We start from the raw sequence: 230686 nt of genomic DNA, 5'->3' as shown, positions 1-230686 counted from the left end.
ATATTTTTACCGGTGCGGGTCGAGACGTCTCACTACAAGATATTCCTGCCAGTTTACTATCGGGTGTTACCGTTTATAAAACCCGTTCAGCGGCGCACGTTGAACGTGGTATTGCAGGTTCAATTGACATAAAAACTCATCGCCCATTCGACTTCGATGACGGAAAGTTTGTTTTAGCGGCTCGAGGTATTTATTCAGATCAACCGGATGAAATAGATCCAAATATCAGTGCACTGGTCAGTGATCGCTGGGAGATTGATGGTGCAGGCGAGTTCGGGGCACTGCTTAATGTGTCTTACGCAGAAACCCACTACCGCGATGACACTATTACTGCAGGCGCAGCATTTCCATTTTTTACCGATCAACCCGCAACAGGTTATTCACCTTACTCGCGTATTCCCAATAGAGATTCACAAGATAATCTGATTTGGCAGGGTGGCCGAGAAAGCGGATTGCCAACAGCACCGGGGTCAACGCTCGATGTTAATGGTGTACCGACAGAGTATTTACTAGCCCGTGATGCCATATTTGGTACTTCTTTTACAGGTCTAAGAAAACGTCCGGCAGCTTCTGTTTCATTACAATGGGCACTTGATGAGACACTAGAGATTACAGCGGAAGGTTTTTATACCGGGTATGAAAATAACTCTCAAAATGCTTTATGGTTTTCAAACACTTTTGAAAACGGTAATGGCACTATTGATGCGCCAACCATTTTCGATGGCACTAACGTCGTAAAAGAAAAGCAAGCAATTGGCACGGGAGGTTTTCAAAGTGGTGACTCTAACGCAGAAAAAACTGATAGCTACTTGTATGCGTTAGGTGCCGAGTGGCTCCCCAACGATTACTTGACTATTAACTCTGAAATTGTGTACCAAGAAAGTGAATATGAAAGTGATTTCTTCGCTATGCGTTTTGACCGTGTAGCGCCGGGCCTGGATGTTGATTTCAATGATAATGATGGCATGCCTGGCATCTCATTTTGGGATGACCCGAATACTGCTGTAAACGAAGCCGATATGGCGGCGGTTGAGAACTGGAACGCGGGCACTCTCTATGATAACGGCGACGGTAACCGGGGTGACTCTTTAGCCTTTACCTTTGATGCCGAGTATTTAGTTGGTAATGCCTACATTAATAAAGTGACGTTTGGTGGGCGTTATGAAGACCGTACAGCTGAAGCCTTTACTCGTACTCAAGAAAGTGGAATTGCAAATACATCGGTAGCAAGTTTAATTGAACAACTGGAAGCCGGTGGTGCATCGGGCGATGGTTCGGGCGTAGTGTACCAAGTTGATGACTACCTCGATGGGCGTGCCGATGTATTCGACAGCTTTATTACTTCGGATGGCGGCTACTTACTTGAGAATGCCAGTGTAATACGCGATATTTATGGGCTCGAAGCCGAAGATGTCTATAAAACCTTTGATATTCAAGAAGAATCTTATGCGTTATACGCTACGACAAATTTCTTCTTAACAGAGAATATCAGTGGTGAAGTTGGCGTCCGTTACGTTAAATATAAACAAGATATGGCGTTTACAGCTGAAACGGGCACAAATACTAATGTGTTTGAGTCAAGTTCAGCTAAAGCTGAGGCGAGCAAAATACTGCCTAGTTTAATGTTAAACTGGAATATTACTGACGATGTTGTTGGTCGTGTTGCTTATACCGAAACTCTACGTATGCCTGCCTTTGCTGACTTAAACGCACTGCAGTACTGGACTGACCCGCTCACCGAAGGTGCTACTTATGGTGAGGGTACCGGCGGTAATCCGGATCTTGAACCGACCGAATCGAAAAACTACGATTTATCATTAGAGTGGTATTTTGCAGATTCCAGTTCAATTTATGGTGCTTACTTTAAGCGGGAAATAGAAGGGCTTGTAGTTCCTGGCCGTAAAACCGTTGTTCGTGAAGGTAATGATGGTGTAACCCGTCCTTATGTTTTAAGTGCACCTGTAAATGCGTCTAATGGCGAGTTGTCTGGCTTTGAATTAGGGGCTGTTTATTTCCCTGAAAACTTACCCTCTATGCTCGACGGGTTAGGCGTACAGGCCAGCTTCACTTTGCTTGATTCGTCACAAGATACCCCGGATTATGATGAAGAAGGTAATATCTCTAATTATATTGACTCGAACATGGCTGGTGTTTCAGATGAATCATACAGCATTGTCGGTATTTACGAGCGTGACTCGTTCGACATGCGTTTATCCTATGTATGGCGTTCAGAGTTCTACACGGGCAATGAAGCAGCTATATTCGCTAACCCATTACAATTTTGGAATCGTCCAGAACAAAGTTTAGATTTCCAATTTAGCTACGACGTTACCGATGATTTTGTAGTTACATTTGATGCAACTAATATTCTTGATGACGTTTACCAGAGCTATTACGGCGAAGGAAACGATAATCTGTTCAACTTTAGTAACGCTATTTACTCACGCACATTTGCATTGGGCGTGCGTTACTCGTTCTAATTTAGATTACGGAATAAGCCAACTAGAAAAAAGCTACCAATAATTGGTAGCTTTTTTTGCTCTGCTGCTCAAGCTTTTGAGTTGCTTGTTAGCGGGGGTGTATAACCCTGGCTGATAAGCGTCGCTAACGGCGGGAATAACGGCTGCGGAAGCTCATTCCAGTCAAACCAGTCCCAACCTTCACACTTATCCGGTTCCAGAGTTTTAGCTTCTCCGTTCAAAGGCTCCACCAGCGCAAAAATGGTTACATAGTGCTTATTATCTGCCTGAAACACATTGTTGGTGAAAGGCCCGTTCCGAACACTCGACAGTTCAAGCCCAGTTTCTTCCAGAACTTCACGTCGTGCACAGTCTTCAATCGACTCGCCAAATTCGAGATGACCGCCTGGCGCAGACCAGGTACCAGCGCCGTGAGCGCCTTTCCTTTTACCCAGAAGTACACGACCATTTCGAATGATAAGAACACCCACTCCAACCTGCGGTGAAGACATAAATAAAACCTCCTTGTAGTTAATACGTTAGCTCGCCTTTATTCTTTCCAGAATAAATCAGCGGCGTCTTTCTCTCTTGCCATCGCCTGCATGTCCGGCATAACTTGCTTCCCCACAAATACGAATACATCCTCGTATACTGCGTTAACGACGTTCCAGCTTAATTCCGATTCACCGGCCAAAGCATATGGATGAAAGCAAACCACTCTATCAGTAATTTTATTCGCAACTATTTCCAACCCCGCAAAATTACCGTTATCTTCACGGCGAGCAAAAACATAAACCTTTCCCGTGCCGGCTCCTCCTCCCCCAACACCTTCGGTAATAAATTCGTATTGAGAGTTTCTGTCCAACAGGATCCAGGGAGCAAAGTTATGCAGGTTTTGGCTCAAAAACCATCGCAAAGAGTTAGGTAGTTTTTCATCCATTTTGAAGTCTGTCATTACAATCCCTTGTGCGTTTAATGAGATAGTTGAAGTTGTTTATATTATCGATACTTCAGGCACTTTGGGGAAGGTTTGCTTTATCTTTACAACTTATCAGAAAGGCTAGTTGATGGGAAAAAATATAGAGAATAGCCTGCCGGAAACTATTCCGACAGGCTTTTTAAAACATTATTTATCAGGGAGTTCAAACCGATATTCATGCCGCGCCAGCGGTTTTTCAACGTCTACCTGGTAGGTTTCTACCAGTACCTGTCCGTCATCAAAAATACTGAACACACGAAACATCGGTGTGTGACGAGTTTCGTCCGGTATTTTTGTACGTTCCAGTGCAGGCATATGTAAATAATGAACACCATCAATCTGCTTAGAATGATTAACCCGTTCCATATCCATATGCAAATCGCCCGATATCACTGCTGCTAAATTCGGTTGCGCAACAATGCCTTTAAACCCTTCGTGCGTCACACCTTTATCTGCATTTTCAGGGTACACACCCGTTTGTGCACCGTGAACAACAAGCAGTACAGGTTTCGGAGCCAAACGCTCTATTTGCTCCTTCATCCAGGCAATGCCCTCGTCGCCAAAATCCCGACCGAAATCCGGAGAAGCGAACACCAAAGCAACAGAGTCGCGCTCCAGAACATAGCTTGGTTTCTCTATGGAAATTTTACCGTCATTCCACAAGTTCGCATATTTCAGGTAGCGCTCTACAGTAGAGCCATGCTCCTCGTTGCCCATAATAGGATAGAACGGCAGGCTCAGGCGCTGCAGTACCGGTGTCACGTTTTCGTATTGAATCACCGTGCCTTTATGCGCAATGTCACCTACCCCGACAACAAAATCCATAGTGCCGTCTTCCGCCAATTTGTTTACATCATCAACGGCCGCTGACACACCCGGGAATTCTGCTTTGGGTTTAGGCTCAGCATCACCCAGTACAGCAAACTTCAATACCAGACTGTCGTCAGAACGAGAAGCCTCAGCACCATTAGCAAAAACGCTGGTTAAGGTCATGCATACTAGCAAGGAAATAACAGATAAGACTCGGGTTACGGACATATAGCAACGCTCTGTGTTGGTGTTTAATCACGAGGCCGGATGCTATCGAATGAATGTGTCAATGGCATGACGATTTAATGACAGAGAGTACACTGATACCGCAGTCGAATCGCTAAAATCAGCTTTTACTAACTAACGAATTTAGACATCGCGCAGCTCTGCGGTTGATCACTGCCTTCAAGACCTGCTTTAACTCCTGCTTTATTTCGTTCTGGCAAGTTTTGGCTCGCTTTCAATTTACCGGTCAGGGTTTCAATTTCTATCTCTATACCAACAATAGCCTTAACTAAGCGGTCGGTGAAGTCCTCAGGGGCATCATTTACCTGCCAGGGCTCTTTCATTCCTGACTCGTGCTGATCTGTTAGTTTCATTAAATGCTGCTTTAGCCAAGTTGCATCTTCAACGATTCTCGCTTTACCTGCCGCATGCACAGCCAGATAATTCCAAGTTGGTACAACTCGCCCTGATTCTGCTTTAGAGGGATACCACGAAGGAGAAACGTAACCGTCCGGTCCCTGAAAAACGGCTAACACGCGACCACCATTTTTAAGGCGCTGCCATACCGAGTTATTACGTGCCACGTGACACTGAAGCGTTCCTAGAGATTCGCCTTCTTCGCGACTTAAATGAAAAGGAAGGTGGTTTGCCTCAATGCCATCTTCATCGGCAACAATTAATATGCCAAAACCGTAATCGCGAATATATTGGTGCAACTTTGCGTTGTCATCTTCCTCGAAATGCTTTGGTACGTACATTCTTAGGGTTCCAAATTAGTTTAAGCAATAACTTCTAAACCTTTTTTTTCAGCAATAGAAAGCATTTTAAGCGCCGCTCCGCGTGGCTTACTGTCGCCCTGCTCCCACTTCTTAACCAGTTTATCGCTGACATTCAAATATTGTGCGAATACGGGCTGTGATAACTTATATTTCAGTCTAAGAGCTCTAACCTGTTCAGCGGAAAACTCATGGACAGTGGTCAAGCACAACGCATCAAACTTGCGCATCGTTGTCTTATCTATCACACCCGAGTTTTTCAAACCCTTAGCCGTTTTATGAACAGACTTTAAAATATCACTCATAAATCACCTACCTCGATAAGCTCATCCTCTTTGACAAGCTTACCTAACCGCTTTTTATCAAAGCTGATAAACATTCTAGCTAGCTCTTTTAAAGCAACCTTCTCTTTAGAACTGATATTAGTCTTTTTATTTTTCGCAAACACATAAAGGAAAAAGTACTTTTTACCTATAACAGCACCAACAATTGTTCTATACCCGCCGCGTTTTCCTTTATTGCTATAGGCAATACGCTTTTTATAAACATTACCGCCTAAGTCTGCATCAATAAGGCCTTTACTCATTTCCTTGCAAGCATTAATCAGATCTTCGTCAGACATTGCTTCTTTTTTCATTAAAAAAGCAAATTCCTTTGTCTTATAAATCAAAGTATACTCCGTTAGGGTATATTTTAAAAGCATGCAAACACTCTAAACTAAACATAGCGATCTAGACAGCATGGAACGCGGACTTTTATGTCTGTGAAGAGAGTTTTTTTGTGTACGTATTGGCAAGGGTCAGCTCTGCAGCGTTAGTCAGGTTCTTAGCTGGACGGAAGGTAATCATAATAACTTCCCATGTTTAAGTTACCTTGTATAACCATTCTTCCGTCAAATATTTTGTTTCTACCAGAGCTCTTGCCGCGGATAATTCTTGCGGTAAATAGTCGTCGACCTGGGTTTGATAAGCCTGGGTAAACTGATTCATAAAAGCATCAATAATGGCGGTTCTGGTTAAACCTGTCTGGCTACGCATAGGGTCAACTCGTTTATTGGCACTGGTAATGCCTTTATCCGAGAGTTTCTCACGGCCAGTACGTAATACCTGTAGCATTTTATTGGCGTCGATATCATAAGCGAGAGTCGCATGATGCACGACAACACCATTGGCAAAGCGTTTTTGTGCTGCTCCGCCTATTTTGCCTTGCGCAGAAGCTATATCATTTAGCGGTTTATAGTAGGCTTTGATACCAACCTCAGCTAACGCAGCCAAAACCCAGGCATCTAAAAACTCATAAGACTTTTCAATGCTCATACCATCGACTAATGAGGTGGGTACCGTTAATGAATAAGTAATGCAATTACCGGGTTCCATGAACATAGCGCCACCACCTGTCGCCCGGCGCACAACTTGCACATTGGCCTCTTTCGCAGCGGCCATATCCACTTCATTTTTTACTGACTGAAAAGAACCAATCACCACCACAGAATCGTCCCAGTCCCAAAAACGTAATGTTGGGCCTCGTAAACCTTTGGCAACTGAATCGGCTATCACTTCGTCTAACGCGGCATGTTCTGCTGCGGGCAGTGTTACTGGTGGAATAAGAGTGAACTGATGATCTAACCAACTGCTAGCCTTACCTAAAGCACGTCGTACAGCGGTAGCAACAGCTTCGGCGGAAAAACCGAACATCATTACGTCTTCATCAAGTGCTTCATCAATTGCGGCAGCCAGCGTTTTATGGCTTGATGTCTCGGGTAGTCCGGTTAAAGCCTCATTGATTAAGTTTAGCGCAGAGTCAGGTTCTAAGAAAAAGTCGCCTGAAATACTGACCTCACTCAGGCAGCCCTCTTCTAAATTAACATCAGCAACGACTAGCTTACCGCCTGGTACTTTATATTCTCCGTGCATGACTTCTCCCAATTAATTCATTTCAGAATATTAACCCACCCAAGCTCCAGCAGCACATAGCCACCTTTTAGGCGAGTTTATTTATGCTGGCCTGATTTTCTATAATGCACACGATACAAGATCGCGAGCGCCAGACAAATAACGGCTGGTACTAACAACGCCTGGAACTGTAATAACATGAACAGATAGGCGCCGGATGTTCCTCCGGTAACAAAGCCGGCAATGATTAATCCAAACAATACCGCTTTTCTTTTATCGAAAGCTTTGCCGCGCATAACCGACCCAAACATAATGCCTAAGTCAGTAAAAATACCGGTGAGGTGCGTAGTCCGTACAATGGCACCGCTGTACGTCGTTGCCAGGGCATTCTGCATACCGCAGGCTAATGATGCGGTGAAATGACCGTAAAATGATCCTTCAGACAGTAAGTAAAACGAAGCAAATATCAGCAGTGATTCAGCTGCGAGAGCAATGTCGTAACGACGGCTTAACTTTAGCTGTGTGCCGTGCAATAGATATCCAGACAGACCGGCACCGACAAAAAACGAGAACAACACACCGGCCAAATGCAGCACCTCATCGAAAGAGCCCGACAGCATACTGGTACCAAACAAAGTGGCAGTACCTGAAACATGAGAAACCGCCTGGTGCTCAAAACCAAGCAAGCCAATAGCGTTTATGCAGCCAGCTATAAACGCCAGCACAAACGCGCCATACTCAATCCATTTAGGTAATTTAGATATCAATGCTGATTACTCAAGAATCCATCCCCTCTCCAAACATCACCACCCTGTTTCTGCCTTCGCGCTTACCTTCATACAACATGTTATCCGCGCGTGTTATGAGGACGTCGAGGTCATCCTCTTCACCATGTGCTGCCGCAATACCTATGGTCACGCTCAGGCACAGCTCACTTAATTCAGCGGTTAATGGCAGTGCTTCAACGTTCTCTTTCAGACGCTCGGCTATGGTTTGCGCTTCGCTGGGGCTGGTATGCGGCAGGCCTACGACGAACTCTTCACCACCAAAGCGCCCTATAACATCAGTGGGTCGCAGCGACTGTTCGCAAACCTCGGCTATTTTGGTCAAAATTAAATCTCCGCGAGTATGGCCCCAGGTATCATTAATGCGCTTAAAATGGTCTACGTCGATCATAAAGAGGCAAAACGGCGTTTTTTCCAACTGAGCTCGTTGCAATAACGCTTCGGCCCGCTTCATAAAATGGCTTCGGCTATCCAGCCCCGTCAAAGCGTCCCGCTCAGCCACCATGCGCAATTGCGCTTCCAATGATTTTCGATGCTTTATTTCCTTGAGCAGATCACGGTTTTGCTCACGCTCATCCTGAAGTAGCGCAAATTGCTTGCGCTGCAGAAACTCTATACGTAATAAAGCACAGTAGCCCACAATATTGGCCATAATCAGCAAAAGACTAACGCGAAGCACATTCTCTGAAGGAATTCCGGCATAAACTGCCGCTGCAGACAAAAATCCGACGGTTAAATAGAGGCTCGCTAACGCTGCCACTGTGAGCAGGTTTGGAATGAGAAGATAGAAAGCCATTATCGCAACCACCACTGCGGTTATCTGGGTGGAAATACTTTCCGGGCGCAACGGAACAATGAGAATAATGCCCGTTGCCAGAATCCATAGCGGCAAACTATGCAGCCAGGCGTTACGGGAATAACCACCCCAGCGCCCGATAGCGAAAGCCAGCACAAGACAAGAGCTCACCACGGCTATACGCATAGTAAGCAACCAATAAAACTCGCGGGTTAACCCCAGCAGGTTGTAATCGGTAATGCCAAACATGGCAACAACCACCGACACCAGAGGCAATGCAAGACGGGACTCGAAACGTACCCGCGCTTTAATGGAGTCGCGATACCGGGACTCTTTGCTGGAATCGAAAAACTGCCCCGTCAGCCAATGTATGTCGTATTGTTTTTGTTGTTGTGACAACGTCTTTCCCTGCCTAAACGGTAATTTTTGTACATCAGGTAGCTTCTAATTCTGACCTTTTATGCACCGTTTTGCAGTACTTTTTTACGCTCTCCTACACCTCAAACCCAAAAAACAACTTCATGTACTGAAAGAACCCAGGATTGGCGTAATCCAGCAAAGGTTCTCGACTCACTTTTCTGCCGTGCAGATACAAACAAGGAATGCGTGAGCGGTAGGAATTTAGGTGTGAATGGTTTTGAATCGTAGGTTAGGTTATTTACCCGCTCGCCGTATTACATACTAATTTTTTAACGCCTGAATTGATTTTTTTGTGTCACTAAGGTTCTCAGCCAACGCGTCGAGTAGCTTCTGAGACTCCGCCGACTTTTCGCCCAGTTTGGTACTATTTACCACAGATGCCAGCTCTTCATCTTCCTGCTGGCACTTATCCAAAATAGCGGTTTTAGAATCCGCAGAGAAAAATTGAGTGAGCTCCCCTTCAATTATTTGCATCAGCTCTTTATCAGGGTCGGGTTTAGCCGGCAGCTCGCCGAAGTCCTTAACGATATTTTCAAACGGCTCAATAAAGGAGGCTCTTTTACTGGCAATACTATCAAGCTCGTTAGCAAGGCTATCATCCTCGACCACCTTCGCTATTTCACGGTAGTAATCCTTTGTCTCAATGACGAGCTTCAGAATTTCCATGCTATCGGCCTGATTATCTGTGCGTAATATCGACATATTATTCCTTGTTTTTATTTGGCACTGGCATATCGCCAACAATAACTTCAATAGCTTTTGGGATCACTTCAAACTCAGCCGGTGTCTCTGTTTTAAACTCACCGTCGGCCTGAATCCGCTTAGGCCTGGAAGTTTTAACGCTAATTTTTCGGGCCTTTTTACAGACAACCCGCTCTGCCTTTTGCAAATTGCCGTTACGAAAATTGACTCCCAGTAATAACAACCGGCACCACCGTATTGGTTTCAAACAAAATAAGTTCAGTTGTCCATCCAGCAATGTGGAGTCATCATCGACAATATTCCCTCCACCATAAAAGCGCCCATTACCCACCGCCAGATGAATAGCTCTTACTGAGCCTTCCCAGTCATCGGCTTTTATAGCGACTTTAAAACTTTTATTACGCTTTACCACGCTGGTAAAGGCACCCAGATAAGCAAATACTCCGAAATACTTCTTCATTTCTGATGTCAGCTCGCGGGTCACCTCTACGCCTAAGCCAACATGAGCAACATTCACAAAGTAATTACCGTTCACCTTTGCCAGGTTTATGCGTTCCCGCTCGTCGTCAATAATAGCCTGTGCGGCCGGGACAACGTCCTGTGGCAGCCCCAGCGACCGCGCGAAATCATTCGCCGTACCCATAGGTAAAATGGCTAAGGTTTGGTTACTTTTATAGATTGACTCTAACGCGGAGCTGATAGTTCCATCGCCACCGGCAACAATAACTACACCATCTTGCTCACGGTAATTTTCGATGCAGGAAGCCATGTGAGATGCGCTTTCAGTGACGCAAACCTCTACCTCAATGCCGGAGTTTCTGAGCAAATCGATAGCTTCTGTTAGCACCTCAGAGTGACCATTCCGACTCTTCGGATTCACCACTAACAATGCATGTTGCAATGACTTACCTCTTCCTATTAAGCGCTGCTTCCAATATAAGCGGTTTGTTCAAAGGCTGCAAAGTGCTGACAGAATATTTTAAATCGACTCATATGAGCCGTTTTCAGTTTCTTGTACAAGGATCATGAAATCAATGTACAGCGAGACCACTTCATCTTGCTCATTGACTCCCCAAAATGCGGGGTAAGCGCCATCGCCAAAACCGCTGGTGCAAATAACGCAGTCATCTTGCCCTGTCATTGATAACAGCTCTGTTTTCCCCTCCAGAATCCATTCGTTAAAGAGTTTTTCTTTTCTCAAATGGCTTAATTCCAAAAGGTTCGCAACATCGAATATAGCCAAGTTCCCAGCGTCGACACCATAAACGCCATTACCGCTCGGTGTATTCGCTGCATACCATTTTACCGACTGCTCGCTTTCACTTAGCTTTACCCGAATACCGGCAACCCGGTTATAGGCTGTAACTGTTTCAACGATATAGTCGCCGGGCTTTACCTTACGCTGTAGCGACTCAAACCGATAAATATCATAGCCAAAATCTAAGATACCAAGGACGCCTGAACTAATTCGGAGCTTGCCAACTTCTTCCAGCTTTGCTTCTCCCTCACCTAAATACGGGATCTCAACATGTCGGTTTTGCTGAAAAAGAACCTGTTCATTAAGGTTTAAATTCTCTTGTTTATTCATAAACGGAGCAGCGGAGCTCGACATAGCAAGAATATCAGCATGTTGTTCAGGGGCAATAACCGGGCTTTTGGGAGGATGAAAAAGAGTATGTATCCGCGTTATTTTCCAGTCTTTTTCTGCATCTAACTTGAGCTCGTAGGCATGATAATTTGAAGGCCTACCCTCATCCTGGCGCAGCTCGGTAAGCAGTTGAGCCAAGTCGCCTTGAATATCACATTCAATGATTTTTTCGTTATTCGGGTCGTAGTCAGCGGGCCCAAACGAATTGTCAGACCCTGAACCACTGCCGGCAACAAAGTGAGCTTTATCGACAGCGGACATAAGATCACGCCAGTAGCCAAAATCAAACCCCTGACCGTTATTCTTTTCAGTCTCGCTTTTTGCCTCGGCTTGCAACCATTGTTCATACCAATGGGAAATAAACGACTTAACCCTCTCTTCAGGTGAATTCATTGGCTCGTCGTAACTACTTTGCTTGCCGACAACATTATTTGAATTTTGCATGTTTGATTTTGAACTCCAATTTCATCTGGCATCTTGTCTTAACGCTTTCTTAACTTTTACTTTCAACTACGCTATGTGAATATACATACTTATATTTTGCTTCGAAAGGATTTTGGAATGCCAAAAAAGCTTTTTAGTCTTATTTTCATAAGTGCGGTTTTAATTGGTTGCAACGACTCCGATTCAGAAACCGAAGTTAAAGAGACTCAAGTTCAGAGCAATGAAAGCGCTACTGAACAGCCTAGTAATGAACCTGAAACCCGCACCATTAAAGTATCCGGCAAGGTTATATTTGAAAAAGGAGTCGGCAACGTGGAAGTCTGCGCCGATTTAAAGAGAACCGGCAGTTGCAGCTCTAAAGACCCTGTTACCACAACCAATCCCGACGGTAGTTACGAGCTAAGCTGGGAGTCCGAAGCTCCTCACCTAGATTACAACTTAATCGCATCCTGGCCTAGAAAAGACCCTTTACCTAAAATTACAGAAACAATGGCTCCGTATTGGGAAACCGTAGCCGTTGGAGCCCGCGACATCTACGACGGTGTTATCAACCCGCTGACCACAGCGGAACTTTCAGTAGAGCACGCGATGAGCATGCGAGATTACACCGATCAGGAACAGCAGGAAGGCCTCGACGAATTACGTGAAATTTATGCCGACATCTATGATTTGCCAGCTGACGAAGTTTATACCAAAGTAGCTGAATCAGGCCGGTACGCCGACACAATGGCGATACAAAACAGGCTTAGCAGTCACACTATCGGCATAGTCACAGACCCTTTAGCGCCAGCTCATGTAGCGCGTAAGCTTAAAGACGAGATGCTGGATAAAGTCGACGCAGAAAACACCTCTGTTCAGCGGTACTTTATACGGAATTCCAAATACATCAAAAAGCGAGTCCGCGAAACACTGATTGAACTCGGCTACCTGACTAAAAGTTAACGAAATGACGCTGCGCGGCTTTGGAGTGCATTCAAAGCCGCAACGAAGAACCACTGCACCACTTATTTGTAATGCCCATTAACCTACAGCGATGCCTCGGGCATTTCACCATGCCAACACTCAAGCGCAACAATCACCTGCTCATCACCATCACTGATATACAGCTGACCATCGCTTATCATTACGCCCCAGTGTGTTGAGCGATGTAATTTTTCAGCAATTTCCGCTAGCTCATTTGTAAACGTCACATAAACCACGCCTAGCCACCACGTTGCAGATAGCCTAATTTATCGCCACGTTCTAATCAACGAGGTGATTTATGAGTCGAGCATACCGCTCTAAAGCGCAGTGGCAGGCGCTAATTAATGAGTTTGAGAAAAGCGGTCTAAGCCGCAAGGCGTTTTGTGAAGCTCGGGGTATTAATCCGGACTACTTTAGTCAGCGCCGCCGTCAGTTGCAGCAAGAAACCGAGAGTACCGGTTTTGCAAGGGTGGCGACTGAGTCGTCGCCGGCATCCGCGGCGGCCATGCAGGTTCGCGTCGGCGATGCGCAGTTAGTATTACCGATGTCGGTATCGCCCCGCTGGGTGGCCGAGCTGGTCAAAGCCCTCAGCGTATGAAGATGTTCGTCGAGCCGCCGGCGATTTATTTGTATAAGCAGCCGGTCGACTTTCGCAAGAGCATCAATGGCCTCAGCGCCATTGTCGAAGCCGAGATGGACCGCTCGCCGTTCAGCGGCGCTGTTTTTGTGTTCTGCAACCGTCAGCGCGATAAAGTCCGGGCGCTTTACTGGGACAAAACCGGTTTTTGTCTTTGGTATAAACGCCTGGAAAAGAATAAGTTTAAATGGCCGCGCAAGGTAAAAAGCGATGTCCTTAATTTAAGCGCACAGCAATGGCAGTGGCTGCTCGAGGGCCTGGATATCACGCTGATGAAAGGCCATCAGCCATTGCATTTTAGTGCCACAACCTGATCGAAAACGGCTTATAAGGATCCTGCATAAAAACCGTTTTGCGATCACGAATTGGTCTAAGTAAATCCGCTAAAACAGAGGCTTCACCAGCGCTTTTGGGGTATAATAACCCCCATGAAAACGAGCGATATTAAACAACTCCCGGATGATGTTGAGAGCCTGCAAAAAATGGTTCTCGAGTTGCAATCGGAACGCGAAAAACTCCAGACAGAAATGGCTCTGGAAGAGCAACGTTGGCAACAGAAAATCCGTTATATGATGGAGCAATGGCAACTGTCGTTGCAAAAACGCTTCGGTGCCAGCAGCGAAGGACTGCCCGGTCAGGGCGAGTTGTTTAATGAGCTGGAAGACGCTCTTGAAGCGACGACTGACGAAGTCGCCGAAGACCAAAGCCAGACCATTACTTACACTCGTCAGAAACCTCGCCGTCCGCGCATTGATGAATCATTGCCGCGCGAAGAGGTGCTGCACGATATCGCAGACGAAGACAAAGTCTGCGACTGCTGTAGTCATGACTTGCACCGCAAGGGCGAGGAAACCAGCGAAGAGCTGGAGTTTATTCCGGCAAGCATTAAAGTGCTGCGTCATGTACGTCCGAAATACAGCTGCCGCGCGTGCGAAAAGCACGGCACCCAAACCGCTGTCAAAATCGCACCGGTTAAACCGAGCATACTGCCCAAGAGCATCGCAACGCCGAGCTTGCTGGCACAAATCATCAGCGCCAAGTTCCAGTTCGGGTTGCCGCTGTATCGTCAGGAAGCGATGTTTAAACAATACGGTATTGAGCTGAGCCGTCAGACCATGAGTCGCTGGATGTTGACCATCAGCGAGAAACTGCGGCCGCTTTATCAGTGCATGCGCGACATCCTGCTAAAACAGCCGGCCCTATGGGCTGACGAGACAACCTTGAACGTGCTCGATGTGGATAAATCCAAATGCTACATGTGGGTTTACGGCTGTGGCACCGATAAACCGAGGCCGGATAAATCACCGAACATCGTGTTGTATGATTATCAGGACGGGCGCGGTGGCGCCCACCCCGCTGCGTTTTTAGCTGACTATTGCGGTCCACTGCAGGTGGACGGCTATCAGGGCTATGAGCAAACCGGCGCCCAGCTGGCCGGTTGCTGGGCGCATGCCCGTCGTAAGTTCATTGAGGCCAAAACCGTACAAGGTAAAGGCAAAAGCGGTAAAGCCGACCAGGCGCTGAGCTTTATCCAGAAACTGTACGGCGTTGAGCAGAAAATCAAAGACGACTGCCCGGCGCAAAAACAGGAAAAACGTACCGACTTAGCACAGCCTGTGATGGACAAGCTAAAAATCTGGTTGGATAAGTCGGCACTGCAGGTCAACCCGCAGTCACTGCTTGGCAAAGCCATCCATTACACGCTCAAACAATGGGATAAACTGCAGGTTTATCTGCATGACGGCCACGTTAATATCGATAACAACCGTGCCGAGCGCGCAATAAAACCGTTCGTTATCGGTCGCAAAGCTTGGCTGTTCTCAAACTCACGCGGCGGCGCGCAGGCCAGCGCCATCCTGTACAGTATGGTCGAAACCGCCAAAGCCAACGGCCTGATGCCGGTCGACTATCTCATGATGTTGTTCGAGCAACTGCCGCTACTCAACGACGGTGATGACCTCGACCAACTACTGCCCTGGCACATCAACGCCGACAAAAACGGTCAATAAAACTGATCCGCCGCAGACTGTTCGGATATACCGAATTCGGTGATCGGATTAAACCGAAATGCGTGTTCGGGTGGCACCGAAATCATCTCAGCGACAATTATCTTGGCCGGTTGTGTGGTTTATGCGACGCTTACGCTCATTTTGCGGTAAAACAAACACATTCACGTTGTTTAAATGGGCAAACTTCGGTAGCACTTTTTCTCGCCACAAACGCGCATTGCCATACACAACTACGGACATCTTCGGTGCACGTCGACTGGCTTTAATAACCCGCGCAGCATCCGGTAGGCCAACATCAATCCAATGCTGAATTTCACCGGTGAGATCTATTTCCCAAAGTGCCGCTTCATCGGTATCGGATAACCCCCGGCCAAAGGCTAAATGCGGATGATAGAACATCGCATAAGCCAGTACTCGTGAGGCTAAACGCAGCTCTGTCTCAGATGGATGGCGTGCAACAGTAAATTTCACACTCTCGTAAACACCGCGATCAGTATCTGATATATCCAGTGAAATTTTATAAGGAGTTGCTTGTAATGCCATTTTTGGTACCTAAGTGTTTTCGTGTTCATATTAACCATTTAAGCCATTGGTTATAAGAGTATGAGTGCACATAAACTGCTTATACTGAATACGATACCAACGGTCATGCCAAAAATAAGATACCAGTAAGGTACAACCAACGCTTTTGTACCATTCTTCACTTCAGGTGACTTTGACACAAGATAAGAGCCGTACGCCCAGCCAAAAATATTATGCACGACGTAAAGAGAAGGAATTAATATCTGGAAGTGTGATAACTCTAGCGTAAAAAAGGTAATGATAGAAACAATAACCCATAAAAATTCAATAGTGGTTGTGAACGACTGTATTTTGTTCGTCCAGCAAACGCCTTTGGCTTTATATAAAACAACACCATCAACAATTACCGCTATTCCTACAAAGACGCTTACTAAGAAGTACAGCTCTATCATTTTTTAAACTCTCCTAACGCCCGCCATACAAGGCAATTGCCAGTTACATAACGGTTTACCCGCAATGGGACAATGTTTCGAGCCAAGCTTGATCTTCATTAAAATTTTCAACCAACCCATTACCTTTGCTGTCAGTAAATGCCCCCATGCCATGACTTATCATATACTGAGGGTGGTAGCTTGGTTTACCTATACTTTTGACTACCCGACAGAACTCCGAAAATTCTTTATCTTTACCTATCAGATTTTCGTTAATCTCTTGTTCAACTGAATTTGCATTCTTGCCCATATCTGCAAACGTATTTTGAACTAAAACCATAATACCTTGGTGAGCACTACTGTCACTGACTCGCTTTATGTCGTAGGAACCATAAATTCTCGCAAGCAGAAATAATCTGGCCGCATCTTTTACATTATTTTGGTTAGCACAAGCTGCCGATGATTTAAATAAATCAGCTGGGGTATAAATATTTTTTGCCTCAATGTATTTGATGCAGCCAACATCATGCTTTGACTCTAAATTACCAACTGCTTCAAAATTAGTGACTTTTTCATCAGCCTGTAACAGCCCGCTGAAAATAAGGAAACACATTACTATTGTTTTTTTCATGATTTATTACCTCTAAAGTCAGAACGCCCGCTGCATAAGTTAATTTAGAACGAAAGATAAAGCTGCCTTGAAAAAAGATGTCGATGTGACTGAGGTTATTAACGGCTTGTTTATTCAAAACAAAAATGAACAGAGTTTTCGCCTGCTTCAAGTAGGCGCCAGCTCTCAAATTTTATTCCGACGCCATGCTCAACTTCCCACTTAGCCCAAAACCCCATGCCGAAAGTCCCTACATCCTTCCAGGAAGGAATAAATAAGCTCTGATACAACATAACTGGGGCTAAGTCTTCAGCAGAATTGACGAGAGGAGCATGCTCATCGGGATCTTCACCCCACTCTTGAAAAGCTCTCCGATAGATGTCGACATTTGTCTGGTAGTCAGTAAAGATTCGTTCCACGGCCTGCTGATGAATGGTATCAAGTTGCTCAAGATAACCCAGCAGCGTCTTCTGCTGACTCTCCGTGACTGCCCTCTTCTGGCCCACAAAGCAGACTTCTATAGATTCTTTTTGTTGCAAGAAGGGCACATGCAGCTCACCAACAAGAAGGTCGTCTTCCTTCCGAAGTCCTTCAAGCCACTCAGCAAGGTTTTCTAACTGCACAGCCAATCCTCTTTCTGTTCAGATCGCAGCCTTGGAATAGTAGCGAAGCCGCAACGGAAAAGCCATCGCCGAGCCTGGCTTTGCTAACTCTTTACAAGCGACTTAGCTCTAAACTCAATTTCGTTGACAATTGCTAACAGTCACTTTTTCGCCTTCCGACTCTCTTGCACATCGTCCTAGCTTTGGCATGCTTAATTAGTAGTGATAACGACAAGAAATAATTGTAATTGCACTGTCGTCGGCTGCGTATACCAGTCTATTCGTATCATCGATTCGCCGCGACCAGAAACCCGCCAGGTTTTCTTTTAACGGCTCAGGTTTACCAATACCTTCGAACGGCGATCTTTTAACATCGGCAACTAATCTGTTGATACGTTTAAGTGTCTTTTTATCTTGAGTCTGCCAATATAAATAGTCTTTCCAGGCCTCATCAGTCCATGACAGCAACCTCTTACTCATCTAATAACTCTCTCTTTTTGGCTTTCCCTTCTTTGTATTGAGCAATAGATTTATTCAAATGCTCAGCATTTGCCGGCGAACGGAGCAAATGAACCGTTTCCATTAGGCTATTGTAGTAATCTAAAGACATAACCACGGCATCTTCCGAGTCACGACGGGTAATAACCGTTGTATCAGCATCGTTGATTACGCTGTCCAACACTGCTTTTAAGCCATTTCGGGCTTCAGTAAAAGAGACTATTCTCATATACACCTCAACATGTTCAATTTATTGAACAAGTATAAAACAGGTATTGGTACATGTACAGAATATTGTTCAACTGTAGCTAACACTTGCTACAAGAGTTCGATACTCGATATTAGGAGCGACCCTTACAAGACTTCATAGCTACACTATTTTTTGGGGAGTCTCTAAGCACCGCCTCTATAAAGACTTCGAAACCGCAAAGTTTCACATCCCATCTCTATTATTTGTTATGATTTTTTACTCTATAAAAATAGTCATTAAACAAGGATGTCATATGCAATTTTTGTCACGCAAAATCGTTCTAGCTCTTGTCGGAATTATAATCGTTTCAATTAGCATAGCGGCTCTTTTGCCAGAGAAAACAAAATTTCTCCGTTTTGAGACTGATATCGGTAAAGAAGAACAATACCGTTTAGATATGCGTACGCGGATACTAGAGATAAACAACCGGGCCTGGCAAATAGCAGACACAGCATCCCTGCATAGTATATTAGATTACCGTGTAGACAAGATGAACCCTGATATTAATGTCCGCGCCGTTCCCCAGGCACTAACATTTTCGTTTAATGAGAGCGTTCAGTTCAGCAACTCAAATCCTAAACGCAATTTGGAAAAGCCGGTTAGAGAACTGATTTCGTCCGGCTTCGACCAGACGATGAACCGGAAAACTGGAAAAACAACAGTAAGTGCAAAACAAGAAAGCAGAAACCTCCAGGAAGCGAGCAAGCAACGAGTAGAGCAATTGCAGCAAGTTATCCTGTCTCCGGTTGTGAACTGGGCTCTGCCGATGGTTGAAGGGAAATCGGTTACTCTAAATAGCTTTCAAGGGATCCCCTCGTTAGTTCTCAAGGTTGATAGCATTGATGAGAATAGCATTACTGTTGATATTACCAGAGAGACCAAAGCCCCAGCAGATGCCGTGCCAATGATGGGGCACAACCCCAACCTGAAGGTAAGATGGTCGGAAGTTAACGGCCGTATGCGCATTAGCCGCGATGACGGCTGGATTGAAAACTTAGTACTTATTACAACTCAGAAAACCGTCACAGATACCCCCGCCAAAGAAATTGATACGACACTCGTATTAAGGCGAAAAAGCGAACTGGTAATTGGTTCCACGGATGATTTTCTGGCTCCTTTTGAAATGGCAACTTTCCTCGCTGAGAATAACGGTTCATATGAGCTGTCTATGAGCTCTACTGGCGAGTCGCCTGATTTTGATTTTGTTAGTGACCCTGTTGCTCATACCGAAACGGCATTCGCCATTAACCCAAAGGATAACAGCTTAGAGCTTAAGCTTGAATTTGTTGGACCCGAAGGCAAGGTTATGGGGGGGCTAACTTCCATTAACTCCCTGACTCTAATGGACAATGAAGGAAATAAGCTCAATATTCCTATGATGCTTAGATCAATAGAGCCCAATTACTCCGGGGCTAGCGAGATGAACATTTACTTAGTTCCGCTTGGCTGGGAGAAGACTGACCTGAGCAAAATATCCAGCATAACGGCAGTTATGGACTACATGCCTGCGGTAGAGCCTATTCCTGTAACTCTTCCTCTAGCCAAAGACGTCACTAGTATTCAACAAGGAAATGCGCGGGCGAGCGCAACCCCAACAGATGACGGCTGGATTATTGCAACAAGAGCCAGTGATCGCTCTTACTATATTCTTGACCAATACGCCGACTACCCCGGATTATCAGGACGCTGGAGCGACAAAGCTTTTCATGACTTAAAACCGTCAGTAGAGCTACAACTTAGCCGAGTAGACGCTCCCGAGGCCTGGTACCAGCAGTTTGTTATTAAAGGTAATAGCGACAAGTTTCCTTTAACATACTACCTGGAACCACCAGAGGCGGAAGTCAGACAAGTAAAGCTTCATTTTGCGAAAAAGCCGTTTTAATCTAAGACCGTTTCGCCTTACCTCAACGGACGCCTCCGACCTCGGCTTGATGTATTTGAAGAAGCGGGGGTTGGCACAATTACTCAAAGACTCTCTGCTCGCCTACATTATTTTCTCACCAGACCAGGAGTTTAAAGCAGAGAAGGATAGAAAGTGCCTCACTTCCAACCTTGAACCCATTTCTCTTCGCTTTTAAGTTCAAGCCAATCGATTGAATATTCATTTCTCGAAAGCACTGATTCAATTTTGCATGAAATTACTGATCCGTCTTCATCATACTCAACTTCTGATACCAAAAAATGCTTCTCGCGATTAAGCGGCTCTACTGCAGTCCACTTACTATTACGCAGTTTGGCTGGGTTAATTTCATTCATATTGACTCCGTAATAAACTGAATTTACTTATTTTTACCCATCCTTCTTATTCTAATGAATGAGTAACATAGCCGCAAAAACAAGAAATCATATTTAGGCTCTATTCACCACCATTTCCTTCGGAGTAATAACCCAGTAAAATCCCCATCTATAATTCAACGCAGGCACAACTATTCAGCGTATGAAAACCAATTTAATTACCCTTGGCGGTTATGAAAAGTTGCAACAGGAACTTGAACACCTTTGGCGGGTGGAGCGGCGCGAAACGGTGGAGAAGGTCTCCTGGGCGGCGAGCCTGGGTGACCGGTCAGAGAACGCCGACTACAAATACAACAAGCAAAAGCTACGCAAAATTGATGGCCGCATTCGCTACTTAACCAAGCGTCTGGAGCAGGTGAAGGTGGTGTATTATTCGCCACAACAGGACGGTAAGGTGTTTTTTGGTGCCTGGGTGGAAATTGAGGACGAGGACAAAAATGTTCGCGCCTTTCAAATTGTCGGGCCAGATGAAATTTATGATCGCAAAAACGCGGTGTCTATTGATTCGCCTATGGCGCGTGCATTGCTGAAAAAGCAGGTGGACGACGAGGCGGAAGTTAACACGCCTCAGGGCAGTAAAGTCTGGTTTATTAATAAGATAAGTTACCAACAGCCCGCGTAGCCAATTCGTGATAGTATTCGTCCCCATTATTTGTCGTAAAGTTTCAAAACTAAGAGATGTACTATGAGCCAGATACCGCAATTACTTGCTAATGAACTGAAGGTTGATGAACGCCAGATTTCGTCTGTTATCCAGTTGCTGGATGAAGGCTCAACGGTGCCCTTTATTGCGCGCTACCGTAAGGAAGTGACTGGCGGCTTAGATGACACGCAATTGCGTCAGCTGCATCAGCGCCTGAACTACCTGCGCGAGCTGGATGACCGCCGCCAGGTGATACTCAAGTCCATTGACGAGCAAGGCAAACTGACCGACGAACTGACTCAGAGCATTAAAACAGCTGACTCGAAAACCGAGCTGGAAGATTTATACCTGCCTTACAAACCGAAGCGCCGCACCAAAGGCCAAATTGCCATTGAAGCTGGGCTTGAACCGCTGGCGGACTTGCTGTGGAAAGAACCAACTCAGAACCCGGAGCAGGCCGCGGCAGAATACATTGACGCCGACAAAGGCTTTGCCGATACGAAAGCGGTTTTAGACGGTGCCCGCGCTATTTTAATGGAGCGCTTTGCCGAGCAGGCGGAGTTACTAAAACGTTTGCGCTCGCACTTATGGCAGAACGCGCACCTAACCAGCACAGTTGCGGCGGGTAAAGAGAAAGAAGGCGCTAAGTTCCGCGACTACTTTGAGTTTTCTGAGCTGTTTAAAACCATCCCCTCGCACCGCACGCTGGCTTTGTTGCGTGGCCGTAACGAAGGCTTTTTACAGCTTTCTATGGACGCGGATCCTGGCAGTGAAGACACAACCTCGGGCTCGCACTGCGAAGTCATTATTGCCGACTTCCTGAACTTTGAGCATAAAGACCGCGCTGCCGACGACTGGCTGCGTCAGGTTATTCAATGGACCTGGCGAGTGAAGTTGTCGCTGCATATGGAAACTGAACTTATGGCTCGCGTACGTGAACGCGCTGAGGAAGCAGCCATTCAGGTATTTGCCAGCAACTTGAAAGACTTACTGATGGCGGCGCCTGCGGGTGCTAAAACCACTATGGGCTTAGACCCGGGTGTTCGCACCGGCGTTAAGGTTGCGGTGGTGGACGAAACCGGTAAAGCGGTTGCCACTAACACCGTATTCCCGTTCCAGCCGCAGAACCAAATGGACAAAGCAATGCGTACGCTGGCTACTTTGTGCAAGCAGTACAAAGTGGAACTTATCAGTATTGGTAACGGCACCCACTCGCGCGAAACCGACAAAATGGTCGGCGACATGCTGAAACAGCACAGCGACATTAAAGCCACTAAGGTTATAGTGAACGAAGCCGGTGCTTCGGTTTACTCGGCGTCTGAACTGGCTGCGCAGGAATTCCCGAATATGGACGTGTCGCTACGTGGCGCAGTCTCTATTGCCCGCCGCTTGCAGGATCCGTTGGCCGAGCTGGTGAAGATTGAACCTAAGTCTATTGGTGTGGGCCAGTACCAGCACGACGTGAGCCAGTCACAACTGGCGCAGAGTCTGGATGCAGTGGTTGAAGACTGCGTAAACGCAGTGGGTGTGGATGCCAATATGGCTTCTGCCGCGTTGCTGCAGCGCGTATCCGGCTTATCGAAAACTTTGGCGAAGAATCTGGTTGAGCACCGCGATGCTCATGGTGCGTTCCGTAACCGTAAGCAATTGCTGGATGTTGCGCGCATGGGACCAAAAGCCTTTGAACAGGCGGCAGGCTTCTTACGCATTAGTAACGGCGAGCAGCCACTGGACGCCTCCTCGGTGCACCCCGAGGCTTATACCGTGGTTGAACGCATTGCTAAAGAGAACTCACTACCGGTACAGGAACTTATTGGTAATCAGCAATTGATTAAAACCTTGAACGCTAAAGACTACACCGATGAGCGCTTTGGTCTGCCAACGGTTACCGACATTTTGTCCGAACTGGAAAAACCCGGCCGCGACCCGCGTCCTGAATTCAAAATGGCCGAGTTTAAAGAAGGCGTTGAGAAAGTCAGTGATCTGAAGCCCGGCATGTTGCTGGAAGGTGTGGTAACTAACGTGGCGAACTTTGGTGCCTTTATTGATGTTGGCGTGCATCAGGACGGTCTGGTGCACATTTCAGCACTGGCGAACAAGTTCGTCAGCGATCCGCGCGAAGTGGTTAAAGCCGGCGACATTGTGAAGGTAAAAGTGCTGGAAGTGGACATTGAGCGTAAACGTATTGGCTTAACCATGCGCCTGAGCGATGAAGCCCCAGCCAATACCGCAGGCAGCGACAAGCCTAAAGCGAAAACCGGAAGCGGACCTAAGAAAAAACCTTCAGGCAATGGTGGTCGTGCGCCACAGCCACAAAACTCAGCAATGGGCAGTGCATTAGCAGACGCCTTTGCAAAAGCGAAGAAAGATTAAACAGGAATAGTTAAGCGGTAGCGCTGAAAGAGTCCACGGAAGGACGAACGCGCTTATCGTAAAATGAAGAAATCATTTCGCCACGTTCGGACGATGAAAGCGTTTTTCTACCTTCTTCGGCAGGTGTTACAGCACTTGATGACGCAGATTGACTATCGCCATCACCTTTGTTTTCACCTTCCAGACTTTTATTAAACGGCGCGTTAATACTGATATCAGGGTTTTGCTTCTCGCCTTCCTCACCGCTTTCGCTTGCCTCAACTTGCATTTGGGCTAATTCCGCCCGAGCCTGCGTGGCTTTATTAGCCGCTTCGGCAGCAATTGAACGGTCGGCAGCAGAAGGTTGTGCCGGCGCTAATGCCGCGCGACGTACCAACTGCATTTTTTGAATGGTCGCTTGCGGATCACCATTAACCGGGCTGACATCTATTTGAACTTCGCCGCCCACAGCATAAGACTTACCGTCAGGCCCGCGTTCGTATTCATAGGAAGGCGAGCCAGCATGCTGGCCGCCAACTGCCGCGTGGGCTTGTTCGTGTACACGAACTTCCTGATCACGGCTTTTTAGCTCATCGACTTTTTCAACTTCTTCTTCACTGAGCTTCTGCTGATTCTTTTCAGCATTGTCAGTAACTTCTTTGCTGGCTTTGTCGGTGGCTTTTTTGCTGTCGGGCTTACCATCCGCTTTCGCGTCGGGTTTTCTGTCAGCCTGGGTATCGGCTTTATTACTGGATTGATCAGATTTGGCAGGTTCGTTCACCAGCGGTCGCTGCAAATTATCCCTGTTCATCGACTCCGCAGGTGGTGCCGACGTTACAGGAATAGGCGGTAACGCTGGTGAGATATTCATGTTAGAACATTAAGCGCTGGTATCAATCATTGTGCCCAACATCTCGTCGGCAGTTTCTACCGTACGGGTGTTTGACTCAAAGTTGGTCTGCCCTTGGTTTAATGAAACCAAAGAATCAGTTGTGTTGGCAGCCGTAACGCTTTGGCTGGTTTCTGACGCAGTTTCAGTTGCAGCCTGCGCACCATTTGCGACGGCATTACTTTGCTGCTGAACATCATTACGACCCGATGTTGAAGCAGACGCAATTTCCTGACTCGCTTGTGATACCTGCTGGTTTGCACGTTGCATACCCTGCAAGCCTGAGTTCATTGCTGCACCAATTTCCATCGTTTCCTCCCACACACTAGGGCGTGTTACTACGAATGTATTTGTCAGTATCGTTTATATTTTAAACATTTTCAAGTACTGACAAATGCCATTCGTCGCAATTTCAACCAATAATTACGCGTGCTGCTGAATTTGGTTTAACAGTGCTTTCCAGGAGCGTTTTTGCATTTCCAGCGAAGCCTTCATTTCATCAACCTGACGCTTCAACGCATCAATATCGTGATGCACATGTTCTTTCAAGGCTTTAGCTTTAGTATCCAGAAGCTTTTTACGAGCCTGATAGTAAGCTTTCAAATGCTGACCCATTTGGTCATAGTGTTCCTGAGCTCTGTCAAACAATGACTCCGGCGCCGAGAGTGCTTTTTGCTGAGCCCGTTTTAACTGCATTTGCAGTTTCGCCCGCTCGACCTGATACGGCGAGCTGCGCTTTAAGTTTTTCGCCAGCCCCAGCCATTTACTGGCTACGATCAGCCATTTGGTTGGGTCAAACTGCCACCAGCGAATACCGTTACGGTAATCCGCAGCAAAAATGTGGTGGTAATTATGATAGCCCTCACCAAATGTCAGAAACGCCAGCACGCCATTGTCACGCGCAGTGTTTTTGTCGGTATAAGGCTGTTTACCCCAAATGTGCGCCAGCGAATTAATAAAGAACGTGGTGTGATGGTTTAGCACCAGACGCAACACGCCAATAACCAATAAGCCAGCCCACACGTCGCCCAGCATGAAACCGGCGGCAATTGGCCAGCCAAAGTTCACAAACAGGGTTAGCGGCAAGTAATACTTGTGCTGCCACATAACAATGGGGTCTTTCTGCAGGTCTTTAACGTTATCGTAGTCAGTATAACGGCTCGCCTGATATTCACGGATCATCCAGCCAATATGCGAATACCAGAAGCCTCGCTTAGCTGAATACGGGTCTTTGTCGTTGTCATCAACGTGCTTGTGGTGCTCACGGTGGTCAGAAGACCAGTGAAGCGCACTGTTCTGCAGCGCAACCGCACCGCCAATGGCAAAAATAAAACGAATTACCGGGTTTGCATCGTATGTACGATGCGCCCACAGGCGATGATAGCCCGCAGTAATAGATAAGCCGGCGAAACACGCCGTGCCCAACATAACCCACCAAAACGCGGCACCAATGCCAACGCTGTATGCGTATAAAGGTACACCAACAATGGCGACAATAAAGGTAATAGAGAACACCAGGGTGTTTAACCAGATAATGGGGGGCTTTTCAGAAATCTTTTGCATGCATATAACCTAAAACATTCAAATAAAGGCAGGCGTCTAATAGCGTACACCTGTACGCTGAATGTACGTGTTTCGTGTTCAAATTACAAGCGGTAAAAGTGTAAAAAGCTGTGTTATCATTCTTAATATACACGCAAAGATGACTATACGACTATGGCCGGAATTCGCGCAAAGCAGAAAGAGAAAACCCGACAGGCGTTAATTAACGCGGCAATGAACCAATTAAGCGCCGAAAACGGTTTCTCCAGTTTGAGCCTGCGTGAGGTTGCCCGTGAAGCCGGTATTGCTCCTACTTCTTTTTATCGACATTTTCGCGACATGGATGAGTTAGGGCTTACTTTGGTGGACGAATGCGGTCTGGCTTTACGCCAACTATTACGCCAGGCGCGTCAGCGCATTGAATCCGGCGGCTCAATTATTCGGGTATCTATAGAAACTTTTATGCAGTTTGTCGCAGACAACACCGCTACCTTCAGGTTGTTGTTGCAGGAGCGTTCAGGCCGCTCACGCAGTTTTCGTTTGGCGGTAGTGCGCGAAATAGATCACTTCAAGGCCGAACTGGAAGACTATTTAGTTAACGAACAGTCGTTTAGCCGCGAGTTGGCCGAGTTACAGTCGGACACTATTGCCAAAATTGTATTCAGCGCCGGTGCCGACTGCTTTGACGTAGACGAAGAAGAGCGCGAAATTATTACCGAAAAAACGATTCTGCAAGTTCGCTTAGTTGCCCGGGGCGCCGAAGCGACTCGCCGATTACTAAAACGAGAGTCATAAAAAACAATCTTAATCAGAACAAGAAACTGGAGAACATTATGCTTTTACGTGCTGTAGGCGGTATGGCATTAGCAGTCTTGGCGGCCGATATTGATGCCCGCGAAATGACGCTAATGGAAACCGTAACCACCAAAGCCATTCGTTCGGCTCAATTGTCGCCGGATGGTCAGTTCACTGCGGTTATCCGCTCAACACCCCGCACTCCGTACGAAGATGACGACGGCTCCAGCTACAGTGAGTTAGTGCTTATTAACGCTGAAGGCGAAGAAACGTCTTACCTGAGTAAAGACAAAAAGTTCGGCCGGGTCAGCTTTGGTCCGCAAAGCGAATACCTGTACTTTACTGCCAAAGAAGAAGGCGATGAGTATCAGGAGCTTTACCGCATGCCTGTGCACGGCGGCGGTATTCAGTCGGTGTTTGAATTTGACGGCAATATTGGCAGCTACGCGTTGAGTGATGACAGCGAGCAACTGGTCTTTTTGTCTTCAGGCGCGAAAGACAGCGATGAAGAAAAACTTGAAAAGAAAGGCTTTAAAGCCGAAGTCTACGAAGAAGACTTAACCTATACTCAGGTTTACCATGTTTCATTGGGTCAGGAAGACGCTGAGGCCAAAGCGGTTACCGCCGACGACCAGCACGCGCTTTCGGTTAGCTTCCACCCGAATAACGAACAGCTACTGGTTCGTACCGCACCAACTTCGCTTATCGATGACAATTACATGAGCAGCCAATATCAGCTTATTAGTCTGGACGGCGAAGTAGTCACTTCTTTTGAAAGTGAAGGCAAGCTTGGTCGTGCAGAATTTTCACCGGACGGTCGTTATTTGGCCATGATCCGCGCTGCTGACTACAACGATCCTTCTGCTGGTTCTTTATTTGTTTACGACACTCGCGAGCAAGAGCACCGCAACGTGTTGCCTGACTACAAAGGCGCAGTCAAAGACTTTAGCTGGCGTACCGATGAAGAAATTATCTGGTTAGGTCATCGTGGCACCGAAACCGAAGTTCAGGCATTAACGCTTAAGTTTCTAGAAAGCCGCAGCCTGTTAGAGTTGGGTGAAGCCATTTTCACCAGCCTGGACGGCGAAGCCGGCAAATCTGAATTTGTTTTAACCGGTCACCGTCCTAGCCACCCGAGCGAAGCATTCAAATACAGCAATGGTCGTCTGGAGCGTTTAACCGACTCTAACCCCTGGCTGGCCGAGATCGATATGCCTCGTCAGGAAACCATGACTTATAAAGCACGCGACGGGCTTAAGCTGGAAGGTATTGTGGTTTACCCAACCAACTACGAAGAAGGCAAGACCTACCCGACCATGATGGTGATTCACGGTGGTCCTGAGTCGCATTACAGCAACGGCTGGTTAGATCGCTATGCGTCGCCGGTTAAACATGCTGCAGCCAAAGGTTATGCCCTGTTCTTCCCGAATTACCGTGGCAGTACCGGTCGTGGTGTTGAGTTCTCTAAGCTGGGTCAGAACGACTACGCCGGTAAAGAGTTCGATGACATTGTTGATGCGAAAAAACATCTGGTAGAAATTGGTTTAGCCGACGAGTCTCGTGTGGGTATCACTGGCGGTTCTTACGGCGGTTACGCTTCAGCCTGGGGCGCAACGGCACAGACCGAGCACTTTGCAGCCAGCGTTATGTTTGTGGGTATCAGCGACAACTTATCTAAGTTTGGTACCACCGACATTGCCAAAGAAATGCACGCTGTGCATGCCCGTAGCTATCCGTGGGACAAGTGGGAATGGTACTTAGAGCGCAGCCCAATTTATCACGCAGAAAAGGCGCGTACGCCAATTCTTATTATGCATGGTAAAGAAGACACTCGTGTACACCCTTCACAGTCTATGGAATTGTACCGTTATCTGAAAACTCACGGTAATGTACCGGTTCGCTTAGTGTTGTACCCCGGCGAAGGCCACGGCAACCGCAAAGTAGCAGCGCAGCTAGATTACAGCATGCGTTTTATGCGTTGGATGGATACCTTCCTGGTAGAAAAAGCTGAGGAAAAACCCTCGTTTGAATTACCACACGCTGAACAGCTTAAATAAAGCCAGTTCCTAATAAAAAGCCGGGATACTTCATTTTGAAGCTCCCGGCTTTTTTTATCCTAAACGTCCTTATTTACCAGAAACGGCTCGCCATATTTCCTTCCAGCCCGGTTCTTTTCCGTAGTACTGAATACCCATAGCGAATAATCTGCCCGCCACATTGCGCATCCAGTATACAAAAGCCGCCAGTAATACCAGGCTCAGCAACCATTCCCATACCGCGACATCAGTTTGCAACAAACGCGCCGGCATCATGGCAAAGGAGCTAATCGGCAGAATGCTCATTACGGTAGCTAAGGTCGAGTCAGGTTCACTTACCACACTAAAGCTCAGAAATATTGGCAACATGGGTACAAGCATCACCGTACTGCGGGACGAGTGGTTAGGGTCATCGATGGTTGCGGAAAAACCCGCTAGTAAGGCGTTAATTAAGACCGTGCCCAATAAAACAAAGATAAGACTCAACAGACCTGTGCCAATGCCCCAGTCCAGACCTGAACCGCTCTTATCGGACAGTGCCGCAACGACCAGGCTTACGCCCAAAATCATTAAACCGATAAAGAGCATTGATTTAAGGCTGTGCAAGGTAATACCAATAATTTTGCCATCCATCCACTGAGTCGGTGTCACAATGGTCAACAACTGCTCGGTTACACGCTGTTGCTTCTCGGCGGTTATGGACATCATCATCAAACCGAAACCAGTAAAAACCCCAACCATTATTATCACCAGTAGCATACTGGCTGAACCGTCGTTAGCATCGTCAATGGAAGCTTCTTCGCTTTCTTCAATAGAAAACGCAATTTCCGGCTTTTCATCAATAACCGCTTTTTCTTCCGGTGCCAGTGGTAACTGCTGAATGCGCAGATCCTGCAGTTGATCCTGTAATTCGCTGCGCAATTCCTGTTGCCAGGTCTGAGACTTCTTAACCCAGACTTTTGCGGTTAACTCCGGTGTTATGACAATTAATGCATCTAAGTCTTCCGGTAGCTGCGCTTTCCATCCTTCCACTTCCATAGTGCCAGCACTGCGAAGGCTTAAGTCTTTTGGTGCTTCAAACTCCCAAGACTGTGGTTTGCCTTGTTCATAGAAAATAGCTCCGTGATATTCATCCGACAAAAGCTGGGCTATTGCGCCCCAGCCAGTGCTCACGGCAAAAATGCCGACCAAAATGACAATAGACAAAAGTTCCTGCTTCCACTTAAAGAAGCGCTTAAACTCCCACCACGAAATGGCTTTTAACTGCTTAAAATAACCCGGACTCGTCTGTTTCATGACCGCGCCTCCTCGCTGCTTCTCTCATCACTCGCTTGCCGACGAATCGTATCCAGATATAAATCATGTAACCCGGGCTGAATCGGCGCAAAGGCTTTAATCGATACCTGCTGTGCCAATTGTGGCCACAACTCGTCTATACCGGCATCGGTGCGAAAAGTTATCTCCACTTGTTCTTCACTCACCTTGCGCATGAACTCTATTTGCTCAACGCCCTGCCAGCTATCCAAAGCCAACTGAGCTTTGGTCGTAACCCGATAAACAGGCTTAGGCAGCAAGGTATTGCGAATTTCCTGCAAGCTGCCCTGAGCTACCGCCCGTCCTTTATTCATGAGCAACATGGTGTCGGCTAAGCGTTCAACCAGCTCCATTTGGTGTGCACTTAGTACCACAGTCTTGCCCCGTTCACGCAGTTCGTTCAATACCGTCAGCACGTGCTCCTGGTTTACCGGGTCCAATCCCGAAAAGGGTTCATCCAGAATAACCAGTTGAGGGTCGTGCAGCAGCGTGGCAATAAGTTGTACTTTTTGCTGGTTTCCCTTAGACATCTGACGCAAGGGCTCATCTTTGCGATCAGTCAGTTCGAACCGCTCCAGCCAATTATCAATATCGCTGCGTATATCGCTCAGCTTCAACCCGCGCAAACTGGCAATATAATTCAGGTTATCCAGTATGGTTCGGTCCTGATACAAACCGCGGTCTTCAGGCAGATAAGCGAAGTCGTGATAGGTCAGCTCTATACTCTCGCCGTTATTCTCAACGAGGATCTCACCTTCGTCGGGTTGGGTCAGGCCGACCAGCATACGAACCAGGGACGACTTACCGGCGCCGTTAGGACCGAGTAACGCCTGAATCTTGCCGGGCTGAATATCGAGGGAGATAGCGTCTACCGCCGTTACGGTGCGGTAACGCTTAGTGACATTATTAACTGAAAGGCGCATGTTATTTTTCTGTTATTTGCTTAAGAAGCGCCTATCTTAGAAAGACAAAGGGCCCGTAACAAGTGTTACGAGCCCTTTAATTTGTTTCAAACTATGAATTTACAGCTGAGGGCCTGCGGCAACCAGCGCTTTACCGTTATCGGTATCAGTAAATTTCTCAAAGTTTGCGACAAAACGTTCGGCTAAGTCTTTGGCGCGAACGTCCCACTCACCGTCATCTTCGTATGTTTTACGTGGGTCCAGAATGCTACTGTCTTCAACGCCGGCCAGCTCAGTTGGCATAGCCAGGTTAAAGTGAGGCAACTGCACAAATTCAGCATCTTCAATTGAACCATCTAAAATGGCGTCAATAATAGCGCGAGTCGCTTTAATAGAAATGCGCTTGCCGGTACCGTTCCAGCCAGTGTTAACCAGGTAGGCTTCTGCGCCAGCCGCTTCCATACGCTTCACTAATACTTCCGCGTACTGCGTTGGGTGAAGGCTTAAGAACGCCGCGCCAAAACAGCTGGAGAAAGTAGGTGTAGGTTCGGTTACACCACGCTCAGTACCGGCTAATTTAGCAGTAAAACCGGACAAGAAATGATACTGCGCTTGCTCTTTAGTCAGCTTAGAAACCGGAGGCAATACGCCAAAGGCATCGGCTGTCAGGAAAATAACTTTCTTCGCGTGACCCGCTTTAGACACCGGCTTAACAATGTTGTCAATGTGGTAAATAGGGTAAGACACGCGAGTGTTCTCGGTTTTCGAGTTGTCATCAAAGTCGACAACACCGTTGTCATCAACAGCAACGTTTTCTAATAAAGCGTCACGACGAATCGCGTTGTAAATGTCCGGTTCCGCTTCTTTCGACAAGTTGATGGTTTTTGCGTAGCAGCCACCTTCAAAGTTGAATACGCCGTCGTCATCCCAACCGTGTTCATCGTCACCAATGAGTGCGCGTTTCGGGTCAGTCGACAGGGTGGTTTTACCCGTGCCTGACAAGCCGAAGAAAACAGCCACGTCGCCTTCTTGACCAACGTTGGCAGAGCAATGCATAGAAGCAATGCCTTTTAGCGGCAGGAAGTAGTTCATCATTGAGAACATACCTTTTTTCATTTCGCCGCCGTACCAGGTGCCGCCAATTAACTGAATTTTTTCAGTTAAGTTAAACGCCACAAAGTTTTCTGAATTCAGTTCCTGTTCCTGCCACTTCGGATTAATGCACTTAGCACCGTTCATGACAACGAAGTCTGGCTCAAAGTTTTCCAGCTCTTCTTCGCTTGGGCGAATGAACATGTTTTTCACGAAGTGCGCCTGCCATGCCACTTCGGTAATGAAGCGAACTGCAAGACGAGTGTCTTCGTTAGCACCGCAATAGGTATCAACCACAAACAAACGTTTGTGCGACAACTGCTCAGTGACCAAACCTTTCAGTTCATTCCAGGTTTCGGTCGATAGTGGTTTGTTGTCGTTTTTGCCTTGGTCAGCCCACCAGACGGTATCGCGAGTTGTGTCATCGCGGACAATGTATTTGTCTTTAGGGGAACGTCCGGTGAAAATTCCGGTATCGACAGCAACCGCACCCAGGTCCGTTACCGTTCCTTTTTCATAACCTTGCAGGTCGTCGCGAGTTTCCTCTTCGAATAGCAGGTCGTAGGACGGATTATGGACAATTTCTTCGACATCTGTGATGCCGTAGCGGCTCAGATCCAGATTAGGCATGACGTAAGGCTCCTGAGATTACGGTCGTTCGTTAACGTTAACAGCAGCAACACAGCGTAAAAAATCCTGTTTTACAGTTTGGTTACTGGCTAATTTTCAGGGCGCGAATATTAACCTGATTGTGTAAAAAAAGATAGAGCAAAATTTTGCCAGTTCGTTAGAATGCCCGCCTGACTTTTGTATGCAGCAGTGGGTTTCTGATCATTTATGCGTGACTCCTTTCACAGCCGAATTGGCTTTATATTAGCAGCCGCGGGCTCTGCCGTTGGCCTGGGAAATATTTGGGGCTTCCCTACTCAGGTTGCGAACCACGGCGGCGGCGCCTTCCTGCTGGTGTATCTTTGCGTAATCTTTATACTTGCCATACCCGCTTTATACAGCGAAATGCTGATAGGCCATAGTGCGCAGGCGAACCCGGTTCGCTCCTTAACGCAGCTGTCCGAAGGACGCGCCCGCCCTATTGGCCGCTTAATGGGTTACCTTAATGTGCTGGGCTCCTGCTTAATGCTCAGCTTTTATCATGTGGTGGCCGGCTGGATGCTAGTTCACGCTTTAGGCTTTCTGGCTCGTGGCTTTGGTATTGAAGTTGCTGCCGAATTTTTGCTGAACAGCTCACTAACCCGCGACTTAATTTTCACCGCTGTATTTTTACTCGCCACCGCTTACGTAGTGTTTCAGGGCGTGGAAAAGGGTATAGAGCGCTGGTCAAAGCGTCTGATGCCTACCTTAGTCGTTTTACTGGTAGCGCTTATTGCCTACATGCTGACCTTACCCGGCGCCGACGAAGGCCTGAAAAAATACCTTGTCCCCGACTTCAGCCTCATGACTGACACCAGCATTTTAGTGGCGGCTATGGGCCAGGCGTTCTTCTCGCTCTCTATTGGTTTGGGCGGCATGATGATATACGGCTCCTATCTGAAGCCCGGTGCTAACTTAGGCCGTTTAAGCTTGTCCGTAGCGGCACTGGACACCTTTATTGCGTTTTTAGCCGGGTTGCTCATTATTCCTGCTCTGTACGCGGGTATCCATCTGGGCGTTAATGTCGGCGAAGGCTCTAAACTCATTGGCGAAGGCCAGCTCATTTTTGCGGTACTGCCAGAGCTATTTAATAGCATGGGCGTTGCCGGACCTTTTGTGGCTTTTGCATTTTTTATGTTGCTGAGTATTGCCGCTCTAACCTCGACCATTGCTCAGGCCGAAGTACCGGTGTCTTACTGCATAGAAGAGCGCAAACTGAAACGGCCAGTAGCAACCGCCCTGTCACTAAGCGTTATTGCGGTGTTTTCGCTGCTACTAATACTGTTCTTTGAACCGCTGTTTGGCTGGGTTGTTACTGCGGTAACACAGTTCCAGCTGCCGCTGTCAGGGTTATTCTACTTGCTGGTGGTAGGCTGGTTATGGCACCGCAGCAATCACTTAAAAGCTATTGCTGCGGGTAGTGTCGGCTTAACCTTGTTACGCTGGCATATCCGTTATTTATGTCCGGTACTGATGAGCATCGTGTTTTATCACGTAGCCTTTGGTTAAGCTGGGTTAACTTTTACCCGGACGCTTACCGGAAAACTTCTGTTCCAGTGCTGACGCCACTCGCGCGTCAGTAAAACCGGATACGTCGCCGCCATGCAGCGCCACCTCTTTTACCAAAGAAGAAGAAATAAACGAGTTTTCCTCGGCCGGCGTCAAAAACACGCTTTCCAGATTCGGCGCCAAACGTCGGTTCATATTGGCTAGCTGAAATTCGTATTCAAAATCAGACACCGCGCGTAACCCGCGAATAAGCACTGTTGCTTCGTACTCTTTGGCAAAGTTCACTAACAGCCCGGAAAAGCCAACGACAGTGACATTATCGAGGTTTTCAGTCACTTGCTGCGCCAGCAAAACCCGCTCTTCCAGACTAAACAGCGGCTTTTTACTGGGGCTTTCTGCAATACCCACAACAATTTCACTGAACAAGTTGGCGGCTCGTTCAATTAAGTCGGCATGGCCATTTGTAATAGGATCAAAGGTTCCCGGATAAATTGCTCGGCGGTGCATAGAGTCTCCTAAACCGTTATTTGTGCAAGCACTTTATTTGCACGCTTTTCATTTGGCCTAAAGAGTACACGCAAGTGCACACTAAACAAAAGCCCGATATTCAAATTAAGGATGCGAGTTGCGACTAACATCAGTAAACTAGAGGGTAACTTACGTTTTCAAATAGTGGAGTAAAAAATGAGCTCAGCCTTTTATCAGCAACTGGCCGACCAACTGGCCGAAACCAAAGCCGAAGGCTTGTACAAGAAAGAACGTATTATCAGTTCGGACCAAAGCTCTGAAATTACGGTGAATAACCGCAAGGTACTCAACTTCTGCGCTAACAACTATTTGGGTCTGGCAAACCACCCGGACTTAATAAAAGCCGCCAAGCAAGGTCTGGACGAACACGGATTTGGTACGGCTTCAGTGCGTTTTATTTGTGGTACTCAGGACATTCACAAAACACTGGAACAAAAACTGAGTGAGTTTCTAGGTACGGAAGACACTATTCTGTATTCCTCGTGTTTTGACGCCAACGGTGGTTTGTTCGAAACCCTAATGGGCCCGGAAGACGCCATTATTAGTGACGAGCTCAACCACGCCAGCATTATTGACGGTATTCGCTTGAGTAAAGCGAAACGCTTCCGCTACAAAAACAACAATCTGGAAGACTTAGAAGCACAGCTGAAGCAAGCTGACGCAGACGGTGCGCGCCATAAATTAATTGCTACCGACGGTGTTTTCTCAATGGACGGCGTTATTGCCAACTTAAAAGGTATTTGCGACCTGGCCGACAAATACGACGCACTGGTCATGATGGATGACTGTCACGCAACTGGTTTTCTGGGCGAAAACGGTAAAGGCACACATGAATACTGCGACGTTATTGGCCGTGTTGATATTATCACCGGTACCTTAGGTAAAGCGCTGGGTGGTGCTTCTGGTGGTTACACTTCAGGTAAGAAAGAAGTTATTGACTGGTTACGCCAGCGTTCACGCCCTTACCTGTTCTCTAACTCAGTAGCACCTGCCATTGTGCAGGCATCTATTCGTGTACTGGATATGCTGGCCGAAGGCGGCAAGTTGCGCAGTCAACTGTGGGAAAACGCCAGCTACTTCCGTGAGCAAATGACGAACGCAGGCTTCACCTTAAGTGGCGCAGACCACGCCATTATTCCGGTCATGGTCGGCGACGCCAAACTGGCCTCTGAAATGTCAGACCGCCTGTTAGAGGAAGATATTTATGTGATCGGCTTTTCGTTCCCTGTCGTTCCTAAAGGCAAAGCTCGTATCCGCACGCAGATGTCTGCGGCACACACACGTGAACAACTGGATCGCACCATTGAAGCCTTTACCCGTATTGGTAAAGAGCTGGGTGTGATTTAAGGAGTAAAGAATGAAAGCTTTATCAAAACTGCACGCAAAACCCGGCATTTGGATGACGGACGTTGAAAGGCCGGAATGCGGTTACAACGATTTGCTGATTAAAATTAAGAAAACCGCCATTTGCGGTACCGATGTTCACATTTATAAATGGGACGACTGGTCGCAGAAAACCATTCCGGTGCCTATGGTGGTCGGCCACGAGTACGTGGGTGAAGTTGCCGCTATGGGCGACGGTGTTCGTGGCTTTGAAATTGGCGACCGCGTTTCCGGAGAAGGTCACATTACCTGTGGTCACTGTCGTAACTGTCGCGCCGGCCGTCGTCACTTATGCCGCAATACCTATGGTGTGGGTGTGAATCGTCCGGGTGCTTTTGCAGAATACCTGGCACTGCCAGCTGAAAACGCTTTTAAACTTCCAGATGACGTTACTGATGAAATGGCAGCTGTATTTGACCCATTTGGTAATGCGGTTCACACCGCCCTGGCTTTTGACCTGGTGGGTGAAGACGTGCTGATTACCGGTGCGGGTCCTATTGGTATTATGGCAGCAGCCGTTGCCCGTCACGTTGGCGCACGCCACGTGGTTATTACCGACGTCAACGAATACCGCCTGGACTTAGCTCGTAAAATGGGCGTTACCCGCGCAGTGGACGTTAGCAAAGAGAAGCTGTCCGACGTAATGACTGAACTCGGCATGAAAGAAGGTTTTGATGTGGGTCTGGAAATGTCAGGTGTGCCATCAGCTTTCTCACAAATGCTGGAAACCATGAACCATGGCGGCAAAATTGCCATGCTGGGCATTCCACCAGAAAACATCGCTATAGACTGGAACCAGGTTATTTTTAAAGGTCTGGTTATTAAAGGCATTTATGGCCGCGAGATGTTTGAAACCTGGTACAAAATGGCCAGTTTGCTGCAGTCAGGGCTGGATATTTCACCTATTTTAACGCACGAAATGCCTATTGATGATTTTGAGAAAGGCTTTGAAACCATGATTTCAGGCCACTCCGGCAAAGTCATACTGAATTGGGATTAATGCGTAAATGAGCAATTATCAGCTAATGGAATTACCCATCGCCGTCGAGCATTGGCAAAATGGCGATGCGGTTTTTGTTGATATCCGTGATCCGCAGTCCTTTGCTGCGGGACACATTCCGGGCTCTCAACACCTGGATAACAGCAACCTGCCGCAGTTCCTGAGTTCGGTTGATAAAAACCAAAAAGTGATTGTGGTTTGCTACCATGGCATTAGCAGTCAGGGTGCTGCTGATTACATAGCAGGCAACGGCTTCACTGATGTACACAGCATGGATGGCGGTTACACGGCCTGGTCCATGTCTTTTCCTGAACACACTTTTCATAAAGAGAACGAAAGGGAGTAAACCATGCGACGATTGCTCAGCAGCCGCGACTCAGACTGGATGCACAAGCTGTATCAGTATTTACGTCAGCAAGGCATGCCAGTCAGCGTTACTGAACGCGGTGAGCAATTGGAATTATGGTTACATCAGAGCAGTTATGAAGCTGCCGCTAAAACACTGATTCAACAGTTTAAAGATAACCCAGAGCTAGCCGCTGCGCCCGTTCAAGCAAAGCGAACTTCGGAACGAGGTTCATCATCACTGTCTTTTAGTTTGCTGCAGCAAAGCGGTTGGCTGACCCGAATTGTCGCGGTTCTGGCGTTGCTGGTGTTTGGGATGGTGCAAATGTACCCCGAAACCGTACTGGAGACACTGAGGATCAGCCAATATTTTTCGGCGCTTCCCTACGATCAGCCCTGGCGCTTTATTACGCCCGTACTGATGCACTTTACGCTGCTTCATCTGGTATTTAATATTTTCTGGTGGTGGTATCTGGGCGGTCGTATTGAACGTTCTCTGGGTATATCCTGGTTACTGGCTCTGCTGTTATTCTGCGGTATTACTGCAAACGTTATTCAGTACCTTTTCAATGGCCCTAACTTTGGTGGGCTGTCCGGTGTGGTCTATGGCTTGCTTGGTTTCTGCTGGATATACAGCTTCAATCGCCCAACGCCGCTGTATCTGCCACCGGGGCTGATTATCTTCATGCTGCTGTGGTTAGTAATTGGCTACACCGACATGCTATGGATAAATGTTGCTAACGAGGCTCATCTGGCCGGGCTGCTTTCCGGCTGTTTCGCAGGTTTTGTAGTGCGTTGGTTAAACCCTAAAATGCGGCCGCTTCACTGATAAATGTACTTGGTAAAAAGAACATCGCGGATAACTGGATTACCGGTTTCCTGCTGCATCAGTTCTTTTGCTCTTTCTATACATTTTAAACGAAGTTGATCGCGTCCCGTCATGGTTCGCACCTGACGTTCGGTCGCGGTACTTAAAATTGACACAAAGGCATTACGCAATAAAGGCGCGTGGTGTTCTACCACACTAACGTAACTGGGGTCCGGCACCATCACTTCAATAGCAACCCGAATGAAACCCAACCGGTAATCGTTTCCCTCTTTCAGGTAATTGGTGGTGATATCAGGCTCAAAGCCGTAGTACGAAACGTCGTCTGCCGACGCCACCGTTACACTGCTGAACCAAAGAAAAATACTGGCAAATACTGTTATCAGAAGTTTCATAGCCCTACCCGGCCCGATTGCTGTTCAATTAAGTTCTATCTGCTATCATAGCGACAGAGCTTAATAACGCCAACACAAATGACAACAGAGTTTTATGCTACCCCGGTTTTTCCAGTTAGCAAAGCACTGCAATGGATGCCGCCCGAACAACTTGAATTAACCTCCACACAAGCCGACTGGCTGCTTTACGAAGGTTCGCTTACAGAACGTCTGAAGCAGGTAGGCCAGCAGTTCTCCGTTAAGTTACTGGGCCAGCAATTGCTTGCCCCTAACACTGAAGAAAAGCAAAGGTTAAAAGGTAAAGACCAAGTCGTTATTCGGGAAGTTCTACTATACTGTAATGAAAAGCCTTGGGTTTTTGCGCGCAGTCTATTTTCACTCAGCGCCGAAAACTCTAATACACTGAATTTACAGGAACTGGGGAACCAGTCTCTGGGTGAGTCTTTATTTGCCCGTAGCGACTTACACTGCGGGCACATAGAAGTGGCAGAGGTTGTGTTGACACACCCGGTTGCTCAGCTTAATCGGCAATGGTTTGAGCAAAACCAGAGACTGCTCGGCAGACGCCGAATATTTTCAACGGGCGGTGAGCAACTGTTAGTCAGTGAAATATTTCTGCAGCCGTCGCCACTTTACTCTTCGCCGAATAACAGGAGTTAGTATGCAAAAGTTAGTCGCTTTTTGGCAGTTAATGCGTGCGGACAGACCCATTGGTACCTATTTACTTGCCTGGCCGACCATCTGGGCACTCATGATAGCCGGAGCTGGCGAGCCGCCCCTGCGTATCGTCGTCATATTTTTGCTCGGTACTTTTGTCATGCGCTCTGCCGGTTGTGTTATTAACGACTTTGCCGACCGTAATTATGACGGTCACGTACGCCGCACGCGCCAGCGTCCTATTCCGGCGGGAAGAATATCGGCAACTGAAGCGATGATAGGTTTCATCGCCCTGTTAGCCATTGCCTTCGGGTTGGTTATGCAACTGAACACTGAAACGGTCATGCTCAGCTTTTTCGCCGCCGGCGTAGCGGCACTTTACCCGTTTTGTAAACGCTGGACGCATTTGCCACAAATAGTGCTGGGCATCGCCTTTAGCTTCGGCATTCTCATGGCCTTTACCGCACTGGAATCTGACCAATGGTTTATTGCTGGCTTACTATTTCTTGCCAATATTCTCTGGACGGTCGCCTACGATACCGAATATGCCATGGCAGACCGCGAAGACGACTTAAAAATAGGCCTGCAGAGCACGGCAATTTTGTTTGGTCGCTTCGACCGTCTGGCTATTGGCTTGATGCAACTCGCGACTCTGGCCTTATTGGGCTGGGTATTGCACTTAATTACCGTTGAACTTTGGGTGTGGCTAGCATTAGCGGCTATTTTTCTGTTGTTTGCTTACCAGCACTGGCTAATACGACACAGAGAGCCCGGAAAGTGCTTCCAGGCTTTTCTGCATAACCATTATATTGGCATGGTATTCGCTATTGGCTTAGCCGTGCATTACTGGTTCTGATTACTCTCAGTCGGCTTTTGCTCTTCTTTGGGTGCTTCTTTTTGTTCATGTTCGGCCTGCTCTTTCAACTGCTGAACGAACTGCTCAACCGACTGACGAATGGTTTGTAGCACAGGACCGTCAATGAGCTCATCGACCTGATCGCTGAGCTCGCCCACCGGCTCGGCAGCAATTTGCTGGCCGTCGTCATTAATTTCTACCAGACCTTGCTGTTTTAAACTGGCAATGAGCGTCGACATGACTTTCTTATCGTAAAATTCCGGCGCATCGATGCCGTGAATGGAACTTAAACGTTCGGCCAGGGTAATAGACTGCTTTTCGAGATCCGCGCGCATGATGGGCTGCGCCTGTTGCAGCAACTCAAGTACAATACAATAACGCTGCAAGGTTTCACTGGCACTGTTGGCCAATAACCGCAACCGATACCACTGCGCACTTTCCCGTTGCGCAATGGTGCAAATGCCATCTTCCAATGTAATTAACTGCTGGCGTGCCAACTCTTCGGCAAGAGCCTCTGTCCAGAGCGGTAGGTCTTCAACATTATGACTCAAATAAAGTTCAGCTTTTAACGACGGATAAATTGCCTGTGTCCGCGCCGCAATTTCAGCCACGCTCACTTTTTTCTTCGCCATGATAATTGACGCAACAATGCCGGGAACCACCATCAAGTGAAGAATATTATTCCGATAGTAAGTCATGGCTATGGCTGTCATGTGCTCCAGCGAGACGACTTCACCCATAGTATCGCTATTGACCGTAAATTTGTCAGTACGCAAAGCTTGCTGCCAAAGCTCTTCCGGTGTCTCGTCCGGCACGCTCATCATATTGCTGTAAGGTACTTCGCGCAGCACACCCAAATAAACGTCCAGCTGAGCAAGCAGTTCTTCTTTCATCAACGCATGGTGCTCTGAACTTAGCAAAGCTAATGCGGTAAGGTTAACGCTGTTAGCCGCCGCTGAATCGTTAATGCCCTGCATAACTTGCTCGGCTAAGCCACTCACCACCGGGTTCAACCAGCCTGGACGTTCCGGTTCCTGTGCCCCACGGGTGACCGACTCATGCCAGTTCGGCGCCACTTTGTCCAAATGGTGTTTTAAATTAATAGGCTGACCGAAAGTCACAAAACCCTGACCAAAGTTGCGCAGCTTGGCAACGGTTTTCAGAATTTGAAAAACCGACTCTTTTTCTTTGTCCTTACCTTTAAGCTCTTTCAGGTAAGTCGCTACTTCCATAATATGCTCGTAACCAAGGTAAACAGGTACCAGTGACACTGGCCGTTGCTGGTCACGCAACATGCCCTGCACGGTCATTGCCAGCATACCGGTTTTAGGCGGCAATAAGCGGCCGGTTCTGGAGCGGCCGCCTTCACTGAAGTATTCCACCGGGTAGCCTTTTTGGAACAACCAGCACAAATATTCACGAAAAACCGCTGAATACAGTTTATTGCCACGAAAACTGCGGCGAATAAAGAACGCACCACCACGGCGGAAAATACCGCCAACCGGGAAAAAGTTAAGATTCACGCCAGCCGCGATATGCGGCGGTACAAGGCCTTCTTTATAAATAACGTAGCTGAGCAGCAAGTAGTCCATATGGCTGCGGTGACAAGGCACATAGATAACTTCGTGCCCTTGTTGCGCCAGTCGTCTAATCGTATCCCCGCCTTTTACATGGATGCCGTTGTAAATCCGGTTCCACATCCAGGTCATAAAACGATCTAACACCCGGATAAGTGTTGAATTATAGTTGGCGGCTATTTCATCGATATAAGATAAAGCGCGCTTGCGGGCGGCTTCTTCACTAATCTTTTTGCCTCTGACTTCATCCGATACAGCCTTTTTTAACGCCGGCGTATTAATGAGTGCTGACATCAGCTCTTTGCGCTGACTCAGTTTAGGGCCGGCAACGGCATGGCGCATACGTACGAAATGAACACGCGCTACCCGCGCTAATTTGTGCGCAATACGCATATCAGTGCCGTGGTCACGCGCCATAGTGCCCAGACTCACCGAACGAGAGAAACGCAGCAACACTTGTCGACCAGAAAAAATTACCAGCCAGAATTTACGCCAATGGCCCGGGTTATCTAAGTCACCGGTCATGGTGTTACCGGCATGCGCCTCTTCTCCTGCCTGGCGGCCCCAGAATACGCCCGCAGGTATCAGTTGCACATCCAGCTCCGGCTGGTCTTTATGCAGGGTTAATAACTGGTGAAATTCGGATACCGTTTGATCAGATACCTCGTTCGCCAGCTCTTCCAGGTACATGATTCGGTTATAGGTTTTACCATTAACCTCAAGAGGGTCGACAGGGTCTGGCAAACCGCGCTTCTGCGCCGCCCGCTGCAAAATGGATAGATCCGCTTTAGAGGTTGAACGCATTACATAGACAATTGGCTTGCCAACAGTTGCTGAATGCTCTTCTTCAGTACCATCCCAAATTTCCTGAAAGCGCGTTAACCAGCGTAACGGGTATTTAAAAATTGGGAAAAAGCGGCTTATTCCTTTCATATAGAGACCTCTGTTTTAAACAGAAATACAGGATACCAACTTCGTGTAAAAATGTCGTTCAAGAAATTACTTGCGAAATCAATTTACCTGTATATACTCACAGTATCACTGTACAAATAAACAGGTACATTATGCGCCCGTTAACACCAAGACAATCTGAAATTCTTGAGCTTATTAAGGATAATCTGCACGCAACCGGTATGCCGCCGACTCGTGCCGAAATTGCTCATAAGCTGGGTTTTCGCTCTGCCAACTCCGCAGAGGAGCACCTGAAAGCGCTGGCCCGTAAAGGCGTTATTGAAATACTACCCGGCATGTCTCGCGGCATTCGCCTTGTCGGCGATGACTACGATATCGCCGATGGTCTGCCGTTAATAGGCCAGGTTGCAGCGGGCGAACCTTTATTGGCTGAACAACATGTTGAAGGTCATTACAAAATTGACGAATCACTGTTTCATCCTGCCGCCAGTTTCTTACTAAAAGTAAACGGTATGAGCATGAGAGACATTGGAATTTTAGACGGTGACTTACTGGCTGTACATAAAACCGAACAAGCACGTAACGGACAAATAGTCGTTGCACGAGTTGAAGACGAAGTCACTGTAAAGCGTTTTGAACAGCGCGGAAAAACTATTTTGCTTCACCCCGAAAATAACGATTTCTCGACCATTACTGTCAATCTTGCAGAGCAAGTTTTTGCCATTGAAGGGCTTGCGGTGGGTGTGATCAGAAACGGAGCGACCTTATGAAAACTCAATATCAGCAAAAATTACATCATCCGGGTCTGTGGACTGCTGAAACGTCAGTATCACCCTTCCCTATGGATGCGAAAAGCAGTCAGGATTCATTCGACGTCGATAGTCTGTCTCCAGTTGTGCAGCGCGCGTTACAACAAAAACCCAGCCAGTGGGTAACAGTTATTGGCGGCGACAAAAACGTCATTCAACAGCTTATCGCTTGTGGCGTTGCTGAATCTCAAATTCGCTGGTTACGGAGTCACTCGGTTGAGCGCTGTGAATGGGCGCTGGAGCAAGCTCTACTCGCTGGTACCAGCAGTATGGTTATCGGTTATCTTGATTCTGTTTCCAGTCGCACCTGGCAGCGTGCGAAAATGGCCAGTAAATTAAGCGAAACACAGTATTTTCTGTTTGATAAAAACACACTGACATCCCACCTGCACTAACCCCACCTTTGTTAGTGTGTTTTCTTCCCCAAGGCTGCTTTTGCAGCCTTTTTTTAACAGATCCGCTTATTTTTTGTTCGTTCGTGTGATTTGATCTGGATCTTTCGTTGTAAATTCGTTAATAAATGCAGTACCCGAATATAAAAATAATATAACAACGATAACTACAACAAAGAGTCAGTAGAGAAAGCGATTTCTGGGGAGAAGCTGTACCTTTTTCTGCTTACCTCTTTGTTCTTCTAATTCAGGCTAGCAAAACTTGCTTTGCTGTCTCATTGAAGAATAAGAGGAGAAGCCACGTGAAAATGAAGCCTTTGTGGGCACTATTGGCGCTAACGAGTCTACCGGCTGCTGCTCAGTCGCGTCTCAATATGACCCAAGGTGTCACTGAAGTGAGTAACCGGGTTTACGATCTCCACATGACGATTTTCTACATCTGCTGTGTGATTGGCGTGATTGTATTTGGTCTCATGTTTATTTCGATGATCCGACACCGGAAGTCGAAGAACCCAACCCCCTCCAATTTCCATGAAAACGTCAAAGTAGAAATAGCCTGGACTATAGTGCCGCTGCTGATACTTGCAGGTATGGCAGTGCCGGCGACCACGACACTAATTGCCATGGAAGACACTTCAGATGCAGATGTAACGGTGCAAGTCACCGGATCGCAATGGAAATGGCACTACAAATACTTTGAAAATGAGGTCGAATACTTCAGCCGTTTAGCCACTCAGCAAGAACAAATTGATAATCAGTTTGAGAAAGGCGAAAACTACCTGCTCGAAGTGGACCGTCCGTTAGTTATTCCAACCAATAAGAAAGTGCGTTTTCTGGTTACCTCAGATGATGTTATTCACAGCTGGTGGGTTCCTGACTTCGCCATTAAAAAAGACGCGAACCCCGGTTTTATTAATGAAACCTGGACTAGGGTAGATGAGCCCGGAATTTATCGTGGTCAATGTGCCGAGTTGTGTGGCAAAGACCATGGCTTCATGCCCATCGTTGTTATAGCGAAGGAGCCCGCCGAATACGAAAAATGGATTACCGAGAAAGAAGAAGAGCAACGTAAAGCACGCGAACGTGAACAAGAGTTGCTTGCTATGGAAATGTCAGAAGACGAACTCATGGACCTCGGTGAGAAAGTATACAACAGTACTTGTGCAGCTTGTCACCAGGCTAACGGTCAAGGCGTAAACGGCGTGTTCCCGGCACTTGCTGGTTCAGGCGTTGCGGTAGATCCTGAAGCCATAGACAAACACATCGACACCGTTGTTAACGGCGTTACCGGCACGGCTATGCAAGCCTTTGGAAGTCAGCTTTCCATGCGCGAGTTAGCCGCAGTTATCACCTACGAGCGTAATGCCTGGGGTAACGATACCGGAGACCTGATTCAGGCCGCCGATATTAACGAAGTCATGAATCAATAAGGAGACGGTGATGAGCACTGTAGTGGAAGAGACACATCACGATACACACCACGATCATAAGCCGTCTGGTATTGGTCGCTGGCTATTTACAACGAACCATAAAGATATTGGTTCGATGTATTTATGGTTTAGCTTCACCATGTTCCTGGTGGGCGGCGCTATGGCAATGATCATTCGCGCGGAACTGTTCCAACCCGGATTACAACTTGTTGAACCCCAGTTTTTTAACCAAATGACCACGGTGCATGGTCTGGTTATGATTTTTGGTGCCGTTATGCCTGCTTTTACGGGCTTGGCTAACTGGATGATCCCCATGATGATTGGCGCACCAGATATGGCGCTGCCCCGGATGAATAACTGGAGCTTCTGGATTTTACCTTTTGCTTTCATGATTTTGCTGGGTTCTTTGTTTATGGAAGGTGGCGGCCCGGCATTTGGCTGGACAGCTTACGCACCGCTTTCCACAACTTACAGCTCGGATTCAACGGCATTGTTCGTATTTTCAGTACACATTATGGGTATTTCATCCATTATGGGCGCTATTAACGTCATCGTGACTATTATGAACATGCGCGCACCGGGCATGAATTACATGAAAATGCCATTGTTCGTCTGGACCTGGTTTATTACGGCTTTTCTGCTTATTGCCGTAATGCCAGTACTGGCGGGTGCCGTTACCATGTTGCTTACCGACAAATACTTCGGTACGAGTTTCTTTGACGCCGCTGGCGGTGGTGACCCAGTGATGTACCAGCATATATTCTGGTTCTTTGGGCATCCGGAAGTTTACATCATGATTTTACCGTCCTTCGGTATCATTTCAGCAATTATCCCGGCCTTTGCCCGCAAACGATTGTTCGGCTACTCCTCCATGGTATATGCCACGGCGGCCATTGCCTTACTGTCCTTCCTGGTGTGGGCTCACCATATGTTCACCACCGGTATGCCAGTGTTTGCTGAGCTGTTCTTTATGTACTGCACCATGCTCATTGCGGTTCCCACCGGAGTGAAGATCTTTAACTGGGTAGCCACCATGTGGCGCGGCTCCATGACCTTTGAAACACCCATGCTGTTTGCGCTGGCGTTTGTGATCCTGTTTACCATAGGTGGTTTCTCCGGCTTAATGCTGGCTATAACTCCCGCTGACTTCCAGTATCACGACACGTACTTCGTCGTCGCCCACTTCCACTATGTTTTGGTCACAGGTGCCATTTTCTCTATTATGGCAGCGGCTTATTACTGGCTACCTAAGTGGACCGGGCATATGTACGACAGTACGCTGGCGAAAACTCACTTCTGGACATCGCTTATTTCCGTAAACGTGCTGTTCTTCCCTATGCACTTTGCAGGACTTGCCGGTATGCCAAGACGTATTCCGGATTACGCCACGCAGTTTGCTGATATTAACCAGATAGCAAGTATCGGCGGTTTTGCCTTTGGGTTATCACAACTTATCTTCCTTTGGGTGGCTATCAAGTGCGTTAAAGGTGGGGAAAAAGCCGCAGCTAAACCATGGGAAGGCGCAGAAGGACTCGAGTGGACAGTCCCGTCACCAGCGCCTTATCACACCTTTGAAAAACCGCCCAAAGTGGAGTGATAAATCATGTCTGAACAGCGTCCCGACAACAGCATTCTGGTTAAGCGACTGTTACTGACAGTCGCTGGAATGTTCGCATTCGGCTTCGCGCTGGTACCACTTTACGACGTATTTTGTGAAGTGACCGGCTTTAACGGTCGTACCAGTAACGAGGCAGCGGTTTATCAACAGATTGAAGTGGATGAATCACGCACGGTCACGGTGCAATTCCTGACACGCAATGCCAAAGGTATTCCGTGGAAGTTTGAGCCATCGATCAAGCAAGTCAAGATTCATCCGGGTGAAGTTAAAGTAGTTAATTTTTTAGCAGGAAACCCGACTTCCTCAAACATGATCGCTCAGGCTATTCCATCTGTAGCGCCTGCGGAAGCCTCTCTTTACCTGAACAAAGTAGAATGCTTTTGCTTTAACCAGCAACCGCTGGCCGCTGGCGCTGAAACAGAAATGCCAATGCAGTTTTATCTGGACCCGGACATTCCCGATCATATTACGACCTTTACCCTGTCATACACGCTGTACGATATGACAGCCAATACGTCGGCTGAAGCAATTGCTCAGCTGTTAAAAACAGAATAAGGAAACGACGTTATGGCAGAACAACAAAGTTATTATGTTCCTGCTTCCAGTCCCTGGCCAATTGTTGGTGCAGTTGGGCTAGGCTTAATTGCCTGGGGCGCTGGACACACTGTTATTGATATGAGCAAAGAGCAGGATGGTTATGGCAGTACTGTATTGACCATTGGCTTAGTCGTTATAGCCGTCATGCTCTTTGGTTGGTTTCGTGACCAAATCAACGAATCCATGAGCGGTAAATACAGTAACCAACTCGGCGACTCCTACAAACAAGGTATGAGCTGGTTTATTTTCTCCGAAGTCATGTTCTTTGCTGCTTTTTTTGGTGCCCTTTTCTACGCTCGCGTTATTGCCGTTCAGTGGCTGGGAGGAGACAGTAACAATGCTATGACCAATGAGGTTCTGTGGCCAGAGTTTGTTGCGCAATGGCCGTTGGTAAAAACACCAGGCGGCACTGAAACCCAGGCTATGGGTTGGTATGGTCTGCCGGCTATCAACACGCTTATTTTGTTGGCCAGTTCAGTGACCTGTCACTTTGCTCACACAGGCCTGGAACAAAATAAACGTAAACAGCTAACCGCAATGCTGGGCGTTACCATTATTCTGGGTTGCATTTTCCTCTATCTGCAAGGCGCTGAGTATGTGCATGCCTACCAAGATTTAAATCTAACGCTTGATTCCGGTGTTTATGGCAACACCTTTTATATGCTCACCGGGTTCCACGGTATGCACGTAACCTTAGGAACCGTGATGCTTATCATCATGTTCCTGAGGGTTTTGAAGGGGCATTTTACACCAGATAACCACTTCGCTTTTCAGGCGACCAGCTGGTACTGGCACTTTGTTGATGTCGTTTGGTTATGCCTGTTCGTCGTGGTTTACATACTCTAAAAAAACGCCCCGTCTAATAGGGGCGCGGGTTTAAAGGTAAAAAGCCACTAACCGTCGCCGCTATCAGTATCACAAGGATAACGGCGGCCACTCCCACCCGTTTCCCCAGATAATGGGACATGGGTGGTTTATTCGGGTCGTTACGCAGCATACTGAATAATGCGCGGAACAGATTCACCACCATATAACCAAGCAGCAGTACAATAATGATTTTAAAAAAGACCAACATACGTTTTCCTCTTATCGCTACGTTAGTTACTCTGCTGGCAATTGCGGTGTTGGTCAAGCTAGGTTTTTGGCAACTAGAGCGCGCGGAAGAAAAACGTAAGCTATTTTCCGATTACGAACAGCAACAATCGAAAGGGGATGCAACGGCACTGTCTCAGCTAGGAACAATATCTTCTGAGTCTGATCGCTTTCTTTTTGCCAAAATGGAAGGCGAATTTGTTAAACAACCGGTCTTTTTTCTCGATAATAAAATGACCGATGGCATTGTCGGCTATCACGTTATTGCCTTGTTTCGCCCTGACGCCAAACCCAATAATTACATTCCTGTTAATATGGGCTGGGTACCTGCTCCTGCATCCCGGCAAGAACTGCCCGAAATAGATATTCCCGAGAGTAGACAGAATCTTACGGGCTACCTGTACTTTCCCTCAAACAACAAATTTGTCAGTAATACTTATGAAACCGAGTTAGCTGATGACCGAATACGAGTACAAGAGTTTCAGCCTAACGCCATTAGTAAGGAACTCGACATTCCGTTAACCGACTACACCTTTTTATTGAAATCACCAGACACCCTGGGTTGGCAACGTAACTGGAAACCCCAGGTAATGTCGCCGCAAAAACATCAGGGTTACGCTGTTCAGTGGTTTTCGCTGGCCATTGCGTGCTTGGTGATTTTTGTATTTGCTGTTATAAAACTGAATAAACAACCAAAAAAAGAGGAGACCCGATGAGCTCCCTGAATCGCTCTCGCCGTTCCATGATTATTGTTTTCCTTGCTTTTATAGTCCCCGTTTTGGCCGCGTGGCTTTTTTTGTCTCAAAACTGGTATGAGGCGGGAACCAATAAAGGCTTTTTATTGCAACCCACCATTACCTTAGAACAACAAGCCGAACAGCTACCAGAAGGTTGGCAAGTGGGATATATCGCCCCGCAGAACTGTGCAATCACCTGCGAAAATGCTTTATACGTTATGAACCAAATCGATGTCGCTATTGGCAAAGACACCGATAGGCTAACCCCTGTAGTGTTGCACCAAAGCGAAAGCCTTCAGGCTGGCTTTAATCATAGTGCCCCGCATATTACCCAGCTGGTAACGCCTGAACTGATCGAACAACTTTCAGCTCTGCCCGAAAACACCTTGTTTATTATCGACCCGATGCATAACGTCATGCTGTATTACCCCACCCATGAGGACAAAGAGCAAATGATAACGGAAGGTAAAAACGTGTTGGCGGATCTTCGTAAACTGCTTAAATTGTCCAGAATTGGGTAGGGAAATGACATGCGTTTACTGGTAAAAATTAGTGTTTTTTTTGCTTTTATCGTTATTGTTCTTGGCGCCTTTACCCGGCTCACTGAAGCAGGCCTGGGTTGTCCTGACTGGCCCGGCTGCTACGGTTTTTTGAAGGTACCGTCGCAGGAGGAGCACATTCAGCAGGCGGAACTTAGGTTCCCGGATGCACCTGTGGAGCACGCCAAAGCCTGGAACGAAATGGTGCACCGCTACTTTGCTGGCACCCTGGGGTTATTAATATTGACCATTGCCATTATTTCCTGGGTTAAAAGCCGTCGCTACAGTCATTACCCGACTCCGGTTAAATTGCCCACTTTGCTTCTCGGGCTAGTAATATTTCAGGCGGCTCTGGGTATGTGGACAGTTACCATGAACCTGCAACCGCTCATAGTCATGGGGCATTTGCTGGGCGGCTTTTCGGTTATATCGCTGCTATATCTGCTCTCGCTGCGGCTGTCGTCATTTCGGCTGGCCGGTGGTGACCCGGAACTCAGGCGCTATCGAGGGCTGGCATTTTTTACGCTACTGGTGGTTATTAGTCAAATAGCCTTAGGTGGTTGGGTTGCTGCAAACTATGCCGCCGTAGCCTGCACTGAGCTACCTTTTTGCGAAGGTAACTGGACGGCGCAGCTGGACTTTGCCGGAGCCTTCAGCATACCCGAGGCTGACACCTATCAATACGGTGCTCATGACTACAACGACCGTATGACTATGCACGTAATGCACAGAGTGGGCGCTATTATTACTTTTTTAGTGATTTGTACTCTACTCTTTAAATGCTGGCGAAAAGCGAAGTCGCACTTTTTCCGGCGCTCATTAATTGTTATTGGCTTGTTATTATCTTTGCAAATTCTGCTGGGTATTAGTAACGTAGTCTTTCAATTACCGCTTTGGAATGCAGTGGCACATAATGCCGTAGGGGCTTTATTGTTGCTGTCGCTGGTCGCGTTGAACTACAACTTGTCCAGAAAAGCGTAGAGGAGTTGAAACTATGCAATCCGTTGCCACAAATAATATAACAAAAACGCGCAACGCTCATTGGCGGGACTACCTTGAACTGACCAAGCCCCGTGTCGTCGCCTTGCTGTTACTCACCGCCGTGGTTGGTATGTGTCTGGCCACTGAAGAACTGGTGTCGCTGAAAGTGCTAGTGCCGGCGCTGACTGGTATTGGGCTCATGTCTGCCGCTGCGGCCGCCATTAATCACCTGGTTGACCGCCATATTGACGCAAAAATGGCGCGCACACTTCGGCGCCCGCTGCCTCAGGGAAATTTGTCACCTGCAAAAGTCACCACGTTCGCTGCATCTATAGGTGTCATTGGTTTTGTGACCCTGTATGCTTGGGTTAATCCATTAACTGCCTGGTTAACCTTTGCCAGTATGGTGGGTTACGCTGTGGTTTATACCATGTTCTTAAAACGCGCAACGCCGCAGAACATTGTTATTGGTGGTTTAGCCGGTGCTGCACCACCGTTACTGGGCTGGACCTCGGTGACCAACGAAATTAACGCGCCAGCGGTACTGCTGGTTATGATCATATTCACCTGGACTCCCCCCCACTTCTGGGCTCTGGCGGTACACCGCGCTAAAGATTATGCCCGCGCTAAAGTGCCAATGCTGCCGGTAACCCATGGTATTGAGTTCACCAAAACCTGTATTTTTCTGTACACCGTTTTGCTGACCGTGGTTTGCCTTATGCCGTTTTTAATTGGCATGACAGGAATGATTTATCTGGTCGGCGTCAGTGTGCTTAATGCTATTTTCCTGGCTTACGCCTGGAAGTTGAAATACGCGCCCAGCAAGAAAACAGCCTTTAACATGTTTGCCTTCTCTATCTGGCACCTCATGCTGCTGTTTGTGATTTTACTGGTCGATCATTACGTATAACTGGAGTAAGACATGAGTCGTATCGTTACGCTGCTGGCTGCGCTTATCGCCCTTGCAGCCGGGTTCGCGGTTTACAATTTTTGGCCGGAAGAAAAACCGGAAGCCTTAATATATGAGCCGCCCCGCGCGTTAAAATCATTTAAGTTAAACAGCACAGCCGACGGCACTATTGAAAACGATGCACTGAAAGGTCAGTGGACCTTGCTCTTTACCGGTTATACCTTCTGTCCTGATATCTGTCCAACCACCATGTCAGACTTAAAAGGAGTGCTACCTTCATTACAGGAAGAAGTGTCTAAACCGGTGAAAGTCTGGATGATTTCAGTTGACCCTCAGCGTGATGACATTGAACGTTTAACTCAATACGTTAACTATTTTGGTGACGACTTTGTTGGTGTGCGAGCCGAGCACAAAGAGCTGTTCCCTTTCGTACGTGATTTAGGCTTAATGTATTCCATTCCCGATGAAGGCGAGGAAAATTACTTGGTTAACCACAGCGCCGCTATTATTCTGGTTAACCCGAACGGGCACCGTAAAGCGATATTTAATGCCGACCACCAACGTGGGGAAATACCGGTAGTCGACATGGAACAACTGGCAAAAGATTTTGCCATTATCGCCAATTAGTCAGGCCAACTGCCTGACTCGTTCGGACGGATAAGTGCTACGGAATACCAATAGTAACGAGACTCTGATGCGCTGGGTGCCGTGCAATTGACGCGTGAGCGCCCAATGTTAATGTCCTTTTCAAGCGTCACACTAAACTGAGTATCGCTTTCCCATTCAGGTTTTAAGACTGAACCTCCGGCAAAGCATTGCAGCGCATCGGTACGCATATCGTTTAGTGTATCGCCCGCTTCCAGCGTTACGCTAATCGTTGGGCGCTTATTTTCATGTGCGACTAAAGGCTCTTCCGGTTGGTAAGAACTTACCGGCATGGCTTTCGAATTCAACTTGGCTTTCAGCGTATTTAAGTTCGCGTAGATACCAGACGCAGGAAAACGCGTAATAACAGTATCCTCACTCCACTTAGACCATGGGCCTGAATGCTGAGCAAAGGCCAGAAAGCCCCATTCATCCAGTAAAGCTCGCAACTCGTTGTTGTACTCACCGTAAGGATAGGCAAAATACTTCTGCTGTTCGCCTAAGTTCTCATCAATGGCTTCTTGTGCGGTAATAACATCGTAATGCATACGTTCGCGCCATTCTTCACCACTCTCACCTTCCTGCTTGCGAATAAGGTGTGCGTGAGTCTGCCCGTGGTTAGCAATAGTCGCCCCGTTCTGCTGAATTTCTTTAAGCTCTTCCCAGCCCATGTAATGGCCGCTGTGCTTACGCAAGAGCTCAGGGTTAACGAACACCGTATAGGGCATTTCAAACTCTTCCAGAACCTTTACAGCGTTTTCATAGACGTTTTGGTAGCCGTCGTCGAAGGTTATAACAACGGCTTTTTCGGGAAGCTCTTCGCCTTTTTCAATGGCATCACGAGCGTCAGTAATATCAATAACGTTAAAGTTGTGCTCCTGCAGGTATTGCAGATGCTCACGAAAAGTCTCCGGGTCAATAGAGGTAACAGCCGGAGTTGAGTCACTCACATGGTGATACTGCAGCAGCACCACACTGTCGGCGCTGCCTGCCTGAGCCAAGGGTGAGCACCCCAGCAATAACCCCGACGCGGCACTCAACGTCATTTTGTTCAACATCTTCATACTGACTCCTGATAAAGTATAAAAGCCGTTTTTAACCGAGTTTACTTAAGGATAGTTATGCACAAGCTGTTTGGATTTTCGCTGTCAGATCACAGCCGCGTTTTTGCGATTGCCCTGCCAATGATTATTTCCAATATTGCTGCGCCCCTTCTCGGTCTGGTCGATACTGCCATCATAGGTCATTTGCCGGACGCTATCTACTTGTCGGCTGTTGCCGTTGGTGCCATGGTGGTCAGTTTTATCTATCTGCTGGCGGTGTTTCTGCGCATGGCCACAACCGGTTACATAGCTCAGTCATACGGTGCCGATGACATACATGCTCAGCGCCAGCACTTTAATAACGGCATTATTATTGCGCTGGGTTTAGGTGTTTTAATAGCGGTTGCCAGCCCTTTAATTAATGACTTAGCCATGTGGGTTATCGCCCCCTCTGTCGAGCTCGAAGGCTACGCCCGCGATTACATCGAAATACGCCTATGGTCTGCACCGGCTTCGCTGATAACGCTGGTCGCTCTGGGGGTATTATTAGGCCGACAAAACAGCCGCAAAGCCATGCTTCTGGTGATAATCACCAACGCCGTGAATGTGGTGATGGATGTGATACTAATCCTCGGCTTTGGACTGAATGTAAAAGGTGCCGCCTGGGCGTCGCTTAGTGCTGAGTGGGTGACCGCTATTGTCGGCTTCTACTGGACCGCCCGCGCGCTGGGCTGGCACTTACGCCACTGGCAGCTGAAGTTTCAGCAGCTGCGTCAGTTTTTAGGCGTTAACGGTAATATTTTTATACGCAGTCTGATACTGCAGCTCTGTATGGCAACCATGACCGGCTACGCCACTCGCTACGGCAGTACCATGGTGGCGGTTAACGCCGTACTAATGCAATTTCTTATGTTGATATCGCTGGGCTTAGACGGCATTGCTTATTCTGTGGAAGCTTTAGCTGGCGAAGCTAAAGGTCAGAAGCGCTACGATAAAATCCGTTACTGGTGCAAAATTACTTTGCTCTGGTCATCACTCTTTGCTGTGGTTTATACGTTGGTTTTTGCCCTGGCCGGCAGTGCAATTATTCGCCTTATTACCGATATTCCTGAAATTATCCGGGTTGCCGAAAACTACCTGCCATGGATAGTGGTGTTGCCACTCATTGCTCACTGGAGCTATTGGTTTGACGGTGTTTTCATTGGTTTATCGTTCAGCCGTGGTATGCGTAATACGATGATATTAAGCGCTTTAATTGGCTTTCTGCCTTTATGGTGGGCGGGATTGCCGCTGGAGAACCACGGGTTGTGGTTAGCTCTCAGCGGCTTTTTACTCATGCGTGGTATTACCCAGGCAATTTGGCTTAAATACTTTAGTTCGCCAGGTCATCCATCAGGATAAGCTGCGGAGGCAAGCCGCCGCTGGTTGCATCAACGGCAACTGCCGTGTAGATACCACCGCCCTCTAAAGTCAGAACCGGCGTCTGGATAGCAATGTCCTGCGTACCTGTTGCGGTTACAGTAACCACGTAGTCACCCGGAGTTAACGGAACGTTACCGGTGCTCACCAGGCCTTCTGAATCAAACGCAATATCGGTAAAAGCAGCGTCTGCGCCACTAATGTCATCGGTTTCAGTGACATAGATATCAACATTACCGGCACTTGGCGCTGCGTGAACCAACTGTATTTTGGCTGCAGTCGCCACGCTGCGACGCTCTTCAGTCAACACTTGCAGACCGATAGTACTCAGTTCACCGACAGCATAAACTGAATAACTCATTGCGTTTTCCACTTCCAGAGGCAGGTCCTCAAGCACTACGGGAGAACCTCCGGCAGCGGCAACATCAACACTGTATTCAGCGGCTTCCAGATTTAAGTAGTCTGTTGCACTTAAAAATGCCAGGTCAGCAATTTGAGGATCCGCAACATCATTTAATGTCACATCAACATTCGGTGCATCAGCTACGGCGTGCACGACGCGAACATCCGCACCAGCGTCTGCATCATTGATTAAGGTGGTTGTTTCACCGTCGCTCACTTGCAGAGTAACGGGTGAATTCGCAGAATTAGCAGCAACATTATTGGTTGCGGCAATAATATAATCACCACCGTCAGCCAGGCTCACGGTTCCTGAGTCGTAAATTACTGCATCGTCACCCGCACCGGTTAAACGAATGCGGTAGTCACCGGTTTCCACATCAACCTGACCACTGTCTTCGCCGTAAGCAAGCGTTAAAGTAGCTGAGGCACTGCTTAACTCAGCGTCCGGAGTTGTCAAATACACATCAACAGTCGGCGCACCATACGCAACATGTACCACCTGAATACGGCTTTCACCTGCCGCAACATCCGATACAGGGTTAGAAAGAACCAATGGCTCTAAAGACTCGTCACCCAGCTGACCCAGAGCAAAGACTTCGTAGCGAGTATCCGCGGCAAAGGTTAAGGAAGCCGGACCAATAGCATCAACGGTACTGTCATCGGGTAAAATACCCTGAACCGTAATGTCATAGTCACCAGCATCAACTTCCAGAACGCCGGAAGACGTATGGTAAGGCACATTTTCTAATAATGCGGTTTCACCTGCTAAAACGTTAACGTTAGGCGAATCGGCAGACGTGTGGTGTACCCGTACAAAGCTTGATTCAGCTTCAGGAGGTGGTGTGTTAGTATCATCATTGTCACTGTCGAACCAGTCACAACCTGTGATGAGAAAAAGCGATGTCGCTATGACACCCAGTTTTTTGATCCCTTGCATAATTTAAATCCTCGTATTGATTAGGCAAATATCGTTACGAGCATTATTTGTGCAAGGGATCACATATTTTTAACATCAAAAAATCGAAAGATACTAAGTTGTATAATCGAAAGGTCTAGTAGTAGGAGTGTTCTCCGGGCTCATGATCAGTGATATCACGCACGCCTTTCACTTCTTCCGGGAAACGCTCAAGCAACTCTTTTTCAATGCCGTTTTTCAGCGTTACGTCAATCATACTGCAACCATTACAGCCACCGCCGAATTGCAGAATAGCAACGCCGTCATCAGTAATTTCCGAAATCATTACCTGACCGCCATGGCTAGCCAATTGCGGGTTAATTTCAGCTTGTATAACGTACTCTACCCGCTCAATTAATGGGGCGTCATCGGCAACTTTACGCGCTTTGGCGTTAGGTGCTTTAAGGGTTAACTGAGAGCCCATTTCCTGCTCTTCAAAATCAATAGCGGCGTCTTCTAAAAAAGGCGCACTGCCTGAATCCACTACGGCGTCAAAACCATTAAACGGCAGACGCTCGTCGTCCGGCTCGACCGAATCTGGCGGGCAATAAGAAACACCACACTCTGCGTTTGCCATACCGGGGTTAACCACAAATACACGAATACACGTGCCATCGGGCTGATCGGCTAATAGCTTCTGAAAGTGGGACTGCGCTGCTTCTGAAATACGAATCATAAATACTGACCTCACGGCTTATACCTGAGTAAATTACTAGGGTATAGTGTAACCGAAACGCCCTGCAGTTTCTAGTCGTGCTGGTTATAGACAACCGCCCACGCATCCACCGCTCTAGCCCCTTTTTTGTAGAGCGCATCGGCTGCTGCCATCATAGTGGCGCCGGTACTCAGCACGTCGTCCACAACCGCTACCGTACAGCCACTAAAATCCTGTAAAGCGAGTTGGCTGCCCCGACTGTTCTCCCAGCGTAATGCCTTTGATGCCATATGCTGCATGGGCACGGCCCGTATTTTACGTAATCCGCCCGCAATGTAAGGTAACTCAAGAGCCACTGACACATGCCGCGCCAGTAACGCAGTCTGGTGGAAGCCTCTTTTACGCCAGGCTTGTTGCGTCATAGGCACCGCAACAACGCAGTCTGGCAGTGGCTGTTCGCGATAGCAAAGGCGTAAATGAGCCGCTAACTGGTTTGCCAGTAAAGGGGCCAGCTCGGCTTTATAGCGAAATTTAAACTGAGTAATAAGCTGTTGTACCTGCGGCTCCCAGCGCAATGCACCGTACCAGTAGCGGCACGGCTTCTGCTCCGCCACTAAATGCTGTTCAATATCGGACAAATGCTGACAACAACGCGGATACCAACGCGGCAGTGCTTCTTCGCAATAAGGGCAAAGGCTTGCAGCGGCCACCTTAGAATAACCGCAACTCCAGCATGTGCCCAACTCAAAAGCATTGGCGAAACGCTGTAAAAACGCTAGCATACCACCCCTTAATTAATAACTCGGACAGGTAGTATAGTGAGCCTTTCGGTAACGTGCTGTGGTACAGGAACCCCTATTGTTGTACTCCATGGCTGGGGAATGAATTCGAACATCTGGCAACCCGTGGTACCGGCATTAAGCGAGCACTTTCAGTTGTATTGCGTCGACCTGCCCGGTTTTGGCGACTCTGTCTGGTCATCAGAGAATGAGGTGTCACTGGAAAGTTTTATTGAACAAATTATGCCAGCCCTGCCGCCACGCTTTCACTTGCTGGGGTGGTCTTTAGGCGGGTTAATTGCGACACAAATTGCACTGACACATTCTGACCGGGTTATGTCTTTAACCACCGTTGCATCGTCACCGCACTTTGTGGAAAGCTGCGACTGGGCGGGTATTAAGCCGAACATTCTGGAGCAGTTTCAACAGCAACTGGACAGCAACTTTAAAAAGACCATTGAGCGTTTTTTAGCGATTCAGGCCATGGGCAGCGAGGACGCACGCGAACAGGTTAAGCAGGTAAAGCAGCTGATATTTACCAAGCCAATGCCTGACCAGGGCGTGCTGAAACAGTCCCTAGGTATATTACAAAGCGCAGATTTGCGTCAGCAACTACCGAACATTGAAGTGCCCTTTAACCGTTTTTACGGACGCCTGGACAGCCTGGTTCCGGAGCGCGCTATCGACGATATTTCTGCGCTGGCGCCGCAATCGAAAGCGGTGGTATTCACCAAAAGCGCACACGCCCCGTTTATTTCGGAACCGGAGCGCTTTGTCAGTGAATTGCTGAAGGTTGTTGAGAACTAAGAGTTAAAAACCAAACTAGCGCTGGCACTGGGTGCAGTACACGGTGCTGCGCTGACCCAGACGAATTTCTTTCAACCGGTTACTGCACACCATGCAAAGCTTACCGCCACGCCCGTAAACCTGAAGTTTCTGAGCGAAATAGCCCGGGTTACCGTCCACCTGAGTAAAATCTTTTAAGGTAGTACCACCCAGTTCAATAGCACTTGCCAGAGTTTCTTTTATTATCGGCACCAGTTTCTGGTAGCGCACTTTACTGATTTTCCCGGCCGCCCGTTTCGGGTTGATACCCGCCTTAAACAAGGCTTCGTTCGCGTAAATATTGCCAACACCCACGACCACTTTATTATCCATAAGAAAGGTTTTCACCGACTGCGAACGCCCGCGTGAGCGCTCAAATAAATAGTCGATATTAAACGCGTCGGTTAACGGTTCCGGGCCAAGCTGGCTTAGCAGTTCATGCCCGCTCACATCACCGTCACTGTATAGCAAAGCGCCAAAACGCCGTGGATCATTTAAACGCAGGGTTTGGCCGTTATCGAACTCAATATCAATATGGTCATGCTTGTAATGAATGGTTTCGGCTGGAACCACGCGCAGCTTACCCGACATACCCAGGTGCAATATCAGACAGCCGTTATCAGTCTGTAAGAGCAAATATTTTGAACGGCGGCTGACCGAACGCAGCACGTGTCCTTCGACCTGATGCACAGTTTCCGGCACCGGCCAGCGCAGGCGCTTATCGTGAACCTTAACCGACTTAATTGTGCGGCCTTCAATGTGTGGAGAAATGCCTAAACGGCTGACTTCGACTTCGGGTAACTCTGGCATAAACCTAAAACTTCCTTAATGGCCCAGTAACTGACTGGCAGTAAATTCTATAACACGATAATTCTGTTGCTGATTTGGCAAACGGATCATCAACTCGGGCTCTGCATAAAGCTCAACACGCGCCTCTTCGCCCCCGACAAAACCAAAATAAATTTCCGTTATTAAATTTTCAGCTGGCTGTTCGGTTGGCGTCATGGTTAATGCCAACCAATTTTCAGCGACGCTAGCGGCCGCTTTTTCCGATAAGCGACATGGAGCCAGGCATTGCCATTGTCCATCATTTAACGCCAACTTCAGCTGGTCAATTTGTATTGCTCTCAAGTTTCCGTCATTCGGTATCAGGCCAATGACCTCGCCCGATTCAGCCTCTTGCACAATGCTGTCAGCCGCTTCTTCTTTAACCGGCGGAGCGACATACCAGAACACCACCATGATAATTAATATCACGTAGACCAGAACGTTGTTCCATGCTCTTCGGGTCATGGTCAGTCCAAATATTTTTCGCTTCTCATTCACTTTCATCGGCTTGCGCTCTTTGTGCTAAGGTTCGAATAATTCTCTTGTTGCCGTACTCCTTGTTACTGGAGACAGAATACCCTATATTCTCGCGCGACAACAAAATACGGAGCTTTATTGCGTTATGGTGCTATCTGATATTATCGACAAAGTTGCTGACCACGGCTACTGCATTATCGATAATTTCCTGCAGCCGCAGCGTTCGCAGGCTCTGTATCAATACGCTCAGCAATTACCAGCGCAATACTGGAATCTGGCTGGTATTGGCCGTCAGCAAAACCAGACCATTAATACCATGGTTCGCAACGACCGTATTTACTGGTTAACTCCGGAAGAGCCGCGTCATAAAGACTACCTAAGCATTATGGATGAGTTACGCCACGAATTTAACCGCGAGCTCTTTCTTGGCCTGTTCGATTACGAATGCCACCTGGCACATTACCCTAAAGGCGCGTTTTATAAGAAGCACTTGGATGCGTTTAAAGGCAGAAGCAATCGAGTGCTCACAACGGTGTTTTACCTGAACCCCGAATGGCAGGAAACCGACGGCGGGCAATTGGTTATTTATGGTGACAAAGGGCAGGTGTTAGAAACCGTACTGCCTAAACAAGGCCGTTTAGTGGTGTTTTTAAGTGACCGCTTTGTGCATGAAGTACAACGCTCGGAACGTGACCGCTTCAGCATTACCGGCTGGTTCCGAATTAATGCCAGCATCTCGGGCATTATTGACCCGCCACGATAAACTCAAACGCCACCCAATAAAAAACCCAGCCGAAGCTGGGTTTTTTGTAAGCTTTAAACCAATTACTTGATTTTAGCTTCTTTGAAGATCACGTGCTTACGAACCACTGGATCGAATTTTTTGATCTCCATTTTTTCTGGCATGGTGCGTTTGTTTTTGTCTGTGGTATAGAAATAACCTGTACCAGCAGATGACACTAAACGAATCTTATCGCGCATAATTTAGTTCCTTAAACCTTAACACCACGGCCGCGGAGATCCGCTAATACCGTATCGATACCGTTTTTATCAATGATACGCATACCTTTAGTAGAAATGCGTAACTTAACCCAACGCTTCTCGCTTTCTACCCAAAAGCGGTGCGATTGAAGGTTCGGCAGGAAGCGACGTCTAGTCGCATTGCGTGCGTGCGAGCGGTTGTTACCGACTACCGGACGCTTACCTGTAACTTGGCATACTTGTGACATGTCTTTACTCCAAAATTGCTGCAAGCTCGCCTGTCGCCCAACGTGACCTTGCCTATAAATCCGAGGGCGCATTTTATACAGCAAACTGCCCTTCTAATCAAGCTTATACGACGGAAATTTGATCGTCATCGATCGTTCGGTGCGGATTTTACGTGATTTTTAACCAAACCGCCAGTACAAAACTACAACAATCCGCGCTCTGCAAAAGAAATTGGATCGCCGGCGCCCACGACGAAATGATCCAACAACGCTACATCAATTAAAGTCAGGGCTTTTTTAACTCGTTCGGTGACTCGCTGGTCAGCCTGGCTGGGTTCTGCAACGCCCGATGGATGATTATGTGCCAGAATAACCGCCGCCGCATTATACTGCATAACCAGCTTTATTACCTCACGTGGATACACTGGCGCGGCATTAATGGTGCCCTGAAACAGCTCTTCGTAACGTAACAGCCGGTGCTGGCTGTCCAGCAGTAAAATAGCAAAGACTTCGCGGCCCTGATGACGCAACTGTGAGGTTAAATAGTCTTTGACCATGGTAGGTTCGGTAAAGCCGTCTGAACGCTCCAGCTGCCATTTCAGGTAGCGTCGTGACAATTCCAGCACAACCCGCAACTGATTCACACGGGCCGGGCCTATGCCGTTGCAAGCCAATAGCTGCTCAGGAGTGGCTGTTAACAAAGCGCCTACACCGCCGAAGTCACTTAGTAAACGACGCGCAAAACTGACAACGTCCTGCCCGCCACTGCCGCTACCAAGTAAAATAGCTAATAATTCTGCGTCACTCAGGTATTCTGCCCCCTGGGTCTGCAGTTTTTCTCTCGGTCGTTCCGAAACGGGCCATTCCTTGACGCTCATTCTTTTCTCCTTAATTCTTACCTTAATTCTTAAGAGAGAAGTATAACGACCATCTACCCAGTTACGGGGTCTCATGTTATCTTTACACGACTTAACACTAAGGGGTTCGCATGGCACAGCTGCAGAACAAACACATACTTTTAGGTATTACCGGTGGCATTGCCGCCTATAAGGCGCCTGACCTGGTGCGCCGTTTGCGTGAGCAGGGCGCAGAAGTTCGTGTGGTGCTGACTGCCGGTGCCAAAGCCTTCGTAACCCCACTTAGCTTACAAGCTGTGTCCGGCTTTACGGTCAGTGATGACCTGCTGGATCCCACAGCAGAAGCCGCTATGGGCCATATTGAACTGGCACGCTGGGCTGACCAAATTCTTATTGCTCCGGCAACGGCTAACACTATTGCCCGTATTGCTCACGGCTTTGCCGATGACCTGTTGAGTACCCTGGTTTTAGCCAGTAAAGCACCGCTCGCCATTGCTCCGGCAATGAATCAACAAATGTGGGCGGCTACTGCGGTGCAGGAAAATATTGAAACGTTACTCAGCCGTGGTGTGCAAATGATAGGCCCGGAAAGTGGCGAACAGGCCTGTGGCGATGTCGGTTACGGCCGCATGAGTGACCCTACAGAGATTGTGCAGGCGTTAATAAAAAAAGCCCCTGAAGCCAAGCAAGATTGGCAGGGTAAAACCTTTATTATTACCGCAGGCCCGACCCGTGAAGCTATTGACCCGGTTCGTTACATCAGTAACCACAGTTCCGGTAAAATGGGCTATGCCCTGGCTGAAGCTGCTGCACATGCAGGGGCTAAAGTCATTTTAGTATCGGGGCCAACGCAACTGCCCACGCCCACCGGCGTTCAACGCGTCGATGTGGAGACTACAGAACAAATGCTAAACGCGGTGCAGCAGCAACTGCCAAACTGCGATGTGTTTATTGGCTGTGCCGCTGTGTCAGACTATCGGGTTGCTGAGGTTGCTTCGCAGAAAATTAAAAAAGAGCAGAACAACCAGCCGCCACAACTAAAGCTGGTGCAAAATCCGGACATTTTGCAGCAGGTAGCCAGCTCTGAAAAACCACCTTTTACCGTTGGGTTTGCGGCCGAAACTGAAAATCTAAAAGCTAACGCGTTGCGCAAACTGGAACGAAAGCAGCTACAAATGATTGTCGCTAACGACGTTAGTCAGGTTGGGCTGGGTTTTAACAGCGACAGCAATAACGCCATTATTTTGAGTAAGGACAGTGAGCAGTCACTTCCAACAATGAGCAAGCATGATATGGCTATTGCAATTATCGACGCGATAGCCAAACGTTATTTTGATACTACAGCTCCTTAATTCAGGGCTAATTAATAAGAAAGTGAGAACTCCATGACGCAAGTCGAAGTAAAAATTTTAGATGACCGCATCGGCCAGTCTATTCCGCTTCCTAAATACGCCACACAGGGCTCTGCCGGAATGGATCTGCGTGCCTGCCTGGATCAGCCGCTGACTATTGAACCGGGTCAAACCCAGTTAATAGGCACCGGTATTGCCATGTACATTGGCGACCCGAATTATGCGGCCACTATTTTACCGCGTTCAGGGCTGGGCCATAAGCACGGCCTGGTGCTGGGTAACCTGGTCGGCCTTATCGACTCGGACTACCAGGGCGAGCTTAAAGTGTCCTGCTGGAACCGCAGTAACCAGGCTTACACCATTGAGCCCGGCGACCGTATTGCGCAACTAGTGATTTTGCCGGTTGTGCAGGCGCAAATGTCGATTGTTGAAGAGTTCCACGAGACGGATCGTGGTGAAGGTGGTTTTGGTCATTCTGGTCGTTCGTAGTTACAGCAACTAATCATTCTGGCCTCTCAAATAAGGAAAGTTACTGTCATGGCAGAACAAAAACGTAACCGTCGTGAAGAAATTTTACAGGCTTTAGCGGCAATGCTGGAAACCAGTCCGGGTCAGCGCATTACTACAGCAAAACTGGCGGCTAATTTAGGCGTTTCAGAGGCGGCTTTATATCGTCACTTTCCGTCGAAAGCGCGGATGTTTGAAGGGCTTATCGAGTTTGTTGAAGACACCCTGCTAACCCGTATTAACATGATTATGGACGAGGAGAAAAACACCCTCTCCCGCTGTCACGCAATATTGCAGCTATTGCTGACGTTTGCCGAGCGCAACCCCGGTATTACCCGTGTTATGACAGGTGATGCATTAATGGGTGAACATGACCGTTTGCGTGGTCGTATGGAAGATTTGTTCAACCGTATAGAGAGTTCAATTAAGCAAATACTGCGCGAGAAAGCGATGCGCGAACAGCAGCGCTTTATTGTGGACGAAGCGGTATTAGCGAACTTATTACTGAGCTATGCCGATGGCAAAATCAGTCAGTTTGTACGGTCTAACTTTAAGCGTTTACCGACCGAACATTTCTCGGCTCAGTGGCAGGTAATGGAGCAACAGCTAATCAGTGCGTAAATAAAGGCGTAAAACAGGTCACTGTAAACAGATCACTCCGTTTTACGCTCGCGGCTTAATAAATCAATAGCGGCCTGTTGCGGTTCTTTACCTTCATAAAGGACCGCATATATCTGCTCACAGATGGGCATTTCCACTTGGTTGCGAGCGGCTAAAGCAACCACTTCACGGGTATTACGGTAGCCTTCAACCGATTGCCCGATACTCTTCAGCGCTTCTTCAACTCCTTTGCCCTGACCTAAAGCCATGCCAAAACGGCGATTACGCGACTGATTGTCGGTACAGGTAAGAATTAAATCGCCCAAACCTGCCATACCAGTAAAGGTTTCGCTTTTTGCGCCTAACTTCAGACCTAACCGGGTAAGTTCAGCCAAACCGCGGGTAATAAGCGCCGTGCGGGCGTTAGCACCAAAGCCAATACCGTCGGCCATACCAGCACCAATAGCTATGACATTTTTAACCACGCCACCTAGCTGCACACCAATAAAGTCGTTATTGGTGTAAACCCGGAAAGAACGGTCACAATGCAGAAGCCCGGAAAGCTCTTCGACAAAGGCCTGATCGGTTGACGACATAGAAATGGCAGTAGGTAAGCCTTTAGCCATTTCAATAGCGAAAGTAGGACCGGATAACACAGCTAGCGGATGCTCGTCGCCCAGAGTTTCTTCTGCGACTTCGTACAAAAGACGCCCACTGTCCGGCTCTAATCCTTTAGTTGCCCAGGCAACGCGGGCATGTTCCGCTAACAAAGGTTTTGCCTGCTTCAGCATAGACGAAAACGAATGACTGGGAACCACAACCACTACGTTTTTCACGTCTTTAAGGGCTTCGCCTAAGTCGGCAGTAACCTTTAATGATTCGGGAAACGGGCACGCCGGCAGGTACTCTTCGTTTTCATGAGCCGTTTGCATAACGGCAACTTTATCGGCATCCCGCCCCCATAAGGTAGTAGGAATACCTTTACGGGCAAAACAAATAGCAAGGGCGGTCCCGTAAGAGCCCGCCCCTAATACTGTCACCTGAGGTGTCTGCATTATTGTATCTGCTTACGCGTCTGCAGTTTGCTGACCCTGAGCCTGTTCAGCTTGCTGCTGCATGTGACGCTGGAAAATCGCATCAAAGTTAACAGGAGCCAGGTTCAACTGTGGGAAAGTCGCACGGTTAACAAGGTTTGAAACGCACTCACGAGCATAAGGGAACAAAATGTTCGGGCAGAAAGAACCCAGCATGTGTGCCAGCTGGCCGTCCTGAACTTCTTCACCAATAGTGAAAATACCCGCCTGATGTACTTCACAAAGGAAAGCAACGTCGTCTTCAACTTTGTTAGTTGCCGTCAGAGTCAGTACCACTTCGTAAACACCGTCTTCAATTTTTTCGTGTTTAACGTTCAGGTCTAATTTAAGGTCAGGCTTCCATTCTTTACGGAAAATAGCCGGAGAGCTTGGAGTTTCAAAAGAGATGTCTTTAGCGTAGATACGCTGAATAGCGAATTGTACTTGCTGCTGTTGGTTTTCAGCTGCTGCGCCGTTTGCTTGCTGTTCTTCAGCCATGATTTTACTTCCTATTCTTTTTTAAGTATTAGACGAATTTTATTATTTTTTCTGCGAAACCGGCAATTTGGCGCTGCGCCATGTGTTCATACCACCTTGCAGCACAGCAACTTGAGTAAAGCCTTCAGCCGTTAGCTGGCTAACTGCCGATTTTGCCGTCATTCCTGTTGCACAGACTATCACAATGGGGGCTTCTTTGAACTTTTCAATAGAGGAAAGTTCTTTTTGTTTAATTTTTTCCATCGGTAATGACACCGATCCGTGAATGTGTCCTTTCTTAAATTCATCCGGACTACGAATATCAACAAAAACGCCATCACCGCGGTTTACCCATACCGTGGCCTCTTGAGGTTCTAAATTTTTTGTCGGTGACATAGCCGATCGAATCGTGGTCACAATCAGTGCGACTAGCAGCACAACCCAGATACCACTCATCATCGGGTTGCTTTTGACAAATTCCATAATTTCTTGCATAAGACCTACCAGTATTCGTCGGTAACAGAAAAGAGTTGCGGGTCAAGAGTATACCTGTACAAATCGCAGTTTCCAGAAAAATCTTGGGTGGATGCGTAAGCTCTGGAAATCGAGTAGAATGTTGGCTAATTTCATCTGTGAAAACACCGAGCAATGAGGCCCATTATGACTCCTACGATAAAACCTTTGGTATTGTTGATTCTGGACGGCTGGGGTTACCGTGAAGATGCACCCGACAACGCAATAGCCAAAGCAAATACTCCGGTTATGGATCGTCTATGGGAAAAATACCCGCATTGTCTGGTCGATGGCTCCGGTGGCGCAGTTGGTTTACCTGACGGCCAAATGGGTAATTCCGAAGTGGGTCACGTTAATTTAGGCGCTGGCCGCATTGTTTATCAGGACTTTACCCGCATTAGCAAAGCCATTTCTGACCGCAGTTTTTTCAGTAACACGATACTTTGCGACGCCCTGAAAAAAGCCAAAGCTGCTAAGGGTGCAGTCCATATTATGGGGTTACTCTCCGCCGGTGGTGTTCACAGCCACGAAGACCACCTGGTCGCAATGATAGAAATGGCGGTTGAGCAAGGCGCAGAAGACGTTTACCTGCATGCTTTCTTAGATGGTCGTGATACACCACCGAAATCGGCACTGCCTTCCATTGAACGTTTTGAAGCCTTATTCGCACGTTTAGGCAAGGGTCGTTTCGCCACCTTAAGTGGCCGCTTCTTCGCCATGGACAGAGACAAGCGCTGGGAGCGCATTGAACAGTCTTACAAAGCGGTTTATCACGGTCTTTCAGGGGTAACATCTGCCAACGCAACAGACGCAGTAGAAAACGCTTACGAGCGCGGCGAAACCGATGAATTTGTCACGCCAGTTATTATTGGGCAACCAGCACCAGTTGCCGACGGTGATTCCGTATTTTTTATGAACTTCCGTGCTGACCGTGCCCGTGAAATGACTCAAGCCTTTGTCGACAAAGACTTCGACGGTTTTGACCGTGGCTCGCGCGCTGACATTAGCGAATTCGTTATGCTGACCCAATATGCCGATACCTTAAAAGCGCCCAGCGCCTTCCCACCCGAGCCTTTGAATAATGTACTGGGTGAATGGCTGGCTAAGCATGATAAAACTCAGCTGCGCATTTCCGAGACAGAAAAATACGCACACGTTACTTTCTTTTTCAGCGGCGGACGCGAGCAGGAATTTGAAGGCGAGAAACGTGTTCTTATTCCTTCACCTAAAGTTAAAACCTACGATTTACAGCCTGAGATGAGTTCAGAACAGCTTACCGACAAGTTGGTTGCAGCCATTGAGTCTCAGGCCTTTGATGTTGTGATTTGCAACTACCCGAACGGTGACATGGTTGGACATACTGGTAATTTTGATGCCGCCGTTAAAGCTTGTGAAGCCGTTGATCATAGTGTCGGACGAGTGGTTTCGGCATTAGAAGCTGTTGGTGGTGAATGTCTGATAACGGCAGACCATGGCAACGCAGAGCAAATGAGTGACGCCACTACCGGGCAGGCACATACCGCTCATACGAACGAACTTGTGCCTTTTATTTATGTGGGCCGACCGGCTAAAGCCCGAAATGGACGCCTGTCAGACGTTGCACCAACCATACTGCATTTAATTGGCATGGAGCAGCCGGACGAAATGACCGGTACGTCGCTAATGACGTTAGAACAGGATTAACTTATGCCAATAAGGCTGTTTTGGGCAGTGGCGCTGGGGCTGGTTGTTATCAGCCCCGGTTTAGCGCAGGACTATAGCGAGGATGATAAAGCCTCGACTCAAGCCGAAATTGCAGCGGTTAAAGAGGAACTGGCTAAGCGTTTACAGGCTATAGAAGAGCGAAGCAGTGCACTAAACTCAACTGAACGACAACTGCGTGATCTGGAAATAAAAACCTCAGAAATAGCCGGCTCTTTGCGCCAGACCGAAACCGAACTTAAAGAAATTACTGCAGAAATAGCTGACTCAGAACAACGCCGCGAAGAGCTTAAGCAAAAACAAAAGCAGCAGATGACACAACTGGAAGATCAGCTGGTTTCCGCTTATATGAACGGTAAACACGACTTTCTGAAAATGCTGTTAAACCAGCAAGACCCTGGCCAGTTTGAAAGAATGTTGAGCTATTACCAATACATGAATGCCGCCAGAGTTGAAGAGATTGAAGTTATTCGGCGCACTCAGGAAGAAATTGCCACGCTGACAGAACAACTTAAGCAGCAACAAAACCAGTTAGCGAGCTTACAGGCCGAACAACAAGAACAACGCGCGCAACTGGAGCAGCAGCAACACCGGCAGGAAGAGAAGTTAGCAGAGCTGCAACAGCAGCAACGTAAAGACCGGTCCCGGGTGACTCAGCTGGAGCAAAGCCGGGAGCAATTAGAGCAGGTATTAAGTGCCATTGAAACCGCGCTGGCTCAGCAAAAAGACGTTCGTCTGGTTGGCCTGCAGGCAGTCAAGAATCAACTTCGCTGGCCAAGTGACGGAGACGTGAAACGCTTGTTTGGACAACGCCGCGAAGGTCCGCTTGAATGGAAAGGTGTGCTCATTGAAGGACAAAACGGCCAACCGGTTCGCTCTATTGCTAACGGCCGTGTGGTATATGCAGACTGGCTGCGAGGCTTTGGTTTAGTCATCGTTATTGACCACGGTGAGAGTTATATGAGCTTATATGGCCACAACCAGACATTAACAAAAGCGGTTGGCGATAAAGTCCGTAAGGACGAAGAAATTGCACTGATGGGTCAGTCTGGTTCACGTAATAGTGCGGCACTTTACTTTGAAATTCGCCATCAGGGGCGTCCACAAAACCCAAGTAACTGGATACGCTAATGTTAAGGTTTGTGCTAGCTTTGGGGTTATTGCTGTGTCTGTCGGTTCCAGTCTACGCCTCTAAAATCGCCATTGTTATCGACGATATAGGCAATAATAAAAACGATTTAAAAGCAGCTCTGTTACCCGGTAATATCAGTTTCGCAGTGCTGCCCTATACCCCTTATGCCCGCGCTTTTGCTTTACGTGCCCATCATCAGAAAAAACAAATACTACTGCATATGCCAATGGAAGCCGTTGAAAATAACCGACCGGGTCCCGGCGTGGTTACGGCGGATATGAACAATGCGCAGATCAAACTGCAACTGGTTGATGCGCTGGACTCAATACCTTACGTTACTGGCGTGAATAATCATATGGGCAGCAAGTTAACTCAACTGCACATGCCAATGCAGGCAGTGATGGAAACACTGGCGGCGCGCAAACTCTTTTTTATTGATAGCCGGACATCTGAGTTCAGCGTTGCAGAAAAAATGGCGGGAGAATTTGGTGTACGAACATCACATAGGCATGTGTTTCTTGATAACCAAGTTGATGAACCCTATTTACGGCAGCAATTTGAACAACTGCTGAGTATAGCCAAACATCAGGGACAGGCCATAGCTATTGGACATCCTTACCCAGAAACACTCAGCTTTTTGCAAAAGCAACTACCATTATTAAAAGAGCAGGGTATTGAATTGGTATTCGTATCTGAGTTAACCACAGTAGTTAACCGCAATGAGTATCTTCTTCCAGTGACGTCAGCAAAATAAGCGCCTGCTCGCGAGTTTCGCCGCAGACATAGTCATCGGCAGAAAACTCACCACACACTTTCGGCCGTTCTGGCTTCCCAAATAAACGACACAAATTATCGTCATCGAGTTGAACACAACGCACACCCGCCGGTTTGCCGTTAGGCATACCGGGGATGGGAGAACTAATTGAGGGGGCTATGCAGCAAGCGCCGCAACCAATGCGGCACTTCATTTAGCTCATTGCGAGACGAAGTTTCTTCATCGCGTTTTGTTCAAGTTGGCGAACACGCTCTGCCGAGACTTCGTATTTTGCTGCCAGGTCATGCAGCGTCGTTTTGTCTTCCGATAACCAGCGAGACTGGACGATATCCTGACTACGCTCATCTAAGTGACTCATTGCACCCAGCAGTTTCTGCTGTGTATGGCTTTCGTAGTCTTCCGCTTCAATTTCTGCGGCTAAGTCGGAACGCTTGTCCTCCAGATACATCGCCGGAGAATAGGCACTGCCCTCTTTCGAGTCATCGTCGTCTGAACTCAGTTCAAACGCTTGATCGTGGGCGCTCATGCGAGTTTCCATTTCCAGCACTTCTTTAGTACTGACACCCAGCTCGTTAGCTACCGTTTCAACTTCTTTCTGACTAAACCAACCTAAACGCTTTTTCATTTTACGCAGGTTAAAGAACAACTTACGCTGTGCTTTAGTGGTTGCCACTTTAACAACGCGCCAGTTACGCAGCACGTATTCATGAATTTCTGCTTTTATCCAGTGAACAGCAAAAGACACCAGACGCACACCAACTGATGGGTCAAAGCGTTTCACGGCCTTCATTAGGCCAATATTGCCTTCCTGAATTAAATCGGCTTGCGGCAGACCATAACCCGAATAACTACGAGCTACGTGTACCACAAAACGGAGATGCGACATGATGAGTTCTTTCGCTGCATCAAGGTCACTGTTCTCGTATAATCTTGTTGCCAACGCCTTTTCTTTTTCGGCGGTGAGCATAGGAATACGGTTGACTGACTGAATATAGCCGTCGAGTCCTGCCCCTTGGGGAACCGATAATGCCATAGTGTTTAATTCAGTGCTCATTTAACAACCTCTACTTAAAATACCGACTTAATTACTGCTTTTTCAGTCAGCTTTTAAGACCCTTTTTGAGTCTAAAAGTTCCATTATGATCATTGCAGATCAGGTAATTCAGTATAACTAAGCCTATGGCTTTCGCAACCCCATTTTATTCAGGTTCTATGCTTTGTATATGACGTCTTACAGCCAAGTAAGAACCTGCTAAACCTAATCCTACAGCGACCAACCATATAATCAATAGCTCGCCTAACGTCAGACCATTTAATTGGAAAGGCGTTTCGTAAAGTTCAGTTAAATCTACTACGGCACTCTCCACCCACCAGATCAGTAACGCGGTTGCTAACCAGGCAACCAGTCCGCCAATAATTCCGTACCAGACTCCGGTGTATAAAAAAGGACGCTGAATAAACGCGTTAGTCGCGCCGACCAGTTTCATCACCATAATTTCATCACGCTTGGACAGTATATTTAACCGAATCGTATTCCCTACAATAAGCACCACCGACAAACACAGCACCACAGCCAGCGCTCCAAGAATATCTTCAATTAAATTGAGAATTCCCTGTAGTCGGTTAAGCCATTCCAGGTCCATTTTCGCGTAAGCGACTTCGCGTTGTTTTTCCAGCCGGTTGAGCAATTCCTCGGCCCGCTGCGGTGAGCGATGCGACTCAGCCGGAATAACGACCAACACGTCCGGCAGCGGGTTTGATGACAGGTAATCCAGTGTTTCACCAAAGCCCGACTCTTTCTTAAACTCTTCCAACCCCTGCTCTTTTGGAATAAGGCGCACTGACTCAACACCTTCGGAGAGTTCCGTTTGCGTTTTTAATGTATCGACTTCAGATTGCTGCAGATCCTTCCTTAAAAACAAGGTAACTTCAGAGGCTTCCTGCCAATTATCAGCAATACTGGTAGTATTTTTGACTAACACGTAAAGTGACGACGGCAGCGTCAGACTCAGCCCCAGTACCGCCATGGTCATAAGAGAAGCAAAAGGATTACGCCACAACTCGCCTAAACTCGCAATGGCCTGCTGGGCATGATGCACAGGAACCATAACGAGTCTGCGCCACCAGGGCAATCGGCCGCGATTACTGGCACCTTTTTCAATGCTGCGGTTGCGGAACAATAAACTCATAGTTCACTGTCCTCCAGACCATCGTTAATCATACGTCCGTCTTTTAAAGTGAGCGTGCGGTAGCGTAGGCGCGCAATAAGACCTAAATCGTGGGTGGCAATGAGGACAGCAACACCCACTTTATTAAATTCTTCAAACAGCCGGATAATTTCCATCGACAGCTTAGGATCGAGGTTACCAGTAGGCTCATCGGCCAGTAGCAAAGGTGGCTTAGTCACAATAGCGCGGGCAATACCCACTCGTTGCTGCTCACCACCGGATAACATTTTCGGATAGTGTTTTACTTTGTCGGCTATACCCACTTTCTCCAGCGCAGCCACGACACGCTTGCGCGCCTCCTGAACACTGTAGCCTTCGATAATCAACGGCAACGCAACGTTATCAAATACCGTTTTATCCATGAGCAGGCGGTGATCCTGAAAAATCATGCCAATATCACGACGCACATAAGGCACTTGCGAGGGCTTAATTTTTCGCAAATCGTGCCCGTTAATCAGCACCCGGCCTGCGGTTGGTCTTTCCATTAAACTGATGAGTTTAAGCAAGGTACTTTTACCCGCACCGGAATGGCCCGTTAAAAAGGCCATTTCACCGGGCTCTACGTGGAAGTCGACATGGCTTAGCGCCTGATGGCCTCCACGATAGGTTTTACTGACTTGCTCAAAGCGGATCATGATTAACTCGCTGTTGTCTGTTCTGATTCGTCTACGTTACGGTCAAATAGCGCCGCGATAAAGTCTTTTGCCACAAAAGGCCGTAAATCTTCTAAGCTTTCGCCCACACCAATATAGCGAATCGGAATAGCGAACTGGTCTGCGACCGCGAAAATCACCCCGCCTTTTGCGGTGCCGTCGAGCTTAGTCATCACAATACCCGAAACGCCCACGGCCTCGGTAAAGAGTTTTGCCTGGCTAATAGCATTCTGACCGGTACCAGCGTCAAGCGTCAGCATCACTTCGTGCGGCGCTTCCGGGTCCAGCTTTTTCATTACCCGAACCAGCTTTTTCAGCTCTTCCATTAAGTTGGCTTTATTTTGCAGGCGTCCGGCGGTGTCCGCAATAAGCACATCAACGTCGCGTGCTTTAGCAGCCTGCAGCGCGTCATACAGAACAGAAGCGCTGTCGGCTCCGGTATGCTGAGCAATAACCGGAATGTCGTTACGCTCGCCCCACACCTGAAGCTGTTCTACCGCCGCCGCACGGAAAGTATCACCGGCGGCCAGCATTACCGACTTACCTTCAGCTTTAAATTGCTTAGCCAGCTTGCCAATAGTGGTGGTTTTGCCCACACCGTTTACGCCGGTCATTAGAATCACATAAGGCGAGTCAGATTCCGGTATCTCCAGACGCTTATCGACTGGTTTTAAAATCTCGGCTAACTGCTCTTGTAACAGCTCATACAAAGCTTCCGCGTCTTTTAACTGCTTGCGGTCAGCTTGTTTTGTCAGATTATCAATAATTTTGGTGGTGGTCGCGACACCCAAATCTGCCATTAATAGCTGAGTTTCGAGTTCTTCAAACAGGTCGTCATCAATTTTCTTACCACGGAATACGCCAATAAGACCTGAACCGATAGAACCGGAAGTTCTGCGTAAACCTTGGGTCAGACGTGCCCAGAAACCTTTCTTCTCACCCTTCTCTTTTGGTGCGACTTCGGTTGGTTCTGGTTTATGTTCTGGCTTATGTTCAGGTTTAGCTTCGGATTTAGTTTCTGATTCTGGCTCTGGTTCAACTACGGGCTCAGGCTCAGCTTCTGATTCAGGCTCTGGCTGCTCCTGTTCTTCGACTACCGCATCTTCTTTTTTCTCTTCGGCCTCGGGTGCCTTTTCATTACGCTTTTTCTTAAACAGCGAAAACATCGACATATTGGTTTCCTTGGAACTGACACGCAGGAATCGTTAAACTATAGGCTTTAGTTTACCATGCTGTTAACAAACTGACGACGGTCTGAATAAAGGAAGCCAAAGAGTGAGACAAAAACGCCAGACAAGCGCCAGCGGCGACTATCGGATTATTGGCGGACAATGGCGCGGTCGTCGCTTACCCGTAGCCGACAGCCCGGGTCTACGTCCCACCACGGATCGCGTACGCGAAACTCTGTTTAACTGGCTGCAGTGGGACATTACCGACGCCCGGCTGCTGGACTTATTTGCCGGCAGTGGCAGCTTAGGTTTCGAGGCTGCGTCGCGTGGAGCAGCTCAGGTGACCCTGATAGAAGCCGTAAAATCCGTCAGCCAGCAGTTACAGAACAATATCAGCTTGTTAAACAGCGAAAACATTGATGTTATTACTCATAACGCACTCGACTGGCTGCAAACTCAATCCTCTGAAGCATACGACATTGTTTTTATTGACCCGCCGTTTCGCGAAGGGTTAGCCGATAAAACGCTAAAACTACTGGATGAAAATAACTGGCTGGCAGTCGACAATCAGGTGTATCTGGAGACAGAAAAAGAATGGCCATTGAAATTACCGGCAAACTGGCGTGTGACCAAAGAGAAAACTCACGGACAAGTTTGCTTTCGCTTACTGACTAAGGACATAGAATGAAAGTTATTATTATTGCGGGCAAAGTGGTTTTTGCCGTTATCTGGCTGGGTCTTTTTGCTTTGCTTGCAGGGGCAAACGGCGAGCTCAGCACTCAGTCCATCGGTTTGCTGAGCTTGTTATTAGCCATTATGGTTATCACGCACTTGCTGCTGCTTGGTATTTTTGTTGCCACCATGAAAGAGGTATTCCCCTGGCGCAAAGGCGACAGCTGGCAAATTCTGGCCTTTGGTATTTTCGCCTGGCTGTCTATTCTTCAGCGTCCAAAGCCAGACCAAGGTTCGACACCCCCTCGTCAGTGAGCATCATTTTTAACTGGCTTACCAAAGCTCTGTTTACCGCAGGCTGTTGTTCAAGAAAGTTGATCATGGCCTGCTGAATAGCCACTTCGTATTCCATTAGCTCATGTGTCTGAACGTGCTCTTTTAACTGCTCGGTGCCCACTTCTTCGGCGTCATTAAGTTCAATAAACTTCGCCACACTGGCTTGCGATATTTTTGCCACATCCAGAAAATTAGAGGCGTTATCGTCCAGCAGCCCCTGCAGCAACGTACTCAACGCCGTGCAGGCATCCATTGCCGGGTACACACCCAACATGTCGTGCCCGTATTCACTGGGCGTTTGTTCGTCCACTTTTTCCTGCCAGCGGGCAAAGTTAACCTTGGTTTTCTTCGGGTTCGCGACCCAGTCCCAGCAGGCATTTAGCGTGCCGTGCAAAGGTTTACTGTCACCAAAGCCAGTTAACTGATGGAAGAAGTCGTAATTAGGAACCATGCGTTCGCACAAATATAACGCCATAACAATTTGCTGTTCACGCGGCAGTTCGCGTATGCGCTGAAAGGTATCGAGTTGACTCACGTTCCGGCTCCAGACAGTGTATGCTTATCACTGTGTCGTTTTATTCGTTAAGGGCTCGTATTATGCCGAAGTTATCGCTCCCCTGCCATGCCGATGTCGTACAAGCGCAGCAAAGAATTAATAGCTATACCGTTAAGACCCCTGTGCTGACAAACCCTGCGTTAAATCAGCAATTGGGCTGCGAATTATTTTTCAAATGCGAGAATTTGCAACGTACCGGGGCCTTTAAGTTCCGGGGGGCCACTAACGCGTTACTTAAACTTAGCCCGAAACAGCGCCAGCAAGGGGTTATTACCGTGTCTTCCGGCAACCATGGTGCGGCATTAGCCCACGCAGGTAAAGCTTTGAGTGTAAAAGTAAAAGTGGGTGTACCCACTAATGCTCCCGCAATAAAACGGCAAAATATTGAAGCCGGTGGTGCGGAAATTACCGACATAGAACCGGGTATGGCCGCGCGTGAAGCCATTGTGGCCAAGGGGCAAAAGGAAGGCGAGAGCCACTTTATACCGCCTTATGATCATGCCGACATTATTGCCGGTCAGGGCACAGCAACACTTGAGTTACTGGAGCAAACTGACGCACTGGATGCGGTAATAACGCCACTGGGTGGTGGTGGCTTGCTTTCAGGTGCCTGTCTTGCCTGCGACGGTACAGAAATACAAGTGTTCGGCGCAGAACCCGAATTAGCGAATGATGCCTTTTTATCGTTAAAAGCCGGAGAGCGGCAACCGGCGTTACCCGTGAAAAGCCTGTGCGATGGTTTACTGACTCAAATCGGTGAATTGCCGTTTGCCATTATTCAGCAGCGTATCAGCGATATCTTAGTCTTGAAGGATGAAGACACCCTAAGCGCCATGAAGCTGATTTGGCATCATCTGAAAATTATTGTGGAACCGTCGTCTGCTATCGCTTTAGCTGCGGTTATACAAAATAAGGCGCTATTTGAGGGTAAACGAGTAGGCTTGGTGCTAAGTGGTGGTAACGTTGCAGCGCAGCCGGAAGATATCAAGCTGCGCCAGTAATAGAGCCGGTTTCAAAAGCTCAGGTTGCGAAGATTTGACTGTCGTCGTTAAAGGTTTTGAATTCTAACGCATTACCGCAGTAGTCGTAGAAGAACATAGTGCCCTGCTCGCCCGGCTTACCTTTAAAGCGAATGTAGGGTTCTATGACAAACTCAATATCCGCAGCTTTCACACGTTCTGCCAACGCTTCCCAGTCGTCACGTAATAAGACAACGCCAAAATGTGGAACAGGAACCGAATGACCATCAACGCCGCTGTGATTTTTTAAACCGGCAACATTGGGTGCTACATGAGTCACAAACTGGTGACCAAAGAAGTTCCAGTCTATCCATTCGTCACTGCTGCGTCCCTGTGACAGCCCAAGCACATCGCCATAAAACGCACGGGCATTATCGAGTGAGCTGACAGGAATGGCTAAATGAAAGGGTCGTACATTAGTTGTGTCTGACATACTGCTAAATTGCCTTGCTCTTTAGCCACTTAATGGCTGAGCTTTGCCGTTATGTTTTGTGGTGTACTGGTTTGCGGCGAACGACGCCACATTCTGACACCAATAGCGAACACAAGAAGCGCCCAGTTTACCGGTGGAATGAAACCGGCGGTTAATACCGCTAACAAATTCCATAGTGGTTTTTTCTGATGCTGGCCCACTAAAGTATAAAACAATAGAGCGGCTACGAGTCCTTGGAGTACCATGAGGCTCAATAGCATAAGTCTTTCCTTTTCGTTATTTAAAAAACGTCTTTGCGTTTCTGTTTTTTGTTCTAAATCAGCTTTTACTCGCAAGTAATTACTGATAGATAAAGACTACTCAATTATGACTAAACTGTAAAACTTTGTATAAGTCTATGAAATTAAAAGTAAAAAACCGACCAAAAGGCCGGTTTTACATATTAAATATTGAATTTTTAATCGTTAATAGCGATTAAAATGCATTAAGCGCGTTGTCTAAGTCGGCTTTAAGATCATCCAGATCTTCAATACCAACAGACACTCGCACGAAGTTATCCAGAATGCCTAACTTCTCACGATTCTCTTTTGGAACCGATGCGTGAGTCATAATAGCCGGGTGCTCAATCAGCGATTCAACGCCGCCCAGGCTTTCCGCCAGAGCAAACACTTCTACCGACTCCAGGAATTTGCGCGCCGCTTCTAAATCACCTTTCAGTAAAATAGAAATCATGCCGCCAAAGCCCTGCATCTGCTTTTTAGCCAACTCGTGCTGAGGATGGCTTTCAAGTCCCGGGTAAATGACTTTTTCCACTTTCGGGTGTTGCTCAAGCCACTTAGCTAATTCCATTGCCGCTTCGTTGTGATGACGCATACGCAATGCCAACGTCTTCACGCCGCGCAGTGCCAGGTATGAGTCAAACGGACCGGCAATAGCACCTGCTGAGTTCTGTAAGAACAGCATACGCTCAACCAGGTCGTCATTGTCGCCCACAACAGCAATACCGCCGACCATATCAGAGTGACCATTGAGGTATTTGGTTGCCGAATGCATAACCATGTCTGCGCCCATCTCCAGCGGACGCTGGTTAAACGGCGTAGCGAAGGTGTTGTCCACCACCACAATAATGTCCGGGTTCTTTTTCTTCGCCAGTTTAACGATGGCTTCAATGTCGACCAGTTTCAGCATCGGGTTGCTTGGCGTCTCGACCCAAATCATGCGGGTGTTGTCCTGAATGCTGGCTTCCACTGCGCTTAAGTCAGCTAAGTCGACATAAGAGAATTTCAGGCCAGCAGAGCGTCCGCGCACTTTATCGAATAAGCGGAAGCTACCGCCGTATAAATCGTCCATAGCAACGATGTGATCGCCGCTGTCCAGCAGTTCAAGAATGGTCGAGGTTGCTGCCATGCCAGACGCAAAAGCCAGCCCTTGCTTGCCACCTTCCAGCGATGCAACCGAACGTTCCCAGGCAAAACGCGTGGGGTTGTGTGAGCGTGAATACTCAAAACCTTTGTGTTGGCCCGGGCTTTCCTGAGCATAGGTAGAGCTGGTAAAAATAGGAGGCATTACCGCACCGGTAACAGGCTCCGGAGACTGCCCGCCGTGAATGGCGCGCGTCGCGAATTTCATTGTCTTTTCATTTGCCATGATTCGGTTCCTTAATTTACAACAAGTATTACAGCAGGTTTTGCTCACGCATCCAGTCGTCGTTGAACAGCTTGGACAAGTAACGGTTACCCGTATCACAAGCTAGCGTCACAACGCGTTTTGGCTCGGTTTGTTGTTGGCAATAACGCAGCGCCGCTGCAATTAAAGTTCCGCTTGATGAACCCACCATAACGCCTTCTTTTTCCAGTACTTTACGCGCGGTTTGCATGCCTTCTTTATCAGAAATAGCAAATGCAGTATTGGCTAATTTAATATCACAAATGGTCGGGATAAAATCTTCACCAATGCCTTCGGCCAACCAGCTGCCAGCTTCCACTTCTTCGTTACGGTTAACCAGTGGTTCTAAAATAGAACCTGCCGGATCAGCCAACACTAAGTCGATATCGCTTTTTTGTTCGCGTAAATAACGGCCAACACCGGTTAAGGTTCCGCCAGAGCCAACACCACAAACGAACGCATCCAGTTTACCTTCCATTTGTTCCCAAATTTCCGGACCAGTGGTTTTGTAGTGAGCATCGACGTTTGCCGGGTTTTCAAATTGGTTTACATAGTAGTAACCGTTTTCTTCCGCCATGCGCGCCGCCATGTCCTGATAATATTCAGGGTGGCCTTTTTGCACATCGGAACGCGTCTGTACCACTTCGGCACCCATAGCACGCAGGTTGTTTACTTTTTCCTGGCTCATTTTGTCCGGCATAACAATTTTCAGCGGATAGCCTTTACTCGCCGCCACTAACGCCAGACCCAGTCCGGTATTACCGGCCGTCGCTTCAATAATGGTATCGCCCGGCTTTAATTTGCCTTGCTTTTCAGCCTGTTCAACCATTTCCACCGCAATACGGTCTTTAATAGAGCCGCCCGGGTTCTGCAGCTCGAGTTTTAAATACAGCTCGCACGGGCCGGTGTCCATATTGGTAACGCGCACCATTGGCGTGTTGCCGACCATTTCCATTACATTATTAAAAACTTTCATATTGGCTCGCTTTGTTGTCGAGTGTCTGGTTCAATATTAGGCCATTATCCCTTGACTGAGCTCGCTAAACAACCTTGCGCTTAGAACCGGATGATAGTTGTTATAACTAACCCCAAAATGAGGCTGTTATGCTGGATTTACGCAGTGATACCGTAACCCTTCCCAGCGCTGCTATGCGCACCACCATTGCCGAAGCGACCGTCGGTGATGATGTTTATGGTGAAGACCCGTCAATTAACGCGCTGGAAAAGCGGGTGGCTGAATTGCTGGGTAAAGAAGATGCTTTGCTGTGCAGCTCGGGTACCCAAAGTAACTTACTGGGGTTAATGAGCCACTGCCGTAATGGCGAAGAATACATTGTGGGCCAGGAATATCACACTTACCGGTACGAAGCCGGCGGCGCTGCAGTTTTAGGCAGTATAGTGCCACAGACGGTAGAAGTAGAAGCCGATGGCACCTTGTCGCTTGAAACTATTGAAAAGCGTATAAAACCCAACGATCCGCACTTTCCTATCACCCGCTTGCTGGCCTTTGAGAATACCCACGGCGGGCAGTTAATAGACCAGGCCTATTTTGATAAAGCCCGTATTCTGGCCGACCAGAATGGTTTGTCCATGCATTTAGACGGCGCGCGCCTGCCCAACGCCGCTATTGCCAGCGGCCGCAGCATGGCGGAACTTGCCGCGCCTTTCGACAGCGTGTCTCTATGTTGTTCAAAAGGTCTTGGTGCGCCTATTGGTTCACTGCTGGCAGGCTCAAAAGAATTAATTGCCCGCGCTCGACGTTGGCGCAAAATGGTCGGCGGCGGTATGCGTCAGGCCGGGTTTGTTGCCGTAGCCATTGATTACGCGTTAACGCATCAGTTTGAGCGTATACAGCAGGACCACGACAACGCGAAATGGTTGTTTGAACAACTTTCTGAGTTGCTGGCAGGTACCGAAGCCAAAGTCGGCTATTCCGGTACCAACATGACCTTTGTCGATTTGTCCGATGCTATACCAGCAGATAGCCTACGGGAACTGATGGCAGAACACGACATTAAACTGCCCGGCGGCCAAAAGCTGCGGTTGGTATGCCATTTGGATGTCAGCCGTGAACAGCTGGAACGTTTTGTCGAATTGTTCAAACAGTGGCTTAGTAGCGAGCACTGAGGCTGCTGGCTTCGTAGCCTGACGTTCACGTCAGGTGGGGTGTCAAGCTAACCATCAATGGTAATTCTTACCTCTTGGTATAAACAGGCAAATCGCACCTGACGCAATAGCGTCAGGCTACCCTTCTTCGGCTTCTTTATCTTCTGGGCCCTTGATTTCCATGACCTGAGCTCTTTGCTTCAGGACTTTCTTTTCCGATGCCACAAATCGCTTCAGGAGTTGCCTAATTAACGGTTGGTATCCCAAGTTATAATGCTCTGCGATGGTCTTCAAATCGTCGATGAGCTCTTCTTCCATACGAATAGATATAGGCCGCAGTCGCACAGACTGATTGATTGCATCTTCAATTGCCTGGTCAAATCCCACACGTTCTACATAAGCTTCTTCTTGACCTAATTCACCACTATCCCATTTTTCATCTTGCTCAACCGCTTCTCTGATATCTTCTTTTTTCATACGACTCTCCAATTCATGCCGGGATATTTTTAGCTTCCATACTTTTCATAGATTCTTTGCTCTAACGAATTAGCTTCATAAGCAGTCTTTATATAGATAGCTCCGTTAGAATGAATGAAGCAAACTTTTAGCTTTACCCCGTTATCTGTCTCGGATACAAACCATTGAGTAGGTGGAATGGTGCCATGCTTCTCTCTTTGATCTTTCAAGAAGCCACCTTGTCTATTTGCAAAAGCCTCTCTGATCATGCTTTCTGAGACGTTATGCTTGTTTCTTAGTTTTTCCCTAACTTTATCGCTAATTTCCAGCACAACTCCTCCATTGAATTGTAGCGTAACACGTTTGTATATACAAAATAATCACAAGCTTTGCACCTGATCAATGAGTCGATCTAGGGATCGGTAATTGAGAGCTTCGGCTAAATGCTGCTGCTCAATGGCGTCACTCTCAGCCAAATCAGCAATGGTTCGGGCCAAGCGTAATGTACGATGATAAGCCCGATGCGAAAGCTTCATTTTCTCTGAGGCTTTTGCTAAAAACGCTTCTGTTTTATCTGACAGCTCGCATACTTGCTTCAGCGCTTTGGGCTTTATTTCACTGTTCAGACAACCCTGTCGCTGTATTTGGCGCTGCCTGGTTTTCTCTACTAAGCTTTTTGCTTCTGCAGAAGTCATTTGGCTATTGCGTTTAGCTCCACCATTCAGACTCATTGATTCCGTTTCTCGTGGCACCATCACCTGTATATCAATACGATCTAACAGCGGTCCTGAGAGTTTACTTAAGTATTTTAAGATTTGATCCGGGGTAGAACGGCAGTTAGCTAAAGAGCCATCGAATTGACCGCAGGGCGAAGGGTTCAGCGCGCAAACCAGCTGAAAATTAGCCGGGAATTTGACGTTGTATCCTGCACGACTAATGGTAATTTCACCACTTCCGAGTGGTTCACGTAAGCAGTCCAATACATGTCGACTGAACTCGGGCATCTCATCTAAAAATAATAACCCATTGTTTGCTAAGGATATTTCTCCCGGACGAACAGAATTACCCGCGCCCCCTCCGACCAACGCCGCAGCAGTACAAGTATGATGAGGAGATCTCAGTTCTCGCCGGGTCAGAGCGTCCGCATGATGGTAATCAAAAGACACCGACTTAACCGCCGCAATTTCCATGGCTTCCTGCTCGGTCAGTGGAGGTAATATGCCATTAAGCCGTTGCGCCAGCATGGTTTTTCCCGTACCTGGTGGCCCGACGAACAACAAGTGGTGCTTACCGGCCGCAGACAACAACAAAGCTCGTTTTGCCTGCTCCTGCCCAACCACGTCGGCTAAGTCGCCATCATGGTTCGATGATTCCTTTGCCCAATTTATCGGCTTTGATTCCCTCAGTGGCTGGTGATCGTGCAAATGTTCATAAACACTGACCAAATCGGCCGACAACCAGCTCTTTTGTTCACGTACTAACCCGGCTTCCTGCTCGTTAGCAATAGGCACAAACGCCTGCCGCTTTTTATTACGACACGCCAATAAGGCTGGGATTAAACCATTCACAGCCCGCAACTCGCCGGTTAACGCCAGCTCACCATAGAATTCTGCTTGCTCTAAAATACTGTCCGGTATTTGTCCCGAAGCCGCCAATATCCCCACCGCTATGGCCAAATCATAACGCGCCCCGGTTTTGGGGATATCCGCTGGCGCCAAATTCACTGTAACACGCGTGGCTGGCGGGTATTCAAATCCCGCGTTCATCAAGGCGGTTTTGACCCGATCACGAGCCTCCTTAACCGTGGTTGCCGGCATGCCGACCATAGTAAAGCCTGGCATTCCCCTTGCCAGATCCACTTCAACCCGAATTTCCGGCGCATGAATACCTATCAATGCCCGGGTATAAACTCGCGCTAACGCCATCTGTCTCTCCGTGACTAAACAACGGCGTAACTATAAGCCTTGGGAAAATTCCTGTCTGTAAGCTAAACACTTCAAGCAACGACCGATATCATTCCTTCTCTCACTTGCTTTTATACCCACTTCTGTCATCATCTTGCCTTAATTAAGAGTAAACCGAATAACCAAGGGTCACCAAAAGCCATGTTCCACCAACTGAATCAACAGTGTCGAAAAGGTCGGTATATAGCACCATTGCTATTCCTGGTTTTTATGCTGTGTTGGGGACAAAACTTTGGTTGGCTGGAAGGCTGTCCTAAGCATCAGGCTGCACCCGCGGCTGAACAGCTTGTAGGAAGCCATGCGGACCTGGAAGCAAAACACGAAGGCGCCGAAGCCGACTGCGACAAGACAACGCACTTATTGCAACAATTCAAGTCAGACATAACCTACGCGGCACTGTCTTTCTTTGTTCTTCTGACTTTGGCGCTGAAAGCCACTGTGAACAAGCAATTAGCGCCTCCCCTCTTTTTCTTTTCCTGTAAAAGGCGACCCCACGCCGTATTTTGTTGCTTTCTGGAGTAAGGCTTCCAACAGGTTTTTACCTTTGGAATACTAACTTCAGGAGTAATGTATGAATAAAATTTTACCGTTATGGCTCGTATCGCTTATTGCTGCGCTGCTGATTTACAGCGCGCAAAGCCTAGCAGAAACGCCGTCTACCGGTTGGCTGAGTCATGAAGATCATCCACCGGTGTCGGTGAAGCTAGAACTGACCGGCCACTATGAAGCTGAGCGCAACCTACTACCCGCCCTGCTGCATGTTGAGCTGGATGAAGGCTGGAAAACCTACTGGCGTTCACCCGGCGAAGGCGGCATACCGCCAACCTTTGACTGGGCTAAATCAGCCAATATTAACGATATTGAGTGGCACTGGCCGGTGCCCTCGCGCTACAGCATTCAGGGTATTGATACCGTTGGGTATCAGGGATCGTTGACCTTTCCGTTAATGGTACAACTAAGCCCCGATGCCCGGCAGGCAAACATTAGCGGTACACTGACTATGTCGTCCTGTACCACCGTTTGTGTGTTAACGGACTACCCAATTGACGTGCACGTTGATCTGGACACCCTGACCGTCGACAGTGATCGCGCGTTTGCCTTTAATCAGGCCACGGGCAAGGTGCCTCGCGAATACGACAGCAATAACGTGAAGCAGGCTATTTGGTCCGACGCCAACCAGCGCGTTCAATTGACCATAGAGCGTGACAGTGGCTGGCAAAACCCACAGCTGTTTATACACAGCAACGACGAGACTTTGGCCGACGCAGAGTTTTCATCACCAGATATTCAGGTGGAAAGCAATTCGCTCACGGCGAATGTTGACGTTAGTCACTGGCTGGATCTGCCGGACCTAAACGGCGCTGAACTTATAGCGACAGTCAGTGATGAAAAGTTTGCCGCTGAATATAAGATTCAGCTAACCGCAGGCACTATTGCTAATAACGCACCGCCGCTGTGGGCCATTTTACTTATGGCATTAGCTGGTGGGCTTATTTTGAACATTATGCCTTGCGTGTTGCCGGTACTGGGTTTGAAAGTTCAGAGCCTGATGCTGTCAGGAGTACAAGAACCGAAGGTCGTGCGTAAGCAGTTTTTCGCGTCGTCATTAGGTATTATCAGCTCGTTTCTGGTCATTGCCCTGGGGCTTATGGCGCTTCGCTGGTCAGGCGGTTCTGTCGGCTGGGGTATTCAATTTCAGAACCCTTACTTTATTGCCGCACTAGTGGCTATTACCTGGCTGTTCGCACTGAACTTAATGGGCGCCTTTGAGTTTAAATTGCCGTCTTCTTTGAGTACCAGTGCCGCAACCGCCGGCGATGACAGCTACAAAGGGCACTTCCTGCAAGGCATGCTGGCCACCTTTTTGGCAACACCTTGTACAGCGCCTTTTTTAGGCACCGCAGTGGCCTTTGCATTAGCTGCTGAGTCATCGGTTATTCTGCTGATTTTTGCCGCGCTTGGGGTTGGTATGGCGCTACCCTGGTTACTTATAGCCGTGTTCCCGAGAACCGCAAAATTACTGCCCAAACCCGGTCGCTGGATGCAGTGGGTAAAACCCATTTTCGCCACTATGATGCTGGCAACCACGGTCTGGCTGACAACCTTGCTGAAAAACTTTATCAGCAACGAAGTATTCCTGGCACTAACCGTCGGTTTGTCGGTTCTGACATTGGTGATTATTGGTAAAGTGCATGGCCGCAAAGCGCTGATTTTATCCATTGGTGGCTTTTTAGTATTAGCTGCCATTGTCGGTACGACGTTAATTCTTACCGCGGATCGTTGGGTCAACAAACTACCACAGGACCACCACTGGCAGCCACTAACCCAGCAGCGTATTGATGAAGCCGTTGCCAGTGGCCAAACCGTGTTTGTGGATGTGACCGCAGACTGGTGTGTGACCTGCCAGGCCAATAAAGTCGGCGTATTACTGCAAGACCCGGTATTTACAGCCTTAGGTCAGGAACATGTCACCCGCCTGCGCGGCGACTGGACCAAAGCCAACGAGCGCATCACGCAATACTTAAAGGCCAACAATACCTTTGGTGTGCCCTTTAACAAAGTCTACGGACCCGGCGCTCCGGACGGTATAACGCTGCCCGTAGTGCTCAGTAAAGACAAAGTCATGGACGCGCTGGAGGATGCTCGTGAGCAATAACAAAGCCAAAACGTCGTGGACAAAGCGGCTACGAACCGCAGCGCTTTATATTGTCCTGTTCTCGGTCGTCGCTTTCGTAGTCGATGCCTTTCGTAATAGTGACGTGCCGGAGTCTGTGCCGGCTGAGCTGTCGTCACTAACGGACATAAACGGCGAGCAATACAACTTACGCGAGATGAGCAAGGACAGCCCGGTTGTGCTGTATTTCTGGGCAACCTGGTGCCCTGTTTGCCCGGCGGTCTCGCCTACAGTTGATTACGTTGGCAACCACTACCCGACCATTAGCGTGGCACTGCGCTCTGGCAACAATGACAAATTGAAGCATTACGCGCAGGCGAAAGGGTATGAGTTTCCTATTGTTAACGACAACCTCAACCGCGTATCAAACGGCTGGCAGGTATCTGCCACGCCAACCATCATCATTATTGAAAACGGTGACATTGTTTCGGCGACAGCCGGAGTCACAACACCTCCCGGTTTGTTTATTCGTCTTTGGTTTCACCAGTTTTTTTGAAGTAACTCATTTTTAAGTAGGAAAGTTGTATGAATTTTATCTATAAAACGTTTTTCATCGTTGCTTTTATCTTTAGCAGCAACGTATTTGCGCAAGATTTAAACCCACAACAAGAAGAAGGTTTGGAGAAAGTCGAACAGCTATTGCGTGAAAACCCGCAGCTAATCTCAAACATTCACAGAGGCTTGCAGCGCTTTTTAGAACAGCAAAGTGAGCAGAAAAATGCCTTTGCTAACCACCAGGAATGGCTGTATCAGTCGGCGGCACATCCAATTTTAGGTGACCAAGATGCGCCGCATAAAATCATTGTGTTTACCGACTACAACTGTCCGTTTTGCAAGAAGTTAGAGCCTGGCCTTCATAAACTGATTGAGGAATACCCGTCTATTCAGGTTGTGAACATTTTTGTGCCATTGCGCCAACAGCAGGTTGATGGGCTCAAAACCAACTCAGCTCTTTATGGGCTAAACCTTTGGCGCAATGACCCTAAGGCATTCTTTGAAGCTCACAACTTAATGATGAAAAAGTCGGGCATGCACACCGCTGATTCACTGCAAAGTGTTGCGCAAGTCACGAGTACCGAGGCCTTTTTGTCACCGTCCGGCGAGAGCGAGGCGGTTATCCGCAAAAATATGTCGGCGTTTCGCGATTTAGGCTTTCGCGGCACACCGACTATTATCATTGGTCAGCAGGTAATGCCTGGTTACATCCCTTATGACAAGCTGGAAGAAATAGCGACAACACAGTTCAATCTGAATTAATCAGTGTTCATCACCAGCCTGATATGAAGCCTCAAGGATAAAGGGTTAACCATCTGAAGTTAACTCTGCTATAATCCATGCGCATAGTTGATGCGCATGGATTACGAATTTTTAATAACAGGTGATAAAATGGCTGCTTACACAACTGCTTCTCCTGCAAAGAAGCCGACAAATGTCAGTATTAACGCTGAACTTCTGGCAAAAGCAAAATCGCTTGATATCAATTTATCGGCGACACTTGAGTCTGCATTGAAGGAACAAATTCGTTTAAAAGAACAAGCGCATTGGCTGAAGGAAAACTCTGACGCAATGGAAGCGTATAATCAATTTGTAGAGCGCAACGGAACATTCAGCGACAGCGTGCGAAAATTCTAATGAGTCAATTCGCCGTCTACGCCAATAACAATACAGCGACACGCACAACCTACCCCTATCTTATTGATGTGCAGAGTGACCTGCTGTCAGCCTTAGCGACAACCTTAGTGATACCTTTGATACCCGCTCCGCTGGCTGAATCCTTCCAACTCACCAAGCTGAACCCGGATGTTACCGTTGAGGGAAAGACATTCGCATTGATGACACAAGATATGGCCAGTATTTCAAGAACTCAGCTTACTCACGTGGTCGACGACTTATCCCACGACAGAGATAGAATCACCGCAGCTATCGACCTGCTATTTTTTGGAATATAACGATAGTGACAAGTTTCCAGGTTTGACGAATAAATTGAGAGCTATAATTTGATAATACTTCCAAAGCACACTAGCATTTATGCCTGCACTTTTATAAGAGAACCATCATGGGAACAAAAATTCAGTTTCGTATTGATGAACAAACAAAGCGCTTAGCGCCGCAGAAGGCAGTAGAGCGTCGAAAACAGCTATCGCAGGAAAACTGGCTTACAGAACAAGTCAATCAGGCATTCCAGAAATTAGAGTCTGGCCAGTTCGCATTCACTGATAACGAGCAGGCAAAAAGCCGATTGGAGAAATTTAAAGCCCAATTTCGTAGGAGCTAGCCTTAAGGCGTTGCTAAATCAGGCTATAGAGATAATGAAGAAAGTGAACTAGTGGCGATTAAGTTTGCCGCCCCAAACACCTTGAAAACGTTTCAAATATAACCATTACCAGTAGTTTTCAGACGTAACATTACCAGGCTTACGCCGAGTGTTTTTAGCAAGCCCCAATTCAGCTAGCGCGGCGCGTGACTCTTTTATCATGTCGGGGTTACCACAAAGCATCACCTGCGCGCTGGTATTCAGCGGTGTGTCGAGTGCATCACTTAATTGACCAGAGCTGATCAGTTCAGGAATACGTGCAGAGAAAGCACCCGGAATGTTTTCACGAGTAATCACCGGCTGGTAGCCCAGTTGCCCGGGGTATTCTTGTTGCCACTGCTCTATTTGCCCCTGATAAACCAGGTCTTCTGCCACACGAACACCGTGCACCAGATTAATCCGTTTAAATCGTTCCCACGGCTTTTCGGTTCTTAGCATAGAAATGAACGGACCAATGCCGGTTCCGGTAGAAAGCATCCACAAGCTGTCGCCGTCCGGCACTTCGTCCAGCGTGAAAAAACCACCAGCGGGCTGGGTAATATCCACGTTATCGCCGGGCTGCAGCTTGGCTAACTTAGTACTGAGCTCGCCGTCTTCCACTTCGGCTATGACAAAATCCAGTATGGCTTCGCCCGGTGCGCTGGCCAGCGAGTAGGCGCGCAACAGTTGCTCGCCCCCCACATTCAGACCTAGACGGACGAACTGCCCGGCCTTAAAATCAAACGGCTCAGCCACAACTCTTAAACTGAAAACGCCAGAACTCCAACGGTAATTCTCGACAACTTTCCCACTAATCCATTGGATCATACGTCTGACTTAGTCCTTGTTCTGGTTCTTGGTCGCTTCCAGCTCTTTTTCCAACAACTCCACGCGCTCGCGCAGGCGCAGTAACATTTGCTGCTGCACATCCAGCTCTTCGCGGGTGACTAAATCCAGTTTTGACAGCTGTGACTGCAAGGTTTGTTTAACGCGCTGTTCCATATTGCCGGCCAGTTCTTTGACGCCGGCAGGCATGCTGTCGTTAATTTGGCGAGCAATATTCTCTATTGTTTTGTTGTCCATAAGTCTCTCTTTGTGTAAATCGTTGCTTATGCGTTTAGCTTAGCAGGAGATTCAGGTAAAATCCGAGCTTCTTATCAGCTTTTTCACGAATCAGGAACTCCGCGGCGCCCATGCTGAACGATCGCCAGAACCAGGCTGTACATTACATCCAGGGCCCTTTATTGGTGCTTGCCGGCGCCGGTAGTGGCAAAACCCGGGTAATAACGGAGAAAATTGCGTACCTGATCCGCCAGCAAATTTACACTGCCCGGCAAATTGGTGCAGTAACTTTTACCAATAAAGCCGCCAAAGAAATGAAAGAGCGTATAGCGCAAACTCTGCCGAAAGCGCAGCTGCGCGGTTTAACCGTGTGCACCTTTCATACTCTGGGGCTGAATATTATTCGTCGGGAACTCAGCACCCTGGGGTTTAAGCCCGGCTTTTCATTATTTGACGACCAGGACACCTACGCCCTGCTTAACGCCCTGACTGAAGATGTATTTGAGGGCGACAAAGCGCTGATTCAAGCCTGTCAGCACCAGATAGGCCACTGGAAAAACGCCATGCTGTCGCCGGAGTTGGCTCTACAAAAAGCCGGGAACGATCAGGAAAAGGCCTTTGCTCAGGTTTATCAGCAATACCAGAATAACCTGAGCGCCTGTAATGCCGTGGACTTTGATGACTTGATCCGCCTGCCGACCCAGTTACTGGCAACCAACGAGAACGCCCGCGCACGCTGGCAGAAAAAGTTTCAGTATTTATTGGTGGACGAATATCAGGACACCAACACCAGCCAGTACCAACTGGTCAAGTTACTGGTGGGCGAACGCGCTCGCTTTACCGTGGTGGGCGACGACGATCAGTCCATTTATTCATGGCGTGGTGCGCAGCCTAAAAACCTGGCCTTGTTGAAGCAGGACTTCCCACAGCTGGACGTGGTGAAGCTGGAGCAGAATTACAGGTCGCACGGGCGTATTCTGAAAGCCGCCAATATTCTCATTGAGAACAACCCGCACGTATTTGAGAAAAAGCTGTTCTCAGAAATGCAGTACGGCGAGCCGATAAGCGTTATTTTTGGTCGTAACGAAGAGCATGAAGCAGAGCGTGTGGTTGCCGAAATTGTAAAACAACGGTTCCTTCGCAAAACGCCGTATCACCACTTTGCGATTTTGTACCGGGGTAATCACCAGTCGCGTCTGTTTGAAAAAGCCCTGATGAACAACCGCATTCCGTACAAAATTACCGGTGGTCAGTCGTTCTTTGCCCGCGCGGAAGTCAAAGACATTATGGCGTACCTGCGGCTGCTGGTGAACCCTACCGACGACACCGCTTTTCTGCGCATTATTAATACCCCGCGGCGCGGCATTGGCCCGCAGACCGTTGAGCGTATTGGCCGTTTGTCGCAGGAGTTAGGCTGTAGTTTATTTGAAGCCTGTCAGTCGCCCCATTTAAAAACGCAGCTTAGCACCGGTGTGTTTCAGCATGTGGACGTGTTCCGCAACATGATAGATACCCTGGCCCGCCGAGCCGATCATCAGGAAGACGCCAGTGACGCAGTAAAACAACTGCTAAGCGAAATTGGCTACGAAGACTGGTTGTTTGAGCAAAGCCCCAGCGCGAAAGCCGCCGAAATGCGAATTAAAAACGTGTACGAACTGCACCGCTGGGTATCGGACATGCTAAAAGGCGACGCCGAACATGAACCCATGGAATTGAATCAGGTGGTCAGCCGCTTGTCACTGCGCGATATGATGTCCCGTAACGAAGACGACGAGCAGTTTGAACAGGTGCAGCTAATGACCTTGCATGCTTCCAAAGGTCTGGAGTTTCCACAAGTGTTTTTAGTGGGCATGGAAGAGGGTCTATTGCCACACCAAAGCAGTATTGATGAAAATAACATTGAAGAGGAACGCCGTCTGGCTTACGTCGGCATTACCCGCGCCCAGCATAAGTTAGTCTTTACTATGGCTAAGGAGCGCCGTCAGTTTGGAGAAAAAACGGAACCACAACCCAGCCGCTTTTTGCTGGAGTTACCGCAGGACGATTTAGAATGGGAACATCGCAAGCAAAAATCTGACGAGGAACGTGAAGAGCAACGAAGTCAGGGTCTGGAAATGTTGAAGAACGCTCTGAAAAAGTAGCGCACAACTAAGCTGATACGAAAGAGGTGTCGTCGTCTTTGGCTACAGTGCCTTCATAGTTTTCGTCAATGAAGCTGCCCTGCCCCATCATAACACCTTGCTTTTCCACATCATTTTTTTGCGTTTCAGTTTCCAGTCCATCGGCATAAACAGCAATATCGAGCTCATGACACAAGGTCACAATGTGCTTTAACATGGCCTGCGCCCTGTTATTGCTGCTCAAACGAGCAATATAATGGTGGTCCAGCTTAAGTATGGTAAACGGAAAGTTATACAAGAACTGAAGCGGCCCGGAGCCACTGCCAAAATTGTCTATAACCAGCTTAAAGCCAAATTCGGAAAGCCGTCTTAAACTGGCCAGTACCCGGCGGCCGTCTCTGACCAGGTCGGTTTCATCAAATTCCAGTGCGATGTTCTCTGGTTTAACACCGCTTTCAGTCACAATATTCACCAGCTCATTCAGGTGACTGGTTTTCAATAAATGCCGCACAGATAAATTCAGGTGCAGCATAGTTTCAGCACTGACACTATTTTCAACAAGCCACTGGCTGGCTGCCCGTAAAGCAAAGCGGTCAAGCTTCACAATAAGGCCAGTGCGCTCGGCCAGAGGTAACAACTCTTCACTTTTAAAGCTGTAGCGCGGGTCTTCCCACACCAATTTAGCTTCTACAGCTTTGACCTCGCCTGTTGTTAAATTCACTATTGGCTGAAAACTGACAGCGAAATCTTTCTCAACTTTCGCATGGCGCAGCGCCGTTTCTTTACGAACACTGTCCACTAAGTTTTCATGCATGCTGTCATCAAATAATACGTAGCGCCCGCGCCCCATACCTTTAGCCTGGTACATGGCGGCATCTGCGTCGCGTAACAGCCGTTCAGCCGAATCGGTCTCTTCCAGACACTCGGCAATACCGATACTGGCGCCGGAGTAATGCTCTTGTCCGTTCAGATGGAAAGGTTCACTCATTTGCTGGATCATGCGCTTGGCAACGTCTTTAGCGTCATCAATACTGGTAATGGTATCCAGCAGAATAACGAATTCATCACCGCCTAAACGCGCCACCATGTCGTTGTCACGTACGCAGTCACCAATACGCTTGCTGACTTCCAGCAAGAACTCATCGCCGGCAGAGTGCCCAAGCGTGTCGTTTATATTTTTAAAGCGGTCCAGGTCAACAAATAGCACCGCAAAATGGTGCTCAGGGTGCCGTCGTTTATGTGCCACGGCCTGCTGCAAACGTTCATTGAACAATATGCGGTTAGGTAAGCCGGTCAGGTTATCGTGGTGCGCTGCGTGGAATAAGCTGGATTCGGTTTTTTTCCGTCGTTCTATTTCGGACACCAGCTCTTCGGTACGCTCCGCCACTTTCTTTTCAAGGAACTGGTTTACTCGCTGAATTTCTTCCGCTGAGCGTTTTCTGTCAATGGCCACGGCAACGTGCTGCGAAACAAAGTTCAGTAGTTCTAAATCATCACTATGGTATAAGAAGTCACCGTCGTAGGTCTGGACCGCAATAACCCCAAACACCTGCCCGTTCATCATTAAGGGGCTACCGAGCCATTGCTTAGCCAGCTTCATACCACCATAGCCCAGCTCTATCTCGTTTTTCTTCAGAAGTTTTTGACGTACAGGGGCGTCGATAAAGGCCGGTTCACGCATTTTAATAACGTATTCGGTTAAACCTTTACCGGCTCGTCGGCGTTCGGCTTTAGCGCCTGTTTCATCCACATGGTAGGGAAAATGTATAAACTTTTTATCGTCTGATAAAAGCGCGACAAAGAAGTTGTCGGCATGAATCAATTTACCGATTTGCCTGTGCAACTGCCGATAAAAGGCGTTCATATCGTCAGAGGTATTGGTCAGCTCGGAAATAGCAAAGAGCACCGAGGTTTGCTGCTCAGCCCTTTCACGAATGGTAATCTCGCTCATTAAGCTTTCATTCGCATGGCGTAGTTCAGCTGTCTGGTGCTCTATTTCGCTTTGCATTAAGTCGCGCTGCTTTAAACGCTCGAGCGCATTCACCACGTGTTGCGATACAAAGGTAAGCAAATCTTCATCTGAGGCGTCATAACGAACGTCAGCGCTGTAGCTCTGCACCACCATAACACCTATGGTCACGTCACCACGTTTTAACGGAACACCTAACCAGTCCTGATGTTCTGCCCCTAAGCCTTCTATTTCGGCGTTATCAATTAAGCGTTGGTACACTTCCGGCGGGCAAAGCAAAGACTGGCCTTTTCGCAAAACATAACCCGTTAAGCCTTTCTTCAATTGCTCTATAGGAATGCGTTCAAATAAGGTGTCCTGATCAATTTCATCGACAAAATAAACAAAATCGACCAGCTCTTCCTGAGGTTCGTAAAGGCAAATATAAAAATTACGGGCGTACATCAGCTCGCCTATAATTTCGTGCAGAGACTGATAAAAGTTGTCCATTTCGCGCGCAGAAGCCGCCAGTTCCGATATTCGGAACAGCGCTTTTTGTACGACTTCAGCAGACCGATATTTTTGGGTCAACCCCTTTAGGCGGGCGATGACTTTGTGCAAGCGTTCATTTTCAGTTTTTATATTCTGAAGCTGTTCCTCGCTATGCGTACGGTCTGTCATTCAGGTTCAACCTTAGACACTGACACTCCTTGCCGCGAAATACATTTTGTTAACACTTGTTGCGTTTAGTAACAGTCGTACAGTATAGACCTGTGTCAAAAAATAGAAAAGATCTGGTTAAAAATTAATTAGCGAAGGAAGTTAAGAGAGCGAATTAACGTCGATTGACACAAAAAAGACCACCGGGTGGTGGCCTTTTGTTACTGAAGATGCAAATAAAACTAAATTTCTTCAGTCATGTAATTTATTGCAGCTTGAATTTCTTCTTCTGAGCAGTCGCTACAGGTTCCTTTAGGCGGCATGGCATTAAAACCTTCAACTGCGTGCTTCAATACCGTTTCCATGCCCTGGTCTAAACGTGGTTGCCAGTCGGCAGCGTTGTTTCTTTTTGGAGCTCCCATAACACCACTGGTATGGCAGGCTGTGCAGTACTTATCATAAACTTGCTGGCCTGAACGCGGTCCACTGCTTTCTTCAGCAGCACTGCTTTCACCAGCCACATAATGTTTTCCCAAAGGCTTAATACGCTCAGCGATCGCTTCACGTGACATATCATCCTGCACTGATGCCGCACTAATGCTTAGCGCAAACAGCATTGACATGGTGCCTAAAACGCTCTTAACAAAAAATGAATTCATAGCTTTCACTGGTTTCTCCTACAAATGGCTGGTGTTCTTGCACGCCCAGTTAGTGGATGCGATTATAACCACAAATGTGCAAAGGATAAACACTTGGCTGAAATTGCTCGCAAAATAGCTTTGCTGGATTTGGATGCGTTCTTTGCTTCGGCTGAAGAATTGCGCGATCCAAGCCTGAAAACACGCCCTTTTGCTGTCGGTGGCGGCGGTGAACGAGGGGTCGTTGCAACGGCAAATTATCTGGCCCGTCAGTTTGGCGTTAAAAGCGCGATGCCGGGTAGTCATGCCCGCCGTTTGTGCCCGCAATTAACCTTTATAAGACCTGACGGCAACTACTACCGCGAACTGTCCAATAAGGTTCTGGATATTCTGCATGAACTCACACCCCGCATTGAACCTGCTTCTATTGACGAGTTTTATCTGGACTTAACTCATTTGGAAGGCTTTAAAGGCAGCGCGACTTTGGCCATGGACTTTGTTCGAGAACAAATTAAAACGCTGGGGATAACCGGCTCTGCCGGCATTTCAAACCAGAAAATGGTAGCCAAAATTGCCAGCGAAGAGCGCAAACCCGATGGTCAGTTTGTGGTTCGCCCGGCAGAAGTTCTCGACTACATTGCGGCATTAAACCTCAAGCAAATTCCCGGTGTCGGACCTAAAAGTCAGCAAGTGCTCACTAACTATGGACTCACCACAGGAAAAGACATCCAGAATATCGAACTGCAGCAATTACAGACCATTCTTGGTGATAAAGCCGGGTATGTACTATTTGAGCGCTGCCATGGGCGGGATCGCCGCGAAGTTGTTACAGAGCGCATTCGCAAAAGTGTCGGGGTTGAACAAACCCTAGCAACGGATATGCGACTGGAATCGACAGCTCAGGCTTATGTTCAGGACAATTTATTACCGAAACTGCGTCAACGAATGAAAATTACTCACTGGCGTGAGCAGCCCATTCGTAGCCAGACACTAAAGCTGAAATTCTCCGACTTCACACAAACAACGGTCTCCCGTAGTGCTCAGTTTATTTCACCCAGCCTGTTTTATCAGTTATTAGACGAAGCGTGGCAGCGTGGAAAAGGTAAAGGGGTAAGGCTGTTGGGGATCAGCGCAACATTGCCTGACCCCAACGAGCAATTACAACTCGAACTCGAGCTAGATTAGTCTTCTTTCACTGTAACAGTGATTTTTTCTGACACCACGGCCGGGTTATGCGGTACGTGGTTCTTATCGCCTAAGATAATTTGTAGCGTATGTTCACCCGGCTCTAAAGTCACGGTAGTTTCTGTCTGACCACCACCAAAATGAGTCACGTCACCGCCCATAGGCTTGTCCATGGCTGGCAGTTCGTCTTTATCAATCATCAAGTGATGATGCCCGGTGTGTTTTACGTCAACACCCGCGGGTGCTACACCCATACCACTTAAGCCAAACTTCACTTTAAAGGTTTTACCAACCACTTCACCATTTTGCGGAGAAATAATATAAGCTTGGGCTTGCTCTGATGCTTCTGTACGTTCTACTGCCTGAGCCGTTGTTGCCAGAACAGGTCCGCCAAGTAGTGCTATGGCACCAATCATCCATGCTTTGTTCATAGGTTTGCTCCAATAGTTGATTTCGATCAATTCAGTTTAAACTGTGTCACCAATTGTTCCAAGCGTTCAAATGCCGTATTCAGCTCGCGACAAGCCTGCTTGGTATTATTTAGATTGTCGACACTCTGATCGTTCATACTGCTAATATCCATAATGTCACGATCAAGCGTTTGGATCACTGAAGTCTGTTGTTCTGTTGCCGACGCTACTGAGTGGTTCACGTCATCAATAGTTACAATGATAGCGTTAATTTCAGACATGTGCTCAGCAGACTCTTCCGCGCTTAACACGCAGGCACTGCTTATTTCCTGACTTTCCTGAATAACCTGCACAACACTGCGCGTCCCGGCTCTGACTCGCTCTATCATTGTCTCTATTTCGCCTGCCGACGACGAAGTCCGCTGAGCCAGGCTGCGCACTTCATCCGCAACCACCGCAAAACCGCGACCGGCTTCCCCTGCGCGTGCTGCTTCAATAGCCGCATTTAGAGCCAGCAAGTTAGTTTGCTCTGTTATGCCTTTAATAACCTCAATGATCTTACCAATGTTCTGTGTGTCTTCATCCAGGGTATGAATTGCCTGGCTGGATGCATCCATGCGCTCCGACAAGTGCTGAATTTGTTGTCGGTTGTGTTGCAATGAATCTCTGGCAGATGACGCTTTTTCGGTACCTGAACTTGCCTGTTCAGAGGCTTTTGCAGCATTTTCGGCAATTTCATGAGCACTCGCGCCCAGTTCATTCACCGCCGTTGCAACAGAACTGGCTTTTCCGGCCTGTTCGCTGCCAATGTCCATTGAATCGTCACTCGCTTTAACCATGCTGCGAATGTTGCCTTCCACTTGTTGTGCGGCCGCATTCACTTCCAGCAAGGCTTGCTGGATTTTCTCAATAAACTCGTTCATACGGCGTGAAACAAGGCCAAACTCATCGTCCGACTCAACCGGCAGCCGCTGCGTTAAATCGCCCTCGCCGCGGGCCATATCGGTTACGGCCTCATTTAAACGACGCAAAGGTTTCAGTAATAAGCGCAATAACCAGGTTAATGACACCACTACTGCCACAATGCCAATAATCAGGTAAACAATAGCGGTCCAGGCAAAGGAGGAAACGTTGCTGTAGGCCTGTTCGCGGTCAATAACCACTCCCAGATACCATTCAACTCCCTGAATACCTTTTATTTTATGGAATGACACGAGGCGGTCCGCTCCATCAATACGGTATTCGGAAAAATCAGAACTAAAAGCAACTGACTGACCAGCGTAATCGTTCACAGATTTTTCAATCCAGTCTTTGTTGGGGTGTGCCAGAATATTTCGATCACCGCTAACTAAGAAGGCATAACCCAGACCCATAAAATCGATGTCGTTAACAATGTTAGAAATCTCATCCAGCATCATATCGCCACCGGCAACTCCCACCAGCCGGCCATCGCGACGCATGGGTACCACCGCAGTAATGGTCAATTCATTGGTTGTGACATCTATATAAGGCGCGGTATAGGTTGGCTGCCCTTCATCAACCGCCAGCTGGTACCAGGGACGGCTGCGGGCATCGTAATCGTCCGGCAGGTCGATGCTGGGATCATCGAGCAGAAAAGTACCGTCGAGCAAACCGTAATACACATTTTTGAACTTACCGGCGGCTTTGGACTGTTGAACCCGCTCTAAAGCACGGTCTGTGGAATCATCAACACGGTAAGCATCGGCGGTTGCCTGAACAATGCTCATGCGATCATCAAACCACTGCGAAATATTGTTTGATACTGAGTCAGACAAAGCCTGCATTTGATGCTGTAAATTACTGCGGGTTTGATTCGACATCTGCAAAAAGTTGGTCAGCGTGAAGACACCCAGCACAAGCACCAGTATCAACGACGCAACAATAATGACCTTTTGCGTGAACTTTAATTTATTCAGCATCTTCGGAGCTTCTCTTGTTATTGTTTTTTATGAGCAGTCTCTTAAAATTACTCTGTATTTAGCAAACTACCCCACCTGTACTTCAGTTTTCGGGTAGCGGACTCTTTTTCGGTGTGGAGTTGTTAAAAAGTACACTAAAGTCAGCGGCCCTACCCGTCCGGCAAACATCAGAATAATGACTAAAATCTGGCTTACTTCAGTTAACTCGCCCGTTATTCCTCGTGACAGTCCTACCGTCGCCAATGCCGATAAAACCTCAAAGCTTACATCTATAAACGGCAGCGGATTCAAAATCATTAGAAAAAAGATACCGAGAAACGCCATTAGCAGCGTAATCATTGAGACAGCCAGAGCTTTCATCACCATTTGCTGTTCAATACTACGCTGCATTAATGTCACGTGCTGTCTGCGTCGCAGAAACGCGTATGTCGCCATCATCAAAACAATGAAAGTACCTAACTTAATACCGCCGCCAGTACTCATTGAGCCGCCACCAATAAACATCAACAACATAATGTACATGGATGTCGGTTCGCGCAGTTGTCCAATATCAACCGTATTGAAGCCCGCTGTTCGTGGCGTTGTCGCCTGAAACCAGGAGGCTAAAGTCTGCTGTAATGTTGATAAAGACCCCAGGGTGTCAGGGTTACTATGCTCCAATAACCAAAAGATAAAGGCAGAAAGAATATTAATTAAAAGAGTGGCTATGAGAATACTGCGTGTATATACCGAGAATTGATGCCAACGCCGCTTCTCGAATATATTCATCAATACTGAAAAACCTAAGCCGCCGACAATAAACATGAACGTAACAACTAAGTTCACGGGAATACTGCCAACGTAGTCACTTAAGCTGTTTGCAGAGAGGGCGAACCCCGCGTTATTAAAAGCTGATATTGAATAAAAAGCAGCCTCGCCTAACGCTCCCCAGAAACCAAACTCCCCCCACCAGGTCAGCGTCAAAACTACGGTTCCCAGAAGCTCGACAATTAATGCCAGATAGAAAACGGTTCTGGCAGTCTTAGCAATATTTTTTAAGCTGGTCTGCTGCATCGCCTCCCTTGCAACGAGCTGATAGCTAATACCAATGTTTCCGCCCATAGACATAACCGCCAGAATGGCAAATGTCATAAAGCCAATGCCGCCAGTCTGAATCAAAATTGCAATAACGGTGAGTCCGAAAGGGGTGTACGCCTGACCGGTATCGACTACCACCAGTCCGGTTACTGTGACTGCCGATGCCGCAGTAAACAGACTTTCTAGCCAGGTAATAGGTTCAACAGTCGCAAAAGGAAGTTTTAGTAATAAGGCACCCAGCAAAATTAAGACGAAAAAGCCGCCAGCAAGAACAACCGGCGGGCCTACTTTAAGCTTTTTATGCTGGCTCCGTCTGGCTCTGGTGTACGCCATAAAAAAAGAGGGTAACCATTGCTTCATGACTCTTCGACCAACTTCGGTGCGATTGACTTCAGCGCTTTTAAGCTACCCGCCATAACCAGAGTTTCATGGCCTTCTATGGTTGTTTCCGGGCTCGGTGTAGCCGTTACTTCGTCCCGTTTTTTTAATAACAGCAAATGAAAGTTATCGGTATTATCGGGCAAAATGTCGTTTAGTGTTTTACCTTCAAGGTTTTCACCTAATGCGATTTCGACACAAAACCAGTTATGTCCAAGCGACATGTACTCATTAACCATGGGGTAATTCAGAGCCTGAGCAACTCTTATGCCCATTTCTTCTTCCGGGTGAATAATGCGACTTACCCCAAGTTTTGACAAAATTTGGTGATGCGACTTAGACGTAGCTTTTGCCCATATGGTCTCAACACCAATAGTTTTTAAGTGCAGTACACACAACAAACTGGCCTGCAAATCCTCGCCAATAGCAACCAGAACCACGTCGCAATTCGATAAGTCGAGCTCCTTCAGTGCTTTCTCGTCGGTAACATCACAGATTGCCGAGTGCGTGAGCTGATCGGCAAGTTCTTCAACCAGCTTCTCGTCCGCATCAACGCCAATAACCTCATGGCCTAGCTCTAATAATTCCAGTGATGTCCGGGCGCCGAAGCGGCCCAGACCAATAACTCCAAACTGTGCCATGTAAGACTCCTATTGTGCTTTTGCCGGTGCCAGGAACAAGGCGTTCATCAGCAAGGTATTTAAGCCGTCCATATAGGCACGGTACGTGGGTTCCTGAGTAAAGCTGATAATCATGCCTTTACCGCTTGGCTGCCACATTAACAGCGGTTTGTAAGGTAATTGCTGAGCTATATCGTCCCACAAAAAGCCACTGGCTAACAGGCTATCCGCGCCAGCAAACCACGCAATGTTGCGACCGTGATCAATATCAATGGGGGTAAATACGTCGTTACCGTTATAAATACTCACAACCTGCGGTTTAACACCGGCGCTTAACCAGTGGTCTGTATCTACTTCGGTATTTAGCAAAGCACCCGGCACCCAGTCGGGGTCAGCGCCGTGCGGTTTTATTTCCGTTAAGAACTGCTCGCGGCTTTCAATCACTTTGCCGTCTACTTTAATTTCTTCATCAGGCTCAGTAACGCCTTCTTCCGGCACTTTGCGTTCCAGCTGGGTATTAAGCAGACCGGTTTCAACCGCCCAGGCAGAAGCGCTGCCTAAGGTCAGCAACACACCGCCGTCTGACACCCACTGTTGGATCTTCTCAACGGTTTTGTCGTTAAGCACGCCGGAGTATGCGCCTTGCGGTAGTATCAGAACATCCAGCCCATTAAGGTCATTTTGCAGTAACTGCATGGTACGAATAGCCGTTACCGGGTACCCCATCTGACGTTCAATCACAAAGCGGGTATGCCCTGCACTGTATGGGCTAGCAGGCTCATCCCAGGCAATAGCAATGTTAGGTGCTTCCAGTTTGCTTACGTTGTGCGAACCAAAGTTAGGCCCTTCAGTCATCCAGCTTGTATCAACACCTTCAACGGTTGCACCTGACGCTTCAGCGAGCTTCTTTAATTTCGCCTGCAAGCCATCGGGATTATCAGCTCGGGTTAAAATCAATGAGCCGCTTGGGAATTCACCAGCGCTTTCGTGGGTAAAGGCTAATTCGCTTTGGCGAACCTCCAGACCCTCGCGCAGCGCAGCAGTGAGAAAACGTCCTGCGTTCATGTCACCCCAACGAATCAAAAAGGCCACTTTGGCATCTGGGTTAGTCACTTTGCCAGGCTCAATACGACCTTCTTCTACAAAGGCTGTGGCTACGTCAGGTAAGTCATCACAGGTGTAGCTGTCGACATTGAACATCAACGGCAGTGACCAACCGGTTACGTCGTAAATTTGGTCCGGTAGATTATTGTTACGGTGCTGCTCCTGCTCTGCCAGGAAGTCATCCGCCATATCCACTTGCTTATCCATTAAGGTGCGTATCATGCGGTGTGCAGGTTGTGCCATATCAATGATATAAGCGCCAGCTTCATAATCAGTACCGCACACATCAAACGCCTTTTCCGCCTGCTTCACTTCTGCGCCCTGTTCAACCAGTAAAGAGGCTAGTTTACGTGCGGCAGCCGGGTCGTCCTTGGCGGGTAGAATAATAGAGCGGGCATCACCGTCTTCGCCCGCTTCAACCGCTGACTTGCGGTACTCCCAGAACTTCTGCAATAAGGCTTCGCGGCGTTCGGAAACTGTCTGAATCGTCGAGATAGACGCTATAAAATGCTGCTGAACACCGTCAGCGTAGGTCAGTACGTCACCGTCTGTACGGTCAAATAAATGGCCGCGTGCCGAAGCCATTTCGTAAGTCATAGCAACTGAGCCCTGATACAGCGGCCAGCTGGCACCGTAGCCCGGGTAAAACGCATCGAAAATTTCGCGGGTAAAGTAATCAAAGCCTTTTTCGTCGAACCACTGGCCGTTATTTTTACCAATCCAGTTCAGCGTTTCGCGTTGTGCTTCGGTAATCAATGGGTTGTATGGGCGAGCCTCGGGGGTGAAGTAATAAGTGGAATCGCCACCCATTTCATGCAGGTCAACAAACACCAGCGGATAGTATTTTAATAAGGCATCTATTTGCCCGCTAATTTCAGGCTGAGTCAGCGCTATCCAGTCACGGTTCATATCAAACAGGTAGTGGTTAGTGCGCCCGTTAGGCCAGGGTTCATTTTGCTCCGCACTGCGACGGTCACCCGAGTGCTCGAGCCCAACACTCATGTAGTAACGATCCACGAAGCGGGCACGACCGTCCGGGTTTTGCAGTGGATCAATAAACACCATGGTGTTATCTAACCAGCGCTGAGTCTGCTCACGTTGGTCATGCAGTAAATGATAGGCCGTCATCATTGCCGCTTCGGGAGAAGAAATTTCGTTGCCGTGCACCCCGTAAGACAGCCAGATGCTACCGGGCAATTCGTCAATCAATTGCTCAGCTTCGTCACTATCAGTTTTACGTGGGTCAGCTAAAGACTGCATGCCCTGCATAAAACCGTCAAAGTCAGCCATGTTCCCTTCGCTGGAAATAACCGCGTAATAAAGCTTACGCCCTTCCCAGCTTTTTCCGTATTCAAGTAACTTAACCTGCTTAGGGTAAGCCCGCTGCAGTGCTTCAAAATAACGGCTCATATCCGCCGGGCTGGTAATCTTGGTACCAAGCGGGTAACCCAGAACCTGCTCAACAGTCGCTTCTGAATTACTGTAGTTCGCTTCGGGAAGCAATGACTTTTCACCAGCCAGCTGCTGTGCGTAGGAGGGGTTAACAAACCACGAGACCGCGGCTACTATCGCCGCAAATTTGAGACTGCGCATCTTCATTCCTGTTGTTTTATGCACTTTTTAACTGTGCTTAGGGTTTCTTTTTATGTCTCTCTAATGTAAAAGCTTGAACAAGGGAAGTGAAGCTCAATTTAGGCGCTATGAATAAAAAGACTCAATTAACCACGCTGCTGGCGGCTATAGCCACAACGCTAATTTTGGCAGGATGCCAAATAACACCTAATAACGTAAAACGCGTGGTCAATTCCGGCGTGCTTAGCGGTAACGACCCAACCGCCGTGGTGGAATCTATGGCGCGTGAGCGTTTGCACAGCTACCGCAGCAACCCGCAACAGCTTATTAGCGACATAGAGGACTTACGCGATGCCTTGCGCGACCTGCGTGCCGTTGCTGAGGCCATATGGGGTGACGAGGAAAACACGGTTCCCAGCGCGAAAAAATACGTTAAATACAGCGATAACTTCCATGCCAAAGCCGTTGTCGATTTTGAGCAGGGCCTGCTGAGTGTTGCGACATTGCATGACAGCAATGATCCAGCCAAAACCCGGGAACAACTCAAAGCCGCTATTGTGCGTACGCTGTTAACGCCGAGCGACCTCACTGCCGTAGATATTTTTACCGATAAAGAGCCCGAGCAAACCGGAAAACCGTTTTTGCGCGGACAAGTTGTTGACCAGGACAATGTCGTTGTCGAGTACGAATGGCGGGCGAATCGCTTTGCCGAGTATTTGGTGAAAAACCAGTTACGCACCCGGCGCGCTAAAAACAACAAGGTGTATGAGGTTCAAATTGCCTTAGTCGACGAGCACCAGGAGCTACGCAAACACCAGTATGCCGACTACGTTATAGCCGCAGCGCGACGCTATAACCTGGAGCCTGAGCTTATTTATGCCATTATTGAAACCGAGAGCAGCTTTAACCCCTACGCGGTAAGCCATGCCAATGCCTATGGCTTAATGCAGGTAGTAGCATCGACCGCCGGACGTGACGTGTTTGAGCGCATTCGTAAAATTCCCGGACAGCCCACGTCTCAACAATTGTTTGACCCGGCTCAGAACATCGATATTGGCAGCGCCTATTTGCACATTTTGAACACCCAGTACTTAAAAGGTGTGCAACACCCGCGCAGTCGCGAATACGCTATTGTTTCAGCATACAACGGTGGCGCCGGTAACGTCCTGAAAACCTTTTCTTCCAACCGCAGCAACGCGGTTCAAATTATAAACCGAAGTCAGCCCGGCATTGTTTACCGGGACTTAACTTCTAAGCATCCGTTGGCGGAGAGCCGCCGATATTTAGAAAAGGTGATGTACTTTAAGCAGGGTTACTAATTAGTCCTGCTTTGATTCTCCTTCCGGTACATAAATTAGGCTGCCGTCATCTAAACGATAAGTAATACCTGCTTTAACGCCTTTACCACTTCCAGCCTCTCTGGTTGACTTATAATGCTCCAGCTTTTGCCCTTCTTTTATCATAACTTCCATATTTTCTTTACCGGGATTTTTAATAACCGTCACATCATCCTGAGAAAAGGGGTTAAGCGGATTTTCCATAATAATAATGAATAGAATAACGATAATAACCAGAAAAATATCAACGATATTGACCATGCTTAGAATTGGATCATCGTCCTCTGCATCTAAGAAACGACTCATGCGGCTTCCTCCAGTGAGGCGTCCATTACTTGCTTTTGCTCTAACTTCTGGTCGTCTTCAATTTTCTTCAGCGTGGTTAGGCGCCAGCGGCGTTTTACCGTTAACAGAATAAAACAAAAAGAGGCCGCCATTAGCGCTACAATAACCGCGGCAAAGGCAATACCAACCTGCTCCCCTACCAGCCCCATTTCACCTGCGGCGACACCCGCCAGCGCAGGTCCCATGGGGATCATCGTTGCAACTAGACCCAGTAACGGTGCAGTTCGGGCGGTTATACGTAAACCTTCCAGTTCCTTCAGAATACGCAGTTCCAGGTGGTCTGAGTCAAGTTCTGGCTGACGCTGCTTCAGCTGCCACAACGGGCAGCTTTTTTCGCCTTTAGTTACTCGTAATAAACCTTCAACAGCAAAACGACCTAGCTCATATAAGCCGTAAACAAAAGCTAAAAGAATCGCCAGCAATACCGGTATGAGAAACCATGAAGATAGCTGATATAAAATTGCTTCAATTGCCATAATTAACCTCTCTTAGTCTGTGCATACTGGCGATAACCACCAATTAATAAAGGCAGAATAACCAGAGCCAGCCACCACCATTGGGTTTCTGCTTCGGTACCTTTTTGCATTGTTTTTTCCAGCTTCTGACCTTCTACTTGCTGAGCCTCGTTAGCCGCCTGGGCAGGCGCTGCTTGAGCAGAACTTGTCTGGGCATTCTTTAAGGCATCCATTGCCAATGGCGCAAGACCAAACCCGGCTGCTAGTTCATCCGAAAACTCGGCCAGTTTATTGTGATCGGGCTCTAGCCTATTTTTCTCTATACTTTCCATATAGGCCTCCACCAATTCTTCTTTCGTTTCTTCAGAGGCTTCCCAGTAACCTTTTCGAATCGCATCCAGCATCCGCTCCATCATCCGCAACTGAGCTTCTGCTGAATGCTTTTCAAACCACTCTTTGATGTCCAAATCCAGACTGTCCATCACATAAACGTCATGCATTTTCTGCCATTGATGGTCTTGCACAACGTTGGGTGATACGACTTGCCATCCCCACAGGTTATTCGTCATATCCTGAAGGTTCAGAGCACCGGCAAAGCCTTCTTCCTGCATTGCTTTTACCCAACCAGGATGAAAAGCGCGGGTAGCCATTTCCATAGCAAGAAACTCATCGGCTCCCTGAAAACGCACTTCTCCGGCTTTGCGCTGATTAGAGATATAAAGCTCAGGGCTTTTCCCTGTTAGATGCCGTACCGCAAGGTCAATGCCTCCCAAATACTGAAACGGGTCATCTGTGGTCAACATTCCGTACAAATTCGATGTTCTGGCTAATAATGCAGCATCTACGGTTTTTAGGTTCTCGGCATACAATTCGCTGTAGTCAGCGGCACTATCCCACTGACTGCTGTCCGGCCCGAAGGCGTGACTCATGCGTTCTAAATACAGTTTGGCTAACTTATCGTCACCTTCCCAGGTATCAGTCGCTAATGCAGCATCTTCAAGCCCGGTGCCATAGACACCGGTTGGGCTACCAAAAACCCGGGTTTGTGCCATGGACAAAGCATCACTTTCAGGTACGCCTTTTTTCACTAAATCAGATAAAAGCTTCTGCGTATGCTCATAAACGGGATTATCCGCTTCTTTCAGTTGCGAAACTTCAGCAGCTGCTTTTGCCAAATGCTCCATCACGTTAGGAAACTGATCGCGATACAAGCCAGTTGCAGACAACACCACATCCACGCGAGGTCGATTCAGATCATCGGCCGCAACAATTTCAAAACCGCTGACCCGACCGCCCCTATCCCAGGTTGGTTTTACCCCCATGGCATAAAAGGCCTGACTTTCCAGAATGCCCCCGTGGCGCATGGCCTCCACCGCCCATAATGAGAACGCCAGCCGTTCAGGCCATTCCCCGTGCTTTTCCTTATGCGCAGCAATCATTTCATCAATGGCTTTTTTACCCGCTAACCAGGCTTCTTTTGTTGGCACACGTGATGGGTCAAAACCCACCAGGTTCTTACCACTGGGTAAGCTTTCCGGTACACGAATGGGGTCACCGCCAATACCCGGCGCCACATGTTTTCCGGCCAAAGCCGTTTTTAGGCTCTCCCATTCCATAGCGGTATCCAGGCTATCGTAATATTTATGCGCTTTTTCCTGCCATTCGGGTAGCTCAGGAGTAAGTGCCGCGGTGTCTTTCGACTTGTCTTCTAACAGTACTTTTTGCAACCACTTATAAGGAATTGATTCCTTTATGAGTTCATAATCATCAACAAAAACTTCGTCGGGCTCATCCAGGCTCAATGCCTGAATAAAGTCGTCACCCAGCATTTGCATAACTGTCGTCAGTTTTTGTGCTTGCACGTCGTTGTCTGCATACGTGTGCAGGCCAATAGGTTGAGACTGGGCCGCAAGCTCATGCAGGTAGTCATGTAACCGTAGAATAAAATCTTTCGGTTGCTGAGCCACTTTTTCCATATCCCAGCCTAAATCGGTATTGAGGTCATCATCTTCTGCCATTTGCAGCAAACGTTTAACCGTATTGTTTTTCACCTCTCCGGGTTCCAGCGTTTCCCATTGATGAATCAACTGATGCATATCAACCAACTGACCGTGCAGGCCTGAAGGCTGAAAAGGTGGGGTTTGATGACTGACCATAACAGCCCGGCCACGACGTTTAGCCTGCGTGGCTTCACCCACGTTATCGATAATATAGGGATACACCACAGGAATATCCCCCACTGCTAACAGTGGGTCGTCATAGATACTCAGCCCACGCTCTTTACCGGGCATCCACTCCTGCGTACCGTGCGTACCGAAGTGAACCAGTACGTCGGCTTTAAAAACCTCTCTCACCCATAAATAAGTCGCCAGATAATAATGATTCACCGGTACCCGCATATCGTGATATAGCGAGCGTTCATTGTCCTGACCGGGTAAGCCTCTCGGTGGCTGACCCAAATACACAATATTCTGTGCACTCACATGAGGTATTGCGAAGACTGGCTCTCCATCAACCTCAGACAACATCGTTGAGTCACTGGCATTGCCCCAGTACTCGTTAATGCGTGTCTGGACTGACTCAGGCAATTGGCTGAACCATTGCTGATATTGCGCCAGCGAAACAGACAATGACTTCGATGTTGCTTCAGCTTTTTGCTGGTGGGTTTTCTGAATAGCCGCGCCAAGTCCATCAATCAACTCTTGCTCGGTAAAAGCCCGGGTCTGAAACCCTTGCTCAAGCCAATTATTGGACAGTAACTCAAGACTGCGCGGAACATTCATAAAGGATGCCGCCAGATTCTTTTCTCCCGGAGGGTAGTTGTAAACCATCACCGCAAGTTTTTGTTCACTCACGGGCTTCATTTGCAATTGAGCAAGATGAATGGCTTTATTAATGGCTGCTTTGGCCTGGTGGTCAATGAGCTCTAATTCGCCTTCTTGCTCAGCCCACATAATGAGCGGATCAATTAAACCATTTTGTTCGGGTAGTGCTAAATACAATGGCGTAGAAGCCAAAGATAAGCCGGAGGGACTATCTTCCCAACTTTTAACCGAGTCATTCCACCAGCCAATACCCTGCAGAACAGGAATTCCCAATTCATTCAACTGCTTCTCTAAGCCATTGTGATAAACCGGCTGCAAGTGAATAAGTGCATTCGCCCGCCCTTTTAAAAGGTCAACTAAGCGAGCGTCCGGCCCCAGTGAATAAAATACGGGTAACGCAAACGCGCCTTTTTCCTCGACCCATTCAACCAATTGGTCAATGTGCGCCATGGCGTCAGACTCAAGATAACGAACGTGAAATCCCAGAGCAATTACTGGCTGCCCTTGTTGATGTTCCAGGGAGTTTAATACATCGTCCGGATTGCCAGTAAAAAGCTCTGGAAATCTTGGATGGTAAGCACCTTGTGCAGGTATTTCACGGACTTCAGGCAAGCCGGCAAGTGACTCATCACCCATTACTCGACTTAATGCCTGAAAAAACACTTCAATATTGTGTTTACCACCATTTCGATAGTACTGATGTAAAACATCAGCGTTTTCTTTCTTTAAATTTTGATAACTGAAGTCACTCCGGGTTATAGCCAGCATTGGGCTAGTTATTGCGATATTGAGCTCCTGCAAACGTTTTTGAAATGCTTGCATATCCATAGAGCGCGGAAGGTCCACTACAATAAACTCGCTATTTGATAAACCAGAAGCAAACTCATCATCGCTTAGTGACATTTCCACTACATCAACGTTAATTTCAGCCTGCTTTGCAGCTGTCTGAATTAACTCGCGTTTATCCTCTAGCATCATACGATTTGTCAGTACCGTTACTTGATTTGCCCAGACATTGTTACTGGTTAGCAATAGCATCATGGTCAGAGCAAAACAGCCTAAAACGGCTTTCAATACGCTTAACATAAATACCCCTTAAAACTGCCAATACCAGGTGAGATCGATACTACGGCCGTGTTCCTGATAGCCAAAGCTGTCACTTTTTTCGAGTAAATCGGTATCGGTGAGATTACTCGCACTCAGTGTTAAACGATGCTCACCCCAAAAGTAGCTAAGGTTGGCATTTAGCAACGAATAGTCCGGAAGCTCAGTCATACCTGTGTAACTTGCAATCCATTGTTCTCCAATATATTGCCAGTCGATTGATGAGCTTAATGTAGAGGGGATCCAGTCGATGTTAAGACCAATAGTTCCCTGATGCTTAGGACGTGAGGTTAAGCGTTCACCAGATGTTTTATTTTCACCATCGGTGTAGGTATAACTATTGGTTAATTCCAGAGCTTCGAATAATTGGTATGAACCTTCAAATTCAAAACCTGTTACCTCGGCTTCTTCAACATTGACGTACCGATTAACATGACCAAAGCGGCCAGCGCAGTTCTCAACACAAAGTGTCGATATAAGATCTTCAATCTGATTATGAAAAACAGTGGCACTTATGGTGCTTTTAGCTCCTTCATAACGCAGCCCTAACTCCCAGCTATCACTAGTTTCGGGGTTCAGATTCTCATTTCCCAAAAAGCTATGTGGACCGTCAAATCGGTATTCGGGTGAGATTTGTTTTAACGTAGGTGCTTTAAAACCGTGCCCATAACCGGTTTTAATGGACAAGTTTGGTGTAACAGCCCAGACCATATAGACGCGGGGACTGAATTCTCCTCCAAAATATTCATGGTGATCCCAGCGTCCCCCCAAAGTGAGATAAACATCGTCAACTAAATCTGTTTCGTATTGAGCCAGAACTGACTTGTGAACGGCGCTATCACCGCCGCCATTAAATGCATTATGTTCCAATTCTTCATCGCGCCATTCACCGCCCATTGTTAAGCGAGATACACCAAAATCACGGTAAAAACGTGCTTCGAAAACATCGTCCGTTAAAAACTGTGGCGTATAGGCTGATACAGCAGCGCTATCGTTTTTATTAATGACATCGATAGACGAGCGATAATAGCCAACCTGCCCTGTCCACTGACTAAAATTAGCGTTCCAGAACGTTGACAGCTGCTCTCGCTTTAAGTCATACCAGGATCGATAGTAAGGCTCATTGCCCCGATAATTGGTATGTTGCCAGCGCTCTTCGTTAGCCGTTAGGTACTCAATATCCAGAGAATGCTCATCATTGAGCTTCCAGTCAAAACCCAGTTGCGCGGTATTTGTCCGACGTCCCTCAAGTGAAGATACCCTGACATTCTCAGTGTCCATAACATCGTCTTGATATTTATGTCCAAGGTGGGCTTTTAAAGTCAATGATTCCGTTAATGGCTGCACCCATTGACCGTTGAGTCCATATTGGCCGCCACCCGCATCTTCATTATCCATAGTTCCGTTAACCATAAGCGACGATGAAGCGTCTGGCTGACCGGCGCGGGTAATAATATTGATAACGCCGCCAAGCGCTTCAGACCCATATAAAGACGACATGGGGCCACGAATAACTTCAATTCGTTCAATACTGTCTAAAGGCAGCCATTCATACTGGAAATCCGAATGCCCTACCACATCATCTGTCGCGGATACCCTCTTTCCATCAATGAGAATAAGTGAATGTTTCGACTCCAGACCACGAAGTTGAATGACTTTTCGTCCCCCAACGCCTCGGCCTGATAACGAAATACCTGCGGTTTTACGCAAAGCCGTTATCAGTTGTTGATCGCTGACATTTTGTAGGTCATCACGAGAAATAACGGACAAAGAAGCCGGTGCCAACAAAGCACTTCGTTCGCTACCTGTTGCTGTAACAACAATAGTTTCAATAGGGTCTTCGTTAGTTTCAGCCGTAGCGCCAGTTGCTAAAAATAAGGTAAGAAATAATGGGGATAACGCGAACTGTCTTAAGCCATTCATAAACACCTCCTTCAATGAAGGTGTTAAGATAGCTTCGAATTAGATCAAACGCAAATCATTATCATTTGCATTTGATCTTTATCAATTTTATTTAATTACTGGCATGAACCACAACAGAAATCTTTACCGTGCTCGGGAACTGCAGCTTTTTTCTCCACAAAAAGAACATTATTTTCCAGGTGAATATGCTCGTATAAGTCGTCCTGCAGTTCCTTTAAACCGTTATACAATGCCGTCCAGGTACCGCAGGCACCTTCTGGCAAGGTTAAGTTATTTGTCAGTTCATTTATTCTTTCCAATTCAGCTTCATGCTGAACATGCTCTTCTTCCATTACTGAAATTGGCCCGCTGGGATAAACGCCGCGTGACAACATCGGAAACAGAATCTGTTCTTCTTTCATCATATGGCTTTCCAGTTCCTGCAGCATATTGTTCAAATGTTCCGCAAGTCCGTTCGGAGCTTCGGCGTGATCTCCATGAACTTCCTCTACCCGCATAGCTAATTGTTTTAATTCCGGTAACTGTTCACGGTGGCGTTGGTGAAAACGCAAATAGATGTGCTCAACTAGATCTTGCGAGGTTGCATTCTGCCATTGCTTCTCAACAGCTTGTAAATGTTCATTAATAGTATTCATAGCGTAAACTCCTGTTCGATAATTAAAAATGTTTTATCCGTATGTAACGGTTAACTTCTTATTATGCTTGCTCTATTGCAACAAACAGGCCAGCTTCTACCCCATTGTGATTATTGACTCTCCGATATGCCAAGGTACTATCGACCCAACCAATAAGGGTATTTTTAACCTGGGCAGTCAATTTAACCATGTTGCAAGAAAGTCTATTAGCCGACCTGCTTACAGAGCAGCCTGCGGCGGTCCGTTTACAAAATTTAGTTAACACTTTGCGCCGTCATTTCAACTGCGGTGCAGTGGTGTTGTTAAAGCTCGATAACGAGGTACTTCAGCCGGTTGCAATTCAGGGACTGGTGCGTGAAGCTCTCGGCCGACGCTTTGTGCTGGCGCAACACCCGCGGTTGAGCGCTTTGTTAGCTTCGCGAAGCCCGGTGAGATTCGAACATGACTCTGCTTTGCCGGATCCTTATGACGGACTGCTGGCCGAGCAACCGGGCAATGCACTGCCCGTGCACGATTGCATGGGCATTAGTTTGTATTTGGAGAACAAATGCTGGGGCGTGCTGACCTTAGATGCTTTGCAGCCAGGTACCTTTACCGACAATTCCGTACTGGAACTGCAGAAATTCAGCTTGTTTGTTGAAGCCGCAGTTCGTATTGGACAGCTTGAACAAAACGTACGAGCATTGCGCCAGGGGCAACAACGCGCAATGCCTAAAGCGGGAGGTGCCGAAAGCAATGATTCTGAAATTATCGGTCAAAGTAAAGCGATTGAAGGTGTACTGAAAGAATTGCGGGTTGTCGCTGGTGCTGACTTACCGGTTTTACTGTTAGGTGAAACTGGTGTTGGTAAAGAACTTTTCGCACGTGAGCTTCATTTACTGTCTCAGCGCAATAATATGCCACTTATTTACGTTAATTGCGCCGCATTACCTGAAGCGCTTGCCGAAAGTGAGCTTTTTGGTCACGTTAAAGGTGCCTTTTCCGGAGCCACCAGTGACCGTTCCGGAAGATTTGAAGCAGCTCACGGCGGTACTTTATTTCTGGATGAAGTTGGCGAGTTGCCATTATCGATACAGGCCAAACTGCTAAGAGTACTGCAAAACGGCGAAATTCAGCGGCTGGGCTCGGACAAGTACCGGAAAGTGGATGTGCGTTTGATAGCAGCAACCAATCGTAATCTACGCCAGCAAGTCAGTAACGAAACCTTTCGGGCAGATTTATATCACCGGCTTTCAGTTTACCCTTTACCCATTCCACCATTACGCGAGCGCGACGACGATGTTTCGATTCTTGCTGGCCACTTTCTTGAGCTAAACCGCGCGCGCCTGGGGTTAAGAGCTTTGCGTTTGTCACCAGAAGCCGAGCTTGCTATACAGCAGTACCAGTGGCCGGGTAATGTGCGGGAGCTGGAACACGTTATAAGTCGTGCTGCCATTAAATTGCTAAGTCATGGTGTAGAAAAAACAGATATTGCGACCATTGAACCCGACATGCTGGATCTTGATGTTCAACTACCGTTATCTGTCACAACGGATACCAATAATAACGCTTCAGCCGACTTACCTGAGCAAAATATTTCAATGAAAGAAGCCGTAAATTATACTCAACGTAAAATGATAGAGGCGGCTCTGAAGCGCCATAACAACAGCTGGAGTCAGGCAGCCAAAGATTTGCAACTGGATGCCAGCAACCTACACAAGATGGCAGGCAGGCTAGGGATGAAATCGTGACTCATGAACTGTTAATTAAACTGTTATGGCGTGCTCTGGCATTACTTTTTGTGCTGCTGGGGCTTGTCGGTATAGCTCTACCTGTAATGCCGACCGTTCCTTTTCTTATAGCGGCATTGTGGGCTGCTAGCAAAGGCTGGCCCCGCCTCGAAGCCTGGCTCATTAACCATCCGAAATACGGTCCGGATATCAAAGCCTGGCGCGATAATCGGGTTATCAAACGCCGTTCAAAAGTAATTGCTTTGATTATGATGGCAACTGGCTACGGGGTGTTATGGCTGCTGGTGCCACAGGTGCCCATTTGGCTGAAGGCATTTGTCGGCGTGGTATTGGTCACCGTCGGGGCCTGGCTGGCGACACGTCCTGAATTTGTTCCTGACAGTAAGGTAAGCCATTATGAGTAAAACCCTTTCCCACCAGCAAATGCTAAAATACAACCGGCACATTGCCTTACCGGCTATGGATTTAGAGGGCCAGGAAGCGTTGCTGAATGCTCATGTAGTGATTATTGGCCTGGGTGGACTAGGGTGCGCCGTTGCGCCCTACTTAACCGCTGCCGGTATTGGAAAGCTAACCTTAGTTGACGACGATGCAATTGACAGTCACAACCTACAACGCCAAATTCTGTTCACCGAAAGCAGCGTGGGAGAAAACAAAGCAGAACAAGCGCGGGAACACCTGACGAAACTAAACAGCGAAGCTGATATTACCGCATTACCGTTACGGGCAGACGACGCTTTGCTGATGGAGTTAGCGGACGAAGCCACGCTGATTGTCGATTGTTGCGATAACCTGACCACTCGTAATAGCGTTAATAAAGCTTGCCTGAAAAGCAAGACACCACTGGTTTCCGGATCGGCCATTCGTTTTGAAGGCCAGATTGCCAGTTTTTCTATGCAAAATGATTCGCCCTGCTATGCCTGTTACAGCCAATTTTTTGGCGAACAACAACTCAGTTGCGCAGAGGCCGGTGTGTTATCACCTTTGGTGGGCGTTGTGGGAACCATGCAGGCCGTGGAAGCTATAAAAATAGCGGCAGGTGTTGGCCAGCCGCTGTATTCATCGGTGTTACTGTTTGATGCGTTGCACAGTGACTGGCAGCGGCTCAATATTCAGAAGCACCCTGCCTGTCCGCACTGCGCTCGCCTTTAAGCCGGACTACTGTGTTAACCCGGATTACCGTCAGCGCGAGGCGTTGTCAGCACTTTAAAGTAAACCACCACATAGATGCCGTAGGCCAGAGCCCAGGCCATAGTGCTGAACATGAGCCACTGACTGGCGAACTCCGGCATAAGCCACATTAAAAATACCCGAGTCAGCGCCGCAATCAGTACGAGCAGAAACGCGCCGGTCATAATCAGTTTTGGCTGAAGTGGGCGCCCGCTATGGCCCAGCGATACCCGGGCAATCATACTTAAAATCATATTTCCCATAGCGCCAGCCGTCAGAGCGTGCAGGGCGATGCTCTGAGTCAGCTCAAAGCCAGCGTAACGCAGCGCAAATAGCGTGAGCCCAATCGGAATAAACCAGTATGCTAAATGTAGCGACCAGACTAATGGTACCCGCCAGGTTATCCATATTTTCCAGCGTGCAACCCGTATACCCGTTGCCAGGGCTGAAATGGCAAATAAAGCCACCATGACGCCATTCGGCAGCAGCGTATGCAGATTAAGAAAATGTACCGCAAAAATAAGCCACAAGCTGCCCAACGCAATACGGTCAAGCCAGAGAATAGGTTGTACTTTCGGTGTCATAGTGCCGTTGGCGGTAAACATGGGCAGTACCCGGCCACCAATAATTGCCATAAGCAAGGTCACCAGGAACACCGCATTGTAGGCACCAAGAACTTGAATATGGTACTGACCAAAGTGCAAACCATAATGCATAAGCAAATTACAAACAGTCAGCAACAACAGAATGGGAACAAAAAACAGATTTCGGGTCTGATTCACCTTAAGCACCATGCGGCCAAACAAAAATGCAGCAACAGGTAAGAGGCTGACATCGACGGCCGCAACCAGCCACCAGGGTAACTCACTGCCAAACAACAGAGCGAGTCTTGCCGCTGCCCATAGAACAGTTAAAATAAGCAGAGTATTACCGTGAGGAGCTCTAAGCCCTGTCCAGTTCTGCACAGCGGTTAGTAAAAAGCCCAGAACAATCGCGATAACAAAGCCGAACATCATTTCATGAGAGTGCCAGAACATGATGTTGCCATATACGGGCAAATCGACCTTTCCACCAAGTGCCAGTCCCCACAACAGCACGGCTATAGCGCTAAAGCCAGCTCCCAGCAGGAACAACGGTCGAAATGCCTGGCGCAGAATGGGAATTAACTGCTCTTCTTTTTGTTTATCTGTAATCTGCATCAGTGCCACCGCTTAATATTTAAAAGATACATTTGTAATATATCTTTTATTGATAAGAAAATCGAATGCTTGCTTGCGAAAATAAGTTAGTACCCCTTAGTTGATTAAACTTTCATACTAAACACAAAATCTACCCATTAGGAGGTAGTTAATTCACCTTCTATGCGCGCTAGGGAAGACCGTGAAACTACCTTTAAAGTAGTATTCTCTTAACTACTCAGTTAGTTCTAGCCTTTTGATAGTAAAGCATTTTATTTCACTTAACAGTAAAGTTTAGCTATCTGACTTAATAGATCTAACTGGAGGTCTTTCATGAACCAACCCCTGTCAGCGACAGGTGGTCAACGCAATTACGCACTAGTGTTATCCACACTGGCGTTTACTCTCTGTTTTGCGGTTTGGACCATCTTTTCAATTATCGGTATTCAGATAAAAGAAGACTTTAATCTGACGGATACTCAACTCGGTTTACTTATGGCTACGCCGGTACTAACAGGCTCCATTAGCCGTATGTTCCTGGGTATCTGGACGGATCGCTTAGGCGGTCGAAAAGTTTTTGCCATGCTAATGCTGTTAACCTCAGCCTGTGTTTATTTGCTGACGTTCGCCAATAGCTACATCATGCTGCTAATAGCTGCGCTTGGTGTAGGCCTGGCTGGTGGTTCTTTTATTGTTGGTGTGACCTACACCGCCGCCTGGTTTAATGACGCAAAAGAAAAACAAGGCACTGCACTTGGTATTTTCGGTGCCGGTAACGTCGGTTCCGCTGTAACCAACTTTGGTGCACCTTTCTTGCTCATTGCCCTGGGCTGGCAAGGTACTGCGCAAATTTATGCGACCATATTAGCAATTGCCGGCATTGCCTTTTTAGTACTCGCTAAAGAAGACCCACTAAAAAACGTACGTCACGAGAAGCAACAACAAGGTTTTTGGGAACAGTTATCGCCTTTAGGCGACTTACGTGTTTGGCGATTTTCTCTGTACTACTTTTTCGTCTTCGGCGCATTCGTTGCTTTAGCACTGTGGCTACCCCACTACCTGATAGGTGTCTATGAGTTAGACATTAAAACAGCCGGTATGATTGCCGCACTGTATACCATACCAGCCTCATTGTTCCGTGTTCTCGGCGGCTGGATGTCGGACAAGTACGGCGCACGTAAAGTCATGTACTGGACCTTTATCGCATCAATTATCTGCACTTTTCTACTCAGCTACCCAAGCACCGAGTATGCGATTAAAGGTATTGACCAAACATACAACTTCCAGTTTGAAGTCACTTTAGTTGGTTTTGTATTTTTGACCTTTGCACTCGGATTTTTCATGTCTTTGGGTAAAGCCGCTGTGTTTAAACACATTCCGGTTTACTATCCGAAAAGCGTCGGTGCTGTAGGTGGTGTCGTTGGTATGATAGGCGGCCTAGGTGGCTTCCTGCTGCCATTAACCTTCGGTATGCTTAACGACGTTATTGGCGTATGGCAAAGCAGCTTTATGCTGTTGTTTGTAATCTCTGCTGTATCGTTGCTGTGGATGCATTCGGCTATCCTTAAAGCGGAACGCATTGAGTACAAAGATGACCGGGAAGAGCGTGACCTACCTGAACTTTCTACGCCTAATTCCATGGTACTGGATGACTGGCGTCCGGAAGACGAGACTTTCTGGAAAGAGAAAGGCAAGCGCATTGCCACCCGTAACTTGTGGATTTCCATCCCGAATCTCTTTCTTGCTTTCGCGGTCTGGACTATCTGGAGTATTCTGGTAGTGAAAATGCCGGCGCTTGGCTTTCCCTATAGCTCTAACGAGCTGTTTTGGTTAGCCGCATTGCCGGCATTATCAGGTGCAACTTTACGCATTTTCTACAGTTTCATGGTGCCCATATTTGGCGGGCGACGCTGGACCGCAATCTCAACTGCATCTTTATTACTCCCCTGTTTATGGATCGGATTTGCCGTTCAAAATACCGAGACCCCATACATGATCATGCTGATACTGGCTCTACTATGCGGTTTCGGTGGTGGTAATTTCTCGTCCAGTATGTCCAACATCAGTTTCTTCTATCCGCAGAAAGAAAAAGGTGGCGCATTGGGGATGAACGCCGGCCTAGGCAACTTGGGGGTATCTGGCATGCAGCTGTTGGCTCCTTTAGTCATTGCCGCCAGCGTGTTTGGTGGCATGGGAGGTGAGCCACTAGAGATTCAGGAAGGCGCCAATGCGGGTCAGGAAGTCTGGCTTCAGAACGCCGCGTTCTTGTGGGTTCCGTTAATTGTTATTGGTTCTGTAGCAGCCTGGTTCGGCATGAATGATATTTCCTCGGCGAAAGCGTCGTTCAGCGATCAAGCCATAATCTTCAAGCGCACACATAACTGGATTATGTGCGTTCTGTATTTAGGTACCTTTGGTAGCTTTATCGGCTTTGCTGCTGGCTTCCCGCTACTATCCGGTATGCTGTTCCCAGAAGTTGACCCAACCGCTTATGCTTTTCTCGGTCCATTAGTCGGAGCTCTGGCGCGTCCGGTCGGTGGTATCATTGCAGACAAACTAGGCGGCGCCCGCGTTACTTTCTGGAATTTCCTGTTAATGATTGTCGGCGTTATTGGAGTTATGTACTTCCTGCCTATTGCAGGCACTGAGGGTAACTTCTGGGGCTTCTTTACAGCCTTTATTGTGCTGTTTATAGCAACGGGTATTGGTAACGGTTCCACCTTCCGCATGGTTCCGGTTATTTTCCTTAACCAGCGCAAACGCGAACTTGGCAATACCGACGAAGCTATAAAGCAAGGTAATAAAGAGTCGGCGGCGGTTATTGGCTTTATTTCGGCCATTGCAGCTTATGGCGGCTTCTTTATCCCAAAAGCTTACGGTTCGTCCATTAGTCTTACAGGCAGTGTATCAGCAGCTTTATTGAGCTTTATCATCTTTTACACCATTTGTGGTGTGATAACTTGGTGGTTCTACTCACGTAAGAATGCGCCCGACCCCTGTTAATGTGTTTGGGCTCAGGTATGGAAAACTATGAGTCTATTACATAAAGCACAACAACTATCACCGGCCTACTTCGGGCTGGTGATGGCGACAGGAATCATCGCCATTGCTGCCCACCAGCAGCAATGGTCTTTTATTGCCAGAAGTTTATTTACCATATCCTGTGTTAGCTGGGTTATTCTTGCTTTTCTTTATAGCTATCGAGCCTTGCGATTTACCGAAGACTTCACCGAAGACTTAATCAGCCACAGTAAAGGGCCAGCTTTTTTCACAACGGTAGCAGGCACAGGGCTTATTGGTAGCCAATTAATGGTTTTGTACAGCCATTATTGGCTCGCCTTCATAGCCTGGGTTATTGCGCTGGTACTCTGGCTGCTGCTTACCTACACCGTATTTACCGCGTTAACCATCCGCCGCAATAAACCGACACTGGACAAGGGTATTAGTGGTGCCTGGTTACTGGCTGTTGTTGCCACCCAGGCAGTTGCCGTATTAAGCGCTTATCTGGCTACGCAAACATCTCAGCCGTGGAAACTAGAACTTAACTTTCTGGCGCTATCCATGTGGTTATGGGGCGGCATGCTTTATATTTGGATGATGTCGCTGATTTTCTATCGCTACACCTTTTTTAGGTTTGTCCCGAATGATCTTGCCCCACCTTACTGGATTAATATGGGCGCTATGGCCATATCAACGCTGGCGGGCTCTCTCCTCATTATTAACTCGCCAAACGCACCATTTTTAGAAGGCTTGGTGCCATTTATTAAGGGGTTCACAATTTTCTACTGGGCCACTGGCAGTTGGTGGATCCCCATGCTGCTCATTCTTGGGGTGTGGCGACATGTTGTCCGGCGCTTCCCTTTTGCCTACGACCCTCTTTACTGGGGTGCAGTGTTTCCACTGGGAATGTATTCGGCCTGTACCTATGTCATGTTGCAGGCCATGGAGTTTTCGTTTTTGGACGCCTTGCCCACAACCTTCTTTTACATTGCACTGCTGGTTTGGGGAGTCACTTTTATAGGATTGTGCCGAAGCCTGTTGCGGCTCCGGCAGCAGGAGTAACTACTTACTTTTCGGACGAAAAGGCTTAATGACCGATTCATCACATTCCAGATAGGGCCCGTCCATAAGATCAATGCAATACGGTACGGCTGGAAACACAGCATCCAGACATTGACGAATGGCCTTTGGCTTACCCGGTAAATTAATAATAAGTGACGAGCCTCTGAGTCCTGCTGTTTGCCGCGACAAAATAGCGGTGGGAACGTACTTAAGTGACTCCTGCCGCATAAGTTCACCAAAGCCGGGCATCATCCGATCACAAACCGCTTCAGTTGCCTCTGGTGTGACATCGCGCCGCGCCGGGCCAGTTCCTCCGGTGGTTACCACCAGGCAACATCCTTCCTTATCCACTAAGTCTTTAATAGTGGACTCAATAGTCGGTTGCTCATCAGCAATAACCCGGTACTCCGCCTGCCATTCAGAGGTCAAGTAGTCGTTCAGCGTATCTTTTATCGCCTGTCCGGAAATATCCTCATACACCCCGGCACTGGCTCTATCGCTAACGGTTAGTACACCAATTCGAGCTGTTTTGTCTGACATAGTTATCCTTTCCATTACAAATATGTTTATGCTCGTCTAAGCCGAAGCCAAGCCCGCAAGCTGTAACCAGTAGCCGTTACTTTCTTTACTATTCAGCTTCACGGGTTGTTCACCATCGACATTGTTACGGAAACGCTGTAGCCAGTCAAAGGTCCCTTCCGGTTGTGGACTTATTCGCACAATATCAACCAGACCTTTCATACTGGGCAACTGATTTATCAGGTTATAACGGGTACCCGATTGTGTCTGAATACCATTAAGCACGAACACTTGTTGTCCTTCCTGACTTTTGACTTCACGGCCCTCCGGATATTTTATGCAGCACAGTTCACATTGATCTTTCGGACGGTTTTCTGAGCGGGCGGTAAAGCAGCGACCAGACCAAGCCAGTGGCATATGACCGAAAGAAAACACCTCTACCTCGAAACAATCTCTCACGGTGTTAATCAGGTTCTGCTGCAAAATATCTCGCAGCCAGTCACGCGAAAGTTCAAAAGGCGCAACCCAGCGGGTCATGCCCATATCAATTAAGCGTCGCAGACTCTGATGATTATAAATATTAATGGCTGGCCCTGCGGTAAAGTTCAGACCCTGCTCCTGCAATATACCAATGGCACTGACATCGTTTGCTTCAACATCAAACTCACCATTGTCACAATATTTCCCCAGCTCTCTTAATTCAGCCGGCGCTTCGAGCAAGGTCATTGTCGACAGCGTCACTTTTTTACCTGCTTCTCTTAGCATGTGCGCTATCGCCAGATAGTCGTCCAGCTTCAACTCACGCCGTTTACTACAAACCATTTCACCAAGATACACGTGCTCGACGTCTGACTCGGCGGCTTGCTGGTAAAAATCTAAAACCTGCTGTTTCGGCCAAAAATACAGGTTAGGCCCTAAGGAAAACTTCATGTTGGTTACTTCCATTTCCGGTGGTACGCGCCGAGCGTCGTTTGACTGCCCTCAGAAAGCGAGGACAATACGGAGTTCCAGTTATCCGCCACTTCAAAGTTATCGGGGTCTGCCATGACAGTATCGATAGCCTGACGCCACACCCGAGTAATTTGCGCCACATAAGCCGGACTGCGTTGCCGCCCTTCAATTTTCAACGAGGCAATGCCTTCTTTATAAAGTTGTGGCAACAGACTTAAGGTGTTCAGGCTGGTGGGCTCTTCCAGCACATTATAAATTTCATCGTCAACCGAAAAGCGCCCTTTACAAAGAGTGGGGTAACCCGCCTTTTCATTTTCATCAAAACGGTCGATAAGCACACCGTTTAGCCGTGACTCCAGTTTATTGTCCCGTTCGTCCCACTCTACAAACGCGGCCGGAGAACAGGCACCTGCTGTATTAGGTGATTCGCCGGTCAAATACGAGCTCAAGTAACACCGCCCTTCTGCCATAATGCAGAGGCTACCAAAGGCAAATACCTCCAGTTCAACGTCGGTTGTGCGAGCCAGTGCCCGTACCTGCTGCATAGACAGCACTCGAGGCAAAACCACCCGCGACACACCAAACTGTTGGTAAAACCGGATGGCACCGGCGTTGGTTGCAGAGGCCTGCACCGATAAATGTCGTTCAACTTTCGGGTATCTTTCAGCAGCATAAGCCAGCACTGCTAAATCCGCGATAATCAGTACATCCGCACCTGCCAAAACTGCATCATCTACCGCCTTTCGCCATTTTTCCCAACTATTGGCATGCGCGAAAGTATTAATCGCAACATGCAGCTTACAGCCATGTTTATGCACATAGCCTGCTGCTTCTGATAGCTTCATCTGGTTTAAATTTAAACCTGCAAAATGACGCGCATTGGTTTCATCTTTTAGCCCCACATAAACTGCATCGGCGCCATTTTCTATAGCCGCTTTTAACGCAGGGATACTTCCGGCCGGACATAACAATTCCATCTGAAACCTCTATTTTACTATTTTGTGGCGCAATATTTGTTTATTTATTATAGTGCCCATGACTTTATTTTGTTGTTGTATATGGAGCAAATAATGAATACTACCAATTGGGTATCCGCCATACCTAAAATAATTCAACCAATAAACAAATTAATACCAAGAAGCATTGTTAACTTCAGTTCAGATCAATTATTAAACCGCTTATTTAAAGAAGAAATATTATCAGGTGATCTCGACTTCATTTCTGAGAAAGTTATTGAGATAAAAGTAAAAGATATTGATTTATCACTCTTTTTAACGTTAAGAGGTAACCAACTAAAGTCCCTTAAAAATCCCGATGAAGCCGACGTACAGCTCTCAGCAGACGGTGACGCACTGCTTTTATTGATTTATGGCAAAGTTGATCCCGACACTTTATTTTTTAACCGAAAATTAATGGTAAAAGGCAATACCGAATTAGGGTTACATTTAAAGAATTTTTTAGACACTATTGAGGTAAATCAAAAACTACCAAAGCCGCTATTTTTCATAGGCGAGCGTTTTAGTGATTTTATTTATAAAGAAAAAAGTGAAACAATACAGATAAGTTAATGAAATAGTTTTTGACTTAGGTCAAGAGGTTAATATGAGTACGGTTACCTGGGATAAAGAATTAATAGAAAAATACAACATTAATGGACCTCGTTATACGTCTTATCCCACGGCGTTGATGCTCTCCGAAAAATTTTCAGAAAGTCGCATAGAAGCCGCTTTGAAAAATGCAGGTGACGGACTCTGTTTGTATTTGCACTTACCCTTCTGCCATAAGCTTTGCTACTACTGTGGTTGCAATAAGGTGATTACTCGTCACCAGCATAAAGCGGATAAGTATCTTGACTACCTTGCAAAAGAAATGGCGATGTATCAGCCTATGGTAAAAGACAAAAAGATCCGGCAGATTCACTTAGGCGGCGGTACCCCAACCTTTTTGACCGAGCAACAATTGACCCGGTTAATGGAACTGGTCCATCAGCATTTTACCTTCGCGGATAATCCTGAGGTCAGCATAGAGATTGACCCGCGCAGCTGCAGCGATGAAAAGCTTCGCCATTTACGCGATTTAGGTTTTAATCGTGTTAGCTACGGCGTGCAGGACTTCGATAAGAAAGTACAGATTGCCATTAACCGCGTACAGGATGTCGATTTAATTGCCCATCAGCTTAAGCTGAGTAAAGAGCTGGGCTTTGATTCAATCAACTTAGACTTAATTTACGGTCTGCCCTATCAACGGCCGGAAACGTTCAGAAAGTCGATTGAGCAGGTTATAGAAATGGACCCTGACCGTATCTCTGTATTCAGTTACGCACATTTGCCTGAACGCTTTGCGGGTCAGAAGAAAATACCGGAAGAATCCATTCCGCAACCGTCAGTTAAGTTGAGCTTACTTGAACAAGCTATTACTCAGCTTAGCCAAGCCGGTTATCAATTTATTGGTATGGACCATTTTGCTAAAAAAGACGACGGTCTGGCCATAGCTCAGCGCGAAGGGCGTTTGCAGCGTAACTTTCAGGGCTACACCACCGACGGTCAGGATGCACTGTTGGGCCTGGGTGTATCATCCATTAGCCAGGTAAACGGTGTGCTCTGGCAACACGAAAAAGAGCTTCCCGCTTACTACAAAATGATTGATAACGGACAAAAACCCATTATCAAAGGCATGGCCTTAACCCACGAAGACAAGCTGCGCGCAGAACTTATCTCTCAAGTTATCTGCCACTTCGAACTCGATATAGAAGATTTTAAGAACAAATGGAATATCAATGATTTCTGGGCACACTTTGCTGAAAGCATTCCGCTTTTAAAGCCATTTATCGAAGATGGCTTAGTTGATGTATCGGATAAAAAGCTTCGTGTCACCGACTTAGGTCGCCTGTGGGTTCGCAGCATCTGCGCATGCTTTGACGAATACCTGGATCACGGCCAAAACCGCTACTCCAAAGTGGTTTAATAGAAAGAGGCCGGCTGGCCTGTATACGTTTAAATTAAAAGAGCGGGGAAAAGCGTCGACGGGTAGGGTATCTGTTGTCAGAGAGTGTGTGGCGCCAGGGACGGCGCCACTCAAGCCCCCATGGATGGGTTTACGGCGTCTCTCTGACAACAGATACCCCGCCCGGAGAGAGCGTTCCCCCGGCTCCAATGTTTCAGCGTATACAGGCCAGTCACCTCATAGGATTAATTAGGAGGTTGTATGAAAGATTGCCGTTGGGAACCTTCCGAACAGCAAGAGCAAGTTGCGTCACTTGATGAACTTCGTCAACACTGTGCTACAGCGCAAAGTGACATGCTGGGCCATGCGGTATTAACGCATAGTGCTGTCCGTGATGTTATCGAAGATCATGAGACCTTCAGCAATGCAGCAGGCTCTCACCTATCGGTTCCAAATGGGATGGATCCTCCTGAGCATAGTATTTTTCGAGAGGTGATTGAGCCGTACTTTAGTGCGCAAAGGTTGAGCGAATTTGAACCCGCCTGCCGGGAAATAGCCCGTACTGTTATTAGCCAAATTAGCAAAGATAAGCCGCTGGATGTTGTGAGTAATATCGCCAAGCCTTTTGCATTACAGATTCAGTGCGCCTTTCTCGGTTGGCCTGACTCGTTGACCGGTACTTTGGGCGAGTGGCTTGAGGCTAACCAAAAGGCAATTGTTAACAACGACAGAGCGACATTAAACCAAAAAGCGAATGAGTTTGAAGCGCTGATTCATAAACAGCTCGAAGCTCGCAGAAAGTCGGACGCCCCCAAAGATGACAACACGCTTCATTTAATGCGCGAAGAAGTCACCCTTAATGGTGAAACACGACACCTTAGCGACGAAGAGATTGTGAGCATTTTACGCAACTGGACCGCCGGAGAGGTAGGTACCATTGCTGCGGCTATCGGTAGTATTTCCTATTTCTTCGCACAAAGCCCGAACGTTGCCGACAAACTTCGTAACAACGAGCTTAATACCGACAATGCCATAGACGAAATACTCCGCATTGATCCACCACTTATTTCTAACCGCCGACGCGCAGTCAAAGACACAGAAATATCTGGCTGCCCAGTGAAACAAGGTGAAAAAGTGACAGTACTCTGGGCTTCGGCGAATCGCGACGAGGCAGTATTTGGCAAAGCAGACACATTTAACCCGGAACAAAACAAAGCCAATAACTTACTTTACGGCGGTGGTATACACGTTTGCCCCGGCGCACCGCTAGCCAGAATGGAGCTTCGTATATTCACGGAGGAATTATTAAAACACTTCGAAGAGTTCGAAGTAACAGGTGAACCTAAGCGAGCTAATTACCCTTCCGGCGGGTTCAGCGACTTACCTATGAAGTTAAGCTGATAGGAAAAGTGCGTTGAAGGGCAGGGTTTCTGTTCTCAGAGAGTGTGTGGCGCCAAGGATGGCGCCACCCAAGCCCCCAGGGATGGGTTTACGGCGTCTCTCTGAGAGCAGAAGGTCCTGCCCTAAGAGAGCTTTTCTCCTTCCCCCGCTAGCTAAGGAAGGCGGCTTTGTTAAGCCATAGGTGTAGCAGGATGCTGGCTGCGTAGCCTATTGCTATTACCGGTGTCCATTTCAGGTGCGACATAAAGGTGTAGTAGCCTCTGGCTTGTCCCATTAAGGCAACGCCTGAGGCGGAACCGATAGAGAGCAGGCTGCCGCCGGTACAACAGGCCAGAGTTATTAGCAGCCAGTGTCCGGTGGACATTTCAGGGTCCATGGACAGTACTGCAAACATCACCGGGATGTTATCCACAAGAGCGGAGACCACGCCGAGAATACTGTTTGCTATGGTTGGGTCTAAACCACCGTAAAGAGATTCGGACAGTAAACCTAAGTAACCCATAAAGCCTAAACCACCAACGCATAAGACGATACCGTAGAAAAACAACAAGGTGTCCCATTCGGCACGGGAAACCCGGCTGAATACGTCGAAGGGTACAACACCACCAAGTTGTTGCAGGCGTTTTTGGTCGCCTTCGCGTTCTGCCATTGCCCGCTTGCGCGCCAGCGAACCCGGCAGGGTCATACGCAGGAAGTAGCCGAAGAACTGTAAATAGCCCAATCCCATCATCATTCCGAGCACTGGAGGCAGTTCTAGCCAAATGTGGCATGCAACGGCGGTTGCAACGGTTAATAAGAACAAGAAGGTAATGCGCAGGGCTCCGCGCTTAAGCTCCACTTCGGTATGCAATGTTGTCGGGCTTTTGTTCTCAATAAAAAAGCTCATGATAATTGCGGGTATTAAGTAGTTCACTAATGCGGGCACAAACAACTGCAGGAACTCGGTAAACTCTACCTTGCCGGACTGCCAGACCATAAGCGTGGTTATGTCCCCAAACGGGCTGAATGCACCGGCGGCATTTACGGCTATAACAATGCTGGAACAGCAAAGCGCGACAAATTTTTTATTGCCCTCGGCAACTTTCATGACCACGGCCGACATCAACAGAGCAGTCGTCAGGTTATCTGCGATAGGAGAGATGAAAAACGCTAAAAAGCCGGTTATCCAGAAGAGTTTTCGATAGGTAAAGCCTTTTTTCATCAACCAGGCGCTGAGCGCATCGAACAAACGCCGCTCTTCCAGCGCATTAATGTAGGTCATTGCCACCAGCAAAAACAACATCAACTCTGCGAACTTTAATAAGTTCTCGCGGAACGCTTCTTCCGCCAGAACGGCGTTATCGCCAGTATAAACAAACCCTATGAGGATCCAGATAACCCCTGCCGCAACCAGCACAGGCTTGGATTTTCTCATGTGCAATTTCTCTTCACCCATCACCAAAATATACGCAAGAATAAAAATGACGATGGCGGCGTAACCAACGGTCGATGAGGTGAGATCGATACGGTCAGCAGAGGGTTCTGCAGCCAGTACTGATACCGAAAACAGCAGCGAAATGACGGTAAACAGCAATCTTTTCATAGCGTTTTTTCAGTGCAGTTCAGAACCAAAATATAAACTGCACCAACTCTCCTTGTTGGTTAGTGGTTAAGAATGAAAGTGTTTGATTATTCCGGCAGGAATTTTCGCGCGGAGATTACCACAAAATTCGAATCCTGAGAGCTATCCAAATAGGGAAATCGAGAGTCACTCTGTAATCATTTTGTGCCACTTTAGCCAGAAAGAGAGTAAGGCTACAGGGACAGGATGGTTGTGTTCAGAGAGTGTGTGGCGCCAAGGATGGCACCACACAAGCCCCCAGGAATGGGTTCACGGCGTCTCTCTAAGCACAACCGTCCGTCCCGAAAGAGCCTGTCCCCTTGATCAGGCTAGATATGGAAGGTAGCTTCGTTTAGCCATAGGTGCAGATAAATACTGGCTACGTAACCTAGCGCTATGACTGGGGTCCACTTTAGATGAGAAGCGAAAGTGTAATAACCTCTGGCTTGCCCCATTAGCGCAACACCGGCGGCTGAACCAATGGAGAGTAAACTACCACCGGTACCTGCGGTTAGGGTAATCAACAGCCATTGACCATGAGACATCTCCGGATCCATCGACAGCACGGCGAACATCACCGGAATGTTATCGATAACCGCCGACACCACACCCAGAATACTGTTAGCCAGTGTAGCGCTCATTCCGCCGTATAATGTTTCGGAAAGCAGGCTCAGGTAACCCATGAAGCCCAAACCACCAACGCATAAAACAATGCCGTAGAAGAACAATAAAGTATCCCACTCCGCTCGCGAAACCCGGCTGAAGACGTCGAACGGCACCACACCACCTAATTGCTCCAGACGTTTTTGGTCACCTGTTCTTTCGGCCATTGCGCGCTTACGTGCTAAAGAGCCCGGCAGAGTCATGCGCAGGAAATAACCAAAAAACTGCAAATAGCCAAGACCCATCATCATGCCAAGCACCGGCGGAAGATGCAGTACAATATGGCAAGTTACGGCTGTAGCTACGGTTAGTAAGAATAAGGCGGTAATACGCAACGCGCCACGCTTTAACTCAACCTCGGTATGCAATGTGGTTGGCTTTTTATTCTCAATGAAAAAGCTCATAACAAGTGCCGGCACCAAATAGTTGGCGACTGAGGGCAGGAACAACTGGAGAAACTCGCCAAACGTTACTTGTCCGGCCTGCCAGACCATAAGTGTGGTGATATCACCAAAGGGGCTGAAGGCGCCACCCGCATTTGCCGCCACCACTATGCTGACACAGCATAAAGCAACAAATTTTTTGTCGTCCTGCGCCACCTTCATCACCACGGCGCACATCAATAGCGCTGTGGTTAAGTTGTCCGCAACCGGAGAGATAAAGAACGCGAGTAATCCGGTTATCCAGAATAGCTGACGATAACTAAAGCCTTTTTTAAGTAACCACGCGCGTAATGCGTCGAACAAACGGCGCTCTTCCATGGCGTTTATGTAGGTCATTGCCACCAGCAGGAAAAGCATTAGTTCTGCAAACTCCAGCAGATTATGACGAAATGCAGATTCAGCCATTGCAGCGTTATCGCCACTATACACCCAGCCAATTAAAATCCAGATAAGTCCAGCGGCAACCAGTACCGGTTTTGACTTACGCATATGGAGTTTTTCTTCGCCCATCACCAGAATATAAGCAAGGACAAAAATAATAATGGCCGTATAGCCGACGGTAGACTGAGTTAAATCAAAAGGAGAAATGGCGGGCTCTGCCGCCATTGCCGATACCGAAAAAAACAGGGTAGTAACGGTAATCAGAAATTTTGTCATGGCCACATAGGGCGCAGCGTCCGGCTACAGTAACTGCACCAACTCTCCTTGTCGGTTTATGGTTAAAAAGTGTTTGATCATGCCGGCCTGAATTTGCTCCACCATCATTTCCAGTGGTTGACTGGCTTCGTCACTTGAAATGGGGTGTCCGCCACGACCGTCCATTGCACTAATAAATGCGATGTCCCAGTCAATGTCAGTACGTGTGGATTCCTCAACCAGGGTAGAAAAGTCCTCCACCTCTTCAGGCAGTTTATCGACACAAAGTACCGGCTCTAAAGTTCCGCCCGCCTGAGTTTCAAATTGCTGCTTCTGACTGTCTGTCGGTTGCTCGGGGAGTTGCGCTTTTGCCAACACAAACAGCAAACGCTGAGGCTCCTGCTGTTGTTTTGCGGCGTTGATAAAATCTTGGTAGCTATTGATTTCCATGGCTTCACCTAAATGTCCGGAAGTGCGCGGAGAATACCATAAAAGCACAATTCAAAGGCATGAAAAAAGAGGGAGTATGTCCTCCCTCTTTGTGGGTAGTTTACGCCGGTTTAGCTGGCTTTTCGTAGTCCAATATTGGCTTGTGCCGCACCCACAGCAACTTCTGCAGGCTGTTTGCGGTGATAGTGGCGCAAGTGATGCTCTTTACGTCGACCTGCACTGAATGCCGATACACGCTTCAGGTAACCAATAACCCGGGTACCGTAATCGATATCTTCAGAGCCGCAGCTGGAACATTCACTTAAAGTGCGTTTATCAATCTGCTCGCAAGCATTACAAATGGTAATTTTGACGTTAATGCAAAAGTAGTTACAGCCGGTTTTTGCCGCAATATTCAGTAAGGACAAATACCCTGAGGTATTGAGCTTTTCATCGAGGTTTAAGTGCAGAGCTGAACCGCCGTCCAGGTATTCAATAAGCTCTTTACCATGCAACACAAATTTATCCAGTGCGTTCGCGTCGTCATCTTCCACCGCATAAAAGTAGGAGTTGTAACATTCACGGCTCACCTGATACCCGTCTGCTTTGTCCCATTTGGCGTTTTTAACGCCCAGATTCTCTGCCGGCACAAACTCAGTATTGAACATATAACCATATTCTTTTTTCGCCGCCTTATTGGCATCGTAAATAATTTTTAAGTGGCTTTGCACAAAGTCTTTATAGGACTGATTGTTGCCCGCCGTAATCCCCCGAGATTCCGCCGCTTCAACCATGCCGTTAATGCCTATAGTCAGAAACTGCTTATCCAGAGTAATAAAACCCGCGTCGTACACAGTTAACAGGCCAGCTTCCTTGTACTCTTCCATCAGCTTTCGGTAAGCCACCTGATATTTGTGAATTTTGCTGACTTCTTGTTCTAAATCTCTGCCATCCTGCACCAGTCGATTCATATTCATGGTAATGACATTAATTGAGCCCGTTGCGACACCACCGGCACCCAAGGTGTAGGAAAACGTATTGTCGCTAATTTCGCTGCGTAGTCGGCAGCAGGACGCTAACGAGTCGGCATTGTCAGACAAGTAAACAAAGAAGGAGTTACCGCTTGCCATTTCCCCGGCTATTTTTTCGGCAAATGCCTGATCTTTGCATTGTCCTTCATTCGTTAACATGGCCACGGTCACCACCGGGAAGGTCAGGATCGTTTTTTCACGTTCCTTATTAAACCAGTCCAGAAAGAAGTCCTGTAACGCACTTACTGAGCTCCACTCAGGTTTAGTAAAGTCCGCAGGGAAGACAAACTCGCCAAACATACTGTCAAAGTAATGCTGGTCGTAAATAGAGATATTCCAGAACACACTTTGGTAGCCGCGAGCCGCCGCGGGCTGGTTCAGCGCATAGACCACGTGCTGCAAGTGGTTTTCAATTTGGTGACGATGGGTATTTAAATAGTCGTCGCCGTAGTCCTTGCGGGCAAAGTAGTCGAAGTAGGTTAAGAACTCGACCGTTGCAACAGCCCCTGCAAACTGCGAGCTTACGGCAAAAACAAAGTTCACAAAAGTACCGCAGAAAGATTCCAGATGCTTAGGTGCCTGAGACTCACCGCCCAGTTTGGTTAAGCCGTCACGTAGAAACGGATACATAGTGACCGAAACACAGTAAGGTTTGAGGCTGGTTTCGTCATGTACGTATATTTCATGATCTTCAATTTGTCGAACGTACTCTTTTGCCAGGTCGTTACCAAAAAGCTCACTGATTTTATTACTGACTTGCTTGCGGTTCACCTGCACAAAAAAGTCCTTCATTAACTCGGCTTCAAGCGTTGCTATGTTCTTTTGTGTGACGTTGGCGTTTGCGTCCATTTTCGATCCATCAGCCGCGTTTTGAGCATGCAGATACTCGTGAATGAAATCGACTTTGCCAGTGACTTGTTCTTCGTTTAAGCGCAACATAATTATTCTCCTGTTTGAAACTTGCAGTTCAATAACTGCTGGGTTCGTAAATCATAAAAGCGTTGGTTGGTGGTTGGGCTTTCCAGCCCGCCCCGGGCAGCAATCCACGGCCCGGTTTTTAAATAAGTCAGTTGTTCGCGAAGGGTCAGAGAGACGTTTTCATAGCCGGTATACAAACACGTCTCCAGCCCTCCACTTCGCACCTGTTTTAATAACTTTAATAAAGCGTCGGGTTGCCACTCACCGCCAAGGAATAAAACACAGGTAATAAGTCCACGGTATTTTTGCAGTTGCTTTTCCAAGTGTTGTTCTGTTAGTTCGATTCCACTGCCAACAGGCCAGCTATCCACACTATGGCAACCTTTGCACCCTACCGGGCAACCCGTAATGGTGTAAGCCAAAGCCACTTCTCCTGGAACTTCCTGCCAGACAATTTGCTCTGCACTGTAATGTAAAGATTCAGGGTAAAACGGCATAAAACACCATATATCGGTAATATTCTAAAAACAGACACTATATATTGTGCTCCAGAATAGGAGAGTCAGACTTAAATGCATTGATCTTCCTCAAGGTCTGAGCAAAAAAGAGATAAGCCTACGATTGTTCTAAAGAAATACCTCTTTTAGGGTACAAAGTACCTTTAGGGTGTTTTGTACCCCAACAGTTAAAAAAACCTAATCTATTAGAGTCATAAAAACCCACTTAAATATAAATACCATGCAAATCAATATATTACGTTATGGCCTCAATATTGCAGTTAGGTTAACGCATAGTGAATTAATCGAAATTCTCTGTTCATAACCTATGGAGTAACAACATGAAGCTGTTCAGCATCAAGGAGGTCAATAATGGCCGGATATCGTAAGCTTTGGTGGACACTAATCGGTGTCCTTGCAATTACTTTTGGTGTTTTGGGGTATTTTGGAACGGAAGTTTATCGGGAGGCTCCGCCTATTCCGGATAAATTCATGAGTACCAATGGTAACGTCATTGCCACCGAAGAATCTGTTTTAGATGGACAAACCGCCTGGCAGTCGGTTGGTGGTATGCAGTTGGGTTCAATTTGGGGGCACGGTGCGTACCAGGCGCCCGACTGGACAGCCGACTGGCTACACCGTGAGCTGCTGGCCTGGTTAGACATTCGTGCGCAGGAAGTTTTCAACAAGTCCTATGACGAGCTTGACGGTGTTCAACAAAACCAGCTCGAGTATGAACTGAAAGAAGAATATCGTACCAATACGTACGACAATGCCTCAGATACCGTCATTCTCAGTGAACGACGCATCCAGGCTATTGAGCAAACTGGTGAGTATTATTCAAAGCTGTTCAGCGATGACCCGGAGCTTCGCCCTACTCGCGTAAGCTATGCGATGAAGGAAAACACTCTGCCTTCAGCTGAGCGTCGCGCGCAAATGAACGACTTCTTCTTCTGGACCGCATGGGCCGCATCAACAGAGCGTATTGATTCTGACATTACTTATACCAATAACTGGCCACATGAGACCTTAATAGATAACGTGCCTAGCGCAGAGAATATTATCTGGTCAATTGTCAGTGTTATTCTTTTGATTGCGGGTATTGGTTTCCTAATTTGGGCGTGGGCGTTCTTACGCGACAAAGATGAAGAAGAGTTGATCGCGCCCGAGCATGACCCTATTGCTAAGGTCAAACTGACTCCATCGCAAAAAGCGTTGGGCAAATATTTATTTATCGTTGTTGCTTTGTTCTCTTTCCAGGTGCTACTGGGCGGCCTGACCGCGCACTACACAGTAGAAGGACAAGAGTTCTACGGTATTAATATTTCCGAGTGGTTCCCCTACTCTTTAACCCGCACCTGGCATATTCAAGCCGCCATGTTCTGGATAGCGACAGGCTTCCTGGCTGCAGGTTTATTCCTGGCACCGATTATTAATGGTGGCAAAGATCCTAAGTACCAAAAACTGGGTGTCGATATCCTGTTCTGGGCACTGGTTCTGGTTGTCGCAGGTACCTTTATCGGTAACTGGTTGGCCATTGCGCAAATTATGCCTGAACACCTGAACTTCTGGTTAGGTCACCAGGGCTATGAGTACGTAGACTTAGGCCGCCTGTGGCAGATTGGTAAGTTCCTCGGTATTGTTTTCTGGCTGGTATTGATGATGCGCTGTGTATGGGGTGCATTCAAAGTCAAAGGCGACAAGAACTTACTGGCACTCTTCACCGCCTCGGTCGTTGCCATTGGCCTATTCTATGGCGCTGGTTTCTTCTACGGCGAGCGTACTCACATTTCTATCATGGAATACTGGCGCTGGTGGATTGTTCACCTTTGGGTAGAAGGCTTCTTCGAAGTATTTGCTACTGCCTCACTGGCCTTCATATTCCACAGTATGGGCTTAGTTTCCCGCCGCATGGCAACTGTTGCAGCGTTAGCTTCCGCGTCACTGTTCATGCTGGGTGGTGTACCAGGTACTTTCCACCACTTGTACTTTGCCGGTACCACTACTCCGGTTATGGCGGTAGGTGCGACCTTCTCTGCGCTGGAAGTGGTTCCGCTGATTGTATTAGGCTATGAAGCCTGGGAAAACTACAGTCTTCAAAAACGGGCAGATTGGATGCAGCGTCTTAAGTGGCCACTGCTTTGCTTCGTAGCTGTTGCTTTCTGGAACATGCTAGGTGCCGGCGTATTAGGCTTTATGATCAACCCACCTATCTCGCTGTACTATATACAGGGCCTAAACACTACGCCTACTCACGCTCACGCGGCCTTATTCGGTGTGTATGGATTCCTGGCGCTTGGTTTCGTTCTGCTGATTCTTCGCTACATAAGACCGACTCTGCAGTTCGATGAAAAACTAATGAAAATGGCTTTCTGGACCATGAACATTGGCTTGGCGCTAATGCTCTTCACCAGTTTGTTACCAGTTGGCTTCATTCAGTTCTACGCTGCCGCCACAGAAGGCTTGTGGTACGCACGTAGTGAAGCTTTCATGCAACAACCATTGCTACAGAATCTACGCTGGTTCCGTACCCTTGGTGACATGGTCTTTATCGTCGGCGCCTTAGGCATCAGTTGGCAAGTTGTAAAAGGGTTAAAGCATAAGTCTGCTTAACCCTAATAAACCAAGCTTCTGCAACCGCTGTGGAAGCTTGGTTTTTTCTTTTTGGAGGTTCCATGCAGTTAATCGAAAAATTAGGATACGTCCGCAGTAATCAATGTTCATCGACCCAGTCTCAGTTGAACCAGCATATTGAGCGGCTGATGTCTGAAAATGAATCCCTGTCTGAGCAACTTGAAGCTGCAAATCAAACAATTTCACAACAGCAAAAGGAGCTCGCAGACTACCGGCAACGTCTGTCTTTTGTCGAGAACTTTACCGAGTCACTGGCCGGTTATCAAAATACCTTTTCTCAGCTCAGCGATTTATTGCAAAGAGAGCGGGAAACCATTCTCACCATTGACGAAAATAACCAAACGGGTGAGTCAACAATGGCAGCCGTAGTCGGTAATCTAAGCTCAATTGTTGGCGATATTGAGTCTACGTCAAACAGCATTGCGTCACTAAAAGCGCACACTAAAGAAATTGAGCAAACCAGTGGTGACGTGCGCGGAGTTGCTGAAACTACGAATCTACTGAGTTTAAATGCCAATATTGAAGCCGCTCGTGCCGGAGAACACGGACGAGGGTTTACCGTTGTTGCGAACGAAGTCAGGTCTTTGTCTCAACGCACTACTTTATTAACAGACAAAATCAACGAGAAAGTTGAACAAATCGTTCAAGGAGTTGATTTAAGTCATTCTCGTAGTGTTGAGGCAATGCAAACAACGCGTGACAATATCGACTCAACCAGACGATACCTGGAATCTCTGGCCGATGAGAACCGTAATATTAAACAATTAGGCGGTAGCATTTCAAACAGTGCACTACTGGCGCAAATTGAGCTGGCTAATATTGAAGAAATGCAACTGCGCATGGACGTCTATCGTGTGTATTTAGGCACCTTAGCCGCCGAAAAATGCAATGTAGTCGACTCAGACGAATGCGGTATCGGTCGTTGGTATTATTCGGAACTGTTTCGCGAGCGTTTTAAGATGCATAAAAGCTATCAAGCCATTGAAGTACCTCACGACTGTGTGCATGAATCCGCTCAAGCCGTTGTTGATGCCGTTAAAACAGAGAACATTCAATTAGCCCGTGAGCAACTTGAAAAAATGGAACAATATAACCGCGACGTGAGTCATCATATTCGCACCATGTCGGAGAGTTTACTGGAGGATGTATGAGCCGCAAACCAGATACCAAAACCGCGATGTATCAGCTGCTGAATGTCATTCGCGAACACATTCCCTTTGGTTTAAAAGAAGCGGATATGTGTCAGGGTATTTGCCGAGGTTGCTCAAAAAAAATGATGGAAATGCTGGATGCGGAAGTCAGCCAATGGCAGGCAGACTTAGACAACGAACTTGCCGACCCTACCCTTGCCGACTTAGTTTTTATGGAGAAGCTAGCACGCCGCACGGAAAAAATATTACAGCGCAATAAATTAATGAGCTAATCCAGCTTATACACGTGCTCAGTAACCGGGTTATCGTCCGCGAGTTTCCCTTTAACAGTGGTTTCAGCTGACTCCAGTTGATCAATACTAAAACGCTGACCATAACCAATTTCCCCTTCCAATACCGAAAACGCCGGTCTCTCAGGGTAGCCTTTTTCCAGTAACCACGACATGTCGTTTGATTTACCGCATAAAGGCACCCATTTGGGTGCCAATCGTCGCAGAATTCAAATCATTTACTGCAGTAGCGGTGAACCAGTATCAACAAAGTCGAAGCCTTTGATATCAGCTTCATTCGCCAATGCCTGAATGTACTGAGAAACCGCTTTACGGTGCACTTTCTCTTCCAGGTATTCAGCAATTTTGTCTTTAACCGCCTCGTACGGCAACTGCTTACCATCAATTTTATGGTCAACCGAAACCACGTGAAATCCATAACGAGTTTCTATCGAATATTTCATTAACCCTTCTTCGGCCGTAAACAACTGACGTTCAAACTCAGGAACCGTTTGTCCTTTACTCAATTGCCCCAAGTTGCCATCAGTTTCCTTTGATGGGCAAGATGAGTACTGACGCGCCAGCTGGCTAAAATCATCTCCTTCCTGCAATTGCTGAATCAACTGTTCAGCTATACGCTTAGCATTCACGCGCTCAAGATCATCATCGGGCGCTGCCGCTAACAATATATGGCGGGCTTCAACAATTGGTGATGTTTTAAAGCGCTCTGGATTTTGCTCAAAATACTGTTTGCAAGCCTGCTCATCAGCATCTGGGCGAGCGACTTCACGCTCAATCAGCGCTTCAATGAAGTCATCTTCACCACCCTGAGCGGTATCGTCCAGCACTTCCATGCCTAAATCTTTCGCTCTTTGTTTAAACAGCTCACCAATAACTAGAGCCTCAGCAGCTTGAGCCATAGCCTCTTCATGGCTGTCTGCGGGGTGATACTGCATCTCTGCCAGTATCTCCTTTTCCGCAATTTCTACTTGATTTACTTGTATCATAACAACCTACTCCGAAAGGGAACCTCTCGATAAATCTACAGCTGACGGGAGAAACGTTTACGTACAACTTGATGCTGCCGGCTTATGTACTGCACAGGAACACTGAACATATGTACTAAACGAGAAAATGGGAAAATTAAGAAAATTGTCATACCTAAAACCACATGCAATTTAAAAACCCAATCGACTGGATTATTTGCCACAGCAGCAACGGCTTCAACAGGATCTAAAGTAACAATGTTCTGAGCCCAAGTCATAAGCGCAACCATAACTGCGGCTTTTTCACCTTCCGCGCCATGAGTCACATGACTAACCGAATAAAAAATAGAAATTAATCCTAGAGTCAATTGCGCTAAAAGAATCCATAACAGAAGAATGTCCATTTTGCTGCTGTTCACACGAACACGGTCGTTAGTCATTCGGCGATTAACTAAAATGACAAGGCCGTATAAACAGATAAATCCGAAAACACCACCCGCAATAATAGCTACCCATTGCTTCATTTCATTAGTTACGCCCAGCATATGCCAAACTGGTTTAGGTGTTAATAACCCCACCAAGTGACCAAAGAAAATGCCAATAATTCCAATATGAAAAGGTAAGCTTCCTTTACGCAATTGCTTACTCTCCAATATTTGGCTTGAACTAGTCTTCCAAGTGTATTGTTCGCGGTCATAACGAGCCCACGTGCCGACAAAAAAGACAGCCAAGGCAATATAAGGATATACGCCGAAGGCCAACATATTAATGTAATCCATAATAGACTCCTTAAATACCCGACACTTTCCGTGGCTGTGATAAATCGTCGGTGTTCAATGGCACATATTGATCCCGGCGCTGACCTTCCGATGGTCGGTTCTGCGCGGTAGGGCAGCCCTGCATCTGATCATTCCCGGCAAAGGTAACCGCTTCTTCTTCCCAAACTTTGTCCAGCTCTTTGCTGGTGTCATCGCGCTTCTCGTTGGCAATTTGCTGACGAACATCGTCAAGGTCAATTTGCACACCAGAGATGCTTAATAGTGTCTGAAATAAAAGCGAGTAGTTACTACCGCGCTGTTCAAGTCTTGCCGTAAGCAATGCCAGAATATGCGCAACTTCTTCTAAGCCCAGGCGGGCATTCTCATCGCCTTGGGTGGACAAAAACTCCAGGTACAACGGAATGTAATCCGGCAGTTCTTTCACACCTAAATCCAGGCCAGCCGTTTTGTACTGGTTCATCAAATCAACCATGGCCTGTCCGCGGTCACGCGACTCACCATGTACGTGCTCGAACAACAATAGCGACAAAGCACGGCCACGCTCAAACAGTCCATCGTACTCCGACTGCCAGTCCATCAGCGACATACTGGTACGGTGTTCGATAAAGGCCTCCAGCGCTGCTTTATCGTCAGCACTTAAAGGCGACTGCTGAACCATTTGCTCTAACTCCGCCCGAGCTTCCACAAGCTCGGGTTTGGGGTAATCCAGCAATAACGAAATAACTTGTAATACCTGCATGCTGATTACTCCTTCATGGTCACAGGAATGACTTGGCGAACCGATTCTTTCTTAGCACCGAACAGATTCACACCGTTGTTGCCGTCGCTACAGCCATTACCAAAGGTAAAGCCACAGCCGCCTTTAACGTCGTATGCGTTTTCGGCATAAGCGCGATGGCTGGTCGGAATAACGAAGCGGTCTTCATAATCCGCCAACGCCATGTAACGGTACATTTCTTCTACCTGATTCTTAGTCAGGCCAACCTGTTCCAGAACTGCTAAGTCTTCAACGCCGTCAACGTGCTCTGAACGCTTGTATGAGCGCATAGCTATCATTCGCTCCAGTGCGCGAACAATGGGTTTCTCGTCACCGGCAGTCAGTAAGTTAGCCAGGTAACGCAGCGGAATACGCAACGACTTCAAGTCCGGAATTTCACCGTCCATACCGACATGGCCCGCTTCTACCGCGCTTTGAATTGGCGACAGAGGTGGCACATACCAAACCATTGGCAAGGTACGGTACTCAGGGTGCAGTGGCAGTGCCACTTTCCATTGCATTGCCATCATATAAACTGGCGAGCGCTGAGCCGCTACAATCCAGTTTTCTGCAATGCCTTCTTTACGAGCCGCTTCCTGTACTTCAGGGTCATGCGGGTCAAGGAAGATACCTAACTGCTCTTCATACAAGTCCTGCTCGTTCGGCGTGTTTGCCGCTTCTTCAATGCGATCCGCATCGTAAAGCAACACACCCAGGTAACGGATACGACCTACGCAAGTTTCTGAACACGTGGTTGGTTGGCCAGCTTCAATACGCGGATAACAGAACGTACATTTTTCAGATTTGCCGGTTTTCCAGTTGTAATAAATTTTCTTGTATGGACAGCCTGATACACACATACGCCAGCCGCGACACTTGTCCTGGTCAATCAGAACAATACCGTCTTCTTCACGCTTATAAATTGCACCTGAAGGACAAGCAGCTACACAAGCCGGATTCAGACAGTGTTCACACAAACGTGGCAAGTACATCATGAAGGTCTTTTCAAACTGACCGTACATGTCTTTTTGTACCACGTCGTCGAAGTTCTTATCTTTTTTACGCTTCTCGAACTCGGTACCCAGAATTTCTTCCCAGTTTGGACCCCAGTGAATTTTCTCCATCCGCTTGCCGGTGATCAGCGAGCGTGGACGTGCCGTCGGCTGATGTTTGCTCGGCTTAGCCGTATGCAAGTGCTGGTAATCAAAATCGAACGGCTCGTAATAGTCGTCAATTTCAGGTAAATCCGGGTTACCAAAAATATTTGCCAGCACGCGACGCTTACTACCAATTTTCAGTTCCAGGTTGCCCTTTTTATTGCGTGACCAACCGCCGTTCCATTTATCCTGGTTTTCCCATTCTTTCGGGAAACCAATGCCGGGCTTGGTTTCAACGTTGTTAAACCAAGCGTACTCGACCCCTTCACGCGAGGTCCAGACGTTTTTGCAGGTGATGGAGCAAGTATGACAGCCGATACACTTGTCCAAATTCAGCACCATGCCAATTTGAGCTCTTACTTTCATCGTGTTGTCCCCACTCCGAATTATTCAGTGTCCAGGAAGTCGACTTTGTCCATCTTGCGGACCACCACGAATTCATCGCGGTTACAGCCAACTGTCCCATAATAGTTAAAGCCATAAGCTTGTTGTGCGTAGCCACCGATCATATGAGTCGGCTTCATTATCACGCGCGTAACTGAGTTGTGAATACCACCACGGGTGCCGGTTAACTCAGAGCCAGGCATGTTCAAAATACGCTCCTGTGCGTGATACATCATGCTCATACCTTCCGGTACTCGCTGTGACACCACAGCCCGCGCACAGATAGCACCGTTGACGTTGAAAATGTCCAGCCAGTCGTTGTCTTCAATACCTGCTGCTTTCGCGTCAACTTCACTAAGCCAAACAATGGGGCCACCACGCGATAAAGTCTGCATCAACAAGTTGTCAGAGTATGTACTGTGGATACCCCATTTCTGGTGCGGCGTGATCCAATTCAGTACAATCTCTTTGTTACCGTTTTTACGCTTATTCAATACCGGCGCAACGGTTTTCAGGTTAATTGGTGGCTTATAGGCACATAAGGTTTCCCCAAAATCACGCATCCATTCATGATCCTGATAGAATTGCTGACGACCGGTAATGGTGCGCCATGGAATCAGCTCGTGAACGTTGGTGTAACCTGCGTTGTAGGACACATGCTCATCTTCCAGACCCGACCAGGTTGGTGAAGAAATGATCTTACGCGGTTGCGCAACGATATCGCGGAAGCGGATCTTCTCTTCTTCTTTGGGTTTCGCCAAATGCGTATGCTCGCGACCCGTTAATTTGCCCAGTGCAGCCCAGGCTTTCACCGCCACATGACCGTTGGTTTCCGGCGCTAGTGATAAAATAACCTCACAGGCGTCAATAGCCGATTCAATCTTAGGCCGCCCTTGGTTAATACCTTCTTCAACGTGTTTGCGGTTTAACTTACCGAGGAATTCAACCTCTTCCTTGGTATCCCAGTTAATACCTTTACCGCCGTTGCCCAGCTCATCCATTAATGGGCCAAGCGAGGTGAAACGGTTATAGGTATTAGGGTAGTCACGTTCAACCACGGTAATGTTCGGCATGGTTTCACCCGGAATGGCTTCACATTCGCCTTTCCACCAGGCTTTACCGCCGTACGGCTGTGCCAGCTCGCCCGGGGAGTCGTGTTGCATAGGAACGGTGACCACATCCTGTTCAACACCTAGATGACCTTCGCTTATACGAGAGAACTCTTTCGCTATACCTTTGAAAATTTCCCAGTCACTGCGCGCTTCCCAGACTGGGTCAACGGCTGCCGTTAGCGGGTGAATAAACGGGTGCATATCCGAGGTATTCATATCGTCTTTTTCGTACCAGGTAGCTGTCGGCAAAACGATATCTGAATACAAACAGGTGGTGGACATGCGGAAGTCCAGTGTTACCCACAGGTCAACTTTACCTTCAGGAGCATCATCTACCCACTCTACGTCTTCCGGCTTTTTACCACCGAAGTCGCCCAAATCTTTACCTAGCAAACCATGTTTAGTACCTAAGAAATGCTTGAGCATGTATTCGTGGCCTTTACCTGACGAGCCTAACAAGTTAGAGCGCCATACAAACATGTTGCGTGGGAAGTTTTTCGGGTCGTCTGGCTGCTCACAAGCAAAGCGAACATCGCCACTTTTCAATTGTTCAACTAAGTACTCTTTTATATCTTTACCGGCTGCTTTAGCGGCTTCTGCAATACGCAACGGGTTTTGCCCAAGCTGCGGCGCCGAAGGCAACCATCCCATGCGCTCAGCACGCGTGTTGTAATCAATTATGGTGCTGTTCCACTTGTCTTTATTTGCTAAAGGCGAAATGACTTCGCTCATATCAAGCTTCTCGTAGCGCCATTGACTAGAGTGGTTATAGAAAAACGAAGTACCGTTCATATGACGTGGCGGGCGCTGCCAATCCAGACCAAAGGCCAAAGGAGTCCAACCGGTTTGTGGGCGCAGCTTTTCCTGGCCAACATAGTGAGCCCAGCCACCACCAGATTTACCAATACAACCACACATCATCAGCATGTTAATCATGCCGCGGTAGCTCATATCCATGTGGTACCAGTGGTTAACACCGGCACCGACGATGATCATCGAACGACCTTTGGTTTTGTCAGCATTACGGCCAAACTCGGTTGCAACGCGAATCACATCGGCTGGTTTTACGCCGGTAATGTGTTCCTGCCATGCAGGCGTATAAGGCACGTCGTCGTTGTAATCTTTCGCACGGTTTTCATCGTTAACGCCGTTATCAACACCGTATTGCGCCAACATCAGGTCAAATACCGTTGCTACATAAGCGGTTTCGCCGTTCGCTAATTCGACCTTTTTCACCGGTACTTTACGAATCTGAACTTCGTCGTGCTCAGTGTGCTGGAAGTACTCGTATTCGTGCGGCGCGCTGCCAAAGTATGGGAAACCTACCTCAACGATTTCATCATTGCTGTCTTTCAGTGACAGTTGCAGCCCAACATCGCCATCTTTATCTTTTTGTTCCAGGTTCCACTTACCAGATTGTCCCCAGCGATAACCGATAGCGCCATTCGGGCTGGTCAGACGGTTGTCCTTTTCGTTAATGGCTATGGTTTTCCAGTCTGGATTATTTTCTTCGCCCAGGTTGTCCACCAAATCGGCAGCCCGCAGGAAGCGTCCCTGGTTCAGGGCTTTTTCGCCCGGCTCCAGCATAACCAGCATTGGCATGTCGGTATAGCGAGTTACATAGTCGTGGAAATATTGACTTTGCTTGTTGACGTAGAATTCTTTCAGAATAACGTGGCCAAAGGCCATAGCCAGAGCCGAATCAGTACCTTGACGTGGTGCTAACCAAGTATCACCAAACTTAGAGGCTTCTGAATAATCCGGAGTAATAACGCAGGTTTTCGTGCCCTTGTAACGCACTTCGGTAAAGAAGTGAGCGTCTGGTGTACGCGTTTGCGGTACGTTAGAGCCCCAGGCAATGATGTAGTTGGAGTTATACCAATCAGCTGATTCCGGTACGTCTGTCTGCTCGCCCCAAACCTGTGGTGATGACGGTGGCAAATCGCAGTACCAGTCATAGAAACTCAGGCAGTTTGCGCCAATTAATGACAAGTAACGCGCACCGGCAGCGTAGGAAACCATCGACATTGCCGGAATGGGTGAAAAGCCATTGATACGATCCGGACCATATTCCTTTGCCGTATAAACGTTGGAAGCCGCGATAATTTCATTCACTTCTTTCCAGTCTGCACGGATAAATCCGCCCATACCGCGGGATTCTTTGTAACTTTTTGCCTTTTTAGGATCAGTAACAATAGATTCCCAGGCTTTCACCGGGTCTTTATGTTGTTCTTTGGCTTCACGCCACAGCGTCATTAACTGCTGGCGTACTTTAGGGTACTTCAGGCGGTTAGCGCTGTAGATATACCATGAGTAGCTGGCACCCCTCGGGCAGCCGCGCGGCTCATGGTTAGGTAAGTCAGGACGTGTCCGAGGGTAATCAGTTTGCTGGGTTTCCCAGGTAACCAGTCCATCTTTAACATAGATTTTCCAGCTGCAGGAACCGGTACAGTTCACACCGTGCGTTGAACGCACGACTTTATCGTGCTGCCAGCGCTGGCGATACCCTTTTTCCCACGTTCTGTCTTCATTGGTAGTAACACCATGTCCATCCGAAAATGGTTGCTTTTGCGTTTTAAAGAAACGCAGTTTTTCAAGCAGACGACTCATAATTAGACTCCCAGTCCACGTCTAACAGTAACTAAATAGATATGTGGGGGAAGTGTGCGTGATCCTGAGGCGACTTGCCAGTTCAAAAATTAGCTTAACTTATTGATATACATTAAAAACTACCACCAAGGTGGTATATAAGTTTAGTGGTCATAGACTGATTTATAAGGTTTTTTTTGATTTTAATTGAGAGTGATTATTAGTTAGCGCTAAAGGTGGTAAAAAAGAGGTACACCAAAGTTACCAGTTGTTGTCCCCCTCTTTAGAAATGCTATATGATGTACAGGAATTTTTATCTTGGGCACGCACTAGAATGATACGCAACGCTTCCATTATTAATGTTTTCAGAATATCGCTTGCGCTTATCGTGATCGTGGCTAGTGCTTCCTCCTTATCGGCATTTTGGCTGTTAGAAAAATCAGAGCAGGATGCTGAGCTTATCAACGTTGCCGGTTCACACCGGATGAAAGCCTATAAATTTGCGTTTCAGATATCCAGCGGTGAGGCGACCGAAGCAAATCAGACCGCCGAAAACATAGGCATGCTCTGGGAGCAACCACTACTAAACCACCACTTCATAAAGGCTGGGGGCAGTATTCAAGAATTGGCAGAAGAAGCACGCTCTGAATGGCAACGAATTCAGTCTGACATAGCCGAGCAGGGTTTTGCCAACTTGTCGCAAATGCAAAATGAAGCTATAGATAGCTATGTGACTCAGCTAGATGCTCTGGTAGGCCAACTTCAAGCGCACTCAGAGCAACGAATGGAGAAAGTTCGTAGCGCTCTGGCTTTAGCTTCTTTTTTCATCGTTGCCATATTCTTCTTCCTTCTAACGGTGCTCAAACGCAAGATTGATCAGCCGTTAATGCATTTACTATCAGTTTCCCGACGTTTAGGACAAGGTGACTTTACCGCTAAATCCAAAATCAATAATGAAGACGAAATTGGCCAATTGTCTCGTACTATGAACAAAATGTCGGAGACTGTCAGTTACTTTTATGGCGGGCTGGAACGTCGAGTGGAGCAACAGACACAGGAACTGTCGCGCAAAAATAGAGTACTTTCTTTTTTGTACGATACTGCCCGCTCCATTATTGTTCATAGTTACGACTACAATAATTATCAGGAAGTTATTGAGAAGCTCTATGAAGTAGGTGAAGTAGACGATATCGAACTGTGTCTACTGACAGAGGAAGGTAGCCGACCCTTTTTACAACTGCAGCCACGCCCTAATGTACAAGAACCTTGTGAAGGTGGCGATTGTGCAACTTGTATTAAAGCCGGTCCAGGTGCTTCAGTAATAGACGATAAGTTAATTTACCGTTTTGTTCTGAAAAGAGAAGATCATAATTACGGTGTACTTATTGTCCGTTGCGGGCAAGAGCAACCACTTGAAACCTGGCAGCAACAACTTATGAGTTCAACCGCTGATCAATTGGCTTTGTCACAAAGTCTGAAGTCGGAAGAGGAGCAAGTGCGCAGACTCGCACTAATGCACGAGCGTACAGTTATTGCGCGTGAACTTCATGATTCACTAGCACAGGCTCTGTCCTATTTAAAGATACAAGTCACGCGCTTACACAAGGGCATTGAGAAGAATGATCGGGCAACCATTGACGATGTCAGCAGTGAACTACGTGAGGGCTTAAATTCCGCCTACAGCCAATTGCGCGAACTGCTGACCACTTTCCGCTTAAAAGTGGACGGTTCAGGCCTTTATAACGCGCTACAAACGACGGTTAAGCAATTAACCGAGCAAAGCAACATGTCTATCCACCTGAATTACCACCTGAACAACATACCGCTGGCTCCACATGAAGAAATTCACTTACTACAGATTATTCGTGAGGCCAGTCAAAACGCGGTTAATCATAGTCTGGGAACTCGGGTTCACATACGTCTGTCACAACCTAGCGGTCAGGATGTTGAGCTTAGCATTACTGACGATGGTATAGGCTTGCCGGAGAATGCTGAAAAGATTAACCATTACGGGCTGGCCATTATGCAGGAACGCAGCCGAAACCTGGGTGGTGAAATTAAGATGTCACGGCTGGCCTCGGGTGGTACCGAAGTTCTGTTTACCTTTACTCCCGACTATCTGCTGCAATAGTCAGTTTGCCTATGGGTTATAGAATTGTCCATGTCGACGCAGGTAGATAAAACCGTTTAGCAGTAAGCCAATGACGTAAAAAACAATAAAATCGATATACACTGTATCGATACTTTGCGACTTAAGCGCTAATGTAAAACGCAACGGCAAATAAACCGCACCAAGCATAGCGATGGTTCCCGCCCAAATCAGTACCCGATGAGTGTAAGTTCGGGGAAAAACTTTTCTCATAGTGACCACGACCGAGCCATTTCCTAAAGCGCTGGTAAAAATAAGCCCCAGCATACTGATAAAGAAAGGCTCAAAATAAAGTTCGGTGGCACCGTGCTGAGCAAAATACATGTAGCGCCCGGCGAACACACCAAAGAGCATCATCATCAGTAAACTAATTTGTGTTATTAACGCGCCGCCAAAAATTCCAGCCAGCCAACGGCCAAACGGACGGGCCAGGAGTGCAATAAATGGTCCCATCCAAACCAGAATTAACGTGCTATAACCAAAGACAAATTCCAGCAGTAACGGAAGCGCCATAGCGAAACCAATAAAACTACCAAAAGTCATGTTGTATAGAATGCTACAGTACCAGACGTGGCCATTCTGGGTAAGAAGCTTTCGTATAGTTACCTTGGGTAAAGACTGCTTTTTCGAGGCAAATAATGCTGTGCCGACACTCACAATGGCAGTAAAGGCAAATAGAATAGCCCAGACGCAACTAAAGCTGTTTAAGAGAATATATTCACCCGCATCAATACGCGCAAAAAAGTTTCCACTACTGCGCTGCAACACTAAATAAGATTCCATTCCAGCCGGCTGCCAGGTTGCCAATAGCGGTACTGCTAACTGTGCCAAAAACAAAGAGAATATGGTCATACCAATAACCACACTCATAGATAAAGGCAAATTCACTGAGCCTTTTGACTGACGAGTTAAATCAAATGCCGGCGCGAACATCATACAACCAAGACCAGATAGTGCTGCCAATAACGCCAATACTGAGTAATTAATATCCGGTGCGGAAAACTGCACGACGCTATCAACGCTGACCAGTAACATGATGGTTGCGATAACCGCAGGCATCCAGCGTCCAAGCTGATTCACAACTAAAGTACCTAAAAGTCGTGATAAAGCGCCACTGCCTCCGGCTATTGCGACTAACGACATGAGCTGACTGGAGGTTAAGTTGGTGTTTGATTTCGCCAACAACACCACAATAACACTCCAACTCGCCCAAAAGGTGACACCAAGCAGCAACACACTAAGTGTTAGCCAGCGCAAAACCGCATGGGAACCAAGGTTTCCATGGACATTGCTTAATGTATTCGCCGACGAAGCTTTATCCATATAGTCGCAATTATTAGTTCCAGTTTATGACTACAGACTTTGCTACTAAGGCAGGTTAGATACAACTCACAACAAGAGTTAGTTTTAGGGTTATTATGGAGTAGTGCTCTACCTATTTTTAGGTACTTTTTATATTCAAAAGTATAAGTTGAGCTTACCTGCGGTGTTTTTTTAAACGTACTGTGTCAAACTAACTAAGTTAAGTATACAAGGGAGAAGACTATGACAACCGAGGCAGCCAGCATTATGTTAGTGGACGATCATCCGCTACTGCGCAAAGGGCTGAAACAGTTGATAGCGATGGAAGACGACATGACAGTTGTCGCCGAAGCCAGTAACGGGCCTGATGCTCTGCTATTAGCCGTTGAACACGATCCGGATCTTATTGTCCTGGATCTCAACATGCATGGTATGGATGGCATAGAAACCTTAAAAAGACTAAGGGACTCAGGCGTTACCTCTCGCATCATTATGCTGACAGTCAGTGATGCTGACGACGATGTGGTGGCGGCCATTACTAATGGCGCTGACGGTTATTTGCTAAAAGACATGGAGCCAGAGCTTCTATTAGAGCAGATTCATCGCGCGGTTACCGGAAAAATGGTGTTAAGTGAAGCCATTACCGAAATACTGGCGACAGCCTTGCGACAGCCAACCCACTCGGCTACCTCTCAACTGAGTACACTAACGAACAGAGAGCATGAAATTTTAAGCTTAATAGCTAAAGGCATGAGTAACAAAGTCATTGCCCGCGAATTGGATATTTCCGATGGTACTGTTAAGGTGCATGTTAAACATTTATTGAAAAAGCTGGGCTTGCGTTCTCGTGTTGAGGCCGCAGTCTGGATGGTTAATCAACAAGGTGAACAAGCATGAATACCCCTTCTCTAATGCCGTTCGAACAGGCACTAGGAAATATGCTCGATACCGTTTCTGCAATAACCGATAAAGAGACAGTCGAATTATCTAAAGCACTGGGGCGAATCCTCTGCAGACCCGTAAATTCAACACTCGATGTTCCGGGTTACGATAATTCGGCCATGGACGGTTACGCCGTCCGTAGCAGTGAAGCGAAAAAAGGTGCTTGTCTGAAAGTTATTGGCGTAGCTGCTGCGGGTCACCCTTATAACGATGAGATCCCCGCAAATAGTTGCGTTCGTATTATGACAGGCGCTCCCCTGCCTGACTCAGTAGACGCTATGATCATCCAGGAAAATACGGAAGCCAACCAGGATAAAAGCGGTATCACCCTATTACAGGATGTAGTTGAAGGCGATAATATCCGCCGCCGGGGTAGCGATATTGCCTTAGGTGAAGAGGTTATCGCAACCGGCACACGCTTAAGCCCTGTTGATATTGGTTTACTGGCGTCCCTGGGGATTGAAGAAGTTACGGTTTACCGAAAACCGAAAATTGCGGTGTTCTCAACCGGTGATGAATTAGTAGCCCCCGGCGGAAAGCTGAAAAGCGGGCAAATTTTTGACAGCAACCGTTATCTGTTACTGGCTATGCTGGAGAAAATGGGGGTTGAGGTTATTAACCTTGGTCGCCTGAATGACGACTTAGACGCCATAAGTCAGGCTTTACGGGACGCAACACAAAGTTGCGATGCCGTTATTACCAGCGGCGGGGTTTCTGTTGGCGATGCCGATTTTACCAAAACCGCATTGGAGCAATTGGGGTCTGTTTCTTTTTGGAAAGTAGCAATGAAGCCCGGCAAACCTTTTGCCTTTGGTAAGCTGAAAAACACCTGGTTCTTTGGCTTACCCGGCAATCCAGTTGCCGCTGCGGTAACAATGGAGCAACTGACACAACCGGTATTAAAGCACCTGGCGGGTGAAAAGCACATCAACCCGGAGTCTTATCGGGCAATTGCGTCCGAATATCTGAAAAAACGCCCGGGCCGAGCTGACTTCCAGCGGGGCTGGTATGAACAGGACAACAACGGTCAACTTAAAGTCAGTAGTGCTGGTTCGCAAAGCTCAGCCGTGTTAAGCACACTAAAACGTGCCAACTGCTTTATTAGACTGGAACAAGAGCGCGGTCCTGTAAATTCAGGTGAAGAAGTCACTATTCTGCCTTTTTCTGCTCTGTTGAAGTAATTTTTGACCCACATCAACTCAGTCTGACGCAAAACATGGACACTGTTCCTTCTGGGAGGGTGTCCATGAAATTTACAGACGTACTATTAGATCAACTTGAAGAACTCGGCATAAAAGAGCTGTTCGGCATTCCGGGCGACTTTATTCTACCTCTTCTGGCAGACATTCAAAGTCGCCAGCGCATGCCGTTTCATTATCTTAGCCATGAGCCTGCCATTACCTTCTGCGCAGATGCCGCAGCCCGTATTTGTAACAGGCCATCGGCGGTATTTCTTACCTATGGTGCTGGAGCTCTTAACGCAGTGAACTCCGTTGCTCAGGCGTACGAAGAGCACGTTCCTCTTATTGTTATCGCAGGTTTTCCGGCGCAAAAAGAAATTGATCGCGGTTTAAGCATTCATCATCAGGCCAAGCAGGTTGACTCGCAGAGTCTTATTTATGAACAAGTCACCTGCTGTCAGATACGCATAAATTCACCGTCTACTGCCACCGAGAAACTGCGAGAAGCGCTGAGTGCCTGCCGTAAATATTCACGTCCGGTATTAATTGAAGTTGCGCGGGATGCTTACGATTATTCGGTTAAACAGCCGCAGGCTCTGGCTGCGCCTGAAATGCCAGACACGGAATTGTCCAGCCTAACCTCACAGTTAAAAAAACGCCTGGAAAAAGCGAAAAAGCCAGTGATTCTGGCAGGCGTTGACGTGCGGCGCTTTAACGCCTCTGCTGAGCTGGAAAACTTCAGTAATAAAACCGGCATTCCAATTATCACGACCTTTCTCGGTCGCGCCGTGGTTGATCACACCCACCCTAACTTTGTCGGCGTATTCCTTGATGATGCTGATACCAGGGCCTATCAGTTGCTCGAGCAGGCCGACTTAATTCTGGCAGTGGGGGTTATTCGCACAGACAGTAATTTTGCTGCTCATAATCCTTTATTTGGTAGCGAGAAACTGGTGGATATTCAACAAAACCACTGCCAGGTAGAAAAAAGCGCTTACCATCATGTTCAGCTGGATAAGCTATTTCAGAAACTAGAGCAAAGTAACCTCCCGGACTACCGCTACTCTAAAACCGTAACCGACAGCGGTTCGTTACCTGACAATACCTTTAATGCCGACAATGTTATACGCACAATTCATCAGCAATTGGCACGCGGTGAACAGGTGGTTCCCTTTGTAACCGATGTCGGCGATTGTTTGTTCGCTTCTTTACAGGCCGAACCCAGTCTTTGCCTGGCTCCCGCGTACTATGCGTCTATGGGGTACGCTATTCCCGCAGCCTATGGCATTCAGGCGACAACGGGCATGAGGCCAATGGTACTGGTTGGTGACGGCGCCTTTCTAATGACGGGGTTGGAGCTTGGACATTTTCAACGGCATGAGTACGCCCCAATTATTGTGTTATTCAACAACCACTGCTGGGACATGATTCAGGCTTTTGCACCTCAACTTGAATGCACCAACCTCCATGGTTGGGATTATCAGCAACTGAGCCAGAGCATGAACTGCGACTACTATCGCGTCAGCCAAAATGAACAACTTGAAGACGCCGTTCAGCAGGCGTTAACGCAGACAAAGAAAGTGTCTTTTATTGAAGTGGAACTGGCAGCCAATACCCGAACCGAAAGGTTGAACCGTTTCGCCTATCGTTTTCTTAATGCATAGCGGCGGCTTTAAATGACGCATAAACCTGTTGTTGTAACTTCAGGTTCAAGCGTTTAACCGAGGCATTGGTTACCAGCGCCCGTAGCATCTGGTCGCCGACCGCTAAAACAACAACGGTTTCGGCTACATGCTTAGCGGGTTCAAAGTCGATAATGCGCGCGGCAACCTGATTCGTCAGTGAAGTATTAGGCAAATATTCTGTGGCAATACTGACATCCCGCGCCCAGACAAGCAGCCGCCCCGGCGGGCGAATCTCCATCTCGCCCAAACCCGCCACATCAACAGCAGCATTGACCGGTAGCCAGAGTTGCTGATCGGCCAGTTGCCAAGCAAGCAGTTCATCGGTCGCATTAACACGGCCAGCGGGCTTGTTTGGTGGCGTTACCGATAACACTGACAATGGCCCTTCGCTGTGGCCGGCAAGCGAATCGACCTGGGTCTGCAAGCTGCCACTGGATACCAATTTCCCGTCAGCCATGATAACCACGTCATCAGCCAGCTGCACGACTTCCTCAACATGATGCGACACCAGTAGCATGGGTAGCCGGAAACGATTTTGTATTCGCCTTAAGTCGGTAAGAATTTGTTTTTTCGCGGTTGTATCAAGACCATTCATGGGTTCATCAAGCAATAATAACTGAGGCTGTGACAACAATGCCCGACCAATGGCTACGCGTTGTTGCTGTCCTCCGGAAAGCTGATCCGGTTTACGCTGCAGCAACTCATTCAGCGACAACATCTCAACGACCTCAGCAAAGCCAATAGCCAGTTCACTGTCATTGATGTTTTTCGGCATGCCGTAGCGCAGGTTATTTTCAACCGACATAGTGGTAAACAAATGGGCCTGTTGAAATACCAGAGCCAGTCCACGCTGTTCCGTTTTTGTACGCACTTTGCGCGAATGCCAAAGTGCGTCCCGCCAGCGAACGCTGCCTTTCAGCCCGAGAGTTAATCCGGCAATAGCACGTAACAAGGTACTTTTTCCGCAGCCAGAAGGACCAAAAATTGCGGTTACACGGTCATCAGCAAAACTATGCGCCAGTTGCAGACAGAAGTCCCCTTGCCGCTGTTCAATATTGACCGTTAGCATAACCGGCCTCCACGCTGAGTGCGTTTCTGCCACGCATAAACCGTGACAAGCACGGTAAAGGCAAACAACAACAGACCCAGCGATAGCCGCTCAGCCGCATCGTAATTCATTGCTTCGGCGTGGTCATAAATAAGCACAGACAGCACTTGAGTTTCTCCCGGAATGCTGCCGCCAAGCATCAGAATGACGCCAAACTCGCCTAAGGTATGAGCAAAGCTTAACGTTGCGGCAATTAAAAAGCCGCCCTGACAGGATGGTAGAACAATAGTCCAAAAACGACGCCACCAGCCGGCGCCTAAGGTCGCGGCAACATCCAGCTGCTCTTTGCCCAGTTGCCGAAAAGATTCCACCAGTGGCTGCACCGCAAAGGGTAAGGAATAAATAACTGAGCCAATGAGAATACCTTCAAAACTAAATGCCAGGTGATTCAGCCCCCAGGATTCCAGCGTGGAGCCAATAAAGCCGTTAGGGCCTAGCCAAATTAGCAAGTAAAAACCCAGTACCGTGGGAGGCAGTACCAGTGGCAAGGCCACAATGGCCTGAACCGGAGCTGCCAGCCAGCTGCGCTGATTTGCCAGCCACCAGGCAATAGGCGTAGCCAGCAGTAATAAAATAAGCGTACTGTAAGCACCTAACTGCAGAGTCAATACTACCGCCTGCCAGTCTGTGCTACTCATTACCTATTCCCGTCCTTTTGTCTGCCACTAGCCCATGTTCACGCTTAAGCGGTTTAAATTCTTCCCTCTGAGTAAACTGACTGAACTGCTTTGCCAAATTTTGGTCGCCGGCTCGTTTTAGCACCGCGTGGGACTGCTTTAACAGTTTTTCATCCGCTAAGGGCAGTATCATCATCTGACGTTCATTACGTAAGTCAGATGGTAAAACAGAAAACGCAACTAACGCCATATCGGCTGCACCTGACAAGGCCATTTGCGCTGCTTGAGCTACATTTTCTGCGTAAACCAACTGCTCTTGAACAACCTCAGCAAGCTGATGGTTCTCTAAAAAACGCATGGCCGCCTTGCCAAACGGAGCATGGCGAGGCTGGGCAATAGCCAGAGTCACCGACTTCATCTCGCTCAGTTGCTCAACCGAGTCAGGCAGTAAGTCCGCCTTAGCGCTCCACAAAACCAGTTGCCCGTAACCATCAGTGATGATTTCACTGCTTAAATAGCCTGTTTCTTGCAAATGCTGAATGTAGCTATCGTCTGCGGAAAAGTAGAGGTCATATGGCGCACCATGCTGAATTTGTGTCGCGAGCTTACCTGAGGAGCCAAAAACCAGGCGCAAAGAGATGCCCTGCCGTTGTTCAAACTCTTCCGCCAGTTCGGTCAACAACGGCCGGTAACTGGATGCAGCCGCTATGGTCAGGTCTGCGGCCCATACCGTCGACGACAAAAACAATAATAACAAAGCCCAAAGCTTCACTACTGCTGACTCCATTGTTCTGCTGCTTGCTGGTCACTTTGCTTTGCTTCTACCCAGTGCTCGCCTTCTTCTGTGTGTTCTTTTTTCCAGAATGGCGCCCGTGTTTTCAGGTAATCCATAATAAAGCAGGCTGCCGAGAAAGCGGCCTGCCGATGGCCACTGGCAACGGCCACCATAACAATTTGTTCATTCAGTGCCAGATAACCAACCCGGTGAATAACTGTCACACCATGCAGGTTCCAGCGTTTCTGAGCCTCTTCGACAATACCGGTTAACGCCTTTTCGGTCATTCCCGGGTAATGCTCAAGCTCAAGCCCACGTAGGCCACCCTCAGCAAAGTCACGAACTAAACCAGTAAAAGTCACTACCGCTCCACACTGGTTATTCTGTGCAAGGCGCTGATATTCTGCCGCTAAATCGAAATCTTCATGCTGAACCCGGATGCTGATACTCATTAATAACTCCTAGCCCCCGGTAACCGGCGGGAACAGCGCCACTTCGTCACCATCATTAACCTCAGCGGTTAACGGCGATAAATTCTGATTCACAGCGCAAAGCAACTGATAACGATCCAGTTCTTTGGTGTAACGCTCAGACTGTTGTTTTAATACCTGAACCAGCTCTTGTACTGTATTGACATCAGCATCTACCTGAGTTTCTGCTAACCCTAATCGCTCTCGCAATACTGCAAAAAATTTTACGGTGATCACAATGGGGTACCTCCTCGCGTCCAGTGGCCTCGTTTGCCGCCTTCTTTCTCAAGCAAACAGGTATCGGTAATGACCATGGCCGGATCAACCGCTTTGCACATATCGTACACAGTTAACGCAGCGACTGAGGCTGCCGTCAGGGCCTCCATTTCCACGCCAGTGCTGCCAGTCACTTTGCAGAGACTCTGAATGCGAACTTCGCCTTTCTCGCGGTCAAGTTCGAAATCGATAGTGACTTTGGTTAGCGCTAACGGATGACACAGTGGAATCAGCTCACTGCACTTTTTTGCGGCCATGATGCCGGCAATGCGTGCCGTGGCCAGCACATCGCCTTTTTTGGCAGCGGCGGCTTCCAGCAGCTCAATCACATCGGTGCGGCTACGTAGCTTGCTTTGTGCCACCGCTATACGTGTGGTGGTGGCTTTATCAGCAACATCCACCATATGGGCTTCGCCGTGTTGATTCAGATGGGTTAATTCACTCATGTGTTTTCCTTATGACAGATGGCCGACGAAGTTGCAGGGGCCCTGGCGAGAATCCAGCTGAGGTCCCAGCAAACTGTCCCAGGCCAGTTGTGCCGCGCCGCCAGAACCTGGTACCGCGGCAACTAAGGTGCGGTTCGCTAACCCTGCAAAAGCCCGGGACTGCATACTAGAGGTGCCGATATCAGCAAAAGACAGCTGCCTAAATAACTCACCGAAGCCATCGATATGACTGTCCAAAAGTGGCATCAGGGCATCCTGGGTCACATTATCCAGCGCAAAACCGGTACCGCCATTGGTTACCACAACTTGAATATCTTCACGCGCTATCCACTGGCTGATCAACGCTCTAATCTGGTATTTGTCGTGACTCAGTACTTCGCGTTCCACAACCTTGTGACCGTCGTTTTCCATGAGATTCTGCAGCAGATCGCCGGTGCTGTCATCCGCCCGGGTGCGTTTATCTGAAAAAGTCACCACAGCGATGTTTAGTGGCTCAAAGGATTTATTAGCTTTCATGCATCCACTCCTGAGTTTGGCCGTGAATTTTACATAGTTGCGACCATTGTTCCGGGGTATTGGTGTTGACCAGTTGTGATTCGTTCTGGCAGGGCAAGGCTTGCGCGTTAAATCGTTGCAGCAGTGCAAAAACTGATCGCCGACCATCGGGGGCCGATAGCTGCTGTTCAATATCCGCCTGTAGCTCGGTACTATTGGTTAGCACGCAAGGTAGCGCGCAGTCCTGATAGTAAGTTGCTGGCGCTTTATTGCTGAGCAGCGGCAGTAAGGTTTCAGCTGTCAGCGCCGGCATATCCACCGGTACCACCAGCACTTTAGTAAACTGGCAATGCGGAAGGCAGGCATGTAAGCCAGACAAAGGTCCCTGTCCCGGTAGAGTATCGGTTACGAACCCCGGCTGATTGCGGCTAACAATAATATCGCGACAGCCCAACTCCGATAGCTTCGCCTGCATGTAATCCAGTAAGCTTTCAGAGCCAAAACGCAGCAGAGCTTTGTCCTGCCCCATTCGGGAAGAACGCCCGCCAGCCAGCAGTATGCTGCTAAAAGAAGCACTTAGGTTAGAGCCGACCATATTAACCACCAATCATCGCCAGATGGCGCGTTGCTCCGCTGTTACCCTCGTGCAAGCCGTGAGTCGCTTCTTTCAACATAATATTGTCACGCAGTGCGTTCATCAGCGGTTCCGGATCATCGCTTTGTAAGTACTTGCGAATATCCTGATGCTGTTCGGTAAACAGGCATAAGAACAGCTGGCCCAGGCTGGAAACCCGCAGCCGGTTACAGTCGTCACAGAAGTCTTTGCTGTAAGGCATAATAAGCCCCATTTTCCCTTTGTAGTCAGGGTGCGTAAACTCCTGCGCCGGGCCAGCGTTGTCCGCTCTTGAAGTAAGCGACCAGCCTTCGGACTGAAGCTGCTGTTTTATGCTTTCTCCACTGACATGGTGACGCTGATAGTATTCTGTATTATCCGTAGTACGCATTAGCTCAATGAATCGCAACGCCACATTGCGGTCTTTAATAAACTTGAGAAACTCAGGCAGCTCACCGCCATTGTATTGCTTTAGCAGCACGGTATTGACCTTGACCGTTGCAAAGTCCATATCAACCGCTTGGTCGATACCTTCAATAATTTCCGGAAGTTTATTTTGCCCGGTCACCAGATGAAAAGTACTGGGATCCAGGCTGTCGATACTGACATTAATTGCGTCCAGACCGGCGTCACGCCAGGCGGGTAAGTCGCGCTTCATGCGGTAGCCATTGGTAGTCATTGCCACTTTCTCAATGCCGGGAACCGACTTACAGGTAGCAATAATTTCCGTCAGGTCTTTACGCAGGCAAGGTTCACCACCGGTCAAGCGTATTTTGGTGGTGCCCAGTTTGGCAAAAGCCGTTACCAGACGGCGCACTTCAGGCAAAGTAATTTCATACTTACGGGAGCTGCAGTCAGGGCCATCGGGAAGGCAATAGTCACAGCGAAAGTTACAGCTTTCAGTCAATGACAGGCGCAAATAGGTAAAGCGGCGCGCGAAGCGATCTTGTAATTGTTGCATATCACACCTTTCCAAGTTCGGGAGGTACTTCCGTTTCCAAAAGCACCCTGGTGGCTGAATTGCCACGGCATACCGTTCATACCCTAATGAAAGAGCTTAGAGCCGGTAGCTCGGCGTAGTGTGCACAGCTTAGTAGAGCAAGCTATAGAGCGAAATTACCTTGAAGAGGGGGTAAAAACTACCACTTAAGGGGTACTACGGGGTTACATGCCTTGATATGCATCAATTATCGACAAGCTTATTTCTGTTAATCTTTGCCGCCACTTTGGTCATACAGGTGTTTTATGCCAGCCGCTCATTTTCGCCCAGAATTGCTTTGCCCTGCCGGTAGTCCAGAAGCCATGCGTATGGCTTTTGCTTATGGTGCGGATGCTGTTTATGCCGGTGAACCTCGCTACAGTCTTCGGGTACGCAATAACAGCTTTACCCTGAAGAATTTAGGCCACTGTATTGACGAAGCACACCAACAGGGAAAGCGCTTTTATGTGGTGGTCAACATTGCGCCACATAATGCCAAACTGGCAAAGTTCGTTGAACACATCAGCGCTATTGTCGAGATGCAGCCCGACGCACTTATTGTATCTGACCCCGGCGTGGTGATGCTGCTACAACAGCACTTCCCGCAACAGCCCCTGCATTTGTCGGTACAGGCCAACACCATTAACTGGGCGGCTCTTAAGTTCTGGCAACAACAAGGTATTGAACGCGTTATTTTGTCGCGCGAATTGGGGCTGAAAGAAATTGCCGAGATGCGCCAACACGTGCCGGATATTGAAATCGAAGTTTTTGTACACGGCGCTTTATGCATGGCCTACTCTGGTCGCTGTCTGTTGTCTGGTTATATGAACAAGCGCGACCCCAATCAGGGCGCCTGCACCAATGCCTGTCGCTGGGGTTATGAAGTGCACGAAGCAAAGGAAAACGCTGTGGGTCAATATGAACCTGTACTTCTCGGCGACCCGAAGCGTCCGCAAGACTTAATGTTACTCGATGAAGATCAACACGGCTCATACATCATGAATTCCAAAGACCTGCGCGCCGTGGAATATGTAAATGACTTAGTGGACATGGGTGTGCACTCACTAAAAATTGAAGGCCGTACCAAATCAGACTACTACATTGCCCGAACCGCTCAGGTGTATCGCCGGGCAATTGATGACGCGGTTGCCGGCAAGCCTTTTGATACCGAGCTTCTTAAAGAGTTAAATGGTATGGCAAACCGTGGATTTACCGCAGGCTTCTTACAACGCCATACGCCACAAGATTTGCAGAATTATGAACGCTCGCACAGTGAAGGTGAGCATATTTTAGTGGGCCAACTGGCTGGGGGAGCAGACAGCAACTCCGTTTATGAGGTGGTGGTAAAAAATGGCTTTTCCATTGGTGACGAATTACTGCTGATGACCCCCAAAGGCAATTATCCGTTTCAATTGGCACGCATGGAGTCACTAAAAGACGAAGCCATGATCCGTGCGCCGGGATCAGGCTACCAGCTCAAAATTCAGACACCTTTTCCGATAGACGAACACGATATTCCCTATTGCTTTCTCATAAAAGAAGCAGCAGTGAGGAAAGTAGCATGATTGTCATTAATGACGGTTGTATTAACTGCGATATCTGCGAACCTGAATGCCCAACCGAAGCTATTTCTATGGGCGACAGCATTTACGAGATAAACCAGGACAAGTGCGTCGAGTGCGAAGATTATTACGATACACCGAACTGTTATGCAGTTTGCCCAGTCGAGGCCATCGACATTCTACAAGCAAAGAGGTAGCTACCTCACTCTCTTTAGAGGTAGATAAATCATTTGGAGGGTTTTGTATAGTGAACCAGATCAATAATTCATTAGATGAGATGACTATGCGTACCCCAATTCATTGCAGCCAATGCAGTATGCAGTCCATTTGCGTACCGGCAGGACTAGTTCCAAGTGATGTTGAAATTCTCGATAAGAGTAGTCGCGAACCACATCTTTATAAAAAGCGCAGTCTTGTATTTAGTGAAGATAGGGCTTTAAAATCAGTGTTTGTCATAAAAAGCGGCTCGGTAAAATGCTATACCATTGACAGTAATGGTAAACAGCAAATTACAAGCTTCCACATGATTGGGGATATTATTGGGCTCGAGACACTTGCTAGCGGTAAAGCAGCAACCTATTGCGAAACATTGGAAACGTCCATGCTCTGCGAAATTAAGTTAGGTAAATTATTTGCTCAGGAGCTGGCCGGCGTAGAAAGTAACTTACTAAAATTAATGAGTCGCCGTTTGGCTGAATGCAGTAAGCATTATTTGAACATCGTTAACACCAGCGCAGAACAGAAAGTTATCGCCTTTTTACTTTCCATCAGCACACATATGCATCAACATGGTCTGTCTCGAAAAGAATATCAATTGCCTATGACACGTACCGACATTGCTAACTATTTAGGTTTAGCCGTTGAGACCGTCAGTCGTATTTTCACATCGTTAAAGGAAGATTCCCTTATCGATACACGGCAATCTATTCTGATCATCAATAATTTAAGCGCATTAGAGCGCCGCGTCGCATAACGCTACTTCAGGAGGTTACATGTCATCCGCTGGTTTTAACTGGTCCGATCCACTCAACTGGCAAAACGCTTTGTCAGATGAAGAAAAAATGATTCAGGAAAGCGCTCACCAGTACGCACAAGAAAAATTGATGCCACGAGTGCTGGAAGCCAACCGTAACGAAAATTTTGAGCGCGCCATAATGAGCGAGCTGGGTGAGATGGGCTTGCTGGGCTCGACGTTACCGGAAGAATACGGCGGCAGCGGTGTAAACCACGTTAGCTACGGCCTTATTGCCCGCGAAATCGAGCGCGTTGACAGCGGCTACCGCAGTGCCATGAGTGTGCAATCTTCGTTAGTCATGCACCCTATTTATACCTTTGGTACTGAAGCACAGCGTAAAAAGTATTTGCCGAAGCTAGCCAGCGGCGAATGGGTTGGCTGCTTTGGTTTGACCGAGCCTGACTCGGGCTCTGATCCTGCCAGCATGCGCACGGTCGCTAAGCGCACCGACAACGGTTATGTGTTATCCGGCACGAAAATGTGGATAACCAACTCTCCTATCGCAGACGTATTTGTGGTGTGGGCAAAACTCGACGGAGACATTCGCGGTTTTGTTTTAGAAAAAGGCATGAAAGGCCTGAGCGCACCCAAAATTGACGGGAAATTCTCACTTCGTGCGTCTATTACCGGCGAAATTGTCATGGGTGGCGTTGAAGTATCAGAAGACCATATTTTCCCGGAAGTGAAAGGCTTGAAAGGTCCCTTTAGTTGCTTAAACAAAGCGCGTTATGGCATAGCCTGGGGTTCGCTGGGTGCGGCGGAATTCTGCTGGCACGCTGCACGACAATATACGCTGGAGCGCAGCCAATTTGGTCGCCCGCTGGCGGCAAACCAGTTAATACAGAAAAAACTGGCGGACATGCAAACGGAAATTAGCTTAGGCCTATTGAGCTGTCTGCAAGCTGGTCGAGAGCTCGATAACGGCACGCTGAATCCAACCGCTATTTCTTTAATAAAGCGCAACAGCTGTGGTAAAGCGCTGGATATTGCCCGCCAGTCTCGCGACATGCACGGCGGTAACGGTATTGCCGACGAGTATCATGTTATTCGTCATGTCATGAACTTAGAAGCTGTAAATACCTACGAAGGTACCCACGACATTCACGCATTAATTCTCGGTCGGGCTCAAACCGACATTCCTGCATTTTAAGAGGTTATTATGCGCAGCGAACCCGATGGTTGGCAGCAGGACTTTATTGAACGAGTGGCGCAAGGCGATTTGCCTGCGCCGTTCTCCATCGACACTCACGCTGTCGACAGCGAGTTAAGCGACGAGCAACTGTTCTCGCTGTTTCACAGTCAAGCTACCAGTCGTTTCGCAGACTTAGAGTCACGCCGCTTACAACGTCAGGGAAAAAGTTTTTATACCATTGGCAGTGCCGGCCACGAAGCCAATGCGGCTATTGCTGCTGCAATAAAGCTCACTGACCCTGCATTTTTGCACTATCGAAGCGGCGCTTTCTTCCTACAAAGAGCCAAACAGCTTGAAGGCAGCCACCCGCTTTACGATTTAATGCTGTCGTTTTGCGCCTCCAGCGAAGACCCTATTTCCGGTGGTCGTCATAAAGTGTTAGGCAGCCTCAGCCTGAATATTCCACCGCAGACCTCGACTATCGCCTCGCATTTACCCAAAGCCATGGGTACGGCTTACGCCATTGGCCTTAGTCGACGCACAGCGCACGATGGTACCTGGCCTGACGATGCAATAGTGGTGTGCAACTTTGGTGATGCCTCAGCCAACCATTCGACAGCCGTTGGTGCCATGAACGCCACCGGCTGGGCTAGCTATCAGGGCATGCCCATGCCTATTTTGTACGTGTGCGAGGACAATGGCATTGGCATTTCTACACGGACACCTAACGGCTGGACGCAACAGCAATTACAAAGCTATACCGGTATTCGTTATTACTTTGCTAACGGCGGCGATGCTATAGAAACCTATCGGGTGGCTCAGCAAGCCGCTGAGTTTATTCGCCGAACCGGTAAGCCGGCTGTTCTGCATTTAAAAACTCAGCGTTTCTTTGGTCATGCGGGCGCGGATGCCGAAATTGCCTACCGCACCAAAGACGATATAGAGCGGGCGTTTGAAACCGACGTACTGCTGCAAACCGCGTCGCAAGTTATTGCTCGAGGTATTTGTTCAGCGACCGAACTCAGTAAGCGCTTAAGCCGCTGGCAACAACAAATAACCCGTGTTGCGGTCGATGCGTCCTCGCGACCAAAACTCACCTGTGCGGACCATGTTATGGCTTCCATACACCCCTCATCGGGCTGCCATACGCCATTGCCCGGCGCGCCAAAGCCCACTAAGAGTGTACTGGCGTTCGACAAGCGTAATTGGGGTAAGCCACAGCCACTGGGCAAGATGATCAACTGGGCATTACATGAAGCCATGTCGCGGTGTAAAAACGCCCTGACCTTTGGTGAAGACGTCGGCAAGAAAGGCGGCGTGTACCACGTGACCAATCAACTCTTTAATCAATTTGGTCCGAACCGGGTTATCAATACACTGCTCGACGAGCAAAGCATACTGGGGCTGGCTATTGGTCTTGCGCAACAAGGCTTTTTGCCGATACCGGAAATTCAATTTTTAGCCTACGTACATAATGCTGAAGACCAAATTCGGGGCGAAGCCGCCACCTTACCGTTTTTCTCAAACGGCCAGTATCATAACGGCATGGTCATTCGTATTGCCGGCCTGGCCTATCAAAAAGGCTTTGGCGGGCACTTCCACAACGACAACTCCTTCGCGGTTTTTAGAGACATACCCGGGGTTGTTGTGATGTGCCCCTCTAACGGGTACGACGCCGTATTAATGATGCGTCAGGCCATAGAACTCGCTCATGTGCAAAAACGCGTGGTCATATTTTTAGAGCCCATAGCGCTTTATATGACTCGGGACTTACTCGAAGAAGGCGACAACGGCTGGCTCAATGAATTTCCGCCTGAAAGCACAGAACTTCCGGCATTCGGCGAGCCCGGCAGTTACGGCTCCGGCGGCGAGCTGACCATTATTACCTATGGCAATGGCTATTACCTGTCGCGCCAGGCGTGTGCGGAGCTGTCATTAGAGCAGCGTATTCGTATTCTCGATTTGCGTTATTTAGTGCCACTTAATATCGATAAGGTCATTGCGGCTTTAGGCGATAGCAAACAACTACTGGTTGTCGACGAGTGCCGCCAACGCGGCTCTTTGAGCGAGGAGCTGGTCACCGCGTTACATGAGAACCTGGATGGGCTGCACATTGCCCGTATTACCGCGAAAGACTGCTTTATTCCGCTGGGTGGCGCCGCCAATACGGTTTTACCGCAAAAAGCGGACATTATCGAATATTTGAAGGAACAACTGTCGCTATGAAACAAACCGCTGTTGTCGTTTGCCCCGGACGTGGCGGCTATAACAAGCCAGAGCTAGGCTCTATTGGACGCCGACACTTACCGCAACAAGCCAGGCTAATAGACACCTTTGATCGTGTACGTCAGCAACTTGGTTACCCCACAGTCAGCGAGCTCGACAGCGAGCCTACCTTCAAGCACAAAGTCCACTACGCCCCGGAAAACTCCGCTGCGCTCATTTATGGCGCCGGCTATGCCGACTTTCAGGCTATTGATACCAACCAATACGACATTGTCGCCATTACCGGCAACTCGATGGGTTGGTACACAGCGCTAACGTGCGCTGGTGTTTGGCAGCCTGACTCGGCTATGGAAATTGTCACAGATATGGCTCAGCGTACCGCAAAGGCCGACGGTGCGCAGTTAATTTACCCGGTAATGAATGAGCAGTGGCAACCCGACGCTGACAAACAGAGCGCCATTGACGCACTCATTCATGAGCATCCGGGCGAGCTGTTTTTATCCATTCGTTATGGTGGTTACGCCTTATTGGCAGGCACAACAGAGGCGATTCAAGCGGCCAGCAAATCGTTAAAACCGATTGATGATCGCTTCCCAATGATTTTGCCGGGTCATGCGGCATTTCACTCACCCTTGATGTCTGACGCATCAGAGGGCGCTCTGAAGCATTGGTCGGTGGACACATTCTCTCAGCCCAAAACACCGTTAGTAGATGGGCGTGGCGTTATTTGGGAGCCCAGCGCAGTTAATAAAGAGACTTTGAAGCACTATACCTTTGGGCATCAGGTCACTGAATGTTATGACTACAGCCGAGCTATTCGTGTGGCATTACGCGAGTTTGCCCCGGACAAGCTGTTGCTCTTAGGGCCAGGAAACAGCCTGGGCGGTGCCACCGGTCAGGCCCTGGTTGCTATGGACTGGCGTGGTATTAACAGCAAAGATGCCTTTAGCGCTGTGCAGGAAGGCAGCAACGCCCCAGTAATTAGCCTGGGGCTGTAAGTTCCTATAAAAGTTAGTGAATACCTTTGCCGTTTAAGTGGCTTTTGTACGCCATATCGCTTTTCATAATATGGTTCATTAGCCACGCTTTCACAAAATCCAACAGCTCATCAATCACGTCTTCATGGTTATCGACGCGGTGTTTAAAGCGCATAACATCTTGCACCAACTCTTTGTGCTTCACCTTGTGGTTTTCTAAGTCCGGGTAGCCGTTTCGCTCCATGAGCAGCTCTTCGTAATTAAAGTGCGTGGCCGTGTAGTTTATTAACGAGTCCACCAAGCGTTGCAGGGCGTGCTGGTCGCCGTCACGCAACTTCAGTCGATACAGCTCGTTAGCAATATAAATTAGGCGCTGATGCTGACGGTTAATCTCTTCAATGCCTACGTCCAGCTTTGACGACCATTCGATGAGCACATCCTGCTCTTGCAGGCGTTTTTCAATAACTGCATTTTCAATGTAGTAGCGGTCACCCAGCGACTTAATTTCGCCTCCAAGGGTAGTAAGCTGCGCAGAGCTTTCCAAGGCTTCCTGAGAGCGCTCATCAATAACTTTCGCGCTTTCTGACAGCGAATTCACGTTTTCCTGAATGTTCATGGTGACGGCTGACTGCTCTTCTGCCGCAGAAGCAATTTGCGTATTCAGGTCGTTAATTACACCCACGTTTTCGACAATATCAGTCAGTGACATAGACGCTTTGTTGGCGTGTTCAACGTTCTCACCTGCCAGCGCTTTGTTCCGCTCCATGGTATGAACGGCGTTGTCCGTATTTGTTTCCAAACGCCCAATAACGCTCTGGATTTCACCGGTCGACGCCTGTACACGTTGCGCCAGCTGACGAACCTCATCGGCAACCACCGCAAAGCCCCTGCCCGACTCGCCAGCACGTGCCGCCTCAATAGCCGCGTTCAGTGCTAACAAATTGGTCTGATCGGCAATATCATTAATAGTCAGAAGAATTTTCGAAATGGCCTGGCTGTCTTCCGATAAGGTCTTTATAACCTGCTGAGACTCGGACACTTCCTGCTCAAGTCGCTGAATAGCCTCAACCATAGTATTGACTACCTGCTGACCGTTCTGCGCCGAGGTCATGGTATTATCGGCCTCGGTAGCGGCTCGTTGTGTCGACTCAGACACTTCGCTAATGGCCGCAGTCATTTGCTCCACCGCTGCCGCCGCGCTTTGCATTTGCGCCGCCTGTTCTTTCGCTCGCTCCGCCAGGGCTTTTATCGCCTGATAGTTGCCGTCACCCAGACGATCCATACCGTCGCTGGACTTACGAATAGCATCGACCGAGTAGCTGGTTTCTATGGCAACAGAATTCAGGTAGTCGGTAATTTTAGACAGCTCATCCTTACCCTCGGCAGCGCCCAGGCTGTTCAAGTCACCGTTGGCCAATTGTTTGGCCATGTTGATATTAGCCGCTATGGCCCGGTAAATACCTAAATACAAGCTAGTGAACAGCAACAGTTGCAGCAACAACACCATCGCCAGCAGAATAATGTTTTTCCAGATAACGCTGTCCAGTTTCGCCAGACGTGCGTCAAGGCGTTGCTGATACACCGGAATAACAGCGTCGTAAAAACCCAGCAAGGTGCCTATAGCGGCCGACCCTTCACGAAAAAAGTCGTCAGCCGGCATGGTGCGGTTTGCTAGGTGCTCGGCGGCAGAGTCACTGAACATTGATAACTGCTGCTCAGCCGCCTTAGCATGACTCATTAGGGTTTCGTTGTTGCTGTTGTCGGTGAGCGCCTCAACAGCCTGCACAAATTGTTCAACTTCACTTTCAAGTACGTAACTTAGGGTCATCACTTGCTGCTGAGAGGACGAGTTTGCGCTGTTAAGCCATTGGGCACCTAAACCACGTAGCTGACCGCTTAGCTCCACCAGCTGCGGCAATGACTCTGTGCTTAAGCGCGCCAGTTGCAGGCTGACCAAGTCATCTTCCAGTAACAGTTTTGCATCGGTACTAAGTTGTTTTAACGCTTGATGCAGCTGTGCAATAAGCTGCGAATGTGAGTCAAACTTGCCGGTAGATCCTTTCAACTGCTGCCAACTGCGTTTAAACGCACTGACACGGTTTTCAGAAAGCTTGCCATTAAGGCGGGCTAAGTCCGCTAACGCCGTTAAGTGTTGGTCAACTCGCTGCACCGAACGCTGAATGTCCGTTGAAAATGAGCGGCGCTGCTCCGCAGTTCCGGTCATCCCCCGATGCTTCGCAATATGCTCAAATAAGCCTTTAAACCCAGACCAGTATGTTGCTACCTGCTGTTTCTGCTCCAGCGCGCCGCTCTTGTTGAGGGAGTCGCTAACAGTCAGTGTGCTTAACACAATAACCGGTAGAAATAGCAAGAAACCGATAAGGCTGAACTTTCGGCGAAAGCTCAGTACATTAAACAACTTTTGAATCGGTCGCGTTAGCCTATCCAACCACTTCATAACCACTCCACTTCATGTGAATACATTGAGCGACAAACTCGCTATTGTGCCTAATCATCGGCATTAGTCACATGAAATATAGGGTTATAACTTAATAGCTAACGGTTAGTTGATCTCGGTCAATAAAGTGCGTCGGTTTAATAAATAACCGTACTTTTTAAGACCATTTCAGTCATGTCGTTAAAAGCGGTTTGACGCTCCAGCGCCGACAGACCTCGCCCAGTTTGCAGCTCGTCGGACACTGTCATTACTGCCAGCGCCTGACGCTTATGAACCGCAGCAGCGGCATATAAGGCAGCGGCTTCCATATCTAAAGCCAATATCCCCATAGCTTCGGCTTTTTGATTGAACTTTTTGTCAGGATGATAAAAACTGTCGGTAGAAAACACATTACCCACGGCAATCCGCTGATGGTTTGCTTCGCACTGGTTAACAAAGCGGCTCAGTAAGTTGTAGTCGGCAATAGGCGCAAAATCATAGTCACCAAACATATGACGGTTTATTGCAGAGTCGGTGCAGGCTCCCTGAGCTACAACAATGTCGCCGAGCGTTAAATGCGGTGCGACAGAGCCGCAGCTACCCACCCTAACCAGTTGCTGAACACCATAGTACTGAAACAATTCCTGTGCGTACAACATGCACGACGGCATGCCCATACCCGATCCCATTACCGATACCGGAACATCTCGGTAGCAGCCGGTGAACGCCAGCATGTTACGTGTATCACTAATGAGTACTGCATCACTTAAGTGTGTTTCAGCAATGTGCTTGGCGCGTAACGGATCGCCAGGGAAAAGACAAAGTTCGGCAAAAGCGCCTGGTTGTGCAGCAATATGAGGTGTTGTCATAGAAGTCGCCTTGTTATTTTTTCATCAAGAGAGATGACAAATCAGAAATTATAGACTATATTTCGCATCATTCTAAATTAGTTAATGCGGAATTAATATGATCGATATCATTATGAAATTGGCGACAGGGTACCGCAGAAGCGTTTTTTGGTTATTGACGCTGATCACTATTGCCGTTGCCGCCTTCATCCCGTCTATTACCATCGATACCGATCCTGAGAACATGCTGCCGGACAACAATCCACAGCGTGTTTTTCATAATGAGGTTAAAGAAACCTTCGCTATGCATGACATGATTGTCGTTGGCTTAGTGAATGAGAACAGCGTTTATAACCAACAGACATTAACCGACCTGCATACCGTGTCGAATTACGCGGAATCTCTGGACGGGGTTGTTAGCAACGACCTGATGTCGCTGGCTAACGTCGACAATATTACTCAGGAAGAGCCCGGCACCATTCGTTTTGAATGGATGATGAAGCAACCTCCGGAAAATGACGCCGAAGCTCGCTACATTCAGCAGCAAGTTGAAGACCTGCCACTGCTTTATAACACCATTGTTTCTGGCGATGGCAAAGCAGCCGCTATTTATGTACCCATTGAGAGCAAAGACCAGAGCTATGCTCTGGCGGAGCAACTGCGTGACAAAATCAGTACCCTAGAGAGCGGCGACGACTGGCACATTACAGGCTTGCCGGTGGCTGAAGACCAGTTTGGGTATGAAATGTTTGTGCAAATGGGCATTTCCGCACCATTAGCGGCAGCGGTAATTTTCGCCCTGCTTTGGCTCTTCTTCCGCAATGTGCGCTTCATAAGCGCAGAGATGATAGTGGCGATGTCTACTGTGCTTATTACCATGGGTGCATTAATTGCCCTCGGGTTCACCGTACACATTATGTCGTCGATGATAGCCATTTTCCTAATGCCTATTGCCGTGGTCGACTCGGTACACATTATGTCCGAGTTTTCGGACCGATACCGTGAAAAAGGTAATGCAAAAGACACCATAAAAGACGTGCTGGGGCACTTGTTTACACCCATGCTATTTACCTCAATTACCTCGTCTATTGGCTTTTACTCGCTGATGCTAACGCCAATTCCACCGGTGCAGGTGTTCGGCGCTTTCGTTGGCTCCGGAATTCTTTTGGCCTTCTTAATTACGGTGCTTTTCGTGCCTGCCTATATTTGTGCACTGAAGCCATCAACGCTGGAAAGCTTTACTCAAGTGACTCATGACGGGCATAAACAAGGTTGGCTGCAAAAAATGGGGGCTACCGCGGCTAGCCACGCCAAATTGTGGATAGCCTTTTTCCTGGCCGTTCTGGCTTTTGCCTGGTTCGGTATTCAGCAAATAAACATTAACGACAACCCGGTGCGTTGGTTTAAACCTGACCACGAGGTTCGTATTGCTGACGAAGTATTAAACGACCACTTTGCCGGGACGTACAACGCGTATGTAGTATTTGAAAATACCTTAGATACGACCGAAAAGGCTCGTTCAGCGGTTCGTGACGCCCTGAATAACGATGCATTGTCAGCTGAGTCGCGCGATTCTTTAAGCGCTCTGCTTGAGCAAGAACAAAAACAAGAGCAAGTGAACTTTAACCAGTGGATTATCGCTATTGACGATCTGCTCTTCAGCGTAGGTTCCGACCAATTAGAGCCGTTAGAAGGCTTAATGACAAAGTTGGAACAGCTGAATAGCGCCAGCAAAGCGTTCCAGAGTCCGGAATTACTGGCTTACATGAGCGAAATGCAAGCCTATTTGCAAACCACCGGTTTAGTGGGGAAATCCAACAGCTTGTCCGACGTGGTCAAGACAGTTAACCGCGAATTGCGCTCCGGTGAAGAAAAAGACTACGAGCTGCCGGACAATGCCAGCGGCGTTGCACAAACCTTGTTGCAGTACCAGTCATCGCACCGTCCGCAGGACCTCTGGCACTTTGTTACGCCGGACTACAAACGCAGCTTAATGTGGTTGCAGTTAACCAGCGGTGACAACCAGCACGTAACCCAGGTCGTCAACGCTGTTGATAGCTATATTCAGGACAACCCTCTGCCTGCAAACATTGAAATGGACTGGGCCGGCAAAGCTTATCTGAACGTCGTGTGGCAGGAAGCCATGGTTGAAGGCATGCTCGACAGCTTAATCAGCGCCTTTGTGGTGGTGTTTATTATGATGATATTGCTGTTCCGCTCGGTGGTATTCGGGGTGCTGGCTATGTTGCCGCTGAGCCTGACCATTGCCTTCATTTATGGCCTTATCGGCTGGGTCGGTAAAGACTACGACATGCCTATTGCCGTTCTGTCATCGCTGACGCTTGGGCTATCGGTGGACTTTGCTATTCACTTTATTGAACGTACACGCGCTACCTTCAAACAAACCGGAAACTGGAAAGACACTCTGGTGGTTATGTTTGATGAGCCCGCCCGGGCCATTTCCCGCAATGCCATTGTCATTGCTATTGGCTTTACGCCACTGCTGTTCGCACCTTTAGTGCCTTACATTACGGTTGGCGTCTTCCTTGCCAGCATTATGGCCATATCCGCCATAGTGACACTTATTATGCTCCCGGCGGTTATGACCGTATTTAGCCGCCTTATATTCCGTGGAGGTCAATCATGAAAAACCTATTGTTAACCGCTTTATCCGCCGCCGTTCTATTTGTTAGCGGCCAGGCTATTGGCGCAGAAAAAAGCGCCCGGGACATTATCGAACAGGCTGAATTAAATGCCTATTATTCGGGCGATGATGGGCGCAGTGCAGCGCGGATGATTATTACCGATAATCAGGGTCGCCAACAAATGCGGCAGTTCACCATTTTGCGTAAAGACCAACAAGATGGTGGCGTACAAGACATGATGATATTTTTCTCACGCCCTGCTGACGTGCGCGACACGGTGTTCCGTGTGGTCAAACAAGTCAACGACGACGATGACCGCTGGTTGTATTTACCTGATCTCGATTTGGTGAAACGCATATCTGCCGGCGATAAACGCACCTCTTTTGTGGGTTCACACTTTTTCTATGAAGACGTTTCCGGTCGCGATACCGCTTTAGACAGCTATGAAGTTCTGTCGGAGGACGATGCAAAGTACGTGCTAAAAGGCACACCTAAAGACTCTGACAAGGTTGAGTTTAGCTACTACGAAGTGGTCATTGATAAAGAGCACATGCTGCCAGTAGAAAGCACCTTCTATAACGACAGCGGCGAAGCTTATCGCAAAATGGAAGTACTAGAAATTGAAACGGTTCAAGGCTACCCAACTGTGACTCATTCACGAATATCGGATCTTGAAAATGGCGGTAAAACCGACATGCAATTCCGCTTTATGCAATACGACATTGGCTTACCGGACAGTATTTTCAGTGAGCGCAGCTTACGTAACCCTCCGGCAGAATGGTTACAACTGAGAGACTAATTATGCCATACCGGAAAATTTTAGCGTTTACTGTTCTTTTCACTTTGGCTCAGGCCGCATCGGCACAGGACTCCTGGGGGGATGACGAATGGGAAAGTGACTGGGGAACGGAACAAGACCAGGGTATTGATGTCTATGGTTATGTTGAGGCGGCAATAGGCGGACGATTTGAATCCTCCCCCTATCACAAGCGTCTGTCTATTGCTGAGCCTCGACTACAGTTGGGTTTTGACGAACGCTGGCAAGATATTGCCTGGACAGCAAAAGCCGACGGCTGGTACGACGGCTTTGATGAAACTTGGCACGGTCAAATTCGCGAACTTAATGCTCAGTTTACGGTTTTCGATAACACCGATATAAAAGTTGGCCGTCAGGTACTCACCTGGGGCACCGGCGACTACTTATTCCTTAACGATCTGTTCCCTAAAGACTGGCAATCCTTCTTTGTCGGGCGTGACCAAGAATACTTGAAAGCACCATCTGACGCACTGCGCATCACCAGCTACTTCGACTGGTTCAATGTCGACTTTGTCTGGTCTCCTGAGTTTGACCCCGACAATTACATTCGCGGTGAACGCATTTCTTATTTTAATCCGCTAACCCAGCAGCTGACAGGCGACGATCCGTCCATTCAGTTTGTTGAGCCCACGCGCGATGAGTACGCTTTGCGCTTGTTCCGTAATCACGAAGGTGTGGAATACGCCGTCTATGGTTACGACGGCTTTACCAAAAGCCCGGAGGCAGTGACTGACAACTTCCAACCCACCTTCGGCCGCTTAACCGTGGTTGGCGCCTCCGTTAGGATGCCTCTGGGACCAGGACTGGTGAATACTGAAGTCGCCAATTACAACCGTCATGATGCAGAAGATCATTGGCGCGCACTGGTTGGTTACGAGCAAGAATTATGGACGCGCTTTACCGGCGGCTTTCAGGCTTACGTAGAGAAAGGCGACAACCAAACACGCACCGTATTCACCACCCGTCTAACCTGGCGCGACGAGCGTGATGATCTGAATCTGTCGTTGTTTGCTTTTGTATCACCGAATCAAAGCGACGGCTATTTACGGCCGACTTTTGACTACCGCATTGACGATAACTGGTCATTAAGCGGCGGCTTCAACCTGTTTTTCCGCGAACGTCCAGAGACCTTTTTTGGCCAGTTCACCGAAAACAACAACGCGTATCTGCGTATGCGGTATGCATTTTAATAGAAAAACTAAGGAGTTCGATAATGAGTGTCGAAAGAGCTATAACCGCATTTGCCAGCTTTATGGTATTGTTATCGGTAGCTTTGACCTACTGGGTTCACCCTAACTGGGTATGGCTAACCGTATTTATTGGCGCGAACTTATTTCAACAATCTTTCACGGGTTTTTGTCCTGCAGGCATTTTTATGAGAAAAGTCTTAGGATTAAAAACAGAGCGTGAGTTAGAAAAATCAGGAAAATAAAGACACCATGAGTGCAACTGAATCACAAGAGATGCATCAGGAAGAGGCGCAGAATGCAGCAAACTTTCTGCGCTCTTTAGGTAACCCCCACCGTTTACAAATTTTATGCCGACTGGCTTTAGGGGAACAAAGTGTGGGTCAACTTCATCAGTTTTTTGACTTAAGCCCGTCAGCTTTTTCACAACACCTTGCGGTATTGCGTCAACAGCAATTGGTCAGCATTCGTAAAGAGTCGCAAACCGTGTACTACTCCATAAAAGACCCGGATACCGAAGCTTTTATGACGTTATTGAAAGATAAATTCTGCCCTTCGCTTTAAGTGGTACTACTAAAGGGATGCTACCTTTTGTCGCATCCTAACCACCTAAAAAATAGAGAATAATAGCGACATTACCTTATTAAAGGACAATGTCGTATGAAAGCTATTTATCCTCTGGCAACTTGCTTACTCTTGCCAATTATCAGTTACGCTAACGAAACCACCGATATTCAGGAAAGAATTGTCATTATTGGCGAATCGATGCAGTCGCCCAGTGAATGGGTGGTCGATTCGAAACAACCCAGACAACCGCTGCCTGCTCACGATGCCGGTGATTTTTTAAAAAGCGTTGCGGGATTTAGTGCAACCCGCAAAGGTGGAGCCTCTGCTGACCCATTATTCCGGGGAATGGGAGCTGGCAGACTGACCATAGTTAATGACGGACAAATGCTGCAGGGTGGGTGTAGCAGCCGCATGGATCCGCCAACGGCGTACATAACCCCACAAAGTTATGACAGCGTGACGATTGTTAAGGGCCCACAAACCGTATTGTTCGCCGGTTCAGCGGCATCTATTCATTTTGAGCGCGAAGCAACGTTTTTTGAGATACCGGAGTTTACCGGTTACTTAAATTCCACCACGGCGCAGTACGGCCGCCTGAATGCTACGGCGGATTTAACCTGGGGGGCACAGCCCGGCTACGTGCGGGTAAACGCTTCTACCGCAACCGCCGATGACTACGAAGATGGCTCGGGTAATAGCATTAACAGCCAGTATGAGCGCTGGAGTGGCGATATTGACCTTGCCTGGACACCGTCACGGCAGCATCGTCTGATGCTCAAACTTGGCGTCAGCGATGGCGAGGCAGCCTACGCCGATCGCAGTATGGATGGGGTGCTCTTTGACCGTGAAAGCGTCGCACTGAATTACCAATGGCAACCTGACAACCGTTCGCTCGAAGAACTTTCTGTTAATGCCTATTTCAATACCATTGACCACGTTATGGACAACTATTCGTTGCGCGAGTTTACCCCGTCGATGATGATGCCCAACCCAACGGCAAGTAATCCGGATAGATATTCCCGTGGTTTTAAACTTGCCTCCGAATGGCAGTTAAACCCTTCCGGGCAACTCAAAACTGGGCTTGAACATAATGAGTCAGATCACCGTAACCGTTCCAGCAAAGATCAGTTGAACCAACCATTTGAAAGCCTTAACCGAGTTGATGACGCTTTTATTGAGCAAGATGGCATTTATGCAGAATACCGCCACTCTATAGATCAAGAATGGCAGTTAGTCAGCGGTTATCGGCTTGATCACTGGAAAATGACAGACAAGCGCACCGACATTCAACCTATGTCAGCTCCGGCTCAATCCAACCCCACGGCGAATGAAACACGCAGTGAGAACCTTCATAGCGGGTTTCTTCGTATAGAAAAACAGCTTAAAAATGGTTATTGGTATGCGGGTTGGGGTCAGGCGGAGCGGTTCCCGGACTACTGGGAGGCCATTGGTAACAGCCGCCAGTCACCAACGTCAGAATCGGCTTTTTACACCGGCGCAGAGACCAACCAACAATGGGATATTGGTCTCGATATAAACACCGATAAATGGCGACTGGACGCGTCCATTTTCTACAGTCGGGTCGATGACTTTATTCTTTTGCAAAAAGGCATGATGATGCAGCCGGATACCGTCCGTAATATTAATGCCCGAACCTGGGGCGGGGAAACAACCTTAAGTTACCAACTGACCCAAGCCTGGTCGGTGTCATCAGCACTGGCCATAACCCGCGGAAGTAATAAAACCGATGATAACTATCTGCCGCAGCAACCTGCTGATGAACTGCGTATTGCCACTGATTACCGCCACAACGCACTGACTTACTCTTTGCTCTGGCGCCTGGTGGATAAACAAGAGCGCACAGCAGTGAATCAGGGCAATGTCATTGGCTATGATATCGGTAATAGCCCGGGTTATGGTGTTTTATCGGCAAATATCGACTGGAAAATTGATCCAAAGTGGCAGCTAAGTTTAGGAGTCGATAATATACTGGATAAAACCTATGCAGAGCACTTGAGTCGCTCCGCCGCCAGCATTTCAGGATACCAGCAAATTGACAAAGTTAATGAGCCGGGTCGTACTGTCTGGCTGCAGACCAACTACCACTTTTAAGCCCGATGCTGACATTACTGACCTATAAATTTATTACTCATAGAGCCTGGCCATTGTGCTTAGCCTTATGTCTGGACATAGTACTGGGCAACCTCTGGGTTGCCTTTAATGGTGGTATCAGTAATCCGTTCACTTCGTTATTACTGATATTTATCGTCATCGCGTTTTTATTGTTACCACCAACTTTTGCTTTGATTGTGGTGTTGATAAGCATTCTGGGGCAGGTTGCGCAAATAGGCTTACCTTCACTTTTGCCCGGACAGCAAAGTCACACCGCCCATGCCTTAAGCGACGAGATGCTGAAACACGCCATGGGTATGGTCAGCGGTTTTGTGATTGCAGCGGCTATTATTGCTTTATCAATGTACTACCTAAAGCGGCAATGGTTTCAGTCAGAAAAAGCATTACAGAATGCACGTGAACGCCAGCTGCGCGACGAACAGCTTTTGACCATAGGTGCAGCCGCAGCTCAGTTAACTCATGACGTTGCCACTCCTGTGCAGTCGTTACGGTTACTCAACGAAGAACTTCAGGAATGCGATATTGAGCTGTCACTAAAACGAGAATTCAGTGAACACCTGGACAAAGTTGAAGCCAGCCTTGAACAATGGCGGGACGCTGCTGAGGACGTGCGCACCAGGCGCCAGCACAACTACACTGTCGGGGAAATTATTACTCAGTTACGCCAGCTTCTGCGAATTGCCCGACCCGATGCTCAGGTCAACTGGCAATGTCCCGAGCGCTTGAAAGACGCCATTATTAGCGCCGACCGCACTCTATTTCCGGCTATCGCCAACCTGGTCATTAATGCTATTAGCGCTGGCGAGCGTAGTCATCAGTTGACCGTGTCCGTGCAACTCAACCTGACGTTCGTTGACGCGAATCCTCGGCTCACCATCCACATTCTCGATAATGGTGATGGGTTAAGCCAGTCGCAACAACGAAAAATAGGCAAATCAATGACCTTAAGTGAAAATGGTATGGGTATTGGCGCGGTTATCAGCCACGCCACACTTGAACGGCTTGGTGGTCAGGTCAGCTGGAAATCCACTCCCGAGGGCACGCTCACGTTGGTTCTTTTACCGGTAACAGCCTATGAATAAATTCCGGCTGCTTATTATTGATGACGATGAGGGTTTCTGCGGCATTTTGCAGAGGCGTCTCGAACATCATGGTGTTTTGGTGCAAATGGCACACTCGGGTGATCAGGCACTAGCGCTAGAAGGTCATTTTGACGGTATTCTGCTGGATATGATGCTGGGCGACGACAATGGATTGGCACTTATTCAACCACTCAAAGAACGCTACTCTCCCTGTCACTTAGTGGTACTAACCGGCTACGCGAGTATTGCAACAACCGTAGAGGCGATGAAGCGCGGCGCAACGGACTACCTAACGAAACCCGTGGGTACCAGTGAATTACTACGTCGCTTTACTAATGAGAAACTGGAGTTAGAAGACGCTTCGATAAACCGTTTAACGCCAACTCAAATTGAGTGGGAGCATATTCAAAGAGTGCTTACCGATAATCAGGGGAATGTTTCTAAGACAGCACGAGAACTGGGAATGCATCGGCGTACGTTACAGCGCAAATTGTCGAAACGCTCGCCACATTAAAAATGCGCCGCCCGGGGGCGAGCGGCGCAAAGGCTTTAGAAGTTATAGCGAACACCGGCCATAGCAACGTAAGGGTCGATATCAACATCAACACTTTCAATGGTATTACCGTTCACACGAACATCACCCGTAGTATCGATATCCATGCGGCTAACCATGAAATGAAGACCCCAGTTTTCACTCAGATCGACATTTACACCCGCTTGCAGAGCATAGCCCCAGCTGTTTTTCAGGGCTAAAGAGACATCGTCATTATCAGTAACAACACCTAGGTCGCCTAACGTTGAGCGCAACTGTGGGTCGACTTGCTCATCAAAGAAAGCTGTGTAGTTAACACCAATACCGACGAAAGGTTTAAACATTTCACTGTCGATATCGAAATGATATTGCGCCAGCAAGGTTGGTGGCAAGTGCTTGGTTTTACCTATTTTCAGCCCCGCCAGCGAGCCTGTTGCGGTAATATCATGGCTGAACGGTGTTGCTGCAACCAGTTCAAGCGTCCAGTTTTCAGTTAACTTATAATCAAAAGTTAAACCTAACTGAGTATTCGTGTTTACACCAGCGCCAGTACTGTTCTCTGGTAAACCAGCTACTGACTCAACAACGTTCAAGTGACTACTGCTGTCATCAGGCATGACAGAGATGGCACCAACGTTGATAGAAAAATCATTTGCTAATGCAGAAGTGCTTAGCAAGCCTAACAATACACCGCACGATAATGCTTTAAGCTTCATGGGGAACTCCTTGTTAATGAAGACCCCTGAAGTTTATAAGGTTTACTGAATAACCGAGTTGATCTGCATCAACCTAGTGTTCGGCATTATGGTAAATGTTTTGAACGTCATCCAAATCGTTCAGCATATCCATCAAACGTTCAAACATTGGTAAATCATCTTCAGCTATACTGGTCGTTACTTGAGGTAAAAACTGAATTTCGTCGGCTTCAAAATCAATATCAGGAAACGCATGAGTTAAGGCCTGACGGGCTGCCGCGTACTCGGTATTTGGCGCAAATACGGTAACCAGACCATCTTCGAATTCGACGTCGGTAACATCAACATCAGCTTCCATCATGGCTTCCAGCACTTCGTCTTCATTGTCGTGCTTGAAGGCAAAAATCGCACAGTGATCAAATGAATGCGCAACACTGCCCTGAGCGCCAATTTTTGATTTACTTTTGGTAAAGCAGTTACGGACATCGCCGAAGGTGCGGTTCGGGTTATCGGTTAAGCATTCTACAATAACCATACAGTTGCTGGGGCCATAGCCTTCGTAACGCGCCGGAGAAAAATCCTCTCCTGCTCCGCCCTGCGCTTTGTCTATCGCTTTTTCGATAACGTGAGCAGGAACCTGATCTTTTTTCGCCCGATCTATTAGGCCTCGGAGCGCGAGATTGCCATCAGGATCTCCACCACCTTGCTTGGCGCAAACGTAAATTTCACGACCATAACGACTATAGACTTTGCTCTTTGCATTCGCCGTTTTAGCAATTGAATCTTTTCGGTTTTGATAGGCGCGACCCATTCTGAATTTCTCACTGGTTAATTAAAGACCCAAAGATTTTACACAGGCAGCTGTTACGGGTCGAGTACTAGCAGAAATAAGTGCCAGCTTAATTGCAGATTATTGATATAGCCAAGCTGTCTACCATAGAAGATTTTGATTCTTCAGTTAGTACTGCATGGCAACGTAAACTCAGCGGCAGAAACAAACTGTTGAGTCAATTATGCAAAGCCCGATACCTGTATTATCCATGCGAAAACTTTATCTCAGTGCCTCTGACCGCCAGCAATTCATTGCTGACCTTGGCAGAGCGGCGCGTGATGTTGGCTTCTTCTACCTGGAAGACCACGGTATTTCACTGGCAGAACAGGTGAAGGTACTGGACACCGCTAAAACCTTTTTTGCACTCAGTGATGCAGAAAAGAAACAGGTTCAAATGATTCATTCACCGCATTTTCGTGGCTATTCAGCAAACTATTCGGAGTTAACGGCAGGTCGGCCGGACCGTCGTGAGCAATTTGATATCATGGACGAACTGCCTGCTCAGGCTGCGTCCGCTATAGACCATGAATGGCAAAAACTCATAGGACCGAACCAGTGGCCACGGCAATTGCCTGCCATGAAAACCCAGTTGTTGTCCTGGCAGGACAAGCTAACCGAAGTGTCTCTGCAGCTTTTAGAGGCGTTATGCGAAAGTCTCGATCAACCTGCTGACGCATTGGCTGAAACCATCAGCAACGGCCCTTACCGCCATACTAAGCTTATTAAATACCCCGGTAGCCCAGAAGGCTCTGGTCAGGGTGTTGGAGCGCATAAAGACCCGGGCTACCTCACCCTGGTTCTGCAGGACGAAAACAGCGGGCTGGAAGTGGAGTACGAGCAACAATGGTACAAGGTGGCTCCGCGTCCCGGTGCCTTTGTGGTGAACATTGGCGAATTACTGGAGCTGGCTTCTAATGGTTATTTAAAAGCGACGAACCATCGTGTTACCAGCCCTAAAGCGGGGGTTACCCGTTATTCATCGGCATTTTTCATGGCTGCTCAGCTTAATGCTTCGGTTCCTGTGTTAAAACTCCCTTCTCATTTAGCAAAACACGCTAAGGGGCCAACCAGCGATCCGGGCAACCCTTTGCTGCATAACGTTGGCGAAAACGTGATGAAAGGCAGAAAGCGCTCCCACCCGGACGTATCAGCGCGTTTTTACGCGCCAGAAGAAAAATGCAGCTCCTGTTAATTAATTTTTACTATAAAAATATAACAAAACGATATAAGTAAAGTTGTGTAAATCACTCGTCATTTTTAAAAATGACGTCAACTTGCGTGAGCGCTGACTTTCAAGACGTTAACATGGGGTAACAAAAACCCTAAAAATATAATATTAGTTATATTCCCACATTATTCGCATGGTTTACTTTTCAGCCATCCTCTAAAAAATCTACTTATGTAACATAACGTTACGTATCTAGTGATGCTGTTTATCACTAATTTTAAATTCACAGAAAAACAACAAAGAGAATCTTATGATGACAAAAAATAAACAGCATAAGACGTTAATTGCTATCGCACTGTCAGGCTTGTTAGCCGGCACCAGCGTAGCAGCTGAAACCTTATCTCAGAACGGATCTGATAACGGCAATAATGGCGCAACACCATCGCTGAAAGAGCGGTCAAACGGACCTGCAACCAGCTTTATCGTTAAGCTTAAGGATGGCTCTCAAGTTGTGCAGCAAATGCAACAACAATCGGCAGAGCACCCATCGTCAAATGCTGCGGCTGTCGCCCAACAAATGCGAGGCTTTACCTCAGTGCTTTCTAAGCGCACCGGAAAAAGCATAGCTTTTGAGCGCTCAATGGCTCTACAACAACATTTCGTAGTAAAAGCACAAGGCCGCTTAAGCCCGGAAGAAACAAAAGAATACCTTCAGTCACTTAAAGCAGATAGCGACGTTGAATTTGTAGAGGAAAACAAAATCCTCCGCCACTTTGCCACACCAAACGACCCTAACTATGACGATCAGTGGCATTATTATGAAAGCGTTGGTGGACTGAATGTCCCAACAGCGTGGGACTCAGTCGACGGCAGCGGCGTTGTTGTGGCCGTACTCGATACCGGTTATCGCCCACACTCTGACCTGGTAGGCAATATTTTACCCGGCTACGACATGATTTCAGACAGTTTTATCGCTAATGACGGCGATGCCCGCGACAGCGACGCACAAGATCCGGGCGACTGGGTCAGTGCCGGAGCCTGTGGTAATGGCTACCCGGCTCAGGACCAAAACTCGAGCTGGCATGGTACTCACGTTGCAGGAACCATTGCCGCTGAAACAAATAACTCCACCGGTGTCGCCGGCGTTGCCTATGGCGCTAAAATTGTACCCGTACGTGTTCTTGGTCGCTGTGGCGGAACCACAGCCGATATTGCCGACGGTATTGTCTGGGCCTCAGGCGGTTCGGTTCCGGGAACAAGCCCTAATGCTAACCCGGCCGATGTCTTAAACATGAGTCTGGGCGGCAGCGGTACCTGCTCCACCACAACCCAGAATGCAATCAACACCGCTCGTAATAACGGCGCTACAGTAGTCGTGGCTTCTGGTAACAGCAACGACAACTCAACCAACTACAATCCGGGTAACTGTAACGGTGTTGTTAACGTAGCCTCTACTGACCGCAATGGCGATCGCGCTTACTATTCAAATTATGGTTCGAATGTTGACGTTGCAGCACCTGGCGGTGCAATGCAAAGCGCTAACGACCCTAACGGTGTGCTGTCCACTTACAACACAGGTACTTCAACACCAGGCTCTGATAGCTACGGCTACAGCCAGGGCACGTCAATGGCAGCACCTCACGTAGCAGGCGCGGCCGCTTTAATTAAAGCCGCTGATCCTGCAGCGACACCAGATGATATCGAGCAGATTCTGCGTAACTCAGCCCGCTCTTTCCCGGGTAGTTGCAACGGTTGCGGTACTGGTATCGTTGATGCCGCTGCGGCAGTAGCACTGGCTTCCGGCGGCGGAAACGGCGGTGATAATGGAGGCGATGATGGTGGCGATGACGGCTCATCTGGCGGTGGTGGCACTGTCGATGACTTATCAGCGTCCACTAATGAGTGGAACCGCTTCTATCTGGACGTTCCGGCTGGCATGTCTACATTGACAGTAACCATCACTGGTGGCAGCGGCGATGCGGATCTATACCTGCGTCAGGGCAGCCAGCCGACTCAGTCAAACTGGGACTGCCGTCCTTATAATGCAGGAAACGAAGAAGTCTGCACTATCGACAACCCTCAGGAAGGTCACTGGCACATTGGTGTCTTTGCCTACAGCGCATACTCAGGCGTCGATCTTGAAGCGCGCTATGAACCTTAATTAACCGCCAGGTATAATTGAGCATAGAAAAGGGCACCGACTGGTGCCCTTTATACGTTACAACTGTTGGCCTAACTCAACTCAGCATTAGAAGCTGGCTGTAGCTGACTGACAAGCTTCTGTTCCGGTTTCACACAGTTCATAAACTACGTCACTACCATCTGACTTAAAGCGATCGCGGTATCGACCTGAATTATCCAGGGTTTCGATAAACTCACCGTCACGGTAAAGATCAACATCTCCGGCAGCACCGCTCCAGCGTAAATCAACTAAGGTTGTATCGTTACGCAAATGAGTTGCACGATAAACACTCAGTTCAATGTCCGTTATGCTGACATTAACCGACTGCGTTACGCTATCAGACAGCTCAGTTGCATCTGTAACCGTTAATGTTACATCGTAAATTCCGGCTTCAGAGTAAGCGTAAACCGGGTTAGCTTCAGTCGATGTGCTACCGTCACCAAACTCCCAGAAATAGCTGGCAATATCGCCGTCACTGTCTGACGAAGTATTGCTAAAGGTTACGGTTAAATCATCAACACTGGCTTCGAAGCTGGCAACCGGCGCATCCGGCAAACCATCATCTTCTTCCACCGCCGTTAACGTTAATGACCAATGATTTAATGTGCCTGTATCAGCGCCGGCATTATCTGAAACGGTCAGTGTCCAGTCACCCGTCATATCTTCACCATTAAAGGTATCAACAGACCAGCTGCGCACTAAATCTTCAGTACTACCACCAGCACGGTCGTGCAATACATGCTCAGTACCTTCAGGCGAGGTTAAGCTGACAATCAGGTCGCCCTGCCAGGTATGAGTAATATCAACACTCACATCCGCACCAAAAACAACACCCGTTTCAGGCACATTAATGACTCGCGAAATACCCTCATTGTCATCATCCGGAATATCCGTATTTGCTGCGTCTTCATAATAGAAGTCTGACAAACCTTGCGGCAGAACATACACAGCCGAGCTCACTTCACGGGTAATTTCGCCCGTTTCAACATCTGAGCCACTGACAGTGATGCTGTACTCACCCCATTGTGTCTCATCGGTTGTATTCACCTGTACATCGACACTGTCTCCTTCGTCAGCCTGACTTGAGGACAGCGAAACATCCAGTTCAGGCTCAGCCGCAACACTTAAATCAACGGTACCCGACCAATCTGCAATACTGCCAACATCCAGAGTAAAGGTTGTGCTGTCACCAGCGACAATTTCCTGTCTGCCCGGAGACAAAGTTAACCGGTAAGCAGGATCAGGGTCGGCAGCCTCTAAAGCACTTAATGCATTCAGGCGCTTTCCGGAGACCGTTTTACCCGATAACGCAGGAATACTCTCACCGGAATCCATAAGAATTTGCTTCACTTCGGCAATTGTCAGGCTTGGGTCAATTGACCAGACTAATGCAGCAACACCTGCAACATGTGGACTGGCCATTGATGTTCCGCTCGCCGTTGCATAGCCATCATTTAAGTAAGTGGAAAGAATTTCAGTACCCGGAGCACCTAAATCAACAGACTCCAGACCATAGGTTGACGTTCCGGACATACTGTCGGTACGCGTTGTATTAGCAACATTCACAATACCGTCAAGATCGTACCCACCAGGGTAACTTGCCGTAACGTCTGCATCGATGCCATCGTTCCCTGCCGCTGAAACAAACATAATACCCTGATCAATACTGTCGCTGATGGCTGTTTTTAACGACTCTGAATAAGCACCGCCACCCCAGGAGTTATTAGTCGCAACCAAATTTACCCCATGGTTAACCTTTAAATTGGCCATATAATCAATACACTCGATAGCGCCAGCTGTACTACCATAACCATCGGCATCGAGGAACTGACAACCTATAATTTGCACATCCCAGTTAACCCCGGTAACGCCCACGCCATTGTTTGATGTTGCACCAATGGTTCCGGCAACGTGCGTGCCATGGCCGTTTTCATCCATTGGATCACCGCTGGATGTTATAGCCGAGTAACCATAGCAATCATCGACAACACCGTTGCCATCGTCATCTTCGCCGTTGTCGCAGATTTCACCGGGATTAACCCACATATTTCCGGCTAAATCCGGGTGCGTATAGTCAACACCGCTGTCGATGACACCGATAACAATATTACTGTCGCCAGTCGTAATATCCCAGGCTGGCCGCGCATCAATATCCACACCCGGCGTACCGCCGCTCTGCCCGGTGTTCTCCAGCGCCCACATATCACCGAAACCAGGATCATCTGGAGTCGCAAGTATATTAAATCCGGGCTCTTTTGAGTCTTTAATATTAATAATGTAGTTAGGCTCAGCAACCTCAACCAGGGGGTGTTGAGACAGACGCTTTATTAACGCATCGCGCTGTTTCGCATTGCGCACCTTAACTTTCGCAATTCTGCCATCAGCAATATGACGCATTGCTATATCACGACCGCTGTCATCAAGTGCGCGTAAACTGCCACCTGCATTTTGAATCAAATCTTGTCGTTGCTCTTTCGTCACTGACTGCTTAAACATAACCAGCAGTGAATCATCATCAGCTTTCTTATCGGTTGCCGCTGCAGCTGAACCCGCGACTAACACCATAGAAATACCAACGACTAACTTTTTAATATTAGCCATTTTGCTTCCTCTGTCTTGTTGTTTTATGAGTTATCGTCGTGCCTAAAACTTAAGCACTACAAAATAACTAGCATATTTTTGACGTAAAGGTATCTCGAAAGATATAGCTTTACGAAATCTGATCATAAATACGAATAAAGGACTAGGCCGTTTGGTGCAGAGAAGCAGAATTAACAAATCAAGCATTTGAAATATAATGATATTTTAATTCAAAAACATCACGAACTAGTCATATAAAATACCCCTTTCATACGATTGTTCAGGCCTCTGAACCACTTATTCTTGTTAGCGGAATTATTAACAAAAGGTGTTCCGCTTTGATTTACAAAAAACAACTTTTAGCAGCATTGGTTTTGCTTTTTGTCTCACTCCCCGGAGTGGCAAAAGACATTCCTGTTGCATTAGCAGGGTTACTGGAGCGGCAGGCCCTTGCAAACCATGCAGAAATTGCTCAACTCGGATCTTATAACCTCACTTCAGTTATCCAGTCGGGCGAGCAAAATTACGCGTATTTGGTTCAGTCTGGCTTTGAAAACACTCTTAGCCTGGAACAGCAAGGGTTCAATAATTCTGTCACTGCAGAACAATCAGGACGCGGTAATTCAGCAACCATCCTGCAGTTGGGAAATAGCAACCTTATTCAGCTACAACAGCTGGGTAGCGACAATGCTATTACTATCCAACAATCAGGCTCTGCAGCTGAAATGTCCATCACGCAGTTTTGATTACAACAATTACGGAGAACAATCATGTCGAAAATACTTATAAAGAAAAGTGCTATCGCTCTTGCTTTAGGCATTGCCTTTGCGGGTAGTGCAGTTGCCGAAAACCACATTGCCGTTATTAATCAAGAATCGGCTGGTGCCGTTGAAGTTGGTAACGAAGTCTATGTTGAACAGGCCGGAGCCGCACACTGGGCCTATGCCGACCAATACGGTGACGATAACGTTACATCACTGCTGCAGTTTGACGACTGGCAGGAAGCTTATGCCTATGTTACCGGCGATTTTAACCTGGTCGAAGGTGAGCAGTCTGGACTCTGGAACGTTTTCAATGCCGATGTCGTTGGTGATGACAACTGGTTATCAGCTTATCAGGAAGGCAGTTTGAACTCTGCCAGCATTTTCCTTCAGGGCGACGGCAACACCGCAGTTGCTGAGCAGTCAGGTGATGCGAACGAGGCCGCCATTGATCTCAGCGGAGACTATAATACAGCAGAAATTTACCAGTCTGGCGATTCCAACTGGAGCAACTTCCAGATTTCAGGCAGTGACAACCTGTTCTTGAGTGAACAGTCTGGCTCACTGAATGAGTCAGGCTATTTCAATGCGACCGGTGACCGCAATACCTTTGAAGCATCACAAGAAGGTGACGGTAACGTTGCAGGCGTTGTTGGTGCGGAAGGTGATGATAACGAGGTTTATGCTCAACAATATGGTTCATCTAACATTTTCATTGCCGAAGACCTACAGGGTAACGAAAACTTTGTTGATGTATTTCAGGACGGTTCAGCAAACGAATTCCTGATTCAGCCTATTCAGGGCGAAGCCAACTTTATTGTTGTTCAGCAGCAAGGTAGCTCAAACGTTGTTGAAGCTGCGAATGGCATGATTGGTAACGACAACCTAATTGATGCATACCAACGCGGAGACAATAACTACGCAGTGTTTGCAACCGAAGGCGACATGCATAATGTTGAGCTTGAGCAAACAGGCGATAACAACACTGCTGTCGGTGAGTCTTACGGTGAGCAAAATGACATTATGGTCAGCAGCCGTGGTGATGACAACTTTAACGGAGTGGCTGTACAGGGCGTTTCTAACGATATCCAAAGCCGTCAGCGCGGTGATGCAAACACAGCCGAAGTTGTGTTTGTGGGCGACGACAACGATGTCATGTCCAACCAGGTTGGTGACGGTAACGTAACCCTGGCTTACTCTTACGACGCAGGCACTACCTCAGGCAACACGTTAGGTTCTGAACAACAAGGCGATATTAACTTAATCGATACCATTATTGGTGGCGATGAGAACCTAATCAGCTTCTATCAAGAAGGTAACAGCAACGTTATCGCCGGAGATGACGGCTCGTTCATTGTTGGCGGCAGTAATGGCAGCGTCGATATTCAGCAAGTAGGTGACTACAACGTTGTTACCGGCGGTCAGGCCAGTGACAGCAACACTATGAGTGTGTATCAGCAAGGCGACTACAACGTCGCTACTGTTGTTCAATACTAAGAAGTAAGGTTAGCGGCTGCGCCACTTTGTGCGGCCGCTTTCTTAGTCCTTATGCTAAAGAAACTCATTCTAATCGTTCTGCTGTTTACTCCGGTTAGTCAGGCTGACGAAATAGAGCTTGGCGGCATGGTGCTGGACCGAACCATTTCACGTTTCGGTAAAGACTTCTTCTTCTACTACACCAGCTATTGGCGTGACATTCCCTCAACCAACGGTATTACCGTTGTTATTCACGAGCAGGTCTACCCCCAGGCTGGCACCTATTTGTGGGTGGAGATGGAGCAAACCAAGATATTCCAGACTTACTTCGGAAGACGGCAAAACGATGTCAAGAAAATGGCCGAGAAAGCCATTTTGATCAGTATTAACGAAGTCGCGCGAGTAAAAGCGGACTCTGTATTTGATACGCCACAAGATAATAATTTTTAAAGGCGCAGATTATGAAATTACGTTGGCTCTTCATTGGTTGTTTGCTTGTGGCAGTAAATGCCGCAGCAACTGAAATTGTCTATCAACCTATTAACCCGAGCTTTGGTGGAAACCCAATGAACGGGAGTTTTTTATTACAAAAAGCACAAAGTCAGAATGCTCATTCAGCACCTGATTCCGCCCGCTCTTTTGTTGACCGTTTCCGCGAAGCGTTAGAGCGTAATATCATCAATTCACTTACCCGCCGTATTGCGGATGGCGAAATTGTTGAAGGCCTGTATGACACAGGTGAGTACACGGTTGAAGTTGTTGGTCAGCCAGACGGTAGCGTTATTGTCTACATCACTCATAACGGCAGCGGTGAACAGACTGTTATCACCATGCCTTCAATATAAGTGAGGAGAATAATCATGCGTAAAATTTTCCTCATTTTAGCGTCACTTGTTATGAGCGGCTGCGCGTTAATGCCCAAGCCAACGGACATCAATGTAAAGCCCGCTGAAATTGACGCGCCCAGCTCAACAATGACAACTTTGAAGCAAAGCCCATTACCCCAGACCCGTATTCCGGTATCGGTTTATGCCTTTAGGGACCAAACTGGGCAGTATAAACCACAGGCTAATGTTTCCAGCTTTTCTACCGCAGTAACTCAGGGAGCAACCTCTATGCTCACTCAAATGTTACTGGAGTCAGGTTGGTTCTTACCTATGGAGCGTGAAAACCTGCAAAACTTGTTAACCGAACGAAAGATACATAACTCCAGTAAAAATAAAGAGCTGCCCCCGTTAAGTGAGGCCAGGTTGCTGCTGGAAGGCGGTATTATAAGCTACGATACCAATGTCAGCACTGGCGGCATCGGCGCAGAATATTTTGGTATTGGTGCATCAGAGCTCTACCGGGAAGACCAGGTATCCGTCTATTTACGAGCAGTAGACGTTTACAGCGGGCAGGTACTGGTATCGGTATCGGCAAGTAAAAAAGTGTTCTCACAGGAGCTCCGGGCGGGTCTGTTTCGCTATGTATCTCTCAACCGTCTGGCCGAATTCGAAGGCGGTTATTCAACCAACGAACCGGTTCAATTGTCAGTAAAACAAGCGATGGAACGAGCGCTGGTAGAGTTAATAGAAAAAGGCCTGGACATGGGGTACTGGCGTGCAGAGAGCTAACCAGAGTTAAACGGATGTCGCGTAACTGGACCACTTTAGTAATTCGACCCGGTTACGCGCCCCGGTCTTTCGAAAAATGGAAGACAAGTGTGTTTTCACCGTATGGGCACTGATGTTTAAGTGCTCAGCAATTTCTTTATTGCGAGCTCCGGTAGCAACCAACTCTATAATTTTTAACTCTTGTGGCGTAAGGGAATTAATTTGAGACACAGTAGTAAAAGAGTCATCCGCTTGTCGCCGCAGCATCATTTCTTCAATTTTATCTGAAAGCAATGAACGCGGATAATAAAGCTCCCCCTGGCTAATCACTTTTATCGCGGTCAGTACCCGATCTAAATGGTCGTTTTCATAGATGATACCTCGGGCACCAAGGTTCAGAGCCTGAATAGGACGAACATCGTCTTTTCTCGCATTAACTAAAAACAACGGATAAGTTTTGGTTAATGCAGCAATTTCACTGGTAATGTGGGAACGAGATAACTGCTCCGATCCCAGCGAATAAGCCACCATGGTTTCCGGCTCTGGCGAACGATCAACAAGTTGAGAAAATGCACGATGGACGACTGATATCTCTAAGGATCCTGCCAGCAACCCTAAGTTCTGCGTACGTTTTTGGTGTTCGATTAAAGCTAACCGCGTATAACGTCCCATAACAGCCCTCCCTAAACCTAAAAGCTTATTTTATTACTGTACTTTTCTTCTTATATTCTTCTCATATTACATTTTTACAACGATTGATGTGGCTCTTTACAATATATGATTAAATTTTGTACTAAAAGACATGGCACCTTAGAACATGCAACAAAACATAACAACCATTCTAATTTACCTTATAGCATTTAAAATAAAGAGCAACAGGCTTACCTCACCCGGCGAAATAAGCGACAAAAAGGCTGTGATCCCGTATAATGTTGGTCAGCAGATAAAGTTGAGTGTTTTAGTCAGGTATTTTATACTGTCGGCCAGTAACGGGCGAAACTCCCATCCGCAGCTTTTAGAGTGGGTAAATCATGAGTGAACAGATTGATCAGGCGCTTGCGCGTAAATACGACGCAGGCTTCATTTCAGAAATAGAGTCAGAAACTTTCCCAATTGGTTTGGACGAGGACGTCATTGCCCGTCTGTCCGCCATTAAGGGTGAGCCTGAATGGATGCTGGAATGGCGTCTGAAGGCTTATCGCACCTGGTTAAAAATGGAAGAGCCTGACTGGGCACACGTCGATTATCCTAAGGTAGATTACCAGTCAATTTCATACTACTCAGCACCTAAGAGTATGAAAGACAAGCCTAAGTCGTTAGACGAGGTTGATCCGGAACTGCTACGCACATACGAAAAGCTGGGTATTCCTCTGCATGAGCAGGAAATGCTGGCGGGCGTAGCTGTTGATGCGGTCTTCGATTCAGTATCCGTGGTCACAACATTCCGCGAGAAGCTGGAAGAAGCAGGCGTTATCTTCTGCCCTATCTCTGAAGCCCTTCACAAGTACCCTGAATTAGTTAAAAAGTACTTAGGTACCGTGGTTCCCCGTGGCGATAACTTCTTTGCTGCGCTGAACAGTGCCGTATTCACCGATGGCTCGTTTGTTTATATTCCAAAAGGCGTTCGCTGCCCTATGGAACTATCAACTTACTTCCGCATAAACGAACAGAATACCGGTCAGTTTGAGCGTACCTTAATTGTCGCCGAAGAAGGCAGTCACGTTAGTTATCTGGAAGGTTGTACCGCACCACAACGTGACGAAAACCAATTACACGCGGCCGTAGTTGAGTTGGTTGCACTGGATAACGCGGAGATCAAATACTCTACGGTGCAAAACTGGTATCCGGGTGATGAAAACGGCAAAGGCGGTATCTATAACTTTGTCACTAAACGCGGCCTGTGCGAGAAAAACGCGAAGATCTCCTGGACTCAGGTAGAGACAGGCTCTGCCGTTACCTGGAAGTATCCAAGCTGTATTCTTAAAGGCGATAACAGCGTTGGGGAATTCTACTCAGTTGCGTTAACCCGCGGCAGACAACAAGCCGATACCGGCACCAAAATGATCCATTTAGGTAAGAACACCAAGTCGACCATCATTTCCAAAGGTATTTCCGCCGGTCGCAGTAATAACGCTTACCGAGGTCTGGTTCGTATGGGCCCAGGTGCCGAGGGCGCGCGTAACTTTACCGAATGTGATTCGCTGCTTATTGGCGACCAGTGCGGCGCACACACATTCCCGTATATTGAAAGCAGCAATCCAACCGCGATTGTTGAACACGAAGCCACCACCTCTAAGGTGAGTGACGATCAATTATTCTTATGTCGGCAACGAGGCCTGGACCCTGAAAAAGCAGTCTCAATGATTGTAAATGGCTTCTGTAAAGAGGTATTCCGCGAACTACCAATGGAGTTTGCGGTGGAAGCCGGTAAGTTGCTTGAAATCAGTCTTGAAGGTTCAGTGGGGTAAAACATGCTATCGATTAAAGACCTGCACGCACGTGTGGAAGAAACAACAATTTTGAAAGGCCTGAATCTGGAAATAAAACCCGGCGAAGTACACGCTATTATGGGTCCTAACGGTGCCGGTAAAAGTACTTTAGGTTACGTTTTATCCGGCCGCGATGGCTACGAAGTAGAAAGCGGCAGCGTAGAAATGGACGGTAAAGACTTACTGGACATGGAAGTGGAAGAGCGTGCCCAGGCCGGTATATTTCTGGCTTTTCAGTACCCTGTTGAAATTCCCGGCGTCAGCAACATGGAATTTATGAAGGAATCTGTAAATGCCATGCGTGAAGCTCATGGCGAAAGCGCTTTGAGCTCAGCTGAATTCCTGAAAAAAGCCAAAGAAGCCTGTAAGCAAGTTGAGTTACCGCTCGACTTCTTAAAGCGTGGCGTCAATGAAGGCTTTTCCGGTGGTGAGAAAAAGCGTAACGAAATTATGCAGATGATCATGCTGGAGCCAAAAATTGCGATTCTGGATGAGTCAGATTCCGGGCTTGATGTCGATGCACTGCAAGTGGTCGCAAAGGGTGTTAACAGCCAGCGCGACGGCAAGCGCAGCTTTATTGTGGTCACCCACTACCAACGTTTGCTGGACTACATTGAGCCTGACTATGTTCACATTTTGTCTAAAGGCAAAATAGTGAAAAGTGGCGGTCCTGAACTGGCTAAAGAAGTCGAAGCATCAGGTTATGCCTGGTTAGCTGAAGCAGAAGGAGCAGATGCATGAGTCAATGGTTAAACCACGTTTTAGAGCGTGCCTCGACCGTTGACGATTGGCTATCTCCGGTCCGGGCACAAGCCTTGGACACGTTAAAGCAACAGCAATGGCCGACACGCCGCACCGAAGCCTGGCGTTATACGTCGTTGCATCCGGTTGCTGATTTAGAGCTGAAATCCGGCACCGGTAGCGCGACTGCCGAAGCACCAGTCATTGAAGGCTTAAACAGTCTGGATTTGGTGTTTGTCGACGGTCAGCTTAGTACCGACATCAGCAAGCTTAAGTTACCTGAAGGTATCACTATTAGTGAACTTTCAGCACCCAGCGAACCCGCTGAAGCTATTTTTGCGCAAGTAAAACCCAGTCGTCATTTGTTTGGTCTGGTGAACGACGTATTGGCGCAGCAAGGCGTTGTTATCGACATTGCAGCTAACACTAAAGTTGAACAGCCCATTCGCATAGTTAATTTTGCATCTGCCGGTATTGAGTCTCATCAGCGTACGCTGGTACGTGTTGGTGAAAATGCGCAGGCAACCATTATTGAGCACGGCAGCGGCTCAGGTAACAGCCTGAATACCGTCTTTGCTGAATATGACATAGCCGAAAAAGCGCGTTTAGAGCATTACCGTTTTGCCCTGCACGAAGGCGAAGCGATTCACATTGGCGGCAGCCACTTTAAACTGCACGATCACGCTAAACTGAATAGCACCTTAATTGGCTACGGCAGTCAGTTAACGCGTCTGGACGTTGATATTGAACATGCGGGCGAGCACGCCTTTGCCAAGTTTAATAACGTGTATTTACTGGCACCCCGTCAGCACTTCGATCTGCACAGCACCATTGAGCATGCCTCACCCAACGGCACGACCGAAGAGAACGCCCGCGGCATTATCGGTGACCGGGCGAAGGCGGTATTTAATGGTCGTATTCATATTCATCGTCATGCACAGAAAACTCTGGCCGAACTGAATAATCGTAACCTGCTGCTGACTCGTGGTGCGCAAATTAATACTAAGCCCGAGCTGGAGATTTACGCAGACGATGTACAGTGTGCGCACGGTGCAACGGTTGCTGAAATTGATGAAGAAGCGTTGTATTACATGCTGACGCGTGGCATCGACAGACAACAAGCGCTGGTTATGCTCAACTTTGGCTTCGTACAGGAAATGGTGTTCCAGATGCCAAATAAAGCCCTGGCCGACTGGTTGCAGCCTATTTTGAAAACCCGCTTTGAAAGTATGATGGAGAAGCAATGAGCCTGAACGTTGCACAAATTCGTGAGCAGTTTCCGATACTGCAACGGCAGGTAAACGGTAAACCACTGGTTTATCTGGATAACGCTGCCACCACGCAAAAGCCACAAGCGGTCATCGACGCGCTGACGGATTACTATACTCAGTGCAACGCCAATGTTCATCGCGGGGCTCATTATCTTTCTGATGAAGCCACCCGTCGCTACGAAGCGGCACGTAAAACCGTAGCTGACTACATACATGCAAATCGTCAGGAAGAGGTCATCTGGACCAGCGGCACCACCGAAGGTATTAACCTGGTCGCTAATGGTGTTGCTCAGCGCTTAAAAGCTGGCGAGGAAGTACTGGTGACCGAAATGGAACACCATGCGAACCTGGTCACCTGGCAACAGGCGTGTAAGCGTTCTGGCGCCACGTTAAAAGTCGTACCCATTAATGAAGACGGCTCACTCAATACCGAGCAGTTTCACGCTCTGCTGAGTGAGAACACTGCTTTCGTTTCAATGCCCCACATTTCAAATGCGCTGGGTACCATTAACCCAATTAAAGAACTCACCGCTGCCGCCAAGGCCAAAGACGCTCTGGTTATGATTGATGGCGCACAAGGCGTGGCGCACGGCGCTATCGATGTGCAGGACATAGGCTGTGATTTTTACGCGTTTTCCGGTCATAAGCTGTTCGGACCAACCGGCATTGGCGTGCTCTGGGGTTGTTACGAGGTTTTAAAAGACTGGCCTATATGGTTAGTCGGTGGCGAAATGATAGCGACAGTCAGTTACCAGGACGCCACCTGGGGTGAATTACCAAACCGACTGGAAGCCGGTACGCCAAATATCGCTGGTGCCATTGGTCTGGCGGCAGCTATAAACTGGTTACAGCAATTTAATAAAGCCGACATTCTAGCTCACGAAACCGCCTTACTGGCACGCGCAACCGAGCTGGCAGAGCAAACCGATGGCTTAACCATTGTTGGCCACGCCGACAACAAAATTGGCGTGCTAAGCTTTATTTTAGATGGCGCACACCCGGCTGATATTGGCTTCTTGCTGGACAAGCAAGGCATAGCCATTCGTACTGGTGACCACTGCGCTCAACCGCTAATGAAACGCCTGAATGTACCAGGTACTGCGCGCGCGTCATTTACCATTTATAATACATTAGACGAGGTTGATAAGCTGTTTGAAGGCATCAACAAAGCTCGTTTAATGCTAGCCTAATGGCAGGAGGAGACTCATGTCTGTAGAAACATTTGTACCATCGTCTTCGTTAATTTCGATGACAGAAAACGCTGTACGTTACTTTGAGTCACGCTTAAAAGATGAACCGGGCAAGCTGATTCGCCTGTCGACTAAGCAAAGTGGCTGTACGGGCTATGCCTATGTACTTGATTCTGTCGATGCGATGGAAGACGGCGATGAAGTGGTCGATATTAACGACAACATCAAAGTCGCTATTGCCTCTAATGCGCTGGAACTGGTGCGTAACACCGAAATTGATTACGTAAAAGAAGGCATTAACGGCGTGGTTAAATTCAACAACCCGAATGTTGTTAATGAGTGTGGTTGCGGCGAAAGCTTCAACGTGCAGTAACGGAAGTTTAAATTATGCAGCAGAAAATGGTGTCCACCACCCGTGAAGTTAAAGCGCGTCGCGTGCCAACGGGTGAGCCTAAAGTTATTCCTAAAGGTGAGTTTGTTACTATTACTCAGGATTTAGGCGGTAACTATACGGTTACCTTTCAGGGTAACATGCTGCGCATAGACGGCACGGATGCGGATGCGATTGGCCGTAAGCCAGAAAAGCTCGACTTTGAACCACCAGCAAACGGAAAAGTTTCAGAAGATCAGGTCTGGGAAGCGTTAGAGACCATTTATGACCCGGAAATTCCGATTAACTTAGTTTCGCTGGGGCTTATCTACAAAGTCGCGGTTGATAAAGATTCCGGCACCGTTACTATTGATATGACCTTAACCGCACCAGGCTGTGGTATGGGTCCGGTATTAGTGGGTGATGTTGAGTATCGGGTTTCTCTGGTACCGCACGTTAAAAATGTGAATGTTGAACTCGTTTTTGACCCACCCTGGTCACGCGACATGATGAGCGAAGAAGCTCAGCTTGAAGCCGGTGTTTTCTTTTAACATGAGTCGTTCTTTTAACTTATAAGTGAAGGTTATTGGTCAGCATGAATTTACCCAGTACAGATGAAATCATTGATGACTTAGAGTTTTTAGATGACTGGGAGCAACGTTACCAGTACATCATTGATTTAGGTAAAGCATTGCCCGGTCTACCGGAAAGCCAGCATAAAGATGAGTATCTGGTGCGCGGCTGCCAAAGTAATGTCTGGCTTATTAGTGAAGAAAAGGACGGCAAGCTGTTGTTGCACGTTGATAGCGACGCAGTCATTGTTCAGGGGTTGCTGACCTTAGTGATGGCGGCTTACCACGACAAAACTCCGGAACAAATTCTTGCTTTTGATATCGACAACTACTTTGCTCAGCTGGACTTAGAAAACCACATTACACCGACTCGCGGAAACGGCTTACGTGCTATTGTTGGAAGAATTCAGCAACTGGCAAAACACAACAGCCAGGCTTAAATGGTATTAAACAGCAGCTCAACCGCATAAAATCGATTGGTATTATCGTAGATTGGTTGAGCCGCCAACAGCGGAAAGGTTTCAGCCATCTTTTTTACTGTCTTTGGCCGCTTCCATTGCGCTTAAAATATCCGAGGATAAAGAATCCAGCTGACCCGTTGGTTGCGGCAACATAATCACTTTACTGGCAGCGGTATCGAAAGAACCCAATACATCGACATAGTTAGTGAATTTCAGCAAATCGATGACATCTTTAGACGTTATGTCATTAGCCTGATCGGTAACCATGGCAATAGAATCCCGCAAACCTTCAGCTATCGCTAAACGCTGACCGGCAATACCCTGACCCTGCAAAATTTTCGATTCTTTGTCGGCTTCAGCCTGCTTCACCAGCATAATTTTTTCAGCTTCCGCCTTATGTTCTGCTGCACGACGCTCTCTTTCTGCGGCGTTAATTTGGTTCATTGAATCTTTAACCGACTGGTCCGGGTCAATGTCTGTCACCAGCGACGCAATAATCTCAAAACCATATTCTTCCATGGTATCGCGCAACTGCTCTTTTACATCTTTAGAAATAGAGTCTTTGTTGTCGAATACTGCGTCCAGATTCTGCTTAGGAATTTGCGCACGTACCGTATCAAACACATAAGACTGCATTTGCCACTCAGGATTTTCAAGCTGATAAAACGCATTATAAACCGAGGTTTCATTGCTCACGCGATACTGTACTGACACCCGGACAATAACAAACACGTTATCGTTTGTTTTGGTCTCAACATCGACATCCAACTGCCGCGTTCTCATTGACTGTTTGTGAGCAACCTGCTCAATAAGCGGGATAATAAAGTTAAGCCCCGGCGTCAACATACGCCGATAACGCCCGAACAGTTCCACCAAGTACACGTTCTGCTGCGGCACAATGCGTACCGAAGCTATCAGTAAGAGTAAAACAACTACAGCGGCAACTACCCACATAATATTTAAATCATTGTTCATTATTGAATCCTCATAGTACGAGAATGGGAGGGCAAAGAGATTAACGGGAAACGAGAAAAATATCGAAAGAATGATGCAAAGGCTTCGCCATAAACGGCGAAGCCTTTACTGGTCAGTAGTTACTCAGGAAGCTCTTCAAACCCCATGTGATACAAAGTAAAACCGAAGATATCGGAATACTGCTCAATGGTTTTTGAAACCGGTGTGCCAGCACCGTGTCCAGCATTGGTTTCAATACGGATAAGCTGAGGGTTTTCACCGCCCGCTTTGTCCTGAAGCTCCGCCGCAAACTTAAATGAGTGCGCAGGAACCACGCGATCATCATGGTCACCCGTAGTGATTAGCGTTGCCGGATAAGCCACGCCTTCTTCCACGTTATGGACAGGCGAGTAACCAATTAAGTATTCAAACATTTCTTTACTGTCGTCGGCAGTACCGTAGTCGTACGCCCAGCCTGCTCCAGCGGTGAAAGTATGATAGCGAAGCATGTCCAGAACACCGACTGCAGGCAAAGCAACTGCAAAGAGTTCAGGACGCTGAGTCATGACTGCGCCAACTAGCAAGCCGCCGTTAGAACCACCACGAACAGCCAGATGATCAGATGACGTATACTTCTCATCAATCAGGTATTCAGCTGCGGCAATAAAGTCGTCAAACACATTCTGTTTCTGCATTTTCGTACCAGCTTTATGCCAGTCTTTGCCGTATTCACCGCCACCGCGTAAGTTAGCAACGGCGTAAACACCGCCCATTTCTAACCAGGCTGCGTTAGCAATACTGAACGAAGGCGTCAGGCTGATATTAAAGCCACCATAACCATACAAAATTGTCGGGTTGGAGCCATCCAGCTTAGTGCCCTTTTTGTAGGTAATGATCATAGGCACTTCGGTGCCGTCTTTAGACGTATAAAACACCTGCTTTGATTCATAGTTTGCTGGGTCAAAATCGGCACCAGACTCAGCATAAACTTCTGAACCGCCCTGGTCCGGGTCAAACTTATAAATCGTTGACGGTGTGCTGTAGTTGGTAAAGGTGTAGTACAACTCATCCGCTTCTTTCTTACCTGAGAAGCCACCAATACTGCCCACACCCGGAAGCTGAACTTCACGCACCATATCGCCGTTATAGGCGTATTGCTTCACCTGAGCCACAGCATCCACCATGTACTCGGCAAAGATATAGCCCGCACCGGTTGAGACGCTTAGCACGTTTTCCGTTTCTGGGATAAAGTCTTCCCAGTTTTCCGGCGCTGGATTACTCGCGTCAACAGTCACAACACGCTGGTTTGGCGCATCAAGGTTAGTCACAAGGTAAAGCTTTGAACCATCGTTATCTAATACACGAGTATCCGAACCGGTATGATCCAGAACGGTGACCAGCTTACTGTCTTCTTCTGTAAGATCTTTAATAAAGAGCTTATTGCCAGAGGTGGAGTTTGCCGCCGAAATCATCAGGTAACGGTCGTCATCGGTAACGTAGCCGCCAACGTAACGGTGCTTCTCAGCATCCGTTCCACCAAACACCAGTTTGTCATCAGACTGGTCTGTACCCAGCTCGTGGTAATACAGCTTGTGCTGGTCGGTCTTTGCAGAAAGCTCACTGCCTTCTGGCTTATCATAACTGGAGTAGTAGAAACCTTCATTGTCTACCCAGGAAATACCGCTGAACTTCACATCCACTAACGGCTCTTCCAGCTGTTCTTTGGTTTCGGCGTCAATAACCCGAATTTTACGCCAGTCACTGCCGCCCTCAGAAATTGAATATGCCGCTAACGAACCGTCGTCAGAAAAGGTTAGCTGCGCCAGCGAGGTTGTTCCGTCTTCACTAAAGGTGTTCGGATCCAGGAATACTTCCGGATCTTCGTCACCTTTCTGGCGGTACACCACATACTGGTTTTGCAAGCCGTCGTTTTTGTAGAAATAGGTGTAATCGCCCTCTTTAAACGGCGCGCTGATTTTCTCGTAGTTCCACAACTCGGTCAGACGCTTTTCTATCGTCTCGCGATATGGAATAGACTCTAAGTGTGCGAAAGTCACTTCATTCTGAGCTTTAACCCAGTTTTCGGTCTCTTCGCTACGGTCATCTTCTAACCAGCGATACGGGTCCGCTACTTCGGTACCAAAGTAGGTATCAACCACATCGCCTTTACGCGTTTCCGGATACGACATAGATTGCGTATTCGCCTCTTGTTCTGTTTCAGCATTTTGTGAACAGGCTGTCAGCAAACTGACTGCAACTGCTCCCAGTAGATATTTCATTGTTATTATCCTTATCAACTTTTTGTAGCAAGTTCTTATAGGCAGCACGTTAATTTAGCAAAATCTCCTGTTAGAAAGTAGCACAAATAAGTATCAAGATGTGTACAAACACCAGCGTTTTTCAGCTAATTGCTCCAGCCAGAAACGAAGCTCTCCTTCAAGCGCACGGTCTTCTTTTATCGGCGCAAATTCTTTTTCAATGTCGTTTAGCATGTATTCCACGTCTACAGATAAGGATTCCGAAGTACCCTTTACTCTTTGCCTCAGCCGAACCCCCTGGCACGAGGCCAGAAGAGTCGCGATAGCAACTTGTCCAGTTAACTCCAAAACTCTCACACAGTCCCGGGCCGCAATGGTTCCCATGCTCACCTTATCCTGATTGTGACACTCAGTAGAGCGGGAAAAAACGCTGGCAGGCATAGTCAGCTTTAGTGCTTCAGCAGTCCATGCAGAACAGCCAATTTGAACCGCTTTAAACCCATGATTAATAGCAGCTCTTGAGGAATCGGCTGCAGATAAGTTTGCCGGTAAACCGTTATTTACTTTCTGATCCATCAACAGCGCCATTTGCCTGTCATGTAAATCGGCCAGATTAGCCACTTGGGTTTTTAGCGTGTCCATCGCCATAGCAATATGGCCACCATAGAAATGACCACCGTGCAGAACCTGTTCTCGCTCGGCGTCAATAATAGGGTTGTCATTTGCGCTGTTCAGTTCATTTTCTATTGTTTGCCTAAGCCAGGGTAGAGCATCTTTTAATGCACCTACAATATGCGGAGAACAGCGAATGGAGTACCGATCCTGCAAACGCGCAGAATTTCTTTGTGTGGGTATTTCACCTAAATCATGGCGTATCCACTTAGCCACCTGTTGTTGACCCACATGCGGCTTAACCTGAAATAAATGTTCGTCAAAGTGCTGAGCGTTTCCGCCAAGCGCGTAACACACCAAAGACGTAATACGACTCGACAGACGACTGAAGTAATCCGCTTTGTCAAAGTTCAGACAAGCAACTGCCGTCATAACTGCCGTGCCGTTCATCAGTGCCAGAGCTTCTTTGGGTCTAAGTTTATAAGGGGATAACCCAAAGGTGTTAAAGGCTTCCGCACTTGAAATGACCTGCCCGCGAAAATGCACTTTATTTTCACCAACAAGCGCACTGGCAATATAGGATAAAGGCGTTAAGTCACCGCTGGCGCCAACGCTCCCTTCTTGAGGAATAAGAGGCAATATATCCTCATTTATCATAAGGGTCAGTCGCTCAAGTAACTCCCAGCTTACTCCCGAGTACCCTTGCGCCAGAGAACATAAACGAACCGCGAGAATGGCCCGCACCGTTGCTTTATCAAAATGCTCGCCCAGGCCACAACCGTGAAAGCGCGTAAGGTGCAGCGGCAGTTCATCAACTAAATCGGTGGGAACAGCTACTGTACAGCTGTCTCCATAGCCGGTCGTCACACCATAAATAACACCATCTTCCAACAGGAGTTTATCGAGAAAGTCCGCACCAGCCTGAATCCTCTCCCGGAATAGAGGCTCTGAATTCAGTTCTGCTTTTGCCTCACATCGAGAAAGTCGGACAATATCTTCAATTCTTAAGGTGCCTGCACCAAACCATACGTTTTTCTTCATCACAGCTCAATTATCGTTGTTTGACGTTTAATTTACTTGCTCTCTAACCTGAACGATCAACGTGCCGGCTCAGTATTCTTTTATTTTCTAATTGAACAAGAGAGCTCTTGCGCCAGTTCCAAAGGTTTTCACTCATGGTCCCACGATATTCGTCTTTGTCGACGAGCGGATACGGATAATCGGTGCCCAGCTGAATATCGAACATCGCCGATTCCATGGGTGTCAACTGCCAGGGTTCTATTAGCAACTCATTCGGCAGCTCGGCGAGCTCTGGCAGCCAAGTTCGTATAAAAGTACCCTCGGCATCCTGTTCAAGAGCCTGTTTTGTCGGGTTGTATATGCGCACGGTATTAATGCCGGTTACGCCCGCCTGCATTTGAAACTGCGGATAATGAATGCCCGGCTCAAAGTCGAGGAAAAGTGACGCTAGATAATCGGCACCCAGACGCCAGTCTACTGCCAGATAATGACACAAAAAGCTCACCAACATAGCGCGCATTCTGAAGTTAATGTAACCCGTTTTAATCAGGCAACGCATACAGGCATCCACCAGCGGGTAGCCCGTTTTACCCTGTTTCCAGGCCTCTAAATGCTGAGTAACTAATTCATCATTTCGAAACGGCAAAGTCTCATAACCGCGGTTGATAGGCTTACACTGCTGAGTTAACTCACTTTCAAACTTTTGAATAAAGTGACAATGCCAGTGCAAGCGAGAAACCAGCGCACGCAACGGTTTTCTCCAGCCAGGTGTCTGCCAGTAGGTTAAGCAATACTGGTACACCTGCCGCAGACTTAAGTTACCCCAGGCAAGGTACGCCGAAAGTCGGCTGCAACTCTCGCGGCTTAATCCCGGTTTGGAAATATTCACTCCGTATCGTTTCCCCCGGCCTTCAAAAAACGATAACAATGTCTGCCGTGCTTCCAGCTCTCCGCCCTTCTGGAACAACGGGTCGTGCTCCTGCCATTCTGCGGGTGGATGGTAAATTTCGAAAGGACTGACAATAACTCTTGTTAAATCCAGAGTTTCAGGCTCAAGCCGCATCACTCTGTTCCAGTTTTTACGCCATCCCGTACGCGACCGAGCCGCCCGTATCACCGCACCGTAGGGAGACTCGTGCCAGTTTATATTTTGCTCACGGCAAAACTTGGCAACCTGTTTGTCGCGCTGGTAAGTATTGATTAACCCAATTTCCTGATAGCTATACAGCTCCATGCTGCCAAATTTATTCTGTATCCGCTGCAACTGCTCTAAAGTGTCGCCGCAGGAAATATGCAAGTTTACACCATAGGGTTTTAGCTGCTCATTCATGTCACAAAGACTTTGCCAGATAAACCGCCAGTGCCGCATGTCGTAATGCGGATCATCCAGCAACATAGGCTCAACGTTGTACCACAGCAAAACCGAGTCGTGATGCTTCAGAGCAGCAGCTAACGCATCGTGATCGGACAGTCGCAAGTCGCGCTTTAGCCACACTACTGCGGTGCGATTCATGCTCATCGCACCGGCCAGTCTGCGGCATCGACGCTGTCTATGGGTTGCCCGGACAGGTCGCCGGCCCAACGCTCAATAAACTCATTGTCCGGGTCGTAGCGTTCCGTCTGCTTTTCCAGATTAAACTGACGATGCCCTCTGGGGTCGGCTCCCACGCCCGCCAGATACTGCCAGTTGCCCCAGTTGGAGGAAACGTCATAATCAATCAGCTGCTGTTCAAAATAGGCAGCGCCGTAGCGCCAGTCCAGGCTCAGCTCGTGTACAAAACAACTAGCAACTAACTGCCGCCCCCGGTTCGACATATAACCGGTGGCATTCAGCTGATTCATGCAGGCGTTAACTATAGGATAAGGCGTGTTGCCAGAGCACCACTTCTGAAACCTTTCAGAATAAAAGCTGGTTTTGGGTGACTTGCCGGAGAGGCCGGCAAAAGCGAACAGGCGTTTTCCATGTTTCAGTGCGTACCAGAAAAAATACTCGCGCCACAATAACTCAAAACTTATCCAGTAGCTGGATTCACTCTCGCCAAACCGCGCTTCGTACTCTCTTAACGCTGCCATAATTTGCCGGACGGAAAGGCAGCCCTGCGCAAGCCAGGGCGAAAACTTGGTCGAGCTCGAAAAGTCGTCTAAGGCATTTCGTGTTTGTTTATAAGTACCGGCAGACTCACCAGAAAAGTAGCTTGTTAAATGCGTTAAGGCGGCTCTTTCTCCACCTTCAAAGTCATCTGACGCCAATTCATTCAGAGTTTCAGCCTTGAACCCCGGATAACTGATGTTCTCCGGTAATGGAGGCAATGCGTTTATCGGCTGAACCGAAAAGTCACGGCTCAACGGCTCGACCTTTTTCCTGAATTGAGAAAAGGTTTCCGGTAAGTCCGCTAGCTCAAAAGGAAGTTCCGGCTCCGAAAACAAGGTGTTGTTTGGTGTTTCATGAAAAGGCAGAAACGGAAACCGTTGCTGTAACAAACCCAATTGAAGCCGTTCGTAGTAGCCCTGATGCTGGCTCAGGAATACTGCATCCACCTGACGTGCGGAAATGAGTTCGGTTAAAATGCGGTCAAATGTCCCGGCCAAAACAATGAGTTTTTGTCCACGTTTTTCCAGCTCGGTTCGCAGTTGCTTTAAGCTCTGCTGCAAAAAGGTAAAACGATGCTTACCCATGGCCGGAATGCCATAATGGCCATACTTATTCTGCGTCGGATTAAAACAAAAGCAGCAGATGAGTGTTTCACTACGCTGCGCGGCCTCATAAAGCGCCAGGTTGTCTTCAACCCTGAGGTCATCTCGAAATACAAATAAACCTAGCTGATAATCTGCCATAATGAATAAAAGTTGCTGTTTAGTATTCATTACGTAAGTCATTTAGAATTGGACTAAACGTAAATTGAACAATAATCGTAAAATAAAAATAACTGACTTTTGGTGGACTCATTTTTTATGAACAAAGGTAAAAACTGGCTAATTTATACTCTGGGCTTTTTAGGGCTTATTCCCTTTCTGGCATCATCGCTTGCAGCTTTAATGCATACCGGAACCTGGTGGGGCATTTCACCTTTAGAGTTTTTAATTACTTACGGCGCTATTATTCTCAGTTTCCTGGGAGGCACTTTATGGGGCCGGGCACTGCACCGCGCAGAAAGCGAAAAAACCACAGGTTTACTGTTATTAAGCAATGTTTTCGCTTTAGCGGCCTGGTTCACTATTTTAATTAACGCGCCAGCCTGGTCATTAGGTATGCAGATGGTGGGCTTTGCCTTAGTTCTGTACTTTGAACAAAAGCTGGCGCGCAGTTCGGCTATGACGTCTTATATGGGCTACTACCGTATACGGGTATTATTAACGACCATTGTCATCGTCTGCCAATTACTGGTCTTTGGTAACCACATTTTGTAGCGCTAGTTGTAGCACTATTTTTTCTCGTGATACCGAGCCAGAGTTTCCGCATAAATGTGGCGCACGTCATCACTGAATTTTTCCACCGAATAGTCGCGGGCAAAAGCCAGAGCATTTTCCGCGAGGCTCTGGCGCAACGCTTCATCATCCAGCAACTGTTTTACCCGCTCACACCACAAGGCCTGCTTAGCCGGTGTCTTAAAACCGTTATGCCCGTCTTCAACAACATCGTCGATACCACTGGAGCGCACCGCAACCACGGGTAAGCCCGCTGCCATAGCTTCCAGAATGACCATGCCCTGAGTTTCTGACTGCGAGGCAAATAGGAAAGCGTCTCCTAACTGATACCAGGCGGCCATTTGCTCAGGCGGAACTGAGCCTACCAGAGTAATGTACTGCTGCAGTTTCATGTTATCGATGCGTTCCTGTAACCGGTGGCGTTGATGACCGTCGCCCACAATCAGCAAACGGAACGGCTTATCGGTTTGCTCTTTCAGTTGCGCCACCGCCTCTATCATAAAGTCGATATTTTTCTCATTCGACAACCGGGACACACTAACAAATACCGTTTCATCCCCTAGCTTTTGTTGCTGGCGCAGCTCCTCTATTTGCTTGTCGTCAACTTGCTGGAAACGCTCAAACTCAATACCTGTTGGCTGTACAAAGGTCGGCTTCTTAACCCCTATCATGCGCAGGTATTCTTCCGTCGACTGTGTCGGCACAATTACGCCGTCGCATTTGTTGGCAAAGCGACGCACCAAAAAGTGCGCAATAATATTGCGGAACAACGAACCGGGTAAAAACACAAAGTGCGCATAATGTTCTAGCCGCGTGTGATAAGTATAAACCACCGGCACTTTCAGGCGGCGCGCAATAAAGACCCCAAGCGAACCTATCCAGAACGGATGGTGAACGTGAATAATATCCGGTTTAAAGGCTTTAACCTTTTTACGCACGGCACCGGAGAAAATATTGGCAAACTGAAACTCACTCTTTTCACCAAAAGAAAACAGCGACGGCATACGCACCACATGCTCTTCTTTTTCACTACTTTGCTGATAGCGCGGCGCAACAACCAATACCTTATCTTTGAGCTTAACTAATCCCAGACGCAGGCGCTCGATAGAAATTGGCACACCACCGATAAAAGGCAGATAGTTATTCGTGAACATGGCCACGCGCAACGGCTTTTTGAACCAGGGCTGCGGGTCAATATCGTAGTCGGGGTAGTAATCTTTACCGACGAATACCGCGTTGTACAATTTGGTACTGATAACCAGGAACAGACTCACCAGCAGAATAAAATTCAGGTAGCCCACGTAAAATAACGAATGAATAAAGAACCACAGGCTTTCCAGCTGTTTCAGAATGGGGTGCTGACCAATTTCCAGCTCTTCAACAGAGTGCTCAACCGAGCCATCGGCATTCACTGTTACTTTCACATAATGATAAAAGCTTTCATCCTGATTCAGTACCAGACCACCCGCACCACCGGTAGTGATATAGGGAATACCGTTGTGCTCACGCTCTGAGTAAATAGAGATATTGGATGAAAAGACGCGATCAACACCGAAGTTGCTTATTGTCTGCAGTAACGCATGACGGAACTCCATGGGTTGCAGGAAATCGTCCTCCTGGGCTAAAAAAAACTCTTCTTCAGGCTCTAAAGGTGGGTGACCAATAAAAACAAAGCGATGCTTTGAATCGTCGGCTTTAAGAATATCGGTTAACCAGCGAAGCTGCCATTGCCATGGCGTTTTTCCCGTGCTGTCTAAGAAAATAAAGCGGCTGTCATCGGCAGTAAAACTGAAAAAATGCGGACCGTAATGGTCATAAAAGCGGAAGCTGCCAAACTCTTCATACTCATTGTTACCGAAGGTCAGTAAATACGGCATATCCAGCCGCGACAGAGTACCTTTTATTGCCCGGTATTTGTCTTCTCCTCCACTGCTCACAGCATTCCCCGCAGACACTAAAAAATCAATGTCGGTGTCGTTCAACATAGGAATAATGCGACGCTCGAAAATACCAACCGAATTATTGATATTACCCACTACAGCAAAGCTGTAACTGTCCTGTCCTTCCAGCCGGGCACTAATGTCTGAGAGCTGTTCGGTATGCTCCGCCTCAAATTCAGAAGTCACCAGGTTCAAATAAATTTTATAGCCAATAAGCCCAACCACAACCGCAATGTTGAGGTAAAACAGGACTTTCAGTAACTTGGTTTTATTCATTGTATGCCCTGCACTTTAGCCGACTGAACTAAGTAGCGCTGTAAAATAAAGAGTCCCAATAACATACCAAGATAAATGGTTAAGAAGCGCCAGCTAAAGGTGACTAACAGTAAATGATTATTGGCTAAAATGTCATTAAAAAAGCTACCAAACACACCTTCGGAAATTCCCGAAGCACCGGGCGTTGGCGCGAAATACATGATAAAGGTGGTAACCACCAGCAGTCCCAGGCTGACGAGGTAATCAACGTCGTATCCTAAACCCCACATTAGCAGCGCGGGAAAACTGAATAAGCTGAGCAGAAAAATGACGGTGGACAATACCGACAGCGCAATAGCCACCTTAGAGCCGCGACAATACTCCGAAAAACTCCGGGAGAAACGCAGCATTTCGCGGCGAGTTTTGTATTGCCAGCGCAGATGACGCTCAGGACTAATCAGTTGCAGCTTATGCACCGCTTTACATAAATAGCTTAGCGGCCCAATTAACCAATGTGCCCGCAACAAAACCACCGCGAAGAAGAGCAGATAAAGCACAATGAAAACGGCAAGAGCCGTACCAATTTCACCAATAATAGCTTTGTTCTGCAGTGGCTCCAGCACCAGCAAGAACACCGGCGTCAGCGAAAAAATAAAGAAAATAGCCAACACCGTACGAATAGTAGTGGCAGCGGTCGCCCGCCCAATAGGCACGCCGTGCTCGTGTAAGAACCAAACCTGCGCGAAACCGCCACCGGTGGCCATAGGGGTAATATTGGAGAAAAAGATATTAATAAAGACCAGTTTAGCCATGGCTTTTTTAGGAATACGGTAACCCAGAGCGCGCAAAGTGTAGTAAAGCCGCAAACCGTCGGCGGCGAAGTAAACCAGTAACAGCAAGACTGCGGCACTTAAAACTTCAGGGGCAAACAAACGAAAATCGAAGGTAAGACTGCGGCCGGAAAAGTGGTCATAAATGGCGTAAAATCCGGCAGCCGTGAGTAAAACAAATAACACACTAAATAGCGTTAAGCGTTTCCACGAGGCTTTGTATTGTTTTTCTTCTTCCGCTGAAGCTGCCATCTTGCTGCCGTTTACTCCCCACAAAGCCTAAAGATTAAGGATTATGGAGTTGCTGGGAAGGGATGTCAAAAACCTTACATTAGGGCCTTAACTCACCCGACTGCCAGTCTATAGTAAAGTTTTCGTCAGGCTCGCCGTCTTGCAGCGCAAGAAAAATATCAAGCACAGGTCCGAAACGATGCGCCAGAGCAGCCGCCAACCGGTGTTTACTCTCGGTTTCCTGAACCACCTGTTCAGGCGCGTTAACCTTTTTCGCGAGCTCGCTAAGGCTAGCGGCAAGTAACTGATACTGACGCAAACGGGGCTCCGAAATGTCCTTGAGTGCTAACCGGCCAGCATTACGAATACGGTAGAAATCGACCGCAAATTCAAAGCCCGTCCACTGCGAAAAGTCTGACGGCCTGAAGCCTTTACTGCGGGCTAAAGACTCGCCCACGGCTTTGGCCTCCGGCCAGGATCTTTGCTCAGTAAGCTGCGATAGCGACAACAGTTGCTCGCCGTTTAACGAAAACACCCAGTCACGTAAATCGGCCGGCCAGTCATTAGGAAGAAACCGCTGGCGGGTCAGTTCACGAATATGCCAGCCAGTAAATTCCTGATAATTCTTTGCCGTTAAAACCTCTTTGTCCCAGAGTTTATCCGCCTCTGTCGACAGCAACTGCTGGTACTCTTCTCTATAGTGCTCAAACAGTTCGTCAAAGCGAGGAACCTCTTTAATAACAATGGTTTTAACTGCTAGTGAACCCGACTTACCCGGCCTTAAAACTTTATACGCAGGCACATAAGCCGCAAGTGACGGTGCTTGTATATTCACTAAAAACTGTTCGCCGCTGCGAGTGACACCGGTGTCATTCATATGCATATGGCCGCCCACGTGCACTTTGAGCCCGGTTTCGGCAAGCAGTTTGCTGACAGAGTCATCTGGCCGCCTCGCCAATTGAAACGTACCTTCACCGAATAATTCAGATATGGCGTCAGACTGTCCGTCATAAAACTCTGTCATAGGAAAATGACTAAAAGCTAACAGCGTTTTCCCCCGTTCGTCGGCTTGCTTTACAATATTCTTTATCCAGCCCATTAAATGCTTTTTATGCGTCAGCACCTTGTTATAGCCAGCGTTACCGGAGCCATGAAAGTCATTAGCCGATAGCGGCTCGTTACCAGTCTGGGTCTTAGGAATGTAAACATTGGCGTCTATGGCCAGTAACCACAAACCCTCAACCGGCTCCACCAAATAACTGGCATCGGTGATATCCCCACAGTTAACAGCGTTGTCAGCCTTAAATTCGCCACCGCTGCCGTTGCTGCAAATTTCGTATTGTCTTGCAATGAGCTCAGCACTGGCTTTTGCCTTAGCTAAATCATAATCCTCGTAGCTGTAACCGCTAAACGGGGTTTCCCAGTAGATGTATTCCGGCTGCGGCGAAAATCCGTGCTCGCCCAGTATCGAGAAAACACCTTTATACCCCAGCTCCTTCACTTCTTCTGTGCAAATGGTCGGCAGTGAGTTTTCGGTTTTAATAACCGCCTGCTTGCCTTTGTATCCAGTGCATTCTGCGGCACCTTTGCTGAATATTCGCTGTCGATGCCCGTTTGTGCCCAAATAATCCGATTTACCAGCGGGACGACTGAAAGGACGAACTGGGTCATGGTTTCCCGGTGCCGCAAAAAACCGCATATCGTACTTCTGCTGATAATGCTTGAGTATTTTCTGCAGCCCGCGCAAATGCACCTGCTGTCCGTCATCGCTGAAGTCGCCGGGAAGGGCAATGAATTTAATTCCTCTGGCTGCCGCATCATCCAGTGCGGCAAGCAGTGCGAAGTAATTTTCGTTAAACAGACGGGTAGAATGCAGTTGAGCCTGCATAGTGCGGATAGTCGCGTTATCCTTACTGCGAGAGTTCGGCAAACCTTTGAAGGAGCCGTCGTTAAAGTCGGCATAAACATCGTGAAAGTGAATGTCCGGCATAAAAGCGACTGCCGGAATGTCTTTATTGTCAGCTTTGACTTGCGCTGCCATAAACAGCAGCGCAAGTAACATCGTACTTAATAAACACTTCATAGCTTAGATACTGCCGCGAATGCCCAGGCTTATCCGACGCCCTGAAAACTCATACATGGTCGGGAATTTAGGATCCATCGTATAGCCTTTGGTTGCTTCGTCGGTCACGTTAATTCCCTCAACCACAACTTTAATTGAGTCGTTAATTTTGTAACCTAAAGAGACATCAACCTGACCGTAGTCGTCGCGGTAAACTGGATACATACTGCGCTCAACACGCTCCACGTATTCGTCTTTATAATTGTATGAAACCCGTGCATCAAAGCTATTATTCTCATAATAAGCGGTAAAGTTATAGGTGGTTTCAGCCAACCCCGGCGGTGGCGTTGGAATGCCCAAATCAGACGACCCCGTTAACGAATTGTCCAGCTTGGTGTAGTTAGAGTTAATACCAAAACCCTCTAACGACGAGTGCAGCGCTTTTAACGGGAATTGGGCAATTAATTCAATTCCCGATACATCGTAAGAACCTTCATCGTTCACCTTCTGGTACACGTCAAAGTCATAAACGCCATCTAGCGTGCCGTTGTCATTGTATTTGGTAACGTCTTTGACAACCCCGGTTAAAGACTCACGAACGACGCCTTCAATAGTTTTATCAAAATAGGAAGCGGCCAGAATACCGCCGTTGTCTAAGTACCACTCTACCCCAAGTTCCCATTGGTCGGCATAAGTTGGTTCCAGATCGGGGTTACCATCGAAGTATTTGAATTCGTTCACACTCACTGTTCGTTTATAAGCAATATCGCCTAGTGCCGGACGAATAAAGGTTTCAGAAGCGGCGGCTCGCAGTAACACGCTGTCGCTTAGCTCAACCACCATATTCAGGCTGGGCAGAATGTCGGTATAACTACCTTTTTTGGATATCGGCTCATCTGTGTAACCCGTGCTGCCGTCAGGCATCTGAACCTGATGGTAACCAAAAGACAAAACAGAGGTGTCGACAGCTCGTACGCCTGTGTTCAGAGACACCGGGAACTGGCCGACATTAAATTCAAAGTCCGCCATTGCGTATATGCTCAGCACTTCCTCGTCCACACGATAAAACTGGTTGTCCTGGAAGGGTACATTAAAGCCGTCGTAACGAAATTCATTACGCGCATAGCCATTAGAGACCTGACTCCAGCCACCTTTTCCTTCAACTTCCGGCAAGTAAGCACCGCCTGGTACTAAATCTGAGATCAGCGTCAACTCGCTGTCCTCTAACGTTCGCTCACCACTCCAGGAGCTATCATCCGCAGTTGGTCCTTTTACCTGAACATTGCCCAGGTTCCGCTCTTTAGACTTATCTGTGTAACGCGCACCGAACTGAACCTTAGCTAAGGCAGGGAAGGCATCCCAGAAAATGCCGCGACTGAAATCAAACTGTGCGGCGTACTTATCGTCGGTAATTTCTTCAAGGTCAACATTATAGAAGTCAAACAAATACGAGCCGGGCGAATTATACATATCAATAGTATCGGGATTATCGCTCGGAATAGTTTCACCGCCCGTGCTGGTGTAACGCGTTCTGGATGGCGCATAAGCTGTGTGTTTTAAGTTGGTTCGGTCAGACAACTTTTCTGCCCCGGAATATCCCAGTAATCCGGTAACAGTCCATTCGCCAAGCTGCCAGTCCAGCGACAGGCTCAGTTGACTGTAGTCCGTTTCGTGTACGTTCTCTTTGCTCAAAAACTCGTGTTGTGTTGCAGCATAAGACACATCTGAAAGCACCACCATGCCGTACTCAGAGAAGGTGGTGTCATCGTATTCGTGAATACGTTCTAACGCGCTGACACTTGAGGCTGAATAAGCAGCGGCATCGTATTCGTCCTCGGTATTGTCATAACCGCCTAACATGGCATCCAGTGTTAAGCTAAATTCATTGCTGGGCTTGTATTGCAACGAAGCTGTTGCTCCCCACTTTTCCTGTTCGTTTAAATAAGCGCGGTCACCGACCTTATTCATAAAAACCACACGGCCGGTTTCGTCTTTATCTAACGGGTCATTAATGACCACGCCTGTATCCCGTTCTAATACTGCTATCGACTGGTCAGACTGCCACTGCGAATCATCGGATTTTTCGGTCCAGCGTGACAGTGGGCGGAAATCAATACCTGAGTTGGAGTCCGTTCGGTTAGTGCGTTCGCTACGTGAAAACGATACCAACGCGCCCCAGTCGCCGAAGGTGTCACTGGCAAGGAAAGAGAACTTCGGGTCAACCTCTTCTGAAATAGAGTTGTGAGCCGCTTCTACCGAAGCCACAAGCTGTGTTTCATCGTAATCAAAAGGTCTGGCAGTGGAGATAAGCACAGAACCTGCAATACCGCCTTCTTCATCAGCTGCCGTTGGCGACTTTTTCACGGTTACTGACTGGATAATTTCGGATGCAAAAATATCAAATTCGACATCACGGCCGCCACTGCCGGAGGCCGTAGCCAGGCCGTTAATGGATACATGAGTAAACTCTGTCGGCAAACTGCGAACGTTGACTCTTGAACCCAGCCCTTTGTTACGCTCAATGGTCACCCCTGGCATACGCTGTAAAGCTTCTGCCAGGTTTTGTTCAGGGAAGTCAGCAATATCTGTCGCAACTATCGAATCAGAAAAGCTGATGTTGGAGCGTTTGATATCAACCGCTTTTTCCAGACTTTTAACGTAGCTCCCGCTAACTGCAATCACTTCAATATCGTCTTTTTCAGCACTATCATTTTCGTTCAACTCCTGAGCCTGAAGCGCATAGGCCGATGAACTTAATGCCATACCCAGTAAAACCTGTTGTACTGCCTGACTCAGTTTTGTTTTTTTACTGACTGAGTTTTTATTATGATATTTTCGTGCTTTCATTAACAAAATCCTATTAATAGTGAGTGACTGCCAGGGTTGCTACCAAACGAAAGCACGTATGATAGGTGTGGTAGTGTTTCAATAGGATTTCGTTTAACTGACAGTTTTATGAAGCTTATATAATGACAACTAACAGCCAAAAAAAAGCCCCCAAATATTGGGGGCATAAAAACTTAACCAGGGAGTATAACCAAACAATGTTAAGTTGTGGTGCATGTTAAAGATTAAATATGACAGTTTTTAGACGACTTTATTCAATTTTGATGAAATCTGCCGTTTAAATAAAACCATCACAAGAATCAAATACACCAATTGCGCACCTAAGGTCTCCCAGCTGGCGTAAATACCCAGCCAGTCAAAGGTTACATCCACTGGAAACGCCGTATGACTAAACCAGGCAGCTTCCTGCAGGGCGCTAATGCCTTTGCCCAGCAAAATAAAGACCAGAGCCAGAATGATGTAAGTTGTGAACTTGAAAAACGTATTCATTGGCAGTTTGACTGAGTATTTAATGACAGCCCAGGCCACTACCGCCAGAACCACCAGACCAAAGACAAAACCGTAGGCGACACTGCTGCCATTGTCCTGCGCCTGCAACAATAAAGACTGATAGAACAATACGGTTTCAAACACTTCTCGATACACAGCTAAAAAGGCAAGACCGGCAAGACCCCATAAAGCGCCCTGCTTTAGCTGAGTCTGCACTTTTTCCTGAATAAAGCGTTGCCACTGCTGCGACTGGGTTTTGCTGTGCATCCAGTAACCCACATAGAACAGTATGACGGCGGCCAGCAACGCCGCCCCACCTTCAATAATCTCGCGGCTGGCGCCACTAATGCTGATAAAGTATTCCGCCACCAGCCAGGTACCGACACCCGCAATTAGTGCCGTGATCCATCCTGCGTGCACATAACGCAGGCCGTCTTTGCGCCCGGAGCGCGCTAGCACTGTGCCAATTGCCAGCACAATGAGTAAAGCTTCAAGCCCTTCGCGTAACAGAATAACGGCGCTTGCGGCAAACAATGCGGATTCTGACAGCTTATCTTCTGACAGCGAATTCGCCGCGACGTCCAGTTCCTGTTGCAACTGTGCTGTCATTTGCTCTACCTGCTGCAGCTTGCCGGGTTTACTGATAACTCCACGCAACGCCATCATGTCGCGTTCTATGGTTCGCATTAGCTCCGGAGCTTTGGCATTAAGGGAGTTTTCAGCTAACTCGAAACCATCGAGATACGCCGAAATAGCCAACCGCTTAGCTTCGCTATAATTGTCTTGTTGGTACGCCTTTAAAGCCTGGCCAAGGGTTGTGCGGGCAATTGCAATAGGACTGTTTACTGAGCTTTCAGAAAAGTAATCACGAGCGTGAGTGCGCGAGTAATCAATAGCGTTAGACGAAATGCCGCGCTGCAATAAGGTATTCGGGCTGTAATTAATTAACTCGCTCAGCGCCACCTTTTGCTCAGAGTCAGCATTGTCATTAAACGCCAGACTGCCCACGTAGAAAGTTAACGCCCACCGCTCTTCTTCGCTTAAATGACTAAAAGACGCCATTGCCGTGCCGTCGATGCCATCGGAAACAGCGTCAAACAACCCAAGTAATGAGCGGTTATTGGCGCGTTCACGGTCGGTAAAGTTAGTGGGGGCAGGCTCCAGCCCGGTAGCACCAGGGCCATCACCCTGACCGGCAGCACCATGACAGGCTGAGCAGTTTTGTTGAAATAACTGCTCAACGTGCTTTTCGTTTGCCAGCTTTGACGGGAGGCTTAGTTTTGGCAAAGCCGACAGCAATGTGTCTCTTAGCTCACTGGTTAGCGCAACCACCGCTTCCGGGTCGGCTTTGTTATTAATCAACTGCTTGAGCTTGTTCACCAACTGACGCATTTCAGCTTGCACCGCCTGCGGCGCCTGTTCAGTCTTTTCACCAATAAGGCCGGCGAACTCAGTCATTTCGCTGTATTCGTCGGGGTTAATAACTTCACCGTTGGCTACCGCCTCGGAATAATCTACGCCAACGTATTCCGCCAACTGTAATAACTGACGCATGTCAGAACTTTGAGTATCCGCTGAAGAACTGGCCAAAGCCTGACCGGAGAAAAGTATTGTGCCTATTAGGGCAATAGGAAAAAGGAATCGGGAAAACACGAGTACTCCTCAAGGCTCATGTCATAATCAGGCTTAAAATTATACAGGAACCTTGAGAAGTATTAAATGATAACTATTGCTGTTTGCCTTTAAAGTCTCTTAATCTGAGCTAAATCAATACGCTGGCATTAAGAATACTTCACGCACACAATTACGTGGATTCGCATTGATTGAATACAACACTGCATCGGCAACATCTTCAGGGTCTAGTTTATCCGGCTTAGGTTCGTCGAAGAACGGCGTATTGACCATACCCGGTGCTATGGTTGTGCAGCGGCCGTTCCACTCTTTCATTTCTTCGGCCAGGTTCTGGGCAAAACCATGAACGAACCACTTAGTTGCACCATAGACCGAACCTTTTAGCGTAATTCGCCCGGCGGCAGAGCCTGTCATTAAAAAGTGACCGGTAGTTTTACGTAAGTGCGGCAAAGTCAGTTTAGCCGTGTACAGAAGACCATTGATATTCACATCCACCATAGACTTCCACTCGTCCGGATCGCCCTCTTCTGTTCCGGCGGTCGAAACCCCAGTTCCGGCGTTAGCGAATACCGCATCCAGCTGACCAAACTTATCTACGCCCTGCTTTACAGCCTCGGCTAGCTCGTCATAGTTTCCGGCATCGGCAGCTATGCCAATGGCATTATCCGCACCAAACTCTTTAACCAGCGCATCCAGTTTTTCTTTCCGGCGCGCCGTTAATATCAGTTTTAATCCCTCTTTCGCCGCTTTTCGGGCTGTAGCTTCACCAATGCCGCTTGAGGCACCTGTTATCAATAATACTTTGGACATACTTCCTCCTTAAATTCGTGTTTCTAGCTCTATTGTACTCTTTCATTTCGCTTAGCGATCAACAACGGATAATAACGCACTGCGCTTTATACCCTTTCGAAGAAAAAACCAACATGTTATTGATACTGATTCGCATTTACATTAAGGTAACGTTTTTATTATAGCTGACTCACAAGTGAAACCATGGAGAACAAAAAAGTGACCGGAAAAAATGAAAGAATAATAACAGGCTTATGTGCATTCATTTTTGTTGGAGCTGCTTTTACCCCTCCCCTTGTTTCAGCAGAAGACGCTATGGATCAATCGCAAAAAGACGGCCTGGAAATTATTAAAGTTCAGGGTGAAAAACGCGAGCGCTCACTGTCAGAAACCACCAGTAGTGTCGCCGTAACAACGGCACAAAAAATTGATCAGGAAAACTTGCTCGACCTCAGCGACATTATCTCCCGCACCGCAAACGTTGCTGAAACTTACGGCGGCTCTGGTTTTACTATTCGTGGTATTCGCGATGAAAATGCTTCTGCCAACCCGTTAGCAACAATCTATGTCGATGGTGTTGCTATACCCAGTCAGGTAAATGACGCTGGCCCAACCGACTTATGGGATATTGCACAGGTGGAAATTCTGCGCGGTTCGCAGTCAACGGTGCAGGGTGAAAACTCATTAGCCGGCGCCATCATTATCAGTACTCAGGATCCGACCATGGACTGGACCTGGAAAACCCGGGCCATCTGGTCAGATCCAAACGACAGACGCCTGGCATTTGCCGGCGGAGGTCCGTTAATAGATGACGAACTGGCCTTTCGGGTTGCCGTAGAAAAACGCGACTTTGACGGCTTTACAAAGAATATTACCCGCAACGAGATGGAAGACTCCGTCGATTCTCTGGTTACTCGCCTTAAACTGCTCTGGAAACCAGCTGGAGTAAAAGGTCTTACCGCTAAATTAAACTTTATGCGTGATGACCGTGAAGACCCTTATCAATACAGTTACAGCCGCACCGATGTAGAGAATTATTATGATAACCGGGTAAACCTCTCTAACCGCGAGAATGTGACCGATATTACAACGGACATTGTTTCACTTAATTTAAGTTACGAGTTAAATGAACATTGGTCACTGGCATCCGTCACCTCGCAGTCAGATTCCGACTCTCTACGCTTGTATGATATTGATTTAATAGCGGAAGATAACCGTTACGGCGAGATGGATCATAATTATAAAAACCAGTCACAAGAAATACGGCTGAGTTTTGATTACCCTGACTTTCATGGTTTGTTCGGCGGCTACTGGTCTAACCGTGAGAAAGACGCAACGGATAACCAAATGGCTGGTGTTGCAACTCCGGTAGCGGCTATTGTCGGCGCATTACAAAATATGGGATTAGACGAGGCTACCGCTACGCAATTTGCCAACAGCTACTCTCAGGAGTTACCCCTGATTCCTGTTGATTATGACAGTGATGTCTCTGACCGCTCGACCAACCGGGCCGTATTTGCTGATGTCGAATACGCATTAATCAACAACGTGGCGCTGATTGCAGGCTTTCGTTACGACACAGAACGTTATACGTATGAGTCACTGACAGAAACAGCCTTTGCCGGAACTTTACCTGATCCAGACAGTTACGGTGAAGCCGGAACAGCGCCAAATAGCATTATTACCGGCATCAATCAGGAAGTACTGAATCTGGTTGAGCGGGCAGGTAACAGCGTTCCCGAAAGTACCCGCGACTTTAATGCCTTTTTGCCTAAGCTAGCGGTGCGTTGGGACTACGATAACAACGATTCGCTGGCTTTAACGGTACAGCGGGCTTACCGTTCCGGCGGTAGCTCATACAATACTGCCCGTGCCGAAGTGTTTGCTTATGACCCTGAATATACCACTAACTACGAGCTGGCCTGGCGTAGCCGTCTGTTAGATAACAGTCTTTTTGTCAGCAGCAACCTTTACTATATTGACTGGGAAGATAAGCAAGTCAGTGCCAACTTCGGCCTTAACAGTTTTGATAGCCACACAGTGAATGCCGGCAAAGCCCATTTATACGGAATGGAACTGGAAGCACGCCAATACGTTAATAGCTATATGGATTGGTACGGCTCGTATTCTTATTCCAGAACCCAGTACGACCAATTTGAGGCTATTGCCGGAGCTCAGATTAGAGACTTTTCAGGAACTGAATTTATCTTCGCGCCCAAACATACAGCCGCTTTAGGCGTAAACTTATACCCTGCCCGAGACTGGACGGTGAACGTTAACGCGAATTATCGCGACTCCGTACTTTCGGACGCTGGCGCAAGGGATAACCGAGCGTCATCACGCACCTTATTTAACGCGAAGATCAGTTACGACAAATTCGACTGGTCGGCCTATATTTTTGCGAACAATATTTTCGACAAGGGCTATATTGAGTACTATAGAACTGACATGCCTTACGCAATATTCGGCGCACCAAGAGTGGTTGGTGTTGGTTTCGAGGCTGAGTTCTAAGCGTAATAATGCGCAAACGGTTAAAAGAAAAAGGGCGCTTAAAAATAAGCGCCCCTTCTCATTAACCGGCTAATTAAGCTTTAAGCTAAATCAAACCGATCTGCGTTCATCACTTTCGTCCAGGCCTTCACAAAGTCTTTTACAAACTTCTCCTGGTTGTCATCCTGAGCGTACAGCTCTGAATACGAGCGCAGTATAGAGTTTGAACCGAAGACTAAGTCAATGCGGCTTGCTGTCCACTTCAGTTCGTCAGTTTTGCGGTCACGAACCTCGTAGTGGTCATCCGCTTTCTTCCAGACATTGTTCATGTCGGTCAGATTAACGAAAAAGTCGTTGGTTAACGTACCGACACGGCCAGTGAATACACCGTGCTCAGACTCACCGTAGTTAGCGCCTAAAGCGCGCATACCACCGACAAGAACCGTCATTTCTGGTGCCGTTAAGCCCATCAAATGGGTGCGATCCAGCATCAGCTCCTCCGCCGGTACCGCGTAATCTTTTTTCAGATAGTTACGGTAACCGTCATGCAATGGCTCTAAAGGCTCAAAGCTCTCCACATCGGTCTGTTCGTCGGTTGCATCACCACGACCCGGCGCAAACGGAACCGTTACGTTGTAACCGGCATCTTTTGCGGCTTTTTCAACCGCTGCCGTACCACCTAAGACAATTAAGTCCGCTAAACTCACTTTCTTGTCCAGCGTCGACTGCAGCTCTTCCAGTACACGAAGGACTTTGTGCAGTTTTTCCGGCTCGTTACCGTGCCAGTCTTTTTGCGGCGCTAAACGAATACGAGCACCATTTGCGCCGCCACGGAAATCCGAGCAACGGAAGTTACGTGCGCTGTCCCATGCGGTAGAAATCAGCTCGTAAGACGTTAACTCTGTGTTTAATAACTTCTCTTTTAAATCAGCAATTCCTTGTTCGCCTAAGGTGTAGTCCACTTTCGGAATAGGATCCTGCCAAATCAGGTCTTCTTCCGGCACATCGGCACCTAAGTAGCGGTCTTTGGGACCTAAATCGCGGTGCGTCAGTTTAAACCAGGCACGGGCGAATACGTCAGCAAAGTACTCTGGGTCTTTGTAGAACTTCTCCGCAATTTTGCGATAGTCCGGATCCATTTTCATCGCCATATCAGCGTCAGTCATAATGGGGTTATGACGAATGGACGGATCTTCCACATCGACCGGTTTATCTTCCTCTTTAATGTCGATAGGCTCCCACTGCCACGCACCGGCCGGGCTTTTCTTCAGCTCCCACTCGTAATTAAACAGCAGGTAGAAGTAACCGTTATCCCATTGGGTCGGGTTGGTCGTCCAGGCACCTTCAATACCACTGCTCATGGTGTCGCGACCCACGCCTTTGCCGCCACTGTTGCGCCAGCCCATGCCCTGCTCTTCAACATCTGCCGCTTCAGGTTCTGGGCCTAAGTTTTCTTCTTTGCCATTACCGTGACACTTACCCACAGTATGACCGCCCGCAGTTAACGCACAGGTTTCTTCATCGTTCATTGCCATGCGCTTAAAGGTTTCGCGTACGTCTTTTGCGGTGCGAAGCGGGTCAGGGTTGCCGTCAACGCCTTCCGGGTTCACGTAAATTAAGCCCATTTGCACTGCAGCCAGTGGGTTCTCCAGCGAATCACGCTCTTCATCTGAACTGTAACGGTTTTTAGTTTCCGCCAGCCACTCCTTCTCGCTGCCCCAGTAAGTGTCTTCTTCAGGGTGCCAGATATCCTCACGGCCGCCGGCAAAACCAAAGGTTTTAAGACCCATAGATTCATAAGCCATGTTACCGGCCAGAATGAATAGATCGGCCCAGGACAATTTGTTGCCGTACTTTTTCTTAATTGGCCACAATAAGCGACGCGCTTTGTCTAAGCTTACGTTATCCGGCCAGCTGTTTAACGGCGCAAAGCGTTGGTTACCCGTACCGCCGCCACCGCGACCATCGGCTAAACGATAAGAACCGGCCGAGTGCCAGGCCATACGAATCATTAGGCCGCCATAGTGACCCCAATCTGCCGGCCACCACTCCTGGCTGTCGGTCATAAAGTTTTTCAGGTCTTGCTTTAACTCTTCTAAGTCAATTTTCTTGAACTCTTCCGCGTAGTTAAAATCTTCATCCAGCGGATTCGCTTTGGTGTCGTGCTGACGCAGAATTTCCAACTTCAGCGAGTTTGGCCACCAATGGGTGTTCGTCTTTTTCTCAGAGGTCATGCTGCCGTGCATGATAGGGCATTTACCGCCACCACTTGATTTAGTCATTTAGCCTTCCTTATTTGCTGTGCGCAATTTGAATATTTGTTATGTAAGTTATAGCAACGCCCGGCTACTTACTCAAAGGCAAGATTTCGTTTGCTTTGATAGGTTTTATAGATACAGGAGAAATAGAGGGAAAGATCGGAATGCCGTTAACATTCAACTTGTCACTTTTTTGAATGCTTGCCAACGGCCATAGGTAGCCAAACGCCATAGCCACTCAAAAGGCCCATGATTAAAGTACTGCAGCCACCACTGGCTTAATTTTAACTGACAGAGCCAAAAAGCGAGAGCCAGTAATATCATTTCAAGCCTCCCCAGCTCGCCATATAAGCCAAATCCGTAACCATAAAATAAGGTTGTGAAACACAGGGATTGCAGCAAATAATTTGTCAAAGCCATACGTCCAGCCGGAGCCATATTCTTCAAAAGACTATTCTGATTTTTATTACGACAAAACATTAAAGCAATAAAAGCCATATAAGCTACGCACAACCCTAAAGACGAAATTTGCATTAACGAATAAAGCAAAGCCGCATTAACTGTCGGCAAAATCATTTCAGTCGCCGGTAAAGCACTTGCGTATAGCGCAGCGGAAATTCCCGGTATTCCTCCCCAAATGAGGAGCTTCTTATAAACTTTAGTTTGGGGCTCGGAGCTTGTGAAAACCCCACTCCGACTAAGAGCTGCGCCCAGAAGGAATAGTCCCAGAAAGGTCGAAATTGTGAAGACAATCTCACTGCTAAAAATTAAAGAAAACTCCTCAATTCGCGCTTCAGTTACTTTTTCATAAACGCCAGTGGCGTATGCCTCGTTGGCAAAACTTGCCACCTCAGATAAAGAGTTTTGCATTTCGTTAGCTTCTATCTGGTATTGCTGTATTTCTTCTGACGATTGGCTCGAAGAGTGAACTGAAACTGCAGATAACCATAAAAGCGCAACGGGCAAAGCGATAAAAAATAATCCCCATTTCCACAGCCGGCTCGCAGAAGTTCTTACAAAAAACAATAGAAACAGTCCGGCTATAGAATAGATGAATAAAATATCCCCCGCCCAGATAAAAACAGCATGGGCTACACCAATAAGACCAAGCACTATGATACGCCGTAAAAACAACCACTTCGGTAAATTGCTTTTTTGCTTCGCTCTGTCATAAAAAATGACAAAACCAATGCCAAATAATAAGGAGAACATGGTGTAAAATTTACCTTCGGCAAAAACAAAAAGGCTCCAGGCCAGCGCTTGATCAATACCACTTTCACCGTCCCCAAGACCCAATGACATGGTGGTTAAAGGACGCTGAAAAAACGCCATATTCATCAAGATAATGCCCAGCAAAGAAAAGCCGCGAATAATATCGAGCAGCTCAATACGCTGATTAGGATTTATAGAGTTTGCTGTCATATGAATCTTGTTGAGTTACTTTTTAGTTTAACGATATTCACTCCATCAAAGCTAGCTTAACCAAAAGCTGTCAGGTAGGATACCCCTATGCTGTGTACTCTCTGCAACTCCCCATCAACACCCTTTTATGAAGACAAAAAACGTCCGTATTTTCGTTGTTCGCAGTGCGATCTGATTTTCGTCGATCCCCAAACCTACCTTCCTCAGGAAGAAGAAAAAGCGATTTATGAATTTCACCAAAATGACCCGAACGACACGCGCTATCGTGAGTTTTTAAGCCAGCTTTCAACGCCTTTAGTGAAAAAGCTGGCACCGGGCATGAGCGGTCTGGACTTTGGTTGCGGTCCCGGGCCAACGCTTAATTTAATGCTGGAAGAACAAGATATGATCATGTCGGTGTACGACATCTATTACACGCCCGACAGTGGACAATTGAGCCGTCAGTACGATTTTGTGACCTGCAGCGAAGTTACCGAACATTTCAATAAGCCCGGTTTAGCATGGCCGCAGTTAATAGATTTAGTAAAACCCGATGGTTGGTTAGGTGTCATGACCTGGATGTTTACCAAAGAAACGGTAGAACAGTTTAAACAATGGACATACAAAAACGATCCAACCCATGTCAGCTTTTACACACCAAGAACCATGCAATGGATAGCACAACACTTTCAGTTAAGCATTGAAACCGTTAACGATCGTGTCATTTTGTTTAGGAAGAACAAAGTCGCTCTTTGAATCTAATGTACTACCTTATAAAAAGGACGGCACGGAGGACGATGATGAAATACGAATGTGTACACGGTGATATTAACCAACAAACTGAAATAGAAGCCATTGTTAACGCTGCGAACGCCAAACTGCAAACGGGTGGTGGTGTCGCCGGAGCTATTCACAGAGCAGCTGGCCCTGAACTTGAGAAGGCTACACGCTCGCTAGCGCCGATTAAACCCGGCGAAGCCGTAATAACTGAGGCGTTCGATCTGCCCAATAAGTACGTTATCCATTGCTTAGGCCCGGTATACGGCTCGGATGAACCCAGCGATAAGTTGCTGGCAGACTGCTATAAAAATGCTCTGGAGTTAACCGAAAAGCATAAAATCGAGTCTATTGCTTTTCCGGCCATATCAACTGGCGCTTTTGGTTACCCTTTCGAGGAAGCAACAGATTTAGCAATAAAAACCGTAAAAGCGCATGTTGAAAAGCTCAGCCACCTCAAAATGATACGCTTTGTTTTATTCAGTGACAGTGACTTCGCCTATTATCAACAAGCGCTTAATAATTGATTCCTGGATGATTATTTAAAGATAACACCTGCCTCTCTGAGCTCTTCTCTGGCTTTCTCAGCGTCAGCTCTATCGATAAAGCGGGTGCCCTCTTCCACTAAAAAAGTTTCATAGTCATTTTTTGTGGCGTCGAGTGCCGTGGCTTTTACACACACTTCCAGCGCCAGGCCGACAACCCATACGCGTTTGATATTAAGGTGAACAAGTTCCGAGACCAGCCCCGTTTTATCGAACGCAGAATATTGATCAATATCGAAGCGAGTCCCTTTAGAAACTAAACGGGCGTTCTCGGGCAAGATAAGATCAGGATGAAACTCAGCGCCCTTGGTATCCTGTACACAATGCTCGGGCCATGGCCCGCCGCGCTCGTCAAAACTCACATGATGGCGCGGATGCCAGTCTCTTGAAACAAAGACCGGAATGTCAGCCTCCTGAGCCTGAGCGCTCAGTGCATTAATAACGGGCACAACCTCGTCGCCTTCATCCAGCGCCAGCTTGCCGCCCGGACAAAAATCGTTTTGTACATCCACAATTATCAGTGCATCGTTTTGTTCAAAAGTCGCTTTCATGAATATCCTCCGCTTAAAACCTGGGCTAGCCCTCTTGTTTAAGGTGTTCGGTTATTTCTTTCTGGTAGCTCGCTAGCTTATCGCTTATCTCGACCGGATAAGATTTCTCCTTGCTGCTTATCGAGGAGACGTACTCGGGTAATTTACTTAACTGTTGCTGCACGTACTGTCTAATTTCTTCAATGTCGCGCTGATGAGAAGGCAACCTTTTGCCGCTTTGCATCACTTTTTTCAGCAATGGTTCGCCGGGTAACTGCTCTTCTGCACGAGCAATAGTGTCGCGACGGAAGTTGTCTCCCGCCTCTCGAAAAACTTGCTTTTCGCCGGGCAGCACAGGCTTGCCGCTGGAAAGCTTCAAACGCCCCTTACCCGCGTATTCAACCAGTTTGTAGGCCATATCAAGTGCCGCTGCATCGTCGGAGACACCCATGCCGGTGCCGACACCAAAACCATCGATAGGTGCTTTATCAGCTATTAACTGCGCAATTTTATGTTCGTCCAGACCGCCGCTGGCAATAATCTCTAAATGGTGAAGGTTATGTTCGTCCAGCAGCTTTCTGGCTTTAACAGCAAGATCACCTAAGTCGCCGGAGTCCAGTCGAATGCCTTTTACTTTAAAATCGTCGCCCAGCTCATTAGCCAACTGAATGACTTTTTCTACACCTTTTAAAGTATCGATGGTGTCTACCAGTAATACGGTTTCCGGAAAAGCCTGGGTAAAATTCTTTAACGCCTGAGATTCGGAGTCATGAGCTTGAATATAGCTGTGTGCCATGGTACCGGCTACGGGTAAACCGTAAGTTCGCGCAGCCAGCATATTTGAGGTGGCAGCAACACCGCTTAAATACAGTGCCCGGCTGCCTTTTTTGCCAGCATCAATACCATGCACCCTGCGTGCCCCAAAATCCAGAACCGGCCGTTTTTCTGCCGCATGGGCAACTCGTGCTCCCTTTGAGGCCAATAACGTTTGCAGGTGTATCTGATTCATTACCAGAGTTTCAATAAGCTGCGCCTGTGGCAGCGGCGCTTTAATCTCGACAATGGGTTCGTTTTCAAAGAATACCGTACCCTCAGGAAGCGCTCTGACCTGCCCGGTAAACTCAAAATCACGAAGATAATCGATAAGCTGTTGAGAAAAGTTTTGCTCTTTTAGGTAGCGCAAATCGTCATCGCTGAACGACAGGTTTTCAATGGTTTCAAGCAAGGGATCTAACCCCGCAGCCAACAGAAATTTCCGCTCATTCGGAAGCCGCCGGACGAACAAGGTAAAAACGGCGTCGTCTTGCATGCCTTCCTGCAAATACGCATCGAGCATTGTGAGCTGATACAAATCTGTGAACAGTCCAAGATCTTGTCGCTCAGTACCTGTCATAGCTTTCCTCTATTTAGTGTCTTTGCACTAAGTCTAGACAATGCACTCGCTTTTATGTAGCCAGAAAGCTGCAACTTCAGGCAGTAAGAAAAAAGCCGCCCGGCAGCGTTAACTACCGGACGGCTTTGTCAGTAAGTGTGTGAGAAGTAACTACTTACTTAATGGTTTTAAGAATATTCTCTAACGGCACCAGTTTAAGGTTCTGACCCGCTTCCGGCATACGGTTACGTCCGTCCTGAACAATAAAAGCGCCTTGCTCAAACCCTTTACCCAGAGACCGAGTTGTTACGTCAATGCCATCGGTTTCTGACGCGCCATCAATAGCTAACTCGGTATTGGTGCGAATACGGAAGTGCGAAAGCAACGACCAGGGTGCTTGCCCTTCAAACACAATGTAACTGTCGTTGCCCTGACTGGAGAGAAACAACAAGTCCCGGCCATCAACACTGGCAAAAGTGACGCCTTCAATATCTGCGACCAGCTCTTCATGTTGGTTAACAAAAATAACCGGTTCACCGGAGGTTGAGCCATCAGCAGCAGCGTCAAATAACCATACCGCGGCATCCTCTTCACCAACGAATAAGCGTTGCGTTTTATCATCCACAACACAACCTTCAGGCTGAGAAGGAACGCTCAATTCTCTTACTTTTTCCATCTTGCCGTCGTTGCTTATAACAAACTGCTGAATAACACCCGATTTACCGTTTACATAAACGGAGGCCTGTTCTGTCGCTTCGTTATAACCCATGCAAAGACCGTAAATTTCTTCAATGTCGGTAAGCGCATTGGTACCAACCGAAAGCTCTCCGTCTGCGCTAATATCAAACAATTGCAGGCTGTTGTTATCACGCAACGAAGCGACTGCCCAGGAGCCCCGAACATCGACATTATTCAGGCGGCCTACAGGAAATTCCTGAACAATTTTACCGGACATGTCATAAACGTAGAGACCTGTGCGCTTATCCGTACCCATGATGCGGCTTTTCTCAGGTGTTTCCGGATGTACCCAAACGGCAGGATCATCAATCGCATCGCCGCGTAAAGGTGAGGGTTCGGTTTGCAGGGTTGCCTCAACCTGAGACACCGGCTTTATGCCCGGACGCGGTTTTGATTCCAGAGTATCAATGGTCAGCTTGCTCATTGCGGTCATGTCTTCTTCTGTCAGCAATAGCTCGCCATTTCCTAAATCAGACACATCGGTTAGTGCTTCAGCGTCGTCAATTGCAAAGGCTTTATCAAACTTAAAACCCTGCTCATTCTGACGATACACCAGCAACCGCGGCGGTTCTTCTTCAAGAACCAGCAAACTGCCGTCATCAAGCAGCTCCAGCGCTTTCACTTCGCCTTCAATAACCCCAAAAGGCTTGGCTGCCGCAATTAAATCGCGGCCCTGATCAACTTCCGGCTCTGCGTTATACGCCCACACAGCCTGATCCGCTTCGGCAACGTACAGCTTTTGTTCCACATTCGATACAACACAAGCCGTGCTGTCAAAAGGTACGTTCATATTACGGATAACCAGCGGTTCTTTTAACCACTGCTCGTCCTGCTTTAACAACCGCTGCTCTGCACCGCCACGGCCGCCAAGCAGAAATACAGACAGCTGCTGGTTTTCGTTACTCTCGTAAAAGCAGATATCCTCTATCACGCGACTGGTAATTTCGCCCTTCCACACCGGCTGTACATCTTTGCCGCTGGCACGCCAGAGGACAAGCTCCTGAGTATTGCCTTCCATTGCGCCAATCAGAGTTTCACCGTTACTTAACGGCAGAGTCCGCAGGTGGAAAAAATCGCCTTCGGCAACGCGTTTATCACCCAGACTGAGTCCGTCAGCAGTGACTTTCAGGTAGTCATTATTCAGTGCGACTTTATGACGAACATTGGTCTCTGTCGCTGACGTACCGCAAGCGGCAAGTAGCATCAAACTTGATGCTACTGCGCTTAAAATCATTTTATTTCTCATGGTTATCCTTTAAATACCGTTATTCCGTGTTACCAGTTAATTAGCTGCACACCCAGAGTGAAGCTGCGGCCATAGCTTTCGTACTGCGCGTTGTATCGCTTCTGGCCGGTGTAAACATAGTAGGGTTCATCGGTAATGTTGTTGGCCGCAAAGCTAAGGCTGACGTGGTCGTTAATGAGTCATTTCGCGGAAAAGTCCAGAGTCAAATTGTCGTCTTCGTAAATATCGTAACGGCTGTCTTCAACGTCACCAAGCTCAGCCAGATACTTTGACTTATAGTTCGCTGCCAAACGCAAGCTGACATCATAAACTTCGTAGCCAAGCGCAAAGTTTGCTGTGGTATCAGACTGGCTCGGCAGCGTAATGTCGCGTGATACAAGCTGACCATCGTCAATCCAGTCAACCGTTGCTTCCGAGTCAGTGAAAGTCAGGTTGGTATTGATTAAGAAGTTATCCAGCCAGTTATTAAAACCAGACACCTGATGCACAAAGTTGACTTCTAAACCGTAGACGTAAGCGTCATCACCGTTGATATAAGTGACGGCTTCATCGAAGTTTTCGTAACCCGGACGACCGGCAACATCGGCTTCATAGACAAAGTTTTTGATGTCTTTGTAAAAGGCCATGGCGGAAATAACACCCAGAGTGTCATCATAATGCTCAATACCAAAATCGAGGTTCTGCGTGGTTAATGGTTCAAGATCCGGGTTACCGAATTCAGCTTTCAGGTCGCCATCGTCATTTTCCAGGTAATAGCTGGATCTAACCTGTTCAAAGTTAGGTCTGACAAGGCCGGTGCTGTATGCCGCACGAATAATAGTGTCATTACTTAAGTCGTAGCGCGTCACCACACTAGGAAGCCAGTTTGCATCGCTGAATTTATCCGAAACTGGTGTAAAGGTTTCCAGTTCGTCGTCATAACGGTTACCGCGTCCTTCGCGCTCCTCATGTTCATACCGCGCGCCAGCAATAACCTGCCACTTACCGAAGCCCATGTCGGCCATCAGGTAACCGGCACTGATGTCTTCATCAATTTCGTAAGAGGCGATTCTCGATTCAACTTCATCCCGGAAGTTTTGTAACTCGAAGGTATTAATCATGTCCCAAAGTTTGCCGGCGGAAGCGCCGGGGCCAAATCTGTCCAGGCCATACTCAACATTTGACGACGTTTCGTAGTCAGCAAGCGTTAATCCGGTAACACCCAAGTCAGCAAAGTCTTCCATAATAAAGATGTTTTCTTCTGCGGACTTTTCGCGTTGGCTTAACTTAACACCGCCTTTAAAAGTAACCTGATAGCTGGGTTGTAACCAGTCATAAGCCACATCCAGCTTAACGTTCTTTTCAGTCTCTTCGGTGTAGGCGTCACTCACTTCCACTTCATCAATTTCATATTCTGACGCCTGATATGCAGTATCTGGCGCGTTCAGTTGCAAGCGTTTCAGACCTGAGTAGCCCAGGCCTTCGTCAAATTCCTGCGTAAACTTGGCTCCACCAATAGCAAAAGGCTGATCTTCGCTGGCTTTACTGGTACCTGCCTCCAAAGTGACATGCCAGTCATCAAATTTCTGCTTAGTGCCCAGCACAATCGCTGTAATTTCCTGGGTTTCTTTACGGTCTTTAAGCTCACGAACAATTTCGCCGCCAGCACTAGCTTCTGCGCCAATTGGATCAGAAAATTCAGTCACAATACCCTGACGAATTTCGGTATCCGCAAACTCACTGTACAGCGAGCGCAGGTAGAATTCAGAATCATCGGAAGGACGATAGTCCAGGTTTAAGGCTAAGCCGGTTCGCTCACGGGTAACCGAATAGGCGCGTTGCTCAAACTCTTCCAGGCCCGGTTCATCCAAGTCCCAGTTTCCGCCGGTTTCAACGTTGTCGGTAGTAAATGAGCGATCCTGATAACTACCGGCAAAGGCGATACCAAAACTGTCCGCTTTATCGCCGACATCAAAGGTGTTGCTGACAACACCCGAAACTTTTGGGTTCGTTTCGCTGGCCTGCTCGTTATAACCAACATCAGCAGTAAAAGAGTAGAACGAGCCCTCACGGTCAAAGGCCGTCATGCTTTGCAGTTCAATATTACCGCCAAGGCTGCCTGCTGAGATATCCGGCGTCAGGGTTTTATTAACCACAACCGATTCCAGCAAATCCGCCGGAATAACATCTAGCGCCACAGCTCGGCGTCCGGCTTCAGGAGCGGCCAGCGAGGTGCCATTGTATGAAACCGAGTTTAAATCGGGGGCTAAACCACGAATGCGAATAAAGCGTCCTTCACCCTGGTCGCGCTCTACAGATAGACCCGGAATGCGCTGCAACGCGTCACTAACGCTGTCGTCCTGCAGCTTACCCATGTCATCTTTCTTCAGAACATTGATAATACCGCCGGACTCTCGCTGCTCTTGCACTGCACGTTTTATTGAGTCGCTGTAGCCAATAGTAAGCACTTCTTCAATGCGCTTTTCTTCGGCTGTTTTATCTGTGCTCTGGTCCTGCGTTTCCTGAGCCATAAGTGGGGATGTAGCACCACATGAAACGGCAATAAGCCAAGCTAAATATGTCTTTTTCATAATCATTCAAACCCTGTCGTTTTTTGATTGATGCGACATACCTTAAAAGCAAAAAGTGACAATATGAGGATGCATATCGCCCGCTTATGAGCTCTTTTGATGCGGGTCAGTTAAGCTCAGAAAGCGAAACCGGCGTCACCAAACTGTCACAACCGGAGGTTAAAGTGTCTTTGTTCTAATGCCGAGATATGCGGAGACTTCAATGCAATTGATTAATTTACGCTATATCAGCAACTGGCGAGTTCTGCTCATTGCCGTAGTGGTTCTGCTTTGTTTGCTGCTTAGCAGTCAACTGGGTGTCGTTAAACCCTATGAAATCGTTGATCCGCTGGACATTCTTGGTGAGGGCTCGACCCTGTTCCTGACCATTTTAATTGTCATATTTATGGTTACTGACCGGCCTCGGGGTAATGTAACCAACCTCTTTTACAGCGGTGGTCTATTACTTATTTTTTCCATGACGCTGGACGTACTAGATGAATTTTTTCGCTATCCCGATGCCCTGCGGTTATTAAGCTGGCTGGAGTCCTTTCCGCTTCCGGTGGGGCTTATTATCATTAGTTTTGCCGCAGCTGAATGGCGGCGTGAAAACAAAATGCTGTCGCGACAACTTATGGTACGCGAAAAGAACCTTCGGTCTCACCAGTGGGTCGACCCTTTAACCTCGCTATACACCACCCCTTATTTTATCAAGCTGGTTGAACGGGAAATAGCGTTACAAAACAGTACTGATGCAGAGTCGACTGTATTGGTTAGCGTTAATTTCAAAAACTTCGCCCAGTATAATCATGAAATGGGTACAAAAGCCGGAGACGAACTCCTGCATCAGGCCAGCGAGTTAATGGTGTTACTGCTAAGGCCTCAGGACTGTCTGTGTCGGGAACACAGTGACCATTTTTTAATACTGCTTCCACAAACTCGCTTGTCTCGGGCGGACAGGTTAATGAAGGTTATAGCTCAGAATCTAAACTCCGAACTTGAGTTACCCAATTACATGAGTGTGGAAGTGCATACTCACCGCGTTGAAGAACTCTCGGCTGTTGATGCAATTACCGCATTACACACGCAAGTTGAGGAGATGACTCACTATGCGCCCCTGGCCAACTAACGACCAACGCCGTTTGCTTGGTAAACCCTTTATACGAGCGCTGCTGCCGCTTGCCGAGAGGCGCGGCATTTCCTCATCGGAGCTTTTCAGAGGCACGTCATTATCTGAACAGAAACTGCAGATAAACAACTTTCGGCTCACCGATCATGAAATGCTGTCGTTACTGGCGTCCGCCGAAGAAAAAATTAACGACCCGCACTTATGGCAATTGGTTGTAGAAACACTGTTCAGTGACAGACTTAATCCACTGATTGACCTGACCGTTCACGCAAAAACACTAAAGCAGGCGCTTATTCATTTGTCGCGCTTTCAAAGCCTGCTACAGCCCTTTTTATTTACCCCCACCCAACGCTTTGAAAATTACTTACAACTGGACTTTATTCCGGTTGAGGGGCTGTCAGGGAAAATGAATCAACTCTGCTATTCTGCCAATTGCAAAATTGGTGTAGCAATACTTTTAATGCTGGGCAGAGCTCGAGGCTTAGCTATTAACCAGTGGCATGTTGCTCTGCCTGATGATATTTCGCCCTTACCCACCTGGAAAAAATGGGTAAAAAAGGTGAGTTCACGCACTATTTGTGGACTCTCTATTCCGGCGGAACAGCTTCAGGAACATTCGCCTGAGCGCAACTTAGCCCAATATCATCAGGCACTTAGCTTTTGTCAGATGCAGCATCAGACACAGGCGCGAGCTTCTGTCATGCTAAGCGTTTTTAAGTGGCTGGATTATCAGCTCGAAACGGGCCATGACGCCTCGCTAACCGAGTTGGCGGCTGAAATTGGCATTAGCCTTTCCTCGTGCAAACGTCTGCTGGCCAGTCATGGCTACAGCTTTCAGCAAATATATGACCTGGTGCGTCTACACAAACTGCTGAACCTGCTGCAAAAACACCCCTACAGCAATGTCGAGCTTGCGCAGAAGCTGGGGTACAGTAACCCCAACAACTTTCGACGCGCCTGCAAACGCTGGCTGGGTATTGTCCCGGAAGAGCTGCGCCAGCAGCAATCTGCGCTATTTATTTCCAATTCAGCTTTATGATCGGGCTGCTCCCTCATCTGACAAGTAGGTAACAACAGCACCCGCAATATGCACAACAAGCAAAACCGGCAGTACGTAAAGGCCGGTAATTTTATGCACTTCTTCCGCCGGTTCGTGAACAATACTGAGAGCAGTGAGATCAAGATTAACGGTAAACCAGTCAAACACCGCCAGTCCTTCATTTTCGGTAAACAAATACAAGGGACCGGTAATAATCAATAGTGTCAGCCCGAGTAGAATCAAATAGTGAACAACTCGGGCAAATTCGTGGCGCCTATCTTGTTTTTTGTGCGCAGGGAAACCCATTTTTAAACGGTAGATTGTGCGCCAGAGCAAAAACCAGAAGGCAAAAAATCCAACGCCAATATGGGCGGCTTCGGCGTATGAGCCAGAGGCTCTGTCATTTGCAAAAAACATCATATAACCCAGAGTCAGCATGACAACCACAAAGATCACGCTGAACCAGTGGTTTATTCGCGACAAACCCGAATATCGAATATCCATAACAACTCCAAAAGGTGTTTAATGACTTGAGTATAGGCACACTACCTTAAGGAAATATTAAGCTTATGCGCTCAACGCCGGGAATACAGCCGCTTATTGATCCGTATCAAAAGTTACAATAAAACAGAACTCATCATCGATATGTCGAAAGTTAATCTGAACGCCGAGTTGCTCGGCCAAATTCTTCACAATACTCAGACCCAGTCCGGAGCCCTCAACATCTAGCTGTTTTCCGCGATAAAACCGCTCGGTAATTCGGTCAATATCAATAACATGGTCTGCAGCGACGCGGTTACAAACAAATATCTGGTTTTCGGTGACTTCGATTCCGATATGAGAACCCGGAACC

General features: G+C 47.8%; 219 protein-coding genes and 1 riboswitch (2 of these 220 running past the window's edge). Of the genes, 100 read left to right on the top strand and 119 right to left on the bottom strand.

Going from position 1 to position 230686, the window contains the following annotated elements; all coding sequences use genetic code 11:
- On the top strand, positions 1–2480 hold the 3' portion of the coding sequence (locus ACP7H9_RS07160; RefSeq protein WP_439222468.1) for a TonB-dependent receptor. It extends 364 nt beyond the left edge of the window; the window shows 2480 of its 2844 coding nt (coding positions 365–2844); its start codon lies beyond the left edge, outside the window; the stop codon is at positions 2478–2480.
- 68 nt (positions 2481–2548) lie between these two features.
- On the opposite strand, the gene ACP7H9_RS07155 is transcribed toward ACP7H9_RS07160, so the two are convergent.
- The 12 genes from ACP7H9_RS07155 to ACP7H9_RS07100 all read right to left on the bottom strand — a co-directional run bounded on the left by ACP7H9_RS07155 (position 2549) and on the right by ACP7H9_RS07100 (position 11936).
- A complete protein-coding gene (locus ACP7H9_RS07155) occupies positions 2549–2971 on the bottom strand; it encodes a nucleotide triphosphate diphosphatase NUDT15 (protein WP_439222467.1) in 423 nt (140 codons plus the stop codon).
- Between the two features lie 38 nt (positions 2972–3009).
- The gene (locus ACP7H9_RS07150) at positions 3010–3414 is read right to left on the bottom strand and encodes a hypothetical protein (RefSeq protein WP_439222466.1); all 405 of its coding nucleotides are present in this window, start codon (positions 3412–3414) and stop codon (positions 3010–3012) included.
- 171 nt (positions 3415–3585) lie between these two features.
- The gene (locus tag ACP7H9_RS07145; RefSeq protein WP_227016361.1) at positions 3586–4431 is read right to left on the bottom strand and encodes a metallophosphoesterase family protein; all 846 of its coding nucleotides are present in this window, start codon (positions 4429–4431) and stop codon (positions 3586–3588) included.
- Positions 4432–4604: 173 nt separating this feature from the next.
- On the bottom strand, positions 4605–5231 hold the full coding sequence (locus ACP7H9_RS07140) for an FMN-binding negative transcriptional regulator (RefSeq protein ID WP_034818828.1): 627 nt from the start codon (positions 5229–5231) through the stop codon (positions 4605–4607).
- A 20-nt stretch (positions 5232–5251) separates the two neighbouring features.
- Positions 5252–5554, bottom strand: a complete 303-nt coding sequence (locus tag ACP7H9_RS07135) for a helix-turn-helix domain-containing protein (protein ID WP_011233564.1) — start codon at positions 5552–5554, stop codon at positions 5252–5254.
- Entirely contained in the window at positions 5551–5952 is a 402-nt protein-coding gene (locus tag ACP7H9_RS07130; RefSeq protein ID WP_082815431.1) for a type II toxin-antitoxin system RelE/ParE family toxin, read from the bottom strand. The genes ACP7H9_RS07135 and ACP7H9_RS07130 overlap by 4 nt, the downstream gene beginning before the upstream one ends.
- Before the next feature lie 160 nt (positions 5953–6112).
- Entirely contained in the window at positions 6113–7162 is a 1050-nt protein-coding gene (locus ACP7H9_RS07125; RefSeq protein ID WP_011233562.1) for a lipoate--protein ligase family protein, read from the bottom strand.
- A 77-nt stretch (positions 7163–7239) separates the two neighbouring features.
- Positions 7240–7908 carry a YoaK family protein gene (locus ACP7H9_RS07120; RefSeq protein ID WP_439222465.1) on the bottom strand — a complete coding sequence of 223 codons (669 nt, stop codon included), beginning with the start codon at positions 7906–7908 and terminating at the stop codon, positions 7240–7242.
- A 10-nt stretch (positions 7909–7918) separates the two neighbouring features.
- Positions 7919–9121, bottom strand: coding sequence for a GGDEF domain-containing protein (locus ACP7H9_RS07115; protein ID WP_439222464.1), 1203 nt, complete (start codon positions 9119–9121; stop codon positions 7919–7921).
- Positions 9122–9403: 282 nt separating this feature from the next.
- A complete protein-coding gene (locus tag ACP7H9_RS07110; RefSeq protein WP_439222463.1) occupies positions 9404–9844 on the bottom strand; it encodes a hypothetical protein in 441 nt (146 codons plus the stop codon).
- Between the two features lies 1 nt (position 9845).
- Positions 9846–10745 (bottom strand): lipid kinase, encoded by a 900-nt coding sequence (locus ACP7H9_RS07105; RefSeq protein ID WP_439222462.1) that lies wholly within the window; start codon positions 10743–10745, stop codon positions 9846–9848.
- Between the two features lie 78 nt (positions 10746–10823).
- The gene (locus ACP7H9_RS07100; RefSeq protein ID WP_439222461.1) at positions 10824–11936 is read right to left on the bottom strand and encodes a DUF4241 domain-containing protein; all 1113 of its coding nucleotides are present in this window, start codon (positions 11934–11936) and stop codon (positions 10824–10826) included.
- 117 nt (positions 11937–12053) lie between these two features.
- Here ACP7H9_RS07100 and ACP7H9_RS07095 point away from each other — a divergent pair, with 117 nt between their 5' ends.
- Positions 12054–12878 (top strand): hypothetical protein, encoded by an 825-nt coding sequence (locus ACP7H9_RS07095; protein WP_439222460.1) that lies wholly within the window; start codon positions 12054–12056, stop codon positions 12876–12878.
- 83 nt (positions 12879–12961) lie between these two features.
- On the opposite strand, the gene ACP7H9_RS07090 is transcribed toward ACP7H9_RS07095, so the two are convergent.
- Entirely contained in the window at positions 12962–13126 is a 165-nt protein-coding gene (locus ACP7H9_RS07090; protein WP_439222459.1) for a hypothetical protein, read from the bottom strand.
- 71 nt (positions 13127–13197) lie between these two features.
- Here ACP7H9_RS07090 and tnpA point away from each other — a divergent pair, with 71 nt between their 5' ends.
- From tnpA to tnpC, 3 genes are all read left to right on the top strand, one after another.
- On the top strand, positions 13198–13497 hold the full coding sequence (tnpA, locus tag ACP7H9_RS07085) for an IS66 family insertion sequence element accessory protein TnpA (RefSeq protein ID WP_034818400.1): 300 nt from the start codon (positions 13198–13200) through the stop codon (positions 13495–13497).
- Positions 13494–13850 (top strand): IS66 family insertion sequence element accessory protein TnpB, encoded by a 357-nt coding sequence (tnpB, locus tag ACP7H9_RS07080; protein WP_034818399.1) that lies wholly within the window; start codon positions 13494–13496, stop codon positions 13848–13850. The genes tnpA and tnpB overlap by 4 nt, the downstream gene beginning before the upstream one ends.
- A gap of 114 nt (positions 13851–13964) precedes the next feature.
- Entirely contained in the window at positions 13965–15545 is a 1581-nt protein-coding gene (tnpC, locus tag ACP7H9_RS07075) for an IS66 family transposase (RefSeq protein WP_439222458.1), read from the top strand.
- A gap of 87 nt (positions 15546–15632) precedes the next feature.
- Here the strand turns inward: tnpC and ACP7H9_RS07070 are convergent, their stop codons facing one another.
- From ACP7H9_RS07070 to ACP7H9_RS07045, 6 genes are all read right to left on the bottom strand, one after another.
- Positions 15633–16088, bottom strand: a complete 456-nt coding sequence (locus ACP7H9_RS07070; protein WP_439222457.1) for a YaeQ family protein — start codon at positions 16086–16088, stop codon at positions 15633–15635.
- Between the two features lie 50 nt (positions 16089–16138).
- Entirely contained in the window at positions 16139–16519 is a 381-nt protein-coding gene (locus tag ACP7H9_RS07065) for a hypothetical protein (RefSeq protein ID WP_011233551.1), read from the bottom strand.
- A gap of 55 nt (positions 16520–16574) precedes the next feature.
- Positions 16575–17129 carry a hypothetical protein gene (locus tag ACP7H9_RS07060; protein ID WP_011233550.1) on the bottom strand — a complete coding sequence of 185 codons (555 nt, stop codon included), beginning with the start codon at positions 17127–17129 and terminating at the stop codon, positions 16575–16577.
- Between the two features lie 110 nt (positions 17130–17239).
- Positions 17240–17731: a DUF6985 domain-containing protein gene (locus tag ACP7H9_RS07055; protein ID WP_011233549.1), complete on the bottom strand. Its 492-nt coding sequence runs from the start codon at positions 17729–17731 to the stop codon at positions 17240–17242.
- Positions 17732–17926: 195 nt separating this feature from the next.
- A complete protein-coding gene (locus ACP7H9_RS07050; RefSeq protein WP_011233548.1) occupies positions 17927–18190 on the bottom strand; it encodes a Txe/YoeB family addiction module toxin in 264 nt (87 codons plus the stop codon).
- Positions 18183–18437, bottom strand: a complete 255-nt coding sequence (locus ACP7H9_RS07045; RefSeq protein WP_011233547.1) for a type II toxin-antitoxin system Phd/YefM family antitoxin — start codon at positions 18435–18437, stop codon at positions 18183–18185. The genes ACP7H9_RS07050 and ACP7H9_RS07045 overlap by 8 nt, the downstream gene beginning before the upstream one ends.
- 274 nt (positions 18438–18711) lie before the next feature.
- Here ACP7H9_RS07045 and ACP7H9_RS07040 point away from each other — a divergent pair, with 274 nt between their 5' ends.
- Positions 18712–20340: a hypothetical protein gene (locus ACP7H9_RS07040; protein ID WP_011233546.1), complete on the top strand. Its 1629-nt coding sequence runs from the start codon at positions 18712–18714 to the stop codon at positions 20338–20340.
- 158 nt (positions 20341–20498) lie between these two features.
- On the opposite strand, the gene ACP7H9_RS07035 is transcribed toward ACP7H9_RS07040, so the two are convergent.
- On the bottom strand, positions 20499–20714 hold the full coding sequence (locus tag ACP7H9_RS07035; protein ID WP_011233545.1) for a TIGR02450 family Trp-rich protein: 216 nt from the start codon (positions 20712–20714) through the stop codon (positions 20499–20501).
- 181 nt (positions 20715–20895) lie between these two features.
- Here ACP7H9_RS07035 and greB point away from each other — a divergent pair, with 181 nt between their 5' ends.
- Both greB and ACP7H9_RS07025 read left to right on the top strand, forming a co-directional pair.
- A complete protein-coding gene (greB, locus tag ACP7H9_RS07030) occupies positions 20896–21375 on the top strand; it encodes a transcription elongation factor GreB (RefSeq protein ID WP_439222456.1) in 480 nt (159 codons plus the stop codon).
- 63 nt (positions 21376–21438) lie between these two features.
- Complete coding sequence (locus tag ACP7H9_RS07025; RefSeq protein ID WP_439222455.1) at positions 21439–23769, top strand: Tex family protein; 2331 nt, start codon at positions 21439–21441, stop codon at positions 23767–23769.
- 10 nt (positions 23770–23779) lie between these two features.
- On the opposite strand, the gene ACP7H9_RS07020 is transcribed toward ACP7H9_RS07025, so the two are convergent.
- The 3 genes from ACP7H9_RS07020 to ACP7H9_RS07010 all read right to left on the bottom strand — a co-directional run bounded on the left by ACP7H9_RS07020 (position 23780) and on the right by ACP7H9_RS07010 (position 26200).
- Positions 23780–24559 (bottom strand): putative metalloprotease CJM1_0395 family protein, encoded by a 780-nt coding sequence (locus ACP7H9_RS07020; protein ID WP_110013055.1) that lies wholly within the window; start codon positions 24557–24559, stop codon positions 23780–23782.
- A gap of 69 nt (positions 24560–24628) precedes the next feature.
- Positions 24629–24946, bottom strand: a complete 318-nt coding sequence (locus ACP7H9_RS07015; protein ID WP_011233541.1) for a flagellar basal body rod C-terminal domain-containing protein — start codon at positions 24944–24946, stop codon at positions 24629–24631.
- 114 nt (positions 24947–25060) lie between these two features.
- Positions 25061–26200 carry a fatty acid desaturase gene (locus tag ACP7H9_RS07010; protein ID WP_439222454.1) on the bottom strand — a complete coding sequence of 380 codons (1140 nt, stop codon included), beginning with the start codon at positions 26198–26200 and terminating at the stop codon, positions 25061–25063.
- Positions 26201–26353: 153 nt separating this feature from the next.
- Between ACP7H9_RS07010 and fabR the strand changes: the two genes are divergently transcribed.
- Both fabR and ACP7H9_RS07000 read left to right on the top strand, forming a co-directional pair.
- On the top strand, positions 26354–26974 hold the full coding sequence (gene fabR, locus ACP7H9_RS07005; protein WP_110013054.1) for an HTH-type transcriptional repressor FabR: 621 nt from the start codon (positions 26354–26356) through the stop codon (positions 26972–26974).
- Positions 26975–27012: 38 nt separating this feature from the next.
- Complete coding sequence (locus ACP7H9_RS07000) at positions 27013–29031, top strand: S9 family peptidase (RefSeq protein WP_286830424.1); 2019 nt, start codon at positions 27013–27015, stop codon at positions 29029–29031.
- Between the two features lie 69 nt (positions 29032–29100).
- On the opposite strand, the gene ACP7H9_RS06995 is transcribed toward ACP7H9_RS07000, so the two are convergent.
- From ACP7H9_RS06995 to pckA, 3 genes are all read right to left on the bottom strand, one after another.
- Positions 29101–30306, bottom strand: coding sequence for an ABC transporter permease (locus ACP7H9_RS06995; protein ID WP_286830422.1), 1206 nt, complete (start codon positions 30304–30306; stop codon positions 29101–29103).
- Entirely contained in the window at positions 30303–31247 is a 945-nt protein-coding gene (locus tag ACP7H9_RS06990) for an ABC transporter ATP-binding protein (protein WP_286830420.1), read from the bottom strand. The genes ACP7H9_RS06995 and ACP7H9_RS06990 overlap by 4 nt, the downstream gene beginning before the upstream one ends.
- Positions 31248–31346: 99 nt before the next feature.
- The gene (pckA, locus tag ACP7H9_RS06985; RefSeq protein WP_011233535.1) at positions 31347–32948 is read right to left on the bottom strand and encodes a phosphoenolpyruvate carboxykinase (ATP); all 1602 of its coding nucleotides are present in this window, start codon (positions 32946–32948) and stop codon (positions 31347–31349) included.
- 207 nt (positions 32949–33155) lie between these two features.
- On the opposite strand from pckA, the gene ACP7H9_RS06980 reads away from it, so the two are divergent.
- On the top strand, positions 33156–34475 hold the full coding sequence (locus tag ACP7H9_RS06980; RefSeq protein ID WP_110013049.1) for a sodium-dependent transporter: 1320 nt from the start codon (positions 33156–33158) through the stop codon (positions 34473–34475).
- Between the two features lie 6 nt (positions 34476–34481).
- Here the strand turns inward: ACP7H9_RS06980 and coaD are convergent, their stop codons facing one another.
- Positions 34482–34982: a pantetheine-phosphate adenylyltransferase gene (coaD, locus tag ACP7H9_RS06975; protein ID WP_011233533.1), complete on the bottom strand. Its 501-nt coding sequence runs from the start codon at positions 34980–34982 to the stop codon at positions 34482–34484.
- A 177-nt stretch (positions 34983–35159) separates the two neighbouring features.
- Here coaD and ACP7H9_RS06970 point away from each other — a divergent pair, with 177 nt between their 5' ends.
- From ACP7H9_RS06970 to ACP7H9_RS06955, 4 genes are read left to right on the top strand one after another with little or no spacing between them, the layout of a single operon-like run.
- The gene (locus tag ACP7H9_RS06970; protein ID WP_011233532.1) at positions 35160–36350 is read left to right on the top strand and encodes a glycine C-acetyltransferase; all 1191 of its coding nucleotides are present in this window, start codon (positions 35160–35162) and stop codon (positions 36348–36350) included.
- 10 nt (positions 36351–36360) lie between these two features.
- Positions 36361–37386, top strand: a complete 1026-nt coding sequence (tdh, locus tag ACP7H9_RS06965) for an L-threonine 3-dehydrogenase (RefSeq protein ID WP_439222453.1) — start codon at positions 36361–36363, stop codon at positions 37384–37386.
- Positions 37387–37393: 7 nt separating this feature from the next.
- Positions 37394–37732 carry a thiosulfate sulfurtransferase GlpE gene (gene glpE / locus ACP7H9_RS06960; protein WP_439222452.1) on the top strand — a complete coding sequence of 113 codons (339 nt, stop codon included), beginning with the start codon at positions 37394–37396 and terminating at the stop codon, positions 37730–37732.
- A gap of 3 nt (positions 37733–37735) precedes the next feature.
- The gene (locus tag ACP7H9_RS06955) at positions 37736–38560 is read left to right on the top strand and encodes a rhomboid family intramembrane serine protease (RefSeq protein WP_110013047.1); all 825 of its coding nucleotides are present in this window, start codon (positions 37736–37738) and stop codon (positions 38558–38560) included.
- Here ACP7H9_RS06955 and ACP7H9_RS06950 read toward each other — a convergent pair.
- On the bottom strand, positions 38554–38952 hold the full coding sequence (locus ACP7H9_RS06950; protein ID WP_110013046.1) for a flagellar basal body-associated protein FliL: 399 nt from the start codon (positions 38950–38952) through the stop codon (positions 38554–38556). The two genes, ACP7H9_RS06955 and ACP7H9_RS06950, sit on opposite strands and share 7 nt — an antisense overlap.
- A 78-nt stretch (positions 38953–39030) precedes the next feature.
- Between ACP7H9_RS06950 and ACP7H9_RS06945 the strand changes: the two genes are divergently transcribed.
- Both ACP7H9_RS06945 and ubiA read left to right on the top strand, forming a co-directional pair.
- Positions 39031–39612 (top strand): chorismate--pyruvate lyase family protein, encoded by a 582-nt coding sequence (locus tag ACP7H9_RS06945; protein WP_439222451.1) that lies wholly within the window; start codon positions 39031–39033, stop codon positions 39610–39612.
- A gap of 1 nt (position 39613) precedes the next feature.
- On the top strand, positions 39614–40465 hold the full coding sequence (ubiA, locus tag ACP7H9_RS06940) for a 4-hydroxybenzoate octaprenyltransferase (protein WP_110013044.1): 852 nt from the start codon (positions 39614–39616) through the stop codon (positions 40463–40465).
- Here ubiA and plsB read toward each other — a convergent pair.
- Positions 40453–42975, bottom strand: a complete 2523-nt coding sequence (gene plsB / locus ACP7H9_RS06935; protein WP_110013043.1) for a glycerol-3-phosphate 1-O-acyltransferase PlsB — start codon at positions 42973–42975, stop codon at positions 40453–40455. The genes ubiA and plsB overlap by 13 nt on opposite strands.
- A gap of 131 nt (positions 42976–43106) precedes the next feature.
- On the opposite strand from plsB, the gene lexA reads away from it, so the two are divergent.
- The 6 genes from lexA to ACP7H9_RS06905 all read left to right on the top strand — a co-directional run bounded on the left by lexA (position 43107) and on the right by ACP7H9_RS06905 (position 48646).
- Positions 43107–43724: a transcriptional repressor LexA gene (gene lexA / locus ACP7H9_RS06930; RefSeq protein ID WP_110013042.1), complete on the top strand. Its 618-nt coding sequence runs from the start codon at positions 43107–43109 to the stop codon at positions 43722–43724.
- Positions 43721–44158 (top strand): SOS-response cell division inhibitor, encoded by a 438-nt coding sequence (locus ACP7H9_RS06925; RefSeq protein WP_153849499.1) that lies wholly within the window; start codon positions 43721–43723, stop codon positions 44156–44158. Before lexA ends, ACP7H9_RS06925 begins: the two co-directional genes overlap by 4 nt.
- A gap of 305 nt (positions 44159–44463) precedes the next feature.
- Positions 44464–45585 (top strand): cytochrome c oxidase subunit II, encoded by a 1122-nt coding sequence (gene coxB / locus ACP7H9_RS06920; protein ID WP_110013073.1) that lies wholly within the window; start codon positions 44464–44466, stop codon positions 45583–45585.
- 10 nt (positions 45586–45595) lie between these two features.
- Complete coding sequence (ctaD, locus tag ACP7H9_RS06915) at positions 45596–47182, top strand: cytochrome c oxidase subunit I (RefSeq protein ID WP_110013040.1); 1587 nt, start codon at positions 45596–45598, stop codon at positions 47180–47182.
- Between the two features lie 6 nt (positions 47183–47188).
- Entirely contained in the window at positions 47189–47758 is a 570-nt protein-coding gene (locus ACP7H9_RS06910; RefSeq protein WP_439222450.1) for a cytochrome c oxidase assembly protein, read from the top strand.
- A gap of 12 nt (positions 47759–47770) precedes the next feature.
- Positions 47771–48646: a cytochrome c oxidase subunit 3 gene (locus tag ACP7H9_RS06905; protein WP_011233519.1), complete on the top strand. Its 876-nt coding sequence runs from the start codon at positions 47771–47773 to the stop codon at positions 48644–48646.
- Positions 48647–48659: 13 nt separating this feature from the next.
- Here the strand turns inward: ACP7H9_RS06905 and ACP7H9_RS06900 are convergent, their stop codons facing one another.
- Entirely contained in the window at positions 48660–48875 is a 216-nt protein-coding gene (locus ACP7H9_RS06900) for a DUF2909 domain-containing protein (RefSeq protein WP_016341259.1), read from the bottom strand.
- Between ACP7H9_RS06900 and ACP7H9_RS06895 the strand changes: the two genes are divergently transcribed.
- The 5 genes from ACP7H9_RS06895 to ACP7H9_RS06875 are packed head-to-tail and all read left to right on the top strand — an operon-like array spanning position 48853 to position 52686.
- Positions 48853–49608 (top strand): SURF1 family protein, encoded by a 756-nt coding sequence (locus tag ACP7H9_RS06895; RefSeq protein ID WP_439222449.1) that lies wholly within the window; start codon positions 48853–48855, stop codon positions 49606–49608. The two genes, ACP7H9_RS06900 and ACP7H9_RS06895, sit on opposite strands and share 23 nt — an antisense overlap.
- Positions 49605–50150, top strand: coding sequence for a hypothetical protein (locus tag ACP7H9_RS06890; RefSeq protein WP_034818910.1), 546 nt, complete (start codon positions 49605–49607; stop codon positions 50148–50150). Before ACP7H9_RS06895 ends, ACP7H9_RS06890 begins: the two co-directional genes overlap by 4 nt.
- A 9-nt stretch (positions 50151–50159) precedes the next feature.
- Complete coding sequence (locus tag ACP7H9_RS06885; RefSeq protein ID WP_439222448.1) at positions 50160–51149, top strand: COX15/CtaA family protein; 990 nt, start codon at positions 50160–50162, stop codon at positions 51147–51149.
- 13 nt (positions 51150–51162) lie between these two features.
- Positions 51163–52059: a heme o synthase gene (cyoE, locus tag ACP7H9_RS06880; RefSeq protein ID WP_114982112.1), complete on the top strand. Its 897-nt coding sequence runs from the start codon at positions 51163–51165 to the stop codon at positions 52057–52059.
- Positions 52060–52071: 12 nt separating this feature from the next.
- Entirely contained in the window at positions 52072–52686 is a 615-nt protein-coding gene (locus ACP7H9_RS06875; RefSeq protein WP_011233514.1) for an SCO family protein, read from the top strand.
- Here the strand turns inward: ACP7H9_RS06875 and ACP7H9_RS06870 are convergent.
- Complete coding sequence (locus ACP7H9_RS06870) at positions 52683–53768, bottom strand: polysaccharide deacetylase family protein (RefSeq protein ID WP_439222447.1); 1086 nt, start codon at positions 53766–53768, stop codon at positions 52683–52685. The genes ACP7H9_RS06875 and ACP7H9_RS06870 overlap by 4 nt on opposite strands.
- A 57-nt stretch (positions 53769–53825) precedes the next feature.
- Here ACP7H9_RS06870 and ACP7H9_RS06865 point away from each other — a divergent pair, with 57 nt between their 5' ends.
- A complete protein-coding gene (locus ACP7H9_RS06865; protein WP_439222446.1) occupies positions 53826–55148 on the top strand; it encodes an MATE family efflux transporter in 1323 nt (440 codons plus the stop codon).
- Here the strand turns inward: ACP7H9_RS06865 and ACP7H9_RS06860 are convergent.
- The 3 genes from ACP7H9_RS06860 to ACP7H9_RS06850 form a co-directional block, all read right to left on the bottom strand.
- Positions 55120–56505 carry a DUF4397 domain-containing protein gene (locus tag ACP7H9_RS06860; RefSeq protein ID WP_439222445.1) on the bottom strand — a complete coding sequence of 462 codons (1386 nt, stop codon included), beginning with the start codon at positions 56503–56505 and terminating at the stop codon, positions 55120–55122. The genes ACP7H9_RS06865 and ACP7H9_RS06860 overlap by 29 nt on opposite strands.
- A gap of 115 nt (positions 56506–56620) precedes the next feature.
- The gene (gene nfuA / locus ACP7H9_RS06855) at positions 56621–57199 is read right to left on the bottom strand and encodes a Fe-S biogenesis protein NfuA (protein WP_286824108.1); all 579 of its coding nucleotides are present in this window, start codon (positions 57197–57199) and stop codon (positions 56621–56623) included.
- 71 nt (positions 57200–57270) lie between these two features.
- Positions 57271–57960, bottom strand: coding sequence for a ComF family protein (locus ACP7H9_RS06850; RefSeq protein ID WP_110013032.1), 690 nt, complete (start codon positions 57958–57960; stop codon positions 57271–57273).
- Positions 57961–57996: 36 nt separating this feature from the next.
- On the opposite strand from ACP7H9_RS06850, the gene bioH reads away from it, so the two are divergent.
- Positions 57997–58764: a pimeloyl-ACP methyl ester esterase BioH gene (gene bioH / locus ACP7H9_RS06845; RefSeq protein ID WP_414018794.1), complete on the top strand. Its 768-nt coding sequence runs from the start codon at positions 57997–57999 to the stop codon at positions 58762–58764.
- 15 nt (positions 58765–58779) lie between these two features.
- Here the strand turns inward: bioH and mutM are convergent, their stop codons facing one another.
- On the bottom strand, positions 58780–59592 hold the full coding sequence (gene mutM, locus ACP7H9_RS06840) for a bifunctional DNA-formamidopyrimidine glycosylase/DNA-(apurinic or apyrimidinic site) lyase (protein ID WP_414018795.1): 813 nt from the start codon (positions 59590–59592) through the stop codon (positions 58780–58782).
- A gap of 15 nt (positions 59593–59607) precedes the next feature.
- Positions 59608–60114, bottom strand: coding sequence for a hypothetical protein (locus ACP7H9_RS06835; RefSeq protein WP_414018796.1), 507 nt, complete (start codon positions 60112–60114; stop codon positions 59608–59610).
- 118 nt (positions 60115–60232) lie between these two features.
- Here ACP7H9_RS06835 and ACP7H9_RS06830 point away from each other — a divergent pair, with 118 nt between their 5' ends.
- A complete protein-coding gene (locus tag ACP7H9_RS06830) occupies positions 60233–60850 on the top strand; it encodes a 2OG-Fe(II) oxygenase (protein WP_034818930.1) in 618 nt (205 codons plus the stop codon).
- A 62-nt stretch (positions 60851–60912) separates the two neighbouring features.
- Here the strand turns inward: ACP7H9_RS06830 and rpmG are convergent, their stop codons facing one another.
- From rpmG to radC, 3 genes are all read right to left on the bottom strand, one after another.
- A complete protein-coding gene (gene rpmG / locus ACP7H9_RS06825) occupies positions 60913–61068 on the bottom strand; it encodes a 50S ribosomal protein L33 (RefSeq protein WP_006953863.1) in 156 nt (51 codons plus the stop codon).
- A gap of 11 nt (positions 61069–61079) precedes the next feature.
- A complete protein-coding gene (gene rpmB, locus ACP7H9_RS06820; protein ID WP_011233504.1) occupies positions 61080–61316 on the bottom strand; it encodes a 50S ribosomal protein L28 in 237 nt (78 codons plus the stop codon).
- Positions 61317–61498: 182 nt separating this feature from the next.
- The gene (radC, locus tag ACP7H9_RS06815; RefSeq protein ID WP_011233503.1) at positions 61499–62173 is read right to left on the bottom strand and encodes a RadC family protein; all 675 of its coding nucleotides are present in this window, start codon (positions 62171–62173) and stop codon (positions 61499–61501) included.
- A gap of 110 nt (positions 62174–62283) precedes the next feature.
- Between radC and coaBC the strand changes: the two genes are divergently transcribed.
- Genes coaBC through slmA form a run of 3 tightly spaced genes read left to right on the top strand, consistent with a single transcriptional unit; the run spans position 62284 to position 64632 of the window.
- Positions 62284–63504, top strand: coding sequence for a bifunctional phosphopantothenoylcysteine decarboxylase/phosphopantothenate--cysteine ligase CoaBC (gene coaBC / locus ACP7H9_RS06810; RefSeq protein ID WP_439222444.1), 1221 nt, complete (start codon positions 62284–62286; stop codon positions 63502–63504).
- 33 nt (positions 63505–63537) lie between these two features.
- Entirely contained in the window at positions 63538–63993 is a 456-nt protein-coding gene (gene dut / locus ACP7H9_RS06805; protein ID WP_439222443.1) for a dUTP diphosphatase, read from the top strand.
- A gap of 48 nt (positions 63994–64041) precedes the next feature.
- Positions 64042–64632: a nucleoid occlusion factor SlmA gene (gene slmA / locus ACP7H9_RS06800; protein WP_011233500.1), complete on the top strand. Its 591-nt coding sequence runs from the start codon at positions 64042–64044 to the stop codon at positions 64630–64632.
- Between the two features lie 32 nt (positions 64633–64664).
- On the opposite strand, the gene gpsA is transcribed toward slmA, so the two are convergent.
- From gpsA to ACP7H9_RS06785, 3 genes are read right to left on the bottom strand one after another with little or no spacing between them, the layout of a single operon-like run.
- Positions 64665–65666, bottom strand: a complete 1002-nt coding sequence (gene gpsA, locus ACP7H9_RS06795; protein ID WP_439222442.1) for an NAD(P)H-dependent glycerol-3-phosphate dehydrogenase — start codon at positions 65664–65666, stop codon at positions 64665–64667.
- Positions 65667–65678: 12 nt separating this feature from the next.
- The gene (gene secB / locus ACP7H9_RS06790) at positions 65679–66182 is read right to left on the bottom strand and encodes a protein-export chaperone SecB (RefSeq protein ID WP_011233498.1); all 504 of its coding nucleotides are present in this window, start codon (positions 66180–66182) and stop codon (positions 65679–65681) included.
- A gap of 42 nt (positions 66183–66224) precedes the next feature.
- Entirely contained in the window at positions 66225–66656 is a 432-nt protein-coding gene (locus ACP7H9_RS06785) for a rhodanese-like domain-containing protein (protein ID WP_011233497.1), read from the bottom strand.
- 165 nt (positions 66657–66821) lie between these two features.
- Here ACP7H9_RS06785 and gpmI point away from each other — a divergent pair, with 165 nt between their 5' ends.
- The 3 genes from gpmI to ACP7H9_RS06770 are packed head-to-tail and all read left to right on the top strand — an operon-like array spanning position 66822 to position 70261.
- The gene (gene gpmI / locus ACP7H9_RS06780; protein WP_439222441.1) at positions 66822–68357 is read left to right on the top strand and encodes a 2,3-bisphosphoglycerate-independent phosphoglycerate mutase; all 1536 of its coding nucleotides are present in this window, start codon (positions 66822–66824) and stop codon (positions 68355–68357) included.
- 3 nt (positions 68358–68360) lie between these two features.
- Positions 68361–69506: a murein hydrolase activator EnvC family protein gene (locus ACP7H9_RS06775; RefSeq protein WP_286824115.1), complete on the top strand. Its 1146-nt coding sequence runs from the start codon at positions 68361–68363 to the stop codon at positions 69504–69506.
- Positions 69506–70261 carry a divergent polysaccharide deacetylase family protein gene (locus ACP7H9_RS06770; RefSeq protein WP_286824117.1) on the top strand — a complete coding sequence of 252 codons (756 nt, stop codon included), beginning with the start codon at positions 69506–69508 and terminating at the stop codon, positions 70259–70261. Before ACP7H9_RS06775 ends, ACP7H9_RS06770 begins: the two co-directional genes overlap by 1 nt.
- Here ACP7H9_RS06770 and ACP7H9_RS06765 read toward each other — a convergent pair.
- The 5 genes from ACP7H9_RS06765 to ftsY all read right to left on the bottom strand — a co-directional run bounded on the left by ACP7H9_RS06765 (position 70218) and on the right by ftsY (position 74335).
- The gene (locus tag ACP7H9_RS06765; RefSeq protein WP_082815434.1) at positions 70218–70475 is read right to left on the bottom strand and encodes a YkgJ family cysteine cluster protein; all 258 of its coding nucleotides are present in this window, start codon (positions 70473–70475) and stop codon (positions 70218–70220) included. The two genes, ACP7H9_RS06770 and ACP7H9_RS06765, sit on opposite strands and share 44 nt — an antisense overlap.
- Positions 70476–71336, bottom strand: a complete 861-nt coding sequence (gene rpoH / locus ACP7H9_RS06760) for an RNA polymerase sigma factor RpoH (RefSeq protein WP_034818946.1) — start codon at positions 71334–71336, stop codon at positions 70476–70478.
- Positions 71337–71481: 145 nt separating this feature from the next.
- Positions 71482–72471: a permease-like cell division protein FtsX gene (gene ftsX / locus ACP7H9_RS06755; RefSeq protein WP_011233491.1), complete on the bottom strand. Its 990-nt coding sequence runs from the start codon at positions 72469–72471 to the stop codon at positions 71482–71484.
- The gene (gene ftsE / locus ACP7H9_RS06750) at positions 72468–73145 is read right to left on the bottom strand and encodes a cell division ATP-binding protein FtsE (protein ID WP_011233490.1); all 678 of its coding nucleotides are present in this window, start codon (positions 73143–73145) and stop codon (positions 72468–72470) included. Before ftsE ends, ftsX begins: the two co-directional genes overlap by 4 nt.
- A 2-nt stretch (positions 73146–73147) precedes the next feature.
- The gene (gene ftsY / locus ACP7H9_RS06745) at positions 73148–74335 is read right to left on the bottom strand and encodes a signal recognition particle-docking protein FtsY (RefSeq protein ID WP_414018797.1); all 1188 of its coding nucleotides are present in this window, start codon (positions 74333–74335) and stop codon (positions 73148–73150) included.
- 103 nt (positions 74336–74438) lie between these two features.
- Here ftsY and rsmD point away from each other — a divergent pair, with 103 nt between their 5' ends.
- Both rsmD and ACP7H9_RS06735 read left to right on the top strand, forming a co-directional pair.
- A complete protein-coding gene (gene rsmD, locus ACP7H9_RS06740; protein ID WP_439222440.1) occupies positions 74439–75020 on the top strand; it encodes a 16S rRNA (guanine(966)-N(2))-methyltransferase RsmD in 582 nt (193 codons plus the stop codon).
- Positions 75017–75319: a DUF1145 domain-containing protein gene (locus ACP7H9_RS06735; RefSeq protein ID WP_439222439.1), complete on the top strand. Its 303-nt coding sequence runs from the start codon at positions 75017–75019 to the stop codon at positions 75317–75319. Before rsmD ends, ACP7H9_RS06735 begins: the two co-directional genes overlap by 4 nt.
- On the opposite strand, the gene ACP7H9_RS06730 is transcribed toward ACP7H9_RS06735, so the two are convergent.
- Entirely contained in the window at positions 75267–75875 is a 609-nt protein-coding gene (locus ACP7H9_RS06730) for a YjaG family protein (RefSeq protein ID WP_439222438.1), read from the bottom strand. The genes ACP7H9_RS06735 and ACP7H9_RS06730 overlap by 53 nt on opposite strands.
- A 62-nt stretch (positions 75876–75937) precedes the next feature.
- Between ACP7H9_RS06730 and ACP7H9_RS06725 the strand changes: the two genes are divergently transcribed.
- Positions 75938–76897 carry a threonine ammonia-lyase gene (locus ACP7H9_RS06725; RefSeq protein ID WP_439222437.1) on the top strand — a complete coding sequence of 320 codons (960 nt, stop codon included), beginning with the start codon at positions 75938–75940 and terminating at the stop codon, positions 76895–76897.
- Between the two features lie 19 nt (positions 76898–76916).
- Here ACP7H9_RS06725 and ACP7H9_RS06720 read toward each other — a convergent pair whose 3' ends face one another.
- From ACP7H9_RS06720 to ACP7H9_RS06705, 4 genes are all read right to left on the bottom strand, one after another.
- Entirely contained in the window at positions 76917–77348 is a 432-nt protein-coding gene (locus tag ACP7H9_RS06720; protein ID WP_011233484.1) for a VOC family protein, read from the bottom strand.
- Between the two features lie 29 nt (positions 77349–77377).
- Positions 77378–77608 (bottom strand): hypothetical protein, encoded by a 231-nt coding sequence (locus ACP7H9_RS06715; protein ID WP_050731324.1) that lies wholly within the window; start codon positions 77606–77608, stop codon positions 77378–77380.
- Positions 77609–77822: 214 nt separating this feature from the next.
- Entirely contained in the window at positions 77823–78995 is a 1173-nt protein-coding gene (locus ACP7H9_RS06710; RefSeq protein WP_011233482.1) for a cystathionine gamma-synthase, read from the bottom strand.
- 28 nt (positions 78996–79023) lie between these two features.
- Positions 79024–79989 (bottom strand): PLP-dependent cysteine synthase family protein, encoded by a 966-nt coding sequence (locus ACP7H9_RS06705; RefSeq protein WP_011233481.1) that lies wholly within the window; start codon positions 79987–79989, stop codon positions 79024–79026.
- A 128-nt stretch (positions 79990–80117) separates the two neighbouring features.
- Between ACP7H9_RS06705 and ltaE the strand changes: the two genes are divergently transcribed.
- On the top strand, positions 80118–81140 hold the full coding sequence (gene ltaE / locus ACP7H9_RS06700; RefSeq protein ID WP_439222436.1) for a low-specificity L-threonine aldolase: 1023 nt from the start codon (positions 80118–80120) through the stop codon (positions 81138–81140).
- A gap of 117 nt (positions 81141–81257) precedes the next feature.
- Here the strand turns inward: ltaE and ACP7H9_RS06695 are convergent, their stop codons facing one another.
- Genes ACP7H9_RS06695 through ACP7H9_RS06685 form a run of 3 tightly spaced genes read right to left on the bottom strand, consistent with a single transcriptional unit; the run spans position 81258 to position 83500 of the window.
- A complete protein-coding gene (locus tag ACP7H9_RS06695) occupies positions 81258–81596 on the bottom strand; it encodes a hypothetical protein (protein ID WP_011233479.1) in 339 nt (112 codons plus the stop codon).
- Between the two features lie 29 nt (positions 81597–81625).
- Positions 81626–81907, bottom strand: coding sequence for an ADP-ribosyl-(dinitrogen reductase) hydrolase (locus tag ACP7H9_RS06690; protein ID WP_286824126.1), 282 nt, complete (start codon positions 81905–81907; stop codon positions 81626–81628).
- 48 nt (positions 81908–81955) lie between these two features.
- On the bottom strand, positions 81956–83500 hold the full coding sequence (locus ACP7H9_RS06685) for a YifB family Mg chelatase-like AAA ATPase (RefSeq protein ID WP_286824127.1): 1545 nt from the start codon (positions 83498–83500) through the stop codon (positions 81956–81958).
- Positions 83501–83680: 180 nt separating this feature from the next.
- Here ACP7H9_RS06685 and ACP7H9_RS06680 point away from each other — a divergent pair, with 180 nt between their 5' ends.
- From ACP7H9_RS06680 to ACP7H9_RS06650, 7 genes are all read left to right on the top strand, one after another.
- On the top strand, positions 83681–84061 hold the full coding sequence (locus ACP7H9_RS06680) for a hypothetical protein (protein WP_011233477.1): 381 nt from the start codon (positions 83681–83683) through the stop codon (positions 84059–84061).
- A gap of 49 nt (positions 84062–84110) precedes the next feature.
- The gene (locus ACP7H9_RS06675; RefSeq protein WP_110013015.1) at positions 84111–86195 is read left to right on the top strand and encodes a protein-disulfide reductase DsbD family protein; all 2085 of its coding nucleotides are present in this window, start codon (positions 84111–84113) and stop codon (positions 86193–86195) included.
- The gene (locus tag ACP7H9_RS06670; protein ID WP_110013014.1) at positions 86185–86709 is read left to right on the top strand and encodes a protein disulfide oxidoreductase; all 525 of its coding nucleotides are present in this window, start codon (positions 86185–86187) and stop codon (positions 86707–86709) included. The genes ACP7H9_RS06675 and ACP7H9_RS06670 overlap by 11 nt, the downstream gene beginning before the upstream one ends.
- A gap of 29 nt (positions 86710–86738) precedes the next feature.
- Complete coding sequence (locus tag ACP7H9_RS06665; RefSeq protein ID WP_110013013.1) at positions 86739–87470, top strand: DsbA family protein; 732 nt, start codon at positions 86739–86741, stop codon at positions 87468–87470.
- A gap of 129 nt (positions 87471–87599) precedes the next feature.
- Positions 87600–87845, top strand: a complete 246-nt coding sequence (locus tag ACP7H9_RS06660) for a type II toxin-antitoxin system CcdA family antitoxin (protein ID WP_034819139.1) — start codon at positions 87600–87602, stop codon at positions 87843–87845.
- The gene (locus ACP7H9_RS06655) at positions 87845–88162 is read left to right on the top strand and encodes a CcdB family protein (protein WP_034818972.1); all 318 of its coding nucleotides are present in this window, start codon (positions 87845–87847) and stop codon (positions 88160–88162) included. Before ACP7H9_RS06660 ends, ACP7H9_RS06655 begins: the two co-directional genes overlap by 1 nt.
- A gap of 107 nt (positions 88163–88269) precedes the next feature.
- A complete protein-coding gene (locus ACP7H9_RS06650; protein WP_034818974.1) occupies positions 88270–88488 on the top strand; it encodes a hypothetical protein in 219 nt (72 codons plus the stop codon).
- A 105-nt stretch (positions 88489–88593) separates the two neighbouring features.
- On the opposite strand, the gene ACP7H9_RS06645 is transcribed toward ACP7H9_RS06650, so the two are convergent.
- Together ACP7H9_RS06645 and ACP7H9_RS06640 are read right to left on the bottom strand one after the other, a co-directional pair.
- Positions 88594–89334 carry a ferredoxin--NADP reductase gene (locus tag ACP7H9_RS06645; RefSeq protein ID WP_051018720.1) on the bottom strand — a complete coding sequence of 247 codons (741 nt, stop codon included), beginning with the start codon at positions 89332–89334 and terminating at the stop codon, positions 88594–88596.
- Positions 89335–89343: 9 nt separating this feature from the next.
- Positions 89344–89589 (bottom strand): accessory factor UbiK family protein, encoded by a 246-nt coding sequence (locus ACP7H9_RS06640; protein ID WP_011233471.1) that lies wholly within the window; start codon positions 89587–89589, stop codon positions 89344–89346.
- Positions 89590–89699: 110 nt separating this feature from the next.
- On the opposite strand from ACP7H9_RS06640, the gene rep reads away from it, so the two are divergent.
- Positions 89700–91709: a DNA helicase Rep gene (gene rep / locus ACP7H9_RS06635; RefSeq protein WP_034818978.1), complete on the top strand. Its 2010-nt coding sequence runs from the start codon at positions 89700–89702 to the stop codon at positions 91707–91709.
- Positions 91710–91716: 7 nt separating this feature from the next.
- On the opposite strand, the gene ACP7H9_RS06630 is transcribed toward rep, so the two are convergent.
- Together ACP7H9_RS06630 and ACP7H9_RS06625 are read right to left on the bottom strand one after the other, a co-directional pair.
- Positions 91717–94317, bottom strand: a complete 2601-nt coding sequence (locus tag ACP7H9_RS06630) for a sensor domain-containing phosphodiesterase (protein WP_034818980.1) — start codon at positions 94315–94317, stop codon at positions 91717–91719.
- Positions 94318–94538: 221 nt separating this feature from the next.
- Complete coding sequence (locus ACP7H9_RS06625) at positions 94539–94964, bottom strand: c-type cytochrome (protein ID WP_417438646.1); 426 nt, start codon at positions 94962–94964, stop codon at positions 94539–94541.
- A gap of 84 nt (positions 94965–95048) precedes the next feature.
- On the opposite strand from ACP7H9_RS06625, the gene dinB reads away from it, so the two are divergent.
- Complete coding sequence (gene dinB, locus ACP7H9_RS06620) at positions 95049–96119, top strand: DNA polymerase IV (protein WP_114982124.1); 1071 nt, start codon at positions 95049–95051, stop codon at positions 96117–96119.
- Here the strand turns inward: dinB and ACP7H9_RS06615 are convergent.
- The 5 genes from ACP7H9_RS06615 to ACP7H9_RS06595 all read right to left on the bottom strand — a co-directional run bounded on the left by ACP7H9_RS06615 (position 96116) and on the right by ACP7H9_RS06595 (position 103241).
- On the bottom strand, positions 96116–96550 hold the full coding sequence (locus tag ACP7H9_RS06615; protein WP_417441296.1) for a DUF4399 domain-containing protein: 435 nt from the start codon (positions 96548–96550) through the stop codon (positions 96116–96118). The genes dinB and ACP7H9_RS06615 overlap by 4 nt on opposite strands.
- Before the next feature lie 26 nt (positions 96551–96576).
- Positions 96577–98469 carry a methyl-accepting chemotaxis protein gene (locus ACP7H9_RS06610; RefSeq protein WP_439222435.1) on the bottom strand — a complete coding sequence of 631 codons (1893 nt, stop codon included), beginning with the start codon at positions 98467–98469 and terminating at the stop codon, positions 96577–96579.
- 66 nt (positions 98470–98535) lie between these two features.
- Complete coding sequence (locus ACP7H9_RS06605) at positions 98536–99906, bottom strand: TrkH family potassium uptake protein (RefSeq protein WP_110013006.1); 1371 nt, start codon at positions 99904–99906, stop codon at positions 98536–98538.
- On the bottom strand, positions 99903–100565 hold the full coding sequence (locus ACP7H9_RS06600) for a potassium channel family protein (protein WP_110013005.1): 663 nt from the start codon (positions 100563–100565) through the stop codon (positions 99903–99905). Before ACP7H9_RS06600 ends, ACP7H9_RS06605 begins: the two co-directional genes overlap by 4 nt.
- A 9-nt stretch (positions 100566–100574) precedes the next feature.
- Positions 100575–103241: a M14 family zinc carboxypeptidase gene (locus tag ACP7H9_RS06595; RefSeq protein WP_439222434.1), complete on the bottom strand. Its 2667-nt coding sequence runs from the start codon at positions 103239–103241 to the stop codon at positions 100575–100577.
- A gap of 107 nt (positions 103242–103348) precedes the next feature.
- On the opposite strand from ACP7H9_RS06595, the gene ACP7H9_RS06590 reads away from it, so the two are divergent.
- On the top strand, positions 103349–104539 hold the full coding sequence (locus tag ACP7H9_RS06590; RefSeq protein WP_439222433.1) for a murein transglycosylase domain-containing protein: 1191 nt from the start codon (positions 103349–103351) through the stop codon (positions 104537–104539).
- On the opposite strand, the gene ACP7H9_RS06585 is transcribed toward ACP7H9_RS06590, so the two are convergent.
- From ACP7H9_RS06585 to ACP7H9_RS06565, 5 genes are all read right to left on the bottom strand, one after another.
- Complete coding sequence (locus ACP7H9_RS06585) at positions 104540–104863, bottom strand: DUF2149 domain-containing protein (protein ID WP_439222432.1); 324 nt, start codon at positions 104861–104863, stop codon at positions 104540–104542.
- Entirely contained in the window at positions 104860–105378 is a 519-nt protein-coding gene (locus ACP7H9_RS06580) for a MotA/TolQ/ExbB proton channel family protein (RefSeq protein ID WP_439222431.1), read from the bottom strand. Before ACP7H9_RS06580 ends, ACP7H9_RS06585 begins: the two co-directional genes overlap by 4 nt.
- A gap of 2 nt (positions 105379–105380) precedes the next feature.
- The gene (cobN, locus tag ACP7H9_RS06575; RefSeq protein ID WP_439222430.1) at positions 105381–109268 is read right to left on the bottom strand and encodes a cobaltochelatase subunit CobN; all 3888 of its coding nucleotides are present in this window, start codon (positions 109266–109268) and stop codon (positions 105381–105383) included.
- A 9-nt stretch (positions 109269–109277) separates the two neighbouring features.
- Positions 109278–111209, bottom strand: a complete 1932-nt coding sequence (locus tag ACP7H9_RS06570; protein ID WP_439222429.1) for a TonB-dependent receptor plug domain-containing protein — start codon at positions 111207–111209, stop codon at positions 109278–109280.
- Between the two features lie 95 nt (positions 111210–111304).
- Positions 111305–111844, bottom strand: a complete 540-nt coding sequence (locus ACP7H9_RS06565; protein WP_439222428.1) for a hemerythrin domain-containing protein — start codon at positions 111842–111844, stop codon at positions 111305–111307.
- 188 nt (positions 111845–112032) lie between these two features.
- On the opposite strand from ACP7H9_RS06565, the gene norR reads away from it, so the two are divergent.
- From norR to ACP7H9_RS06550, 3 genes are read left to right on the top strand one after another with little or no spacing between them, the layout of a single operon-like run.
- Complete coding sequence (gene norR / locus ACP7H9_RS06560) at positions 112033–113574, top strand: nitric oxide reductase transcriptional regulator NorR (protein ID WP_439222427.1); 1542 nt, start codon at positions 112033–112035, stop codon at positions 113572–113574.
- Entirely contained in the window at positions 113571–113978 is a 408-nt protein-coding gene (locus tag ACP7H9_RS06555; protein WP_439222426.1) for a YbaN family protein, read from the top strand. The genes norR and ACP7H9_RS06555 overlap by 4 nt, the downstream gene beginning before the upstream one ends.
- The gene (locus tag ACP7H9_RS06550) at positions 113971–114726 is read left to right on the top strand and encodes a HesA/MoeB/ThiF family protein (protein ID WP_439222425.1); all 756 of its coding nucleotides are present in this window, start codon (positions 113971–113973) and stop codon (positions 114724–114726) included. The genes ACP7H9_RS06555 and ACP7H9_RS06550 overlap by 8 nt, the downstream gene beginning before the upstream one ends.
- Before the next feature lie 14 nt (positions 114727–114740).
- On the opposite strand, the gene ACP7H9_RS06545 is transcribed toward ACP7H9_RS06550, so the two are convergent.
- Positions 114741–115943, bottom strand: coding sequence for an NnrS family protein (locus tag ACP7H9_RS06545; RefSeq protein WP_439222424.1), 1203 nt, complete (start codon positions 115941–115943; stop codon positions 114741–114743).
- Between the two features lie 312 nt (positions 115944–116255).
- On the opposite strand from ACP7H9_RS06545, the gene ACP7H9_RS06540 reads away from it, so the two are divergent.
- A complete protein-coding gene (locus ACP7H9_RS06540) occupies positions 116256–118925 on the top strand; it encodes a nitrate/nitrite transporter (RefSeq protein WP_439222423.1) in 2670 nt (889 codons plus the stop codon).
- Positions 118926–118952: 27 nt separating this feature from the next.
- Entirely contained in the window at positions 118953–119984 is a 1032-nt protein-coding gene (locus ACP7H9_RS06535; RefSeq protein WP_439222422.1) for a tellurite resistance/C4-dicarboxylate transporter family protein, read from the top strand.
- Here ACP7H9_RS06535 and mog read toward each other — a convergent pair whose 3' ends face one another.
- From mog to ubiU, 3 genes are read right to left on the bottom strand one after another with little or no spacing between them, the layout of a single operon-like run.
- The gene (mog, locus tag ACP7H9_RS06530) at positions 119985–120524 is read right to left on the bottom strand and encodes a molybdopterin adenylyltransferase (RefSeq protein WP_439222421.1); all 540 of its coding nucleotides are present in this window, start codon (positions 120522–120524) and stop codon (positions 119985–119987) included.
- Between the two features lie 36 nt (positions 120525–120560).
- Positions 120561–121433, bottom strand: coding sequence for a U32 family peptidase (locus ACP7H9_RS06525; protein ID WP_439222420.1), 873 nt, complete (start codon positions 121431–121433; stop codon positions 120561–120563).
- 5 nt (positions 121434–121438) lie between these two features.
- Positions 121439–122431, bottom strand: a complete 993-nt coding sequence (gene ubiU, locus ACP7H9_RS06520) for a ubiquinone anaerobic biosynthesis protein UbiU (RefSeq protein WP_439222419.1) — start codon at positions 122429–122431, stop codon at positions 121439–121441.
- Positions 122432–122524: 93 nt separating this feature from the next.
- Between ubiU and ubiT the strand changes: the two genes are divergently transcribed.
- From ubiT to ACP7H9_RS06505, 3 genes are all read left to right on the top strand, one after another.
- Positions 122525–123022, top strand: coding sequence for a ubiquinone anaerobic biosynthesis accessory factor UbiT (gene ubiT / locus ACP7H9_RS06515; protein ID WP_439222418.1), 498 nt, complete (start codon positions 122525–122527; stop codon positions 123020–123022).
- A 34-nt stretch (positions 123023–123056) separates the two neighbouring features.
- Positions 123057–124418 (top strand): oxygen-independent coproporphyrinogen III oxidase, encoded by a 1362-nt coding sequence (gene hemN, locus ACP7H9_RS06510; protein ID WP_439222417.1) that lies wholly within the window; start codon positions 123057–123059, stop codon positions 124416–124418.
- 240 nt (positions 124419–124658) lie between these two features.
- The gene (locus tag ACP7H9_RS06505) at positions 124659–125798 is read left to right on the top strand and encodes a cytochrome P450 (RefSeq protein ID WP_439222416.1); all 1140 of its coding nucleotides are present in this window, start codon (positions 124659–124661) and stop codon (positions 125796–125798) included.
- Positions 125799–125946: 148 nt separating this feature from the next.
- Here the strand turns inward: ACP7H9_RS06505 and nhaD (ACP7H9_RS06500) are convergent, their stop codons facing one another.
- The 5 genes from nhaD (ACP7H9_RS06500) to nrdG all read right to left on the bottom strand — a co-directional run bounded on the left by nhaD (ACP7H9_RS06500) (position 125947) and on the right by nrdG (position 132015).
- Positions 125947–127380: a sodium:proton antiporter NhaD gene (nhaD, locus tag ACP7H9_RS06500; RefSeq protein ID WP_439222415.1), complete on the bottom strand. Its 1434-nt coding sequence runs from the start codon at positions 127378–127380 to the stop codon at positions 125947–125949.
- Positions 127381–127727: 347 nt separating this feature from the next.
- Positions 127728–129110 (bottom strand): sodium:proton antiporter NhaD, encoded by a 1383-nt coding sequence (nhaD, locus tag ACP7H9_RS06495; RefSeq protein WP_439222490.1) that lies wholly within the window; start codon positions 129108–129110, stop codon positions 127728–127730.
- Between the two features lie 75 nt (positions 129111–129185).
- On the bottom strand, positions 129186–129590 hold the full coding sequence (locus ACP7H9_RS06490) for a ribonucleotide reductase subunit alpha (RefSeq protein ID WP_439222414.1): 405 nt from the start codon (positions 129588–129590) through the stop codon (positions 129186–129188).
- 110 nt (positions 129591–129700) lie between these two features.
- The gene (gene nrdD, locus ACP7H9_RS06485; RefSeq protein ID WP_439222413.1) at positions 129701–131539 is read right to left on the bottom strand and encodes an anaerobic ribonucleoside-triphosphate reductase; all 1839 of its coding nucleotides are present in this window, start codon (positions 131537–131539) and stop codon (positions 129701–129703) included.
- Between the two features lie 2 nt (positions 131540–131541).
- Complete coding sequence (nrdG, locus tag ACP7H9_RS06480) at positions 131542–132015, bottom strand: anaerobic ribonucleoside-triphosphate reductase activating protein (protein WP_439222412.1); 474 nt, start codon at positions 132013–132015, stop codon at positions 131542–131544.
- A gap of 372 nt (positions 132016–132387) precedes the next feature.
- Between nrdG and ACP7H9_RS06475 the strand changes: the two genes are divergently transcribed.
- The 3 genes from ACP7H9_RS06475 (at position 132388) to ACP7H9_RS06465 (ending at position 136072) form a co-directional block, all read left to right on the top strand.
- Positions 132388–134628: a nitric-oxide reductase large subunit gene (locus tag ACP7H9_RS06475; protein ID WP_439222411.1), complete on the top strand. Its 2241-nt coding sequence runs from the start codon at positions 132388–132390 to the stop codon at positions 134626–134628.
- 62 nt (positions 134629–134690) lie between these two features.
- A complete protein-coding gene (locus ACP7H9_RS06470) occupies positions 134691–135800 on the top strand; it encodes a methyl-accepting chemotaxis protein (RefSeq protein ID WP_439222410.1) in 1110 nt (369 codons plus the stop codon).
- Entirely contained in the window at positions 135797–136072 is a 276-nt protein-coding gene (locus tag ACP7H9_RS06465) for a hypothetical protein (RefSeq protein ID WP_439222409.1), read from the top strand. The genes ACP7H9_RS06470 and ACP7H9_RS06465 overlap by 4 nt, the downstream gene beginning before the upstream one ends.
- Here the strand turns inward: ACP7H9_RS06465 and ACP7H9_RS06460 are convergent.
- The 6 genes from ACP7H9_RS06460 to ACP7H9_RS06435 all read right to left on the bottom strand — a co-directional run bounded on the left by ACP7H9_RS06460 (position 136069) and on the right by ACP7H9_RS06435 (position 143854).
- Positions 136069–136245: a hypothetical protein gene (locus tag ACP7H9_RS06460; RefSeq protein WP_439222408.1), complete on the bottom strand. Its 177-nt coding sequence runs from the start codon at positions 136243–136245 to the stop codon at positions 136069–136071. The genes ACP7H9_RS06465 and ACP7H9_RS06460 overlap by 4 nt on opposite strands.
- Before the next feature lie 63 nt (positions 136246–136308).
- Positions 136309–137076 carry a peptidylprolyl isomerase gene (locus ACP7H9_RS06455; RefSeq protein WP_439222407.1) on the bottom strand — a complete coding sequence of 256 codons (768 nt, stop codon included), beginning with the start codon at positions 137074–137076 and terminating at the stop codon, positions 136309–136311.
- 35 nt (positions 137077–137111) lie between these two features.
- Complete coding sequence (narI, locus tag ACP7H9_RS06450) at positions 137112–137834, bottom strand: respiratory nitrate reductase subunit gamma (protein ID WP_439222406.1); 723 nt, start codon at positions 137832–137834, stop codon at positions 137112–137114.
- Positions 137835–137844: 10 nt separating this feature from the next.
- Positions 137845–138573, bottom strand: a complete 729-nt coding sequence (gene narJ / locus ACP7H9_RS06445; protein WP_439222405.1) for a nitrate reductase molybdenum cofactor assembly chaperone — start codon at positions 138571–138573, stop codon at positions 137845–137847.
- 5 nt (positions 138574–138578) lie between these two features.
- Complete coding sequence (narH, locus tag ACP7H9_RS06440; protein WP_439222404.1) at positions 138579–140114, bottom strand: nitrate reductase subunit beta; 1536 nt, start codon at positions 140112–140114, stop codon at positions 138579–138581.
- 20 nt (positions 140115–140134) lie between these two features.
- Positions 140135–143854 carry a nitrate reductase subunit alpha gene (locus ACP7H9_RS06435; RefSeq protein WP_439222403.1) on the bottom strand — a complete coding sequence of 1240 codons (3720 nt, stop codon included), beginning with the start codon at positions 143852–143854 and terminating at the stop codon, positions 140135–140137.
- 313 nt (positions 143855–144167) lie between these two features.
- Here ACP7H9_RS06435 and ACP7H9_RS06430 point away from each other — a divergent pair, with 313 nt between their 5' ends.
- Positions 144168–145964, top strand: a complete 1797-nt coding sequence (locus ACP7H9_RS06430; RefSeq protein WP_439222402.1) for an ATP-binding protein — start codon at positions 144168–144170, stop codon at positions 145962–145964.
- Between the two features lie 9 nt (positions 145965–145973).
- Here ACP7H9_RS06430 and ACP7H9_RS06425 read toward each other — a convergent pair whose 3' ends face one another.
- Positions 145974–147305, bottom strand: coding sequence for an MFS transporter (locus ACP7H9_RS06425; protein ID WP_439222401.1), 1332 nt, complete (start codon positions 147303–147305; stop codon positions 145974–145976).
- A 222-nt stretch (positions 147306–147527) separates the two neighbouring features.
- Here ACP7H9_RS06425 and narL point away from each other — a divergent pair, with 222 nt between their 5' ends.
- From narL to ACP7H9_RS06410, 3 genes are all read left to right on the top strand, one after another.
- A complete protein-coding gene (narL, locus tag ACP7H9_RS06420; RefSeq protein WP_439222400.1) occupies positions 147528–148181 on the top strand; it encodes a two-component system response regulator NarL in 654 nt (217 codons plus the stop codon).
- Positions 148178–149407, top strand: a complete 1230-nt coding sequence (gene moeA, locus ACP7H9_RS06415; protein ID WP_439222399.1) for a molybdopterin molybdotransferase MoeA — start codon at positions 148178–148180, stop codon at positions 149405–149407. The genes narL and moeA overlap by 4 nt, the downstream gene beginning before the upstream one ends.
- 65 nt (positions 149408–149472) lie before the next feature.
- Positions 149473–151071, top strand: coding sequence for a thiamine pyrophosphate-binding protein (locus ACP7H9_RS06410; RefSeq protein ID WP_439222398.1), 1599 nt, complete (start codon positions 149473–149475; stop codon positions 151069–151071).
- Here ACP7H9_RS06410 and modC read toward each other — a convergent pair.
- From modC to moaA, 9 genes are all read right to left on the bottom strand, one after another.
- On the bottom strand, positions 151061–152161 hold the full coding sequence (gene modC / locus ACP7H9_RS06405) for a molybdenum ABC transporter ATP-binding protein (protein ID WP_439222397.1): 1101 nt from the start codon (positions 152159–152161) through the stop codon (positions 151061–151063). The genes ACP7H9_RS06410 and modC overlap by 11 nt on opposite strands.
- Entirely contained in the window at positions 152155–152838 is a 684-nt protein-coding gene (gene modB, locus ACP7H9_RS06400; RefSeq protein ID WP_439222396.1) for a molybdate ABC transporter permease subunit, read from the bottom strand. Before modB ends, modC begins: the two co-directional genes overlap by 7 nt.
- Complete coding sequence (modA, locus tag ACP7H9_RS06395) at positions 152831–153604, bottom strand: molybdate ABC transporter substrate-binding protein (RefSeq protein WP_439222395.1); 774 nt, start codon at positions 153602–153604, stop codon at positions 152831–152833. The genes modB and modA overlap by 8 nt, the downstream gene beginning before the upstream one ends.
- Positions 153589–154044 carry a molybdopterin synthase catalytic subunit MoaE gene (moaE, locus tag ACP7H9_RS06390; protein ID WP_439222394.1) on the bottom strand — a complete coding sequence of 152 codons (456 nt, stop codon included), beginning with the start codon at positions 154042–154044 and terminating at the stop codon, positions 153589–153591. The genes modA and moaE overlap by 16 nt, the downstream gene beginning before the upstream one ends.
- A gap of 9 nt (positions 154045–154053) precedes the next feature.
- The gene (gene moaD / locus ACP7H9_RS06385; protein ID WP_439222393.1) at positions 154054–154299 is read right to left on the bottom strand and encodes a molybdopterin converting factor subunit 1; all 246 of its coding nucleotides are present in this window, start codon (positions 154297–154299) and stop codon (positions 154054–154056) included.
- Positions 154296–154784: a cyclic pyranopterin monophosphate synthase MoaC gene (gene moaC, locus ACP7H9_RS06380; RefSeq protein WP_439222392.1), complete on the bottom strand. Its 489-nt coding sequence runs from the start codon at positions 154782–154784 to the stop codon at positions 154296–154298. The genes moaD and moaC overlap by 4 nt, the downstream gene beginning before the upstream one ends.
- A 9-nt stretch (positions 154785–154793) precedes the next feature.
- The gene (locus ACP7H9_RS06375; protein WP_439222391.1) at positions 154794–155300 is read right to left on the bottom strand and encodes a molybdenum cofactor synthesis domain-containing protein; all 507 of its coding nucleotides are present in this window, start codon (positions 155298–155300) and stop codon (positions 154794–154796) included.
- Positions 155290–155874 carry a molybdenum cofactor guanylyltransferase gene (gene mobA / locus ACP7H9_RS06370; RefSeq protein ID WP_439222390.1) on the bottom strand — a complete coding sequence of 195 codons (585 nt, stop codon included), beginning with the start codon at positions 155872–155874 and terminating at the stop codon, positions 155290–155292. The genes ACP7H9_RS06375 and mobA overlap by 11 nt, the downstream gene beginning before the upstream one ends.
- Position 155875: 1 nt before the next feature.
- Positions 155876–156853, bottom strand: coding sequence for a GTP 3',8-cyclase MoaA (gene moaA / locus ACP7H9_RS06365; RefSeq protein ID WP_054488684.1), 978 nt, complete (start codon positions 156851–156853; stop codon positions 155876–155878).
- Positions 156842–156981: riboswitch (molybdenum cofactor riboswitch) on the bottom strand. Its footprint overlaps the gene before it by 12 nt.
- Positions 156982–157137: 156 nt before the next feature.
- Here moaA and trhP point away from each other — a divergent pair.
- Genes trhP through ACP7H9_RS06335 form a run of 6 tightly spaced genes read left to right on the top strand, consistent with a single transcriptional unit; the run spans position 157138 to position 163804 of the window.
- A complete protein-coding gene (gene trhP, locus ACP7H9_RS06360; RefSeq protein WP_439222389.1) occupies positions 157138–158436 on the top strand; it encodes a prephenate-dependent tRNA uridine(34) hydroxylase TrhP in 1299 nt (432 codons plus the stop codon).
- Positions 158433–158630 (top strand): 4Fe-4S binding protein, encoded by a 198-nt coding sequence (locus tag ACP7H9_RS06355; protein WP_439222388.1) that lies wholly within the window; start codon positions 158433–158435, stop codon positions 158628–158630. Before trhP ends, ACP7H9_RS06355 begins: the two co-directional genes overlap by 4 nt.
- Before the next feature lie 50 nt (positions 158631–158680).
- Positions 158681–159406: a helix-turn-helix domain-containing protein gene (locus ACP7H9_RS06350; protein WP_439222387.1), complete on the top strand. Its 726-nt coding sequence runs from the start codon at positions 158681–158683 to the stop codon at positions 159404–159406.
- Positions 159407–159425: 19 nt separating this feature from the next.
- Complete coding sequence (locus tag ACP7H9_RS06345) at positions 159426–160598, top strand: acyl-CoA dehydrogenase (RefSeq protein ID WP_439222386.1); 1173 nt, start codon at positions 159426–159428, stop codon at positions 160596–160598.
- Positions 160599–160607: 9 nt separating this feature from the next.
- A complete protein-coding gene (locus tag ACP7H9_RS06340; protein ID WP_439222385.1) occupies positions 160608–162806 on the top strand; it encodes a thiamine pyrophosphate-dependent enzyme in 2199 nt (732 codons plus the stop codon).
- On the top strand, positions 162803–163804 hold the full coding sequence (locus tag ACP7H9_RS06335) for a malonyl CoA-ACP transacylase (RefSeq protein WP_439222384.1): 1002 nt from the start codon (positions 162803–162805) through the stop codon (positions 163802–163804). Before ACP7H9_RS06340 ends, ACP7H9_RS06335 begins: the two co-directional genes overlap by 4 nt.
- Positions 163805–163817: 13 nt before the next feature.
- On the opposite strand, the gene ACP7H9_RS06330 is transcribed toward ACP7H9_RS06335, so the two are convergent.
- Both ACP7H9_RS06330 and deoD read right to left on the bottom strand, forming a co-directional pair.
- Entirely contained in the window at positions 163818–166241 is a 2424-nt protein-coding gene (locus tag ACP7H9_RS06330; protein ID WP_439222383.1) for a bacteriohemerythrin, read from the bottom strand.
- Between the two features lie 137 nt (positions 166242–166378).
- Positions 166379–167089, bottom strand: coding sequence for a purine-nucleoside phosphorylase (gene deoD / locus ACP7H9_RS06325; RefSeq protein ID WP_439222382.1), 711 nt, complete (start codon positions 167087–167089; stop codon positions 166379–166381).
- A 97-nt stretch (positions 167090–167186) separates the two neighbouring features.
- Here deoD and ACP7H9_RS06320 point away from each other — a divergent pair, with 97 nt between their 5' ends.
- From ACP7H9_RS06320 to ACP7H9_RS06285, 8 genes are all read left to right on the top strand, one after another.
- Positions 167187–169715, top strand: a complete 2529-nt coding sequence (locus ACP7H9_RS06320; RefSeq protein ID WP_439222381.1) for an efflux RND transporter permease subunit — start codon at positions 167187–167189, stop codon at positions 169713–169715.
- Positions 169712–170512: an outer membrane lipoprotein-sorting protein gene (locus ACP7H9_RS06315; RefSeq protein WP_439222380.1), complete on the top strand. Its 801-nt coding sequence runs from the start codon at positions 169712–169714 to the stop codon at positions 170510–170512. Before ACP7H9_RS06320 ends, ACP7H9_RS06315 begins: the two co-directional genes overlap by 4 nt.
- Before the next feature lie 2 nt (positions 170513–170514).
- Positions 170515–171720 carry a hypothetical protein gene (locus ACP7H9_RS06310; protein WP_110012981.1) on the top strand — a complete coding sequence of 402 codons (1206 nt, stop codon included), beginning with the start codon at positions 170515–170517 and terminating at the stop codon, positions 171718–171720.
- A 23-nt stretch (positions 171721–171743) separates the two neighbouring features.
- Positions 171744–171962, top strand: a complete 219-nt coding sequence (locus ACP7H9_RS06305; RefSeq protein WP_439222379.1) for a YgaP family membrane protein — start codon at positions 171744–171746, stop codon at positions 171960–171962.
- 7 nt (positions 171963–171969) lie between these two features.
- A complete protein-coding gene (locus ACP7H9_RS06300) occupies positions 171970–172281 on the top strand; it encodes an ArsR/SmtB family transcription factor (RefSeq protein WP_439222378.1) in 312 nt (103 codons plus the stop codon).
- Positions 172282–172377: 96 nt separating this feature from the next.
- Positions 172378–174396 carry a TonB-dependent copper receptor gene (locus ACP7H9_RS06295; RefSeq protein ID WP_034819023.1) on the top strand — a complete coding sequence of 673 codons (2019 nt, stop codon included), beginning with the start codon at positions 172378–172380 and terminating at the stop codon, positions 174394–174396.
- Between the two features lie 5 nt (positions 174397–174401).
- Positions 174402–175499 (top strand): sensor histidine kinase, encoded by a 1098-nt coding sequence (locus ACP7H9_RS06290; protein ID WP_235598905.1) that lies wholly within the window; start codon positions 174402–174404, stop codon positions 175497–175499.
- On the top strand, positions 175492–176013 hold the full coding sequence (locus ACP7H9_RS06285; protein ID WP_034819025.1) for a response regulator transcription factor: 522 nt from the start codon (positions 175492–175494) through the stop codon (positions 176011–176013). Before ACP7H9_RS06290 ends, ACP7H9_RS06285 begins: the two co-directional genes overlap by 8 nt.
- Positions 176014–176048: 35 nt before the next feature.
- Here the strand turns inward: ACP7H9_RS06285 and ACP7H9_RS06280 are convergent, their stop codons facing one another.
- The gene (locus tag ACP7H9_RS06280) at positions 176049–176747 is read right to left on the bottom strand and encodes an OmpW/AlkL family protein (RefSeq protein ID WP_034819027.1); all 699 of its coding nucleotides are present in this window, start codon (positions 176745–176747) and stop codon (positions 176049–176051) included.
- Between the two features lie 73 nt (positions 176748–176820).
- The gene (locus ACP7H9_RS06275) at positions 176821–177537 is read right to left on the bottom strand and encodes a YebC/PmpR family DNA-binding transcriptional regulator (RefSeq protein WP_034819029.1); all 717 of its coding nucleotides are present in this window, start codon (positions 177535–177537) and stop codon (positions 176821–176823) included.
- Positions 177538–177739: 202 nt separating this feature from the next.
- Between ACP7H9_RS06275 and ACP7H9_RS06270 the strand changes: the two genes are divergently transcribed.
- On the top strand, positions 177740–178750 hold the full coding sequence (locus tag ACP7H9_RS06270) for an isopenicillin N synthase family dioxygenase (RefSeq protein ID WP_439222377.1): 1011 nt from the start codon (positions 177740–177742) through the stop codon (positions 178748–178750).
- A 286-nt stretch (positions 178751–179036) separates the two neighbouring features.
- Positions 179037–180887 carry a S8 family peptidase gene (locus ACP7H9_RS06265; protein ID WP_439222376.1) on the top strand — a complete coding sequence of 617 codons (1851 nt, stop codon included), beginning with the start codon at positions 179037–179039 and terminating at the stop codon, positions 180885–180887.
- Between the two features lie 87 nt (positions 180888–180974).
- Here ACP7H9_RS06265 and ACP7H9_RS06260 read toward each other — a convergent pair whose 3' ends face one another.
- Positions 180975–183509: a S8 family serine peptidase gene (locus ACP7H9_RS06260; protein ID WP_114981728.1), complete on the bottom strand. Its 2535-nt coding sequence runs from the start codon at positions 183507–183509 to the stop codon at positions 180975–180977.
- A gap of 317 nt (positions 183510–183826) precedes the next feature.
- On the opposite strand from ACP7H9_RS06260, the gene ACP7H9_RS06255 reads away from it, so the two are divergent.
- Genes ACP7H9_RS06255 through ACP7H9_RS06235 form a run of 5 tightly spaced genes read left to right on the top strand, consistent with a single transcriptional unit; the run spans position 183827 to position 187341 of the window.
- Complete coding sequence (locus tag ACP7H9_RS06255) at positions 183827–184234, top strand: curlin subunit CsgB (protein ID WP_114981729.1); 408 nt, start codon at positions 183827–183829, stop codon at positions 184232–184234.
- A 24-nt stretch (positions 184235–184258) separates the two neighbouring features.
- Positions 184259–185746 (top strand): hypothetical protein, encoded by a 1488-nt coding sequence (locus ACP7H9_RS06250; RefSeq protein ID WP_439222375.1) that lies wholly within the window; start codon positions 184259–184261, stop codon positions 185744–185746.
- 51 nt (positions 185747–185797) lie between these two features.
- Entirely contained in the window at positions 185798–186175 is a 378-nt protein-coding gene (locus tag ACP7H9_RS06245) for a curli production assembly/transport protein CsgE (protein WP_114981731.1), read from the top strand.
- 11 nt (positions 186176–186186) lie between these two features.
- The gene (locus ACP7H9_RS06240; RefSeq protein WP_114981732.1) at positions 186187–186570 is read left to right on the top strand and encodes a curli assembly protein CsgF; all 384 of its coding nucleotides are present in this window, start codon (positions 186187–186189) and stop codon (positions 186568–186570) included.
- A 12-nt stretch (positions 186571–186582) separates the two neighbouring features.
- On the top strand, positions 186583–187341 hold the full coding sequence (locus ACP7H9_RS06235; RefSeq protein ID WP_181813908.1) for a CsgG/HfaB family protein: 759 nt from the start codon (positions 186583–186585) through the stop codon (positions 187339–187341).
- 6 nt (positions 187342–187347) lie between these two features.
- Here the strand turns inward: ACP7H9_RS06235 and ACP7H9_RS06230 are convergent, their stop codons facing one another.
- Positions 187348–187992 carry a response regulator transcription factor gene (locus tag ACP7H9_RS06230; RefSeq protein WP_439222374.1) on the bottom strand — a complete coding sequence of 215 codons (645 nt, stop codon included), beginning with the start codon at positions 187990–187992 and terminating at the stop codon, positions 187348–187350.
- 359 nt (positions 187993–188351) lie between these two features.
- On the opposite strand from ACP7H9_RS06230, the gene sufB reads away from it, so the two are divergent.
- From sufB to ACP7H9_RS06195, 7 genes are read left to right on the top strand one after another with little or no spacing between them, the layout of a single operon-like run.
- Positions 188352–189788, top strand: coding sequence for a Fe-S cluster assembly protein SufB (gene sufB, locus ACP7H9_RS06225; RefSeq protein WP_114981736.1), 1437 nt, complete (start codon positions 188352–188354; stop codon positions 189786–189788).
- Positions 189789–189791: 3 nt separating this feature from the next.
- On the top strand, positions 189792–190550 hold the full coding sequence (gene sufC / locus ACP7H9_RS06220) for a Fe-S cluster assembly ATPase SufC (protein WP_011233416.1): 759 nt from the start codon (positions 189792–189794) through the stop codon (positions 190548–190550).
- Complete coding sequence (gene sufD, locus ACP7H9_RS06215) at positions 190547–191797, top strand: Fe-S cluster assembly protein SufD (RefSeq protein ID WP_439222373.1); 1251 nt, start codon at positions 190547–190549, stop codon at positions 191795–191797. Before sufC ends, sufD begins: the two co-directional genes overlap by 4 nt.
- Complete coding sequence (locus ACP7H9_RS06210) at positions 191794–193011, top strand: aminotransferase class V-fold PLP-dependent enzyme (protein WP_034819047.1); 1218 nt, start codon at positions 191794–191796, stop codon at positions 193009–193011. The genes sufD and ACP7H9_RS06210 overlap by 4 nt, the downstream gene beginning before the upstream one ends.
- 16 nt (positions 193012–193027) lie before the next feature.
- The gene (locus tag ACP7H9_RS06205) at positions 193028–193384 is read left to right on the top strand and encodes a HesB/IscA family protein (protein WP_011233413.1); all 357 of its coding nucleotides are present in this window, start codon (positions 193028–193030) and stop codon (positions 193382–193384) included.
- Positions 193385–193398: 14 nt separating this feature from the next.
- Positions 193399–193932, top strand: a complete 534-nt coding sequence (gene sufT, locus ACP7H9_RS06200) for a putative Fe-S cluster assembly protein SufT (RefSeq protein ID WP_011233412.1) — start codon at positions 193399–193401, stop codon at positions 193930–193932.
- Positions 193933–193976: 44 nt separating this feature from the next.
- Positions 193977–194393: a SufE family protein gene (locus tag ACP7H9_RS06195; protein WP_011233411.1), complete on the top strand. Its 417-nt coding sequence runs from the start codon at positions 193977–193979 to the stop codon at positions 194391–194393.
- A gap of 81 nt (positions 194394–194474) precedes the next feature.
- Here the strand turns inward: ACP7H9_RS06195 and ACP7H9_RS06190 are convergent, their stop codons facing one another.
- From ACP7H9_RS06190 to ACP7H9_RS06170, 5 genes are all read right to left on the bottom strand, one after another.
- The gene (locus ACP7H9_RS06190; protein ID WP_439222372.1) at positions 194475–195389 is read right to left on the bottom strand and encodes an SPFH domain-containing protein; all 915 of its coding nucleotides are present in this window, start codon (positions 195387–195389) and stop codon (positions 194475–194477) included.
- 119 nt (positions 195390–195508) lie between these two features.
- Entirely contained in the window at positions 195509–197647 is a 2139-nt protein-coding gene (locus ACP7H9_RS06185; RefSeq protein ID WP_439222371.1) for a prolyl oligopeptidase family serine peptidase, read from the bottom strand.
- Positions 197648–197740: 93 nt separating this feature from the next.
- A complete protein-coding gene (locus ACP7H9_RS06180) occupies positions 197741–199279 on the bottom strand; it encodes an HAL/PAL/TAL family ammonia-lyase (RefSeq protein WP_439222370.1) in 1539 nt (512 codons plus the stop codon).
- Positions 199280–199322: 43 nt separating this feature from the next.
- Entirely contained in the window at positions 199323–200771 is a 1449-nt protein-coding gene (locus ACP7H9_RS06175) for an FAD-binding domain-containing protein (RefSeq protein ID WP_439222369.1), read from the bottom strand.
- A 2-nt stretch (positions 200772–200773) separates the two neighbouring features.
- Complete coding sequence (locus ACP7H9_RS06170) at positions 200774–202123, bottom strand: DASH family cryptochrome (RefSeq protein WP_439222368.1); 1350 nt, start codon at positions 202121–202123, stop codon at positions 200774–200776.
- An 87-nt stretch (positions 202124–202210) separates the two neighbouring features.
- On the opposite strand from ACP7H9_RS06170, the gene ACP7H9_RS06165 reads away from it, so the two are divergent.
- Positions 202211–202666, top strand: a complete 456-nt coding sequence (locus ACP7H9_RS06165; protein WP_439222367.1) for a DUF3429 domain-containing protein — start codon at positions 202211–202213, stop codon at positions 202664–202666.
- Positions 202667–202680: 14 nt separating this feature from the next.
- Here the strand turns inward: ACP7H9_RS06165 and ACP7H9_RS06160 are convergent, their stop codons facing one another.
- The 6 genes from ACP7H9_RS06160 to ACP7H9_RS06135 form a co-directional block, all read right to left on the bottom strand.
- Positions 202681–204900 carry a glycosyltransferase gene (locus ACP7H9_RS06160; RefSeq protein WP_439222366.1) on the bottom strand — a complete coding sequence of 740 codons (2220 nt, stop codon included), beginning with the start codon at positions 204898–204900 and terminating at the stop codon, positions 202681–202683.
- Positions 204897–205961, bottom strand: coding sequence for a lysylphosphatidylglycerol synthase transmembrane domain-containing protein (locus tag ACP7H9_RS06155; RefSeq protein WP_034819095.1), 1065 nt, complete (start codon positions 205959–205961; stop codon positions 204897–204899). The genes ACP7H9_RS06160 and ACP7H9_RS06155 overlap by 4 nt, the downstream gene beginning before the upstream one ends.
- A gap of 79 nt (positions 205962–206040) precedes the next feature.
- Positions 206041–208023: a metallophosphoesterase gene (locus ACP7H9_RS06150; protein ID WP_439222365.1), complete on the bottom strand. Its 1983-nt coding sequence runs from the start codon at positions 208021–208023 to the stop codon at positions 206041–206043.
- A gap of 3 nt (positions 208024–208026) precedes the next feature.
- Positions 208027–210849, bottom strand: a complete 2823-nt coding sequence (locus ACP7H9_RS06145; protein ID WP_342487644.1) for a TonB-dependent receptor — start codon at positions 210847–210849, stop codon at positions 208027–208029.
- A 240-nt stretch (positions 210850–211089) separates the two neighbouring features.
- Positions 211090–212991, bottom strand: a complete 1902-nt coding sequence (locus ACP7H9_RS06140; protein WP_439222364.1) for a cytochrome c/FTR1 family iron permease — start codon at positions 212989–212991, stop codon at positions 211090–211092.
- Positions 212992–213105: 114 nt separating this feature from the next.
- Positions 213106–213780: an SDR family oxidoreductase gene (locus ACP7H9_RS06135; protein ID WP_439222363.1), complete on the bottom strand. Its 675-nt coding sequence runs from the start codon at positions 213778–213780 to the stop codon at positions 213106–213108.
- 294 nt (positions 213781–214074) lie between these two features.
- Between ACP7H9_RS06135 and ACP7H9_RS06130 the strand changes: the two genes are divergently transcribed.
- Positions 214075–216270 carry a TonB-dependent receptor gene (locus ACP7H9_RS06130; protein WP_439222362.1) on the top strand — a complete coding sequence of 732 codons (2196 nt, stop codon included), beginning with the start codon at positions 214075–214077 and terminating at the stop codon, positions 216268–216270.
- A gap of 80 nt (positions 216271–216350) precedes the next feature.
- Here the strand turns inward: ACP7H9_RS06130 and katG are convergent, their stop codons facing one another.
- Both katG and ACP7H9_RS06120 read right to left on the bottom strand, forming a co-directional pair.
- Complete coding sequence (katG, locus tag ACP7H9_RS06125) at positions 216351–218531, bottom strand: catalase/peroxidase HPI (RefSeq protein WP_439222361.1); 2181 nt, start codon at positions 218529–218531, stop codon at positions 216351–216353.
- Between the two features lie 153 nt (positions 218532–218684).
- A complete protein-coding gene (locus ACP7H9_RS06120) occupies positions 218685–219929 on the bottom strand; it encodes a DUF418 domain-containing protein (RefSeq protein ID WP_439222360.1) in 1245 nt (414 codons plus the stop codon).
- Between the two features lie 87 nt (positions 219930–220016).
- Between ACP7H9_RS06120 and ACP7H9_RS06115 the strand changes: the two genes are divergently transcribed.
- Positions 220017–220664, top strand: a complete 648-nt coding sequence (locus tag ACP7H9_RS06115) for a class I SAM-dependent methyltransferase (protein ID WP_439222359.1) — start codon at positions 220017–220019, stop codon at positions 220662–220664.
- 41 nt (positions 220665–220705) lie between these two features.
- A complete protein-coding gene (locus tag ACP7H9_RS06110) occupies positions 220706–221212 on the top strand; it encodes a macro domain-containing protein (RefSeq protein WP_439222358.1) in 507 nt (168 codons plus the stop codon).
- Between the two features lie 11 nt (positions 221213–221223).
- Here ACP7H9_RS06110 and ACP7H9_RS06105 read toward each other — a convergent pair whose 3' ends face one another.
- The 4 genes from ACP7H9_RS06105 to ACP7H9_RS06090 form a co-directional block, all read right to left on the bottom strand.
- Complete coding sequence (locus ACP7H9_RS06105; protein ID WP_439222357.1) at positions 221224–221781, bottom strand: nicotinamidase; 558 nt, start codon at positions 221779–221781, stop codon at positions 221224–221226.
- Positions 221782–221806: 25 nt separating this feature from the next.
- On the bottom strand, positions 221807–223153 hold the full coding sequence (locus ACP7H9_RS06100) for a nicotinate phosphoribosyltransferase (RefSeq protein ID WP_439222356.1): 1347 nt from the start codon (positions 223151–223153) through the stop codon (positions 221807–221809).
- Positions 223154–223307: 154 nt separating this feature from the next.
- A complete protein-coding gene (locus tag ACP7H9_RS06095) occupies positions 223308–225116 on the bottom strand; it encodes a phytase (protein ID WP_439222355.1) in 1809 nt (602 codons plus the stop codon).
- Positions 225117–225295: 179 nt separating this feature from the next.
- Positions 225296–227686, bottom strand: a complete 2391-nt coding sequence (locus ACP7H9_RS06090; protein WP_439222354.1) for a TonB-dependent receptor — start codon at positions 227684–227686, stop codon at positions 225296–225298.
- Between the two features lie 202 nt (positions 227687–227888).
- Here ACP7H9_RS06090 and ACP7H9_RS06085 point away from each other — a divergent pair, with 202 nt between their 5' ends.
- A complete protein-coding gene (locus tag ACP7H9_RS06085) occupies positions 227889–228794 on the top strand; it encodes a GGDEF domain-containing protein (protein WP_439222353.1) in 906 nt (301 codons plus the stop codon).
- Complete coding sequence (locus ACP7H9_RS06080) at positions 228775–229833, top strand: helix-turn-helix transcriptional regulator (protein WP_439222352.1); 1059 nt, start codon at positions 228775–228777, stop codon at positions 229831–229833. The genes ACP7H9_RS06085 and ACP7H9_RS06080 overlap by 20 nt, the downstream gene beginning before the upstream one ends.
- On the opposite strand, the gene ACP7H9_RS06075 is transcribed toward ACP7H9_RS06080, so the two are convergent.
- Together ACP7H9_RS06075 and ACP7H9_RS06070 are read right to left on the bottom strand one after the other, a co-directional pair.
- Positions 229828–230337, bottom strand: coding sequence for a cytochrome b (locus ACP7H9_RS06075; protein ID WP_011233360.1), 510 nt, complete (start codon positions 230335–230337; stop codon positions 229828–229830). The two genes, ACP7H9_RS06080 and ACP7H9_RS06075, sit on opposite strands and share 6 nt — an antisense overlap.
- A 93-nt stretch (positions 230338–230430) precedes the next feature.
- Positions 230431–230686 carry the 3' portion of a histidine kinase dimerization/phospho-acceptor domain-containing protein gene (locus ACP7H9_RS06070; protein WP_439222351.1) on the bottom strand. 1088 nt of this gene lie beyond the right edge of the window, so only the last 256 of its 1344 coding nucleotides appear in the window; its start codon lies beyond the right edge, outside the window; it ends in the stop codon at positions 230431–230433.

Origin of the sequence: Idiomarina sp. ST20R2A10, from assembly GCF_051842345.1 — a bacterium.
Lineage (GTDB): Bacteria > Pseudomonadota > Gammaproteobacteria > Enterobacterales > Alteromonadaceae > Idiomarina > Idiomarina loihiensis.
The sequence above is the reverse complement of the archived record's forward strand: the minus strand, read 5'-3'. Positions and strand labels throughout refer to the sequence as shown.

What these genes read in the sequence shown, in the direction of transcription:
- ACP7H9_RS06305 (WP_439222379.1), top strand. Translation starts at nt 171,744, where the DNA reads ATGAGTGTCGAAAGAGCTATAACCGCATTTGCCAGCTTTATGGTATTG.
- ubiA (WP_110013044.1), top strand. Translation starts at nt 39,614, where the DNA reads ATGCAAAAGTTAGTCGCTTTTTGGCAGTTAATGCGTGCGGACAGACCC.
- ACP7H9_RS06115 (WP_439222359.1), top strand. Translation starts at nt 220,017, where the DNA reads ATGCTGTGTACTCTCTGCAACTCCCCATCAACACCCTTTTATGAAGAC.
- ACP7H9_RS06245 (WP_114981731.1), top strand. Translation starts at nt 185,798, where the DNA reads ATGCTAAAGAAACTCATTCTAATCGTTCTGCTGTTTACTCCGGTTAGT.
- ACP7H9_RS07155 (WP_439222467.1), bottom strand. Translation starts at nt 2,971, where the DNA reads ATGTCTTCACCGCAGGTTGGAGTGGGTGTTCTTATCATTCGAAATGGT.
- ACP7H9_RS06600 (WP_110013005.1), bottom strand. Translation starts at nt 100,565, where the DNA reads ATGGCACAGTTTGGAGTTATTGGTCTGGGCCGCTTCGGCGCCCGGACA.
- ACP7H9_RS06460 (WP_439222408.1), bottom strand. Translation starts at nt 136,245, where the DNA reads ATGTCGTGGTTACTGGAAAAAGGCTACCCTGAGAGACCGGCGTTTTCG.
- ACP7H9_RS06120 (WP_439222360.1), bottom strand. Translation starts at nt 219,929, where the DNA reads ATGACAGCAAACTCTATAAATCCTAATCAGCGTATTGAGCTGCTCGAT.
- ACP7H9_RS07060 (WP_011233550.1), bottom strand. Translation starts at nt 17,129, where the DNA reads ATGAAAAAAACAATAGTAATGTGTTTCCTTATTTTCAGCGGGCTGTTA.
- nhaD (WP_439222490.1), bottom strand. Translation starts at nt 129,110, where the DNA reads ATGGCGGCAGAGCCCGCCATTTCTCCTTTTGATTTAACTCAGTCTACC.
- ACP7H9_RS06665 (WP_110013013.1), top strand. Translation starts at nt 86,739, where the DNA reads ATGAATTTTATCTATAAAACGTTTTTCATCGTTGCTTTTATCTTTAGC.
- ACP7H9_RS06655 (WP_034818972.1), top strand. Translation starts at nt 87,845, where the DNA reads ATGAGTCAATTCGCCGTCTACGCCAATAACAATACAGCGACACGCACA.
- ACP7H9_RS06130 (WP_439222362.1), top strand. Translation starts at nt 214,075, where the DNA reads ATGGATCAATCGCAAAAAGACGGCCTGGAAATTATTAAAGTTCAGGGT.
- dut (WP_439222443.1), top strand. Translation starts at nt 63,538, where the DNA reads ATGACGCAAGTCGAAGTAAAAATTTTAGATGACCGCATCGGCCAGTCT.
- nhaD (WP_439222415.1), bottom strand. Translation starts at nt 127,380, where the DNA reads ATGAAAAGATTGCTGTTTACCGTCATTTCGCTGCTGTTTTCGGTATCA.
- coaD (WP_011233533.1), bottom strand. Translation starts at nt 34,982, where the DNA reads ATGCACCGCCGAGCAATTTATCCGGGAACCTTTGATCCTATTACAAAT.
- cobN (WP_439222430.1), bottom strand. Translation starts at nt 109,268, where the DNA reads ATGTTAAGCGTATTGAAAGCCGTTTTAGGCTGTTTTGCTCTGACCATG.
- ACP7H9_RS06375 (WP_439222391.1), bottom strand. Translation starts at nt 155,300, where the DNA reads ATGAAAGCTAATAAATCCTTTGAGCCACTAAACATCGCTGTGGTGACT.
- coxB (WP_110013073.1), top strand. Translation starts at nt 44,464, where the DNA reads ATGAAGCCTTTGTGGGCACTATTGGCGCTAACGAGTCTACCGGCTGCT.
- ACP7H9_RS06345 (WP_439222386.1), top strand. Translation starts at nt 159,426, where the DNA reads ATGTCATCCGCTGGTTTTAACTGGTCCGATCCACTCAACTGGCAAAAC.
- tdh (WP_439222453.1), top strand. Translation starts at nt 36,361, where the DNA reads ATGAAAGCTTTATCAAAACTGCACGCAAAACCCGGCATTTGGATGACG.
- ACP7H9_RS06085 (WP_439222353.1), top strand. Translation starts at nt 227,889, where the DNA reads ATGCAATTGATTAATTTACGCTATATCAGCAACTGGCGAGTTCTGCTC.
- ACP7H9_RS07035 (WP_011233545.1), bottom strand. Translation starts at nt 20,714, where the DNA reads ATGAATGAAATTAACCCAGCCAAACTGCGTAATAGTAAGTGGACTGCA.
- ACP7H9_RS06165 (WP_439222367.1), top strand. Translation starts at nt 202,211, where the DNA reads ATGAACAAAGGTAAAAACTGGCTAATTTATACTCTGGGCTTTTTAGGG.
- ACP7H9_RS07040 (WP_011233546.1), top strand. Translation starts at nt 18,712, where the DNA reads ATGCAATTTTTGTCACGCAAAATCGTTCTAGCTCTTGTCGGAATTATA.
- ACP7H9_RS06785 (WP_011233497.1), bottom strand. Translation starts at nt 66,656, where the DNA reads ATGCAAGAAATTATGGAATTTGTCAAAAGCAACCCGATGATGAGTGGT.
- ACP7H9_RS07145 (WP_227016361.1), bottom strand. Translation starts at nt 4,431, where the DNA reads ATGACCTTAACCAGCGTTTTTGCTAATGGTGCTGAGGCTTCTCGTTCT.
- narJ (WP_439222405.1), bottom strand. Translation starts at nt 138,573, where the DNA reads ATGCAGGTATTACAAGTTATTTCGTTATTGCTGGATTACCCCAAACCC.
- ACP7H9_RS06505 (WP_439222416.1), top strand. Translation starts at nt 124,659, where the DNA reads ATGAAAGATTGCCGTTGGGAACCTTCCGAACAGCAAGAGCAAGTTGCG.
- ACP7H9_RS06205 (WP_011233413.1), top strand. Translation starts at nt 193,028, where the DNA reads ATGTCTGTAGAAACATTTGTACCATCGTCTTCGTTAATTTCGATGACA.
- tnpC (WP_439222458.1), top strand. Translation starts at nt 13,965, where the DNA reads ATGAAAACGAGCGATATTAAACAACTCCCGGATGATGTTGAGAGCCTG.
- ACP7H9_RS06435 (WP_439222403.1), bottom strand. Translation starts at nt 143,854, where the DNA reads ATGAGTCGTCTGCTTGAAAAACTGCGTTTCTTTAAAACGCAAAAGCAA.
- secB (WP_011233498.1), bottom strand. Translation starts at nt 66,182, where the DNA reads ATGGCTGAAGAACAGCAAGCAAACGGCGCAGCAGCTGAAAACCAACAG.
- ACP7H9_RS06185 (WP_439222371.1), bottom strand. Translation starts at nt 197,647, where the DNA reads ATGAAATATCTACTGGGAGCAGTTGCAGTCAGTTTGCTGACAGCCTGT.
- ACP7H9_RS06540 (WP_439222423.1), top strand. Translation starts at nt 116,256, where the DNA reads ATGAACCAACCCCTGTCAGCGACAGGTGGTCAACGCAATTACGCACTA.
- ACP7H9_RS06170 (WP_439222368.1), bottom strand. Translation starts at nt 202,123, where the DNA reads ATGAATACTAAACAGCAACTTTTATTCATTATGGCAGATTATCAGCTA.
- ACP7H9_RS06355 (WP_439222388.1), top strand. Translation starts at nt 158,433, where the DNA reads ATGATTGTCATTAATGACGGTTGTATTAACTGCGATATCTGCGAACCT.
- ACP7H9_RS06100 (WP_439222356.1), bottom strand. Translation starts at nt 223,153, where the DNA reads ATGACAGGTACTGAGCGACAAGATCTTGGACTGTTCACAGATTTGTAT.
- rep (WP_034818978.1), top strand. Translation starts at nt 89,700, where the DNA reads ATGCTGAACGATCGCCAGAACCAGGCTGTACATTACATCCAGGGCCCT.
- ACP7H9_RS06925 (WP_153849499.1), top strand. Translation starts at nt 43,721, where the DNA reads ATGAAAACTCAATATCAGCAAAAATTACATCATCCGGGTCTGTGGACT.
- ACP7H9_RS06885 (WP_439222448.1), top strand. Translation starts at nt 50,160, where the DNA reads ATGCGTTTACTGGTAAAAATTAGTGTTTTTTTTGCTTTTATCGTTATT.
- ACP7H9_RS06135 (WP_439222363.1), bottom strand. Translation starts at nt 213,780, where the DNA reads ATGTCCAAAGTATTATTGATAACAGGTGCCTCAAGCGGCATTGGTGAA.
- ACP7H9_RS06765 (WP_082815434.1), bottom strand. Translation starts at nt 70,475, where the DNA reads ATGAAGTGCCGCATTGGTTGCGGCGCTTGCTGCATAGCCCCCTCAATT.
- ACP7H9_RS07020 (WP_110013055.1), bottom strand. Translation starts at nt 24,559, where the DNA reads ATGAACAGGGATAATTTGCAGCGACCGCTGGTGAACGAACCTGCCAAA.
- ACP7H9_RS06430 (WP_439222402.1), top strand. Translation starts at nt 144,168, where the DNA reads ATGATACGCAACGCTTCCATTATTAATGTTTTCAGAATATCGCTTGCG.
- tnpA (WP_034818400.1), top strand. Translation starts at nt 13,198, where the DNA reads ATGAGTCGAGCATACCGCTCTAAAGCGCAGTGGCAGGCGCTAATTAAT.
- ACP7H9_RS06285 (WP_034819025.1), top strand. Translation starts at nt 175,492, where the DNA reads ATGAATAAATTCCGGCTGCTTATTATTGATGACGATGAGGGTTTCTGC.
- ACP7H9_RS06470 (WP_439222410.1), top strand. Translation starts at nt 134,691, where the DNA reads ATGCAGTTAATCGAAAAATTAGGATACGTCCGCAGTAATCAATGTTCA.
- fabR (WP_110013054.1), top strand. Translation starts at nt 26,354, where the DNA reads ATGGCCGGAATTCGCGCAAAGCAGAAAGAGAAAACCCGACAGGCGTTA.
- norR (WP_439222427.1), top strand. Translation starts at nt 112,033, where the DNA reads ATGTTGCAAGAAAGTCTATTAGCCGACCTGCTTACAGAGCAGCCTGCG.
- ACP7H9_RS06955 (WP_110013047.1), top strand. Translation starts at nt 37,736, where the DNA reads ATGCGACGATTGCTCAGCAGCCGCGACTCAGACTGGATGCACAAGCTG.
- ACP7H9_RS06860 (WP_439222445.1), bottom strand. Translation starts at nt 56,505, where the DNA reads ATGCAAGGGATCAAAAAACTGGGTGTCATAGCGACATCGCTTTTTCTC.
- ACP7H9_RS06160 (WP_439222366.1), bottom strand. Translation starts at nt 204,900, where the DNA reads ATGAATAAAACCAAGTTACTGAAAGTCCTGTTTTACCTCAACATTGCG.
- ACP7H9_RS06180 (WP_439222370.1), bottom strand. Translation starts at nt 199,279, where the DNA reads ATGAAGAAAAACGTATGGTTTGGTGCAGGCACCTTAAGAATTGAAGAT.
- ACP7H9_RS06240 (WP_114981732.1), top strand. Translation starts at nt 186,187, where the DNA reads ATGAAATTACGTTGGCTCTTCATTGGTTGTTTGCTTGTGGCAGTAAAT.
- ACP7H9_RS06275 (WP_034819029.1), bottom strand. Translation starts at nt 177,537, where the DNA reads ATGGGTCGCGCCTATCAAAACCGAAAAGATTCAATTGCTAAAACGGCG.
- ACP7H9_RS06075 (WP_011233360.1), bottom strand. Translation starts at nt 230,337, where the DNA reads ATGGATATTCGATATTCGGGTTTGTCGCGAATAAACCACTGGTTCAGC.
- ACP7H9_RS06660 (WP_034819139.1), top strand. Translation starts at nt 87,600, where the DNA reads ATGGCTGCTTACACAACTGCTTCTCCTGCAAAGAAGCCGACAAATGTC.
- deoD (WP_439222382.1), bottom strand. Translation starts at nt 167,089, where the DNA reads ATGACAACACCTCATATTGCTGCACAACCAGGCGCTTTTGCCGAACTT.
- ACP7H9_RS06270 (WP_439222377.1), top strand. Translation starts at nt 177,740, where the DNA reads ATGCAAAGCCCGATACCTGTATTATCCATGCGAAAACTTTATCTCAGT.
- ACP7H9_RS07000 (WP_286830424.1), top strand. Translation starts at nt 27,013, where the DNA reads ATGCTTTTACGTGCTGTAGGCGGTATGGCATTAGCAGTCTTGGCGGCC.
- ACP7H9_RS06685 (WP_286824127.1), bottom strand. Translation starts at nt 83,500, where the DNA reads ATGGCGTTAGCGCGAGTTTATACCCGGGCATTGATAGGTATTCATGCG.
- ACP7H9_RS06090 (WP_439222354.1), bottom strand. Translation starts at nt 227,686, where the DNA reads ATGAAAAAGACATATTTAGCTTGGCTTATTGCCGTTTCATGTGGTGCT.
- modA (WP_439222395.1), bottom strand. Translation starts at nt 153,604, where the DNA reads ATGGAGTCAGCAGTAGTGAAGCTTTGGGCTTTGTTATTATTGTTTTTG.
- katG (WP_439222361.1), bottom strand. Translation starts at nt 218,531, where the DNA reads ATGACTAAATCAAGTGGTGGCGGTAAATGCCCTATCATGCACGGCAGC.
- plsB (WP_110013043.1), bottom strand. Translation starts at nt 42,975, where the DNA reads ATGAAAGGAATAAGCCGCTTTTTCCCAATTTTTAAATACCCGTTACGC.
- moeA (WP_439222399.1), top strand. Translation starts at nt 148,178, where the DNA reads ATGAATACCCCTTCTCTAATGCCGTTCGAACAGGCACTAGGAAATATG.
- ACP7H9_RS06320 (WP_439222381.1), top strand. Translation starts at nt 167,187, where the DNA reads ATGATCGATATCATTATGAAATTGGCGACAGGGTACCGCAGAAGCGTT.
- ACP7H9_RS06900 (WP_016341259.1), bottom strand. Translation starts at nt 48,875, where the DNA reads ATGTTGGTCTTTTTTAAAATCATTATTGTACTGCTGCTTGGTTATATG.
- ACP7H9_RS06895 (WP_439222449.1), top strand. Translation starts at nt 48,853, where the DNA reads ATGATTTTAAAAAAGACCAACATACGTTTTCCTCTTATCGCTACGTTA.
- rpoH (WP_034818946.1), bottom strand. Translation starts at nt 71,336, where the DNA reads ATGAGCACTGAATTAAACACTATGGCATTATCGGTTCCCCAAGGGGCA.
- ACP7H9_RS06910 (WP_439222450.1), top strand. Translation starts at nt 47,189, where the DNA reads ATGTCTGAACAGCGTCCCGACAACAGCATTCTGGTTAAGCGACTGTTA.
- sufB (WP_114981736.1), top strand. Translation starts at nt 188,352, where the DNA reads ATGAGTGAACAGATTGATCAGGCGCTTGCGCGTAAATACGACGCAGGC.
- ACP7H9_RS06300 (WP_439222378.1), top strand. Translation starts at nt 171,970, where the DNA reads ATGAGTGCAACTGAATCACAAGAGATGCATCAGGAAGAGGCGCAGAAT.
- ACP7H9_RS06080 (WP_439222352.1), top strand. Translation starts at nt 228,775, where the DNA reads ATGCGCCCCTGGCCAACTAACGACCAACGCCGTTTGCTTGGTAAACCC.
- ACP7H9_RS06950 (WP_110013046.1), bottom strand. Translation starts at nt 38,952, where the DNA reads ATGAAACTTCTGATAACAGTATTTGCCAGTATTTTTCTTTGGTTCAGC.
- ACP7H9_RS06590 (WP_439222433.1), top strand. Translation starts at nt 103,349, where the DNA reads ATGAATAAAAAGACTCAATTAACCACGCTGCTGGCGGCTATAGCCACA.
- ACP7H9_RS06190 (WP_439222372.1), bottom strand. Translation starts at nt 195,389, where the DNA reads ATGAACAATGATTTAAATATTATGTGGGTAGTTGCCGCTGTAGTTGTT.
- ACP7H9_RS06710 (WP_011233482.1), bottom strand. Translation starts at nt 78,995, where the DNA reads ATGGCAAATGAAAAGACAATGAAATTCGCGACGCGCGCCATTCACGGC.
- ftsX (WP_011233491.1), bottom strand. Translation starts at nt 72,471, where the DNA reads ATGAGTTTATTGTTCCGCAACCGCAGCATTGAAAAAGGTGCCAGTAAT.
- ACP7H9_RS06870 (WP_439222447.1), bottom strand. Translation starts at nt 53,768, where the DNA reads ATGAAGATGTTGAACAAAATGACGTTGAGTGCCGCGTCGGGGTTATTG.
- ACP7H9_RS06265 (WP_439222376.1), top strand. Translation starts at nt 179,037, where the DNA reads ATGATGACAAAAAATAAACAGCATAAGACGTTAATTGCTATCGCACTG.
- moaE (WP_439222394.1), bottom strand. Translation starts at nt 154,044, where the DNA reads ATGAGTATCAGCATCCGGGTTCAGCATGAAGATTTCGATTTAGCGGCA.
- sufT (WP_011233412.1), top strand. Translation starts at nt 193,399, where the DNA reads ATGCAGCAGAAAATGGTGTCCACCACCCGTGAAGTTAAAGCGCGTCGC.
- ACP7H9_RS07025 (WP_439222455.1), top strand. Translation starts at nt 21,439, where the DNA reads ATGAGCCAGATACCGCAATTACTTGCTAATGAACTGAAGGTTGATGAA.
- ACP7H9_RS06735 (WP_439222439.1), top strand. Translation starts at nt 75,017, where the DNA reads ATGAAAGTTATTATTATTGCGGGCAAAGTGGTTTTTGCCGTTATCTGG.
- nrdG (WP_439222412.1), bottom strand. Translation starts at nt 132,015, where the DNA reads ATGCCGTTTTACCCTGAATCTTTACATTACAGTGCAGAGCAAATTGTC.
- ACP7H9_RS06615 (WP_417441296.1), bottom strand. Translation starts at nt 96,550, where the DNA reads ATGAACAAAGCATGGATGATTGGTGCCATAGCACTACTTGGCGGACCT.
- modC (WP_439222397.1), bottom strand. Translation starts at nt 152,161, where the DNA reads ATGCTAACGGTCAATATTGAACAGCGGCAAGGGGACTTCTGTCTGCAA.
- ACP7H9_RS06330 (WP_439222383.1), bottom strand. Translation starts at nt 166,241, where the DNA reads ATGAAGTGGTTGGATAGGCTAACGCGACCGATTCAAAAGTTGTTTAAT.
- trhP (WP_439222389.1), top strand. Translation starts at nt 157,138, where the DNA reads ATGCCAGCCGCTCATTTTCGCCCAGAATTGCTTTGCCCTGCCGGTAGT.
- ACP7H9_RS06340 (WP_439222385.1), top strand. Translation starts at nt 160,608, where the DNA reads ATGCGCAGCGAACCCGATGGTTGGCAGCAGGACTTTATTGAACGAGTG.
- lexA (WP_110013042.1), top strand. Translation starts at nt 43,107, where the DNA reads ATGCGCCCGTTAACACCAAGACAATCTGAAATTCTTGAGCTTATTAAG.
- slmA (WP_011233500.1), top strand. Translation starts at nt 64,042, where the DNA reads ATGGCAGAACAAAAACGTAACCGTCGTGAAGAAATTTTACAGGCTTTA.
- ACP7H9_RS06095 (WP_439222355.1), bottom strand. Translation starts at nt 225,116, where the DNA reads ATGAGAAATAAAATGATTTTAAGCGCAGTAGCATCAAGTTTGATGCTA.
- glpE (WP_439222452.1), top strand. Translation starts at nt 37,394, where the DNA reads ATGAGCAATTATCAGCTAATGGAATTACCCATCGCCGTCGAGCATTGG.
- ACP7H9_RS06550 (WP_439222425.1), top strand. Translation starts at nt 113,971, where the DNA reads ATGAGTAAAACCCTTTCCCACCAGCAAATGCTAAAATACAACCGGCAC.
- sufD (WP_439222373.1), top strand. Translation starts at nt 190,547, where the DNA reads ATGAGTCAATGGTTAAACCACGTTTTAGAGCGTGCCTCGACCGTTGAC.
- ACP7H9_RS06150 (WP_439222365.1), bottom strand. Translation starts at nt 208,023, where the DNA reads ATGAAGTGTTTATTAAGTACGATGTTACTTGCGCTGCTGTTTATGGCA.
- ACP7H9_RS06105 (WP_439222357.1), bottom strand. Translation starts at nt 221,781, where the DNA reads ATGAAAGCGACTTTTGAACAAAACGATGCACTGATAATTGTGGATGTA.
- coaBC (WP_439222444.1), top strand. Translation starts at nt 62,284, where the DNA reads ATGGCACAGCTGCAGAACAAACACATACTTTTAGGTATTACCGGTGGC.
- ACP7H9_RS06580 (WP_439222431.1), bottom strand. Translation starts at nt 105,378, where the DNA reads ATGGCAATTGAAGCAATTTTATATCAGCTATCTTCATGGTTTCTCATA.
- nrdD (WP_439222413.1), bottom strand. Translation starts at nt 131,539, where the DNA reads ATGTTGCGCTTAAACGAAGAACAAGTCACTGGCAAAGTCGATTTCATT.
- ACP7H9_RS06475 (WP_439222411.1), top strand. Translation starts at nt 132,388, where the DNA reads ATGGCCGGATATCGTAAGCTTTGGTGGACACTAATCGGTGTCCTTGCA.
- ltaE (WP_439222436.1), top strand. Translation starts at nt 80,118, where the DNA reads ATGCTGGATTTACGCAGTGATACCGTAACCCTTCCCAGCGCTGCTATG.
- ACP7H9_RS06705 (WP_011233481.1), bottom strand. Translation starts at nt 79,989, where the DNA reads ATGAAAGTTTTTAATAATGTAATGGAAATGGTCGGCAACACGCCAATG.
- ACP7H9_RS06295 (WP_034819023.1), top strand. Translation starts at nt 172,378, where the DNA reads ATGAAAGCTATTTATCCTCTGGCAACTTGCTTACTCTTGCCAATTATC.
- ACP7H9_RS06525 (WP_439222420.1), bottom strand. Translation starts at nt 121,433, where the DNA reads ATGAAGTTTTCCTTAGGGCCTAACCTGTATTTTTGGCCGAAACAGCAG.
- ACP7H9_RS06565 (WP_439222428.1), bottom strand. Translation starts at nt 111,844, where the DNA reads ATGAATACTATTAATGAACATTTACAAGCTGTTGAGAAGCAATGGCAG.
- ACP7H9_RS06310 (WP_110012981.1), top strand. Translation starts at nt 170,515, where the DNA reads ATGCCATACCGGAAAATTTTAGCGTTTACTGTTCTTTTCACTTTGGCT.
- narI (WP_439222406.1), bottom strand. Translation starts at nt 137,834, where the DNA reads ATGGATTACATTAATATGTTGGCCTTCGGCGTATATCCTTATATTGCC.
- ACP7H9_RS07010 (WP_439222454.1), bottom strand. Translation starts at nt 26,200, where the DNA reads ATGCAAAAGATTTCTGAAAAGCCCCCCATTATCTGGTTAAACACCCTG.
- ACP7H9_RS07110 (WP_439222463.1), bottom strand. Translation starts at nt 9,844, where the DNA reads ATGTCGATATTACGCACAGATAATCAGGCCGATAGCATGGAAATTCTG.
- cyoE (WP_114982112.1), top strand. Translation starts at nt 51,163, where the DNA reads ATGCAATCCGTTGCCACAAATAATATAACAAAAACGCGCAACGCTCAT.
- ACP7H9_RS06335 (WP_439222384.1), top strand. Translation starts at nt 162,803, where the DNA reads ATGAAACAAACCGCTGTTGTCGTTTGCCCCGGACGTGGCGGCTATAAC.
- ACP7H9_RS06835 (WP_414018796.1), bottom strand. Translation starts at nt 60,114, where the DNA reads ATGAAAGTGAATGAGAAGCGAAAAATATTTGGACTGACCATGACCCGA.
- ACP7H9_RS06410 (WP_439222398.1), top strand. Translation starts at nt 149,473, where the DNA reads ATGAAATTTACAGACGTACTATTAGATCAACTTGAAGAACTCGGCATA.
- ACP7H9_RS06905 (WP_011233519.1), top strand. Translation starts at nt 47,771, where the DNA reads ATGGCAGAACAACAAAGTTATTATGTTCCTGCTTCCAGTCCCTGGCCA.
- ACP7H9_RS06535 (WP_439222422.1), top strand. Translation starts at nt 118,953, where the DNA reads ATGAGTCTATTACATAAAGCACAACAACTATCACCGGCCTACTTCGGG.
- ACP7H9_RS06995 (WP_286830422.1), bottom strand. Translation starts at nt 30,306, where the DNA reads ATGAAACAGACGAGTCCGGGTTATTTTAAGCAGTTAAAAGCCATTTCG.
- ACP7H9_RS07140 (WP_034818828.1), bottom strand. Translation starts at nt 5,231, where the DNA reads ATGTACGTACCAAAGCATTTCGAGGAAGATGACAACGCAAAGTTGCAC.
- ACP7H9_RS06650 (WP_034818974.1), top strand. Translation starts at nt 88,270, where the DNA reads ATGGGAACAAAAATTCAGTTTCGTATTGATGAACAAACAAAGCGCTTA.
- gpsA (WP_439222442.1), bottom strand. Translation starts at nt 65,666, where the DNA reads ATGCAGACACCTCAGGTGACAGTATTAGGGGCGGGCTCTTACGGGACC.
- ctaD (WP_110013040.1), top strand. Translation starts at nt 45,596, where the DNA reads ATGAGCACTGTAGTGGAAGAGACACATCACGATACACACCACGATCAT.
- ACP7H9_RS06980 (WP_110013049.1), top strand. Translation starts at nt 33,156, where the DNA reads ATGCGTGACTCCTTTCACAGCCGAATTGGCTTTATATTAGCAGCCGCG.
- ACP7H9_RS06680 (WP_011233477.1), top strand. Translation starts at nt 83,681, where the DNA reads ATGTTCCACCAACTGAATCAACAGTGTCGAAAAGGTCGGTATATAGCA.
- ACP7H9_RS06725 (WP_439222437.1), top strand. Translation starts at nt 75,938, where the DNA reads ATGCCGAAGTTATCGCTCCCCTGCCATGCCGATGTCGTACAAGCGCAG.
- ACP7H9_RS06465 (WP_439222409.1), top strand. Translation starts at nt 135,797, where the DNA reads ATGAGCCGCAAACCAGATACCAAAACCGCGATGTATCAGCTGCTGAAT.
- hemN (WP_439222417.1), top strand. Translation starts at nt 123,057, where the DNA reads ATGAGTACGGTTACCTGGGATAAAGAATTAATAGAAAAATACAACATT.
- ACP7H9_RS06260 (WP_114981728.1), bottom strand. Translation starts at nt 183,509, where the DNA reads ATGGCTAATATTAAAAAGTTAGTCGTTGGTATTTCTATGGTGTTAGTC.
- ACP7H9_RS06280 (WP_034819027.1), bottom strand. Translation starts at nt 176,747, where the DNA reads ATGAAGCTTAAAGCATTATCGTGCGGTGTATTGTTAGGCTTGCTAAGC.
- ACP7H9_RS06585 (WP_439222432.1), bottom strand. Translation starts at nt 104,863, where the DNA reads ATGAGTCGTTTCTTAGATGCAGAGGACGATGATCCAATTCTAAGCATG.
- ACP7H9_RS06490 (WP_439222414.1), bottom strand. Translation starts at nt 129,590, where the DNA reads ATGGAAATCAATAGCTACCAAGATTTTATCAACGCCGCAAAACAACAG.
- mog (WP_439222421.1), bottom strand. Translation starts at nt 120,524, where the DNA reads ATGTCAGACAAAACAGCTCGAATTGGTGTACTAACCGTTAGCGATAGA.
- ACP7H9_RS06145 (WP_342487644.1), bottom strand. Translation starts at nt 210,849, where the DNA reads ATGAAAGCACGAAAATATCATAATAAAAACTCAGTCAGTAAAAAAACA.
- ACP7H9_RS06695 (WP_011233479.1), bottom strand. Translation starts at nt 81,596, where the DNA reads ATGAAAAAAGAAGATATCAGAGAAGCGGTTGAGCAAGATGAAAAATGG.
- ACP7H9_RS06830 (WP_034818930.1), top strand. Translation starts at nt 60,233, where the DNA reads ATGGTGCTATCTGATATTATCGACAAAGTTGCTGACCACGGCTACTGC.
- rpmG (WP_006953863.1), bottom strand. Translation starts at nt 61,068, where the DNA reads ATGCGCGATAAGATTCGTTTAGTGTCATCTGCTGGTACAGGTTATTTC.
- tnpB (WP_034818399.1), top strand. Translation starts at nt 13,494, where the DNA reads ATGAAGATGTTCGTCGAGCCGCCGGCGATTTATTTGTATAAGCAGCCG.
- modB (WP_439222396.1), bottom strand. Translation starts at nt 152,838, where the DNA reads ATGAGTAGCACAGACTGGCAGGCGGTAGTATTGACTCTGCAGTTAGGT.
- ftsY (WP_414018797.1), bottom strand. Translation starts at nt 74,335, where the DNA reads ATGTCGATGTTTTCGCTGTTTAAGAAAAAGCGTAATGAAAAGGCACCC.
- ACP7H9_RS07135 (WP_011233564.1), bottom strand. Translation starts at nt 5,554, where the DNA reads ATGAGTGATATTTTAAAGTCTGTTCATAAAACGGCTAAGGGTTTGAAA.
- ACP7H9_RS06175 (WP_439222369.1), bottom strand. Translation starts at nt 200,771, where the DNA reads ATGAATCGCACCGCAGTAGTGTGGCTAAAGCGCGACTTGCGACTGTCC.
- ACP7H9_RS06210 (WP_034819047.1), top strand. Translation starts at nt 191,794, where the DNA reads ATGAGCCTGAACGTTGCACAAATTCGTGAGCAGTTTCCGATACTGCAA.
- ACP7H9_RS07130 (WP_082815431.1), bottom strand. Translation starts at nt 5,952, where the DNA reads ATGCTTTTAAAATATACCCTAACGGAGTATACTTTGATTTATAAGACA.
- ACP7H9_RS06155 (WP_034819095.1), bottom strand. Translation starts at nt 205,961, where the DNA reads ATGGCAGCTTCAGCGGAAGAAGAAAAACAATACAAAGCCTCGTGGAAA.
- ACP7H9_RS06865 (WP_439222446.1), top strand. Translation starts at nt 53,826, where the DNA reads ATGCACAAGCTGTTTGGATTTTCGCTGTCAGATCACAGCCGCGTTTTT.
- ACP7H9_RS06610 (WP_439222435.1), bottom strand. Translation starts at nt 98,469, where the DNA reads ATGCTGAATAAATTAAAGTTCACGCAAAAGGTCATTATTGTTGCGTCG.
- ACP7H9_RS06425 (WP_439222401.1), bottom strand. Translation starts at nt 147,305, where the DNA reads ATGGATAAAGCTTCGTCGGCGAATACATTAAGCAATGTCCATGGAAAC.
- ACP7H9_RS07070 (WP_439222457.1), bottom strand. Translation starts at nt 16,088, where the DNA reads ATGGCATTACAAGCAACTCCTTATAAAATTTCACTGGATATATCAGAT.
- ACP7H9_RS06715 (WP_050731324.1), bottom strand. Translation starts at nt 77,608, where the DNA reads ATGCTATTGAGCCTCATGGTACTCCAAGGACTCGTAGCCGCTCTATTG.
- ubiT (WP_439222418.1), top strand. Translation starts at nt 122,525, where the DNA reads ATGAATACTACCAATTGGGTATCCGCCATACCTAAAATAATTCAACCA.
- ACP7H9_RS06890 (WP_034818910.1), top strand. Translation starts at nt 49,605, where the DNA reads ATGAGCTCCCTGAATCGCTCTCGCCGTTCCATGATTATTGTTTTCCTT.
- ACP7H9_RS06605 (WP_110013006.1), bottom strand. Translation starts at nt 99,906, where the DNA reads ATGAAGCAATGGTTACCCTCTTTTTTTATGGCGTACACCAGAGCCAGA.
- mobA (WP_439222390.1), bottom strand. Translation starts at nt 155,874, where the DNA reads ATGGTCGGCTCTAACCTAAGTGCTTCTTTTAGCAGCATACTGCTGGCT.
- ACP7H9_RS07015 (WP_011233541.1), bottom strand. Translation starts at nt 24,946, where the DNA reads ATGGAAATTGGTGCAGCAATGAACTCAGGCTTGCAGGGTATGCAACGT.
- ACP7H9_RS06455 (WP_439222407.1), bottom strand. Translation starts at nt 137,076, where the DNA reads ATGATACAAGTAAATCAAGTAGAAATTGCGGAAAAGGAGATACTGGCA.
- ACP7H9_RS07150 (WP_439222466.1), bottom strand. Translation starts at nt 3,414, where the DNA reads ATGACAGACTTCAAAATGGATGAAAAACTACCTAACTCTTTGCGATGG.
- ACP7H9_RS06315 (WP_439222380.1), top strand. Translation starts at nt 169,712, where the DNA reads ATGAAAAACCTATTGTTAACCGCTTTATCCGCCGCCGTTCTATTTGTT.
- ACP7H9_RS06770 (WP_286824117.1), top strand. Translation starts at nt 69,506, where the DNA reads ATGTTAAGGTTTGTGCTAGCTTTGGGGTTATTGCTGTGTCTGTCGGTT.
- ACP7H9_RS06630 (WP_034818980.1), bottom strand. Translation starts at nt 94,317, where the DNA reads ATGACAGACCGTACGCATAGCGAGGAACAGCTTCAGAATATAAAAACT.
- ACP7H9_RS07045 (WP_011233547.1), bottom strand. Translation starts at nt 18,437, where the DNA reads ATGAGAATAGTCTCTTTTACTGAAGCCCGAAATGGCTTAAAAGCAGTG.
- ACP7H9_RS06675 (WP_110013015.1), top strand. Translation starts at nt 84,111, where the DNA reads ATGAATAAAATTTTACCGTTATGGCTCGTATCGCTTATTGCTGCGCTG.
- ACP7H9_RS07065 (WP_011233551.1), bottom strand. Translation starts at nt 16,519, where the DNA reads ATGATAGAGCTGTACTTCTTAGTAAGCGTCTTTGTAGGAATAGCGGTA.
- ftsE (WP_011233490.1), bottom strand. Translation starts at nt 73,145, where the DNA reads ATGATCCGCTTTGAGCAAGTCAGTAAAACCTATCGTGGAGGCCATCAG.
- ACP7H9_RS06110 (WP_439222358.1), top strand. Translation starts at nt 220,706, where the DNA reads ATGATGAAATACGAATGTGTACACGGTGATATTAACCAACAAACTGAA.
- nfuA (WP_286824108.1), bottom strand. Translation starts at nt 57,199, where the DNA reads ATGATTCGTATTTCAGAAGCAGCGCAGTCCCACTTTCAGAAGCTATTA.
- ACP7H9_RS06850 (WP_110013032.1), bottom strand. Translation starts at nt 57,960, where the DNA reads ATGCTAGCGTTTTTACAGCGTTTCGCCAATGCTTTTGAGTTGGGCACA.
- rpmB (WP_011233504.1), bottom strand. Translation starts at nt 61,316, where the DNA reads ATGTCACAAGTATGCCAAGTTACAGGTAAGCGTCCGGTAGTCGGTAAC.
- greB (WP_439222456.1), top strand. Translation starts at nt 20,896, where the DNA reads ATGAAAACCAATTTAATTACCCTTGGCGGTTATGAAAAGTTGCAACAG.
- ACP7H9_RS06230 (WP_439222374.1), bottom strand. Translation starts at nt 187,992, where the DNA reads ATGGGACGTTATACGCGGTTAGCTTTAATCGAACACCAAAAACGTACG.
- ubiU (WP_439222419.1), bottom strand. Translation starts at nt 122,431, where the DNA reads ATGGAATTGTTATGTCCGGCCGGAAGTATCCCTGCGTTAAAAGCGGCT.
- ACP7H9_RS06195 (WP_011233411.1), top strand. Translation starts at nt 193,977, where the DNA reads ATGAATTTACCCAGTACAGATGAAATCATTGATGACTTAGAGTTTTTA.
- ACP7H9_RS06720 (WP_011233484.1), bottom strand. Translation starts at nt 77,348, where the DNA reads ATGTCAGACACAACTAATGTACGACCCTTTCATTTAGCCATTCCTGTC.
- ACP7H9_RS06570 (WP_439222429.1), bottom strand. Translation starts at nt 111,209, where the DNA reads ATGAATGGCTTAAGACAGTTCGCGTTATCCCCATTATTTCTTACCTTA.
- narL (WP_439222400.1), top strand. Translation starts at nt 147,528, where the DNA reads ATGACAACCGAGGCAGCCAGCATTATGTTAGTGGACGATCATCCGCTA.
- ACP7H9_RS06595 (WP_439222434.1), bottom strand. Translation starts at nt 103,241, where the DNA reads ATGCGCAGTCTCAAATTTGCGGCGATAGTAGCCGCGGTCTCGTGGTTT.
- ACP7H9_RS06875 (WP_011233514.1), top strand. Translation starts at nt 52,072, where the DNA reads ATGAGTCGTATCGTTACGCTGCTGGCTGCGCTTATCGCCCTTGCAGCC.
- ACP7H9_RS06990 (WP_286830420.1), bottom strand. Translation starts at nt 31,247, where the DNA reads ATGCGCCTTTCAGTTAATAATGTCACTAAGCGTTACCGCACCGTAACG.
- pckA (WP_011233535.1), bottom strand. Translation starts at nt 32,948, where the DNA reads ATGCCTAATCTGGATCTGAGCCGCTACGGCATCACAGATGTCGAAGAA.
- mutM (WP_414018795.1), bottom strand. Translation starts at nt 59,592, where the DNA reads ATGCCAGAGTTACCCGAAGTCGAAGTCAGCCGTTTAGGCATTTCTCCA.
- ACP7H9_RS06970 (WP_011233532.1), top strand. Translation starts at nt 35,160, where the DNA reads ATGAGCTCAGCCTTTTATCAGCAACTGGCCGACCAACTGGCCGAAACC.
- moaC (WP_439222392.1), bottom strand. Translation starts at nt 154,784, where the DNA reads ATGAGTGAATTAACCCATCTGAATCAACACGGCGAAGCCCATATGGTG.
- ACP7H9_RS07125 (WP_011233562.1), bottom strand. Translation starts at nt 7,162, where the DNA reads ATGCACGGAGAATATAAAGTACCAGGCGGTAAGCTAGTCGTTGCTGAT.
- ACP7H9_RS06545 (WP_439222424.1), bottom strand. Translation starts at nt 115,943, where the DNA reads ATGCAGATTACAGATAAACAAAAAGAAGAGCAGTTAATTCCCATTCTG.
- ACP7H9_RS06945 (WP_439222451.1), top strand. Translation starts at nt 39,031, where the DNA reads ATGACAACAGAGTTTTATGCTACCCCGGTTTTTCCAGTTAGCAAAGCA.
- ACP7H9_RS07095 (WP_439222460.1), top strand. Translation starts at nt 12,054, where the DNA reads ATGCCAAAAAAGCTTTTTAGTCTTATTTTCATAAGTGCGGTTTTAATT.
- sufC (WP_011233416.1), top strand. Translation starts at nt 189,792, where the DNA reads ATGCTATCGATTAAAGACCTGCACGCACGTGTGGAAGAAACAACAATT.
- radC (WP_011233503.1), bottom strand. Translation starts at nt 62,173, where the DNA reads ATGAGCGTCAAGGAATGGCCCGTTTCGGAACGACCGAGAGAAAAACTG.
- ACP7H9_RS07050 (WP_011233548.1), bottom strand. Translation starts at nt 18,190, where the DNA reads ATGAGTAAGAGGTTGCTGTCATGGACTGATGAGGCCTGGAAAGACTAT.
- ACP7H9_RS06290 (WP_235598905.1), top strand. Translation starts at nt 174,402, where the DNA reads ATGCTGACATTACTGACCTATAAATTTATTACTCATAGAGCCTGGCCA.
- ACP7H9_RS06640 (WP_011233471.1), bottom strand. Translation starts at nt 89,589, where the DNA reads ATGGACAACAAAACAATAGAGAATATTGCTCGCCAAATTAACGACAGC.
- narH (WP_439222404.1), bottom strand. Translation starts at nt 140,114, where the DNA reads ATGAAAGTAAGAGCTCAAATTGGCATGGTGCTGAATTTGGACAAGTGT.
- ACP7H9_RS06645 (WP_051018720.1), bottom strand. Translation starts at nt 89,334, where the DNA reads ATGATCCAATGGATTAGTGGGAAAGTTGTCGAGAATTACCGTTGGAGT.
- ACP7H9_RS06250 (WP_439222375.1), top strand. Translation starts at nt 184,259, where the DNA reads ATGTCGAAAATACTTATAAAGAAAAGTGCTATCGCTCTTGCTTTAGGC.
- gpmI (WP_439222441.1), top strand. Translation starts at nt 66,822, where the DNA reads ATGACTCCTACGATAAAACCTTTGGTATTGTTGATTCTGGACGGCTGG.
- ACP7H9_RS07100 (WP_439222461.1), bottom strand. Translation starts at nt 11,936, where the DNA reads ATGCAAAATTCAAATAATGTTGTCGGCAAGCAAAGTAGTTACGACGAG.
- ACP7H9_RS06775 (WP_286824115.1), top strand. Translation starts at nt 68,361, where the DNA reads ATGCCAATAAGGCTGTTTTGGGCAGTGGCGCTGGGGCTGGTTGTTATC.
- moaA (WP_054488684.1), bottom strand. Translation starts at nt 156,853, where the DNA reads ATGCAACAATTACAAGATCGCTTCGCGCGCCGCTTTACCTATTTGCGC.